Raw genomic sequence first — 200,921 nt, 5'->3', positions numbered from 1 at the left:
TCCGCCGCTACATCATCTGGCGGAACAAGCACGCCGCCGACGAGCGCCTACGCGAAGTCGTTACCAGGGCGAACGTTGCCTGATGTGGCACTAGGCGCAACCTGGGCCACGAGCCCCGGGGCGCGCAATGGTTGGTCTACGGCAAGGACGCAGCCGTGTTGGCGCACGCGCTGGCCGGAATCGCCGTGTACCTGCACCACTGGTAGCCAGCCCCGAGGCTTCGTGTTTCCCGCTGGGGGCCGTTTCGCGCTAACGGGGCGGCCCCCTCACACGTATTAAACTACCCTGGATTCCGCTTGTTTGGACAGCAGTTGCCACTACAGGCCTGGTCGTCCAAGTCTGCCTGGCCTGTGTCCGACGCCCAAGTCCTGGACAGCATCGCCGCCGATCCGAACGGCGGTCTCTGGCTGGCCGGATTCACAAGCGAGCATGATCCGCCACTTCCAGCCTCCCCGCTGACCCAACGAGAAGATCGCGTTCGCGCCGCCACCAGCGCACCGACGTCCTACGCACCCGTACCGGTGCGCCGATGTACCGCTACGCACGCCGAAGGTCGAAAGCGACCAACGGCGGTCTGCAGGCCGAGAGCGACAGCCCGGGGAATTTCACCTGCCGGGCCGAAGGGGTGGTGCAGTTGATCCCATGCGAATTTCGTGGGCATGGGTATCGCGTCCTGGTGCATCCCGGCGACTTCTTTACGGATCGGGCCGTTGATGGGCCGTTCGAAGATCGGTGCCCGCATGCTACACCGGCCCCACCAGGCACGGGAGAGCGTGGGGAGATCCCTAGATCGATTGCCGCGACTGGGCGCAGAGCCGGCCCGATGGACCATCAGATCCGGTCAGCAAGAGGTCAGCATAAGTACGAGCAGACTCTGTCTTACAAGCTCGGACATGAGATTCGCTCACTCTCGGGAGCGCGCGGCTGCGCGAGCGCCAGCAGGACCTTCTGCGCCCCCCTTTCGCCGATTGCAACCGACCGCTCGGCGCCCACCGAAGAGCTCCCGCTGCGGTGCGGCATGGGACATCCTTGCAGGTCAGAGCGCAATACCGATTCGTCGCCCGCCTGGATGGTGCTCACGTGATCGCGCAGCCAGCCGCCGAGCCTTCCCGACTTCTCTCGACGCTCCCAGGCCTGTAGGGTCTGCTCACCGGATCGGTCGACGTACTTCGCCCAGCAGTACAACGGCTCCTACCACTCCGGCCTGATGCGCGGCGCCTATCACTTCGCGCTGCCGAACAACTCCTCCGGCTCCGCCCAGGCCAACTGGTTCGTCGACCACGGCGGCGGCTGGTCCGCCGACGGCGCGACCCTGCCCCCCGCGCTCGACATCGACTACAACCCGTACGGCGCCAGCTGCTACGGCCTCAGCCAGAGCGCCATGGTCAGCTGGATCAGCGCCTTCAGCAACACCGTCCGCAGCCGCACCGGCCGCTACCCGACGATCTACACCACCACCAACTGGTGGTCGACCTGCACCGGCAACTACGGCGGCTTCGGCGCCACCAACCCGCTGTGGATCGCCCGTTACTCCTCCACCGTCGGCACCCTGCCGAACGGCTGGAGCTACCAGACCTTCTGGCAGTACTCCGACACCGGCACCTTCCCCGGTGACCAGGACCTGTTCAACGGCGCCGCCGACCGGCTGAGCGCGCTCGCCCTGGGCTGACCGAACGGGGCGGCCGCCGCACTCCCGAGAGGACGCGGCGGCCGCCCCCCGGCCCGGAACCAGGCCGAGCCGGTGTTCACCAGCGGATCAGCGGATGCCGGCCGCCACCGGGAGGTGGTCGCTGCCGTGGCGGGCGCAACGCGGTTTCACCAGGTGACGGTGGTGGTGGCGCCGGTGGTGCTGTGGGTGCCGTCGACGCCGACGGAGGTGACCGTCAGCGTGGTGGTGGTCTCGCCGTTGCGGTCGAGCCGGGGCAGGTAGTAGACGGTGTTGGGGGTGGCGCCCAGGTGGATGAGAGCGCCACCGGTGCCACGGCGGATCTCGTAGTGGCGGACCGTGCCGGTGTCCGTCGGGGCCGTCCAGGACAGGCGCAGGGCCCTGCGGTCGGGCGCGAGTGTCGTGGTGCGGTTGACGGTCAGGCCCGACGGGGCGGGAGGCGGGGTGAAGGCCGAGTCGTGGACGGCGAGTTGGCCGACCCGGATGTCACAGGCCAGATCGGTCGCAGCGTTGCCCAGGGCGACTCGCAGGCCGAGCTGGACGAGGGTCCTGCCCGCGGAATCACCGAGGCCGGCGGTGTAGGTCTTCCAGCCGCTGCTGTCGGAGGTCGTCAGCTCCACGGACCGTGGCTCCGTCGGTGCGTCCTCGAAGGCGACCAGGGCGTGGAAGCTGAACTTCTCGTCCGTGGGGGTCTTGGCCCGGATGGTGATTCCGGTGTTCGCGGTGACGGGCAGCCAGGTCTGGTACAGGCGCACGCACGCCTCGAAGTGCGGGGCGAGGGCGCCGGTCAGGCGCAGGCAGGAGCCGCCCTCCCACGCCTCGTCGAAGTCCAGGGAGGCGTGCAGCCGGGAGTTGCCGGTCCACCAGGTGATCCACCGGTAGGTGGGCAGGACGTCCTGCAGGGACAGGTTCGCCCAACCGTGCCCGCCGGGGGCCGTCGTCTCCGCGCCGGCATGGCGGAAGCCCCTGCCGTGGCCGGTGTTGAAGTGCGTGACGAACGGCAGGGACAGGACCGGCGTGTGCTCGGCGACATGGGCGGCGATCCCCGGCCAGCCCGCGTCGGACGGGTTGTGGCACGGGCCGGTCCAGTAGTCGGCCTCCGCCCGGTAGAAGTGTCCCAGCCAGGCGTCCTCGGGCTCCGCGGGCTGATTGGAGAGCGTGTGCGCGGCGAACAGCGCCAGCGACCCGCGGTGCTCGTCCTTCTCCGGGCACACCAGCCGCGCCAGACCGGGGTTCTCGGGCACCCCGCGCACCAGTTCCAGACCCCAGTACACGTCGTAGCAGCTCCGCTGGATCTTCTCGGCCGTGGCGAGGGACGTGGCGATCTCCTTGTCGCCCCAGCCGTAGTCGATGAAGACCGAGTCGCAGACCCGCCGGTCGCCGTCCTGAAGGTAGAACTCGTTCCTGTCGTCGCCGCTGTCGCTCAGCCGACGGCGCTGGCCCTGGTACCAGGTGAAGTCGATGCCGGAGCGAGCCTGGGCATAGGCGAGGGTGGCCCGCAGTCCGGCCTCGGTCGCCTCGTCCGTGGGCGTCTCGTAGTTGATGAACCAGCCGTCGAACCCGAAGTACGCCGCTACCTCGATCAGCTTGTCCGCCACCGGGTACGAAACGACGCCTCCCGTGCTCCTCTTCTGCACGAAGTCCTTGACCCATTCCGGCTCTCCGCCGTCACCGGTCGGCGGGAAGAACACGCTGCCGTAGACCTTGACGCCGTTACGGTGCGCGGCATCCGTCACGTGACCGTTCGGCGGGCAGATCAGCCCCTTGCTGGCCTCACCGGCCCAGAACACCAGCACATCCACGTACTGCCAGTAGCCGAACGCGTAGAAGCGGTGGTCCGTCACCCCTTGGGCGGGGTTCTGCGCGATGCGCCAGAACTCCGCGCACGACATGATGCGCCCCTCCTCCGCGCGGGCCTTGCTGTGCGCCCGCAGGGCCTCCTGCTGCACCCGTGGGCGCAGCGGCACACAGCTGCGGTTGAACCTGGCATCCGGGTCCTGCTGCGGATCCCACTGCAGGATGCTGCGGCCGGCCTCGGGCTTGTTCGGCCCCGGATGCCAGTAGGGCACGTACGGGGGGTCGGCCTCGGTCTCGGGGTGCGGATCGTCGAAGCCGGAAGGCGGGATCATCGGGTCTCCTCAGTCGTTGACATGCGGAGCGTTCCCGTATCGTCACTCTCCGTATCGACCCGTCCGAATGAGTCCGCCCGGCCGGCCCACGCCCTCCCGGGCGACCTGACCGTCAGCCGTCGGCAGCGATCACCGTCGCCGCTCACGACGGAGCGGCTGCCGCCCCCCGGGGTACGGCAGCCGCTCCTCGATCCGGAGCACGGCTCAGCGCGGGTCGATCAGCTCCGGCGCGTACACCGTGCCCAGCGGCTCCGGCCCCACGTACTGCTGGCAGTTGCACCGCCCCGCCTCATAGCGCACCGGGCGGCGGTCGGCGTCCCAGGCGGTGGGCGTCTCGACCACCTCGTGGCAGCGGCCCTGCTTGTCGTGCTTGGCCAGGTGGTGGGTGCAGCCGCAGACCGGCTCGGGCGGCCGGTTGGCCGCGTCCAGGGCCAGGCGCTGCTGGTGCTGGGCGTTGAGCAGTTCGAGCTTGCGCTCGTGCCGCTCCTTCACGTCCCGGCGCACCCGGTTGGCGATCGCCCCGCCTCCGTAGAGCACGGCGGGCACCAGCCACCACATGTTCCACAACGAGTCCACCGACGACCCCCACCCATCCCGTTGTCCCTGGTGCAGATCATACGGCCGACCAGCGAAGACGGTGGACCGGGAACGCCCGGCCCCCGGCGGCTCACCGGATGATGGGCAGCACCGGTTCCGAACTGCGCCCCGCCGCGGCCTCGATGAAGGCCACCGGGTCCGCGGCCTCGGCCAGCAGTCCGCGGGTGAAGTGCAGGGCCTCCTCGGCGGGTGCCGGTCCGCCGACGGCGTCGATCAGGTCGAGCAGGTGGACGGTGGCCTCCATCAGCGCCACCTCGCCGAGCGCCCCCACCGTCACCTTCCCGAGCAGCGGGTGCGCCACCACGGTGTCGGGCGGGAGGTCCGCGATCCCGGCCAGGGCGGCCGGGCCCTCGATGCCGAACCGGGCGACCAGTGCGGCCGGTTCGGTCTCCCTGGCGGCCTCCTTGGCCATCTCGGCGATCTGCCCGGCGGCGGTGTGGGCGAGCCCGCCCGGCCGGTTGAACGTCCGCAGGATCTCCGCCCCGGCGGTCAGCCCCGCCGGGCCCTCGACCACCACCTCGCGCAGCCCGGCGAACTGCTCCGGCGCCGGCGCCACGTGGGCGTAGAGGTCCCGGACGGTCCACTCGGACAGCCGGGTGGGCCGGTCCCAGTCCTCCGGACCCAGGGCCGCCCCGCGCTCCGCCCAGGATGCCCAGGCATCGGCCAACAGCTTGCTGACGCGGTCGTTCTGACTGTCCATCGGGCCCTCCTCGGACCAGTGCTCACCGGAGTACCCCACGCTACCCGCCCGCACCGACAAAGCCGCTCGCGTCCCCGTGGACGTGGTCGCCACCATCGGCCCATGACCGGCATTCCCGCCCGCCCGCTGCCCGTGACCGCCGCCGCCCGGACGGCCGGCTGCTGACCGCCCTCGGCTCGGCCGCCCTGGTGGGATGGCTGGCCGTCCGGCTGCTGCTGCCCGGCTGAACCGGACCGCCGTTCACCACCGCCGACCCCACACCGACCCACGCCGACCCGACACCGACCCGCCGATCAGCTACGGTCCGTGACCGACCAGGCCGCCCACCAGGCCTGTTTTCCACCTATTCGTCCCTTGTATCCTGGATCTGTATCCGCTGCGTAACTTGCCCCACCCGCCCGGCACCACACGGCACCACACGACAGGGCCCGGCCGACGACGTCGGCACCGACTCGGAGGAGTACGGCCATGGTTGAGCGGGACGCCCCCGAGAAGCGGGGACGCCTGAACCGCCCCCTGGTGCTCCAGGCCGCCGTGGCACTGGTGGACCGCGAGGGGCTCGGCGCGCTCACCATGCGCAGGCTGGCCACGGAGCTCGGTGTCGAGTCGATGGCGCTGTACCGCTACACCCCCGGAAAGGAAGCCCTGCTGGACGGCCTGACCGAGGCCTACTTCACCGAGATCAACGCCCGGCTGCGCACCAGCGCCGGCGGCGGCCCGCACGAGCCCGAATGGCGGACGGAGCTGCGCCGGATCGCCCAGGCCTTCGCCGCCGTGGCCCACGCCCACCCCGAGATCCTGCCGCTGGTGGCGACCCGCCCGCTTTCCGTCCCGGTGTCCCGGCGGCCGGCCCCGGCGCTCGAACTCACCGAGCACATCCTGTCGGTGCTCGGGCGGGCCGGTTTCGACGACGCCACCGCCCTGACCGTCTACCGCAGCTTCGTGGCCTGGAACCTCGGCTGCCTGCTGGTGGACAAGCGCCAGGTGGTCGACAACCCGGAGGAGCCGGACCCGGCGCTGCGGCTGGGCCTGCACCGGCTGTCCGCCACCGAGTTCCCTCGGCTGCGCGCGCTGGTCCCCCGCTTCGCCGAGTTCGACGACCAGGCCGAGATGCTGGCCGGCCTCGACAGTCTGCTGAACGGGATGCCGGAGCCGCCCCTTGACGCCTTCTACGGCGACGGCGGATCCTGAGGATACGAGGTACACGTCGGACATATCCGTGCTCGTCACCAGAGGTCGCCATGTCCGCCGTCCCATCCACACCCCCCACCCGGCCCGACATCCTCAAGCTCCGCGTCACCGCGAAGGACGCAAACACCCTGCGCGCCCTGCTGCGCGAGGCCCGTCCCGACACCGGCGGTCGCCCGCGGACGGAGCCGGACGGCCGCGTCGGCATCGACGTCTACGCCCCCGAGGACCAGGTGGCGACCCTCGAACGCGAGGGCGTCACGGTCACCCGCATCGGGAACGCCAGTGAGGCCGGGCGGGCCGCCCAGGCCGAGGTCGGAACCGGCGACCGGTTCGCCGCCGCCGACGCCGTCCCGCGCGGCCTGGCCGCCAAGCTCGCCGGCTGAGCCGGGAGGCCCGTCATGCCGTACCTGAACATCACCGAGGTCGAGTCGGCGGTGACCAGCCTGGCCGCCGCCTATCCCGGTACCACCGAGCTCATCACCCTGCCCGAGCCCACGATCGAGAACCGCACCGCCCACGCCCTGCTGGTCGGAGCCCCCGCCCCGGTCCCCAAGGACTGCGTCATCCTGATCGGCGGTGTGCACGCCCGCGAGTGGGGCAGCTGCGAGATCCTGGTGCACTTCGCCGCCGACCTGCTGGAGGCCTACCGGTCCGGCACCGGTCTGGGCTACGGCGGCACCACCTTCACCCCGGGCCAGGTCGAGGAGCTGCTCCAGCGGCTGGACCTGGTCGTCTTCCCGCTCGTCAACCCGGACGGCCGGCTGTACAGCCAGACCGTCGACCCGATGTGGCGCAAGAACCGCAACCCGGCCAACTCCAGCGGCAGTTCGAACCCCGACTGCATCGGCATCGACCTCAACCGCAACTACGACTTCCTCTTCGACTTCACCACCGCCTTCGCGCCGACCGCCACCCCCCAGGTCTCGACCGACCCGTGCGACCAGCAGGTCTACCAGGGCCCGAGCGCGTTCTCCGAGCCCGAGACCCGCAACGTCCGCTGGCTGCTGGACCGGTACCCGCGGACGAGGTGGCTCGTCGACGTGCACAGCTACTCCCAGGACATGCTCTGCAACTGGGGCGACGACGAGAACCAGTCGGACGACCCGTCGATGAACTTCCGCAACCCCCGGTACGACGGCAAGCGCGGACTCGCGGGCGACACCGCGTACGCCGAGTACATCCCCAAGGACGACGCCGACATCGCCCTCGAACTCGCCACCGCCTTCTGCCAGGGCCTCCGGGGCGTGCGCGGCAAGGCCTACGAGCCGCTGACCGGCTTCCACCTCTACCCCACCAGCGGGACCAGCGACGACTACGTCTTCTCCCGCCACTTCACCGACCCCGCCCAGGGCAAGGTGCTGGGCTTCACCGTCGAGTGGGGCACCGTGTTCCACCCGCCGTGGGCCGAGATGGAGAAGATCGTCCTCGACGTGGACGCCGGGCTCGTCCAGTTCTGCCTGGCCACCGCCTGAACACCGCCGAACCATCAGTGCCCGACAGCGGGGCGCCCGCCACGACCGGTCGTGGCGGGCGACCTGGTGTTCGGGCACGCGGTTCAGGCGGCCCGGTGGAAGAAGAACGGGTCGATCGAGATCGGCACCACGGTCCCGTCGAGGTTGAGCAGTTGGTGGGTGGCGAAGTTGGCGTTGCGCTGGTAGGTCACACCGGACGGGAAGTTGGTCAGGTCCGGCGTGTTGTTCCCGGAGAACACGCCGTAGAAGTCGCGGCCCAGCGCGAGCATCCGGATGTAGTCGCCGAGGTAGGGCAGCTGGGTCCCCGCGGGCGGGACGTCGGCCCGGGCCTGGTGCAGCACGTGCTGCTGGGAGGGCGTCTGCCAGCCGTCGGCGGACAGTTCGAGCCTGGTGGTCCAGTGGTTGTTGGAGAACTGCTGGTAGACCAGCCCGACCAGTCCGTCGGAGTTGACCGCCAGGCCGGGGTTCCTGGCGTCGGCGAGGTTGAACGGGGTCGTGGTCCACGTCTGGCCGCGATCCACCGAATGTGCCACGTGCAGGACGCAGTTGACACCGGCCGGGCCGTCCAGGTCTCCCCAGGCGATCCAGACCTTGCCGGAGTCGGTGGGGTCGACCGCGATCGCCAGGTCGCCGCCGAGACGGTCCTGCCCCATGATCCCGTCGGGGTCCTTCTTGTTGGTGACGGCCCGCATGCCGACGAAACCGCCGGGGTCCCTCAGGGCGTTGAAGGGGTTGGGCCCGACGGCGCCACCGTCGTCGCGGGTGACCACGATGTCGAAGCTGACGTTGGTGCCGTCGAAGCCCTGCCAGCTCTGCAGCGCCCCGTACACCGTGCCGTCGGGGTGCACGGCGACCCGGACCGGCGGCCCGTCCTGCTCGATGGTCTTGCGGGTCTCGATGGTGGTGGCTGTGAATCCGGCCGGTGCGGGCGCCGTCCGGGCGTCGCCCGAGACGTCCACGGTGGCGGTCTGACCGCTGCCCTTCTTGCCGACGGCCGCACCGGTGTTGTTGCCGGCGACGTAGACGCGGTCCCGGTCGGCACCGTTCACACCGACGGTGTCGGCGACCACCCAGGGCTGGTCCTCGTCGTTGCGCGTGACGAGGACCTCCATCGGCGCGGTCGAGCCGATGGAGGGCGAACGCAGGATCTCCATGATGAGGATTCTCTTCATGGCGGCCTGGCCGTTGAGGATTCCCGCGTACAGCGCACCGCCGCGGGACGCGAAGCTCACCGTGATGTCCCCGGTCCCCAGGAACGGGCTGCCGTTGGGGACGACGGTGCGCAGCACCCAGGTGTTCCCGCCGTCGGTCGAGACGTAGATCGGCGCCAGCGGGCCTCGCAGCGGGTCGCCGGTGAAGGCGGTCGCGACGATCTCGTTGGGCTGCTCGGGGTTGACGGCGATGTTGGGCTCGGCGTCCAGGGACCGGTCACCGCTCAACGACGCGGGTGTCATGTTGACGACCTTGATCGTGGGCATGGTGGATCACCTCCGTTGCCTCAGCACGGCGAGCTTGCCCGCCGGTTGGTAGTCGTCGGAGTCGACCAGCTGGAACGGGGCCGTCTCGCGCAGGTCGCCCTCGGTGGCGTGCAGGATCCACATCCCCTCCTGCCCGGCCCGGGGCTTGGGGACGCGGTGCCACATGAAGTCATGGCTGTTCGGGTAGAGGACGGCGATCCGTCCGGGGGAGACGGCGCCGTGCTCCACGTGTCGCACGTCGAGCTGGGCGCGCCACCACCGCGGCGCGTGTTCGCCGAGTTGGGGCTCGCCGACCCGCTCCAGCCCGACGACCACGCCGAGGACCACGGCGTCCGCCTGGGCGGCGTGGGCGGCCAGGTCCTCGTCCGCGATGTCGCGCAGGACGGCCGAGAAGGGCATCGAGTCGGCGGTGGTGGCCACGCGGGCGAGGTGCGGCTGGACCGCTTCGACGGGCAACCGGCCCACCTCGGTGACGGCGAGGCCGTCCCCGTAGGCCAGGCCCTGGGTGAAGAAGGCGGCCCTGTCGCCGACCTCGGCGGCGGCCGCGAGTTGGACGGTGACCTCGCTGCCGGCGAGCTGCTGGAAGGCGTCCGGTGCGTGCAGCACCTGGTCCACCTGGACGACGGCGGTCCGCTCGTCGGCCGTGACCGCGGTCAGCGAGGTGCCGCCCACCCGGGTGACCGTGCCCAGGAAGCTCAGCGGAGCCGTCCGGACGAGTGCGGCCAGGTCGGGGTCGGCGGCGGAAGTGGAAGTGGTGTCGGTCATGACTGCGCTCCTCTCCGCTCACCGCGCGGCGCGGGCCGGGGCCGGGTGCGCCCGGCGCCACTCGATCCGCGCGCCGAGCAGGCAGACGGCCGTGACCGCGGCCGCCACGGCGACCAGCAGCCATTCGGCCGCGCCGCTGCCGGCGTCCGGGTCGACGCCGAGGAACGCCTCGATCCACTGCGGCCACACCAGGGTGAGCAGGAACAGCAGCCCGGACAGCCCGCCGAGGGCCGTCTCCAGCCAGAAGCGGGGCCGGACCGGGCTCGATCGTTGCTGGATTCCGTGTGGGGAAGGCATCGCGCGCGCCTCCCTCTCCCTCCGCCCGGGCCGCACCCGGCGTACCGCGCACACGACCGACCTGCCGGCCGGCCCGGGTCGGGGTCCGCTTCCGTCGGCGCCGCTGGTCGGGGGCGCGGTCGCCGCGGAAGGTACTGCTGGGGTGCGCGGTGACGGAAGCCGCGCCGGGGTCCGTCCGTGCGGGCCGGGGATGCGCCGGAAGTCGGCGCTGTACGCCTACGAGGCACACGTACTTCGTATACGAGTCTGCCCGCGCTCCCAGGGCTGGTCAAGGGTGTGGCGGGAGGGCCTGGCGTCAGGCCCGGGCGCCCAGCATCCGCAGCACCAACTCTCCGTAGCGGCGGCCGAGTTCCTCCGGCGTCCCGGAGGAGCGCTCGGTGTACCAGCGGGAGACGTCGATGCCAAGCGAGGTGACGGCGCGGGCCGCCGTGCGCACCTCGGCCACCTCGAACTCCCCGGCCGCCACACCGGCCTCGATCAGCGCGCTGACCTCGCGCTCGATGTCCAGGCGCAGCGCGGCGACGACCGCGTAGGCGTCCTCGGGCAGCGCGTGCAGCTCGTAGTTGACCACCCGGCCGACGGTGCGGGCCCGGGCGTGCCAGGCGGTGAACTGCTCGACCAGCCGCCGCATCCGCTCCGCCGGGCCGCCGTCCCCGGCCGCCGCCGCCCGCACCAGGGCCAGGGTGGCGGTGTGCCCGGCCTGGCTGATCTCGGCGAGCAGGGCGGCTTTGGACTGGTAGTGGATGTAGAGCGCGGCGGGGCTCATCCCGGCCGCGGTGGCGATGTCCCGGGTGGTGGTGGCGTGGAAGCCGCGCTCCGCGAACGACTCGACGGCCGCCTGGAGCAGCCGGTACGCCGCCTCGGGGCGGGTGTCGGCGCCGGGCAGGGTCGGCCAGAGGTCGGCGATCGGCGTGCTGGTCATGGCGCCATCCTCCCAGAGGATTCGTACGGGCTTTCCCGTCGGCCGTCCGTCGTGGTCCGGCGGACTGTTGACAGGCTGCCGCACCGACACCATGCTGAGCAAGCGCTTAGTCAGCGATTCGAACCACAACCCTCGCGGGAAAGGCAGGACCCTCCGTGGTGCACTCCTTCAAGGGCCGGGTGGCCGTCGTGACCGGTTCGAGCCGCGGCATCGGCCTCGGCATCGCGCGCGAACTGGTCGAGCGCGGCGCCAAGGTCTGCCTCACCGCGCGCAACCCCGAGCCGCTCGCCGAGGCCGTCCGCGACCTCGGCGGCCCGGAGAACGCGATCGCGGTCGCGGGCAAGGCCGACGACCCGGCCCACCAGGAGGAGGCCGTCGCCCGCACCCTGGAGGCCTTCGGCCGGCTCGACCACCTGGTCAACAACACCGGCATCAACCCGGTGTACGGGCCGGTGCTGGACACCGACGAGGCCGCCGCCGCCAAGATCCTGGCCGTCAACGTGCTCGGCCCGCTGGCCTGGACCCGCCGGGCGCACGCCGCCTGGATGGGCGAGCACGGCGGCTCGGTCGTCAACGTCGCCTCGATCGCCGGCATCCGCGCCTCGCTCGGGATCGGCATGTACGGCGTCAGCAAGGCCGCGCTGATCCGGCTCACCACCGAACTCGGCGCCGAGCTGGGCCCGCAGGGCATCCGGGTCAACGCCGTCGCCCCCGCGGTCGTGAAGACCAAGTTCGCCGAGGCGCTGTACGAGGGCCGCGAGGAGAAGGTCGCCAAGGCCTACCCGCTGGGCCGGCTCGGCGTCCCCGAGGACATCGCCGGCGCGGTCGCCTTCCTGCTCTCCCCGGAGGCCGGCTGGATCACCGGCCAGACCCTGGTGGTGGACGGCGGCGTCACCCTCGGCGGTGGGCTGTGACGGAGGCCGTGCCCGACTTCGAGGGCCAGGGCGTGGTGGTGACCGGCGCCGGCCGGGGCATCGGCGCCGCACTGGCCCGGGCCTTCGCCGCGGCCGGCGCCCGGGTCGTGGTCAACGACCTGGACGCCGAGGCCGCCCACGCCGTCGCGAAGGACTGCGGCGGCGCCGCCCTGCCCGGCGACGCCGCCTCCGCCGCCGGTCTGGCCACCCTGGTCGGCCGGGCCCGTGCGGAGCTCGGCGAGATCGACGTGTGGTGCGCCAACGCGGGCGTCGCCCCGGTCGGCGGCGCCGACGCGCCCGCCACGGCCTGGGCGAGCGCCTGGGAGGTCAACGTGATGGCCCACGTCCGGGCCGCCGAACTGCTGCTGCCCGGCTGGCTGGAGCGCGGCCACGGCCGCTTCCTGGCCACCGTCTCCGCCGCCGGACTGCTCACCATGCTGGGCTCGGCACCGTACGCCGTCAGCAAGCACGGCGCGCTCGCCTTCGCCGAGTGGCTCTCCGCCACCTACCGCCACCGGGGCGTCAAGGTGCACGCGCTCTGCCCGCAGGGCGTGCGCACCGACATGCTGGCCGCCACCGGCGCGGTCGGCGAGGCGCTGCTCGCGCCGACCGCGCTGGATCCGGAGGACGTCGCCGGGGCGGCGCTGGACGGGCTGCGCGAGGAGCGCTTCCTGATCCTGCCGCACCCCGAGACCGCCGAGTACTACCGCGTCCGGGCCACCGACCCGGACCGCTGGATCGCCGGGATGAACCGGCTCCAGCAGGAACTGGAGAGGAGCGAGGCACTGTGAGGGCCTGGCAGGTGGGTGAGCTCGGCGAGCCGGCCGCGGTGATGCGGCTGGCCGACGACGTGGCGCGGCCGGTGCCCGGCCCGGGGCAGCTGCTGGTCCGGGTCAGGGCCGCGGCGGTGAACTTCCCGGACGCGCTGATGGTGCGCGGGCAGTACCAGGTCCGTCCGCCGCTGCCGTTCACCCCCGGCGTGGAGCTGTGCGGCGAGGTCGCCGACGGCGCCCGGCGGGGCGAGCGGCTGATCGGCAACCCGGTGCTGCCGCACGGCGCCTTCGCCGAGTACGCGCTGCTGGACGCCGCGGCCGCGTTCCCGGCGCCCGGGGCACTGGACGACGCCGAGGCGGCGGCGCTGCACATCGGCTACCAGACCGCCTGGTTCGCCCTGCACCGCCGGGCCCGGCTGCGGGCCGGGGAGACCCTGCTGGTGCACGCGGCGGCCGGCGGGGTGGGCAGCGCGGCCGTCCAGCTCGGCCGGGCCGCCGGGGCCCGGGTGGTCGCCGTGGTCGGCGGCACGGCCAAGGCGGAGGCGGCCCGGGCACTCGGCGCCGACCTGGTGGTCGACCGGACGGCCGGGGACTTCGTCGCCGCCGTCAAGGAGTTCACCGGCGGGCGCGGCGCGGACGTGGTCTTCGACCCGGTCGGCGGCGACGCCTACACCGGCTCCACCAAGTGCGTGGCCTTCGAGGGCCGGATCGTGGTGGTGGGCTTCGCCGCCGGGCAGATCCCGGCACCGGCGCTCAACCACGCCCTGGTGAAGAACTACGCGATCCTCGGCCTGCACTGGGGCCTCTACAACACCCACGACCCGCGCGCCGTCCGGACCGCCCACGACGAGCTGAGCAAGCTCGCCGAGCAGGGCGTGGTCCGGCCCCTGGTCAGCGCCCGGGTGCCGCTCGTGGGGGCCGCCGAGGCCGTCCAGCTGGTCGCCGACGGGCGCAGCACCGGCCGGATCGCGGTGCTGGGGGACTGACGGCCGTTCGGCGATGACCTCCGGCGACGGGCGGGGCGGGGCGGCCCTGCTCGGCCGCCCCGCCCCGGCCGGCCCGCCCGCCCCGCCCGGCCCGGCCGGTTCAGGCCACGGCCTCACCCGGATGGCTCACGGGGCCTCCTTGCCGCGCACGGCCGCGCGCCGCTTCCATGGCCCCATGGGCCGACGAGATCTCGTTCTGCTGACCGACCACAGCTCGACCGAAGGCACCCGGGAGGCGATGGCGATCGCCGCCCGGCGGCTGACCGGCCGCGAGCCCGTCCTGCTGGACGCCTGGCACTTCATGACGGACGGCGCTCCCGACGCCGGCCCCGCCGGCCGGATCGAGGCGGTGGGCGACGGGACCGTCCGGCTGGAGGCCGAGGGGCGCGTGGTGACCACGGACGCGGTGGTCGTCTACGAGATCCCGCCGCACCGGCGCCCCGCCTTCGCCCACTGCCAGCGGCTGCTGCGCGCGTCCGGGGTCCGCTCGCTCGGCACCGACGTCGAGGCCTGGCGGGCGGCGACCGAGAAGGACCGTACGGTCGAGCGCTTCACCCGTGACGGCGTGCCGCACATGCCGACGATCACGCTCTCCCGGCCGACGCCGGAGGCCGCCGCCGAGGCCTTCGAACGGCTCGGCGGCGACGTCTGGGCCCGGCCGTGCGTCGGCATGGGCGGCGACGACGTCTTCCACGTCACCACCCACGCCCAACTGGCCGCCGCAGCACGGCACTACGCGGCGCTCGACGCCGACTGGCTGATCGCCCAGGACGCCCGGAACTTTACCGCCGACGGGCGGCGCCACCAGTACCGGGTGGTCGTCCTCGGCGGCCGGGCCGTCCGCGCGGTGGAGCACGTCCAGCCGGACCCGGACGCGCCCTGCAACGAGTGCCAGGGCGCCTCCTCGACCACCCTGGAGATCGACGAACTGCCGCCGGGGCTGGCCGAGTTGGCGATCCTCGCGACCAAGTCCCTGGGCCTCCCGCTGGCCGGCGTCGACCTCGCCGCCGAGAACGGCGGCGTGGTCTTCGAGGTCAACGTCCACCCGGCCTTCGGCCGCCCCCGGGGAGTGGACCAGATCGCCGTCCCCTACGTCGCGGCCCACCTGCGCCCCTGACGCGCCCGGCCGCAACCGGCGGGGATCGACCGCCGTCGCGCCACCGGCTACCGCTCGTACGTCATCTCCGGGAAGCGCGCCGAGGGGCCGTCCAGCAGGTGGTCGTCGTGGCCGCGCAGCCAGTGGTCGAAGAAGGACGCCACGTAGGAGCGGGTGGCGAGTTCGGCGCGGTCGGGGCGGATGGTGCCGACGTCCGCGGTCAGCCCGTCGGGGCCGATCGCGTCCTGGCGGGCGAGCTGGGGCAGCAGGGACTGCGCGTCGGTGTAGGAGCCGTGCCGGGAGCCGTCCAGGGTGACGTCGGCGTGCCAGCCGGTGCTGTGCCGCCAGAGGGCGTCCCAGCCGGGCTGCCGGCGATAGCTGCCGGAGTCCGGGCTCCCGGTGCCCATCAGCAGGAACGGGCGGTCCAGGCCGTCCCGGGCGACGCTCGGCAGGAAGACACCGGTCCGCCCGTCCGGGCCGGGGAAGTGCAGTTGGCCGTCCAGGTTGATCCCGGCCGCGATCCGCGGGTCGTCGTGCATGGTCTGCAGGGCGGTGAAGCCGCCCGCCGAGTGGCCGACCATGCCGATCCGGTCCAGGTCCAGCGAGGCGGCGAGGCCGGTCGGCAGGCCCTGGACGCGGCGCAGCCCGGCGAGTTCGTCCAGCACGAAGCGGGTGTCGTCGACCCGGGTGGCCAGGGACTTGCGCAGCACGGCGCCGATGTCCAGGCCGGGCTGCCCCAGCATGGCGGGGAACACCGAGGTGGCCAGGTCCCCGTCGGGGAAGGCGACTTCGGAGGCCTCGTAGGTGTGGTCGACGGTGACGACGACGTAGCCGCGGGAGGCGAGGTCCTCGACCAGGGCCGTGCCCCAGCTGCGCGGGTCGCCGAGCCCGGGCGAGTACAGCACCACCGGGCGCGGTCCGCCGGGTCGGGCCGGGGCGTCCTGCCGGGCGTGGGTGAGGATGCCCGACCAGTCCGTGCTGCCCGGCCGCACACCGTAGTTGAGCTTCCCCACGCCGGTGGCGGTGCCGAAGTGGTCCCCGGCGGCGGGCGCCATGTAGCGGGCCCGCTCCTGCCCGGTGGCCGGGCGGCCGGTCGGGTACCAGAAGCTGATCATCAGCTCGCGCTTGCGCCCGGGCTGCCAGGGGTCCTCCCGCCCGGTGTCGGTCAGGTGCAGCGAGGTGGTCCCGATCGGGTACGGCCCGGTCGGCTGCGGCAGCCACGCCGTGGCCTGCCGCCCGCCGCCGCCGTCCGCCGGCGCCGCCACCGCCCCGGGCGCACCCGCCACCCCGAGCGCCGCCGACGCCGCCAGCAGTACCGCCGCCACGGCCCGTCCCCGCCTGCCCATCTCGCCGCCTCCTGGTCGTGTTCCGTTGACGAAGGAGACGCTACGGGCGGGGCGCCCCGGATCCGTCATACCGGGGAGCCAAGTCCCCCTGAGTACTTCGGTATGACACCGTACGGGGCCCTCGGCTCCTCCCCGACGACGAACGGCTACCGCCGGCAGGACGTCTGCCCCGGACTGGTCCCGATCAGCGGTACCGCTTGAGCTCCCGGCGGGCCAGCGAGCGCTTGTGGACCTCGTCCGGCCCGTCGGCGAGGCGCAGGGTGCGGTTGCCCGCCCAGAGCTGGGCCAGCGGGGTGTCCTGGCTGACGCCCGCGGCGCCGTGGGCCTGGACGGCCTTGTCGAGGATCCACTCGACGGTGCGCGGGGTGGCGATCTTGATGGCCTGGATCTCGGTGTGGGCACCGCGGTTGCCGACGGTGTCCATCAGCCAGGCGGTCTTGAGGACGAGCAGCCGCAACTGCTCGATCCGCACCCGGGATTCGGCGATCCAGTCCTGCACCACGCCCTGCTCGGCCAGCGGACGGCCGAAGGCCACGCGCTCGTTCGCCCGGCGGCACATCAGCTCCAGGGCGCGTTCGGCGAGGCCGATGGCCCGCATGCAGTGGTGGATCCGGCCGGGCCCGAGCCGGGCCTGGGCGATGGCGAAGCCGGTGCCCTCCTCGCCGATCAGGTTCTCGGCCGGGACGCGCACGTCGTCGAACAGCACCTCGGCGTGGCCGCCGTGGTCGGCGTCGTCGTAGCCGAAGACGGTCATGCCGCGCTTGACGGTGACACCCGGGGTGTCGCGCGGGACGATCACCATGCTCTGCTGGCGGTGCGGGTCGGCGTTCGGGTCGGTCTTGCCCATCACGATGAACAGCTTGCAGTCCGGGTTCATCGCGCCGGTGATGTACCACTTGCGGCCGTTGATCACGTACTCGTCGCCGTCGCGCTCGATCCGGGTGGCGATGTTGGTGGCGTCCGAGGAGGCGACCTCGGGCTCGGTCATCGCGAACGCGGAGCGGATCTCGGCGTCGAGGAGGGGGCGCAGCCAGCGCTCCTTCTGCTCGGCGCTGCCGAACTGGGCGAGCAGCTCCATGTTGCCGGTGTCGGGCGCGGCGCAGTTGAGCGCGGGCGGGGCCAGCTGGATGCTGCGGCCGGTGATCTCGGCGAGCGGGGCGTACTGGAGGTTGGTGAGGCCGGCGCCGTGCTCGCCGGGAATGAAGAGGTTCCACAGGCCCTGCTTGCGGGCCTCCGCCTGGAGGTCGGCGACCACGGGCGGGACGGCCCAGGGCTCGCGGGCGGGGTCGGCCAGCTGGGCGGCCAGGACCGGCTCGGCGGGGTGGACGTGCTGGTCCATGAACGCGAGCAGCTGCTCGCGGAGTTCTTCGGTGCGGGCGTCGTAGGCGAAGTCCATCAGTTCTCCTTGAGGGTGCCGAGGCCGTGCCGGGCGAGGATCGGGGCCATCTCGCCGGCGCGCTCGAAACCGGCGCCCAGGGTGCGGCCCTGCTGGAAGCGGTAGTGGATGCCCTCGGCGACGGCGGCGAGCTTGAAGGAGGCGAAGGCCACGTACCAGTCGAGGTCGGCGGCCTGGCGGCCGGTCAGCTCGGCGTAGTACGAGACGATCTCGTCGGGCTTGGGAAAGCCGGGGGCGGTCATGGCGGAGGGGATGATGCCGCCGCCGACGCCGGCCAGCTCGGTGTACATGACGAGGAGGCCGATGTCGGTGAGCGGGTCGCCGAGGGTGGACATCTCCCAGTCGAGGACGGCGGTGATCGTGTCGGAGTCGTCGACCAGGACGTTGTCGAGGCGGTAGTCGCCGTGGACCAGGGCGGGCGCCGGAGAGGTGGGCAGGCGTTCGGCGAGGAGGGCGTGCAGCCGGTCGAGGTCGGGGAGGTCGCGGCTGCGGGAGGCGGCGAGCTGCTTGGACCAGCGGCTCAGCTGGCGTTCCAGGTAGCCGTCCGGGCGGCCGAAGTCGGCGAGGCCCACGGTGGCCGGGTCGATCCTGTGCAGGGCGGCGAGGGTCTCGACCAGGCGGCGGCCGAGGGCGGCGACCCGCTGTTCGCCGAGGGCGGCCAGCGTCTTCCGGGAGCGGTGCGCGACGCCCGAGACGTGTTCCATGAGGTACCAGGGGGCGCCGAGGACGTCGGTGTCGTGGTCGATCAGCAGCATGTCGGGGACGGGGACGTCGGTGTCACGGAGGGCTGACATCACCCGGTACTCGCGGCCCATGTCGTGCGCGGTCGCGAGGACGTGCCCCAGCGGCGGCCGGCGCAGGACCCAGCGGCGGGAATCGTCGCTGAGGACGTAGGTGAGGTTGGACCGGCCGCCCTCGATGAGCGAGGCCCGCAGAGACCCCTGGACGGTCCCGGGCAGCTCCCGGTCCAGGTGGGAACGCAGGCGCCCCAGATCCAGGCCGGGCGGATCGGCGGGAGTCTCGGACATCGGGCGGCTCCTCGGGACGACGGATTCCATGACTAAGCGCTTGCTTAGCATTGGCCCGAGGGGCACTCCCTGTCAATGCCGCGAGCCCCCGGACCGGCCGGTCCGGGGGCTCGCGGGGAAGAGGCGTGGGGCTAGACGTCGCCGAACTCGCCGGAGACGGCCGCGGCGATGAAGGACTTCCACGCCACGGCGGGGAAGACGAGCACCGGCCCCTCCGGGTCCTTCGAGTCGCGAACGGGCATCACGCCGGAAAGTCCGGGGGCCACCTCGACGCAGTTGCCACCGTTGCCACTGTGGCGACTCTTCACCCACCGGGCGCCGGCCAGGTTATGGGTCGTCATTGAAGTTCCTTCCGAACAGCGCGGATCTTGGCGAGCGAAGCCGCCGTGTCCAACGACTCCACCTTCAGGTGATCGTAGTCGTCTTCCCAGCCCGCAACGCTCTCCCTCCCCCGCTCCAGATGGCCGCGCGAATGGGATTCCGCGTAGCCCACCACGGACCTGTCGGGAAGCGTCAACAGGACCACGGGCAACAGGAACGGACGCTGCTCGCCCAGGCAGAACGGCGCCACCTGGATGGTGATGTTCGGCCGCTCGGCCAGCGCCAACAGGTGATCCAACTGCGCGCCCATGACCTCCGCGCCGCCCACCGTGCGGAGCAGGCAACTCTCGTCGAGCACAGCATGGATGACCGGCGGCGTGTCCTTCTCCAGGAGCCTCTGCCGTCCGGCCAGGAAGTCAACTCGCCCATCGGCCTGGGCCTGAGTGATGCTGCCACGGCGAACACTCCCCGCCTCCAGGGCGGCCGCATAGTCCAGCGTCTGCAACAGGCCGGGGATCACTCCCAACTCGAAGGTCCGCAGCTTCCGGCAACGCGCCTCCGCGTCCACGAACTCGGCAAAGCCCTCCAGCAGGCTGGCGTTCGAGATCCGGCGCCAGAGCTCCTTGAAGACACCACCCGTGTCGAACACCCGGTCTGCCGCCACCGCGAATTTAAGAGTGACGGGCTTCTTAGCCCGTTCGACGTATGAGACCAGGCCGTGGCTGTAGCCCATGCGCCGGCCGAGTTCCGACTGGGACCAGCGCCTGGAACGCCGCAACCTGCGAAGCTCCTCGCCGAAGCGAACGGCCGGAGATGATGACGAGTCAATTTCCAGAAGCTCCATGGCGTCTCCCCGACTGTCACTTGGCACAACCGTGAAGGTTGTGGCCTGGAGATCGTAACCTCCCGCACGCCACCATGGCTACACCCGGTGATTCGCCGGACGCATTGCGCAACCATGGAGACCACCATGCCCCCCACCCCTCCCTTCCAGGTCGTCGCCTACCTCACCAAGAGCAACTCCGCCTTCCCCGAGCGCGAGTTGCACATGTGCGAGTCCTACGCCGCCACCTTCAACTGGGACATCTCCCTCATCGTCGTCGACGACGAAGCCGACGCGAAGGGGCCCGAACACCGCCCCATGCTCCAGGCCGCCCTTCAGCGCCTCCTCGACCAGCGCGCCGGCGCGATCCTGGTCCCCACCAAGGCGACCATCTCCCCCATCGACGGCGAGTTCAACGAGTTCGCCGAACGCGTCGAGAAGGCCTCCGGCTTCATCCAGATCGCGACCCGGCGATGAGCGACCGCTACGCCGTCGTCCCCGCCGACCCCCCGCCCGGCGCCTCCTACCAGGTCTGGGTCGTCCGCGACCGCACCACCAACCTCCTCGTGAAGGCCCTGCCCCCGGCCGACGAACCGCTCCGCTTCTACTCCTACGCCCAGGCCCACGCCTGGACCCGCGCCAACTCCCCCACTCCTCCCACCCCCTACGATGCCTTCAGCGGCGGACGTTGCACCCCGAAGTCCCCTACCATCCCCCAATGGAACCCCTCAGATTCGCGCTCAGCCGCGCCCAGCGCCGCCGCACCGAAATACCCGCCGCGATCCTGACCGTCCTGCTCTGCGTCCTGCCCTGGATGGCCGACTGGCAGCTCGGCGCGTTCCTCTCCGCGATCTGGCTGCCGGCGCTCCTGTGCAGCGTGCCGCAGGACCTCTACGGCTCGACCGAGTTGACCCCGCACGGGATGCACCTCCGCACCCCCTGGCGCCGCCGCGTCCTGCCCTGGTCGGAGGTCACCGACGTCACGCTGCGCGAGAGCGACGGCAAGGGCGGGCCGCGCAGGCACGTTCTGGCCCACCGCGCCGCCGGCCGTCCGATCGTCCTGCCCGGCCTGCGCGCCTACCGACGCGAGGAGGTCGAATGGCAGGACGTCCAGACCCGCTTCCACGTGATCGTCGACTACCGCCGCCGGCACGGCCCGACGACCTGACCGCCGCCCCCGGCGCTCCGGCGTCAGGCCCCCTCTGCGGCGATCCGATGATCAGAAAGAGCCCGATCGGACGGTTCGCAACGCTTCCGGCTCGTGCGAGTGGCGTGACGGCGCCCGACCCGAAGCGACGGGTAGCCTACGAAGCATCAATCCTCCGCTGAGCCTGGGAAGCCTGCTCCCGTGCTGGTGCGCCATGCCCGATGAGCTGTCATGCCCCTGCCCAGAGGAACCGACTTCGAGAGGGAACGGAAATGACTGCGGAAAACGGCGAGGTGGCCCCCCGGCACGGGCGGCTGACGAACCCTCGCTCTCGCGCCGACATCCACTTCAAGGGCGGCTGGCCGTCCAACGGGCTGGAAGCCGGGAAGTTCTTCCCGGCGACGCAGGTGGGCCTCACGGACCCGGACGTGCCGACGGACGTCGTGAGCGGCCCCAAGCCGGTTCCGCCGGACGGGAAGATCGCCAGCGGCGGCAGCGAGCCGGCCGGTGCGGTGCTCGACGAGGTGCGGGACTGGCAGAAGGTCGACCTCCGGGCGGGCGTCGAGGTGCCCTTCCAGTGGGGCTTCTCGGCCAAGCACCGGACGCGTCGCTACAACTACTTCGTGACGAAGGAGGATTGGGACCCGACCGCCCCGCTGAGCCGCGCCCAGTTCGAGCGTGAGCCCTTCGCGACCTACAAGCCGTACGGCGACATGCCGTACGACAAGATGCCGGAGGCCCACAGCGACCCGCACCTCGACAAGCCGCACCCGGTCAAGCTGCCGAACCGCTCCGGCTACCACGTGATCCTCGGCGTGTGGGAGGTGGCCGACACCGGGCACGCCTTCTACCAGGTGATCGACGTGAACTTCACCCAGTAGTGCCGCAGGGGAGGCTGCCCGCCCGCGGGCGGGCAGCCTTCGCGCGCCCCGGGGGACTTTCTTCGCGAACCGTGCAACCTTTCCCGCCTCCCGAGTCATCGATCAGACGAGAGTTCTGTTTGATCGAACTGTAGGTCGAGAGAAGGGGAAGCCGTGCGGGCTGCTCGCGGTGCGGTCGTCCTGTTGGCCGTGGGGGTCGTCGCGTCCCTCACGCTCACCGTGGGGGACTCCTTCTCCCAGGGCAGACCCAACGCCGCCGCCCCCGGTCCCACCGCCCCGGAAGCGGACCCGGAACCCGCCGGCACGGCCGCCCCCGCCCCCACCCCGACGCCGACCTGGGACGGCAAGGTCCACGTCATCGGCGACGGCTCCACCTCCTACACCGGCCCGCAGCCCAAGCAGCCCAAGCCCGAGAGGCTCAAACCGGGCGAGCAGCCACCGCAGTTCGTCGTCTTCTCCTGGGACGGCGGTTTGGAGGGCGACGACCACCTCTTCTCCCGCTTCCGCAAGCTGGGCCAGGAGAACAACGCGCAGATGACGTACTTCCTGAGCGGCATCTACACCCTCCCCAAGTCCAAGCGCGGCCTCTACCACCCGCCCCAGCACGACCCGGGCGCCGCCTCGATCGACTACGCCACCGACGCCCACATCAAGGACACCCTGGAGCAGCTGCGCCTGGCCTGGCTGGACGGCAACGAGATCGGCACCCACTTCAACGGGCACTTCTGCGGGAAGAAGGGCGGTGACGACTGGAGCACCGACGAATGGAAGAGCGAACTGGACCAGGCCGTCTCCTTCGTCACCAGCTGGAAGACCAACACCGGTTACAAGGACCTCCCGCCGCTCCCCTTCGACTACACCAAGGAGCTGGTCGGCGGCCGCGCCCCCTGCCTGGAGGGGCAGAAGAACCTCCTCCCCGCCGAGAAGGCGGCGGGCTTCCGCTACGACGCCAGCTCGCCCGGCGAGTTCCAGGTCTGGCCGAGCAGGAAGGAGGGCATCTGGAACTTCCCGCTCCAGATGCTGCCCTTCCCCGCGAAGGGCTCCCAGGGCCTCTCGATGGACTTCAACTTCCTCGCCGGCCAGTCCGGCAACACCTCCAAGGGCGATCCGAGGAAGTACGCCGAGTGGGAGAAGGAGACCAAGGAGAGCTACCTCGCCGGCTTCGAGCGGGTCTACAACGGCAGCCGGGCCCCGCTGTTCATCGGGAACCACTTCGAGGACTGGAACGGCGGCATCTACATGCAGGCCGTCGAGGACGTGGTGAAGGACGTCTGCCACCGGGACGGCGTCCGCTGCGTCACCTTCCGCCAGGTCGCCGACTGGCTGGACGCCCAGGACCCGAAGGTGCTCGACAAGCTGCGCCAGCTCGACCCCGGCCAACCGGCCGACTGGTCCCGCCTCGTGAAGTGACGGCGGGACGGCCCTGCAGCGCGATCCCCCTCAACCGGTGCGCCGCCCCAGGGCCAGCACGCTGAGCCCGAACATCAGCACCCCCAGCGGGAGGTGGACCGCGGGGACGTGCGCGATGCCGAGCACCACCTGCACCGAGGCCGGCACCAGGAACCCGGAGGGTGGTCCGCACCCCGGAGAAGCTCCGCCCCTGGGCGCGGGAGGGCTGAGCCGGCGAAGGGCTCAGCCCCTCCCGGGCGCGTACGCCCGGGCCACGGCCCCGAAGGCCGCCTTCGGTGTGGTGCGCCCGTCCGGCCAGGAGCGGACCAGACCGCAGCCGAACTCGGCCGCCACCACCTCCGCCGTGAGGTCCGGCCGGGTGGTGGCGCCGTCGACGGTCGGGGTGCCGGTGTCGTAGGTGATGCCCTTGAGCTTCACCCCTCTGTTCTACCGGACCGCCTCCTTCATGTACGAGGTCCAGATCCGGCCGGGCAGTTCGGAGTCCGGGGTGTCCGGGGCGGCCCCGCCGAGGCCCTCCAGGGGAAGCAGCTTCATGTCCTTGAGGTCCGCCCGGAAGACGGTGACCGCCGTCGACAGCTGCCCGTTGTAGCCGACGGTCCAGCCGGCCGTACGGTCCGGGGTGGTGCCGGGCTTGGCGGCCAGGCCGGGGCCCGCCTCCGCCAGCGCCTGGGCGCTGCCGCCGCGCACCGCCCCCTTGAGTGCCGTGTCGACCTCCGCCGCCACCGACGGGGGCAGCGCCTGGACGGCGGTCGGCAGCCGCAGGTCGAGCTGCTTGCCGTTGCGGGTGATCCGGAGGACCGAGTACGGGTCGGTGTGGCGGCCGCCGGCCGCGAAGGCGGCGTAGGCGTCGGCGGCCCGGATCGCGCTCGGCCTGGAGTTGCCGACGCCGAAGGCGGGCACCAACTCGCCCATGCTGTCCGGCAGCAGGCCCAGGGCGGCCGCGGTCTGCTGGACCCGGTCCAGGCCGACGTCCATGGCGAGCTGCATCATCGGCCCGTTGACGGACTGCTCCACGGCGCTGCGCAGGCTCACCTGGCCCCAGTTCCGCTTGCCGTCGTTGGCGGTCTTCACGATCTTCCCGTCGCGTCCCCAGTACGGGCCCTCCGGGGTCATCACGTTCACGCCGTTGTCGCCGTCGTAGGTGGTGCCGGGCGTCACCGGGGTCCGGTTGTCGCCGCGCCGGCGCTGCACGCCCTCGCTGAGCCCGGCGGCGTACACCAGCGGGGTGAAGGCCGAACCCATCGGCACCGTCGAGGCGTTGGCGTTGTCGAAGCCCTGTTTCAGGTAGTCGGGGCCGCCGTACAGCGCGACGATCCGCCCGTCGAGGGCCACCGAGGCGGCGCCGACCTTCACCAGTCTGTCGGCCTCCCGGCTGCCCGGGTCGATCCCCTTGGTGGCCTCCTGCACGGCCGCGGCCAGCGCGTTGACCTTCGGCCTCTCGAAGGTGGTGAAGATCTGGTGGCCGCCCAGGTCGAACTGGGCGGGCGTGATGTCGCTGTGGCTCTCCACGTAGCTACGGGCCATGTCCACCAGGTACCCGACCTGCCCGCTCATCCCGGCGGCCTTCGGCTGCGGCCGGGGCTCCGGGAAGACCGTGTACGTGGCGCGTTCGGCGGCGGACAGCTTGCCGGCCTGGACCATCCGGTCGAGGATCCAGGACCACCGCTCCTCGGCCCGCTCGTGGTTGGCCTGGCTCAGCGCCGGGTCGTACTGCCCGGCGCCCTTCAACAGGGCGGCCAGGAAGGCGCCCTCGCTCGGGTTCAGCTGCGAGACGTCCTTGCCGTAGTACGCCGCGGCGGCCCGCTCGATGCCGTAACTGCCGCGCCCGAACCAGCTGGTGTTCAGGTAGCCAGCCAGGATGTCCCGCTTGCTCATCCGCTGGTCCAGCTTGATCGCGATGACCATCTCGCTGAGCTTGCGGGAGACGTCCTGGCGCTGGTTCAGGTAGATGTTCTTGACGTACTGCTGGGTGATGGTCGAGCCGCCCTGGGTGTCGCCGCCCGAGAGCATCTCGTAGACCGCGCGGCTGATGCCCTTGAGGGAGATCCCCGGGTCCGAGTAGAAGGTCTCGTTCTCGGCGGACAGCACGGCCCACTGCACCGGCTCCGGCACCTGGTCGAGCGGCACCTCCTGCCGGTTGGTGTCGCCGATCCGGGCCATCTCGGTGCCGTCCGCCCAGTAGTAGACGTTGTTCTGCTGGGTGGCGAAGGCGTTCAGGTCGTCCGGGACCTCGGTGGTCGCGTAGAACCAGGCCGCCAGCCCCGTCAGCGCCACCACCGGGATCCCCACCACCACGAGCAACTGCCGCCAGGACGGGAGCCAGCGGCGGACCCCGCGCCGCCCGCCGCGCGGGTAGTCGATCCACCGCGGCACCCGCCACCGGCGGCGCCCGGCCTTCCGCTCCTCGACTTCCCCGTCGTGGTGTTCCCTCACAGGCCGCTCTCCGCTTCGCTCGTCGGACGGACTCCTCCACTGATCAAGACGTCGACAGGTGGGTCGGTTGGACGGCCTCAACCGGTGTGATCATGCTCATAGCGGAATGCGGAACCCCCACGGGACCCCACGGAACCGCCTTCGGAACCCTCTTCGGAACCCTCTTCGGAACGCCTTCGGAACGCCTGCCGAACCCGTACGGACCCGATACGGCCGTACGGAACCCCTGGGGAACCCGCCCGCCGCGACCAACCGACACAATGGCGCCATGAGGTTGATCCACACGCTGCTCGGCGTGCTGCTGCTCCTGCTCGTCGTGGGCAGCATCCTGCGCACCCTGGTCGTCCCCCGCGGTCTCTACTCGGCCCTGGTGCACCGGCTCTGGGGGGTGCTGCGCACGGTGCTGCGGCTGTGGGCCACGCCGTTCGGCAGCTACCGGGCGCAGGACCGCGCGCTGACCTGGCTCGCCCCGCTGGTGCTGCTCGGCATGCTCGGGGTGTGGCTCAGCGGGATGCTGCTCGCCTACACCCTGCTGCTGCACGGCACCTCCGGGCTCGGCTGGTCGGTGTCCATCCGGGAGGCCGGGTCCAGCCTCTTCACCCTCGGCTACGCCAGCGGCGAGCGGCTCCAGCTGTCCGCGATCGACTTCATGGCCGCCGCCAGCGGCCCGCTGGTGATCGCCCTGCAGATCGCCTACCTGCCCACCCTGTACGCCGCCTACCAGCGGCGTGAGACCGAGGTGACCCTGCTCCAGTCCCGGGCGGGCGAGCCTGCCTGGGGGCCGGAGCTGCTCGCCCGGCAGTCCCTCGTCGACACCGAGACCGCGCTCCCCCAGCTCTACCGCGACTGGGAGCGCCTGGCCGCCGACATCGGCGAGAGCCACTCCAACTACCCGGTGCTGCTGTCCTTCCGCTCCCCGCAGCCCAACCGCAGCTGGGTGGTCGGCCTGATCGCGGTGATGGACGCCGCCGCGCTGCACCTCGCCCTCTGCCCGCGCTCGGCCCCGCCCGAGGCCAGGCTGGTGATCCGGGCCGGCTTCACCGCGATGCGCGACATCGGCCGCTCACTGCGCGTCGACTTCGACGCCGACCCGGACCCGGAGACCCCGATCCGCCTCACCTACGGCGAGTACCTGGGCGCCGTCGCCATGATCACCGCCGCCGGCTTCCCGCGCGAACGCCCGGTCGAGGACGCCTGGCGGCACTTCCACGGCTGGCGCGTCAACTACGAGGCGCTGGCCTACGAGCTGGCCCGCCGCAGTGACTCCGTACCCGCGCTGTGGACCGGTCCGCGTGACTTCCGCGCCCCGGTCATCCCGCCGGCCCGGCCCACCGACCGCCGGCCGGAGAACTCCCGGCCCTCGCCGCCGCCGTTCTGACCAGGCGTTTGACGCAAGGACGTCAGGAGGAGGCGACCAGGAACGCCGCGATCCCGACGAACAACGCGGCGGACACGCCGGTGACCAGGCTCTGGCTGCGGATGCCCAGCCGGCGGCCGGAGCGCGCGACCGCGTAGGCGAAGACGGCCTCCAGCCCCGAGGCGACGACGAACCAGGTGACGGTGAACAGGAGCAGCCCCGGCCAGCCGGCCAGGTGCCGGGCCCGCATCATCGTGGGCGTGCCGGTGGCCAGCCAGAACGTCCAGGTGAGCGGGTTGGCCAGGTTGGCGGTGACGCCCTTCCAGAACGCCCAGGACTCACTCACGGCGGGAACGGCCTCGCCGCGCCAGAGCCGTCGCGCGTCGCGGGCGGCGAGCGCGGCGAGCCAGAGGAAGCAGACCGCCCCGGCGATGCCGACCCAGAAGGACGCCTGGGCGACGGCCGTGATGATCCAGGCGAACGCCAGGGCGGGTATCAGCAGGATCAGGTCGGCGGTGGCGGAGCCGAGGATGACGCGCAGCGCGGGGGCGAACCCCCGGGTCGCGGCGGTCTGGAGGATGGTCACGAAGATCGGGCCGACGGACAGCGCGGCACCGGCGCCGAGCATCAGGCCGAGCCATAGAACCTGGATCACGACGGGTCCTCCTCCTTGTTCCCGGGCGGCTTGGGGGCGGCGAGGTGCGCGCTGGCGGTCGGTTCCTTGATGGTCTCCAGCGCGATGGAGGTCACCGTCCGGCTGACGCCGGGGATGGCCCGGACGCGGGCCAGCAGGCTGCGCAGCGACTGGGGCGAGGCGGTGCGGATCTTCAGGACGTAGCTGTCCTCGCCGTCGACGTCGTGGCACTCCAGGATCTGGGGCTCGTCCCGGACGAAGGTCTCGAAGGGCTCCTGCTCACCCTCGTCGGCGTACGTCCCCACGCGCATGTAGGCGACCAGGTCCTGCCGGAGCGCGCGGGGGTCGACGAGCGCGGTGTAGCCGCGGATGACTCCGTCGCGCTCCATCCGCCGGATCCGGGAGTACACCGAGGGCCCGGTCAGCCCGACGGTCTTGGCGATGGCGGCCTGGGTCGCCCGGCCGTCCTCCTGGAGGAGGGCGAGGATCTGGAGGTCGACCTCGTCGAGCTGCCGAAACGTGTCTTCGTTCAATGTCTCCCGCCCTGGCAAACGATGCGTAGGTGACATGCTAGATCACCGACCGATTCGTTTGCCAGGGATCGAGCAGGATTGGCCAGGGGAATGGCCGGGGGTTCACCCCCAGACGTAGTCGATGTCCGTCGGGACCAGCTCGAAGACCGGGGCGAACCGCTCGGCCGCCTCCCGGCCGACGGCGTAGGACTGCGCCAGGCGTCCCGGGTCGCCGAGGCCGGCTCCCCACAGGGTGTCGTGGATCAGCCGGGCGTGGTCCGCCAGGACGTCGGCGCTCTTGGCCAGCCAGGGGCCGCCGGTCGTGACCCCGTCGAGGCCCTCCTCGGTGAGCCGGCCCAGCTCGATCACGGCGGCCACCGTGTCACCGAAGGACTGCGGGTCCCGCGAGAGGTAGCGCAACAGCTCGGCGGAGTAGGCCTCCTCCAGCGGCAGCGGATCCGGCAGCAGCGCGGCGGCGGACAGCAGGCCGAGGCTGTCGGCGTAGGACTCCTCCAGAGCCATCTTCTCGAAGGGCGGTGAGTCGCCCATCCGGCCGGCGGGCTGGGAGGACTCGACGAGCCGCCAGAAGTGCCCCAGGTCGTGGCAGCGGAACCACATCAGCGACGCCTCCAGCAGGCGTTCCGCCGTGCTCTCCGGCCGGCGGTCGGCGAGGCGGCTGAACAGCGGGAGGGAGCAGGCCTCGAACCGGGCCTGGTGCACGTTGGTGAAGACAACGGTGAAGTCCTCCGCGCGGACCTCTCCGTCCGGGACCTCCAGCGGGAAGAAGTGGGCGAAGTTCTTGTGCCCGAAGGTGGTCTCGCCCCCGGCCAGCACCAGGCGGGCCGCGTTCATCGCGGGCAGCTCGGCGCAGTCCATCCGGACCTCTCCCTCCAGGGCGTCGGCCACGACGCGGCGGACGGTGTCCAGGTTCGCGTCCACGGTGTCCACGTAGGCCTGGCGGGCCGGGTCCGGCAGCGTGACCAACAGGCTGACCGGCACCCGGGTCGCCCGCCGGCCCCAGGTGCCGAGCGGCCCGCAGTACAGCCAGGGCTCGCTCGGGGACGGCCTGCGGATGGGCGAGGTCGGCCACCGGCCGGTCCGGGCGTACGCGCCCAGGGTCTGCGCGCCCTCGCGGGCACAGCTCGCCAGCTCCGGCCGGGCGTCCTCCTCCCGGTCCGCGACCCCGGCGAGCACCCGGGCGGCCTGCCCGGCCAGGTGCTGCTGCGCTTCGGTGCCCTCCTGGGAGAACGGGAAGGTCTCCAGGACGGCCATTCCGTCCAGCAGGGACTTCACGGTCAGCAGGCCCTCCCAGGTCCGTGGGAAGGACTTCCGCAGCAGTTCGAAATCCGGATCGATCTCCTTCACCGCGACCCGGGGTTCGGGCCGGTGCCAGAAGGGCCGGGAAACGACGTCGATCGGGGGCGTCAAGGACAGCAGGGACATGGGAATCCTCCGGTACGCGTGTTTTCTCATCACTGCAGGGCAAAGCCCAGCACCGGGCGCCGGGAATTGACGGAACGGCTCGTCATCGACGGCCGTGACCGTATTTCCCGGTGAATGCTCGCAATTCGACGATCAAAAGAGAATCGTCATCGAATCCGCGCAGCAGAAACGCCCGAGCCGTGACTGGACGGCTCAAGGCGTGGTTGATCAGCACGTCCGATCGGAGTGCCGTGAAGCGCAGGCCTGGTTCAGGCGGTCAACTGATGTCGACGCCCTCGACCGCGCAAAAAAATCGACGGAAAGTCGCTATCCCGTCGACTGGAACACAGTGACATCAACGCCACCCATTACGCATGCTTTTCCGAGTGGAACAACCCGATTTGACCTTGCGGTGGATCAGCGTCTGATCTTCATGGGGAACACAGTAATCCACGAACGATCAGGTACGCAACAAGTTCCGGTGAGAACCGGACGCGACGCCACTCGATCACGCATTTCCGCTGGTTGGACGGCTGTTGGACGACTTTTGGACAACTCCTACCGGCGGATCCTCGGTACGGGGTGTCAGACCGACACCGGACCGCCGTCGGCCAGCGAGCGCTCGGCCGCCGCCAGGATCTCCACCACCCGCAGACCGAAGTCCGCCGCGCAGGGGTGCGGTTCGCCCGAGGCGGCCGAGGCCAGCAGGGCGTCCACCGCGCGGTGCAGGGCGACGGTCGGGGCCTCGCCCCGCTCCGGCAGCTGCGCCACCCCGTGCTCGCCGCGCAGCTCCATCGCCACGCCGCCGCCCGCCCGCGGCGCGGTCAGGCTGAGCGCCATCGTGCTGGACGCGCCGCCGACGTGCCGGACCACCAGGTGCACGGTGTCCAGCGGCCCGGCCACCGCGGTGACCTGCGTCGCGTCGCCGAGCACGGGCAGCAGCACGGACAGCGCGTGCGGGCCGACGTCCCACAGCGCGCCCTTCTCGCGGCGCCACGGCGAGGCCGCGTACGGGCTGGTGCTGTCCGGCGCGAACACCGAGCCCAGCCAGTCCGAGCGGCCGGTGAACCAGCCGCCGAGCTCCGCCTGCCGCTCGATCCACGGGATCTGGTCGCCGCCGAAGCGGACGGTGAAGAACACCACCGAGGCCACCGCGTGCGCGCGCACCGCCTCGGCCACCGCCCGGGCGTCCGGCACGGTGAACGCGACCGGCTTGTCCAGCAGCAGGTGGCAGCCCGCCTCGGCGGCCCGTACCGCGAGCCCCGCCTGGACGGACGGCGGCAGCGCGACGGAGACCGCGTCCACCTCGGCCAGCAGCCGGTCGAGGTCGCCGTAGCCGGGCACACCGTGCGCCGCGCCCAGGGCCTCGGCCGCCTCCGGGCGGCGGCCCCAGACGCCGGTGAACTCCAGCCCGGGGTGCTCCGCCAGCACGGGCGCGTGCACCCGCTCGGCCCAGGTGCCGGTGCCCAGCAGTCCGATCCGCACGATGTCTCCGCTCCTTCTGTCGCCCTGCGCGCTTCTGTGGCTCAGCCGGTGCGCGCTCCTGCGGCTCAGCCGTGCCCGCTTCTGCGGGTCAGCCCTGCACGCGGACCAGGGTGAACCCGTCGTAGCCCTTGCTGCCCACCGTCTGGACGGACGTCCCGGTGACCCTCGGCTCGGCGGCGATCAGCTCGTGCAGGGTGCGGGTGCCGACGACCGCCGGGTCGGTGCTGGCGGCATCGGCGATCGCGCCGCCGCGCACCACGTTGTCGATGATGATCAGCGAGCCCGGCGCGGTCAGCTGGAGGGCCCGGCGGAAGTACTCGGGGTTGCTCGGCTTGTCCGCGTCGATGAACACCAGGTCGAAGGGCTGCTCGCCCTGCTCGACCAGCGCCGCCAGCGAGTCGGCGGCCCGGCCGACCCGCACCTCGGCGACCTCCCCCAGCCCGGCGCGGGCCAGGTTGCCGCGCGCCACCTCGGCGTGCCGGGGGTCGAGCTCCAGCGAGATCAGCGTGCCGTCGGCGGGCAGCGCCCGGGCCAGCCAGATCGTGCTGTAGCCGCCGAGCGTGCCGACCTCCAGGATCCGGCGCGCCCCCTGGGTCAGCGCCAGCAGGTGCAGCAGCTTGCCCTGGTTGGGCGCCACCGCGATCGGCGGGAGCCCGGCCGCGTCGGCGGCGGCCGTGGCCGCCTCCAGCGCCGGGTCGTGCCCGACCAGCTGCTCGGAGATGTACGCGTCCACGGCGTCCCACGTCGTCTGCGGCGTCGGCTGCGTCATCGGGCCCTCCAGTGGTGCAAGATCGGCAGGTTCCAGCCGATGCTACTCCGGGGGCCCGACGACGCCGGGACAGCTATCCGTGACGTTCCGTCACTCGGCGACGGGAGCCTTGAGCGCCTCGGCGGCCTTCGCCGCCTCCTCCGCCTCGATCTTCGCGTGGGTCTTCGCCGCCCGGCGCTTCATCAGCCAGGCCGAGGTGACGCCCACCACGACGGCGGCCGCCAGGCCCGCCCAGGAGAACCGGGACAGCCACGGCTCGATGGCCTTGCCCACCTTGAAGACCAGCAGCGTCGTACCACCGGCCCAGATCACGCCGCCCAGCACGTTGGCGATCAGGAACTTCCAGTACGGCATCTTCAGCGCGCCCGCCAGCGGACCGGCGAAGATGCGCAGCAGCGCGATGAAGCGGCCGAAGAAGACCGCCCACATGCCCCACTTCTGGAACGAGCGCTCGGCGGTGGCCAGGTGCGAGGGCCCGAAGTGCTTGGGGAACTTCCGTCCCAGCTTCTCGAAGAGCGGCTTGCCCCCCTTGCGACCGATCGAGTACCCGATCGAGTCGCCGATAATCGCGCCCGCGATCGCACAGGCCGCGATCCCCCACGGGCTCACCACGCCCTTGACGGCCATCAGGGACGCCGTGACCAGGGCGATCTCACCGGGCAGCGGGATGCCCAGCGACTCGATCCCGATGATCAGGCCGATCAGCGCGTACACCGCAGTCGGTGGGACGCTCTCGATCCAGGCGTCGATGTGCAAGGCCAGCACCTCCGTGGCAGGTCGGGACGCCCCGGCTCCCCGTGGAGCCGGACACCCGTCCCGGTGGTTGTCCGATGGCGGCACCAGGCCGCTCCCCCAAGGCGCAGCCTAACGTGCCGGGTGGCCCGTCCCCCTGGCCGATCACTGCTGGTTACGACGTGCGCCCCGCCGTCAATAGTTCCAGCCCGGTCGGCATTCCTTCAAGATTGGGCAAAACGCGTTGCGGCGACCGCCGGACGGTGCATGATCCACCACCCGGCCGCCCGGTTCAGGGGCTGGGGGCGATGAGGCGCAGGGCCAGCGCCGGACACCGGTTGACCGCGCGCTTGGCGGACAGTAGCGACCAGACCGGCACGGCGCCCTCGCCGACCACGGGGAAGCCGTGCCGGTCGAGGGTGATCAGCTCCGGGGCGACGTCCGCGCAGAGGCCGTGCCCGTCGCACAGCGCCCAGTCCACCTTCAGATTCACCCGTCCGACCCGGGCGGCGTCCCGGTCCGGGGCCCAGGGTGCGGTCGGCAGCACCGCGCGCACCCGCCGCCCGCACCCGGCGCGCTCGGTGTGCGCCCGGACGTCATCCGCGAAGGCGCTGAGGGCGGACCGGACGAATCCGGCGGAGCCGTCGGGGTGGGAGCAGGCGCCCTGACCCACCACCGCGGCGGCGAGCCGGCGGACCTCCTCCACCGCCCGGGTGCCGCCGCCGACGACCATCGCGCCGAAGGCCCGCGCCAGCTCCGGCAGCCCCCGTCGGCAGGGGCCGCACTGGCCCGCGGACTCCGCGGCCAGCCACTGGACGATCCGATGCGCCTCGCCCAGCGGACAGGTGTCCTCGGGCAGCGGGATGACGATCCCGGCGCCGAACGTTCCGCCGGACTCCCGCATCCCGGCCCGCGAGCAGGGAGCGGACGCCGCCGACGCCGCATCCAGGAACATCCCGTGGTAGCCGCCGACCAGCACGCCCTGCCCCGGCCCGGTCCCGCAGGCGTCCAGCACCGCGCCGAGCGGGGTCCCGGCGGGGGCCTCCACCACCACGGGCCGTCGGGCGCCCGGACGGTTGACCGTGAGCAGCACCGTTCCTGGCTCGTCCGCCGAGCCGACGGCACAGTACGCCTCCGCCCCGAGCCGGGCGGCGACGGCCAGTTGGGCGTACGTCTCGGCGTTGGACAGCAGCGTCGGCAGCCCGTCGACGCCCCCGGGCCCGCCCTCGGAGGAGCGGACCTTTCGGCTCGGCGGCAGGGCGACCAGCCCGTTGATCCCGCGGACCAGTGCACCGGACTCGCCGGAGACGAAGCGGGCCGGCTGCTGCACGACCCGGATCGGCAGCCGGGAGCGGCGTTCCGCGACCGCCGAGGGCATCGAGGCGACACCCGGGCTGCCCTCGTCCACGCCGACGGCGACGCTCTCGGCACGCAGTGCCTCGCCGACCAGCAGCGCGCCGTCCAGCACGAGGTGCGGGGCCCGGGCGAGCAGCATCCGGTCCTTGGCGCTGCCGGGCTCGCCCTCGGTGGCGTTGACGACGACGGCCGCGGGCAGGCGCCGGCGCCGGGCGGAGTCGATCACCGCCTGGAGCTTGCGGGCGAAGGGGAAGGCAGCGCCGCCCTTGCCGCTCAGCCCGATCCGCCGGGCGAGCTCGACCAGCTCCGGCGCGCCGTACCGGGGCAGCGGGCCGTGGACGGCGAGATGGGCCTCGTAGCCCATCCGGATGTACTGGTCGAGCCCGGCGGTGAGCCGGGGCGGACCCATCCGGATCACCTCGGGGCCTTCCGTGGCGGCGGCCGTCATCGGTCCTGCCAGGAGTCGGCGCCGTACTCGAAGGGATGGGTCTGCACGGGTTGGTACCAGTAGCCGGGGCTGGACCAGACCGCTTCCGCGGGCGGGAACGACGGGGCGGTGCCGGGGCGCTGCGGGTACCCGGGGTGGTCCGCCGGGTAGCCGGAGTACTCGGTGGATGTCTGGGGCGGGTACGGCCGGGCATACGGCCGCGGCTGCGGCCCCAGGTACTCAGCCTGCTGCGGGTACCACGTCGGCTCGACGGGGTACTGCCGACCCCCGGCGTCGAACATCGCGACGCGTTCACCGGCGTACCAGACATTCGCGGTGAACTGCGTCTGCTGCGGCGGAAGTTGCTGCTGGAACGCCGCCTGCTCGGCCAGGTACTGCTGACGACCGACGTCGAGGAGGGCGTTCAGCTCGCCGGTGTCCCATGCCATGGCGGCCGGGTCCGTGAGCGGCGGGGCGAAAGCGGTGGCCGCCGGCGCGGATTCCGGCGTCGCCGCCGGCCGGGCGTCCGGTACCTCCACGTCCAGGGCCAGCAGGGCGGAGGACTCGCCGAAGACGGGCAGTTGGTCGCCGATCGGCGGGCGGTCCGCCTCCTCCCCCGTACCGATCAGGTCCACGGCCATCAGGCGGCGGTTGACGCCGATGCCGGTGGTGTTGCGTCCCGCTCCGTGCAGGAACTTGATGAGCAGCACCAGCGCCACCGCGGCCATGTTGACGCCGTACGACCACACCACCCAGGCCCTGGCCGGCCGCCCGGCCTCCAGCCCGTGCGCGAGGGCGAGCGGCCACGAGGCGTAGGCGACCCAGTGCAGCGGTCGCCACAGCCGGGTGAGACGGGGGTCGTCGGCGAAGCGGCCGCGCAGGGCGCCGGTCACCGCGGCCAGGACCAGGAGCTCCCCGGCCACGGTGCCTACGCCGACCACGAAGCTGGTGCCGGAGGCGAACGGCACCACCGCCGCCGCCGGCGCCGCGTGGCCCTCGGCGACCTTGTCGGCGATGTGGATCACCAGCGTCACCACCGCGGCCACCGAGACGGCGCGGTGCAGCGCCTGCACGGCGACCCGGTGACGCGGCGTCAGCAGCCTCCGCTCGGCCGCCAGGAGTCCGAGCGTGACGCTGCCACTGAGCGCCATCAGCGTCAGCACGCCGAAGAAGAAGTCGACGAACCGGTGCACCGCCTCCGTGCCGCTGCGGTTGTGCGCGGTCGCGGGGAGCTGGAGCGCCTGCAGCACCGTGGCGGCCACGGCGAGCACCACCACGACGGCGGCGGCCAGGATCGGCCCCGGGGGCTTCGGCAGCCCCGGTGCGGTGCCGGCGGCGGCCGCGCGAAGTCTCACCGCGGTGTACCGCGGGGACCTGCGGCGTGACCTGGTCGAATTCCTCAAGCTCTGTCCTTGTCCGAGAGAGGTGGTGGCACGGCACTCGGCATGGGGCCGGTGCGCGTGGGAGTGGGCGGGTGGCGCTCTACCAGTGGCCGCCGTAGACCGGCGTGGGAGTGCCGCCCGTCGCGGTCGGCATGCCGGTGGGCGGGCGGGTCACGCCCGGAGTCGGCATGCCGGTGGACGGATCGGTCCGGCCGGCCGTCGGTGCGGCGGTCGGCAGGTCACCCGGCCCGGTGGTCGGCCGGGCGGTGGGCGGACCGGGCGGCCTGCTGGGCTTTCCGCCCAACTTCGTCGTCGGCATTCCGACCGGTGTGGTGGCGGGCGTTCCGGTCGGCGTGACGGCGGGCATCCCGGTCGGCGTTCCCGCGGGTGCGGAGGCCGGCATCCCGGACGGTGCGCCGCTCGGCGCTGCGGGCGGCATGTCGTTGGTCCCGGCATCCGACGGCGTCGGTGCGGCGGACGGCACGGCGGAAGAAGCGGCCGTCGGGACGGTGGGAGTGCACGCCACGGCCAGCAGCGAGGTCCCGGCGGCGAGGAGGAGGTACGAGATCCGTCGGCGGCCGCGCGCTCGGCCGCCCCCGCCGCGGAGGCGGGGAGAAGTGGTCCGGGACGAGAGTTCCATGCTGCGGTCCCTTCGGGACGAGAGATTCCGATGAGTGCTGTGAGTGCTGTGAGTGCGGTACGAGCAGGAACCAGCGCCGGGGCCGGAACCAACCGAATCCGACCGGCGAGGCGGGGCCGGTCCGGCCTCGGCGGTCATCCGGCGGCGGCCAACGGATAGGAGTTCTCATCGCCCATCTGCGCCTGTCCGGTTGCCTGCTGCACCGGCGGCCGGCCGGACGCGACGGCCGCGGGGCGGCCCGACGGGCCGCTCTCCAGCGACGCGGGTGCGGTCTGCTTGCCCGGTGCGGCCTGGGCCGGACGAGGGGATTCGACAGCCGCGCCGGCCAGCGGCACCACCGCGGTCGTCGGTGTCCCGCCGCCGAGGGTGCCGACGGTGCCGTGGGCCGGAGCGACCGGGCGGGTGCGGAAGGACAGCTGGTGGCTCACCGCTTCGTCGAGCGTCACCGGCCGCTTCAGCTCGTTGGCCAACTCGGATGCCACAAGGCCGAGTTCGGCGACGCGCTGCCAGTCGAGACGGACCAGGAGCCGCAGCTCAGCGCCTCCTTCGGGGGCGGCGGTGACCGCCGGGATGGCCGTGTCGTTCACAGGTGCTCCTTACGGTACGGACCGAGTGGGAACGCGCGCCGGCAACTGGCCGTGGCCAACGGCTGCGTGCGTCGCTTGTTGGCCCGAATGCCGACGCCTGGAAGTCGCGGTGTCGGCGGCGGGCGGGTGAGACCGGGCCGGTGGCGGTGATGCCTGTGGTGCCGGGCTCGGTGAGAGAGACCGTACGGCCCGTCGGCCGGTCGGAAACACCGTCAGCGCGCAACTTTCGGTTTCCCTAAGGGAGCGCTCACGCCGGGCTCACTTCGGTGCCCCAGAGCCCCGCGCAGCACCGCGCAGCCCCGCGCAGCACCGCCGACGATCCGCCGGATGAGCTGTTCCTTAGGCGACTTTTAGGGGATCCCGTCGCCGGAGGAATCCGCACGTCCCGCCTCGTACGATCGAACTCGCCTGGGGCCCGGGCAGGTTGAGAACGGCTTCCGCCTGCCGCCCCCGACGCGGACTTCCCCGTGGACCCGAGTGCCTGGTCCGCGTGCGGCCGGTCCCACTCCCCCTCATCGCGCCGTCACGGCCACCTGCCGGAGGTCTCACATGACTTCACGATCAGCTCACCACCGTTCTCGCGGCAGAAGCCGCCGGGTGACCAGGCTCGGGCTCGGCCTCGCCGCCGTGCTCAGCACGGGCGTCGCCCTCCTGAGCGCCTCCTTCGCCGCCACCACGCCGGCCGCCCCGCAAGCCGCGGCGCCGGCCCAGCCCAACCCGAACTGCACCATCACGGTCCCGGCCGACCCGCTCACCGCCCAGGGCCTGGCCACGCCCTACACACTGGAGGCCGGCGATCCGGCCCAGGGCGCCTGCCACGAGTCCAACGGCAACCAGTCGGCCTTCGTCCAGGCCACCGTCCTCGACCCCGCCACCGGCGCGGTCTCCGTCTACAGCCCCCTGGTCATCGACAAGGGAACCGTCCCCGCCGTGGCGCCGGTCGTCCCCGTACTGCCCGCGAACGCCGTGGTGGGGATCTGGTTCGGCTACAACGGCAACGTCCTGACCCTGGCCGGCCGGACCGCCGCCGGGAAGTGCGTCGGCGGCACGCCGGGGGGCCGGCCCTTCGGCCAGTTCGCCTACTGCAACGCCCCCGCCTTCTTCACCGCCGCCAACGCCGCCGAGACGGCCGGCAGGCTCGCGGTCCCGCCGCTGGGCACCGCCCGCGACGGCAAGCCCTGCCCGACCACGCGCGACTTCGGCGTGGTCGACCAGGACCAGAGCGACAACGTCACCACCGAGTACCTGGCCACCGCCCAGGGCACGACCGCCCAGAAGAGCGCGAAGAACCTCGCCGCCATGGGCGGCGGAGGGGCGGCGCAACCCACTGCGCTGCTCAACGGCAGCGACAACCTGCTGCTCGACAACTTCCTCGACCCCGCCCTGGGCTGCACCCCGTGGACGGCCCCCGACCTCGCCGACCCCGGCAGCAGGGTCACCTCTCTCGCGCTCGACGAACTCCAGGCCGCCAAGTTCCAGGCGGCGCCCGTCGCGATCGTTCCCCTCAGCGACCCCATGACCAACGAGAACAACCAGCAGAACCGGAACAAGACCAACCTCTACCGGGCGGGCGTCGACCAGCCCGCACTCGGCACCGCCGCCAACGGCGACCCGACCGCCTACTGCACCGACCTCACCACATTCGGCGCCCAACGCATCGATCTGGACAAGCAGTTCACCACCGCCGCCCCCTCACCTCAGGACGGCCAGAACCTCTTCGACTTCCTCACCCAGCGCCTCGCCGCCTCCGTCACCACCCTCGGCTGCCGGCAACCGACACCTACCGCCACCACCCCGAGCACCCGCCCCACCGCCGGTTCCACCCCGAGCACCCGCCCCACCGCCGGTTCCACCCCGACCGCAAGGCCCACCGCCACCGCCACCGCCACCGCGACCGCGACCGCGACCGCGACCGCGAAGCCCACCGCGACCCGGACCGCCGCGCCGAGTCCCACTCGGCCGTCCGCCACCTGCACCCCGGCACAGTTGCTCGGCGATCCCGGTTTCGAGACCGGCGACGCGTCGCCCTGGACGGCCACCCCCGCCGTGATCGACACCGGCGGGAGGCAGCCCCACTCGGGCAACTGGGAGGCCTGGCTCGGCGGCTACTTCACCCCCGCGACCGACACCCTCTCCCAGCAGGTGACCGTCCCGGCCGGCTGCAAAGCCGTCCTCGGCTTCTGGCTGCACGTCGAGAGCAACAACCCGTCCACCGGCGCGGACACCCTGACCGTCACCGCCAACTCGACCACCCTGGCCACCTACACCAACCGGGACGCCGCCGACGGCTACGTCCACAAGACCCTCGACCTCTCCGCCTTCGCAGGCCGGAAGGTGACCATCACCTTCACCGGCGTCGAGGCCACGGGCGCCGAGCAGACCAGCTTCGTGATCGACGACACCGCCCTCAACGTCTCCTGACCGGCCCGGCCGGGCATCCGCCCCCCGGTGGGCGCAGCACCCGCTGCGCCCACCGGTCCCCTGCACGAGGAAGGCCGGAGCCGTCTGCCGGACCGCTGTTTAAGGAACAGCTAAGACTCGGCTAAACTTCCCCGAACTCCCGCCCCAGCACCCCATCTGACCAGCGAAAACGCACTGCATCCGAGGCCCTGGCCGACCGGCCGCCCCGGGTGTGCCCGCCCCTGCCCGCCCACCGGTTCGAAGTCGGCTCGACCGGCTCCGCCCGTCGGCTACGGTGTGCGCCATGACGACCGTCCTCGTCGTGGAAGACGACCCCGCCATCCGCGCCTCCCTGATCGAGCTGCTGGCCGGCCATCAGCTGGTGGTACGCAGTTCCCCCGACGGATTCGGCGCGCTGCGCGAGGTCGCCCAGTGGCAGCCGGACGCGGTGGTGCTGGACCTCGGCCTGCCGGACCTCGACGGCGCCGACGCCCTGAAGATGATCCGCGGACTGTCCCAGGTCCCGGTGCTGGTCGCGACCGCGCGGGACGACGACGCCGAGATCATCAAGCTGCTCAACGCGGGCGCGGACGACTACCTGGTCAAGCCGTTCTCCGGCGGGCAGTTGCTCGCCCGGCTGACCGCCGTCCTGCGTCGCTGCGCGGGCCCGGCCCACGCCTTCGGCTCCCGGAGCGGCGGGGCCCCCGACGCGGACCGCGGGCCGCAGGTGCTGGGCGAGCTGCGGATCGACCCGCTCGCCCGTACCGTCCACCTGGCCGGCCGCGAGATCGGGCTGACCCGGCGTGAGTTCGACCTGCTGTCGTTCCTGGCGCTGAACGCCGACCGGGTCGTCTCCAAACGGCAGCTGCTCGCCGAAGTGTGGCGGCAGCCGTACGTGGACGAGCAGACCGTGGACGTCCACTTGTCCTGTCTGCGCCGGAAGTTGGGCGAGCGCGCGGCCCGCCCGCGCTTCCTGCACACGGTCCGGGGCGTCGGAGTGAAGCTGGTGTCGCCCCGGTGAGATCCGCCCTCGCCACGGTGGCGCTCGCGGTGACGGTCCTGGTCACCGTGTCGTTTCTCGTCCCGCTCGCCCTGCTGCTGCGCACCCACGTCCAGACCGAGGCGATGCTCGCCGCCGAACAGCGTGTCGACTCCGCGATTCCGCTGCTCGCACTGGACCCCGACCAGGCCGGTCTCACCGCGGCGGTGGCCCGCACCGACACCACGGGCCAGCTCTGCATCCACCTGCCCGACGGCAGCCTCCTGGGCACCACCCGGGCCGGCACCCAGCTGCTGGACCGGGCGGTACAGGGCAGGACCGCCCTGACCGGCGACGTTCCCGGAGGCCGCGACTACCTCCAGCCCGTCCTGCTGGACCACGACCAGGTCGCCGTCATCGAGGAGTTCGTGCCCGACAGCGAGCTGAACCGCGGACTGACCCGGGCCTGGACCGTCATGGCCCTGCTCGCCACGGGTCTGGTGATCGGATCGGTGCTGATCGCCGACCGGCTCGGCGCCCGTCTGGTGCGCGCCTCGCGCAAGCTCTCCCACGCGGCGGCAGCCCTCGGCGCGGGCGACCTCGCCGTCCGCGTCGAACCCGCCGGCCCGGCCGAACTCCGGGCGGTCGGCGACGCCTTCAACACCATGGCCGACCGGGTCAGGCAGCTGCTGGCGACCGAACGGGAGCTGGTCGCCGACCTGTCGCACCGGCTCCGCACTCCGATGACCGCGCTGCGCCTCGCCGCCGAACGGATCAGCCCCGCCCCGGCCGCACCCCAACTGGCGAAGGCGGTCGAACAACTGGAGGACGAACTGGACGCGATCATCGTCGCCGCCCGCACACCCCTGTCCACCAGGCCCGTCGGGACACACTCCGGCACCGGGACCGGCACGCCGGGCACCTGGCCGACCGGCCCGGCCCCGGACGAGTCCTGCCAGGTGTCCGAGGTCGCCGCCCACCGCGTCGGCTTCTGGGCCGTCCTCGCCGAGCAACAGGGCCGGGCCTGCACCTTCGAGGCGACGGACGAACCGACGCCCGTGCAGCTTCCGGGCGATCATGTCGCCGCGGTGGTCGACGCGCTGGTGGGCAACGTCTTCCGGCACACCCCCGACGGCACCCGCTTCGCCGTGAGCGTACGGCGGACCGCGCAGAGCGTCGTCCTCGTGGTCGAGGACGACGGGCCGGGCATCGCGGATCCGGTCGCCGCACTCTCCCGGGGCGCCAGCGGCGCCGGATCGACCGGCCTCGGGCTGGACATCGCGCGCAGCGCGGCCGAATCGACCCGGGGCCGCCTCCGCATCGGGGCCGGCCCGCTGGGCGGAGCACGGGTGGAGGTCGACCTCGCACTGGCGGCCGAACACCGGCGACCCCCGCGTCGCCCCTGGCGCCGGGACCGCCGCCGGGGAGCGCAGAAGCCACGCAGCCGACACGGCTGAGCCCCCCACGCAGCCGGGCCGGCCCGATCCCCGTGCACGCACGCCGCCCGGAACTCTTCCGGACGAACGCTCTACTGACAGAACGTCTCGCACTTCCGTCCACTTCGTGAACTGACCGATGATCATGTTTTCCCCACCGCCGTGATAGACCACTGGTCATGCGCCGGACCGGGTGCCCGACCCGCGGCATTCCCCGGTCTGCCCGCGGCACCCGGCCCACCTCCGCGTCCGGGACCGAGCAGCGACTGTTCGACCACATGCCTTCCCACCGGCATGCTCAGGAGTGAAAATGCCACATTCGGGAACCGCGACGATCCCGGAAGCCGATCCGGCCGACCGAATCCCAGGCCGCCCGCAGCCGGACGAGCCCACCCCCACCCGTCCGGCGCGCCACCACCGGGAAGCCGTGTCCGCGTACGCCAGGACGTGCTGCGCCGACGGCCGCGCCGCCCAGGAGCTCGCCGACGACGCGTGGCAGCGAGCGGCGAAAGCCGGTGGCTCCAGCGGCGACCCGGTGCCGAGCCGCCTGCGCCTGCTGGCCGAGGTGACCAGGGCGGCGGCCGAGTGGGTCGACACGGGACGCGAACCGGAACTGAGCCCGGCCTTCACCGCCTGGCTCACGAGGCTTCCCCGGCCCGACGACGCGGACGCGTCGACGCCGCCGAGGGGTGCGGACGCGTCGGCGCCGCCGGGGGGCGCGGACGCGTCGGCGCGCGCGGCACTCGCCGCGGCGGAAGCGGACTCGCTCATCCTGGCCGCTTTCGAAAGCCTGCCCGCCGCACAGCAGGAAGATCTGTGGCGGCACCTCGACGACACCACCGGACCGCCCGCCCCGCACACCGACAGCCCCGCCGGGCGTCGCCTCCAGGACGCCTGCCTCCAGGCATACGCCTCCCGCGCTCCTCAGCGCTCCTGCCGGCACCTGGCCGCACGACTCGGCGACCACGTCCGCCACGCCGGCGGCGGCGAGGCCGGGGAACTCGACCGCCACCTGGCGGGGTGCGCGAGCTGCCGGAGTCTGCGGGCGGACCTGGACGCCATTCGCACCTGGCAGCGACCCGTTCTGCTGAGGGCGCTGGTGCTGTGGGAAACGGCCGCGCCATCGTCATCGGCCCCCGCACCCGTACCCGCGCCCGCACCCGGGCCCGCGCCCGCGCCCGAACCCGCGCTCGCGCAGCAACCCCCGGACCAGCCCAGCGGTCGGGAATCCGACGACGCCGCGCCCGTCGCCCCCGACCGCAGCCGACGCCTGCGCCGGCCGACGCGCGCCGATGGCCGCACCGGCCGACGCCTGCTCATACCCCTTGCTTCGGCCGCCGCCGGCGCCATCGCCGCGCTCGCCATCGCCGGCCTCCTACTCAGCACGGTGGAGGGGGCCGGCGAACACCCCCTGCCGGTCGACGCCCCGACCCTGTCCGCCGCCGCCAGGACGCTGCCGGCTCAGGGCTTCGACGGCGAGTCGCCGGAAATCGGCTCGGCCGCGATGGCCACCGCTTCGCCTGCCGCCTCCCCCTCGGCCGCCGCCTCCCCCTCGCCCGCGGCGCCCACCGGCACCCCCGTAGCTGCCGCGCGACCGGCAGCCGCCACCTCGGTCGACACCACCCCGCCCCCCGCACCACCGGTCGCCGCCGGGCTTCCGCTCGTCAACCACAGCTCGGGGCTCTGCATCGGCCTCGCGACCAGCACCCAGGCCACCGGCCCCGTTCAGCTCCAGCTCCAGCAGTGCACCGGCCAGGCCGCCCAGCACTGGCAACGGCTACCGGCCGAACAGGACAGCTACCAACTGCGCAACACGGCCACCGGAACCTGTCTCGACGGCACCACCGCGGGCGGAAACAACGTCACCGTCACCCTCCGGACCTGCCGGTCCGAGGCGGAACGCGCCGAGCAGCTCTGGCGGTTCGCGCCCGACGCCCAGGAGGGCACCTTCCGCCTCCTGTTCGTCCCACGAGTCCCCGCCAGCGACTACTCCGCACACCTGCTGGGCCCGCAGGACTGGCCGAAGGCGGACCCCCCGCACCCGGGATCGCTGCTGGTGCACCTGCCGGACTACTACAACTCCGCCAGCTTCGTCTTCACCATGGGCTGACCCGTACCGCCCCGGCTACGCCTGCCCGGTCCGCCCGGCGAAGTCCAGGACGGTGACGGAGAGACGGCGGGTGGCCAGCGGCGGGACGGCCATGGCCAGTGGCAGCAGGACACCGAGCGGTCCCCGGCCGCCGGTCGGCCGGACGTCCCGCACGCCCACCACCGCCGGACTCGCGGTGCGGAGCTTGTCCCGCTCGTCCGCGTCCATCGCCCACGGCATCGGCGGCACCCGGTACCCGTGGAGGCGCAGCCTCCCCCTCACGGTGAGCCGGCCGAACCAGCGCGGCACGGCGTCCAGCACGAGCGAGCCGCCCGGGAAGCGCTCCGCGCAGTCCGCGATCAGGGACCTCACCCGGGCCGGCGGCAGGTACAGCAGGAGTCCCTGGGCGCAGAGCAGCACCTCGCGGTCACGGTCCACCTCGTCGGCCCACCCCAGGTCGGTGGCGTCGGCGGCCAGGTAGCGCTGACGCGGGCCTGGCGGCAGCAGCTTCTCGCGCAGCGCCACCATCTCCGGCAGGTCCACGCTCAGCCAGCGGGCCCGCCCGTTGTCGACCCGCCAGTACTGGGTCTCCAGGCCGTCCCCCAGGCAGACCACGGTGCCGCGCGGCTCCCGGGCCAGGAAGTCCGACACCTCGCGGTCGAAGCAGCCCACCCGCAGGGCCTGGAGCTGGGCCTGGATGCCGCTGGCCCCGAACCGCTCCGCGAAGGGGTAGTCGAGCCGGTCGACCAGCTCGACGGCCTTGGGATCGTGGAGCACCCCGTCCGGCCGGCGCGCCTCCAGCGCCCGGTACCACAGCGTCCACAGCGCCGTCTCAGGCACCTGCTCCAACTCCGGCCGTTCCCCGCCGCCGCTCATACCGACTCCTCCGTGGACAACCCCGGCCGCCCGAACCCGCCGATTCTGACACCCGTCCCGCGGCCCCCTTCCCCGCGACGCGCCGTCAGGACCCGAGCCAGGCCGGGGTCGGGTCCCCGCTACGGCCGGGCCGGGCCGGTGGCGTCCGCGGAGGGGCGGCGGGTGGCGGCCCAGGCCGCCTCGATCATTCCGAAGATCTCGTCCAGCGCGGCATCCGGATCGGGCGCCTCGCGGGCCAGCGAGTAGGCGTCGATCACGAACCTGGCGATCGCCCGGCTCGCCGTCGCGCCCCGCGACAGCTCGGGATCGGCGGCGATGGCCACCGCCAGCGACTCCGCGTGGCGCAGCCGCATCGACTCCTCATACTCCCGCAGGGCGGGCGATTCGTCGATCATGCGCCAGATCGGGGCGGCGCCGTCCGCGGTGCAGTGCCGGACGAGGGCCTGGATCTCGCGGCGCAGCGCGGGGATCAGCGGCTCGTGCGACGCCCGGCCGGTGACCGCCCGGGTGAGGCGCTGCTCGAAGTCGTCGTCCCGCTCGAACACCAGGGCCTCTTTCGAGGCGAAGTGGGAGAAGAGCGTGGTGACGGCCACGTCGGCCTCGGCGGCCACGTCACGGATTCCCACCGCCTCGTACCCGCGGTCCAGGAAGAGCCGGAGGGCGGTGTCGGCGATCTTCTGGCGGGTCGCGGCTTTTTTGCGCTCACGGCGGCCGGACGGCTCGGTCATGGCATGACCCTAGCAGGTACGAAACAACAACGGTTCCAAAACACTAACGGTTAGTGTTACGGTCCGTGGCATGAAGAAAGTGAACTTCGCCGAGTTCGGCGGTCCTGACGTTCTGCACCTCATCGACGCCGACGAGCCCCACGCGGGCCCCGGCCGGATACGCATCGCCGTACGGGCGGCGGGCGTGAACCCCGTCGACTGGCGGATCCGCGAAGGCCAGAAGCTGGGTGCCCATCCGACCGTTCTCCCCTCCGGGGTCGGACAGGACGCCGCGGGGGTGGTGGACGAGGTCGGCGAGGGCGTCGAAGGGGTCGAGATCGGAGACCGCGTCTTCGGCGAAGGCTCCGACACCTACGCCGAGTTCGCAGTGCTGTCGGCCTGGGCCCGCATGCCCGAGGGCCTGACCTTCGAAGAGGCCGCCGGGTACCCCTCCGTGGTGGAGACCGCGCTGCGCATCATCCGCGAGGTCGGCGTACAGCCCGGACAGACGCTGCTGGTCAGCGGCGCGTCGGGCGGCGTCGGCTCAGCGGTGCTGCAGATCGCCCGCGACCGCGGCATCACGGTGATCGGCACGGCCGGGGCCGCCAACCAGGACTACCTGCGCAGCCTGGGCGCCGTCCCCACGACGTACGGCGAAGGCTGGGTCGACCGGGTACGGCAACTCGGCCGCATCGACGCCGCCCTCGACCTGGCCGGCTCGGGCGTGATCCGCGAACTCGTCGACCTGACCGGGGACCCGCGGAAGGTGATCACCATCGCCGACCTCGGCGCACCCGACCACGGCGTCCGCTTCTCCGGCGTGGCCGGGAGCGTAACGGCGGCCCTCTCGGTGGCCGCCGACCTCATCTCGCGCGGAAGGCTCCACATCCCGGTCGAGAAGACCTACACGCTCGCCGAGGCCGCAGCCGCCCACCTCGACAGCCAGGCCGGCCACACCCGCGGACGCCGGGTCATCATCCCCTGATCCCCGCACGCCCCTCCCGGCCGCATGCCGCCCACCCCACCCACTGCGCGGCATGCGGCCACCCCTCCCCGAGACGCGACCCGCGCCCGCCCCTCCGCGCAGCCGAAGTCGATCACCCGCCCTCTCGCGCCACCCCAGGCCGGCCCCAACACCAGCCACAGCCGCGGCTCGTGCCTCCTGATCGCCCACCAGCCGCCAGCAGCCCAATCCCGACGCTTGGCGACTCACCCGGACATGTGGACCACCCCAGGCCGCCAGGCCGCCCGCGCGAGAAGTCGGCCACCACCATGGTCCGGGGCGGCCCTCGCGAGCCGGAAGCCCCCGACGCCCCAACCGGACGAGAGAACCCCGCAACCAGCGACGACCTACACCGCCGGACCCACGGGCCAACCGGCTGACAGCACCAGAAGTCGGCCACACCGACTTCTCACACCAACCCAGAGCCCCCGGCACTCCAAACGCACCAGAAAACCCCCGCAACCAGCGACAACCACGCTGCCAGACCCCACACCACCAGACCGCCCGCGCGAGAAGTCGGCCACACCGACCTCTCGCGCCGGCCCGAACCGCGCCAGCCACCACCATGGTCCGCGGCCCCCGGGACTCAGAAACCCCCGACACCCCAACCGGACAAGAGAACCCAACAACCAGCAACGACCTACACCGCCGGACCCACGGGCCAACCGGCTGACCGCACCAGAAGTCGGCCACACCGACTTCTCACACCAACCCGAACTACGCCTGCCACCACCGCTACACCAACCCAGCGCCCCCGGCGCTCCAAACGAATCAGAAAACCCCCGTAACCAGCGACAACCACGCTGCCAGACCCCACATCACCAGACCGCCCGCGCGAGAAGTCGGCCACACCGACTTCTCGCGCCGGCCCGGACCGCGCCTGCCACCACCGTGCTCCGCGGCCCTCGGGACTCGGAAACCCCCGACGCCCCAACCGGACGAGAGAACCCAACAACCAACGACGACCTACGGTGCCGGACCCACGGGCCAACGGGCCAACGGGCCAACGGGCCAACGGGCCAACGGGCTGACCGCAGCAGAAGTCGGCCACGTCGACTTCTGCTGCGGGCGCCGTCCTTGGCGGTCGCGGCTGCGGCTTGCGCCGGTCCGGTCGGGCGGGCGGGCAGGGGCGTCAGGGGCGGGGCGCCCGGCTGGTACACGTTGGAGTGCGGGGGATCATCGTCTGGCCGGACTGAGGTAACGGACGGTCGGGAGGGTGGGCAGGGCTATGGCCGCGCCGGCCGCCGGTACGGCGGCGGGGCCGGAGCCCGAGAGGACGAGGCCACCGAGGGCACCGGTACGGCGGCGGGGCCGGGGCCCGAGAGGGCGAGGCCGCCGAGGGCGCCGGCGACGGCCACGCCGAGGAACTGGGCGGAGAAGTGCAGGCCCAGGGCTTGGGCGCGTTGGGTGGGGGCCGGGCGGGTCTGCTGGCTGGTGCCGCCTGACCACCAGGCGCAGCCGAAGGCGGACATCAGCGGGAAGGAGACGACCGTGGCCACCAGCGGCAGGCGGGACACGGTGGTGACGGCCAGCGCTGCCAACAGGTCGGCGATCAGGGTGAGGGCGCCGCGCAGGACGGGGCCGACGCCGTGGCCGGTGATGAGGCGGCTGACGGCTCGTCCGGCGAGCAGGCCGCCGGCATCGAAGACGATCATCAGCGCGGCCATGCCGTGGCTGCCGAGTTCGGTGGCCCGTGCGCCACCGGATCCAGGTAGGTGTAGTGCGGCGCAGCAGGTCGAGGTGTCCGCCGGGGGACGACGGGCAGGCCGGTCCGGGCGGGGACGGCGGTGACCACCGCGAGGAGGGTCACGAACCAGAGCGAGGCGCGCCAGCCGAGCGCCGAGCCGATGACGGTGCCGATCGGGGCACCCAGGGTGAGTGCCACCGCGTTGCCGCCCCGCCCGCGGTCACCGAGATCGCCCTGGGCAGTTCCCCGGGGGCGCAGAGCGCGGCCGGGGTGGCGGCGGGGCCGCGAAGAGGGAGGCGTCGAGGGCGGCGAGCGCCCGGGCGACGGTCAGCACCGCTGAGTCGGGTACCACCGCAGTGAGCGTGGTCGCGGCGTCGAAGGACAGGGCAGCCCCCAACAGGAGCCGCCTGGAGGGGACTTGGTGAAACAGGCCGATCAGCGGCGGTCGGGCCAGGGCGTACACGAGCGCCGTCGGCAGCGGGTCCGTCGAGCCAGCCAGCAGGATGTTGCCGTACCGGCGCCCACGAAAGCCTCGCACCACTTCCTGCCCGGCTGCGCACCGACGAGTTCGACGAGCGCTTCCCGGGTAGGACCGGCGCGGCCCCAACCGGCGCGGACCGGGCGGGCGGTGGCCGCTGCCCGCCTCAGCCGACGCTGAAGGCGCCGTCCGGTGGGGGCGGGGAGTCGGTGGCGTCCGCGTCGGTGACCGGGGCGGTCCGGCCGACCAGGGCGGCCAGTTCGTCGCCCGCGGTGAGCCGGGCCGGGAAGATGTCGCCCGCCAGCAGGCGGGTCAGTTCGGCGGTCGGCAGCGGCTCCGTCGAGCCGGCCAGCAGGATGTTGCCGTACCGGCGTCCGCGCAGCACCGGCGCCTCGGCGACCAGGAGGACGTACGGGAACACCGCCCGCACCGTCGCCGCCTGCGCCTTGGCGAAGGCCAGCGGCGGGCCGTCCGCCAGGTTGGCGGCGTAGCAGCCGCCGGGGCGCAGGGCGGCCGCGGCCAGCCGCAGGAACTCCACCGAGGTGAGGTGGGCCGGGGTGCGGGAGCCGTGGAAGACGTCCGCGATCACCAGGTCCTGCGAGTCGGCTGGGGTGGCGGCCAGTGCGGCCCGGGCGTCGCCGACCGTGGCGGTGATGTCCGCGCCGGGGCCCTGCCAGGGCAGGTGTTCGGCGACCAGGTCGAGCAGCGGCCCGTCCACGTCCACCACCCGCTGGCGCGAGCCGGGGCGGGTCGCGGCCAGGTAGCGCGGCATGGTGAGGGCGCCGCCGCCCAGGTGCAGCACGTCCAGCGGACGGCCGGCGGGGGCGAGGGCGTCGGCGAGGTGGCCGATCCGCCGGGTGTACTCGAATTCGAGGTGGGTCGGGTCGGTGAGGTCGACGTACGACTGCGGGGTGCCGTCGAGGGTGAGCAGCCAGCCGCCGTCGCGGTCGATGTCCGGCATCAGCTTGGCGAAGCCGAGGTCGGTGGTCCGCCCGACCGGCACCGGCTCGTCCGTCACGCGTTCTCCCCGACCGGCCGGACGTCCAGGTGGGCGGCGAGCCAGTGGTCCAGCTCGGCGAACACCTTGGTGCGGGCCGCCTCGCCGGAGAGCACCAGGTCGTGCATGCCGCCCTCGATCCGGACCACCGTGACGTGGCGGCCGAGCTTCGGGCCCTGCGCGGCGATGTCGTCGGCCCGCAGCACGGCGTCGGCGTGGTGCAGGGCGTTGTGCCAGGTGGTGGTGGAGATCGACCTGGCCGAGGCCATCAGCAGCACCGGCACGTCGATGCCCAGCCCGAGCCGCAGCTGCCGGTGCCCCTGGTGGATCGCGGCCAGCCAGCCCGCGTACAGCGGGAAGCCCTCGGCGGGCTTGAGCCGGAGGTCGAAGTCCCACTCACCCTTGTGGTCCCGGTGCAGGCTGTGGGTGTAGTGCGGGTTGAGCGAGGAGGGCAGGATCCGGGTCGGCTTCAGCCGCGCGATCGCCGTCACCACCGGGCCGCCGGCGGTCCGCACGGCCGCTCCGGCGGGCATCGACAGGAACGGGCTGTTCAGGAACAGCCCGTCCACCACGCCCCGCCCGGCCCGGCGACCCGCCCACAGGGCGCCGACCAGGCCGCCGGTGGAGTGCCCGTTCAGCAGCAGCTGCCGGTGGCCGTCGACCTCCCGGATGATCCGGACCGCCTCGTCGATCTCCTCGTCGTACTCGGCGAGGCTCCGGACGAAGTTCGGCGAATGGTGCGGCCGCAGCGAGCGCCCGTACTTGCGCAGGTCCAGGGCGTAGAAGGAGAAGCCGAGCGCGGCGTAGTGGTCGGCCAGGTTGGTCTGGAAGAAGTAGTCGTTGTACCCGTGGATGTACAGCACGGCCCGCTCGGCGCCCGGTACCAGCCGCCGCACGAGGGTCGCGCAGACCGCCCCCTCGTCGTCCGGCCGCAGCTCCAGCTCCGCCGCCTCGTAAGGGGCACCCAGGATGTCTTCCCGAAACTCCATCTGCCGCCGCACCCGTTCCTCCGCTCCGCCCGCCGCCAGGGCGGGTGACCACCCGTTCCGCCCCGACCATACCGGCCGGTAGCTCCGGGCCGCGCGGCGACGTCCGCGCGGAGCCGCTCGCCGTCGCCTGCCGTGCCCCTGACCAGGGTAGCCGCGCGCCTGCCGGCCGCTTCACGTGCGCCTGCTGTGCGCCGGGGGTCGTGTGGAACGCTGCCCGGACGGACACGGCGAGTTGGGAGAACAGATGGATTCATCGCTCTACCGGTCGGCCTCCGAGGCGATCGCGGCCCCGCCGGAGACCTTGGCGTACGTGGCCGGGTTCGACCGGTCGGCGCAACGGCCGGACGCCCTGCTCACCGTCGACACCGACCCGGAGTCGGCGAGCTACGGAAAGGTACTCAACTTCGCCGAACTTCCCACCCTCGGTGACGAGTTACACCACTTCGGGTGGAACGCCTGCTCCAGCGCGCTGGCGCACGCCTGCCACGAGAACCCGGAGCGGCGGTACCTGCTGCTGCCCGGGCTGCGGTCGTCGCGGCTGCACGTGATGGACACCCGTCCGGACCCGGTCCGGCCCCGGCTGGTCAAGACGGTGGAGGCCAAGGAGCTCGCGGCGAGGGCGGGCTACTCGCGCCCGCACACCCTGCACTGCGGCCCGGACGGCGTCTTCCTGTCCTGCCTCGGGGCCGGGGACGGCGGCGACGGGCCCGGCGGGGTGGCGCTGCTCGACCACACCACCTTCGACGTGCTGCGCCCCTGGGAGACCGAGCGCGGGCCGCAGCTCTTCGCCTACGACGTCTGGTGGCACCTCGGGACGAACGTCGGGGTGACCAGCGAGTGGGGCACCCCGTGGATGGTCGAGGACGGCGTGCTGCCCGAGCAGCTGCTCCGCCGCAAGTACGGGCACGCGCTGCACTTCTGGGAGCTGGACTCCGGGCGGCACCTCCAGCGGGTCGATCTCGGGGACCAGTACCAGATGGTGCTGGAGCTGCGCCCGGCGCACGACCCGCACGCGGAGTGGGGGTTCGCCGGGGTGGTGGTGAACGTCGAGGACCTCTCCTCCTCGGTGTGGCTCTGGTACCGGGAGGGCCCGGCCTTCACCGCGCGCAAGGTGATCGAGATCCCGGCCGAGCCCGCCTCCGCCGACGAACTGCCGCCCGCGCTGCGGCCGTTCGGGGCGGTGCCGCCGCTGGTGACGGACATCAACCTGTCGGTGGACGACGGTTGGCTGTACGTGTCGGCCTGGGGCACCGGCGAGTTGCTCCAGTACGACGTCTCGGACCCGTTCCACCCCCGGCTCGCCTCCTCGGTGCGCCTGGGCGGGGTCGTCGCCCGGACGCCGCACCCGGCCGAGCCGGGGCGGCCGCTGAACGGGGCACCCCAGATGGTGGAGATCAGCCGGGACGGGAAGCGGCTCTACCTCACCAACTCCCTCTACGGCGCCTGGGACGACCAGTTCTACCCGGACGGCATCGACCCCTGGCTGGTCAAGCTGGACGCCGACCCGGTCGACGGCGGGCTGAGCATCGACGAGCGCTTCTTCCCGCACGGCGCCGACTTCCGGGGGCTGCGCGTCCACCAGACCCACCTGGCGGGCGGCGACGCCTCCTCGGACTCCTACTGCTACCGGTAGGAGGAGGCCGGCGGGCTACCGGGAGAGCGCCTGGTCGTACCTCACCCGCGCCAACGGCAGCCCGGCCGCCAGCAGTTCGGTCCGCACCGAGGCGACCATCCCGGCCGGCCCGCTGACGCAGGCCAGGTGCTCGCGCCAGTCCCCGGCGGCGGCGACGGTGTCGGCGAGGCGGCCGACCGTCACCGGGGTGAGCGCCAGCCAGGGTTTGTGCAGGCCGAGTTCGGAGAGCGCGTGCCAGTCGTAGAGGTCGGCCCGGTCGCGGGCGCCGACGAAGAGGTGGACGCGGCGGCCCGGCGGGCGGTGGAGGGCCTGCTGTTCGACGATCGCCTTCATCGGGGCGAGACCGGTTCCGCCCGCGACCAGCAGCAGGTCGCGGGCAGAGTCGCGGTCGAAGCCGTCGCCGTCCCCGTCGCCGCCGCGGTCGCCGTCGCGGTCGCCGCCGCCGTCGCCCTCGGGCAGCAGGCTGCCGCGCGGCGGGCCGAGCCGCAGCCGGTCGCCGACGGCGGTGCGCTCGACCAGGGCCGCGCTGACACCGCCGGGACCGGTGCGGCGGACGTGGAACTCCAACTCGTTGTCGCCGCGCGGGGCGCAGCCCATCGAGTACTGCCGCCAGGTGTGCGGCAGCGCGGGGTGTTCGACGGTACCGTACTGGCCGGCCCGGTACGGGTACGGCTCGCCGGTGCGCACCCGCAGGACGGCGAGGTCGGGGCGGCGGCGCTCGTGGCCGGTCACCAGGGCGTGCCAGTAAGGGGGTTCGGCGAGCGCGGACTCGGCGCCGGCGACCATCGCGCCGACGGCGAAGCGCAGCATCCGTACCCAGGCGGCTTCCAGGGCCTCGGTCCAGTGCTCACCGGCCCGGTGGCGGATCGCGGCGCACAGGGCTTCCTCGAAGGCCTCGAAGTGGACCGGGCGGACGCCCAGCTTCCGGTGGTCGCGGCCGAGCCCGCGGAGCATCCGGGCCAGTTCGACGGGCTGGTGGAGGTGGTCGATCAGGTGCTGGAAGACGCGTTCCAGATGGGCCTGCTGGAACTCCATCGAGGCGGGGAAGAGCGCGCGCAGGTACGGTCGGCGGCGGAACATGACCGCGTAGAGGTGGTCGATCAGCTCCGGGAGCGGGGCGACCAGGTCGAGGTCGCGCCGGATCAGGTGCTGGTCCCCGACGCCGTCGTAGCCGTCGTGACCGGCGAAGCCGGGACCGTCGGAACCTGGTCCGTCGGAACCTGGACCGTCGGAGACGTCGTCGGCGGAGACCTCCGACGGCGAGGTGGGGGTGAGGAGTTGGCGCCGCAGTCGCATCGCGTGGTGGCGGGCGATCAGGCGGTCGTACTCGGCGGTGGTGGCGGCGGCCTTGCTGCTGTTGTCCATGACCGGCCCAGTCAACCGCCGCCCGCCGCGCGCCGGAAGGGCCGATGGGCCCGGAGGGACCCGGGACCATCGGCCCTCGGTGGAACGCCGAACCGGCGAACCGAACCGCTACCGGTTCTGCTCGGCGACCCGATCGGCCCGATCGGCCCGATCGGCCTGGTCGGCCTGGTCGGCGGCCGACGCCCGGTCCGCCGCCGACGCCCGGAGTTCGGTGGCGTCCCAACTCGCCAGCAGCCGCAGGGATTCGGCGGACGCCGAACCGGGCTCGGCATGGTAGGCGACCAGCACCTGGTCGGCGTCCCCGGCCGGGCGCAGCGTCTCGTACTGGAGGCTGAGCGGCCCGACCACCGGGTGGTGCAGGCGCTTGGTGCCGTGGCCCTTGTCCTGGATCCGGTAGGTGGCCCAGAGGCTGCGGAACTCCTCGCTCTTGACGGAGAGTTCGCCGACCAGCGAGGCGAGGGCCCGGTCGTCCGGGTAGAGTCCGGCGTCCAGCCGCAGCAGGCCGACGACGTCGCAGGCCTTGGTCTCCCAGTCCTCGAAGAGCTCTCGGGCGGCCGGGTCGAGGAAGACGTGCCAGGCCATGTTGCGCTGCTCCGGCGGCATCGCGGCGAAGTCCCCGAGCAGGGCGGCGCCCAGCCGGTTCCAGGCGATGATGTCCAGCCGCCGTCCGAGCACGTACGCGGGCACGCTCTCCATGGTGTCGAGCAGTTGCTGCAGCGCGGGCCGCACCCGCTGGGGGCGGGTGGGACCGGTGCCGCCGGGGCGGCGGCGGGCGGGCTTGGTGAGCCGGCCGAGGTGTTCGCGCTCGGCGGGGCCCAGGCGCAGCACCCGGGCGATGGCGTCCAGCACGGCGGCGGAGACGTTCTCGCCGTGGCCCTGTTCGAGCCGGGTGTAGTACGCCGTGCTGACTCCGGCGAGCTGGGCCAGCTCCTCGCGCCGCAGCCCGGGCACCCGTCGGCGGGTGGTGCCGGCCGGCAGGCCCACGTCCTCGGGCCGCAGCCGGGCGCGGCGGGATCGGAGGAACTCGCTGAGTTCGGTGCGCTGGTCCATGAGTGCAGTATGCGGGCCGGAGCGGGCGCCGGGGCACGGACGAGGGTGATACTGCCGTGCGTAGGTTCCCCGGTCGTACGTTCCGTTTTCGTGCGATGAACAATGATCTGGTTGGGCCCGCCGACCCGCCGCAGTCTGATGGGCATGACGAACGAGACGCCCCAGAGCACGGCCCCCGCTACCACCCCCGCTACCACCGCTACCACCCCCGCCGCAGCCACCCGCACCGTCGCCGCCTACGCGGCCCAGCGGCCGAAGGCCCCGCTGGCGAAGACCACCGTCACCACCCGGGCCGTCGGCGAGCACGACATCGTGATCGACATCAAGTACTCCGGCATCTGCCACTCCGACATCCACCAGGTCGGCGAGGACTGGGGCCCCGGGATCTTCCCGATGGTCCCGGGCCACGAGATCGCCGGCGTGGTCGCCGAGGTCGGCCCGGGCGTGACCCGCTGGAAGGTCGGCGACCGGGTCGGCGTCGGCTGCTTCGTCGACTCCTGCCGGGAGTGCGACAACTGCCGGGCCGGCCTGCAGCAGTACTGCACCGGCGAGGGCGGGATGGTCTTCACCTACAACGCCACCGGCAAGGACGGCCGGCCCACCTACGGCGGCTACGCGGCCGAGCTGGTCGTGGACGAGGCGTACGCGCTGCGCATCCCCGACGCGCTGCCGCTGGACGCCGCCGCGCCGCTGCTGTGCGCGGGCATCACCCTGTACTCGCCGCTGGCCCACTGGGGCGCCGGCCCGGGCCGGAAGGTCGCGATCGTGGGCCTGGGCGGGCTCGGCCACATGGGCGTGCAGCTCGCCCACGCGATGGGCGCGGAGGTCACCGTGCTCAGCCAGTCGCTGCGCAAGCGTGAGGACGGCCTGCGGCTCGGCGCGGACCACTACCGGGCCACCTCCGACCCGGCGACCTTCGAGGAGCTCGCGGGCAGCTTCGACCTGATCGTCAACACCGTCTCCGCCGATCTCGACCTGACCGCCTACATCGGCCTGCTGCGCACCGACGGCACCATGGTGCAGGTCGGCATGCCGGAGAAGCCGGTCTCGGTGCACCCGTTCCCGCTGGCCCTCGGGCGCCGTTCGCTGGCGGGGTCGGCGATCGGCGGGCTGCCGGAGACCCAGGAGATGCTGGACTTCTGCGCCGAGCACGGCATCACCGCGCAGATCGAGCTGATCCGGGCCGAGCAGATCAACGAGGCGTACCGGCGGGTGCTGGACGGCGACGTCCGGTATCGCTTCGTGATCGACGCCTCGACCATCTGACCGCAGGTCCGCAGGTCCTTCCGTCCGCCGGTCCGCGAAGGGTCCGGCGGACGGCCGGAACGCCCCGCGCAACCGGTGCTCTCCCACCACCGGTTGCGCGGGGCGTTGCCGATGACTCCCGCCGGCCGTCAGACCCCGGCCCCCGCCGCCCGGCGCTGCGCGCGCCGGTCCTCCCGCCGCTGCCGCCCACGGCGCAGCGGCTGGTCGGGCAGCCACCCGAAGGTCAGGCAGGCGCCGACCACCCCGAGCAGCATCCCGATCAGGAACCCGCCGAGGTTGGAGGTCACCCAGCTGGCCAGCGAGGCGAGCACCGCGAGGATGGAGTAGAACAGCCGCTGCGTCGGGTTGAACAGGATCAGCAGCCCGCACAGCAGCATCACCGAGGGCACCAGGTACCCCGCCAGCCCCACCAGCGAGATGTGCAGCAGGAGGGGCAGCGGGGCCCACAGCGTGAACAGGATCTCGGCGCCGCCGAGCGTCACCAGCAGCCCGCCCCAGAACGGTCGTCGGCCCCGCCAGTCGCGCCTGACCGGACCCGCGGGGCTCGCGGGCGCGGCGGTCGGAGCGGACGCTTCGGACGCAGCGGGAGCTGCGGCGGGGCCCGCGGCGGGAGCGGGGCCCGCGGCGGGGGCGGTGGCCGCGGCGGGGGTGGCGGCCGTCCCCTGGGCCGTCACCGCCTCGGCCCGCGCCACGGCGCCCTCGCCGGTCGCGGCCGGCTCCGGTACGGACTCCGCCATGCTCAGCAGCCCTTGGAGCTGAAGCTCAGCCGCAGGTTGGGCAGTCTGAACCCGACGGCGGTGCTCGCGTAGTTGTGCTGGTTGAGGTGGGTCAGCTGGACGTGGTCGGCCTGCTGGCCGAAGACGCCCTTGCCGCCCTTGCCGACGTCGCCGGCCTTGGTGTACGTGCTGGCGTCGCCGCCGATCTCGATGTTCTTGAACTCCGCGTCGCCGGACAGCAGATCGGAGTCGGTGGTGAGGTCGGAGGCGGACACCGGGGTGCCCTGGTCACCCGCGCGGATCACCAGGTTGACGCCACCGAGGTCGACGCTCTGGCACAGGTTGGTGATCTCGGCGGTCTTGATCGCCGACACCGCGACCAGCACCTGGCCACCGGTACGGCCCTGGTTGGGGCTGCCCGGGATCATGTGGTCCAGCGAGCCGAACTGGGCGAAGCCGTCGCCGTCGAGCCTGTCGGCGGTGATGGTGAACGGCATGCCGGAGATGGAGAACTGCGCGGCGAGCACGCCCTGGGCGGTGAGGGTCATCAGGATGCCCCCGACGGCGACGGCCGGTACGGCCATCAGGGCGGTGCGCTTGATCCGTACCCGGCCTCTTCTGGTCCCGGTCGGCGTCGGGGTCTCCGCCGCGACGGCGGCGTCCTCGGACATGGCCATGTGTGCTCCCTGTGGATGGAAACGGGTGTGCAGGCACTGGCACGTTGCCCTGGCGCGGACAGCGTTGAGCGCGTCCCGGTCGGGCCGTCCGCCGCTCGGCGGCGGGGTGTCCCGGTCGGGGCGCGGTGAGTAACTGGAAGCTACTGCCCGGTAGTTGCGCGGTCAATACGGGTGCACGAAGGATCTTCACCGATCCTCGACGCGAGCCGCCGGTCCGCCTCGGCCGGCCCGAGGAAGGGCGCCAGGCAGAACATGCCCAACACCGGTAGCAGCTCCGGCAGTTGATCGGTGCGACCGGAGGCGATCCGCCGGTAGATCGCGCTGTACACACCGCCCACCACCGCGTCCACCATCTCCTGCACCCCGACACCGCCGGGAAGTTGGGGAACCTCGGCGAAGAACGCCCGGAAGCGGGTGAGGAGTTGATCGCGCTCGCGCCGACCGGCGGACCCGACCGCCTCGATCTCGATCACCGCCATGGTCGCGAAGGACGGTGTCCCGGACAGGAGTTGGAGCATCGCGCCGAGCGCCTCCCGGATCCCCGCGCACCAGTCGGATTCGGCCGCGAAGGCCGCCGCCATCCGCCGGATCACCACCCCGGTGCCGAACCGGTGCGCGGCCAGGAAGGCGTCCTCCTTGCCGCTGAACAGCTCATAGAAGACCGGCCTGGTCACCCCGGCCGCCCGGCAGATGTCGCTGACCGTCGCGTGCTGGTAGCCGCGTTCGGCCACCGTCCGGACCAGCCCGTCCAGCAGCCGTTCGCGCTGGGTCGCGGCGACCACTCCGGCGGGCTGCCGGCGCGGGCCCGGCTTGATCGACCTGGCCGGATCACGGCCGGCCCTGGCACCCGGCAGGAGGAGCACGTCGGAACTCCGGAGGGGCTTGGGATCCATCACCAACTCCTGTGGCCTGTATTGACATTGACGCAACACCCGGTTTACAACACTGCCAGGTTTCCAACCGGTTGTTGCGCAGGCCACCACCGGCCGAATCCGACACCGCTGCACGGCACGCAACACCGCCGACCGCACGAGCGGGCCCGTGGCGCCGGGCCCGCCCCCGGTGCCCGTCCGCCGGCCCGCACCCACTCGCGCTCCGCCGGAGCTGCGGTTCGCCGTGCACCTCCCCCGTCGTGCGCACCACCACACCCGCGCGACGGGGATTCCCCCACCCGTCCCCGGACGGAGAGAGGCACCCTCATGCGCATCCGTCGCACGCTCGCAGCCGCATCCCTCGCCGCCATCGCCCTCACCGGTGCCGCCGTGGCACCCGCCCAGGCCTCCGCCGCCGCCGTCCTGACCCAGGGCAGCGCGAGCGGCCCGGCCATCGCCGTCGGCGACACCCTGGTCGCCAACCTCGCCCCCGGCACCGCCGCCACCTTCACCGACGGCCCCGGCAGCACCAACGGCGTCAGCTGTGCCAACTCCTCGTTCTCCGCCACCGTGACGTCCAACCCGTCCGCCCCCGGCAGCGCGACCGAGCAGCTCAACAGCCAGTCCTTCGACTCCTGCAGTTCCAGCGTCTTCGGCGTGATGAGCGTGCAGAGCGTCACCGCCACCAGCCTGCCCTACACCAACACGGTCACCTCCGGCTCCGGCACCAACGTGTCGCTCAACGGCACCGGCGCCGGCCCGGTGGGCATCACGGTCGTCCTCAACACCCTTCTGGGTACCGTGAGCTGCGTCTACCAGAGCCCCAGCGGCATCACCGGCTCCACCTCGAACACCGACAACAGCATCAGCTTCTCCAACCAGCCCGCCAACCTGGTCTCCGGTCCCGGCCTGTGCTTCTCGACCGGCTACTTCAGCGCCACCTACGGCCCGGTCACCGACACCTCGGTCGCCGGCGGCCCGGTCCTGTACGTCAACTGACGCCCGGGGCCACCGCTCCGCATCCGAGCGGCGTACGGCGGGCAGCAGCCCGTCGTACGCCGCTCCACGGGCGGAACCGGACCCGGCGACAAGCAAGTGACCGGCCGGTAGGGTGGCGCCGCGCGGGCCCGACGGAACGGGCCCGGCGAACCGGAACGGGGCGCGTCAGATGACCAGCGGCAGCAGCGGGAACGGCGACGGCACGGGCTTCTTCACCTCGGTGGCGGACACCGCCGAGCGGCTCGCCGCCACCGGCTACCTCGCCTCCACCGCCGTGGCCACCACCGTCTTCCTCGCCGACCGGCTCGGCAAGCCCCTGCTGGTCGAGGGCCCCGCCGGGGTCGGCAAGACCGAACTCGCCAAGGCCGTCGCCGAACTGGGCGCCGCCCGGCTGGTGCGACTGCAGTGCTACGAGGGCATCGACGAGGCCCGCGCCCTGTACGAGTGGAACCACGCCAAGCAGCTGCTGCGGATCACCGCCGGCCGCGACGAGAGCTGGGACCAGGCTCGCGGCGACATCTTCGGCGAGGAGTTCCTGCTCGCCCGCCCACTGCTCACCGCCATCCGCGGCGAGGAGCCCACGGTGCTGCTGATCGACGAGATGGACAAGGCCGACGTCGAGGTCGAGGCCCTGCTGCTGGAGGTGCTCAGCGACTTCCAGGTGACCGTCCCCGAACTCGGCACCATCACCGCCGGCCGCCGCCCCTTCGTCCTGCTCACCTCCAACGCCACCCGCGAGCTCTCCGAGGCGCTGCGCCGCCGCTGCCTCTTCCTCCACCTCGACTACCCGGACGCCGAGTTGGAGCGGCGGATCGTCCGGCTCAAGGTGCCCGGCCTGGACGACACCCTGGCCGCCTCACTGGTCCGGGTGGTCGGCGCACTGCGGGCCATGGAACTGCGCAAGGCGCCGTCCGTCGCCGAGACCGTCGACTGGGCCCGCACCCTGCTCGCCCTCGGCGCCGACTCCCTGGACGAGACCGTCGTCCGGGACACCCTCGGGGTGATCCTCAAGCACCAGGACGACGTCCGCAAGGCCGCCCAGAAGCTCACCCTCGCGTGACCGCGGCAGGCCCCGCCGACACCGCCGCCCGGCTGACCGGCCTGGTCCGCGCCCTGCGCGGGCACGGCCTGCGGATCGGCCCGGCCGAGACGGTGGACGCCGCCGCCGTGCTCGACGTGCTCGGCTTCGCCGACCGCGAGCAGATGCGGGCCGGCCTGGCCGCCGCCCTGCTGCGCTCGGACGGCCAGCGGACGGTCTTCGACGCCACCTTCGACCTGTTCTTCCCGCTCGGCGTCGGCACCCCCGAAGCCCTGCGCGCCGAGCCGCCGCCCGTACCGGACGACCCCGAGCCGCCGCGCTTCGGCCGCCCCGACCCGCTGCGCGACCGGCTGCGCGAGCGCCTCGCCGCCGCCCTCGCCGCCGACGACCGCGCCGCCCAGGCCCGGCTGGCCGGCGAGGTCGTCGAGGCCTTCGGCCGGTACGGCGCCGGCAGCACCCCCGGCTCCGACGGCTGGTCCGCCCACCAGGCGCTGAACCGCCTCTCCCCCGAGACCCTGCTCGCCCGGATCCTCGCCGCGCTGCGCGAGAACCCCGGACGGGAGGACCCCTCCGGGAAGGACCTCTCCGACCGCGTCCTCGCCGACGAGATCCGCCGCCGCATCCGCGACTTCCGCGCCCTGGTCACCGGCGAGGCCCGCCGCCGGGTCGCCGAACTGCGCGGCCCCGAACGGATCGCGGAGCGCGCCGTCGCCCCCACCGCCGACCGGATCGACTTCCTCCACGCGGGCCGCGAACAGCTCGCCGAACTGCGCCGCACCGTCCACCCGCTGGCCCGCAAGCTCGCCACCCGGCTGGCCGCCCGGCGCCGCCGCGCCGCCCGCGGCCGGATCGACCTGCGCCGCACCCTGCGCCGCTCGCTCACCACCGGCGGAGTCCCGCTGCGACCGGCGTACCGGCTGCGCCGCCCGGCCCGGCCGGAGCTGGTGCTGCTGTGCGACGTGTCCGGCTCGGTGGCGGGTTTCGCCGACTTCACCATGCTGCTGGTCCAGGCGATGGGCGAACAGTTCAGCAAGGTCCGGGTGTTCGCGTTCGTCAACCGCACCGCCGAGGTCACCGACCTGCTGCGGCGCGGCCAGGACGAGCCGGCCCGCCTCGCCGCGCGCATCCTCGCCGAGGCCGAGGTGACGGGCCACCACGGCAACAGCGACTACGGCTCCGCCCTCGGCGAGTTCGCCGACCACCACCTGGACGCCGTCGGCCCGCGCACCTGCGTCCTCGTCCTCGGCGACGCCCGCACCAACCACCGCGACCCCAACCTGGACGCCCTGCGCCGGATCGCCGCCCGGGCCCGGCGGGTCTTCTGGCTCAACCCCGAACAGCCCGCGCTCTGGTCGACCGGCGACTCCGCCGCCCCGGCCTACGCGGACGTCGTGGAGATGCACTCCTGCCGCAACGCCCGCCGGCTCGGCGAACTGATCGCCCGCCTGCTGCCGGTCTGACGCCCCGGGTGAGTTTCGGGTCGTCCGGGCCACCGTGGCGGGGGACCGCCGCCTGGTGGGCGACGGTCCCCGTTTCGCGGCCGGAAGCCGTCACCCGACGCGCAGGTGGTCCGGGGCCGGCCGCGGGGTGGCGACCGGCGCGCGGTCGGCGGACGGCGCCGCGGCCGGGACGGGCCGCAGGGGCCACCAGAGGGAGCGGCCGAGCAGGGCCGCCACGGCCGGGACCGTGACGAGGGAGAGGACCACGGCGGAGAGCAGGATCCCGAGGGTCAGCGAGAAGGCGATCTGCTCGCTGCCCGGCGTGGTGGCCAGGCTGGCGAAGGAGCCGGCCAGGACCAGGCCCGCCGTGGCGACGGCCGGGGCGGTGTGGCGGACGGCGCGGGCCACGGCGGCGCGGGCCGGACCGGGCCGGTGCATCTCCTCGCGGATGCGGTCGGTGATCAGGATGTTGTAGTCGGTGCCCAGGGCGACGACGAACAGGAACAGCACCAGGGGCAGGGTGAAGGCGACGCCGGGCTCGCCCAGGCCGTGCTGGAACAGCAGGGTGGCGGCGCCGAGGGTGGCCGCGAACCCGAGGCCGACCGCGAGCATCAGGGCCACCGGGGCGAGCAGGCTGCGCAGGAGCAGCAGCAGGATCAGGGCGATCAGGGCGGCGGCGACCGGGAAGACCACGGTCAGGTCGTGGTCGACGGCGGTGGAGATGTCGGCGAAGATCGCCGCCGTGCCGCCCACGTGGCCGGTCGTCCCGTCCGGGGCGTGCCCGGCGACCGCGGCGCGGACCGGGCCGGAGGCGAGGTCGCGGGCCCGCTGGCTCTGCGGGTCGGCGTTCAGGTAGAGGTCGATCCGGGCGGCGCGGTGGTCGTCGGCGAGGACGGTCCGGCCCACCTGGCCGACACCCTCGACCCCGGTGAGGGCGTGGGCGAGACCGTCGAACCGGCCGGCGTCCAGGGTGCCGCCGTCCTTGGCCACCAGGTAGACGGTCGTCGGGTCGGACACCCCGGCCGGCAGGGCGCGGGAGATCTCCGCGGCGGTGGCGGTGGCCGGCGTCCTGGTGTCGTCGGCCTGGCTGTAGTTCATCCGGAGCCCGGCCGTACCGGCGGCCAGCGCGCCGAGCAGGGCGACGGAGGCGAGCAGCAGCGCCAGCGGACGGCGGGCGACCAGGTCCCCGAGGCGGGCGGCGAGGCCCGGCCGCGGCACCCGCCGCAGGCTGCGCGACGGCCAGAAGATCTTGCGTCCGCAGGCGGCCAGCAGGGCGGGCATCAGGGTCAGGCTGCCCAGCAGCATGACCAGCACGGCGACGGCGATCGCCGGGCCGAGCGAGCGGAACAGGCCGAAGGACGCCACACCGAGGGTGGCGAAGGCGGCCACGATGGTCAGCGCGGCGGAGGTGATCGCGGTGCCGACCCGGCCGGACACCTCGGCGGCGGCCTCCCGGGCGGGCTGCTCGGGCCGCGCCCGCAGCTGCTCGCGGAACCGGAAGAGCAGGAACAGCAGGTAGTCGACGCCGATGCCGAGCAGGACCACGGAGATCAGACCCGGGGTGCCGGCGTCCAGCTTGAGGCCGGCGAGCGCGGCCGCGCCGGCCACCGCGCCGGTGGCCGCGCCGCCGATCACGGCGACCGCGAGCAGCGGCAGCACCGCGGCGAGGACGCTGCGGAACACCAGCACGTTGAGCAGGACGATCAGTCCCGTGACGAGGGCGCCGCCGATCGTCGCGGCGGTGCGGTTGGCGTCGGCGCTGTCCGCCACCTGGGCCAGGCTGCCGGTGAACCCGGTGCGCATCCCGAGGTCGGCGAACCGTGCGCGGGCGTCGTCCCGGAAGACCCGGAAGACGCCCTGCACTCCCTCCTCGGAGGCGTTGCCGGTGAGTTCGACCGACAGCAGTTCGAAGGTCCGGTCGGGCGCCACCGTCGCGGGGGCGATCCGGGGTGTCTGGGAGTGGTCGGGGACGAGGAACTCCGGCTCGTCCTCCCGCCGGGGCATCGTGACCCGGTGGGTGGCGAGCTTCGCGGCCTCGGCCTCGATCCGCTGCTGGTCGGCGGCGGCGAGCACCTTGCCGTCGGTCCGGGCGACCAGCACCGTGACCGTGGTGGCGTCCGACTTCACCCCGAAGTGCTCCTCGGCGATCCGCAGCGCGGCGGCCGAGTCGTAGCTCCGGGGCAGGAAGTCCCCGCTCTGGGACTGGGTCACCCGGGACATCAGCGCCGGGCCGAGGACCGCCAGCCCCATGCCCAGCACCGCCCACAGGGCGATGACCTTCCACGCGTGTTTGGTGGCGAACCCGGTCAGTGCGCGGATCACGATTCCTCCGGCTGATGGACGCGAACGTCGGCTTCGGCACCGGGAGTTCCCGGCGCCTGTCTCCAGACCATCAGGTGAAGGGGTGCCCGAGCGTCCGAGCAGCGGACGATCCGGGGCCGGGCCCGCACTCCCCCACCTGCGGCGGAACCGGGACCGTGCTCCTGGTCCGGGCCCCTGCTCCTCCGCCCGGGGGACCATGCCCGGGCCGGACGGCCGATGCCAGAATGGGGCGTCAGCGCTGGTCGGCCGGGAGGAATCAGATGGACGGGCGTCAGCGCCCCGGGACGGACACGGGTACGGACGGGCCACGGGGGGACTGGACGGACCGCCTGCCGTGGACCCGTACGGACGCCCTGGTGGCCATCGGCGCCGGCACGCTGGACCTGCTCGGCTACCTGCTGCTCGGCCCGCTGACCAACGTCCGCGGCATGTCCGTGGCGGCCTTCGCGTTGACCGTCCTCTCCGGTCTGCCACTGCTGGCCCGGCGCAGCCACCCGGTGCCGGCGCTGGCCGTCGTCCTGGCGCTCCAGGCGGCGGCCGACCTGCTCGCCCCGATGGGCTCGCACTTCGGCGCGGTGCTGGCCGTCGCGCTGTACTCGGTCGGGGTGACCCGCGGCGTCCCGGTGACCGCGGCCGCCGTGCTGGTGACGGCGGTGAGCACGACGCTGAGCCAGTTCCGCCTTCACGCCCCGCTCGTGGAGCAGCTCGTCGCCGACCCGGCGGCCGCCGTCATGGTGGGAACGGCCGGTCTGGCGGTGTCCCGCTGGCAGCGCGAGGTGGAGGCCAACCGCCGGCTGCTGGCCGACCGCGCGGTGGCCGAGGAACGCCGCCGGATCGCCCGGGAGCTGCACGACATCGTGGCCCACCACATCACCACCATGCAGCTGATGGCCGGCGGCGCCCGGGCCAACCTCGACCACCAGGAGGTGGTCCGGGACGCCCTGGTCACCCTGGAGTCCTCCGGACGGCTGGCGCTGCGCGAGATGCGCCAGCTGCTGAACGTCCTGCGGGCCGGCGACGAACCGGACTCCGCCCCGCCGCTGCCCCAGCCCGGGGCGGACGAGGTGGGCCGGCTGGTGGACGAGTCCTGCCTGGCCGGGCTGCCCACCGAGCTCACCGTCGAGGGGCCCCCGCGTCCGCTGCCGCCGACCGTCGGCCTGACCGTGTTCCGGATCGTCCAGGAGGGCCTGACCAACGCCCGCAAGTACGCCGGCCCGGCCCGGGCGTCCGTTCGCCTGGCCTACCACCCGGACCGGGTGACCGTCGAGGTGCGGGACGACGGCGGCGGCGCGCCCCCGCCGGAACGCGGACCGGGCGCGGGCCCCGCCGGGTACGGCCTGCTCGGCATGCGCGAGCGCGTCGCCCTGCACGGCGGCACCCTGACGACCGGCCCCCGGCCGGACGGCGGCTTCGCGGTGCGGGCCGAACTCCCGCTGACCGGCGCCGAATCGGCCGAGGCCGCCGTCCAGCACGGGCAGGCGGTCCGATGACCGGCGGCACCGGCCCGGCGGACAGCGCCGGCCCCGCGATCAGGGTGCTCATCGTGGACGACCAGCCGCTGGTCCGGCGCGGCCTGTCGCTGATCCTCTCCCCCGACCCGGGCCTCGACGTGGTCGGCGAGGCCGAGGACGGGGAGCAGGCCGTCGCCGCCGCCCTCCGGCTGCGCCCCGACGTCGTGGTGATGGACATCCGGATGCCCGTCCTGGACGGCGTCGGCGCGACCCAGCGGCTGGCCCGGGACCTGCCCGGTTGCCGGGTGCTGGCCCTGAGCACCTTCGACATGGACGAGTACGTGGTGGCCGCGCTGCGCGCCGGGGCCCACGGGTTCCTGCCCAAGGACGTCTCCCCCGAGGACCTGGCCGCGGCGATCCGGACCGTGCACGCCGGGGAGGCGGTGGTCGCCCCGCGGCTGCTCACCCGGCTGATCTCGACCTACGTCCGGGCACCCGTCGCCGCCGCCGTCCCGGCGCCGCCGGTCCTCGCCACCGGCGAGCTCACGCCCCGCGAGGTCGAGGTCTGGCGGCTGATCGCCACCGGCCTGGACAACGCCGCGATCTCACTGGCCCTGGACATCAGCCAGTCCACGGTGAAGAACTACATCACCAGCATCTTCGGCAAGCTCGACGTCCGGGACCGCGCCCAGGCCGTCATCGCGGCCTACGAGTCCGGCCTGGTCACCGCCCGCACGGGCAGCGGCGACCGGGCCGGGCAGGGGACGTAGCTAGTCCAGGCTCTTCAGGAAGTCCAGCAGCGCCCCGGTCACCTCGGCCGGGCGCTCCTGCTGGGTCCAGTGCCCGGTGTCCGGCAGCCGGACGTGCCGGTGCAGCCTGGGCAGCCGGTCCAGCAGGTAGGCCAGGGCCTCCGCCGGGATCAGCGCGTTGACCAGGTCCTGCTCGCCCGCGACGTACAGCGCCGGCACCTCGACCGTCACACCGGTGAAGGCGGCCAGCAGTTCGGCGTTGCGGTCCAGGTTGCGGTACCAGTTGAGGCCGCCGGTGAAGGCCCGCCCGCCGTGCGGCGCGTAGTCGGCGGTGAAGGCGTCGAGGTCCGCGTCGGTGAGCCAGTCCGGCAGCTTCTCGGGCTCGGGGACGGTGTCCAGCAGGGTCTTTCCCTCGGGCACGATCCACGGGCGCGGCACGCCGTCCGGCTGGACGCCGCACAGGATGCGCCGCAGGCTGGACTTCACGTCGGCCGCCAACTCGGCGTCGGCGCGGCCCGGTTCCTGGAAGTAGATCTGGTAGAAGCCGTCCCCGAAGTTCTCCCGGGCGGCTTGCAGCGGCGGCGGCCCGCCGACCGGCAGCGGCGGCACGCTCAGCCCGGCGACGCCGCGCACCAGGTCCGGCCGCAGCGCCGCGGTGGCCCAGGCGACCGGCGCGCCCCAGTCGTGCCCGACGACCACGGCCCGCTCCGCGCCGAGCGCGCCGATCAGCGCGGTCACGTCGCCGACCAGGTGCAGCAGGGTGTACTTGTCCACGTCCTCCGGCTGCGAGCTGCGGGCGTAGCCGCGCTGGTCGGGGGCGACCACCCGGTACCCGGCCGCGGCGAGCGGCGCGAACTGGTGCCGCCAGGAGTACCAGCTCTCCGGGAAGCCGTGCAGCAGCAGGACCAGCGGCCCCTCTCCCTGTTCCGCGAGGTGCAGCCGTACGCCGTTCACCTCGACGTGGCTGTGCTTGATCGCCTCGTTCAACTCCCGCTCCCGGTTCGGTCCGTCACATGGTCGCTTCGATCCGAACCTGCCCAGCGCGGCGGGTCCGGAACCCCGGGGGTACGAAGCGGCCGAGGCCGCCCCGGAGTTCCGGGACGGCCTCGGCCTCAGCTCGCGCTGAACTGATTGAGCGTCAGTTCACCGTGTAGCTGTAGGGGATCGCCGCGAGCACCGAACCGGTGGTGCCGAGGCTGTTGTTGGCGGTCGGCACGAAGGTCGGGCCGGACACCAGGTAGAGCACACCCTTGACCGTGCTGCCCTTCGGGCCGGTCGGGGTGAGGGTCACCTGCAGCGAGCCGGTGGCGCCGGGGGCGACGGTCACCGGGGCGGCGGCCGGGGCCGAGGCGTTGACACCGGAGGCGTACGGGTCACCGGTGCTGGAGGTCAGCGCCGGGTCGAACGCCAGGGTGTGCGCGGTGGCGGTGATGGTGGAGGTGCCCTTCGGCGCGCCGGCGGGGCCGAACGGGCCGATCTGCTGGACGAAGGAGCCCCAGGCACCCGGGACGACCGGCTGCTCGGCGCTGCCCTTGGAGGTGGCGACCGAGATGGTCGAGCCGTCCTGGGCCTTCTTCAGGTCACCGAAGAGGTCCGGCGAGGCGGTGGTGGCGCTCAGCTCGACCTGCGCCGGCGTCGTGGACGCCGCCACGGCCTTGAGCTGGTCGGTGCCCGGGGGCACCAGGAAGCTCGGCACCGAGGAGGTGAGGCTCAGCGGCAGGTTGACGCTGGCCGAGGCACCCTGCGGCACCAGCGGCAGGTCGACGCGCTTGTCGAGGCGGCCGTCGGCCGCGATCGACTGGGGGGCGACCGTGTTGTTGGTGTAGTTCACGTTGACCGTGACCGGCTTGCCGGCCGCCAGCTTGGTCTTCGCGTCGTTCGGCAGACCGGCCGCGGTGGCCTGGTTCTGGTTGAACGCGATGGTGCCGGCGAAGTCCTGCGCGAGCTCCTGGCCGCTGACCGGGCCGAGCACGTTCAGGACGAAGCGCCAGTGGCCCTCGGCCGGGTTGACCGTGGTGGCCGAGACGCCGTTGGCGGTGCCGGTGACGTTGCCCTGGGCGTCGAACAGCACGTTGCCCTCGATGTCGATCGGGGTGCCGTTCGGGCTGATCAGCGCGCCCTGCATGAACAGGTTCGCGTCCTTGGCGACGGTGACGCCGACCCGCAGGTCCTTCTGGCCCTTCGGGACGTCGAAGCCGTAGGCGAACATCTGCGTCGGCGAGGAGCCGCGGCCGTTGCCACCGGTGATGGTGCCGGTGAAGGTGCCCTTGCCGTCCTTGACCGGGACGAGGCTGCGCAGCACGACCGGAACGCTGGTGGTGTTGCCGTTCGAGCTGGAGACCACGACGGCCTCGCTGCTGTCACCGCTGGTCGCCGGGGTGGTGAGCTGGACCTTGAGGGTCTTCGTCTCACCCGGCTTCAGGTCGGTGGTGTTCGGGCTCACCGCGCCGGCCGGGACCGCGCGCTGGGTGGAGGTGCCGAGCTGGACGTCACCGTTGTAACCGGCCTTGCCCGCCGGGGTGTAGAGGACCGCGGTCCACTCGCCGGCCACCGGGTGCGGGACGTCGACCAGGCCGAAGTTGGCCGGGGTGGCGCCGCCCTGCGGACGGGTGTTGGTCTCGAAGCGGCCCGACGGGTCGAGCAGCGTCATGCGGACCACGGGGCCGTTGGTGACCGGGTTCGGGCCGCCGTGCCAGGCGATCGACGCCGCGAGGCGGTCGGCACCGGCCGGAACGGTGAACTTGACCTGCTTCTGCACCCAGGTGGCACCGTTGGTGGCGTACTTGAAGGTGTCGGTCGCGGACGAGTCCAGCTTGACGGTCTGCTGGTTGTTCGCCTGCGGCGCGAAGCTGCGGGTGGTGGCGCTCACCGACTGGGTCTCGTCACTGGTGTTGGTGACGGAGACGTCGGCGGTGTGGGTCGAGCCCGGGGCGCCGGAGATGTTCACCTGGCCGGTGTTCACCACGACGGTGCGGGCACCGTCGGTGCCGTCGCCGTCGTCGTAGCCGCGGGCGGCCTCGACGGCGGCCCGGACGTTCAGCAGACCGGCGCCCTGCTCCTCGGCCGGGACGCCGAGGTCGGTGGCGGTGCCGGTGATGAGCTTCTTCACCAGCGCCGGGGACGGCGAGTCGCCGCCGTGGGTGTCGCGGTAGGCCTGGATGACCAGGGCCGCGGCGCCGGTGACGAACGGGGCGGCCTGGCTGGTGCCACCGAACGACTGGATGTTGGTGGGCTTGCCGTTGAAGTTGGTGCAGTCCGCGAACTTGGAGGTGTCGGCGGTGCACAGCGCCCAGTCCGACTCGCCCGGGGCGACCAGGTCGAGGGTCCGGCCGGCCATGGTGAAGCCGCCCGAGGACAGCGCCGAGATCCGGCTGTTGCTCCAGGTCCCGTTGGAGAACTTGGAGGCCGCGTAACCGGTCTGCTGGTAGTTCTGGTTGTCCGTCGAGGCGCCGACCGAGATCACGTACGGGTCGGTGGCCGGGGTGCCGATGGTGCCGCTCAGTCCCGCGTCACCGGTGGAGACAGCGACGGTGACACCGGCCTTGACGGCCTGCTCGTTGAAGAGCGCGATGGTGTCGTGGGCGCCGCTGTCCGGGGTGACGTTGCCGCCGAAGGACTCGTTCAGGACGTCCACGTGGGCGACCCGCACCGCGTAGTCGATGGACTGCAGGATCGACGAGTTGGACATCATCTCGCCGCCGGCCTTCAGGGCGACCAGGTCGGCGTCCGGGGCGAGGCCGCGGACGTGGATGTTGCAGCCGGCCGGCAGCGGGTGCGAGGCGTTGACCCACTGCGAGACGTCGTAGGTCTGACGGCCCTGGGCGATGACCGCCGAGGCGTCGCCGAAGGCCTCGGCGCCACCGCTCGGCGTGTTCCAGCCCTCACCCGAGAAGTCCTGGTAGTCGACCACGGCGTGCGAACCGTCGGCCCGGATGAAGTCCGGGTTGTTCGGGTCGAGCGCGTCGGCGATGTAGGCGACCTTGACGCCCTTGCCGGTGGCCAGGTTCTCCACGCCGGGGTTGCCGTTGCCGGTGTAGGCGTGCACCGAGTAGAGGCCCTCGGGCTCCATCAGCGGCTTGGACGGGTCCGAGGGGCAGACCGTGTTGGTCGCGTTCTCCTGGGAGGCCTGGCCGTTGCTGCCCGTAACGGCCTTCGAGGCGTCGCCGGACTTGCCCGAGGACGCGGCCGCGGTGTCCGCGTCCTTCTTCGCCTTGGCCCCGGCGACCGGGGCGACCTGGACCTGGGTGTCCGCGACGACGGCGGCGACCGCCGGGTCGGCCTGCAGCGAGGCGCGCAGGGCCGGGCTGACCGTGGCCGAGAAGGCGTTGCCGACCACGAAGCTCTTGACGTTGGTGCCGCCGTTGGCCTTGACCTTGTTCAGCAGCGGCGCCTGCGAGTTGGCGGTCTTCTGCTGACGGGCGCCCAGGTGACCGTGGTCGGCCGGGGCGTCCGCTATCTGGTCCTTCAGGATCACGATCACCGGCGCCGGCGCCCCGTCCGAGGACGCCGCCTGGGCGTTCTGCGGATCCTGGGCCGGAGCTGCGCTCGCGATGGTCCCGAGGCTCAGGACCATGGACGCGGCGGTGACGGTGACGGCGGCTGCTAGCTGGGTCTTGCGCCAGCCGATCAATGGACATCCTTTCGTCTGATGAGACGTCAGGTTGCACGGCTGAGCGTACCCGGATCCTGGTCGGACGCGTGTGCTCCGGACCGCGCGTCCCGACAGCGGACGCATTCCAGCGCATCCGACACGACCACGACAAGGGGCGAAATCCCCATCAGGAAGTAAAAATGACCATCAGAAAGTAAAATACACAGTATAAATCCGGCGGCGTCCGCCCCTTTTTCACCGATCAGAGCCGGTCGGAGAACGGTGAGAACTGGCCGATCGACCTGCAAAAAGTGCCAGTGGCGGAATCTGGCCATCGGCGGAACATCGCCACCGCCTGCATACTTGTCGACACTTCGACACTTCGACACTGCGACCCTTCCTTCCCCGTCGACCGAGGCCGAAACCACGCACTTCGGCGGCCCCGGGCGGAAGCCGCACGGGCGGCCGGGGAGTTCGTCCACGCACCCCGGCCGCCCGGCGGTTCCGGTCAGGCCGCGTCAGGTTCCGCCACCCGCCACGACAGCACCGTCAGGAGGCGGCGGCCGGCCGCTCCTGGGCGTCCGCCAGGTCCTCGGCCGTCGGCGCGTCGTCCTGCGTCAGCCGCCGGCGCCAGTACCCGGTGAAGTCGATGTGCTCCTTCGGCACCCCCCGCTCCCCGACCAGATGCCGGCGCACCGCCCGTACCGCCCCCGCCTCCCCGGCCAGCCAGACGAAGGGCCGCCCGCCCGGCAGCACGCCGTCCCGGAACGCCGCGGTCAGCGCGCTGCCCGGGGCCGCGCCGTCCCGGTGCAGCCAGCGCACCTCCAACTCGGCTCGACTGCACAGCTCCTGGCGTTCCGCCCGGTCCTCGACCTCGATCCAGGCGTACGCCCGAACTCCCTCGGGCAGCGCCTCCAGCAGCGTCGCCACGGCCGGCAGCGCCGTCTCGTCCCCCGCCAGGAGCACCCAGTCGGCCTCCGCCGCGGCCTCGGCGAACGGGACCGGCGGGGCGTACAGCGCGGACGGTCCGACCAGGCCGAGCACGTCCCCCGGCGCGGCCCCCAGTGCCCAGGCGGCGGCCGGGCCGGCATCGCCGTGCAGCACGAAGTCGACCTCGATCCGGCGGGTGCCGGGGTGCCTGCGGCGCAGGGTGAAGCTGCGCAGCAGCGGGCGCTCGGCCTCGGGGACGGCCAGGTAGGCCTGGTACCAGCCCATCGGGTCGTCCTGCTGGGCGGGCAGCACCGGCCGGGGCTGGCCGGGGCGCGGGAAGCAGAGCTTGAGCTGCTGGTCGGGCGTGGTCCCCACGGTGTCGGCCAGGGTCTCGGCCTCGAAGGTGACCCGGGCGGTGCGCGGCGTGATCCGGTCGACCGCCACGACCTCGACGAAGGTGACTGGCAGTGTCATCGCGAAACCCCTTCGGTACGGAATGCTGATAACCTTACGGCATAAAGAGTTACCGTCATGCGGATACTTTACGCCATAAGGAGATGCTGGATGACCGTCTACGCCGGGCAGGGAGACCCCGATCGCTCACTCGCCCTCCTCTGGGGCCGGGCCGAGGAGCCGCGCACCGGGCGCAGCGGCCCGAAACCGGTCCTGAGTGTGGACGCGATCGTGTCCGCCGGAATCGCGGTGGCCGACGCCGAGGGGATGGCCGCCCTGTCGATGCGCGCCGTGGGCGAACGGCTCGGCCGCACCGCGATGGCGCTGTACACCTACGTGCCCGGCAAGGCCGAACTGCTCGACCTGATGCACGACCGGGTACTCGCCGAACTCCCCGGTGAGCTCCCACCGTCGGACGACTGGCGGGCCGCCGTCACCGCCTGGGCCGAGCAGTTGTACGCCTGCTACCTGCGCCACCCCTGGGTGCTCCAGGTCTCGCAGGCCCGGCCCGTCCTCGGACCGGCCGAACTCGCTGCGATGGAAAGCCTGCTGGGCGCTCTCCAGCCGGCCGCACTGGCCCCGGACCGACTGCGCGGGGCGGTCGCCGCACTCTGGCAGTTCGTCCGCGGCACGGCCGCCGCCACCGCGGAGGCGCGCGGCGCCGCAGCCGCCACCGGCGTCGCCGACGAGGACTGGTGGCACGCCCGCTCGATCCGACTCGCCGAACTGGCACCGGACTTCCCGCAGCGCTTCCCACTGCTGACCGCCCTGCAGAGCACCGGAGGCGGGGCGCCCGAGGACGGTGGCCGGGAGGCCTTCCGGGCCGGACTCGCGGTGCTGCTCGACGGGGTGGCCTCGGGGGGCGGGAGCTGACCCGGCAGTCGCGCCCGGGCTGCCCTGCCGGGCCTGCCGGGTAGCCCTGCCGGGCCTGCCAGGTCAGCCCTGGCGGGCGGCCGGGATCGCCAGCAGGACGCCGAGCACCAGCAGCACGGCGTACCCGGCGGTCTCGTGGCCGTCCGGCACCAGGAAGCGGACGAAGCCGAACAGCCGGAAGCCCCCGAGCCGGTCGGACACCAGGCCGGTGCCGCCGCCCAGGATCAGCACGAAACCGAGGTAGCCGAGCAGGTTCTTCATGCCCGCGAGCCTAGGAATCCGCCACCGCCCGCCCAACCGACTTTCGGCGCGACCGGCGATCACCAAAGTCGCGGGCGCCGGGCGGGGGCGCAGACGGACCGGCGGGCGGGCAGACGGGCTGGCGCACCAGGCGGGCAGACAGGCGCCGGAAGGGCGGGTGGCTCCGGACGGAGCAGCAGGCACGGCGGCCCGGCGGCGGCGCCGGTACGTTCGCCGTGTGCAGCAGATGCGTCAGCAGAAGTCACCGGCCGCCGCCAGGATCGCGGCCGCCTCCGCCGCCTCCGCCCTGGTGCTCGCCGCCGGCGCCGCGGCGGCCATCGGCCAGGACACCGGCTCCTCCACCGTGGGCGGGGAGCGGCTGGGCCGCTCGGACGTCCAGGTCGCGCCGCTGGCCGGTGCTCCCGCCCTGCCCGGCGAACTGACCGGCCGCTCCTGGCTGGTCGCCGACGCCGGCACCGGCGAGGTGCTCGCCGCCCGCAACGCCCACCTGCCGATGCCCCCGGCCAGCACCCTCAAGATGCTGTTCGCGGACACCGTGCTGCCGAAGTTCGACCGCTCGCTGCAGCATCAGGTCACCCCGGCCGAACTCGCCGACCTCGGCGTCGGCAGCAGCCTGGTCGGCGTCAAGGAGAACCTCCCGTACCGGGTCGAGGACCTCTGGCGGGGCGTCTTCCTCAGCTCCGGCAACGACGCCGTGCACGTGCTCGCGCACATGAACGGTGGCGTCCCGCAGACCGTCACCGAGATGCAGGCCCGCGCCCGGTCGCTCCAGGCCAAGGACACCAAGGTCGCCTCCCCCGACGGCTACGACATGGACGGCCAGGTCTCCTCCGCGTACGACCTCACCCTGTTCGCCCGCGCCGGGCTGCGCAACGCCGACTTCCGCTCCTACTGCTCCACCCGCACCGCGCGCTTCCCCGGCGGCCTGGACAAGGCCACCGGCCAGCGCACCACCTTCGACATCGCCAACACCGACCGGCTGCTCGGCAAGTACCCGGGCCTGATCGGTGTCAAGAACGGCTACACCACCAACGCGGGCGCCACCTTCACCGGCGCCGCCGAGCGCGGCGGCCGCACCCTGCTGGTGACGGTGATGCACCCCGAGGCCCAGGGCAAGGTGTACGACGAGGCCGCCAGCCTGCTCGACTGGGGCTTCGCGGCCGCGGGCAAGGTGCAGCCGGTCGGGCAGCTGGCCGAGGACCTCGCCCCGCAGGCCACCGCCGGTGCCACGGGCGGGGCGGCCGGCAGCCCGTCCGGCGGTGCTCCGGGGGCCGCCGGGGACGGCGGGGCCGACCTGCCGCCGTGGTCCCGCACGCCCACCCTCCACGGCAACCCCGTCCTGACGCCCGCGCTGTGGTCGGGGGCCGTCCTCGCCACCGGACTCGCCGTCTGGGGCGCCACCCGCACCATCCGCCGCCGCCGTACCCCGGCCGGTTCCTCCACGTCCGCCGCCTCCGCCGCCTCTTCCGCCTCTTCCGCCTCTTCCGCCTCTTCCGCCTCTTCCGCCTCCGCCGTCACCACGGCGCCGTGGCTCGTCGGCGGTCCCACCGGCGTGGGAGCGATGGGCATCGGCTCCAGCGGTGTCGGCAGCCGCAGCCACCGGCGGCTCTCCCGCCGCGCCCGCGCACTGCTCCGCCGCCGCCCCCGCCGGGGCTGACCTGCGGCGGCGCCCGCGGAGTCCGAGGACAAGCCCTAGACTTCCGGCCATGACCACGCCCGACCCCGCCGCCTCGGACCGGCTCGCCCGCATCGTCGCCCTTTCCAGCGGCAGCTACCTGCTCGTCACCACCTACAAGAAGGACGGCACCCCGGTGCCGACCCCGGTGTGGGTGGTCCGCGACGGGGAGGCCCTCGGCATCTGGACCGTCACGGACTCCTGGAAGGTCAAGCGGATCCGCAACCGCTCCGACGTCCTGGTCGGCCCCTGCGACGTCAAGGGCAGGCCGACCGGCGAGCAGTACCCCGCCACCGCCGAGATCCTCGGCCCCGAGCGCACCGCCGCCTACCGCACCCTGCTGCGCCAGAAGTACGGCCTGCTCGGCGTGCTCACCCTGCTCGGCAGCCGGCTGCGCCGCGGCGAGCGCGGCACCGTCGGCATCCGGATCACCCTGGCGGACTGACCGGCCCGCGGGTGGCAGCACCATCCACCGCTGGCCTGGCCGTGCGACGGGACCGGTCGTCACGTCACCCGTGAGGTGGACGCGGCGCCGATGCCCTCGGACACGGTCGCCCACCCGATGTCAACCGGTGGGACCACGGCACCGGCCCCGGGCCCCCGGGCGGCCCGGGCCCGCCGTTCGCCGTGGCAGGCTTGGCGGCCATGGAACAGTACGAGGCCGCGCCGCCGCTCCTGCTGGTGGTGGACGGCGCGAACGTGGTCGGCTCGGTGCCCGACGGCTGGTGGCGCGACCGGCGCGGCGCAGCCGAGCGCCTGCGGGACTCCCTGGTCGGGGTCGCCGCGCGGGGACTGCCGGGGCATCCGGGCCCGCTGGAGGTGGTGCTGGTGGTCGAGGGCGCGGCCCGCGGTGTCACCGGTGTGCCCGAGGTCCGGGTGGTGCCGGCGGAGGGCAGCGGGGACGACCGGATCGTGGAACTCGTCCGCGAGGCCCGCGCCGGAGAAGCGGCACGGGCCTGCCTGGTGGTCACCGCCGACCGCGAACTGCGCGGCCGGGTCACGGAGTTGGGGGCGGACGTCACCGGCCCGCGGAGCGTCCGGGATCAGTGATCCTGGGAGTCCGCGATGCCCCGGTGCGACGTCTCCGCCGTTTCCGATGGGTCGACGGCTCGACGCCAGGTCCTGGAGCCGGGTCTGGATCAACAACTGGCTGACGGAGGGACGGTCGTGGATCTGAGCATCGGTGAGGTGGCGCGGCGCAGCGGGCTGAGCGTGGACGCCCTGCGGTTCTACGAGCGGGAGGGGCTGTTCGCCAACCCGGTTCGCCGCCGGTCCAACGGCCGCCGGGTCTACCGCGAGGAGGACCTGGAGTGGCTGGCGGTCTGCACGAAGCTGCGGTCCTCCGGGATGCCCCTGGCGGTGATCCGGCAGTACGTCGAGCTGGCCCGCCAGGGCACGGGCAACGAGCAGGAGCGGCTTGAGCTGCTGCGCCGGCACCAGGACCACGTGGAGGCGCAGATCCGGGAGTTGCAGGGGACGTTGGACGTGATGCGGGAGAAGGTGCGGATCTACGAGGAGCACCTCGCCCGTGGCGAGGCCGACCGGCTGTGGAACCCGTCCCACCCGGACGACGCGTAGCGCCCGGCACCGGAGCGACTTCGCACGGTGCGGGAACCAGCCGCTCCGGTCGTCCGACTGGTGGAGGGTGAGTGCGAAATCGCCGGGTGTCCGGCCGTTGAGTGTGCTGGCGGGGTTCGCCCTGCTGCTGGTGGTGGTGTTCGTGGTGGCGTACGAGGTGGGACGGCAGGCCGGGCCGGTGGCTCCGGGGCTGACGCCGAGCCGGGGCGGCGGCGCGTCGCCCGACGCGGGTGGGCACGACATGGGCGGGATGCGGTGAGCCCGGTCGCGGGGCCGGACTCCGGGGCGCTGGTGTCCACCGATCTGGCGGTCGGCGGGATGACCTGCGCCGCGTGCGTGGGCCGGGTCGAGAAGCGGTTGGGCCGGATCGACGGGGTCACGGCCGGGGTGAACCTGGCGACCGGACGGGCCCGGGTGCTGCATCCGGCCGGGGTGTCCGTCGAGGACCTGGTCGCAGCCGTCGAACGGGCCGGCTACACGGCCGAGTTGGCCTCGTCCGAGACGCCCGGTGGGCCGACCGAGGAGGAGCCGGACGAGCGTCGGCGGCTGCTGGTCACCGCCCTGCCGGCCGTCCCCGTGCTGGCGCTGTCGATGGTGCCCGCGCTCCAGTTCACCGCTTGGCAGTGGGTGTGCTTCGCGCTCGCCGTCCCGGTGGTGACCTGGGGCTCGGCGGACTTCCACCGCCGGGCCCTGCGGGGGCTTCGGCACGCCGCCGCGACCATGGACACCCTGGTCAGCCTGGGTGTCGTCGCCTCCTTCGGCTGGTCGGCGTACGCGCTGTTCCTGGGCGGGGCCGGACAGTTGGGCATGCGGATGCCGTTCTCGCTGACCGCCGACGGCGGCGGCGCGGCGCACGTGTACCTGGAGGCGGCGGTCGGCGTGCCGCTGTTCGTCCTGGCCGGGCGGCTGCTGGAGGGCCGGGTGCGGCGCCGCAGCGGGTCCGCGCTCCGAGCGCTCGCCGAGCTCGGCGCCAAGCAGGTGTGCGTCCGGGCGGAGGACGGCGAGGAGCGCCTGATACCGATCGAACTCCTGCTGCCCGGGCAGGAGTTCGTGGTACGCCCGGGGGAACGGGTGGCCACCGACGGGGTGGTGGTCGAAGGGGGTTCGGCGCTCGACCTGAGCCTGCTGACCGGGGAGAGTGTGCCGGTCGAGGTCGGCCCCGGGGACGGGGTGGCCGGGGCGACGGTGAACGTCGGCGGGTCGCTGGTGGTCCGGGCCACGGCCGTCGGCGCGGACACCCAACTGGCCCGGATCACCGCGCTGGTGGCCGACGCCCAGGCCGGCAAGGCCCGGGCGCAGCGGCTGGCGGACGCCGTCGCCGGGGTGTTCGTGCCCTGTGTGCTGACGGTGGCGGTGTGCGTACTGGGCTTCTGGCTGGGGGCGGACGCGGCCCCGCAGTCGGCGGTGACGGCGGCGGTCGCCGTGCTGGTGGTGGCCTGCCCGTGCGCGCTGGGCCTGGCCACCCCGACGGCACTGCTCGCCGCGACCGGCCGGGGCGCCGAACTGGGCGTGCTGGTGCGCGGCCCGGAGGTGCTGGAGAGCCTGCGCCGGGTGGACACGGTGGTGGTGGACAAGACCGGCACGCTGACCACCGGCCGGATGGAGCTGGTGGCGGTGACGGTCGCCGACGACTTCACCGGGCTCTCCGAGCAGGAGGTGCTGCGGCTGGCGGGCGCGGTCGAGCACCGCTCGGAGCACCCGATCGGACGGGCCGTCGCGGCGGCCGCCCGGGAGCGTTGCGCGGCCCTGCCGCCGGTGGACGGCTTCGCGGCGACGACCGGGCTGGGGGTGTCCGGCACGGTCGAGGGGCGGTCGGTCCGGGCCGTCCGGCCCGGCGGCGGCGCCACCCCCGGCGCCACCACCGGCGCCGCCACCACCGGCGCCGCCTCCGCATTGCCGCCCGAGCTCGCCCGGGCCGTCACGGCGGCCGGGGACGCCGGCCGCACCGCCGTACTGGTGGAGCTGGACGGACGGGCGGCGGCCGTGCTGGCGGTCGGCGACACCCTGCGCTCGGGCAGCTGGCGAGCCCTCCACCGGCTGCGCGGAATGGGGCTGGAGACCGTCCTGCTGACCGGCGACGGCCCGGGCGCCGCGCGCGCCGTCGCCGCCGAACTGGGCATCGAGCGGGTGCACGACTCGGCCTCGCCCGAGCGCAAGGCCGAGGTGGTGGCCGAACTGCGGGCCGCCGGACGGACGGTCGCGGTGGTCGGCGACGGCGTCAACGACGCGGTCGCGCTGGCCTCGGCCGACCTCGGGGTGGCTTTGGCCTCCGGCAGCGACGCCGCGATCGGCGCGGCCGGACTGACCCTGGTGCGCGGCGAGATGGAGGCGGTGGTGGACGCGGTGCGCCTCGCCCGGCAGACCCTGGCCACCATCCGGGCCAACCTGCTCTGGGCCTTCGGCTACAACCTGGTGCTGATCCCGCTGGCGGCCGTCGGGCTGCTGAACCCGATGCTGGCGGCGGTCGCGATGTCGCTCAGCTCGCTGCTGGTGGTGGGCAACAGCCTGCGGCTGCGCACCTGGGAACCGGGGCGCGGGCAGCAGCGGAAGGCGGGCCGGCGGTGAGGGCGGGAGAGCGCATCAAGGCGGCGGGCCCGCCGGTCGGGGCGGCGGCGCTCGCGCTGGCCCTGCTCACCGGCTGGACGGCCGTCGGCGGCGCCGGGGCTCCGCGCCCGGTGGAGGCCGACGACGGCTGGATGCTGCTGCCGACGGCGGGTGCCGCCTCGGCCACCGCGGCCTTCTTCACGATCCGCAACCCGGGCGACGTACCCGACGAACTGACCGGCGCCGAATGGGAGTTCGGCGGGCCGATCACCCTGAAGCGACACCTTCACCAGGGCGCCGCGGGCCGCTGGGAGCCGGTCCCCGCCCTGCCCGTCCCCGGCCGGGGCGCACTGGCGATGTCCCCCGAGGACGCCGATCTGATGATCGCCGCCCCGCCCCCGCTGAGGCCCGGTCGGCGGGTGGGCTTCACCCTCACCTTCCGGCACAGCCCGCCGCTGCGGCTGACCGCCACGGTCCTGCCGCCGGGCGAGCGCCCGCGCTGACACCGACGGCCCGGCGGCCGGGGACACGCTCCCCGCCCGCCGGGCCGTGCGCGTCAGTCGTGCGGAACGACCGCGACCGGCGCCTCGGCGTGGTGCAGCGCCGCGTGCGCGACCCGGCCGAGGCGCGGGCCGAGCTCGACCGAGCGGTGGCGCCGGCCGACCACCACCAGGGCGGCCCCGGCGGAGGTCTCCACCAGCCCACGGGCGGCGCCCAGCCGGACGTCCTCGACCACCTCGACCGCCGGATGCCGCTCGCGCTGCCCGGCCAGGGCGAGCGTCAGCAGCTTCGCCTCCAGCGCCTCCAGCTGCTCGACCTCCGCCGGCGGTACGGCCCCGCCCGCGTAGCCGAACAGCGGCGGCAGGTCCCAGCCGTGCACCGCCCGGACCCGGGCGCCGCGCAGGGCCGCCTCGCGGAAGGCGAAGGCGAGCACCGCCTCCTCCGGGTTGTGGGCGTCCACCCCGACCACCACCTCACCGGAGGGCTCGTGCCCCTGCCGGGTGTCCCGCACCACGACCACGGGCGTGTCGCTGCGCCCGGCCACCGCCATGCTGACCGAGCCGAGCAGCAGCCCGGTGAAGCCGCCGCGCCCGCGCGAGCCGAGCACCAGCAGGTCCGCCTCGGCGGCGGCCGTCACCAGCCCGTCCACCGGGGCGTCCAGCACCGCGTCGGCGCGGACGGTCAGCTCCGGGTGCGGTCCGCGGACCGCGTCGGCGGCCTCGGCCAGGATGCGCTGGGCGGCGGTCGGCAGGTCGTCCGGCTCGGTGAAGGAGGACACCCCGTCGGTCAGCCAGGGCCAGGCGTGCACCAGCCGCAGCGCCGACCCGCGGCGTCGCGCCTCCTCGGCGGCCCACTGGGCGGCGGCGGTGCTCGCCGGCGAGCCGTCGATCCCGGCCACCACGGTTGTCGTCATCAGAGTTCCTCCTGCTGCCTCGGTGCCCGGGAACGGCGCGCGCACTGACGCCCCGTCCGCTCTGCCTCCACCCTGTCGTCCGCCGACGGCCCGTCACCAGAGGCCACAAGCCCCCTGCTCACGGGACGAAGGACCCGACGGCCGGAACACTACGGGCGACCCCGGCCTCCACCCCGGCGACACCCGGGCACTACCGTGTGGACACGACGTTCCCGCTGGTCGGACGGCGCCCGAGCCGCTCCGGCCGGCCGGTCGGCGTGCCCGGTCGGCGGGCGGCCCGGCCGGCGGGGGTCGGGGCAAGGACGGGTCCGGGCGGGAACGAGTGCCGGGCGACAACGAGGAGGACAGTGGTGGGCGGAGCGGACGGCAGCGCGGCGGGCGGCGGCGCGCGGATGCCCCGGCTGCGCCTGGACGAACTGCTGGAGGAGCTCCAGTGGCGGATCGACGCGGCGCGCGGCACCCAGAACCGGGTGCACAACCTGCTGGAGGCGGTGCTCGCGGTCGGCCGTGAGCTGGACCTCGCCCAGGCGCTGCACCGGATCGTCGAAGCCGCCGTCGACCTGGTGGACGCCCGCTACGGCGCGCTCGGCGTGATCGGCCCGGACGGCCACAGCCTGTCGCAGTTCCTGACGGTCGGTCTGTCCGACGAGGAGATGGCGGGGATCGGCGCGCCGCCCGCCGGCCGGGGCATCCTCGGCGAGCTGATCCGCCACCCCCGGCCGCTGCGCTGCCCGGTGCTCTCCGACCACCCGTCCTCGGTCGGCTTCCCGCCCGACCACCCGCCGATGCACACCTTCCTGGGGGTGCCGGTGCGGGTGCGCGGCGAGGTGTTCGGCAACCTCTACCTGACCGACAAGCGCGGCGGACTGGACTTCGACGAGGACGACGAGGCGGTGATCGCCACCCTGGCCGTCGCCGCCGGGGTCGCGATCGACAACGCCCGGCTGTACGAGGAGGCGCAGCTGCGCCAGCGCTGGCTGCGGGCGAGCACCGAGATCACCCGTAGCCTGCTGTCGGGCGCGCCGCGCCTGGACGTGGTCGAGCTGATCGCCCGCCGGGCCCGGGAGATCGCCGGCGCCGAACTGGCGGACGTCTCGGTGGCGCTGGCCGGCCCGGAGGAGCGGGCCGAGGAACTGGCCGTGGAGGTGGCGCTCGGCGCCGAGCCCTCGGCCCGGCTCGGGGTGACGGTGCCGGTGGACGGCACGCTCTCCGGCGCCGCGTACGCCTCGGGCTCGCCGGTGACCAGCGACGAACTGGCCTGCGACGCGCGCTTCGCGGCCGGTCCGGCGGGCCGCTTCGACGGGCTGGGGCCGGCCGTCGCGGTGCCGCTGGGCACCGGCACCGGGTACGGGCGCGGCGTGCTGCTGCTCGCCCGGGCGCGGGGCGAGGCCGCGTTCGGACCGGAGGAGACCGGGCCGCTGCTGGGCTTCGCCGACCAGGCGGCGCTCGCCCTGGAGCTGGCCGAACGGCGGCGCGACGCCGAGCAGTTGAACCTGCTGGAGGACCGCGACCGGATCGCCCGGGACCTCCACGACCTGGCCATCCAGCGGCTGTTCGCCACCGGGATGACCCTGCAGAGCGCGGGCCGGCTGATCGAGAGCCCGGCCGCCGCCGACCGGGTCGCCCGGGCGGTGGCGGACCTGGACGAGACCATCAAGATCATCCGTTCGACCATCTTCGGCCTGCGCGCCCACAGCGAACCCGACCGCGGGCTGCGCGCCCGCGCCACCCGGGTCGTCACCGAGGCCCAGGGCCCGCTCGGCCTCGCGCCCCGGCTGAGCATGGAGGGCCTGCTCGACACCGACGTCCCCCCGGAACTCGCCGAGCACGTGGTCGCCGTCCTGGCGGAGGCCCTCAGCAACGCCGCCCGGCACGCCCGCGCCACCCGGGTCGAGGTGAACCTGCGCGCCCTGGCCGGACGGGTGGTGCTCAGCGTCGCCGACGACGGGGTCGGCATCCCCGAGGGCGGGCGGCGCAGCGGGCTGCGCAACCTCGCCGAGCGCGCGGAACGGGTCGGCGGGTCCTTCACCCTCGGCCCGGCGCACGGCGAGGGCGGCGGCACCCGGCTGGTCTGGGAGGCGCCGCTCGGGTCGTGACCCCTGGGTCCGCCCACCGCCCGGGCCCCGGCGCCCCCCGTCCCGGGCGGTCCACGCCGACCGGGGCAGCTGCCGACCGGGGCGGCTGCCGACCGGACGATCAGCACCGGCAAAGGGTTCGCAGGGCGGTGCGGCAGGCCGCGGCGCGGCGCTGGGGGTCGGTGTCGGTGCCGGCCCAGGCGATCCGGGCGTCCGGGCGGATGAGTACGGCGGTGACGTCCCGCCAGAGCGGGTGCGAGTCCTGGGCACTGACGGCTGCCGTCCGCTGCTCCAGGCCGGGCGCGGAGCACGGCGTCCGCGTCCCGTCGAGGTCCAGCAGCAGTGGTCGGCCGTGGTGCATCAGGGGGTGGGCGGTGGCTGCGTCGGCGCCGGCCAGGGCGAGGCCGGCCAGCCGGGTGCCGGTCAGCGGGTGGGTGTCGGGTCCGGTGCCGGTCGGGAGCGGGTCGTCGAAGCCGGCGATCCTGCGGGCCCACTGTCGGTTGGTCCGTGGTTCGGCCAGCGCGGCGGACCAGACCTCGCGCAGGGCGATCTGCTCCGGGCTCGCCGCCGCGAACAGGGCGAGTTGCGCGCGGGTGTTGTCGATGACGGCGCGGGCGGCCGGGCGGCGCTCGGTGTCGTAGCTGTCGAGCAGTCCGTCGGGTGCCCGGCTCTGGAGGGTGGCGGCCAGCTTCCAGCCGAGGTTGGTGGCGTCCTGGATGCCGAGGTTCATGCCCTGCCCGCCCGCCGGGAAGAACATGTGCGCCGCGTCCCCGGCCAGCAGTACCCGTCCGGCCCGGTACCGTGCGGCCTGCCGGGTGGCGTTGCCGTAGCGGGACAGCCAGCGGGCGCCGCGGATGCCCAGGTCCCGCCCCAGCAGCGCGCGGGTCTGCTCGCGCACCTCCTCCAGCGTCAGCGGTTCGCCGGCGCCGCGGTGCATGGTGGCCGTGGACAGGCCCGCCAGCCGGTGGACGCCGTCGCCGATCGGGGCCACCAGGAACGAACCGGCCGGACCGGCGGCGGCGAGCGGCGCGGTGGGCGGATCGTCGAGTTCGACGTCGGCGAGCCACCCGGTCAGTGTGCTGTCCTGACCGGGGAACTCGATGCCGGCCGCCTGGCGCACCGCGCTGCGGGTGCCGTCGCAGCCCACCACCCAGCGGGCCCGAACGGTCCGGTGTCCGCCGGCGGTCCGGATCACCACCTCGACGGCGTCCGGGCCCTGGGTGAGCGAGACGACCTCCTGCCCGCGCAGCACCCGGGCGCCCACCGCGAGCGCGTGCTCCTCCAGGAGCCGTTCGGTGACGGACTGACCGAGCGCCAGCATGAAGGGGTGCACCGCCCCGACCGCGGAGAAGTCCAGGCGGGTGGTCGCCGCGCCGAAGTGGCCGGTCGGCACCGGGGTGCCGCGTTCGATGAACCGCTGCGCGAGCCCTCGGGTGGCGAAGGTGTCCAGCGTGCCGGCCTGCATGCCGACCGCCCGCGATCGTCCGTCCGGGGCCGCCCGGCGTTCCACGACGGCCACCTCCACCCCGTGCAGCCGCAACTCCGCAGCGAGCCAGAGCCCGACCGGGCCGGCCCCGGCGATGAGCACGTCGAGCATGACAACCACTTCCTCTCAACTGTTGGGTGGATGCGCCGTGGCGGCGGTGCGCCGTGGTTCCGGAACGGGAGCGGCCCCGGGACGTCAGGCGGGCCTGCGGGTCAGCGGGCGCTGCCGAGGTTCCGGTCGGCGTCGGCGCCCTTGAGCATGAGGGTGGTCTCCTCGATGCGGCGGAAGCGGCCGTCCGGGGCGAACTCGGCGAAGAGGTAGACCTCCATGAGGACGGTGGAGCCGTCGGTCTTGATCACCTCCATCGTGTGGCGGTCGGCGTAGCGGTCGCCGGAGACGAGTTCGTCGTGCACCTCGACCGAGCCGCCGGCGACGACCGTGCGCAGGTGGGCGATGTGGGCGAGGAACTCGGTGCGGTCCGCCCAGCTCCCGTCGGTGCGCTGGCGGTAGTCGGGGGCGAAGTGCCGGTCCGCGGCCTCGTCGAGGTCGAGGCCCGGGGTGAGCAGCAGGTCGGTGAGGGCGGAGCGGGCGTCGGTGTGGTTGCTGACGGTGGTCATGACGGTCCCCTTGGAGTCCAGGTTTCGACGGAAAGTGCGTGCGTCGAGCACGCATCTGTACCGTACTACAGATTGCGTGCGGCGCGCACGCTATCCTTTGGGCCATGCCTGACGACGTGGGACACGAGATCGCCGACGCCCTGGGAACCCTGCTCCGACGGGGCACCCGGGCACAGCTGTACGCCCGCCTGACGGGCGGCCTGGGCGAGGCGGTGGACGAAACCACCTACCCCGTCCTCAGCGGGCTCGCCCGGACCGGCCCGTGCAGCGCCGCCGACCTCGCGGGCGAGATCGGCCTCGACCGCTCCGGCGTCACCCGCCGCGCCACCCGCCTGGAGGAAGCCGGTCTGCTGTGCCGTGAGCCCGACCCAGACGACCGCCGCGCCACCCTGCTCGTCCTGAGCGAAACCGGACAGCAGGCGGTGGAGGCCACCCGGCAGCGCCTCGCCGCGATCATCGAAGCGTCCCTCGCCTCCTGGCCACCCGAGGAGGCGCGGACCTTCGCCCGCCAGCTCCACCGCTTCGTCACCACCGGGCCGTTCACCGGTTCATGACGCCGGCACGCGCGCCGCGAGTGTGCGTCCGCCCTCCGGCGATTCGCCGGAGGGCGGACGGGCTTTCGTGTGCTGCCCCGGGACGGCCGGTCGGCCCCGGTGCCGGTCAGCCGCGGCGCAGCGGGGTCGACCGGGCGGCCGCGGACTGCCGCAGCTCGGTGGCGATCAGCGCCGCCTGCACCCGGCGCTCCACACCGAGCTTGGCGAGCAGCCGGGAGACGTGGTTCTTCACCGTCTTCTCGGCGAGGTAGAGCCGCTCGCCGATCTGCCGGTTGGTCAGCCCCTCCCCGATCAGCGCCAGCACCTCCTGCTCGCGCGCCGTCAGGGCCGGCCCGGCGGTCACCGGCCGGGCCGGCTCGGCGTCGCTGCGCAGCCGGTTCAGCAGCCGGGTGGCCGCGCCCGGGTCGAGCATCGAACGGCCGGAGGCGACGGTCCGGACGGCGGCGACCAGGTCGGTGCCGCTGATCTGCTTCAGCACGTACCCGGCGGCGCCCGCCATCACGGCGTCCAGCAGCGCCTCCTCGTCGTCGAAGGAGGTGAGCATCAGACAGGCCAGGTCGGGCATCCGGGAGCGCAGCTCACGGCAGACCGACACGCCGTCCCCGTCGCCCAGCCGCACGTCCAGCACCGCCACGTCGGGCCGCAGCGCCGGCACCCGGACCAGCGCCTGCTCGGCCGTCGCGGCCTCCCCGACCACCACCAGGTCCGGCTCGCCGTCCAGCAGGTCGTGCACCCCGCGGCGCACCACCTCGTGGTCGTCCAGCAGGAACACCCGGACCGGCGCCGAAGCCTCGGCCCCCTCCGCCATGGTCGCCATCACGCGGCTCCGCCCTCGTCACCCCCGCACACGAACAGCGGGGCCCAGCGCATCATCCCCCGCGTCAGGGCAGGCGCCCAGGGCCGAACGACCCCATTCGCCCGTCCCCGTCACCGCCGCTCCGCCGTCCGGGACGCCCGCTCCTGTGGGGCCGGCCCCCGCACTGTTCCGGCTGGTGCCCGACTCACCGAACCGACCGGAGCGGGCTCCGTGAAGCGCACCGGGCTCGCCCTCGGGACCACCCTCGCCGTCGTCACCGCGGCCGCGACCGTCGCGCCGGCCGCCCCTGCAGACGGGCGTTGCCCAGCCCCACCAGCAGGAAGGCGAGCGCGACACCGGCCCCGACGACCGCCGCCAGCGTCACCTTCGAGGCCAGGCCGCCGCCGTCGGACAGCAGGATCGCCACCGCCCCCAGCGAGGCCACGGCGGCGCCGACCACCAGCCACCCGGCCAGCACGAGGGCCGCCGGGCGGGCGCTCCCCGGCACCGGTCCGGCCTCCAGCGCGGCCCAGCGCGCCGCGGCCTCCCGCTGCTCCCCGCGCCGGTCCCACGCCGCCCGCAGTCGCAGGGCCGTGCCGCCGACCAGCCCGGTGAGGGCCACCTGGGCGGCCGGGTGCCAGTCGGGCACGGCGAGCAGCAGTCCGCCGGTCAGCGCGAGCGCCGCCCACCAGAGCACGCAGCCCGCCGCGGCGGTGCGGGTGGAGCGGGGCCGGTCGGCGCCGGCCTGGAGGTCGGCGATGGCGGGCAGGTACCAGACGCAGCCGCTCGCGGTGAGCGCGGCGGTGCCGATGGCGAGCACGGTGTGGGTCATGGGCCGGCCTTCCTGGAGTGCACGGATCACGGCGGGGTGGCGGGGCCGTCCCCGCCCGCCCGGGGGCAGCGGCACGGGCGGGGACGGCCGTTCGGGGGGAGGGACGGCCTCAGCCGTCGGAGGACGCGGGCGAGGAGGACACGGGCGAGGACGACGCGGGCGAGGTGGACGACGCCTGGGCCCGCTGCGCCCGGGTCAGCGGCCGGTCGTACTTCACCGGCTCCACCCCGTCCAGGTGCGGGGCGGGCTTCCCGGTGTTCTCCAGCACGTCCCGGGCCGCGATGTCCGGGTGGTGGAGGTCGAAGGCCGGGGATTCGGAGCGGATCCGGGGCAGCTTGACGAAGTTGTGCCGGGGCGGCGGGCAGGAGGTGGCCCACTCCAGGGAGCGGCCCCAGCCCCAGGGGTCGTCCGAGGTGACGCGCTCGCCGTACTTGGCGGTCTTCCAGACGTTGTAGAGGAACGGCAGGATCGACAGACCGAGCAGGAAGGACCCGATGGTGGACACGGTGTTGAGCGTGGTGAAGCCGTCCGAGGCCAGGTAGTCGGCGTACCGGCGGGGCATGCCCTCGGCACCCAGCCAGTGCTGCACCAGGAAGGTCGCGTGGAAGCCGACGGTGAGCGTCCAGAAGGTGATCCGGCCGAGCCGCTCGTCGAGCTTCTTGCCGGTCATCTTGGGCCACCAGAAGTGGAAGCCGGCGAACATCGCGTACACCACCGTGCCGAACAGCGTGTAGTGGAAGTGGGCGACGACGAAGTACGAGTCGGAGACGTGGAAGTCGATCGGCGGGGCGGCGAGCAGCACGCCCGTCAGACCGCCGAACAGGAAGGTGACCAGGAAGCCGACGGTCCACAGCATCGGGGTCTCGAAGCTCAGCGAGCCCCGCCACATGGTGCCGACCCAGTTGAAGAACTTGACCCCGGTCGGCACGGCGATCAGGAAGGTCATGAAGGAGAAGAACGGCAGCAGCACCTGCCCGGTGACGTACATGTGGTGCGCCCACACCGTCACCGACAGCCCGGCGATGGCCACCGTGGCGGCGATCAGGCCCGCGTAGCCGAACATCGGCTTGCGGCTGAACACCGGGATGACCTCCGAGACGATGCCGAAGAACGGCAGCGCCAGGATGTACACCTCGGGATGCCCGAAGAACCAGAACAGGTGCTGCCAGAGCATCGCCCCGCCGTTGGCCGGGTCGAAGACGTGCGAGCCGAACTTGCGGTCGCATTCGAGCGCGAGCAGCGCGGCGGCCAGCACCGGGAAGACCAGCAGCACCAGCACCGAGGTGAGCAGCACGTTCCAGCAGAAGATGGACATCCGGAACATGGTCAGCCCGGGGGCGCGCATGCAGATGATGGTGGTGATGAAGTTGACCGCGCCGAAGATGCTGCCGAAGCCGGACAGCGTGACGCCCATGATCCACATGTCGGAGCCGACGCCCGGTGAGTGGACGGCGTCGGACAGCGGCGCGTAGAGGAACCAGCCGAAGTCGGCGGCGCCCTGCGGGGTGGCGAAGCCGGCGGCGGCGATCAGCGAGCCGAACATGAACAGCCAGTAGGACAGCATGTTCAGCCGCGGGAACGCCACGTCGGGCGCGCCGATCTGCAGCGGCATGATCCAGTTGGCGAAGCCGGTGAACAGCGGCATCGCGAAGAGCAGCAGCATCACCGAGCCGTGCATGGTGAAGGCCTGGTTGAACTGCTCGTTGGAGAGGATCTGCGTTCCGGGCCGGGCGAGTTCGGCGCGCATGACCAGCGCGAGGACGCCGCCGATCAGGAAGAACGCGAACGAGGACACCAGGTACATGGTGCCGATCGTCTTGTGATCGGTGGTGGTCAGCAGTCCGACCAGGGCCGAACCCGGCCGCCTGGCCCGAACCGGGCGCGGGGGCAGGGTCGTTGACGGCGGGGTGGGGTCGCCCTGTGCCTGGGTGGCGCTCAAGGACGCGCTCCTTCGGAACGTCGTGCGAATGGGTGGCGATCCATGATCCGAACCCACCCCCCGCGCGCCCCAGGGCCCTTGGGCCCGCCCGGCCGGGGCCGCTGGGCCCGAGTTCCCGGACCGCACCCGGGACCTCCCGACCGGGTCCGGTCGGGCCGGCCCGCACAACGCTCCAGCTCACCAATGAAGTTGACGAGACGTCAGTCTCGGCGCTCAGCCCGGCAGCCGGGCGATCTGGCCGCGCTCCAGGGCCGCGTACACCGCCCCGTCCGGGCCGACGGCGATTCCGTGCGGTTCGGCGCCGGGGCCGGGGATCGGGTGGCCGTCCAGCCGCCCGTCCGGGGTGAGCACGCCGATCCGGCCGGCGCCCCACTCGGTGAACCAGAGCCGCCCGTCCGGCCCGGCGGTGATCGCGTGCGGCCTGGCGGCCCGGTCGGCCAACGGGTACTCGGTGACCTGCCCGTCGACGGTGATCCGCCCGACCAGTCCGCCGCCGATCCCGACGTACCAGAGCGCCCCGTCGGGCCCGGCGGTGATCCCGACCGGCGCGGTGCCCCCGGTGGGCAGCCGGTGGACGGTCACCTCGCCGTCGGTGCTCACCCGCGCGATCGCGTCGGCCTGGTTGAGCGCGCACCACAGAGCGCCGTCCGGCCCGGCGGTGATGTGCGCGGGGAAGGCACCCGGCACCGGCAGCGGGTACTCCGTCAGCTCGCCGTCCACGGTGATCCGCCCGACCCGGTCGGCGTTCACCTCGGTGAACCACAGCGCGCCGTCCGGCCCGGTGACGATCCCGCCCGGTCCGGCGTCCACCGCCGACAGCGCGAACGAGGACGCCTCGCCGTCCACCGCGATCCGTCCGATCCGCCCGGCGTTCATCTGGGCGAACCAGAGTGCCCCGTCCGGCCCGGCGGTGATCACCGAGGGCCCGCAGCGCGGCGCACCGAGCCCGAACCGCCGCACCGAACCGTCGGGCGCCAGTCGCCCGATCTCCCCGGCGTGCACCAGGGTGAACCACACGCCCCCGTCCGGCCCCACGGTCACCCCGTACGGCCCGTCCCCCGCCCCGGCCACCTCGAACAGTTCCATGCGCACCCCTCCATCTCTATTGCGACTCCCGTCGCATTAGTGATGCTCGCACACCCGTCCGTCCGGGGCAACCGACTTACCCGCGCCCGTCCGGCAACCCCCGGAGGACCGAGATCACGCCCATGCCCGCCGCGCACACCGGCACCGCCAGGAGGGCGCCGATGATGCCCGCGATGCCGGAGCCGGCCACGACGGCGACCATGATGGTCGCCGGGTGCAGCTCCACCGTGCGGCTCTGGATGGTCGGCTGGAGGATGTTGCCCTCGATCATCTGGACCGTCAGCACCACACCGAGCGCCCACAGCGCCGTGCCGAGCCCGCCGTCCGCCAGCGCGACCAGCACCGCCACCGCGCCGGACAGGAACGCGCCGACGAACGGGATGTACGCCCCCATGAAGACCAGCGCGCCCAGGCCCGGGGCGCCGGGGACACCGAGGGCGAGCAGGCCCACGGTGATGAAGACCGCGTCGATCAGGGCGATCAGCGTGGTTCCGCGCATGAAGCCGGCCATCGCCTCGAAGGCGCGGTCGGCGCAGGCGACCACGGTGTCCGCGCCGCGTCCGGGCAGGGTGGCCCGGATGGCATCGCCGGTGCGGTGGCCGTCGCGCAGGAAGAAGAAGACCAGGGCCAGCGCCAGCACCCCGCCGGTGATCAGCTGGATGAGCAGCCCGAGCCCCGAGAGCACGCCGTTGGTCAGCGCCGAGATCAGCGAGTTGGTCTCGCCCTTGGCGTTCTCCAGCGCGTGCTGGACCTTCGCCCCGAACGGCCCCAGCCACTCGGCCAGCCGCCGCCCGGCGGACGGGAGCGAGGCGGCGATCTGCGGGGCGCTGTGCACCAGGGAGTTGACCAGCAGGACGATCACCCCGACCACCGCGACCACCAGCACCAGGCAGGTCAGTCCGGCCGCCAGGCTCCGGCTCACCCCCCGGCGGACCAGCCAGGGCACCACCGGGTGGAGCAGCGAGGCCCCCAGCAGCGCCAGGATGAACGGCACGGTGGCGGCCCTCAGCTCGACCAGCGCGAACACCACCAGCGAGCCGACGGTGATCAGCAGGATCACCGCCACCGACCAGGCTGCCGCCCACCGCACGGCGGGCGGCAGCATCAGGTACGGCCTGCGGTGGTCGGGCCGCTCACCGGGCGGGCGCTCCACGGACACGGCAGCCTCCGGCGGGGGTCGTCGTTGAGTCCGAACCGACCCATCTCAACAGAGAACCTGACGGTCTGCCCGTTCAGGACTCGGCAGCCGCCTCGATCCGCACCGCACCGCCCCCGCCCCCGCCCGCGAAGGCCAGCACCCGGTGCGCCTCCGCCTCCGCCGCCTCCCGGTCCGCCCGCGCCAGGCGGACGAACGGCCGGACGGCCACCTCCTGCTCGCCGGTCAGCCGCCACGTCCCGGCGACCAGCCCGTCCACCAGCAGGGTGCCGTGCACCAGCCCGTTCTGGGTCATCACCCGCCCCTGGTACTCCTCCGGCAGCACCCGGCTCCGGTCGGCGTGCGAGAGCAGCAGGTTGTCGAACGGCGCGAGCAGCCGCACCGGCGCGGGGGTGTCCGGCTCCGGCCGGGGCGCGTCCGGCAGGTCGTACAGCGGCCGGCCCTGCTCGTCCCGGAAGGTCAGCAGCTGTGGGGCGAGTCGCCGCAGCACGGGGCCGAGCCCGCTGAGGCCGGACCACTTCCGCAGGTCGGCCGCACCGGCCGGGCCGAAGGCGGCGAGGTAGCGCAGCACCAGGCCGTCCGGCGGGGGCGCGGGGTCGAGCGGGCGGCCGAGCCAGGCCTCGGCGGTGGTGTGGGCCCCCGGGCCGCCGCGCCCCCACAGCCCGCGCGGCGGCACCTGGACCAGCGGCAGCAGGCAGCGCGCGGCCTGGGCCAGTGCCGCCGGGTCGCGGTCCGGCCGGGTCGCCGCCAGCAGCGCGCCGAGCCGCTGGAAGGTGCGCGGCTCCTCCTCGACCAGGGCGCGGGCCTCGGCGGCCAGCGCGGTCAGGTCGAGTCCGGCCAGCCGCTTGCCGTAGGTGGTCCGCAGCGCCTGGTCCAGGACGGGCTGGAGCAGCGGACGCAGGGTCAGGCAGTCCTCGGCGGTGACCAGGTGGATGGTGCCGCGCTGGAGCGCGATCCGGACCACCTCCCGCCCTTCGATCAGCCCGGTGAGCTGCTCCGGGGCGAAGCCGTCCAGCCGGGAGAGCAGCCCGAGGTACGGCGGCTGGGGGACGGCCTGGGCCTGGAGACCGCCGAGGTGGTGGACGACCTCCAGCGGCGTCCGGCCGGTGCGGGCGAGCAGGTGCTGACGGGCCAGTAGGGCTCGGCCCAGGGCGCGGGTGCCGAGCACCGTCACCGGCGGCCGTCCACGACGGAGCGCAGCACGGAGATCCGGTTGGTGGTGATGGAGGCGGCGCCGGTGTCGCGCAGTCGGCGCATGGTGCGGCGCAGATCGGCGGTCCAGGTGGAGACGGCGAGTCCCTCGTCCGCCGCGGCCTCGACGAACCCGGGGGTGACCAGGCCGAACGGCGGGTTGAGGTAGCGCGGCCGCAGGTCGCGCAGCAGGGCGGGGGCGGGCATCCGGGGCTGCTTCCAGGTGAGCGCGATCTCGGCGTCCGGGCTGAGCTCGCGCACGGCCAGCATGGCGGTGGTGTGGCCGCAGAAGGAGACCAGCCCCTCGGCGCCGAGGCCGGTGACGACGGACCAGGTGGCGGCGGCCGGGCCGGGGTCGTCCAGGTCGATCAGCAGCCGCGGGCCGTTCGCCTCCGCCACGGCCTTGATCGCCTCGGCGAGGGTGGGCACGGCCAGTGCGCCCTGGCGCAGCTCGTCCAGCTGCTCGGTGGTGACCCGGCCGATCGAGCGCGGGTCGCCCCAGAGCCGTTCCAGGGTGGGGTCGTGCAGCAGCACCGGCACCTTGTCGCGGGTGAGCTGGACGTCCACCTCGACGGCGTCGGCCCCGGCGGCGAGCGCGGACTCGATCGAGGGCAGGGTGTTCTCGCGGTGGCGGTACGGGTCGCCGCGGTGGGCGACGGCGAGCACCGGGCGGCGGTCGGCGGGGGCGGCGGGGCTCATCGGATCCTTCCGGACAGCCAGGGGGTGAGGTCGTGGAGGCCGGTCGGGCCCGATGTCGTGCCGGGCGCGCCCGGCGCGGCCGTGCCGGGCGGCGACGGCCTCGACCCCCGGCGCGGCGCTCGGGGTGGTCGGCAGGTGCGGGGCGGCATCCGGGCCTCTCGCTTCTTCGGTGGGGAACGGACGGCGGAGAGACGCTAGCGCCGCTCGATCATCACATTGGTCGACTTGATGACCGCCGTGGCGGGCGCGCCCGGCACCAGGTTCAGCTCCTCCGCCGACTCCCGGCTGATCAGCGACACCACCCGGAACGGCCCGGCCTGCACCTCCACCTGCGCGGCCACGTCGCCGAGCACCACCTGGGTGATGATCCCGGGGAAGCGGTTGCGCGCCGAGGACGGGCGGCCCTCGGCCTCGGCGTTCTCCGGCCGGGCCAGCTCGCGGGCGAAGGCGGCGAGCTCGGCGCCGGGGATGATCCGGTGCCCGTGCTCGTCCCGCACGGCGGCGAGCCGCCCGGCGTCCACCCAGCGCCGCATGGTGTCCGCGCTGACGCCGAGCAGCGCCGCCGCCTCACCGATGCGGTACGGGTTGACCGGCACCTCGGGCTGGCCCATGTGCGACTCCTGACGGTGGTTCGAGGTACGGGGCACGCGCCCCCCGTCCGCCATCCTGCCGTACCGGGCACGCCGACGGGAAACAGCCCCGGACCAGCCCCCGAACCAGCCCCCGGACCAGCCGACGGACGCGGCCCGGCGGCCCGGCCTACGGCTCGCCGAACAGGTCCCGCCGCACGGCGTCCCCGGCCGTGAGCACCGCCCCGGCGAGCACCGCCCCGCCGCCCGCCGTACCGGCCCGCACCTCGGTGCGCAGCGGGGAGAACCCGGCCAGCCGCCGTTCGACCCGGCCGGCCAGCTCGGCGCCGCCGGCCCGGCCGATCTCGCCGCCGAGCACCACGCAGCCGGGGTCGAGCACCACGCAGAGCGCGGCCGCGCCGAGCGCGATCCGCTCGGCCAGCTCGTCCAGGAACGCCTCGCCCGCCGCACCGGCGGCCAGGGCGGCGCGCACGGCGGCCTCCGCGGCGGACGCGTCCCCGGCCCGGTCGGCGGGCAGCCCGTGGGTGCGGGCGAGTGCGCAGATGGCGGCGCTGCCGACCAGGCCGTGGAAACCGCCCTCGCAGCTGTCGGCGCTGGGCAGCCCGACCGTGCCGGGGACGGGCAGGAAGCAGATCTCGCCGGTTCCGCCGGAGAAGCCCCGGCGCAGCTGCCCGTCCAGGATGACGGCGGCGCCGACGCTGTGGCCGAGCCACATCAGCACGAAGGTGTCGCGGTCGCGCGCGGCGCCGACCCGGTACTCGGCCCGGCCCGCCAGGTTGACCTCGTTCTCCAGGATGACGTCGGTGTCGGGCAACTCCCGCAGCGCGGTGAGGAGTTCGGCGTGCCAGCCGGGGAGCTTGCCGGTGCTGTGCAGTCGGCCGGTGGCGGGGTCGACCAGGCCGGGGGCGCCGACCGCGACGGTGTGCAGCCGCTCGACGCCGGCGCCGCGCGCGGTCTCCAGCAGGGTGCGCACGATCGCCTCGGCGGCACCGGCGGCCCCTGCGGCGGAGGCCTCGACCGGCACCTCGGCGGTGGCGAGACTGCGCCCGGCGAGGTCGGCGACGACCAGGCTGACGCCCTCCTCGCGGACGTCGAAGGCGGCGATGTGGGCGCGGGAGGCGACCAGCGCGTAGAGCCGGGCGTTGGGCCCGCGCCGCTGTTCGCCGCGTTCGCCGACGACGGCGACCAGGCCGGTGCGCTGGAGGCGGTCGAGCAGGTCGGCGACGGTCGGCCGGGACAGGCCGGTGAGGTCGCGCAGCTCGGTCGCGGTGAGCGGACCCTGTTCGAGCAGGAGGTTGAGCGCCAGCCGGTCGTTGATCGCCCGGGCGGTGCTCGGCGTGGCCGTACGCGCGGTGGTCATGGCCGGTCATCCTTCCAGAGTGTTTCTATCAGGGTCCCTTCCTGATAGTTTATCGAACGATCGCACCACCGCCGGACGGACGACCCCGCCGCGCGGAGCCATCGGCCTGCACGCAGACCACCCACAGGGCACCGTCGCGCCGCGACCCGCGCGACCGGGAGGGAACGCCGCATGACAGTCACGACCCACGAACCGCTCACCGAGCCACGCCGCTCCCGGCTGAGCATCGCGCTGGTCTTCGGCGTGCACGGCGCCGTCGGCGGCACCTTCGTCACCCGCATCCCGTGGATCCAGGACCGGCTGGACCTCTCCCCCGGCCGGCTCGGCCTGGCCCTGGTGATGCCGGCCATCGGCTCCTCCCTCGCGATGCCGCTCGCCGGGCGCTTCGTCCACCGCTACGGCGGCCGGGCCGCGGTGCGCGGACTGATCTCGCTCTGGTGCCTGGCCCTCACCCTGCCCGCCCTCGCCCCCTCGCTCCCGGCGCTGTGCGCGGTGCTGCTGGTGTACGGCGCCACGGCGGGCATGGCCGACGTCGCCATGAACGCCCAGGGCGTGGAGATCGAGGAGCGCCTCGGCCGCTCGATCATGTCCGGGCTGCACGGGATGTGGAGCGCGGGCGGACTGGTGGCCTCCGGCTTCGGCATCCTGGCCGCCCACCTGAACCTCGACGCCCGGCTCCAACTGGCCCTCACGGCCCTTGTGTTGCTCGCCCTCGCCCAGCCGGTCTGCCGAAGCCTGCCCGACTTCCGGGCGGCCGAAGGGGCACAGGAGCCGCCGCGCTTCGCCCTGCCGCCGCGCAGTTCGCTGGTGATCGGGCTGGTCGGCTTCTGCGCGGTGTTCGCCGAGGGCGCCTCGATGGACTGGAGCGGCGTCTACCTCAAGGACGTCACCGGCGCCTCCGCCACCCTCGCGGCCGCCTCGTACACCGCCTTCTCGCTCACCATGGCGGTCAGCCGCCTGGCCGGGGACGCCGTGATCCGCCGCCTCGGCGCCGTCCGCGCCACCCGGCTGGGCGGGGCGGTCGCCACCCTCGGCGGCGTCCTCGTAGTGGCCGCCGACCACCCGGCGCTGGCCATCCCCGGCTTCGCGCTGATCGGCGTGGGCATCGCGGTGATCGTGCCGCTCGCCTTCGCGGCCGCCGGACGGATCGGCAGCAACCCCAGCCAGGCCATCGCGGGCGTCGCCACCGTCACCTACACCTCCGGCCTGATAGCCCCCGCCGTGATCGGCGCCCTCGCCCAGGCCACCTCGCTCTCCGTCTCCTTCGGACTGGTCACCCTGCTCGCCTCCGCCCTGCTGCTGAGCGCCGGGGCACTGCGCCGGGCCGAACCGGATTCCACCGACGACGACGTGACCGCAGTGTCACCGGAAAGGACTTCCGGCAAAGACCTCTCCGCCATCTGACCGGCAACTCACCGGGAATCCCACTCGTGTCGTCGACCGCCGGGCGCGCTCCGGCGCCCGGCGGTTCCCGCGATCCGCGCCCGCCGCCGTCGCCGCCCTCGGTTCCCAAAACCCTTTGCCCTACCGCACGTTGCGGTCCGACACTGGGGCCGTGCTCGGATTCCTCAAGACCGACGACGAAGCCCTGGTCTCCTGCCTGGGCGACCCCCAGCGCACCGTGGCGGCCTACCGCGAACTGCTCCGGCGCGGGGCGGACGCCCTGGGCGCGATCCGCGCCGGGCTCTCCCACGACCACCCGGCCGTCCGGGAGGGCTGCTGCCGCCTCCTGGACCACCTGGTCGACACCGACTCCATGGACCTGCTCGTCGCCATGGCCGACGACCCCGACGCCGGGGTCAGGATCGCCGCCTTCCACGCCCTGGCCTGCGACCGCTGCAAGGACGACGCCTGCGCCCCCGGCGCGGGCCTGGTCCTCGAACCCGCGCTGCGCCACCTGTCCGACGACCCCGACCCGCGGGTCCGGTCCAGGGCCGCCGAACTCGTCGGCAAGTTCGCCCACACCGACGCCCGCGCCGTCGCCGCCCTGCGGGCCTGCCAGGCCGACGACCCGAGCCCGGCCGTCCGCAAGAAGGCCGGCTGGTACGCCCCCGGCGGGCCCATCCACCGGCGGACCGCCCCGCGCGCCGGACGGAACCTCAGGGCTGGTTGAGGTAGGTGAGCACGGCGCGGACGCGGCGGTTGGTGTCGTCGTCATCGGCGATGCGGAGCTTGCCGAACATCGAGGTGGTGTACTTGCTGATCGCGCTGTCGCTGAGGAACAGCCGCCGCCCGATGGCCTGGTTGGACAGCCCCTCGGCCATCAGCCCCAGCACCTCGTACTCGCGCGCGGTGAGCTGGCTGAGCCCCCGCTCCGGCGGGCTCGCGGACAGCAGCCTGGCGATCACCGCCGGGTCCATCGCCGTGCCGCCGGCCGCGACCCGCTCCAGCGAGCCGAGGAACTGGTCGGCGTCGAAGACGCTCTCCTTCAGCAGGTAGCCGACCCCGCCGGAGCCGTCCGCCAGCAGCTCCCGTGCGTAGAGCTGCTCGACGTGCTGGGACAGGATCAGGATCGGCAGCCCGGGCAGCTCGCGGCGGGCCGCGAGCGCCGCCCGCAGGCCCTCGTCCGACTGGGTCGGCGGCATCCGGACGTCGATCACGGACACGTCCGGGCGGTGCGCCAGCAGCGCGTCGAGCGTCTCCGGCCCGGTGGAGGCGGTGGCCACCACCTCGTGCCCGCAGGCCTCGATCAGGTGGACCATCCCGTCGCGCAGGAGGTAGAGGTCTTCGGCTACGAGAATTCGCATGGCACCGTCATCCTGACGTGGGTCGGTCCGCCGGGCGGACTGGTGATGTCGAGGGAGCCGTCGAAGGCGTCGAGGCGGCGGCGCAGGCCCGCGAGCCCGCCGCCGGGCCGTTCCCGGACGCCGCCCGAGCCGTCGTCCTCGACCTCGACGACGAGCCCGTGCCCGTCCTGGCGGAAGGTGACACCGGCCCGGGTCGCCCCGCCGTGCTTGACGGCGTTGGTGAGCAGCTCGGCGACGCCGAAGTACACCGCGGACTCGATCGGCGCGTCCACCCGCACCGGGTCCGCAGCCTCGACGGTCACCTTCAGCCGCAGGTCCAGGGCGAGGGCGCGGACGGCGTCCACCAGTCCGCGCTCGGTCAGCACCGGCGGGCTGATGCCCCGGATCAGGTCGCGCAGTTCGGCCAGCGAGGCCTTCGCGCCGTCCTGGGCGTCCCGCATCAGCGCCTTGGCCCGCTCCGGGTCGCGCTCCACCAGCAGCTGGGCGGTGGCCAGCGAGAGCCCGAGCGAGACCAGCCGGGCCTGCGCCCCGTCGTGCAGGTCCCGTTCGATCCGGCGGATCTCGGCATCCTGGGCGACGGTGGCGTCCGCCCGCTGGGCGGTCAGCTCCGCCACCCGCTGGGCCAGCGCCATCGCCCGCGAGGGCCGCAGGAAGCGCTCGGCCACCGGCGTCAGCACCCGCCAGGCGTACGGGGCGCCGCCGGCGGCCAGCAGCAGGCCGAGCACCCCGAGCAGCCGGGCGGGCGCCTCCGGCCGGACGATCCCGGGCACGGCCGCGGCCAGCGCCGCCGGCGGCAGCGCGGCGACCGGGCCCGCGGTGACCGCCGCGACCGCGACGAAGCGCAGGTCCCGCAGGTTGGCCGGGTCGCGCCACCGGACCCGCCAGTGCTGGTCCATCAGGGCGTCGCGGCGGGTCCTCTCGTACGTGAAGCCGTTCCACCAGAACCCGGTGGACATCCGGCTCACCGGCGGAGCCTGCCGGTACCCGGCGGGCAGGACCGGGCCGCCCCAGCGGGCCACCAGGGCGCGCACGGCCCGGCACACCGGGCGGCTCAGCCCGAGGGTGCCGACGCACACCAGCACCAGCGGCAGCAGCCACGACCACGGGTTGGCCGGACCCCAGGACCAGCCCAGCACCACCGCGCCCGCCCACACCGCCGGGACCAGCAGGGTCACGGCCGCGACCGCGCACGCCCGCAGGAACCCCGTCGCGGCCCCGGCCGCCCACCCACCCGGCTTCCCCATGAACTTCCCTCGCCTTCCGTGCAGTGCACCCACTGTGCACCGCACGGACCCCCGTCCACCCCGTTCCGGGCCAGGAGTGTGGCCAGGCCCACCCAGGTGTGCGCCCAGCCCCCGACGCCTGCGGCGGGGCCCCGTCCGCCCTCATCCCGACCGTGATCACCAGCGTCGGCCCTCGCCCCCGGCCGGCCCTCGCCGGGGACCGGTTAGGCTCTCGCCGTGCCCGCAGCCCTGACGACCTCCGCCGCACCGACCGCCGAAGACCCCGCCGAAGACCCCGCCGAGCCCGCCGCCCACGACGGGCGGCGCCCGGCCCGCGCGGCCTGGTGGCGGTTCGGCCTGCTGGTGCTGCTGCTGGGCGCCTGCGCCGGCTCGCTGCTGCTGTGGAGCCCCACCGACCTGCTCTCGGGCGGGCTGGCGGACCGGATGCCCGGCTACTGGTTCGCCCCGCTGTTCACCCTCGTCTACGCGGTCGGGACGCTCGCCTTCGTGCCGCGCCCCGCGCTGAACGCCGTGGCCGGACTGCTGCTGGGCATCCAGCAGGGGGTGCTGCTCGCGGTGCTCGGCACCACCCTGGGCGCGGCCATGGCCTTCGCGCTCGGCCGGGGGCTGGGCCGGGAGGCGCTGCGGCCGTACCTGCGCGGCAAGGTGCTCGGCGCCCTCGACCGGCGCTTCACCGACCAGGGCTTCCGCAGCGTCCTGGTGCTGCGGCTGCTGCCCGGCCTGCCGTTCCAGGCGGGCAACTACGGCGCGGCCTTCTCCGGGGTCCGCTTCCTCCCCTTCCTGTTCGCCACCGCGATCGGCGTGGTGCCGACCACCGCCGTGTACGTCGTCGCGGCGGCCAGTGCGGACCAGCCGGGCTCGGCCGCGTTCCTGGTCTCGGCCGGGGTGATCGCCCTGCTGGTGCTGGGCAGCCTGGTCGGGCTCTGGCGGGCGGCCGCGGCCCGCCGCCGGACGCAGGCCGGCTGACAATTCGTTCGCGTCCCCGCGCCGTCGGGGTCACGATGGCGGGCATGACCGAACTCACCCCGCGGGTGGACCCGCCGATGGCCGCCGACGAGGCCGCCATGCTCACCTCCTGGCTCGACTACCACCGCAGCACCCTCGCCCTGAAGTGCGAGGGCCTGACCGACGACCAGCTGCGGCTGCGCTCCGTCCCGCCGTCCACGCTCTCCCTGCTCGGCCTGGTCCGGCACATGGCCGAGGTCGAGCGGCACTGGTTCCAGGGCATCCTGCTCGGCCAGGAGATCGCCACCGGCCACTACTGGACCGAGGCGGACCCGGACGGCGACTTCGACCACGTCGACACCGCGGACGTCGCCGCCGACTTCGCCACCTGGCACGCCGAGATCGAGTCCGCCCGCCGCGCGTCGGCCGGACTGCCGCTGGACACCGTCGGCAAGCGGCGGCGGCAGGACCAGGAGGTGACGCTCCGCTGGATCCTGGTCCACATGATCGAGGAGTACGCGCGACACAACGGGCACGCGGATCTGTTGCGTGAGCTGGTGGACGGTTCGACCGGCGAGTGAAATCGTTTCCGCATTGTTGACAGAAGGTCAAATACGCGGTGACCGCTACCGATATGGTCTACGCGCGCAACCGTACCGAGCTGCGCGGCGTCGCTGTCTTTGCCCGGGTCCGCCCCGGTTTCCGGCGCGGCGCGACTCGTACGGAGGCCACGAGCGGGCACGGGACCGGTGAACAGTGCGATACTCGGACAGTTCCGACGAGTGGATGACGTGTCAAAAAGGACACGCAACCCCGGGGGGACCAGACGGGACGAGGCAGGGAGGCGCGGCATGGGAGCACTTCGCGACGAGCACCACAACGGGTGGCTGATGCCCTCCGGGAACTACCCGGCCGCGGTGTACGACGACGAGTGGGTGGATCAGGAGACGGTGTCCGCCGTCCCCGCGCCCGCGAAGATCGTCTCCCTGCGGCCGACGGGCTTCGAGGCGGCCCGCACGGTCGGTGAGCACATCCGGGCGAGCACCCCGGTGGTGATGGACCTCACCGAGATGGACGAGGCCGAGGCCAAGCGCATGGTCGACTTCGCCTCCGGGCTGATCTTCGGAACCCGGGGCGGCATCGAGCGGATCGCCCGCCGGGTCTTCCTGCTCACCCCGGCGGACGTCGAGGTGATGGTGATCGACCGCCCGCTCGACGAGACCGGGTTCTACAACCAGAGCTGACCGGAAGAGCGCGGGCCGCGGGCCCGCAGCACCCCACCGGGGGCGGCACACCAGCCGTCCCCGGTTTTTGCTGCCCGGATTCGATTCACGCATGAGGCAGCTGAGAGCTCCAAGGCAATTATGAGACATCGATGTCTCACCTGGACTACACTCGACTCATGGCCACCGACCGCGACACCGTTCTGGAAGCCGCCGTCGGCGTGCTGTCCCGCCGCCCCACCGCCCACCTGGACGAGATCGCCCGCGCCGCGGGCATCAGCCGGGCCACCCTGCACCGGCTGTTCCCGGGCCGCGACGCGCTGATCCGCGACGTCGGCCGGCTCGGACTGCAGCGCTTCGCCGCCGCCCTGGACACCGCGGCCGTCGAGGAGGGCGACGCCCGGGCGGCCCTGCGCCGCCTGGTGGACGCCGCCGTCCCGGACGCCATGCTCTGCGCCTTCCTGGCGGGCGAGAACCAGCTCTACGAGGACGACGAGATCAACGACCTCTGGGAGGTCCAGATCGACCGGCTGCACGCGCTCTTCCTGCGCGGGCAGCGCGAGGGGGTCTTCCGGATCGAGCTGAGCGCCGCCTGGCTGAGCGAGGCCTTCTTCGACCTGGTGGCCGGGATCGGCTGGGCCATCCAGGACGGCCGGCTCGCCCCGCGCGACGCCGCCTTCTCCCTCGCCGAGCTCTTCCTCGGCGGCGCCCTGCGCCGGGACCCCGCTCCCCCCACCCACAGCACCCCCACCCACAGCACCTCGGACCGGAAACCGGAAACCGATACCCCATGAGCAGTACCCCCGCCCTGACCGCCCGCCAGCGCTGGACCGGCCTCGCCGTCCTGGTGCTGGCCGTCACCGTGGTCGCGCTGGACGCGACCGTGCTCTCCCTCGCCCTCCCCTCCATCAGCGAGACCCTGCGCCCCAGCGGCACCCAGCTGCTCTGGATCGGCGACTCCTACTCCTTCGTGCTGGCCGGCCTGCTGGTCAGCATGGGTGCCCTGAGCGACCGGATCGGCCGCAAGAAGCTGCTGCTGACCGGCGCCACCGCCTTCGGCGCCGCCTCGCTGCTGGCCGCGTACGCCCCGGGCCCCGGCTGGCTGATCCTGGCCCGGGCGCTGCTCGGCGTCGCCGGGGCGACGATCATGCCCTCCACCCTCTCGCTGATCCGCAGCCTGTTCCCGGACGACCGGGAGCGGGCCACCGCGATCGGCGTCTGGGGCGCGGCCGCCACCGCCGGTGCCGCGCTCGGGCCGGTGGTCGGCGGGCTGCTGCTGGAGCACTTCTGGTGGGGTTCGGTGTTCCTGCTGAACATCCCGGTGCTGGTCCTGCTGCTGGTGTCCGGCGCCTGGCTGCTGCCGGAGTCCCGGGACCCGGAGCCGGGGCGCTGGGACGTGCTGAGCGTCGTGCTGTCGATGGCCGGCGTGATCGGCGTGGTGTACGCGATCAAGGAGGGCGCCGCGCACGGCCCCGCCCGCTGGGACGTGCCGGTCACCTTCCTGCTGGGCGCCGCCGCGCTGGCCCTCTTCGTCCGCCGCCAGCTGCGGCTGGAGACCCCGCTGCTGGACGTCCGGCTGTTCCGGGACCGGCGGTTCACCGCCGCCGTCACGGCCTCGCTGATCTCGCTGGTCGGCCTGTCCGGCGTGATCTTCGTGGTCTCCCAGTACCTCCAGCTGGTGCGCGGCTACGAGCCGCTCCGGGCGGGCCTGGCGGAGCTGCCGGCCTTCGCCGGTTCGGTGGCCGGCGGGCTGCTGACCGCCCGGATCGCCCGGCGTTTCGGCGCCCGCCGGGCGCTGGCCGTCAGTCTGCTGGCGATGGGCCTGGCCACGGGCGTGCTGGGCTGGACGGAGCAGGACACCACCTACCTGCTGCTGGCCGTCTCCTTCCTGGTGACCGGCACGGCCGAGGGCGTGGTCTACACCCTCGGCGCCGACCTGGTGCTGTCCGCCGCGCCGGCCGACAAGGCCGGGGCCGCCTCGGCGGTCTCGGAGACGGCGTACGAGCTGGGCACCGCGCTCGGCATCGCGCTGGTCGGCTCGGTGGTCGGCTCGATCTACGCGAACGGGCTGTCCGTCCCGGCCGGGGTCTCCCCCGAGGCCGCCGCCCGGGCCGGGGAGTCGCTGGGCACGGCCGTGGAGACGGCGCAGGGGCTGCCGCCGGAGCTGGGGCAGCCGCTGCTGGCGACCGCGAAGGGGTCCTTCATGCACGGCATGAACGGCGCCGGGCTGCTGGCCGGGGTGCTGCTGACCGCCGCGGCGGCGCTGGCCTGGTGGCTGCTGCGCGACCGGTCCGCGCCGACGCCGGTCGAACCGGTCGAACCGGTCGGCCCGGCCGAGCCGGTCGAGGCCGTCCGGCCCGAGCAGCCCCAGCGGGTGCCCGCCTAGGAAGTACGGAGAACGGCCGTTCCGGATCCGGGAACGGCCGTTCTCGCACGTGCGGCGTCGGCCGCCAGGGGCCTGGCACTACGCCCCGAAGGGCAGTTCCAGCTCGGCCCAGACGACCTTGCCGTCCCTGGTCAGCCGGCTGCCCCAGCGCTGGGCCAGCTCGCTGACCAGGAACATCCCGCGCCCGCCCTCGTCCTGCTCGGCGAAGGGGCGCAGCTGCGGGGCCGCGCCGCCGGCGTCGGAGACCTCGACGGTGAGCACCCGGTCGCGGAACAGCCGCAGGCGGCGCGGCGCCTCGGCGTGCAGCAGGGCGTTGGTGACCAGTTCGCTGACCAGCAGCTCGGCGTAGTCGGAGAGCGCGCTCAGGCCCCAGGACTCCAGGGTGGCGCGGGTGAAGCGGCGGGCCCGGCCGGGGAGCTTGCCGCCGCCGGTGAGCGGGAGGGTGGCGATCCGGTCGGCGGGCACCGGCAGCGCCCTGGCCATGATCATCGCGATGTCGTCCTCGGTGCCGTCGGTGACCAGGGCGCCGATCACGGCGTCGCAGGTCTCCTCCAGCGTGCGGCCGGGCCCGGCCAGGGTGCGGGCCAGCAGGTCGATGCCGTGGTCCAGGTCCTGGCCGCGCCGCTCGACCAGGCCGTCGGTGTAGAGGGCGAGCACGCCGCCCTCGGGGAGCGTGAACCCGATCGACTCGAAGGCGACCCCGCCCACGCCCAGCGGTACGCCGGGCGGCACCTCGACCCGGCGGGCGACGCCGTCGGTGCCGACCCAGACCGGCGGCAGGTGCCCGGCCGAGGCGACCTGGACGGTGCGCTCCAGCGGGTCGTAGACGGCGCAGATGCAGGTGGCGAACTGGCCCTCGCCGATGCCCGAGGCGGTCTCGTCCAGTCGGGTGAGGACCTGCTCGGGCGGCATGTCCAGGGTGGCGAGGGTGCGGGCGACGGTGCGCAGTTGGCCCATGGTGGCGGCGGCCCGGATGCCGTGGCCCATCACGTCGCCGACCACCAGGGCGACCCGCCCGCAGGACAGCGGCACCACGTCGAACCAGTCGCCGCCGACCTCGCTGACCACGCTGCTGGGCAGGTAGCGGTAGGCGATCTCCAGGCCGAGGGTGCGGTGGATCTCCTGCGGCAGCAGGCTGCGCTGGAGGGTGAGGGCGGTCTCCCGCTCGCGGCGGTAGAGCCGGGCGTTGTCGAGGGCGAGGGCGGTGCGGGCGACGAGTTCCTCGGCGAGCGCGACGTCGGCCTCGTTGAAGGGCTCGGGGTTGCGCATCCGGATGAACTCGGAGCCGCCGAGCACCATGCCCCGGGCGGTGATCGGGACCATCAGGTACGAGTGGATGCCGGCGGCTATACCGGGGGCGACCCGGTCCTCGCTGGACACCAGGCCGCGCAGCACCTCCTCGTCCACGTGGGCGCGCAGCAGCGGCCGTCCGCTGCGCAGGCACTGGGTGTAGCTGCGGTCCGGGGCGTACTCGGAGGTCTCGCCGACGACGTCCACGGCGTGCGCCAGGCCGGTCTCGTAGTTCTCCCCGACGGCGACGGCGCGCAGGGTGACGGAGCGGTCGGCGGGGATCGGGGTGGGTTCGGCGCCGCGCAGCACCGGCTCCAGCAGGTCGACGGTGGCGAAGTCGGCGAACCGGGGGACGACCGCCTCGATCAGCTCCTCGGCGGTGCGCTGGAGGTCGAGGGTGGTGCCGATCCGGGCGGTGGCCTCGGCGATGGTGGCCAGCCGCTCCTGGGCGCGGGCGGCGCGGGCCTCGGCCTGGAAGCGCTCGGTGACGTCGATGATCGAGGAGCAGACGCCGAAGACCTTGCCGGTGGAGTCCTCCAGCCGGAAGTAGGAGGCGGACCAGGCGCGGTCCCGTCGGGGGTCGCCGGGGACGCGGCCGTGCGAGCGGGCGTCGACCACGGGCTTGCCGCTCCTGAGCACCTGTCTCATGGTCTGTTCGATCTCGGCGGTGTTGATGCCGGGCAGGACGGCGGATATCCGCCGGCCGAGGTGGGCGGCGACCGGCACGCCGTTCATCCGGGCGAGTGCCTCGTTGATCCGGACGAAGCGCAGGTCGGTGTCGTAGACGGCCATGCCGATCGGGGAGCGGCCGAAGATGCCGCCCAGCACGGCGAGGTCGGCCTCGATCGCGTGGACGGCCCGGGTGTCGGAGGCGGTGGCGAGCAGCAGCAGGGTGCCGGCCGGTCCGGCGATCGGGTAGGTGCGGAACTCCAGCTCGACCCGGTGGCCGTCGCGGTGGCGGACCGGGAAGACGAAGGAGGAGCCGCTGCCGGCCATGATCCGCTGGAACAGGGCGAGCACGGCGGGGCGGTCGGACTCGTCGGTGAGCAGCCGGGCGGCGTAGCTGCCGACGGCCTCCTCGGCGGAGTAGCCGAGCAGGGCCTCGGCGTCCTCGCTCCAGTGCAGGATCAGTCCGTCGGCCTGGAGCAGCGCCGTGGCGAGCGGGACGAGGCGGTGGCCTTCCGGACGCACGGTATCGCCGTCCGGCGCGGGGCCGACGGCGGCGTTCGCGTCCCACTCGTGTCCGTGCATTCAGGCAGCACCCCGGTTCGGCTCGTGCCCGGCCGGATGGGCCTCACGGTCCGTGCCGGCCGGGTTTCTTCTCCAGACTGCACGGACATCGGCCGCCCGGCGACCCCTTCGCCAGGGGGCCTCCGGTCGCTCGGTTGTACGGGCGTCATGGGCGTACCGGCCGCAGCGTACTCTCCAGAACGCCCGCCCACTGCCGGATCACCCCGGAACGTCGAAGGCTGTCGTCGGTGAGCAGGTTGGCCAGGCCGAGTCCGCGGGCGAGGTCGAGGGTGGCCTGCACCGATTCGCGCACGCCGGGGCGGGTCTCGTCGGCGTCCAGGAACTCCACGGCGGCCCGGTGGGCCTCCCGGCCGACGTGGCCCTCCAGGGCGATGATCCGCTCGCGCAGGCCCTCCTCGGTGGCGGCGGCGGTCCACAGGTGCAGGGCGGCGCGGAACAGCGGGCCGGTGTAGAGGCGGACGATCATGTCGACCACGGCCCGGGTGCGGTCGGGGCCGGCGGCCGGCAGTTCGTCCGCGTGGGCGCGGACGGCCGCCAGCCGCTCGGCGGTCACGTGCTCGACGGCCGCGGTGAAGAGGTCCTCGCGGGTCGGGAAGTGGTGCTGGGCGGCGCCCCGGGAGACCCCGGCCCGTTCGGCGACCACGGTGACGGTGGAGCCCTGCCAGCCGAGCTCGGCCAGGCACTCCACGGCGGCCGCGAGCAGCCGGGCCCGGGTGGCGCGGCTGCGCTCCTGCTGGGGGATGCGGACGGCGGGGTGGCTGGTCATGGCGGGTGGCGGTTCCTGTGTCGACGGGGTCCGTCCCGGTGGGGACACGGCGGGTCGATCCTCACAGACGGGCCACGGTCCTCGTCCGCCGGGGGTCCCGGCCTTCAGGAGGCGGCTCCGGCCCGGGCGGCCTCGCGGGCGCGCAGTTCGCGGCGCAGGATCTTTCCGGCCGCGGACTTGGGGACGGCGTCCACGAACTCCACCGCGCGTACCTTCTTGTACGGGGCGACCCGCCCGGCGACGTAGCCGGTGACGTCCTCCTCGGTGAGTTCGCTGCCCGGCGCGCGGACCACGAAGGCTTTGGGGCACTCGGTGCCGTCGGCGTCGGGGACGCCGATCACGGCGGCGTCGGCGATCTGGGGGTGGCCCAGCAGCACGGCCTCCAGTTCGGCGGGGGCGACCTGGTAGCCCTTGTACTTGATCAGCTCCTTGACCCGGTCGACGACGAACAGGTACCCGCGCTCGTCCACGTAGCCGATGTCGCCGGTGTGCAGCCAGCCCTCGGCGTCGACCACGGCGGCGGTCTCGGAGGGCCGGCCGAAGTACCCCTTCATCACCTGGGGGCCGCGGATCAGCAGCTCGCCCCGCTCCCCCGGGCCGAGGTCGTCGCCGGAGCCGTCCAGGGCGCTCACCCGCAGTTCGGTGGAGGGGACGAGCCGGCCGACCGAGCCGGGCGAGGGGGCGGGCTCGGTCGGCGACACCACGTGGGTGACGGGCGACAGCTCGGTCATCCCGTAGCCCTGGAGCAGGTGCGGCAGGTTCAGCCGGCGGGCGCAGGCCTCGGCGAGCTCCTGGTCCAGCGGGGCGGCGGCGCACAGCAGGTACTGGACCGAGGAGAGGTCGAAGCGGTCCACGACCGGGTGCTTGGCGAGCGCGAGGACGATCGGCGGGGCGACGACCAGGCCCTGCACCCGGTGCTGCTCGACCGCGCGGCAGAAGGTCTCCAGGTCGAAGCGGGGCAGCACGACCACGGTGGCGCCGCACCTCAGCGGCTGGTTGAGCAGCGCCGTCAGGCCGTAGATGTGGAAGAAGGGCAGCACGGCGAGCACCCGTTCGCCCACGGCGGGGCGGTAGAGGGCGTCGGCCTGGGCGAGGTTGGTGGCGATCGAGCGGTGGGTGAGCATCACGCCCTTGGGCAGGCCGGTGGTGCCGCTGGAGTACGGCAGGACGGCGACGTCCTCGCCCGGGTCGATGGCCGGCTCGGGGGCGGGGCCGGTGGCGGCCAGCAGGTCGGCGAGCGAGGGGTGGCCCTCGGCGCCGTCCAGGACGACCGTGCCGGTCAGCGGGCGGCCGGCGGCGGCGAGCAGGTCGGCGGCGGCCCGGGCGGTCGGCAGGAACGGGGAGACGGTGATCAGCCAGCGGGCGTCGCTGTCGGCCAGTTGGCCGGCCAGTTCGCCGGGGGTGCTCAGCGAGGACACCGTGGTCACGGTGGCGCCCGCCCGGGTGGCGCCGTAGCAGGCCGTGGGGTAGGCGATCGAGTTCGGGCTGAAGAGCGCGACCACGTCGCCCTTGCGCACCCCCGCCTCGGCCAGCCCGGCGGCGACCCGCTCGACCGAGGCGGCGAGCCGGGCGTAGCTGACCCGCTCCCCGGTGAGGCCGTCGATCAGGGCCGTCCGGTCGCCGTACCCGGCGGCCGGTGACAGCACCGCTTCGTGGATCGGCAGGTCGACGTCGGGAACGTCCGGGAACTCGCTTCGGAAGACCAAGGCATGCCTCCAGTAAGGAAGTTGACGCGACAACTAAGTGGTTCCGGGGTGCGTTCAGGAGCATACGGACAGTCAGGGGGCAGGCTCGGCCATTGTGAGGAACCGGAACCGGCGCACGCGTGGCGCGTTTGCTCCGGAGGGCGCTCGACCGGACGGTTTGCAGCACGGCCGCCCACCCCCGAGGTGCGGCCCCGGACCCTGGAGCAACCTCCGTGAGACCTCCCTCCGCCCATCTGCCCTCCTCCCGCCGTCTGCTCGCCGCCGCCACCGCCGCGGCCGCACTCACCCTCGGTACGGCGCCGGCCGCGCTGGCCGCGCCGGGCGACAACGGCGACATCAAGGTGCACGAGACCACCACCGCGGTGACCGACCAGCGCGACCAGCCCAAGGTCTGCCGGTTCTACCTGGACGCCTTCAACTTCGACACCCTCCAGCTGGTCAACTGGACGATCGAGCAGAACCCGCCGACCGGCACCGCACTGGTCCAGTCCGGGTCGATCACCCTCGCCAACGGCACCGGCGTGACCAGCGCGCTGACCCTTCCGGACGGGCACTACAAGCTCGAATGGACGTTCGTGGGCGAGACCGGCGCGGCGAAGCAGAAGGTCTTCGACGTCTCCTGCGCCACCTCGGCCCCGCCACCCCCGCACCTGCCCGGCGGCGGACCGCACGGCGGAGTGGGCACCGGCGGCGGCGGCACCTCCGGACCGAACACCGCCGAGGTGCTCGGTGGCTCCGCCCTGCTGGCCGGTGCCGCCGGGCTCTGGATCCGCGCGATGCGCCGCCGCTCCGGACGCAATGCCACGTCCTGACCGCCCCACGCGCGCCCGGCGCGGCGGCCCCGGCCCGATGGCGGCCGGGGTCGTCGCGCTGGCCCTGGCGGCCGGCGGCGGCTGGCTCCTCCACGACGGCACCGACGGCCTCGGCGGCCCACCACTGCCCGCCCCGGTACCGCCGGCGCCCACCGCCCCGACCGCCGCTCCGACCGGGACGGTGAAGCCGACCCCGGCACCCGCCTTCCCGCCGCTGGCGGCCTCGGTGCCGACCCGGATCCGGATCCCCGCGATCAAGGTCGACGCCCCGGTGACCGGCCTCGGGCTGACGCCGTCCCAGCAGCTGGACACCCCGCCGACCGACCAGCGCAACCTGACCGGCTGGTACCGGGACGGCACCGCGCCCGGCGCCGCCGGGAACGCCCTCGTGGTCGGCCACGCCGACACCCGCAGCGGACCGGCCGTGTTCTACCGGCTCGGACTGCTGCGTGTGGGCGACACCGTCGAGGTGACCCGCAAGGACCGGCGCGCCGCGGTCTTCACCGTCGACTCGGTCCGGGTCATCCCGAAGCGGGACTTCCCCGACGCCCTGGTGTACGGCCCCACCGAGCGGGCCGAGCTCCGGCTGATCACCTGTGGCGGGAAGTTCGACCGGAAGACCGGGTACGAGTCCAACACCGTGGTGTTCGCCCACCTGTCGGGAGCCCGCTAGAACGTTTCGCCGGATCAGTACGACCTCGGCAGGCCGAGGGTGTGCTGGGCGACGTAGTTGAGCACCATCTCCCGGCTGACCGGGGCGACCCTGCCGACCCGGGTGGCGGCCAGCAGCGCGCCCAGGCCGTACTCCTGGGTGAGGCCGTTGCCGCCGAGGGTCTGCACCGCCTGGTCGACCGTCCTGGCGGCGGCCTCACCGGCGGCGTACTTGGCCATGTTCGCCGCCTCCCCGGCGGCGACGTCCTCGCCCGCGTCGTAGAGCAGCCCGGCCTTCTGGGTCATCAGCCGGGCCAGTTCGATCTCCACCGCGCACTGGGCCAGCGGGTGCGCCAGGCCCTGGTGGGCGCCGATCGGAGTGGACCAGACGGTACGGGTCTTCGCGTACTCCACCGCCTTGCCGAGCGCCTGGCGGGCCAGGCCGAGCGAGAAGGCGGCGGTGAGGACGCGCTCCGGGTTGAGACCGGCGAACAGCTGGAGCAGGCCGGCGTTCTCGTCGCCGACCAGGGCGTCGGCGGGCAGCCGGACGTCGTCCAGGAAGACCTGGAACTGCTTCTCGGGGGCGACGAGTTCCATCGGGATCGCCCGGTACTCGAAGCCTGGGGTGTCGCGCGGCACGACGAACAGGCAGGGCTTGAGCCTGCCGGTGCGACCCCCTCCGGCGTCCGTGGTCTCGGCACGGGCCACGAACAGCACGGCGTCCGAGTGGTCGATGCCGGAGACGAACACCTTGCGGCCGGTCAGCAGCCAGTCCCCGCCGTCCCGGCGGGCGACCGTGGAGATCCGGTGCGAGTTGCTGCCCGCGTCCGGTTCGGTGATGCCGAAGGCCATCCGGCGGGTGCCGTCGGCCAGGCCGGGCAGCCAGCGCCGCTTCTGCTCCTCGGTGCCGTAGCGGGCGATCACCGTGCCGCAGATCGCCGGGGAGACGATCAGCAGCAGCAACGGGCAGCCCGCGGTGCCGAGTTCCTCCAGGACGATGGCGAGGTCGCTGATGCCGCCGCCCCCGCCGCCGTACTCGGCGGGCAGGTTGACGCCCAGGTAGCCGGCCTTGCCGGCCTCCGCCCACAGCTCGTCGGCGGGCTCGCCGGCCCTGGCCTTGGCGAGGTAGTAGGCGGAGCCGTAACGGCGGCCGAGGTCGCCGACGGCCTTGCGCAGGGCGGTGCGTTCGGGGGTTTCGAGGAGCTGACTGCCGATGCCGGACATGCGGGTCCTTCCTCAGGCGGGACGGGGGTGTCAGGCTGCTTCGGTGGACTTGACGACGGCGAGCAGGGTGCCGAGCTCGACCTGTTGGCCGGGGGCGACCCGGAGTTCGGCGAGGACGCCGTCGGCGGGGGCGGTGACCCGGTGCTCCATCTTCATCGCCTCCAGGACCAGCAGCGGCTGCCCGGCCGTGACGGTGTCGCCGACGGCGGCGGCGGTGCGCAGGACGGTGCCGGGCATCGGGGCGAGCAGGGCGCCCGGGTCGGTCCGGGCGGTGGGGTCGGGGAAGCGCGGCAGCGCGGTCAGCGCGGTGCTGCCGGCCGGGGTGTCGACGTACACCCGGTCGCCGTAGCGGGCCACGGCGTACGGGCGTTGGACCTCGCCCTCGCGAAGGATGACCAGGTCGGTCGTGGCTTCGACGAGTTCGACGTCCGGGTGGGCGTCGGCCTCCATCCCGGCCCTGGACCGGCGGTAGCGGACCTCCAACTCCTCCCCGTCCGAGGCGCGGTAGCGCTTGGACTGGGGCTGGGAGGGCAGGTTGCGCCAGCCGGACGGCAGGGCGGTCCGACGGGCCTCGGCCTCGGCGAGGGCGGCGGCCAGGGCGGCGCGCCCGGCGCCCTCGCCGTCGGGGGCGGTGAGCTCGGCCGCGTGCTCGGTGAGGAAGCCGGTGTGCAGTCGTTCGGCGCGGAAGGCCGGGTGCCGCAGCGCGCGGACCAGCAACTCCCGGTTGGTGGCCGGGCCGTGGATCCGGGCCCGGGCGAGGACGTCGGCCAGTCGGCGGGCGGCGGCGGCCCGGGTCGGGGCCCGGACGATCACCTTGGCGAGCATCGCGTCGTAGTGCGGGGTGATCTCGCTGCCGGACTCGACCCCGGAGTCCAGCCGCACCGGACCGTCGGCGAACTCGCTGTGCTCGACGGCGAGTCCGAAGCCGTGCAGGGTGCCGGTGGCGGGCTGCCAGTCCCTGGCCGGGTCCTCCGCGTACAGCCGGGCCTCGATCGCGTGGCCGGCGGTCGGCGGCGGGGTCGGCCCGGGAAGCTTCTCGCCCTCGGCGACGGCGAGTTGGAGCGCGACCAGGTCCAGGCCGGTGACCGCCTCGGTGACCGGGTGCTCGACCTGGAGGCGGGTGTTCATCTCCAGGAAGAAGAACCGGCCGTCCTGGGCGAGCAGGAACTCGGCGGTTCCGGCGCCGACGTAGCCGATCGCCCGGGCGGCGTTCACCGCGGCCGCGTGCAGCTCGGTCCGTACGTCCGCCGGCAGGCCGGGGGCCGGGGCCTCCTCGATCACCTTCTGGTGCCGCCGCTGCAGCGAGCAGTCGCGGTCCCCGACCGCCCAGACCGTGCCGTGGGCGTCGGCCAGCAGCTGGACCTCGACGTGCCGGCCGCCGGGCAGGTAGCGCTCGCAGAACACCTCGTCGGAGCCGAAGGCCTTGGCCGCCTCGGCCCGGGCCGCGTCGATCTCGGCGGGCAGGTGCGCGAGGTCCCGCACGACGCGCATGCCGCGGCCGCCGCCGCCCGCCGCGGCCTTGACCAGCACCGGCAGGTCGGCCTCTACCGGCCGGTCGAGCGCGCCCAGCACGGGTACTCCGGCCGCGGCCATCAGCCGCTTGGCGGCGGTCTTGGAGCCCATCGCGGCGATCGCGGCCGGCGGCGGGCCGACCCACACCAGGCCCGCGTCCAGCACGGCCCGCGCGAACTCGGCGCTCTCGGACAGGAATCCGTACCCCGGGTGGACGGCGTCGGCCCCGGCCGCCAGCGCGGCCCGCACGATCAGCTCGCCGCGCAGGTAGGTGTCGGCGGGCGCCGCACCCGGCAGCCGGACGGCGGCGTCGGCCTCCCGCACGTGCGGGGCGCCGGCGTCCGGGTCGGAGTGCACGGCGGTGGTCGCGATGCCGAGCTCCCGGCAGGTGCGGAACACCCGGCGGGCGATCTCGCCCCGGTTGGCGACCAGCAGGTTGGTGATCAACGTCTTGGTGCTCATGGTCGGTTGCCCTCTCACAGACGGAAGACGCCGTAGCCGCGCGCGCCCTCGACCGGCGCGTTGTGGATCGCGGACAGGCACAGGCCGAGCACCGTACGGGTGTCGCGCGGGTCGATCACGCCGTCGTCGTAGAGCCGGCCGGACAGGAACACCGGCAGCGACTCCGCCTCGATCTGCTGCTCGACCATCGCCCGGATCGCGGCGTCCGCGTCCTCGTCGTACGGCTGCCCCTTAGCGGCGGCCGACTGGCGGGCCACGATCGACAGCACCCCGGCGAGCTGCTGCGGGCCCATCACGGCGGACTTGGCGCTCGGCCAGGAGAACAGGAAGCGCGGCTCGAACGCCCGGCCGCACATGCCATAGTGGCCGGCCCCGTAGGAGGCGCCCATCAGCACGGACAGGTGCGGGACCTTCGAGTTGGCGACGGCGTTGATCATCGTCGCGCCGTGCTTGATGATGCCGCCCTGCTCGTAGTCCCGGCCGACCATGTAGCCGGTGGTGTTGTGCAGGAACAGCAGCGGGGTGCTCCGCTGGTTCGCCAACTGGACGAACTGGGCGGCCTTCTGGGACTCCGCGCTGAACAGCACGCCCTGGGCGTTGGCCAGGATGCCGACCGGGTAGCCGTGCAGCCGGGCCCAGCCGGTGGCCAGGCTGGTGCCGTAGAGCGGCTTGAACTCGTCGAAATCCGAGCCGTCGACGATCCGGGCGATCACCTCGCGCGGGTCGAAGGGCACCTTGAGGTCCCCGGGGACGATCCCGAGCAGCTCCTCCTCGTCGTACTTCGGCGGCTCCGCGAACCGGTCCGGGTCCGGGCCCGGCTTGCGGTGGTCGAGCCGGGCGACGATCCGGCGGGCGATCCGCAGCGCGTCCCGCTCGTCCACCGCGAAGTGGTCGGCCAGACCGGAGGTGCGGGCGTGCATCTCGGCGCCGCCCAGCGACTCGTCGTCGGCCTCCTCACCGGTGGCCATCCTGACCAGCGGCGGGCCGCCGAGGAAGACCTTGGCGCGCTCCCTGACCAGCACGGTGTGGTCGGACATCCCCGGCACGTAGGCGCCGCCGGCCGTCGAGTTGCCGAACACCACGGCGACGGTGGGGATCCCGGCGGCGGACAGCCGGGTGAGGTCGCGGAAGAGGGCGCCGCCGGGGATGAAGATCTCCTTCTGGCTGGGCAGGTCGGCGCCGCCGGACTCGACCAGGTTGACCAGCGGGAGGCGGTTGTCCAGCGCGATCTCGTTGGCCCGCAGGGCCTTCCGCAGGGTCCACGGGTTGCTGGCGCCGCCGCGCACCGTCGGGTCGTTGGCGGTGATCACGCACTCGACGCCCTCGATCACGCCGATGCCGGTGACCAGCGCCGCGCCCACCGGGTGGTCGCTGCCCCAGGCCGCCAGCGGGGACAGCTCCAGGAACGGCGAGTCCTCGTCGACCAGCAGCTCGATCCGCTCCCGGGCCAGCAGCTTGCCCCGCTCGCGGTGGCGCTCCACGTACTTGGGGCCGCCGCCGGCCAGCGCCTTGGCGTGCTCGCCGTCCAGCGCGGCCAGTTTCTCGATCATCGCGGCCCGGTGCTCGGCGTACTCGGCCCCGGCCGGGTCGACACGGGTGGGCAGGGCGGTCACAGAAGAACCTCCGGAATGTCGAGGTGGCGCGAGCGCAGCCACTCCCCCAGGGCCTTGGCCTGGGGGTCGAAGCGGTGCTGGGCGGCGACGCCCTCACCCAGCAGGCCGGTGAGGGTGAAGTTGACCGCCCTGAGGTTCGGCAGCAGGTGTCGGGTGACGGGCAACTCGGCAGCCTCGGGGAGGAGTTCGCGCAGCCTGTCGACGGTGAGGGTGTGCGCGAGCCAGCGCCAGGCGTCGTCCGTGCGGGCCCAGACGCCGAGGTTGGCGTCACCGCCCTTGTCGCCGCTGCGGGCACCGAGCAGCACCCCGAGCGGGGCGCGGCGGGTCGGGCCCGGCGGCAGCGGCTCGGGCAACTCGGGCACGACGTCGGCGGGTTGACCGGTCACGGGCGCGGGCGGGACGGCGATCCGGCGGCCGTCCGGCAGTACGGCGGTGTGCTCGACCAGCTTGGCGTCCACGTAAGCGGCGCTGAACACCCCGTACGGCGCGCCCGGACCGGGCGGGGCGGCGAGGTGGAAGCCGGGGTAGCCCGCGAGTCCCAACTCCACTGCGGCCTTGCCGAGCTCGCGGCCGACCTTGACCGGGTCCGGGTCTCGGGCGGTCAGCCGGAGCAGGGCCGAGGCGGCCTCCTCGGTGGCGGCATCCGGATGGTCGGTGCGGGCGAGGGTCCAGCGCAGTTCGGCCGGGTGGAGTTCGGGCGGCAGCGCGGCGGCGAACTGCCGTTGCACCAGGGCGGCCTTGGCCTCGATGTCCAGGCCGGTGAGGACGAACACCACCTCGTTGCGGTGGCCGCCCAGGCTGTTGCAGCCGACCTTGAGGGTGGGTGGCGGGGCCTCGCCGCGCACGCCGTCGATCCGCACCCGGTCCGGGCCGTCCTCGGCGAGCCGGACGGTGTCGAGCCGGGCCGTGACGTCGGGGCCGAGGTAGTGCGGTCCGCCGGTCTCGTACAGGAGTTGGGCGGTGACGGTGCCGACCGTGACGGCTCCGCCGGTGCCCGGGTGCTTGGTGATCACACTGGAGCCGTCCGGGTGCAGCTCGGCCAGCGGGAAGCCGGGGTGGTCCACGTCGTGCTCGCCGAAGAAGGCGTAGTTGCCGCCGGTGGCCTGGGCGCCGCACTCCAGCACGTGCCCGGCCACCACCGCCCCGGCGAGGGCGTCGAGGTCGGCGGGCGTCCAGCCGAAGTGGGCGATCGCCGGCCCGGCGACCAGCGCGGCGTCGGTCACCCGTCCGGTCACCACCACGTCCGCGCCCCCGGCCAGGCACGCGGCGATCCCGAACCCGCCGAGGTAGGCGTTGGCGGCCAGCGCCCGCTCCGGCAGTCCGAGTTCCTCCCGGCGCGGCAGCAGGTCGTCGCCCTCGACATGGGCGACGGCGGTCGGTACCCCCAGGCGCTGCGCCAACTCCCGCAGCCGCTCGGCGAGCCGGGCCGGGTTGAGGCCGCCCGCGTTCACCACGATCCGCACGCCCCGCTCCCGGGCCAGCCCGAGGCACTCCTCCATCTGGCGCAGGAACGTCCGCGCGTAGCCGAGCGACGGGTCCCTCAGCCGGTCCCGCGCCAGGATCAGCATGGTGAGCTCGGCGAGGTAGTCCCCGGTGAGCACGTCCAGCGGACCGCCCGTCAGCATCTCCCGCACCGCCGCGAAGCGGTCCCCGTAGAACCCCGAGGCGTTGCCGATCCGCAGTACCGAGCTCGTGCGCGCCAAAGCGCCTCCCCTGCCGGTGGGTTGGCGACACCCCGCACGCATGCCGCCGCGCAGCAGCGTGGCACCGGCCGGAGAAAAAAGCAATCATGCCTGCTTGTTTCGCAGTGCCGGCCCGAGCGGCGCCCGGTACCGCCCGCGTGGCCCCGGCGGGACCGGAACCGCGGGCCGCGGCGTCAGTCGGCGGCGGGCCGCCGGTCTCCGCCGACCGTGACCAGGCCGCTCTCGTAGGCGACGACCACGGCCTGGGCGCGGCTGGTGAGCGCGAGCTTGGACATCATCCGGTTCACATGCGTCTTGACCGTGGCGATGCTCACCACCAGGCGTTCCGCGATCTGGTCGTTGGTCAGGCCGCGGCCCACAAGGTGCAGGACGTCCCGTTCGCGCGCGGTCAGCCCGTCCAGCGTGTCCGGCCGGCCGGCGAGCGGCTCGCCCTGCCGGGCGAACGCCTCCACCAGGCGCCGGGTGACGGTCGGGGCGAACAGCAGCTCGCCGTCCGCGATCTGCCTGATTGCGGCGAGCAGCCGCTCGGGCGGCGTGTCCTTGAGCAGGAACCCGCTGGCCCCCGCGCGCAGCGCCGCGTAGACGTACTGGTCCAGGTCGTAGACGGTCAGCATGACGACCTTGGGCTTCGGTGGTGGTGCGGCGGCGAGGATCCGTTCCAGGGCGGCGATGCCGCTCATGCCGGGCAGCCGGATGTCCATCAGGATGACGTCGGGGGCGCAGCCGGCGGCCAGCTCGACGGCCTCCTCGCCGCCGGCGGCCTCACCGGCCACCTCCAGGCCGTCGGTGGCCCGGACCAGAGCGGCGATGCCCGCTCGGATGAGCACCTGGTCGTCCACGATCAGCACCGACGTCACCGTCGCCCCCTCGTCCCCGTGCCTCGACCGGTGCGCGACGTCACCGGTCGGTCGGGGCGACCGGCAGCGTGAACGCGACCTCGAACCCACCCTCCGGGCGCGGGCCGGTGCGCACGGAGCCCCCGTAGAGTCTGACGCGTTCACGGATCCCGATCAAACCGAGTCCGCTGCCGGGCACCGCCCGGCCGTCGCCGGGGCCGTCGTCGGTGATCCGGCCGTCGAGGCGGTCCGGCCGGTGGCACAGGTCGACGGTCGCGGTGGCGGGCCGGCCGGCGTGCTTGATCACGTTGGTCAGGGCCTCCTGGACGACCCGGAACGCGCACAGGTCTACGCCGGGGGCCAGCGTCCGCTCGGGGCCCGCCACGACGACCCGGACCGGCACGCCGGCCGCCCGGGTGCGCTCGACGAGTTCGCCGAGCTGGGCCAGACCGGGCGCCGCCCGGTAGAGCGGCTCCTGGTCGCACGGCACCTCGCCGGACAGCCGCAGGACCTGGAGCAGCCCGCGCATCTCCTCCAGCGCCTCGCGGCTGGTCGCGCCGATCGCGGCCAGGGCGGCCCGGGCCGCCGGCGGGTCCGAGGCGAAGACGTACTCGGCGACGCCCGCCTGCACCGCCAGGGCCGACAGGTGGTGGGCGATCACGTCGTGCAGCTCACGGGCGATCCGTACCCGCTCCTCCACCACGGCGTGCCGCGCCCGCAGTTCCTGCTCGCGCCGCAGCCGGTCGGTCGCCTCGGCCAGCTGGGCGTTCCGCTCGGCCAGACGCCGGGTACCGGTCGCGAAGATCCCCACGATGCCGAGCGCGAGGACGGACTGCGCGATCGCGAGCTCCACCGACAGCCGCGCCTCCAGCCCGCTGGCGATCCAGGCCCCGCCGGTCAGCGATCCGGCCGTGACCGCCTCGCGCGGCGGCCGCCGGGCGATGACGGTGTAGCCCGCGAGCAGCGGCGGCCACAGGTTCACCGAGGGCTGGTACCCGGCGGCGGTGTACACCAGCAGACCGGTGACGGAGACGATCAGCACGGGCCACGGGTACCGCCGGCGCACCGCCAGCGGCAGTGCCACCAGGACGCACAGCCCGACCGCGGCCAGATCGAACGGCCGCCAGCCCTCCGCCCGGTACCGGGCCTGGTAGGACTGCAGCCCGTACACGACGGCCACCACCGTGAGCACGACGGCGAGCGCGGTGTCCGCCTGCACCGGATCCACCCGCGGCCTCCGCCCGATCACCCGCATCCCGGCAGGGTACGGACGGCCGCGGCCGGTGTCGTCCACCCTGGGGTTGACCGCTCCGGGCCCGGGGGCGGCGACGGCTACCGTAGGGGTTCACCCGGCAGTTCGACCCTGGAGTTGACGTCACGTCAGGGAGCGGGCTGCCACGCTCTTCCCATCCGGTCGCGGCCTACTGCGGCTGACCACCCGCGGCGGTCCGCCTTGACGGGGGCGGTGCCGACGGGTCGGGGGGAACGGGGGCCGGGGAAGGCCAGGACGCGTGCGCGATCGGGGGACGTCCTGGCCGGCCTCGGCCACCGCTCGGCGGACGGTCAGCGGCCGGTGGCGGGATCGTGGCCTCGGAAGCCGTGGCCTCAGATGTGGCCGGGGCCGGGAGGGGTGTCGCCGCTTCCCCAGGGGCCGGTGCCGGAGGAGAGCCAGATCCACAGCAGGAACAGGATGAAGGGCACTGCCAGGAGTACCAGGATCAAAAGGACGGTCCGGTCGCCGGTCGGTGGCTTGTTGCCGTCGGATCGGTGCTCTGGCACGTGCCTCTCCTCGCCGGTCGCTGTGAGCCCGACTCAACATAGCGCCGGTGGGTGTTCGTGTCTGCGGCCCGGGCGGGGCACCCGAGGTGCGGGGGCGAAATTCCGTGCGCCCGCGGCCGGGGCCTGGATAGCCTCGGCCGCATGACCTGGCTTCCCGCTGACTTCGTCCATCCCGTCCGCGTCCCGCTGCTCGACGGGGCGTACCACCTGCGGCCGATCCGGGAGGCGGACGCGCCGATGGACTATCCGGCCGTGATGGGGTCGCGGGAGCGGCTGTTCGGCATCTTCGGGCCCGCGTGGGGCTGGCCGTCGGAGACGATGACGGCGGAGGCGAACCGGGTGGACCTGGCGCGGCACGAGCGGGAGATCGCCGCGCACGAGTCGTTCAACTACGTGCTGCTGGACCGGGCCGAGACGGCGGTGCGCGGGTGCGTGTACATCGATCCGCCGGAGCGGGCCGGGGCCGACGGGGAGATCTCCTGGTGGGTGGTGGACGAGCTGGTCGGCAGCGAGGTGGAGCAGGCGCTGGACGCCCTGGTGCCCCGGTGGATCGCCGCGGACTGGCCGTTCCGGCGGCCGCGCCTCCTCGGGCGCGACATCACCTGGCAGGAGTGGCTGGCGCTGCCGGGTGTGCGGGATGCCTGAGCGGGCGCTGAGTTTCGGGACGGTCGCGGAGGCCTACGAGCGCTACCGGCCCGGCTATCCCACCGAACTCTTCGAGCTGGTCGCGGAGTACGCGGGCCGGCCGGTGCGGACGGCCCTGGAGATCGGTGCCGGGACGGGCAAGGCGACCCGGCTGTTCGCCGGGCGCGGCGTCGCCGTCACCGCGACCGAGCCCGACGCCGCCATGCTCGCCGAGCTGCGCCGGAACGTACCGGCGAGCGGCCCGGCGAGCGGCCCCGCGGGCGTCCGGACGGTGCGCTCGGCGTTCGAGGCGCTGGCGCCCGGCGAGCGGTACGACCTGGTCTACGCGGCGGCCTCGCTGCACTGGACGCGGCGGGAGGGCCGGTGGGAGCGGATCGCCGGACTGCTGGAGCCGGGCGGTGTGTTCGCCTGTTTCGGCGGCCCGGCCCGGCCGGCCGACCCGGTCGTCGAGGAGGCCGTCCGGACGGCCCGCGCACCGTTCCTGCGGAACGACGAACTCCCCGCCCCGGACGGGACGCCGCCGGAGGCTCAGCTGCAGTGGCCGGGCACCGAACTGGAGCGCTCCGGGCCGTTCACCGACGTCCGACAGACCGTCATCGCGCAGCGCCTGACCAGGAGTGCGCGGGAGTACGTCGGCCTGCTGTCGACCGTCTCGGCCTACCTCGTGCTGCCGGACGACGCCCGGGAGGAGGTGTTCCGCCGGATCCTGGCCGTGCTGCCGGAGCACGTCGAACTGGACGCCGACCTCACCGTGCACCTCGCCCGCCGCCGCTGATTCGTGGCTTCTGCCAGTACGCCGGCCCCGCCGGGCTGCGGAAGACTTCCCGGCGGAGGCCACGGCGCGTTCCTGGCCGTAAGCCGCGTCAAACGGCCGAACAGGGCCGACCACAGGGGAGGACGGCGCGATGAGCGTGCAGCAGTACGACCGGATCGGCGAGGCGTTCGAGGGTTTCAAGTCCCTTCCGTTGGTGCGCTACGGGGAGGTGCCGAGCGTCCTGGCCCTGGTCGGGGACGTGCGCGGCAAGAGCGTCCTCGACCTGGCCTGCGGCACCGGTTTCTACAGCCGGGAGCTCCGCCGGCGCGGTGCCGCCGAGGTGCTCGGGGTCGACATCTCCACCGAGATGATCGCCGCCGCGGAGTCGTTCGAGCGGCGCGAGCCGCTGGGGGTGCGCTACGAGGTCGGCGACGTGGCCGAACTCCGGCAGCTGGAGCGGAAGTTCGACGTGGCCCTGGCGGTGCAGTGCCTCAACTACGCGGAGGACCGGGCGTCACTGGACCGGATGTGTCGCAACATCCACCGCAGCCTGGTGCCGGGCGGGGAGTTCTACGTCTTCACCCAGAAGCCGGACTACGCCTTCGACTGCGCGTCCCTGGAGCAGTACGGGTTCCGCTGCGAGCCGACCGGTGACCACGTCGAGACCGGCCCGCGGGTGAAGGTCACCGCGCTGCTCGACCCGGAGCCGATCAGCATCCTCGGCACGGTCCCGCGCCGTGAGGTCTACGAGGAGTCCCTGAGCGGGGCCGGGTTCTCCGAGCTGGAGTGGGTGCCGCTGCGGATCTCCGAGGAGGGCTTGCGCGAGTACGGCGAGGACTTCTGGGCGGAGGCGCTCGCCCACCCGCCGCTGGAGCTGCTGCGCTGCCGCGCCTGAGCGCTGAGCGGCTGGGCGGCTGGGCAGCGGACCAGGCGCTCGCCCGATCGGGGGGTCGGGCGAGCGCCCTCCGGCAGGTGCCCCGCGGAGGCCGGGGACGAACCGATCAGGATTCGAGAAGCGCCCTCCGGGCGGCCGCCCCTAGCGTTGCAGTCATGAACGACATCACCATTCACTGGACCTTCCTCCCCCACACCGACCCCGAGGCCTCCCTGGCCTTCTACCGGGACCTGCTCGGCTTCGAAGTCCGCCAGGACGTCGGCGGCGGCCCGATGCGGTGGATCACCGTCGGCCCCAAGGACCAGCCCGGCGTGTCGCTGGTGCTGGAGCCGCCGTTCGCGGACCCGGGCATCACCGAGGACGAGCGGCGTACCATCACCGAGATGATGGCCAAGGGGACGTACGCCCGGCTGGTGCTCGCCACCGCCGACCTGGACGGCGTGTTCGACCGGCTGAAGTCCGGTGGCGCCGAGCTCGTCCAGGAGCCGACCCTGCAGCCGTACGGCATCCGCGACTGCGCCTTCCGCGACCCGGCGGGCAACATGGTCCGCTTCAACGAAGTGCGCTGAGCCGCCCGGAGCCCCCGAAGACCCCGGAACCCTCCGGAGCGCCCACAGCCTCCGGAGGGCCCGCAGAGGGCCCGCAGAGCCCGCCCGACCGCCAGGGAGCGAAGAGAACGATGGCCGAGCCGCACGTCGCCGACAGCCACGACCTGATCAGGGTGCACGGCGCCCGCGAGAACAACCTCAAGGACGTCAGCGTCGACATCCCCAAGCGCCGGCTGACGGTGTTCACCGGGGTGTCCGGCTCCGGCAAGAGCTCGCTGGTCTTCGACACCGTCGCCGCCGAATCGCAGCGGCTGATCAACGAGACCTACAGCGCCTTCGTCCAGGGCTTCATGCCCACCCTGGCCCGCCCCGAGGTGGACGTCCTGGAGGGGCTGACCACCGCGATCATCGTCGACCAGCAGCGGATGGGCGCCGACCCGCGCTCCACCGTCGGCACCGCCACCGACGCCAACGCGATGCTGCGCATCCTGTTCAGCCGGCTCGGCAAGCCGCACATCGGCTCCCCCAAGGCCTTCTCCTTCAACGTCCCCTCGATCAGCGGCGCCGGCGCGGTGACCGTCGAGCGCGGCGGCCGGACGGTCAAGGAGCGGCGCAGCTTCAGCATCACCGGCGGCATGTGCCCGCGCTGCGAGGGCCGGGGCAGCGTCTCCGACATCGACCTCACCCAGCTCTACGACGACACCAAGTCGCTCGCCGAGGGCGCGATCCTCATCCCGGGCTGGAAGCCGGACAGCTGGTGGACGGTCGGCGTCTACGCCAACTCGGGCTTCCTCGACCCGGACAAGCCGATCCGCAGGTACACCAAGAAGGAACTCCAGGACTTCCTGCACCGGGAGCCGACCAAGGTCAAGATCAACGGGGTCAACCTCACCTACGAGGGCCTGATCCCCAAGCTCCAGAAGTCCATGCTGTCCAAGGACAAGGACGCCCTCCAGCCGCACATCCGGGCCTTCGTGGAGCGCGCCGTCACCTTCACCGCCTGCCCGGAGTGCGAGGGCACCCGGCTGAGCGCGGCGGCCCGTTCCTCGAAGATCGGCAAGCTCAGCATCGCCGACGCCTGCGCGATGCAGATCAGCGACCTCGCCGACTGGGTGCGCGCACTGGACGAGCCCTCGGTGGCGCCGCTGCTCACCGCGCTGCGGGAGGTTCTGGACTCCTTCGTGGAGATCGGCCTCGGCTACCTCTCGCTGGACCGCCCGTCCGGCACCCTCTCCGGCGGCGAGGCGCAGCGGGTCAAGATGATCCGCCACCTCGGCTCCTCGCTCACCGACACCACGTACGTCTTCGACGAGCCCACCACCGGGCTGCACCCCCACGACATCAGCCGGATGAACGACCTGCTGCTGCGGCTGCGGGACAAGGGCAACACGGTGCTGGTGGTGGAGCACAAGCCGCAGACCATCGCGATCGCCGACCACGTGGTGGACCTCGGCCCGGGGGCCGGTGCGGCGGGCGGCTCGGTCTGCTTCGAGGGCAGTGTGGCCGGGCTGCGCGACAGCGGCACGGTGACCGGACGGCACCTGGCGGACCGGGCCCCGCTGCGGGAGGCGGTCCGCACGCCCACCGGCAAGCTGGCGATCCGCGGCGCGAACACCCACAACCTGCGGGACGTGGACGTGGACGTCCCGCTCGGGGTGCTCACCGTGGTCACCGGGGTCGCGGGCTCCGGGAAGAGCTCGCTGATCCACGGCTCGCTGGGACGCCAGTCGGGGGCCTCCGACGAGGGCGTGGTGTACGTGGACCAGGGTGCGATCAAGGGCTCCCGCCGCAGCAACCCGGCCACGTACACCGGGCTGCTCGACCCGATCCGCAAGGCCTTCGCCAAGGCGAACGACGTGAAGCCGGCCCTGTTCAGCGCCAACTCGGAGGGCGCCTGCCCGACCTGCAACGGCGCGGGTGTCGTCTACACCGACCTGGCGATGATGGCCGGGGTGGCCAGCACCTGCGAGGACTGCGAGGGCCGGCGCTACCAGGCCTCGGTGCTGGAGTACCGGCTGGGCGGCCGGGACATCAGCGAGGTGCTGGCGATGTCGGTGACCGAGGCGGAGGAGTTCTTCGGCGCCGGGGAGGCGAAGCTGCCGGCCGCGCACCGGATCCTGCAGCGGCTCGCCGACGTCGGCCTCGGCTACCTGAGCCTCGGGCAGCCGCTGACCACGCTGTCCGGCGGTGAGCGTCAGCGGCTGAAGCTGGCCACCCACATGGGCGACAAGGGCGGGGTCTACGTCCTGGACGAACCGACCACCGGTCTGCACCTCGCGGACGTCGAGCAGCTGCTCGGCCTGCTGGACCGGCTGGTGGACTCCGGCAAGTCGGTGATCGTGATCGAGCACCACCTGGCGGTCATGGCGCACGCCGACTGGATCATCGACCTCGGCCCGGGCGCCGGGCACGACGGCGGCCGGGTGGTGTTCGAGGGCACCCCGGCCGAGCTGGTGGCGGCCCGCTCCACGCTGACCGGCGAGCACCTGGCGGAGTACGTGACCGGCTGACCGGCCTGGTTTTAGTCGAGCGGGAGACGCATCTCCAGGATCCGGGCGCTCTCGTCCAGCACGTACGGCGTCTCGCCGCCGGTGTACGTGAAGCCGCGCCGCCGGTAGAAGGCGGCGGCGCGGTGGTTGGCCTCGTGCACGCCGAGCATCATCCACCTGGCGCCGCCCTCACGGGCCCAGGCGATGACGGCGTCCAGCAGGGCGTCGGCGACGCCGAGGTCGCGGCCGCGGTGCGCCGGGTCGACCCAGACACCGATCAGGTCGACGGTCTCGGCCTTGATGCCGGGCGTCGAGAGCATGGTGGCGACCCACCGGTCGGTCGCGTCCACGGCGACCAGGCCGATCCGGCCGGGCTCGTTCAGCCAGTCCGTCCGGGCCCGCCAGTTGCCCTCGCCCTGGATCCGGGCGTACTCGTAGGGCTCCCCGAACGCCATGGGGGTGTCGAGGAGTTGGGCCAGCCGGATGGTGCGCAGCCGCTGCCAGTCCTCCCGGCCGATCCGCTCGATCCGGTACTCCATGCCGTCCCCCGTGATACGCAAAAAGGCCTCCGCTGCCGGTGATCACCGGCAGCGGAGGCACTATAGCCGCGGGCTCACGGCTTGATCCGGACCACCTGCGGGTCGTGGTCGCTGGCCTGCTGGGCGAACTCGGCGTTGATGTGCACCACGTCGTACTTGGCGTAGCCGACCTCGGGGCTGACCAGGATGTGGTCCAGCACCTGGGAGTTGCCCTGGTACACGTAGGAGTACTGCTCGGTCTCCGGCAGTTCGTTCACCAGGTCGCGCAGCACGCCGCCCTTGGTGAGCGCGGCCAGCGCGGGCGAGAACTGGAAGTCGTTGAAGTCGCCGAGCGAGACGATCCGGGCCTGCTTGTCGGCGGCCAGCAGCCGGGCGACGAAGGCCTGCTCGACGGTGGCCTGCTTGAGCCGCTGCACCTCGGAGCTGCGGGTGGGGGCCTGGAAGCGGCTGTCGATGCCCTGGTCGCCGCCCTTGCTGTTGAAGTGGTTGGCGATCACGAAGACCTTCTGGCCGCGGAAGGTGAACTGCCCGACCAGGGGCTTGCGGCTGTTGGCCCAGGCCTCGTCGGTCGGCTCGATCCGGCCGGGCGAGGCGGTCAGCGAGGCGGCGGCGCCGGTGCCGGTGACGCCGACGGCGCTGGTGGCGGCGCCGCCGGGGATGTCGGTGAAGGAGACCCGCTGGGGGTTGAACAGGAAGACCTGGCGGATGTTGCCGCCGGGTTCGCCACCGTCCTTGCCGTCCTGGGGGTCGACCGACCGCCAGTCGTAGGCGGGGCCGCCGGCCGCCTTGATCGCGGCGAGGAACTTGGCGACGGTCTGGCTCGCGTCGACGGTGCCGTCGTTCCTGGCGCCGTTGTTGTCCTGGATCTCCTCCAGGGCGACGATGTCGGGCGAGCGCAGGTTGGTGACGATGCCCTGGGCCAGCCCGGCGAACTTGGCGTCCGGGTTGGTGGCGGCCAGGTTCTCCACGTTGTAGGTGGCGATGGTGAGTTCGCGCTCGCCGGCCCGGGCGGTGACCTCGCGCTGGAGGTGGTTGTCCTTGAGGGTGCCCATGGTGCCGGCGACCAGGGTGTAGCCGCCGAACTGGTTGTAGTCCAGCGGGCCGGTGGTGGCGCCGGTCAGCTCGTCGCCGACGTTGGCCACCGGGAAGGGCTGCTGGGAGACGGGCGCCTGCTGCTGCACCATCAGGCGGCCGACGTTGGGCTCCCGGTAGGACTCGTACAGCACGCCGCCGCGCTTGCTGCGCTGGTCCTGGCGGTCGGCGGCGACCCACAGCTCGTTGTACCTGTCGGTCGCCTGGATCACCCGGACGTCCTTGACCTGGACGAGCATGCCCTCCAGCGACTCGTAGAAGTCCAGGGCGTACTTCTCCGGGTTCAGCTGCCCGGCGTCGATGCTGCCGTCGGGCCCGGCCGGCGGGGTGTAGGTGCCGGGGATGTTGCGGGTGTCCACCACCACCGGGGCGGGCAGCGGGTTGCCCGCGGAGAGCACCGTGACGGCGGGGCCGGTGAGTTCGGTGAGGGACTGCGAGCCGCCGGAGAGGTTCGGGTAGTACTCGCTGACCTTGCCGCTCACCAGGACCGAGTCGCCGACCTTCACGGTCGGGTTTCCCCCGGTGTAGACGAAGATGCCCTCGCTGGTGGCGGGGTTCGCGTCCGGCTCGGGGTCCTGCAGCCAGAAACCCTTGACGCTGCCGTACGCGCGCACGCCGGTGACGATGCCGGGCACGCCGGTGACGGGCTTGCCGGCCTGCGGCGAGATCCGGGTGGTGCCCTGGATGTCGTGGATCCGCAGCGGGCCGGACTCGGTCGGCGCGGGCGGGGCGGCGGCCGCACCGGCGGCGTGGGCGAGCGGCAGCGGGACGAGCACCAGCGAGGCGGCGAGCGCGGCCGGGGCGACGGCGCTGCGCAGCAGGGCGGCTCTGCGGGGGCGGGGTGCGGGGGCGGTGGTCACCGGGGCACGGCTCCTAGCTCGGGCAGCGGGCGCTACTCGCGTAGAAGGAAGGGGAGAGAAAGCGGGGAACGCATCCCGTCCCCCGCGGCGCCCTCAAGATACGCGCGTAGAAAATGCCCCGACAAGACCTCGTCAGTGAACTGTCGGTTCCGGCCGGGTGACTTGAGGAAACCCCGATTCAGCTGATTCCCAGGCACCTTCCAGCTTTCACTCAGCTTGACCCTGGCTTTGCCCGGCTTTACCCGATCCGCTCCACGATCCGCTCCACGGTCAGCTGCCCGGTCAGCGCCCACGAGCGGCTCGCGCGGCTCGTGGGTGCGGCGCGAGTACGCCCGGCCCGCTCCTGTCAGTCCGTATGGTTCCGGGTTCTGCGCCGACTGACGCGTGGCTACCGTCCCAACCGCTCGACACCGGGCGGTCCGGAGGGACCGCCGCCACGTTCCCAGGAGGCCAGGTTGACCGCGCACCACCCCACCCGCAGGGGCATCCTCGCGTCCGTCGGCGGGCTCGGCGCCGCGCCGGCGCCCGGCGGCCACGCCATCCGGCCCGACCTGACGCGCCGCCACATCGACGGCATCATCGACCGCCTGTGCAAGGCGTGAGAGTGGGCGCCCCGGTGTTCCGCTCCCCGGTGTTCCGCTCCCCGGTGTTCCGCTCCCCGGTGTTCCGCTCCCTCTCCCGCCGCGCTCCGCGCCTGGCCCTGGCCGCCGCCGCCCTGCTGCTGCCGGTCACCGTACCGACCGCCGCCGCCGAAGCCGCACCCGCCGCAGTCGCCGGGTTCTCGGCCTCCTGCCCCGCCGCCGGGTACATCTCCCAGGGCTACACCCCGGAACACAACGGCATCGACATCGCCAACGACTACGGCAGCCCGATCTACGCGGTCGGCGACGGCCAGGTGGTGGCCTCCGGACCGGCCCAGGGCTACGGCCAGTGGATCCGTATCCTGCACCCCGACGGGACCATCACCGAGTACGGCCACATGCGCGAACGGGACGTGGCCGCCGGCGACCACGTGACGGCCGGTCAGCAGATCGCCCTGATGGGCAGCGAGGGCGAGTCCAGCGGCCCGCACCTGCACCTGCGGGTCTGGGCCGACGCCGACGCGACCGTGCGTACCGACCCGATCCCCTACCTCGCGGACCGCGGCATCACCATGCCCTGCACGCCCGGATCCGGCCCCCGCCCGGCGCCGTTGGTGTACCCGGCGAAGTCCGGCCGAGTGGTGTCCACGAGGTCTGCGGACGGCCGCCTGGAGGTGTTCGCCGCCGGAACCAACGGCGTCTCGCACGCCTGGCAGACGACCGTCAACGGCGCCTGGTCCGACTGGGAGTCCCTGGGCGGCCCCGGCGGCGCACAACTGGCCATCGGCCCCGACGCCGACGGCCGACTGGAGGTCTTCGCCCTCAACGGCAGCACCCTCCAGCACCGCTACCAACTCCAGCCCTCCGGCACCTGGTCCACCTGGGAGACCTTCGGCGGCGGCGGACACGACCTCGCCGTCGGCTCCAACCAGGACGGCCGCCTCGAACTCTTCGCCTCCGGCCCCGCCGGAATCTTCCACACGTACCAGACCGCCCCCAACAGCGGCTGGTCCGACTGGCAGGCGGCCGGCGGCGGCCCGGCCGACAGCGAAGTCCGGCTCGGCAAAGCCCCCGACGGCCGCCTCGAAGTCTTCGCCCTCAACAGCACCACCTTCCAGCACCAGTGGCAGACCGCCGTCAACGGCGGCTGGTCCACCTGGGAAACCTTCGGCGGCGGCGGACACGCCCTCACCGTCGACCACAACCAGGACGGCCGCCTCGAAGTCCTCGCCTCCGGCCCCGCCGGAATCTTCCACAAGTACCAGACCAACCCCACCACTTGGTCCGACTGGGAAGCCGCCGGCGGACCGGCCGACGCCAGGATCACCAGCCAGCCGACCGCGGACGGCCGCGTCGAGGTCTTCGCCATCAACGGCAGCACCGCCCAGCACACCTGGCAGACCAACCTGAACGCCCCGTACAGCCAGTGGGACACCTTCGGCGGCGGAGGCACCGAGATCTTCGCCACCGCCAACGCCGACGGACGGATCGAGGTCTTCGGCGCCAGCAGCGCCGGCATCCACCACAAGTGGCAGACCGGCTTCTCCACCTGGTCCGACTGGACCTGGCTCAACACCACCGCCGGACCCGCCGTCAACTGATCAGCACGCAAGTCACCCGCGGGCGGAAGCACGAGTGCTTCCGCCCGCGGGCCGTGCCGTTCCCAGGGCTGACCGCCCCGCGCGCCCGTTCACATCCTCCCCGCGAGCTCGCCGCCAAGTGGTCTACAACACCATACGGTTTATTGTCATGCTCAAAGAGGTAGCGTTCGTCCGTCCGGCGAGGGCCGGCGGGCGAAACGGGGGAGCGGTGCGCGGGACGGAGGAACGGTGAGCGGGATTCTCGTCCACCTGCCGGAGGGGAACGGCGACGCGGCGGTCACCCTGCGGCTCGGCCCGGGAGAGCGGGCGCGCTTCGGCCGCGGCTCCGCCACCACGCCGGTGGAACTCCGGCTCGGCGACGAGACGGTCTCCCGGCTCGCCGGGGAGATCCACGCGACCGACGACCACTGGCAGTTGAGCAACCTCAGCAACACCCACGCCTACCTGGTGGAGAACCCGGAGGGCGCCGGCGAGTACCTGCGGGTGCCGCCCCGGCGGATCGGTGCACCGATCCCGTTCGAGTTCTCCCGGGTCGTGCTGCCCTCCCGGCGCGAGACGCCGCTGTCCTTCCAGGTGTTCGCGCCCGACCACGTCTACCTGGACCCGCACGCCCGCGTCGGCTCCTGGGAGAGCCGCACCATGACGGCGTACTCGCTGGACGAGACCGCCACCTACTTCCTGGTCCTGGTCGCACTCTGCGAACCGTGGCTGCGCGACCGCTCCCCCGCCGCCGTGCCCACCACCCCGCAGGTGGTCGCGCGGCTGCGCAGCCATCCGGCCTGCGGCCGGCTCACCGCCCGCGCGGTCAGCTCGCACATCGACTACCTCGCCGACGAGAAGCTCCGCATCGACCTGCCCGACGGCAACGACCGCGCGGAGCGCCGCAACGGCAAGCGCGAGGCGGTGGTCGGGCTCGCCCTGAAGTTCGGCATCGTCCGCGAGGAGCATCTCGCGCTGCTGCCGCGCCCCGAAGCCGCCGAGCCCGGACGGTAGGGAGGGACCGCGATGCCGCACGACCCGGACTTCCACGGGGACGGCGAGGACCTGCTGCCGCCCGGCCACCGGGTCGGCGAGTGGACCGTCGTCGAACCCATCGGCGAAGGCGGCTGGGCGACGGTCTACGCCGCCCGCCGGGCCAACCGCTCCGCACCGGAGGGCGCGCCGGAGGGAGACGGCACGGTCGCGCTCAAGGTGCTGCCGACCGCCGGGCTGGCCCCCCGTCAGGCCCGCAGCGTCGCCGAAACCGCCCGACGCGAGATCGAGCTGGCCCGCACCGCCCCGCACCCCCGGCTGGTGCCGCTGCTCGACACCCTCACCCTGACCGCCCCCGACCACCCCGCGCTCGACGGCGCGATCGTCCTGGTCATGGAACGCGCCCGGTGCACCCTGCGCGACCTGCTCGCCACCGGCGTCGACGAGGCCCTGGGCGGCCGGATCATCGCCGGCATCTGCGAGGGCCTGGCCCATCTCCACCGCTCCGGCTGGGTCCACACCGATCTCAAGCCGGAGAACGTCCTCATCGGCCCCGACGGCGAGGTGCGCCTGTCCGACTTCGGCCTCGCCATCGAACTCACCGGCACCCACGGTCACTCCGCCCCCATGGGCACCCCCGACTACCTCCCGCCGGAACGCTGGAAGGAGCCGCTCGGCGAGCAGGGGGTCAAGATCCGCGCCACCGCCGACATCTGGGCGCTCGGCATCATGATCCACGAGGTGTTCGCCGGCGGCGTGCCGCCCTTCCCCGGCGCCACCCCCACCGCGCGCAGCGCCGCCGCCCAGCAGTACGCCGAGGGCCGTGCCGCCCTGCGACTGGCCCCCGACGTCCCCCCGTTCTGGCGCGCCCTGGCCGCCGACTGCCTCGCCCCCACCCACGCCGCCCGAGCCCCGCACACCGCCGAGAGCCTGCTCGCCCGCATCCGCGCCCACCGGTCCGGCCGCCGCCCGCGCCGCCGGATCCGCCCGAGCGTGCGCGCCGGCCTGCTCGCCGTCGCGGCCTGCGCCGCGGCCACCGCCGCCGTCTCCGCCCTCTGGCCGCACTCGGACCGGACCGGACACCCCGGCCGGATTCGGGTCTTCAACGCCGAACGCAGCTGCCAGGACCGCTCCGACCGCGACCCGGGGTGCAGCCTGGGCCTCGCCGTCGACCCGCGGCGCCCGTACACCGCCGAGAACGTCGTCGCCACCCGCGTCTGGCACAACGACACCCTCGATGCCGACTGCCAGCTCGCCACCGGGCTGCCCATCATCGACGAGGAGGACCGCACCTCCACCCTCTGGTACCGCGTCCACCTCCCCGATCCCGCCAGTCCCGCCACCACCGCCTGGCTCCCCGCCGTCCGGACCAAGGACCGCCCCGCCCTCGCCGACTGCCCCTGACCCGCACGGCGGACACCCCTGCCGGCGACCGGCGCGGACCGCCGGGGCCCGGCGCGGACCGCTCGGCGCGCTCCTCCGGATCGTTCCGGATTCCGGGCCCGCCACGCCCATGGCTAGCTTGGCGACGCGTCCGCCGGACCGGCGGGCCCGGAGTGCAGGGAGCAGCGATGCCGTCGACCGCCACCACCGGCCGTCCGAGCGCCACCACGATCCGGTCGGGTGCCACCGCCCTCGGGCAGCAGGAGCGCGAGGTGCTCCAGGCGGTCGGCTGCGGCCTGCGGGACGACGAGATCGCCGCCGCCCTCGGCGTCTCCCAGGAGGTCGTGGCCGGGCACCTGGCGCGGGTCCTCGGGAAGCTCGGGTTGCGCGACCGGGCCGCCGCCATCGTCCACGCCTTCGACTGCGGACTCGTCGCCCCCGGCCGGGGCCCGCGCACCGGGGGCGCGGCCCCGGTGCCGCGCGGCGGCGACGGCCGGACGGCGGGTCCGAAGCTGCGGGTCTCCGTCCTCGGACCGCTGCGGGCCTGGCACGACGGACGGCCCCTGGATCTCGGGCACCTGCGCCAGCAGGCCGTACTGGCGGCGCTGGCGCTGCACCGGGGACGGACCGTCAGCCGGCAGGAGTTGCTCGACGGCGTGTGGGGCTCGGAGCCGCCGGTCACCAACGTGGTGCCGGTCCACGTCTACCGGCTGCGGAAGAGCCTGCGGACCGGGGACTGCCCGGACTCGGTGATCGAGCACGACCGGTACGGCTACCGCCTGGCCGCCGGTGCCACCGAGGTCGACCTGGCCGACCTGGAGGCCCTGGTGGCAGCCGCCGGTACGGCTCACCGGGCGGGTGACCTGCCCGAGGCGGTCCGTCTCTGTTCCCGGGCGCTGGACCTGTTCCACGGGGAGCCGCTGGCCGGACTGCCCGGCCCGCTCGCCGAGTTGGAGCGGGTGCGGCTGACCGAGCGCCGGATCACCGTCGCCCAGCGGCGGTCGCGGTGGCGGCTGGCGCTGGGCCAGTTCGCCGGGGCGATCGCCGAGTTGGTCGCGCTGTCCGCCGAGCACCCGCTGAACGAGCCGGTGGCGGCGATGCTGATGGAGGCGCTGCATCGCGGCGGCCGGCAGGCCGACGCACTGGCCGTGTTCGACCGCACGCGCCGCCGGCTCGCCGAGGACCTGGGGGTGCCGCCGAGTCCGGTGCTGCGGCGCACGCACCAGCTGATCCTGCGCGGCGCCCAGGCGGCCCCGGTCCGCACCGGAGCCGCGCGCTGACCGGTGGGACGTCGACGGGCTCCACCGGGAGGGTCGCCCGGTGGAGCCCTACGGTGCCTCGGCGCCGTGGCGCGGTCAGGACGTGAAGGCCCGCTCCAGCCGCGGGATCAGGTCCCGGAGGTCCTGTTCCCAGCAGCCGCCGTTGTGGCCGCCGTTGCACTGGCTGCCCCAGGCGGAGCCGTCGCCGTAGTCGACGTAGTGGTAGGGCATGCCCAGGGCGTCCATGTGGTCCTTGACGTGCTTGGACGCGCCTTCGAGCCAGAACTCCAGGTCGGTGGGCGAGCCGTGGCCGTTGCCCACGTAGATGGAGACCCCGACGCCGGCGAGCTTGTCCATGTGCTGGGACGGGTCGGCCGCGTTCCACCGCCAGTCCGCGTTGAACACCGGGTAGGGCGAGCCGAACAGGGCGTCACTGTCCACGCCCGGCTTGTACGGGTCGTTGTTGGGGTCGCAGTACCCGGAGGACGAGCCGCAGATCGCGCCCTGCCCGTCGATGAGGGAGGCGACGACGGCCAGCCGCAGGTCCATGGAGTCGGCCGACAGGTCGATGTCCCCCGACAGGGACGCGGTCTGGTTGAACAGCTCGGGGTGGTCCTGGGCGTAGTGGAGGGCGCCGAACCCGCCCATCGAGACGCCGGCGACGGCCCTGCCCTTCTTGGTGGGGACGGTCCGCAGGTTCGCGTCGATGAACGGGATCACCTGGTTGAGGTGGAAGTTCTCCCAGTTCTGGGCCCCGAGCTGGGTGTTCTGGTTCAGCCAGTTGGCGTACCAGCCGCGGGCGCCGCCGTCCGGGATGACGGTGATCATCGCGTTGGAGGTGGTCAGCGCCGGGTAGTTCTGCTGGACCGGGTCGTCGGGCGATCCGTGCAGGAAGTACAGCACGGGGTAGCGCCGGGCCGGGTCGTCGTAGTAGCCGCTCGGCAGGATGATCTTGATGTGGTGCCTGCCGGTGACCTCGGGCGTGGTCACGGTGAGGTAGAAGTCGGTGGAACCGCCCACGGCCGGGTCGACCTGGGTCAGGCCGAACCCGTCCGCCATCCTCGGCGGCGCGCCCGTACCGGCGGCCCGGGCCGGGGCGGCCTGAGTCGCCGGGGCTGCCGGAGCGGTCGTGGCGGCCGTCCCGACGAAGCCGACGACGGCGGCCAGCAGGGCCACCACCGTTCGCCGGCGGTGGAGTGTCCTCGTCACGGTGTTCCCCCTCGTGGTCGTTGTGGTGCGCGGAGCGGCCTCAGCCGAGGACCTTGACCTCCAGCGCCGGTGAGGCCGCGATCTGGTCCTCGGTGTACCGCTCGGTCACCCACTGGCCGGCCGAGAACAGCTTGGTCTGGTCGGCGTAGTGGGGCGAGTTCGGGTTGGCCGACTGGGAGTAGGCCAGCACGGACGCGGATTCGGGCGGGCCGTCGGCGGTGAACCTGGTCTCCTGGATGAAGCTGGAGCCGAAGGTGATGTCGAGCTTGCCGTCGACCGTGCCGGGCGTGACCACGTTCAGCACGCCCAGCTCGTGGATCGAGCCGTGGATCGGGATCTGCTCCCCGTTGCGGGTGATTTTCTGGACGTCCGAGAGCGGCGCGTTCAACGGGATGCCCGCGTTGCGCAGCGCGAGGACGGCCCGGGCGAGCGAGTTGCGGACGGCGTCGTTCCCGGCGTCGAGCGAATTGGGCGTGTGCACCGGGTCCTTGGGGTCGAAGGGGACCCGCCACGGCAGCTTCTCGATCGCCTGCCCGCCGGTCAGGAGGAACCAGACGTTCTCGAACAGCCAGGAACCCCGGCTGTCCGCCGTGTACTTGTGGTTCCAGGCGGCCAGGATCGGGCACGCCTCACTGATGTTGACCAGGTTGCCGTCCACCAGGACGAGCCCGAACGGCGCGCCCTGGCAGGCGCTCACCGTGGCGTTGAGGGCCAGGTCGGCCGCCCTGCTGTTGTCGGCGAACAGCAGCTGCCGCATGTTCTCCGGTGTGAAGCCCCGGCCCGGCAGGCCGTCGTTGCCGTTGATCCTGTTCTGCGCGGTCACGATCAGCTCCTGGGTGCGCAGCGAGCGCGGCTGCGCGGTGTCGCCCATCACCCGGGGGAAGGACAGCGGCTGCTCGGGATTGGCCAGCCAGGCACTGTCGTTGGCGTTGCCCACGAAGTCGGAGCGGATCAGGCGCGGTTGCACGTGCGGGTCCAGCAGTCCGGGCGCGACGGCGTTCGGGTCGTTCGGCCAGTCGCACTCGCTGCGCTTGCCGTCGAAGATGGAGACCGGCGGCACGTTGGGCAGCCGCAGCTGCTGGTTGAACAGCATCTGACCGGTCAGGGTGAGGCAGGACTGCGCGTGGGCGTCGGTGATGTTCGGGGCGGCCTGGATGTCCGCGTAGAGCGCGTTGCCCTTGCGGTCCGAGGCGACGGTGTTGAAGAACGGGACGCCCTCGGTGGTCTCCAGGGAGCTGACCACGTCGTTGACGTCCTTGGCCTGGTCGAGGTGGAACCAGGTGTTCAACGCCCGCAGGTTGTCCATGTTCGCGTCGCGCACCGCGTGCGCGCTGACCACCCAGGGCAGCGGGGTGCCGAGGATCGAGGTGGTGATCGGGCCGTACCGGGTGGACCAGAGGGTCCTGGTGACCCTGCCGACGGAGCCGTCCGGGTTCAGCACGTCGACGCCGACCTGCTGCGAGGTCATCGGCTGCCAGGTGCCGTCCACCAGGTAGTTGGTCGGGTGCAGCGGGTCCACCTGGACGTCGAACAGCCCGAACGGGGCCACCGTGGCGACGGTGTGGGTCCAGGCGACGTCGTCGTTGTGGCCGATGTTGACGGCGGGCAGGCCGAGCAGGCTGGCCCCGGAGACGTTGAACCGCCCCGGGATGGTCAGCTGCGCCTGCCACATCCGGTTCTTGCCCTGCCAGGGGAAGTGCGGGTTGGCCAGCAGCATGCTGGTGCCACCGGAGATCCCCTGGGAGCCCACGGCGAGGGCGTTGCTGCCCATGGCGCCCTGTTGGCGGGCGGCGGCCATCGCCTCGCGGATCCGGTTGCCGGTCTCCTCCGGGGAGGGCGCGGGCGGGGCGGCGGCCGGCTGGGCCCCACCCGACCGGGCCCCAGCCGACTGGGCCCCACCCGACTGGGCCGCGGCCGACGCCCCTGGGGGTGCGGCGGTCACCTCGCCGTCCAGCAGCGGATCGGCGCTGCCCATGATGATCTCGGCGTGCGCGTGCCGGTAGACGTCCAGCTCGGTGATCGGCCGCACCCAGGCCGCGCCGCGGCAGGCCGGGTCGGAGATGTTGTTCACCCCGGTCTCGGCCAGGTAGCGGTTGTACCCCTGGACGTAGCCGTGGATGGCCTGCTTGACCTCCGGTTCGGGGCCCTTGGGCGCGGGCTGGTCGATCAGCCCCTCCACCACGCGGTTGTCGTTGATCCGCTGGAAGTACAGGTCGCTGTTGAGGTTGGTGGTGCTGTTCTGGTTCTGGCCGGGGCTCGCCTTGCCGTCCGGGCCCAGGTAGCGGGACCGCTGGGCGTTGACCATCAGGTAGGTGTCGGCCAGCGTGCAGACGTTGTCCTTGGCAGCCGCGTACCCGTACCCCTCCCCCAGCCCCTCCAGGTCGGCGGCGACGATGTGCGGGATGCCGTACTCGGTGTAGCGGATCGTCGGCTTGTCCGGCGCGGCGCCGGCCGGGGATCCCGCGACCGGGGATCCGGCGGCGGCCGTGGTGCCCAGCAGTGACGCCACGGCGACGGCCGCCACTGCCAGCCTCGCCCCGAGTCCCCTCCGCCCGGGGCCCCTCCGCCCGGCCACCCTCCCCCTGGGTGCCCTCCGCCCGGGCCCCTCCCGTTCGAGCGCGCTCAGTGCCATCGGTCCGTCCTCTCCCTGCCGGTCCGGTTTTGTCTGTACGCGGCCACGCTAGGGAGGGGCGATGACATCCCGATGACGCGCTCCCGCGTCACCCGGCGGGTGGCGCGGGAGCGCGGCTCAGGACCGGGCCGGAGGGCGCCCGACGACTACCAACTCGCCGGGTACCAGGCGCCGTTGTACCACTGCTCGTTGGCGCCGTCGTTGTGGTGGTCCATGTTGAAGTCTTCGGGGTAGTTGTTGACGTGGTTGGCCGGGTAGGTCCAGATGCCGGCGGACTCGTCGCAGACGTAGTCCCAGTGGCAGATGGTCTTGACCGGCACGTTGCCGAAGAACCGGTCGGCGCCGGCCAGCGGTGCGCCGATGATGCCGCCGAAGGGCACCGCGCCGCCGTTGGCGCCGGGAGGGCCCTGGCGCTTGGGGTCGGCGACGAGGATGGCGTTGACGTTGCCGAAGGTCTGCCAGTTCTCGGTGGCCCAGACGTGCACCACCCCGGCGCCCAGGGAGTACCCCGCCATCTTGACGTGCTGGCCCGGGCACGCGGCACGCTGGTCGCGGACCAGCCGGTTCAGCTCGTTGACACCCGCCCGCGTGCTGGCGCCGTTGGGGATCTGGGTGGGGTACCCGACGTGCTGCTGGATGTTGCCGTAGAAGCCGTCGTTGTTCCACGAGCTGCCGGTGCCCCCGACGACGATCGTGTAGGTGCCCTCGCACGGGGCGGTCACACGCGTGGTGGCCGCCTGTGCGGTGGCCCCTTGAACGGCCGACAGCCCGACCGTCAGCAGCAGTCCGGCCGCGGCGGCGGCGATCCTTCGAGCTTGCATTCCATCCTCCCCACGAGGTCGGCCGATCCGTCCGCGCCGTCGCGGCCCGTGGTCGGCCCAGGTCACCGGACGACCATGGCAGCGGCCGATGACACACCGATGAAGCGCCGCGACCGCCCGGCCGGTCAGCCCTCCTCGATGCGTTCCACGATCAGCTCGCACAGCTCGTGGGTGCGCAGCGCGTCGTGGGCGTCCAGGGTCTTCCCGGCCCGCACGGCGTCCAGGAAGGCCAGCACGCACTGCTCGATCCCGCGCTGGCGGGCCACCGACACCCAGTCGCCGCGCCGGCGCACGGTGGGCTGGCCGCGGTGGTCGATCACCTCGGCCAGGTTGCGCACCTCGCGCTTGGAGTCGCCGCCGGAGAGCTCCAGCACCTCCTCCGTCGAGCCGGAGACCCGGTTCATGATCCCCAGCGCGGTGAACCCCTCCCCGCCGAGCGTGAGCACCACGTGCTCCACCAGCCCGTCCCGGTCCTTCCGGGCCCGGACGTCCACCTGCTCGACCTCACCGGGCACCAGGAACCGCAGGGTGTCCACCACGTGGATGAAGTCGTCGAACACCAGCGTCCGGGCTGCCTCGGCCAGCCCGACCCGGTTCTTCTGCAGCACGATCAGGTCGCGCGGGCGCTCGACCGCCTGCGCGTAGCCGGGCGCGTGGCGCCGGTTGAAGCCCACCATCAGCGAGCGGCCGGTGCGGTCGGCCAGGTCGACCAGCCTGCGCGAGCCGTCCAGGGTCTGGTCCAGCGGCTTGTCCACGTACACGTCCACGCCCGCCGTCAGCAACTGCTCCACGATCGGCACGTGCTGACCGGTCGCGGCATGGACGAACGCCGCCCGGATGCCACTCCCGATCAGCTCGCCCAGGTCGGTGAACCGCTTCCCGGCGTCGATCCGGTACGTCTCCCCCAACCGGTCCAGCTTGCCCCGGTCCCGGGTCATCAGCCGCAGGTCCAGCCCGGGCACGGTGGTGAGCACCGGCAGGTACGCCTTCTGCGCGATGTCACCGAGCCCGACGACCCCGACCGGAAGAAGACCCTCGCCAGAGACAGGGATCGAGTCCATCAGCTTTCTCCAAACGTACGCGCCGAAACCGTCACCCCCAGCCTATTCACCAGCGCCCGTACGCCACTCACCCCGTCACCGGCGGCCGCCGGAATGCCCGCCCGGGGTGCGGGCGCTCGGCGGCGGGGCGACCAGGCCGCGGGCCTGGAGGACGGGGCGGACGCCCTCACCGAACCAGTAGGCCTCCTCCAGGTGCGGGTACCCGGAGAGGACGAAGTGGTCGATGCCGACGGCGTGGTACTCCTCGATCCGGTCCGCGACCTCCTCGTGGCTGCCGACCAGGGCGGTGCCCGCGCCGCCGCGGACGAGGCCGACGCCGGCCCACAGGTTGGGGTGGATCTCCAGCGCGTCCCGTGATCCCCGGTGGAGTTCCAGCATCCGTCGCTGGCCCACCGACTCGCTGCGGCCGAGCAGACGCTGGGCGAACGCCACCTCGTCGTCGCCGATGCCGTCCAGGAGCCGTTCGGCCTCCTGCCAGGCGTGGCGGGAGGAGTCGCGGGAGATGGTGTGCAGCCGGACACCGAAGCGGACCTCCCGTCCCTCGGCGTGGGCGAGCTCCCGGATCCAGTCGATCTTCTCCTTCACCTGGGCCGGCGGTTCGCCCCAGGTGAGGTAGACGTCGGCGTGCCGGGCGGCGACCGGTCCGGCGGCCGCGGAGGAGCCTCCGAAGAAGATCGGGACCGTGGGTGCCGGCGGCACCGGCACGTGCGCGCCGGTCACCCGGTAGTGGGCCCCGTCGAAGTCGTACGGGGTTCCGGACCAGGCGCCGCGCACCACGGTGAGGAACTCGTCGGTCCGGGCGTAACGGCTGTCGTGGTCCAGGTGGTCGCCGAAGCGGGCCTGTTCCTCGGCGTCCCCGCCGGTCACCACGTTCAGCAGGAGCCGGCCACCGGTGGCCCGCTGGTAGGTGGCGGCCATCTGGGCGGCCAGGGTGGGTGAGATCAGACCGGGCCGGAAGGCGACCAGGAACTTGAGGTGCTCGGTCTCGTGGGCCAGGAAGGCGGTGGTGAGCCAGGCGTCCTCGCACCAGGTGCCGGTGGGGGTGAGGACCGCCTCGAAGCCGAGCCGGTCGGCGGCCTTGGCGATCTGCGCGAGGTACTCGATGTCGGGCCGGCGGACGGCCGCCGCGGCACGGCCCGGGGCCGCGCTCGCGCTCCCGTCACCGAAGTTGCCGGCGTAGGCGTGGCGGTCGACCAGGCCTCGGCCGTCCCCGCCGGTGGGCAGGAACCAGTGGAGATGGATGTTCATCGCTGGACGCTCCGGGGTCTCAGTTGGCGGGGGCGGTCTTGGTGGCGGGGGCGGTCTTGGTGGCGGACGGGGGCAGGCCGGCGTTGAACCGGCGGTCGGTGAAGTCGGCGAAGGAGAAGGAGGCGGGGATCAGCTTCTGCCCGGCGAAGGTCTCGACGATCCGCTGTTCGGACCGGACGGCGTCGTCGTCGAGGGCCACTTCGAACGTGGTCGCCTGGGTGCGGCGTACCGAGGCGAGGGCGACGTCGTACGGGATGCCCGCTTCCTCGGACCACGCCCGGGCCCACTGCTCCTGGTGCGAGGCCGCCCAGCGCCAGGCGGCGCCGACCCGCTGGAGGTAGTCGCCGACCAGCTCGATCCGGGCCGGGTCGGCCAGCGCGCGGTCCGAGGCCACCTGGAAGGCGAGCCCGGCGGAGACCTGTTCACCGGTGGCCAGGACGTGCCCGCCGGCCTTCTCGGCGATCGCGGTGTACGGGTCCCAGACCGCCCACGCGTCCACCTTGCCGGAGTTGAAAGCGGCCAGTGCATCGGCCGGCTGGAGGTAGCTCAGGTGCACGTCGGCGGGGCTGAGCCCGGCTTCGAGCAGCAGCGCGACCAGGGTGTTGTGCGCGGAACTGCCCTGCGCGACCGCGACGGTCCTCCCCTTGAGCGAGGCCACGTCGGACAGCGCGGACCCCTTGGGCACCAGGACCGCGTCCCCGGCCTCCGAGGAGCGCAGCGCGCCGACGACCTTGATCGGCCGGTGCGCCGATCCGGCGAACACCGGAGGCGTGTTGCCCACCGCGCCGACGTCCACCGAGCCGGCGCCGATCGCCTCCAGCATCGGTGGTCCGGATGTGAACGACGCCCAACTGATGCTGTAGGGCAGTTTTTTGGCCTGCCCCGAGGCGTCCAGCAGGGCCTGGGCGGCGCCGCCCTTCTGGTCGCCCACCCTGAGCGTCCTGGCGGGTCCGCTCCCCGCGGAGTCCGACGGGGAGGAGCCGCAGGACGCCAGGGTGGCGAAGAGGACGGGGGCGAGAGCGGCGGCGACGGCACCGCGACGGAAGAGGCCGGTCATCGATGGTTCCTTCGGTAGGCGGATCAGGAGGAGCTGACGCCGAGTTCACGGAGCAGTGAGCTGCGCAGCGCGACGACGGCGGGATCGTTGGCCGCACGCGGCCTCGGCAGGTCCACCGCCTCGTCGTGGACGATCGTCCCGGCACGCATCACCAGCACCCGGTCGGCGAGGAGCGCGGCTTCCTCGACGTCATGGGTGACCAGCAGGACCGCGCACCGGCGCCGCTCCCACACCGCCCCGACCAGCCGTTGCGCGGTCAGCCGGGTGAGCGCGTCCAGCGCACCGAACGGCTCGTCCAGCAGCAGGAGTTCGGGGTCACGTACCAGTGCGCGAGCCAGCGCCGACCGCTGCGCCTCGCCGCCGGAGAGGGTCCTGGGCCAGGCGTCGGCCCGGTGCCGGAGGCCGACCTCGTCGAGCGCGTGCTCGGCGAGCGCCCGGTCGGGACGGCCGGGCAGGCCCAGGACGACGTTGCGCCAGACCTTCTTCCACGGCATCAGCCGCGGCGACTGGAAGGCCACCGCCCGGCGCCGGGGAACCAGCACCTCGCCGGTGATCTCCCGGTCCAGGCCGGCGAGGACCTTCAGCAGGGTGCTCTTGCCGCATCCGCTCGCCCCGAGCAGAACGGTGAACTGGCCCGGTTCGATGCGCAGATCGAGTCCGTCGAGGACCGCGTCGGCACCGAAGGAGCGCCGCAGCGCGCGGACGAGGACGGCGGGCCCAGGTGGGGCCACGGGCCCGATCGTGGTGGTCACGTGCCGCTGAAGGTCGGTCGCCACGACAGCAAAATCCTTTCCAAGGTACGGACGATGAGGTCGGCAGCCAGGCCGAGCAGGGCGTAGACGAGGAGGCAGACGACGATGACGTCCGTCTGGAAGAACTCCCGGGCCTGGTTCATCAGGAAGCCGATGCCGTTGTCGGCGTTGATCGTCTCGCCGAAGACCAGCGCCAGCCAGGAGACCGTCAGCGCGTAGCGCAGACCGGTCATCAGGCCGGGCAGCGCACCGGGCAGGATGATGTGCCGGATCTGCTGACGGCGGTTCAGCCCCAGGGTTCCGCCGGTCTCGACCAGGGCGTTGTCCACACTGCGGATCCCCGCGTGGAGGTTGAGGTAGAGGTTGAAACCGACCCCCAGCGCGATCAGCACCACCTTGGGCGCCTCGCCGATGCCGGCCCAGATGATGAGCAGCGGGATCAGCCCGATGAACGGGACGGTGCGCAGCATCTGCACGATCGGGTCGACCAGGTCCTCACCGAGCCGGGACAGGCCCGAGGCCAGCGCCAGTCCGGTCCCGATCAGGCCGCCGAGCACCAGGCCGTACAGCACCCGCTGCAACGAGACCGCCATGGCGGAGGGCAGGGTGCCGTCGGCGGTCATCTCGACCGCCTTGCGCAGGACGGTGACCGGCGGCGGCAGGGCCTGCGCCGGGAGCACTCCGGTCGTGCCCAGCGCTTGCCACAGGGCCAGCAGCAGGATCGGCGCGACGGAACGCCGCAGCCAGCGGGGTGGACGGCGGCGACCGCCCCGAGGGGTGACGGCGACGAGTTCGGGTGGCGGGGCGGCGGCGGTGACGGGCGGGGGCAGGGCGTCGGTTCCAACGGGCATGGCGACTCCTCAGGCAGGTACGTCCGGGTGGCAGGAGGATGCGGCCGGGCAGGCGTCAGCTGCGGACGCGCGAGCGGCCGTGACCGTGCATCACGGATGCCGGGATCGGACTGGGGTGTCGAGAGCTGGGCCGCCGCCTCACGGGGTGAGGCGGTCGGACGGATTCCGCGCGGAGCGACGGCGGACCGTACGGACCCGTCGGTTCAACGGGCCGGTCGGGGGCGGGAGGCTCTCAGCAGGCGCGACAGGCAGCGGTACAGACTCGCAGGAGGTCGATGTGACCGCGAGTCGTCAGGGCGAGGGAACGCTGCTGCATGCCGGGAAGCTAGCCCGACGGCGCGGCCGGCGTCAACGCCGGTCCGGATCGCGGGCCTCACGGCCACTCAGGGATGGGCACCCGACGAGACGACGAGCAGGGTCCGCCCCTCGCTGTCCCCGGCCGGCCGGCAGCGGTGCGGGATGTCTCCCCGGTGGTGCGCGCTCTCGCCCTGGCGCAGCAGCACCGGCTGCTCGCCGCGCAGTTCCAGGATCACCTCGCCCTGGAGGACGTAGACGAAGTCCTCGCCCGGGTGCTCGAACCACCCGCGTTCCGGCTCCCCGGGGACGAAGTGGTGCCGGTACGCCTCCATGGTGTCGCTCTGCCCACCGGGGATCAGCACCTCCGCCTCCTGGCCGCCGCCCTCGGTGACCCGGATGGTCTGCGGATCGGTCTGGTGCGCCACCGGGCCGTCGCCGGACCGGGCGCGCAGGAAGGCGCCGGGCGGACAATCCAGGGACTCGGCGATCCGGTAGATCGAGCTCAGGCTCGGTGTGGCGAGGCCTCGTTCCAACTGGCTGAGGAACGGCTGGGAGAGCCCGGCGGCCGCGGCCAGATCCACCATCCGGATGCCGAGGGCCTTGCGCCGACGGCGGATCGCGGCGCCGACGGCCGCCGTCTCGGGTGACGGGCCTGTCCCGTGCGGGTCCGGAGCTGCCATGTCCCCCAGTATCGCAGCCGGGTGCGGCCCTCCCCGGAGGCTTCATGCCGCCGCAACGCCACGGCAACAAGGGCGGGCGCATATTGATGTGGTCAATATTCCGCGCATCGAACCGGAGAGACCCGTGATCGACCAGAACACCCTGCGCCGGCGGGGCACCGGCCTGCGCGCCCTCGACCGCGAGCGCGCCTTCGACGGCCTCACACTGATCACCCCGATCGCCGGCCCCGGCGAGGCCTACCTGGTCGACCTCGACGGAACCGAGCGGCACCGGTGGACCCTGCCGTACCCGCCCGGACGCCACGCCCGGCTGCTGCCCGACGGCACGCTCTTCTACCAGGGCAAGGCGCCGCAGCCCGAGCCGCTCTTCCCGATCTGGGAGGTCTACCACGGCGGCGTGTTCCTCCAGGTGGCACCCGACGGCACGGTGCTCCGCGAGACCGGCCACCCCTTCCACCACCACGACGCCGAGCTGCTGTCCAACGGCAACCTGCTGCTGCTCGCCGTCGAGCCCCTCCCGGCCGGGACCGCCGCACGGATCAGGGGCGGCATCCCCGGATCGGAGGCTCCGGGCGGGGTGATCTGGGGCGACGTGGTGTACGAGATGACCTGGGAGGGCGAGGTCGTCTGGCGCTGGGCCGCCGCCGAGCACCTCGACCCGGACCGGACCGTCCTCGACCCCCACTACGCGCGCGAGCACTGGCCGATGGCCAACACGGTCAACGAACTCGCCGACGGCTCCGTCATGGTGGGCTTCCGCAGCGCCTCGACGGCAGTGGTCGTCGACCGGCGGACCGGTGACGTGACCTGGCGGCTCGGACCGGACGTCCTCGCCCAGCAGCACCACCCGCACGAACTCGACAACGGCAACATCCTCGTCTTCGACAACGGCTCCTACCGGCAGGGGACTTCGGTGCCGTACTCGCGGGTGGTGGAGGTCGACCGCGCCAGCCGGGCGATCGTCTGGGAGTACCGGGACGACCCGCCGCAGAACTTCTACAGCCCCTACATGTCCAGCGCCCAGCGGCTGCCCAACGGCAACACCCTGATCGCGGAGGGCTCGTTCGGCCGGATCTTCGAGGTCACCGTCGACCGCGAGGTGGTCTGGGAGTACGTCGTCCCCCACTTCGGCTCGTTCGGCGAGGGCGTCGGCCTCGAATCCTCCGGCGGGGCCCAGAACGCCGTCTTCCGGGCGTACCGGTACGCCCGGTCGGAGATCCCGTGGCTGCCGCCGGCAGCGGCGCCCCGGCCGGAACCGTCGGGCCCGGCGGCGTCGCCCGCCACGGCGCGGTGACCGGCATCGTCAGCATCACCGCCCGGTGGCCGCCGGGGCCTCCGGACGCCGTCGGCCGCGCTCCGGCGCGGCGAACGCAGGCAGGCCGACGGCCCTGCGCCCCGGTGCGGCGGCCCGGCCGCCGTTCAGCGGCTGCCGGGCTCGGGGGGCAGCGGCAGCGGCCGGGAGCAGGTCGAGCGGCGCACGTAGGCGAGGCCGTCGTACTCCTCGGCCAGCACCGTCGGCGCCAGCTCGAAGCGGTAGCTGAACCGGGGCACGCCCGCGCCGAAGCTGCGCAGGAAGTGCCGCTCGGCCAGCCAGCGTTCGACGGCGGGCTCGCCGCGGGCGGCGCGCAGGTCGAGGAGGTGGTCGCCCCGGTGGGCGGCGGCGAGCTGGCCCTCGACGGACTTCGGTCCACCGCCGCCGATGCCGTGGCGGCGCGGCGGGCGCGCGCGGGTGGAGCCGGTGCGGGCCCGGAACGCGCCCTTGCCGAGCAGCAGGCCGAGGGCGTAGTAGTCGTCGCCGTAGCGCTCCCGCAGGTGGCGGCCCATGGCGGGGACGCCGGCCGCGTACCGGCCGGTCATCACATGGCTGTTGTGGGCCCACACGGCCGTCCGCAGCCCGGTGGTCTCGTGGAGTTCGGCGACGGCCTCGGCCATGTAGCGGTCGCGGGCGGCCAGCGAGCCCTCCTCGACTGCGCCGTCCGTGCCCAGCGGCGACCGGCCGGCCAGGTCGGCGGCCCGGACCAGGTTGCGGGCGTGGGCGATCGCCCGGTCGGTGGCGGCGGCGCCGGCCGTGGCGGCGTGCGCCGCCCGCGCCTCCTCCAGCTCGACGAGCAACTGCCGCGCGCCGTCGAGCAGTTCACGGGCGCCCTCAGGGTGTCCGGCCGGGGTGCTGTCGCCGATCGCCTGCAGGGTGGCGTGGACGGCGGCCGCCCGCTCGGGCGCCACCTGCCGCAGGAAGGCGTGGAGTTCGCCGGCCGAGTCGGCGCTGCGCTGGGGGTCGATGCCGACGAAGCGGACCCGTCGGGCCTCCGGCAGCGCCCGGTTGTGCTCGCGCAGCCACTCGACGAGGGCGAGCACCTCGTAGGTCTTCCAGGTCCAGAAGCCCAGCCGGTCGAGGGCGGCCACCGGATCGCCGGCGCCGTACCGGACGTACGCGTCCACCGCCTCGGCGGAGGCCGCGCTGGCCTCCATCGCCAGCGCCCCGAAGCCGAGTTCGCGGACCAGGAACTCCAGCAGCCGGTGCTTCAGCCGGAAGAACTCGGCCGTACCGTGGGTGGATTCGCCGAGCCCGACGATCCGGACCCCGTCCAGCACCCGGTGCAGCGGCGCCAGGTCCGCCGCCGGGTGCCCGGCGTCCAGGCTGTCCAGCGGAACGGCGTTCGCGGCCAGCCACCGCGTCACGTCACTGCTCACACCCACGCCCACGTCCAACCCCTCGCCCCGGCCCGGGCATCCGATCCTACGCGAACCGACCGCCGCACCTGACGAACACTCAGCAGAGTGCCCGCCGGGCCGCGTCGAGGATCTCCGCGAGGTCCGCCAGCGCCGCTTCGGGGCCCTCCGCGACGGCCACGCCCGCGACGTTGACCACCACCTCGTCGACCCCGGCCCGGGCGTACTCCGCCAGCCCGGCGGCCACCGCCTCGGCGTCGCCGTGGACGAAGACCCCGGAGTCGACCAGGGCCCGGGCGCCCAGCGAGGGGCTGGACGGGTGCACCCGCAGCCCGGCCCGGCGCAGCATGTCCGTGTAGTGCGGCGAGGCGAGGTGGGCGTGGGCGGCGTCGTAGGCGAGCCGGTACGGGTTGCGCCCCGGGCGGTCCAGGGCCGCGTGGACGACGGTGACCAGCCTCGGCACCGGCCGGTCCGCCTCCGCCGCGCCCCGGGCCAGGGCCGGGCCGAGGATGTCGCGCAGGTACCCGGGCGGGGTCATCCAGGTGATGGCCGCGTCGGCCTCCCGCCCGGCCACCCGGGCGAGCGCCGGGCGGAGCACGCCGAGGCCCAACTCCACGCCGGGGTGGTCGAGTTCCTCCGGCAGGCCGCCGGCCCGGGCCCCGGTCAGCAGCGCGCGGACGGTGCGCAGGTACCCGGCGGCGGCCTCGGCCGGGCGTGGGTAGGGCGCGCCGCGGAGTTCGGTGACGAAGTCGGCGGCGCCCGGGCCGAGTCCGAGGACGGTCCGGTGGCCGGTGAGCCGGGCCAGCGAGCGGGCCTGGAGCGCTGCGTCCAGTTCGTGCCGCAGCGGCATCAGCGCGACCGAGGTGCCGACGGGTATCCGGTGGCCGAGGCCGGCCAGGTAGGCGAAGGCCTGGTGGGTCTCCAGGCGCAGCGACTGCCCCTGCCAAAGCCGGGCCGCCCGGCCGTCCCGGACGAGTTCGGCGTACGGGACGAGCTGGGCCGGGTCGGCGGGCATAACCGGGAGGACGACGGAGACGGGCATGGGCGAGCCTTCAGTGCGGAGTGGCGTCGGTGAGGTAGCCGGACGCCTGGAGTCGGAAGAGCCGGGCGTAGATGCCGTCGGCCCTGAGCAGTTCGTCATGGGTGCCCTCCTCGGCGAGCCGGCCGTCGGCGACGACGACGATCCGGTCGGCGATCCGGACGGTGGAGAAGCGGTGGGCGATGACCAGGGAGGTGGACTCGCCCGCGATGTCGCGCAGCCGGCCGAAGATCTCGGCCTCGGCCTCGGCGTCGATCGCGGCGGTCGGCTCGTCGAGGACGACGATCGGGGCGCGGCGCATGAACGCCCGGGACAGCGCGATCTTCTGCCACTGGCCGCCGGAGAGCTGGTGGCCCTCCTCGAAGTGCCGCCCGAGCATGGTGTCGTAGCCGCCGGGGAGGGCCTCGACGGCGGGGGCGGCGCCGGCCGACGCCGCCGCCTGGCGGACCCGGCCGTGGTCGTCCAGCGACTCCACCCGGCCGAAGCCGATGTTGTGGCGGACGGTCATCTCGTAGCGGATGAAGTCCTGGAAGATCACGCCCATGTTCCGCTGCAGGTCGTCGACGTCGTACTCCTCGATCGGGACGCCGTCGATCAGGATCTGGCCGCCGGTCGGCTCGTACATCCGGGTGAGCAGCTTGACGACGGTGGTCTTCCCCGCGCCGTTCTGGCCGACCAGGGCGACGCAGGCGCCGGCCGGGATGCGGAAGCTGAGCCGGTCCAGGACGGGCCGGTCGGTGCCGGGGTAGTGGAAGCTGACGTCGCGGAACTCGATGCCCTCGCGCAGGGTGGCCGGGAAGGGCCGGCTGCCGCCCGCGACGCGTCGCTCCGGGAGGTCGAGGAAGCCGAACAGGTTGCCGAGGAAGAGGGTGTCCTTGTACAGGGAGGCGGCGCCGAGCAGCAGCCCGTGCGCGGCGACCTGCACGGTGCCGATGGCCTGGAGGTAGCCGGCCAGTTCGCCGACCCGGCTGCCGTCCGCGGCGTCGCGGATCGCCCACAGCAGGGCGCCGGAGGAGGCGAGCACGCTCAGCAGGCCGAAGCCGCCGACCGTGACCGACTGGCTGCGGGCCACGCCGCGGTCGATCCGGAAGAAGCGGCGGACCAGCTCCCGGTAGCGGTCCAGCAGGTAGGGCCCGAGCTGGAAGAGCCGGACCTCCTTGAAGGAGTGGTCGGTGGTGGTCAGGTACTGGTAGTAGTACAGCCGCCGCCGGTCGGCCGTCCGGGCGTACTCGATCTCGAAGACCTTGTGGCTGAAGGCCATGTGGGCGACCACCGAGGGGATCGGGGACGCCAGGATGACCAGCGCCACCCAGGGGCTCCAGGCGAACAGCACGGCGCTCACGGACAGCAGGGTCACCAGTTCCCGGCCGGCCTCCAGCATCTCGGCGAACAGCTGGTAGACCCGGCCGCCGTTGCTCTCCTGGAAGGCCCGCTGGAGCTTGTCGTAGGCGTCGGCGTCCTCGTACTGCTGGAGGTCGAGGGTGATGCCCTTGCGCATCACCTGCTCGCCGATGCTGGTGGTGAGCTCCAGCCGCAGCAGCGAGTCCAGGTACTGGACGGCGACCCCGAGCAGGTGGCCGAACACGGCGAGGGCGAGCAGCTGGTATCCGGCGCTCAGGGCGTCGTCCCGGGCCCCGGCCAGGCCGCCGACGGCGTCCGCGACACTCTGCACGACCCGCGCGGTGAGCGCGATCTGCAGGCCGGGGACGGCGGCGTTCAGCACGGTGCACAGCGCGTAGCCGGTGACCTTGGCGCGGCTGAGCCGCCAGAACAGCGCGATGACGCGGAGCCAGGTCATCGTCCGCCCTCCTGCCTCGGTGACGGGCCGCCGGCCCCGGCGGCGAGCCGGCCGCGGACGGCGCGCAGGGCGTGCCGCCACAGGCCGTACGTGCGGTCCTCGCGGCCCAGGTCGATCGGCAGCAGCCGGTTGACCTGCATGTGGGCGAGGCTGGCCAGGATCTGCCGCTCGCTGCCGACCAGCCGGCCCGCCGCGGCGGCCTGCCGCACCGCCTCGGCGGCCGCCCGGGCGGCGGGCCGCTGGGCGGCGAAGGCCTCGGCGAGCAGCAGCCGGTGGCGGGCGCCCTCCTCGTGGGGGCGGCGCGGCCAGGGCAGCAACAGCTCGCAGAGGTAGTCCCGGTCGGCGCGGAAGGCCCGTCGGAGGGCGTCCTCGTCCTGCGCGCCGGCGGGGGCGAGGTCGGCCCGGGCGGCGAGCGGGACTCCCCACTGGCCGTACAGCAGGTCGACGGCGGCGACGCCGAGCGGTTCGGGCCGCAGGTCGGGGCGCCGGGCGAGCAGGCCGGCGGTGGCGTCGCTGTTGGCCTCGAAGAGCCGCTCGACGGCGTCGTAGGCGTCGGGGCCGCCGTAGCGGGCGACCTCGGGCGCGTAGGAGGCCACCGTGAGGTCCCGGGCGAGTCCCAGTTCGACCAGGTCGCGGCCCCAGGCCAGCAGCCGGTCGAGGGTCCGCGGCGCGGCGGCGCTGCGCACCCGCAGCCGCAGGTGCGGGTGGGGGTCGGCGTACCGGAGGTAGAACCAGCGGTCCAGCAGGCCTTCGGCACGCAGTCGGGCCACCAGGTCGACCAGTGGGCCGGCGATGATCTCGTCCTGGCGCTCGGGGCCGGCGTACAGCTGGAGGAACGACCAGTCGCCGCCGGGCAGGTGCCGGGGCACAGGGGCGGTGGTCCGGTCGGTGGGCGAACGGCGGGCGGCCGAGGCGGCGTCCCGGACGATCAGCGGGACGACGATCTCCTCGTGGTGGCGCCGCCCGTCCCGGTCGGTCAGCCAGAGCCGGTCGTGGGCGGGCAGCAGCTCCTGGAGGACCAGTGCCGTGCCCGGCTTGAGCGCCTCGCGCAGTTCGGGGAGGGTCTGCGGGTGGTCGAGGTCGATCAGCAGCCGGTTGTCCTCCTCGACCAGATGGACGTGCCGGGGGACGTTCCAGCGGGCGCGCCAGCCGGCCGGGTCGGCGAGGTCGCGCTCGGTGAGCCGCCACTGGGCGGGACGGAGCACGACGCGGCCGCGGACCACCCGGGGCAGGAACGGCGCCCGGGAGAGCCGCCCCCAGTCGAAGGCGACCGGCAGCACGTACCCGTCGTAGGAGACCTCCAGCAGGAACCGCGCCACGTCGGGGGCGACCAGCGGGCTGAGCATGTGGTGCTGGACGACGACCACCTCCCGGCCGAGCCGCCGGGACCACAGGTACAGCCGCCCGTCGGTGGCGCCGAGCAGCAGGTCGTCGAGCGGGACGACCCGGTCCGGCGGGACGGACGGGGTGCTGTTGACCGGGATCTCGTACGGCCGGATCCGCGGCCGTACGGCGACGTTGGCGGCCCGGCCCCAGGTCGGCTGGAAGGCGAGTTCGGCGTGGACGGCGTCGGGGAAGAGCGCTTCCTCGCGCCGGGCGTAGCCGCGCAGCCGCTCGACGGCCTCGGGCCCGAGCAGGTCGAAGAAGCGGCCGAAGGTGCGCCCGCCCTGGGCCATGCCGTCGGCGCGCAGCACGGCCCGCCACTCGCCGCGGTCGATCGCGGCCCGGTCGGCGGCCTCGACGCTCAGGTAGGCGTCGACCACCGGCAGGACGGGGCGGCTGTCGCCGGGCGGGGCCAGCCGGTCCAGCCACGCGTCGGTCAGCTCCACCTCGAACGACCGGTCCCACCAGGCCCGTTGGGCGAGTTCCAGGAGGGCGGCGTCGAACCGGCCGGTGTCCGGCGGGGTGGTGGTGGGCGGCAGGTCGAAGGAGCGGCCGGGCTGGGTGTAGAGCGGTGGCGCGTCCAGGCCGGTGTCGGCGCTGAGCACCTCCAGGACCGGTACCCGGGCGCCGGCGCCGTACCGCTCGACGAACTCCTCCCGGTAGCGGGCCAGGTGCTGGTGGTCGGTGCCGGAGGCGCCGGCGAGGCGCAGCAGCACCTCGACGGCGTCGGCGGCGGCCTCGCCGACCGCGCGGTTCAGCACGGGGGCCCGGAGGTCGAGGGTGGCGTCCAACTGGTAGGTCCGGCCGTCGTGTTCGGGCACCAGCGCGGCCTGGGCGGCGCCCAGCGCCCGCAGTCCCCCGACGTCCCGGGCGGTGCGGGCCAGCTCGACCACGGTCCGCAGGCCCTCGGCGACGTCCTCGGCGCCGGGCAGGCCGGTGACCTTCTTCAGCAGGTACTCCTCGGGATGGGCCTCGGTCTGCGGCGGGCGCAGATCGCTGCCGAGGAAGCCGAGTTCCCACAGCTGGCGGACCAGGCCGGTGACGGCGCCCTCCCCGGCCTCCGGGAAGGCGTCGGTCAGCTCCGCGACCAGCCGCCGGTACGGGACGGGCGCCCGCGCGGCCCGCAGCACCAGCCGGACCGGTTCGACGGCCCGGATCCGGACGGCCCGCTTGTCCTCCTTGCCGTGCACCTCGGTGAAGGGCAGGACCACCCGGTCCCCGGCGAGGTGCGCGGTGGAGTTCGCGACGACGTCGAGGTGGGGCAGCAGGGCCGGGTCGCCCTCCAGTCGGCGGATGAGCGCGAACAGCCACTCCATGTCGCCGCGGACCCGGGTGTCGCGGATCGCCGGGCCGCCGAGCCGGGCGGTGGTGCGGTCGCCGAACTCGCCCGTCGCCACGCCCGCGAACGCCCCGAAGGGGGTGGGGCGGGTGGACATCCGGGTGAGGTAGCGCAGCAGCCGGGAGTGCAGGCGCCGGGCGCGGCGCTCGTCCGTCCGGTCGAGCCGGTCCAGGGCGGCCACCAGGTCCTCGCTGGCCACCAGCAGCGCCCGGCGGACCTCCGGGTCCTGGGCGAGGGCCAGCAGTTCGGCGCGGGTGCGGGCCGGGTCGGCGGTGAGCCGGTGGTAGGTGTCGGCGGGCAGCGCGGGCGCGCGCAGCAGGAAGAAGCCGGCGGGGACGTAACGGGACACCCGGTTCACCGCCCCAGGAAGACGCGGAACCAGGCGGGCCGCTCGTCCGCGAGAGCGGCCAGCAGCGCCAGGGCGACACCGGCCGCGCCGGACAGCAGCCCCGGGTCGTCCACGGTGTTGCCGGGGACGTCCTCGTCGGCGAACACCACCGGGTGCGCGGGGTCGGCGTACGCCAGCAGCCGTTCCAGCAGTCCGGGCAGCGCCTCCCGTGCGGCGGCGCTGTGCGGGGCGAACTCCCGGGCCAGCATGACGAGTCCGGCCAGTCCGTGGCAGAGGGTGGGGGCGCGCAGTTCGCTGGTGGCGGTACGGCGCAGCGCGGCCTCGAAGGCCTCCACGGCGCCCGCCCGCAGCCCGGCGTCCTCGGTGCAGTCGGCGACGGCGAGCAGGGCGGCGGCGACCCCGGCGGTGCCGTAGCACCAGGCGAGTTGGTCGTGGCAGTGGCCGACCGGCCGCTCGGCGCCGTGCTCGTCGACCGGGACCCCGTTCGCCCACAGCGGGCCCTGGGCGTCGGTCAGCCGGTGGCCGAGCAGCCAGCCGGTCAGTTCGGCGAGGGCCTCGCGCTGGCCGGGCCGGCGGTGGCCGGCCGCCCAGGCGACGGCGAGCGCGACGGCCACCCCGGGCACACCGTGGGAGACGCCGAGGTTGAGGTAGCCGTGCGGGTACTGCCGGTGGTAGTCGCCGACCGGCGGGTAGACCTCGGGCCGGAGCAGCCAGGGCGGCGGGGCGCCCTGCGGCCGGTCGGCGCCGGTCGGCCGGATCAGCCGGTCGAGCAGCACGGCGGCGGCCTCCCGGACCAGGGGGCTCGGGTCCGGCAGCGCGGCGAGGCAGGTCAGCACCCCGGCCGCACCGTTGACCACGTCGTAGTCGGAGTCGCTGACGGGCTGTCCGTCGGCCGGCCACCCGGTGGCGATCGCCTGCTCGGCGAGCTGCTCGTACAGGCGCAGCAGGCTGGGCCGGAACCGGGGTTCGTCCTCGGCGCACTCGGCCAGCGCCAGGGCGAGGCCGGCGGTGCCGCCGAACAGGCCCGGGCCGGCCAGCGGTTCGACCTGGGTGGCGAGCACGGCTTCCCGGACGTGGCCGTAGGCGTGCTCACGGTCGCCGAGGCCGGCCCGGGCGGCGTACAGGTGGAGCAGGGCGAGGCCGGCCTGACCGTGGCTCAGGCTGGGCGGGTACCAGCCCATCGGTACGGCGGCCTGCTCGGCGGCGCGCAGGGCGAGGTCGGCCCACTGGTCGGTCGTGGCCGTCCGGGACACCACGAGGCGCACCGCGTCGCGGACCCGTTCGGCGAGCGGGGCGTCGGGGGTGCGGACGGGCGGTTCGCCGGTCTCCCGGACGGTGTGCATGCGTTCTCCCTCGGAGAGGTGGCCTGGGGTCGGCCGTGCGGTGGCGTCGGGGGCGTGCCGGGCCTTGGCGTGGTGGCGGCCCGGCGCGAGAATGGACGAACGGGTGCTGCCGTGTCCTGAATCCACGGCAGCACCCGTCGCCTCAGCGGTGTCAGTCCTGCTGCGGGTTCGAGCAGATGCCCGAGGTGCAGAGGGTGGTGCAGACACAGGTCGAGGTCACCTTGCAGCCGATCCGGGTGCAGATGGTCCGGGTGGCCAGGGTGCTGATCGACGGCGTGGGCAGCTGACCGCCACCCTGGACCGGCGAGCTGATGCGGGCGTCCAGGTCGAATGCGTTGTCGGACATGTCGATTCCCTTCGAATACCACCGGCCCGGTTTCCCGGAGCGGCCCGGGGGCTTCTCCCCCGCGATTCGATGATGTCCCGCGGTGCTTTCCGGTGCCTATTGTCGTCGGCGACAGTTCCGCGACGGCCGCTCGGCGGTCCGGTGCTTTCCGGGCTTTCCGGGATTCAGGCGGCGGGGGCCCGGGACGCCCGGGACGACGAGATGTGGTGGGCGTAGGAGGCCAGGCACCCGGAGAGCCGGGATTCGAGTTCCAGCTTTTCCAGGACGGCCGTGAGATGGGCCCGCACGGTGCGTTCGGTGACCTGGAGCCGGGCGGCCATCTGGCCGTTGCTCAGCCCTTCGGCGAGCATCACGAAAACCTCGCATTCGCGGGGTGTCAGCCGGCCCAGGCGGTCCAGTGCGAGGGTCCAGGCGGGTTCGCTTCCGGCAGTCGCCGTCGTTGTCGCGAAGTCATTCACGTCATCTCCCCGTGTCCATCCGACGGAATCGATGGGGCGGCTCCGTCCGGGCCGCGCAGGACTGAACGTAGGCACTGTTCGAACCGGAAGCAACCAGGATCCACCGGCGGCTACGGAGCGTCAGGAGCGCGGCCGATCAGGCCAACCGGTGGCCCGGGGCCCGTCTACGGTGGAACCAGTGGATTTCCCGAACAGGCGGAACGCGGCGCTCCGCCGAAACCCCCGCCACTCGGCGGGGATGGCTTCATTGGCACCATTCTCACCGTCCGTGGCGGCCTTCGGCCGGCGGCCGACGGGGCGGCCGGAAGAAGCGGGCGGGAAACATCCGGAATTCGCCCCACCACTTGTCCGGCCGGGCGAGTCCGCGCCAACTCCCCCAGGCGCAACACTTGACTCCCCCTTGACCGACGCGGTTAACATTGCTGACATGAGCATTGCCGCGACGGGCTCGCAATCTCCACTGCACGTACAGATCGAACGTCGGATCCAGTGGTCGATCGAGCGGGGGGAATACGCGGAAGGCGAGTCACTGCCCTCGGCGAGCGCCCTGTCGGCCGATTTCCGGGCCAACAAGAACACCGTGCTGCGGGCCCTCCGGAATTTACGGGCGAAAGGCCTGGTCGATTTCGGCCGCGGGCGCGGAATCATCGTCATCGCGCGTTCCGGGCCCGGCCACACCGATGTCGCGGGCCTCTCCGACCAGCTGTGGCAGCTGGTCGCCGTCGCCGACGCCCACGGCGTCGCCCGCTCCTCACTGATCTCCGCCATCGAGCGGATGCCCCGCCCGGCCGAGGGCGCGGCGGCCCCGCGCCGGGCGGGGAAGCGGCCGCGGGCGTAGCGGCGCCGGGCGTAGGGAACGCGGGGGCTCAGGCCCCCGAGGCGGCCGCCTCGGCGAGGGAGTCCAGGACCGGGCGGATCAGCGGGTGCCCGTCGGCACCGGCCCGGACGGCCGCGAAGACCCGGCGGGTGGCCAGCTCGCTGTCCACCGGCCGGACCGCGACCCGGCCCAGATCCACCCCGCGCAGCGCCGAGCGCGGCACGAGGGCGACGCCCGAGCCGGCCGAGGCCAGGGCGACGACGGCCCGGAAGTCGTCCGAGGAGTGCAGCAGGCGCGGCTGGAAGCCGGCGTGCTCGCAGGCCAGCAGGACCACGTCGTGGCAGGGGTTGCCCGGGTACGGGCCGATCCACGGCTCGTCGGCCAGTGCGGCCACCGCGAGCGGCCCCGACTCGGCGGCCAGCGGGTGGGTCAGCGGAAGGACGGCCTCGAAGGGCTCGGCGTACAGCGGGACCCGGGTGAGCCGGGCGTCGTCGGCGCGCGGGGCGCCCCGGTACTCGACGGCCACCGCGAGGTCGGCCCGCCCGTCCAGCACCATCGGCAGGCTGGCGTCCCCCTCGGCGTCCAGCACCTTGAGCCGTACGCCCGGCGCCCGCTCGGCGAGCAGGCCGATCGCAGGGGCCAGCACGTGGGAGATGCCGGTGGCGAAGGAGGCGACGGTGACCTCGCCCGCGACGCCCGCGCTGTACGCGGCGAGGTCGGCCTCGGCCCGCTCCAGCTGGGCGAGCACCGCGTCGGCGTGGCCGAGCAGGATCTCCCCGGCGGCGGTCAGCCGCACGCCCCGGCCCTCCCGGGCCAGCAGGTGGTGGCCGGTCTCCTGCTCCAGCGCGGCCAGCTGCTGGGAGACCGCGGAGGGGGTCAGGTAGAGGGCGGCCGCCGCGGCGGTCACGGTGCGGTGGTCCGCCACGGCCCGGAGGGTCCGCAGCCGTCGTGCGTCGATCACAGCCCAATTCTGCCAGCGCGCCGCCGATGACCCGTCCGGGTGAGCCTCGGGACCGTCGGGGCGAGCCCCGGCCCGTCCGGCCGGGTCCGGGGGTGGCAGTACCACCGGTGGCGTATTTCCGGCGGAGATCGCTTCGGCCCGTTGACCGTCGCGCTCGATCGGCGCTTGGCTCGGTCAGCCGGGCGGGGACTTCGAGGGCCCGGCACTCGTCGTCCGGGGAGGATCTCCATGACCACCGCTCGTGCCCTCGCTGACCCTGGCGGGGCTACTCGGCTCTCCCCCGGGTCCGCCGCCCGCACCGCCGCCCCGCACGACCGGGGCGGCGACGAGCAGCGCCGGGACGACTGACGCCCCGGCCCTCAGCGGACCGGCAGCGAGACCTCCGCCGGCCCGAAGGTCACCGTGCTCCCCTTCGGCGTCTCGCCGCCGTACAGGTCGTCGTGGGTGCCGAGCACCAGCGTGAGCCGGTGCCCGGCCGGGAGGTCGTACGCGGTGGGGAACAGCGTGACGTCCAGCGGGAAGGGCTGCCCCGTCGGCCGTCCGCTCCAGCTCTGCGGGGCGTGCGCGATCAGCCGGCCGACGCCGAGGGCGTCCGTGTCGTAGAGGTACGCGACGGCCGTACCCTGCGGCGCCGAGGCGGTGACCGTGGTGTGCACCTGCACGGCCCCGCGCACGGGGAGGCCCTGCCGGTACGGCTGCGACTGCCGGACGGCGGCGGCGTCACGGTCCAGCAGCGGCACCACGGCGGTCGGCGGCTGGTGCAGCCACTGGTCGACCAGGCCGGAGAGCAGGACGACGCCGCCGCTCGCGCCGGAGGGCCGGTCGCCGCGCAGGGTGGACGTCCCGTCGAAAGCCAGCTGCTCGGTACGGGAGTTGACCGAGCTCCAGTCCGGGTAGGCCTCGTGGGCGCCGGTCGGGCGGACCTCCAGGTCGACGCCGGTCCGGCTGCTCCCGGTGCCCTTGAGGTAGTGGTCGAGCCACGCCCGGGCGCCGTCCCAGGTGTCGTTGGAGAAGCCGAGCAGGCCGGTGAACTCCTGGCTCGCGTGGTCGCCCGGGCGCAGTTCGAGGCGCTTGGGGACGGTGAGCCTCCGGTAGAAGTCCGTCATCTGGCCGGGGTTGAAGAAGCTGTCGCTCCAGCCGTTGGCCAGGTAGACGGCGGTGCCGTGGGCGTTGATCCGGTCCAGGTAGGTGGCGGGTGAGCGGACGTCCGCCCACGTGACCACCTCGGGCAGGTCGTGGTCGGCGAACAGGTCGTCCAGGGCGGTGGCGAACTCCGGGCTCTTGCGGCCGGTCAGACCCTCGATCGTGGCCAGCCTGGTGGCGGCCTGGGTGTGCCGGGTCTGCCCGCTGTACAGCGCGTCGGTCAGGTCGGCCCAGCCGCTCAGCGAGGCGACGGCCTTGATCCGGGCGTCGAACGCGGCGCCGAGGAGGGTGAGGCCGCCGCCGAGCGACAGCCCGACCATGCCGACCCGGTCGGGGTCCGCCGGGGTGTGGGCGAGCGCCCAGTCGATCACCGTCGAGATGTCGGCGACGTCCTTGGGCCCGGCGACGTCCACCTCCCCGCCCGAACCCCAGAACCCGCGCACGGTGTACGTCACGACGACGTATCCGGCGGCGGCGAAGCGGTGGCCCTGGGCGACGTACTCCAGGTCGTTCTGCCCCCAGCTCGCCGGCTGCACCAGCACCGGGTAGCGGCCCTGGGCGTCCGCACCCGGGGTTCCGGCGGGCGGGGTGAACACGTCTGCCTTGAGGACGACTCCGTCGGCGGCGGTGATGTCGGCCAGCCGGAAGCCGCCGAAGGCCGACGACACGGCACCGGAGGCGGGCGCCGCGCCGGCGGACGGGGCCGCCACCGCCCCCGCGCCGAGCCCGAGCGCCGCGACGAGAAGGGCGCTCACTGCCCGGTGTCCGCCGGTCCGGTGGGGTCGTGTCATCACGCTGTGCTCCCTCGGTTCACTCGATGTGATCACGGCGAGCCTAACGATCTTCCCTCGGCCCGGGGGAGGTGATGATCAGCCAAATTACTGGCCGGTAACGTCGGGTGGCGGCGGTGCCCGGCGGCGACGGGCGGTGCCCGACGGCGACGGGCGGTGCCCGGCGGCGACGGGCGGCGACGCCCCCGAGAACCGCGAACGGGGGTGGGACACCGGTGCTGGCCGGCGTCCCACCCCCGAAGCGGGAGGGTGGGGCAGGTGGTCTGGTGGCCGTGCGGCGGTGGGGAAACGATTCGCCACCACCGCACGGCGGGTTGTGAGCCCGCGGGCCGGTCCGGTTCCGAGCGGTCCGGCCCGCGGGCGGTCCATCGGGGGGTCACCCCCTGCCGGAGGTCACTCCCCCAGCGCGGCGCGGGCGTCCACGAAGGCGGCGACGGCGCGCTCGACGTCCTCGGTGGAGTGCGCGGCGGAGAGCTGCACCCGGATCCGGGCCTGGCCGTGCGGGACGACCGGGTAGGAGAAGCCGATCACGTACACGCCGCGCTCCAGCAGGAGTTCGGCCAGCCGGCCCGCCTTCGCCGCGTCGCCGATCATCACCGGGGCGATCGGATGGTCGCCCGGCAGGATCTCGAACCCGGCCTCGGTCATCCGGCTGCGGAACAGCGCGGTGTTGGCCGCCAGCTTCTCGCGCAGCTCGTTGGACTGCTCGACCAGGTCGAGCACCTTCAGCGAGGCGGCCGCGATCACCGGGGCCAGCGAGTTGGAGAACAGGTACGGACGGGAGCGCTGGCGCAGCAGGGCGACGATCTCGCGCCGGGCGGCGACGTAGCCGCCGGAGGCGCCGCCGAGCGCCTTGCCCAGGGTGCCGGTGATGATGTCCACCCGGTCCATCACGCCGTGCAGTTCGGGGGTGCCGCGGCCGCCGGCGCCGACGAAGCCGACGGCGTGCGAGTCGTCGACCATGACCATGGCGTCGTAGCGGTCGGCCAGGTCGCAGATCTCGCGCAGCGGGGCGACGTAGCCGTCCATCGAGAAGACGCCGTCCGTGACGATCAGGCGGCGGCGGGCGTCCTGGGTCTCCTTGAGCTGCTGCTCCAGGTCGGCCATGTCGCGGTTGGCGTAGCGGTGGCGACGGGCCTTGCTGAGCCGGATGCCGTCGATGATGCTCGCGTGGTTGAGCGCGTCGGAGATGACGGCGTCCTCGGCACCGAGCAGGGTCTCGAAGACACCGCCGTTGGCGTCGAAGCACGAGGAGTAGAGGATGGTGTCCTCCTGGCCGAGGAAGGCCGAGAGGCGGTCCTCCAGCTCCTTGTGCACGTCCTGGGTGCCGCAGATGAAGCGGACCGAGGCCATTCCGTAGCCCCAGCGGTCCAGCGCGTCCTTGGCCGCGGCGAGCACCTCGGGGTGGTCGGCCAGACCGAGGTAGTTGTTGGCGCAGAAGTTCAGCACCTCGCCCGGGCGGCCGCCGCCGGTGACGGTGACCGCGGCGCTCTGCGGGGTGCCGATGACCCGCTCCGGCTTGAACAGGCCGGCCTCGCGGATCTCGTCGAGGGTGGCGGCGATGTCGGCGCGCACGTTGTCGAACACAACAGGCTCCTTTTGGCGTCAGCGGGGTGCTCAGGCGGTCCAGTCGAGGATGATCTTGCCGCAGTTGCCGCTCGCGGCGTCGTCGAAGGCGGCCTCGAAGTCGGTGGCGGCGTACCGGCCGGTGATCACCGGGCTGAGGTCCAGGCCGCCCTCCAGCAGCACGGACATCGCGTACCAGGTCTCGAACATCTCGCGGCCGTAGATGCCCTTGATGGTGATCATCGAGGTGACGATCGAGGCCCAGTCGACCGGGAACTGCTCGGCCGGCAGGCCCAGCATGGCGATCTTCCCGCCGTGGGTCATGTTGGCGATCATCGACTGCATCGCCTCGGGGCGGCCGGACATCTCCAGGCCGACGTCGAAGCCCTCGCGCAGGCCCAGCTTCTGCTGGCCCTCCTCGATGGTGTGCTCGGCGACGTTGAGCGCCAGCGTCACGCCGACCCGGCGGGCCAGGTCGAGGCGGTACGGGGACACGTCGGTGATCATCACGTTGCGGGCACCGGCGTGCTTGGCGACGGCCGCGGCCATGATGCCGATCGGGCCCGCGCCGGTGACCAGCACGTCCTCGCCGATCAGCGGGAAGGACAGCGCGGTGTGCACGGCGTTACCGAAGGGGTCGAAGATCGCGGCCACGTCGAGGTCGACCGGCACCCGGTGCACCCAGACGTTGGAGGCGGGCAGCGCCACGTACTCGGCGAAGGCGCCGTCGCGGTTGACGCCCAGGCCGACGGTGTTGCGGCACAGGTGGCGGCGGCCGGCCAGGCAGTTGCGGCACTTGCCGCAGACCAGGTGGCCCTCGCCGCTGACCAGGTCGCCGATCGCGATGTCCGCGACGCCGGCGCCGATCTCGGCGACCTCGCCGACGAACTCGTGGCCGAGGACCAGCGGGGTCTTGATGGTCTGCTGCGCCCAGCCGTCCCACTTGCGGATGTGCAGGTCGGTGCCGCAGATGCCGGTCCGCAGCACCTTGATCAGCACCTCGCCGGGGCCGATCTCGGGCTCGGGGACGTCCATCAGCCAGAGCCCGGGCTCGGCGTTGTGCTTGACGAGTGCCTTCACGGGCGACGGCTCCTGACGTGCGGATCGGGGACGGCCCCGGGGTGCGGGCCGAGGGGCGCGGTTCGGCCGCTCCTGACGGGCGCGTTCCGGCAGGCAGAAATCTGCCTGGTGGGAGGGGGTGCGGTCCATCGAGGAATTCTTAAGGGCGGCCACAGCTGGGCTAAACGATCGTGCCCGAGGTGGGGGCGGGGGCGTCCGCGGCATGCCGGTGCTCACCCGTCCGGCCGAGCGCGGGACGCCCCCGGCGACACCAACCGGCTGTCGCACCCCGGTACTTGACAACGCGGCGCCAGCGGGCCGGGCCATGCGGGTGGCGGTTGGCTCCGTTCGGGCCAGCCGGGCCGCCACCGGCGCGCGGGCCCCCGGCGGCGGTGCTTACCGTGGCGACGCTCCCCTGCGGCCCGTGGAGCAGGCGCTCCGGGCCCTTCGCCCCAGAGAGGCGCCTCGACACATGACCAAGACCCGACGGCCACGCCCGGCCGCTCCCCGCACCGCCGGCCGCACGGCCGCCGCCGCCCTCGCCCTGACCGGCCTGCTCGCCGCCGCCGGCTGCTCCGGCGACTCCCAGCCCGCCCGGCAGGGCGGCCAGGCGGTCACCGCCGAACCGGCGGCACTCAGCCCGTCCCCGGGCGCCGGCGGCTCCGGCTCCCCCTCCGGCAGCGCCTCCTCCAACGCGGTGGTGGCCCTGACGCCCGCCGTCACCGGCCGGCTGGACGACGCGATCCAGCGGGTGCAGAAGCAGACGGGCGTCCCCGGCATCTCGGTCGGCATCATCACGCCGAGCGGCACGTACCAGAAGTCCTTCGGCGTCGCCGACAAGAGCGCCAGCACGCCGATGGACCCGGGGATGTTCAGCCGCATCGGCAGCGAGAGCAAGACCTTCACGGCGACCGCCGTGCTGCGCCTGGTGGACCAGGGCAAGGTCGGCCTGGACGACCCGATCTCCAAGTACGTGGACGGTGTCCCCGGCGGCGACGGGATCACCGTCCGCCAGCTCGGCGAGATGCGCAGCGGCCTGTTCCCGTACACCTCCGACCCGGACTTCGTGAACACCTTCATCAACGACCCCAACCACGTGTTCACCCCGGACCAGCTGCTCGCCTACGGGTACAAGCACCCCGCGGTGTTCCCGCCCGGCTCCAAGTACCAGTACAGCAACAGCAACTACATCCTGCTGGGCAAGCTGATCGAGAAGGTCGGCGGGCAGTCGGCCGGTGACTTCCTCCAGGCCCAGGTGTTCAGCCCGGCCTCGCTGGGCAAGACGAGCTTCCCGACCGACGCGACGCTGCCCGACCCGCACGTCCACGGCTACACCGACCAGACCCCCGACGGGTCGGTCCAGGACGCCACCGGCTGGAACCCCTCCTGGGCGTGGACGGCCGGCGCCGTCGTCACCACCCTGGGCGACCTGGAGAGCTGGGCCAAGACCGTGGCCACCGGCTCCGTCATCAGCCAGGCCAGCCAGACCGAGCGCCTGAAGATGCTGCCGACCGGCGACGCGAACGTCAGCTACGGCTTCGGCCTGTTCGACAACAACGGGTGGATCGGCCACAACGGCTCGATGCCGGGCTACGAGAGCGTGGCGGTCTACATGCCGGACGCCCAGGCCACCCTGGTGATGCTGCTCAACAGCGACGTGACCTCCCAGGGGCAGGAGCCGTCGACGCTGTTCGCGAACGAGATCACCAAGATCATCTCGCCGAAGCACGTCTACGCGCTGCCCGCGGAGACCGCCTCGCCGTCGACCCCGGGTTCGCCCTCCGGTTCGCCCTCCGGCTCCCCGACCGGCGGCGGCTCCCCGACCGGCGGCGGCTCGCCGACCACGCTGCCCACCAACACGGCCTCGACCGTCCGGACCTGATCCCCGGGCCCGCGCGGCGATGGCGGCCCGCCCCGGCTCATCCGGGTCGGGCCGCCATCGCTGACGTTCCGTCAGTTCCCCAGCATCTGGCGGAGGTCGTACGAGACCGGCTCCTCCAACTGCTCGTAGGTGCAGCTCTCCGGCGTGCGGTCCGGCCGCCAGCGGCGGAACTGTGCGGTGTGCCGGAAGCGGCTGCCCTCCATGTGGTCGTAGGCCACCTCGACCACCCGCTCCGGGCGCAGCGCGATCCAGGACAGGTCCTTGCCGCCGGTCCAGCGGCTGACCGCCCCCGGCAGCCGGCCCTCCGCGTGCGCCGACTCCTCCGCCCAGGCGCCCCAGGGGTGTTGGGAGAGGTCGTCCATCCGGAGCGGGGCCAGTTCCTCGGCCAGCTCGCGGCGGCGGGCCATCGGGAAGGCCGCGCAGACGCCGACGTGCTGGAGCCTGCCCCGTTCGTCGTGGATGCCGAGCAGCAGCGAGCCGACCACCGGCCCGCTCTTGTGCTCGCGGTAGCCGGCCACCACGCAGTCGGCGGTGCGCTCGTGCTTGATCTTGTACATCGTCCGCTCCCCCGGCCGGTACGGCTGGTCCAGCGGCTTGGCCACCACCCCGTCCAGGCCGGCGCCCTCGAACTCGGCGAACCAGCTCTCGGCGACGTCGCGGTCGGTCGAGGCGGGGGCGGTGAACACCGGGTCCTCCGCCCCGGCCAGCGCCGCTTCCAGGGCCGGGCGGCGCACCGAGAGCGGCTCGTCGACGAGCGGATCGTCACCGAGCGCGAGCAGGTCGAAGGCGACGAAGGAGGCGGGCGTCTGCTCGGCGAGCAGCCTGACCCGGCTCGCGGCCGGGTGGATCCGTTCCAGCAGCTCCTCGAAGCGCAGCCGCCCGTCCCGGGCGATCACCACCTCGCCGTCCAGCACGCAGCGCGGCGGCAGCTCCCGCCGGAAGGCCTCCACCAGCTCGGGGAAGTACCTGGTCAGGGGCTTGCCGGTGCGGCTGCCGAGCTCCACCTCGTCGCCGTCGCGGAACACGATCGTGCGGAAGCCGTCCCACTTGGCCTCGTACTGCATCCCCGGGGGGATCTTGGCCACCGACTTGGCCAGCATCGGCGCCACCGGCGGCATCACGGGCAGGTCCATGAGCCCAGCCTCGCGCCAACCGGCTCGGGGCGCGCGCCGGGCGCGGCGCCCTTACCGTGAGGGGCATGGGCTCAGCCGTCGAACTGGAAGTCGCCGGGCGCACCGTCCGGCTGTCGAACCCGGACAAGGTCTACTACCCCGAGCGCGGCTTCACCAAGCTGGACGTCGCGCAGTACTACCTGGCCGTCGCCGACGGGGTGCTGCGCGGGCTGCGGGACCGTCCCACCACCCTCCAGCGCTTCCCGGACGGGGTCGACGGCGAGTTCTTCTACCAGAAGCGGGCGCCCAAGGGGCTGCCGGACTGGCTGCCCACCGCCCGGATCAACTTCCCCAGCGGCCGCTCCGCCGACGAGATCTGCCCCACCGAACCGGCCGCCGTGCTGTGGGCCGCCAACCTGGGCTGCCTCACCTTCCACCCCTGGCCGGTCCGGCGCACCGACACCGACCACGTCGACGAGCTGCGCATCGACCTCGACCCCCAGCCCGGCACCGACTTCCACGACGCCGTCCGCGCCGCCCACGAGCTGCGCGCCCTGCTGGAGGAGCACGGACTGCGCGGCTGGCCCAAGTCCTCCGGAGGGCGCGGCCTGCACGTCTACGTCCCGCTGGTGCCCGAGTGGACCTTCACCGACGGCCGGCACGCCGTGATCGCCCTCGGCCGGCTGCTGGAGCAGCGGATGCCCGGGAAGGTCACCACCGCCTGGTGGAAGGAGGAGCGCGGCGAACGGATCTTCGTCGACTACAACCAGATGGCCCGCGACCGCACCATCGCCTCCGCCTACTCCCTGCGCGCCCGCCCCCGCGCCACCGCCTCCACCCCGCTGCGCTGGGAGGAGCTGGACGACGCCGCGCCGGAGGACTTCGACCTCCGGACGGTGCCCGCCCGCTTCGCCGAACTCGGCGACCTCAACGCGGAGATGGACAGCCACGCGTACCGGCTGGACGCCGTGCTGGAGCTGTACGAGAAGCAGCTGCACGACGAGGGCCTCGGCGAACTCCCGTACCCGCCCGACCACCCGAAGGCCGCGGGCGAACCGACCCGGGTCCAGCCCAGCCGGGCCCGGAAGAAGGCGGTCTAGGCTCAACCTGATCAGCCTGGCGGCGGTGCCGGTGAACGCGCTCTGCCGGCTCGTCGTCCACCTGCGCGAACGCGGCGCCCCGCCCCCGCGCGTACGGGCCCCGGTCACCGTGCCGCGGACCTCCCTTCCCGAGATCCGGGCGTACGCGGAGCAGCAGTTGCCGGGATTCCGGGTGCGCCGACTGCTGTTCTGGCGGTACCTGCTGGCGTATCGCCGCCCACGGTGATCAACTGGGCCGGACGACTTCTCCGGGAGAGAACGGGACATGGGCGTGCGGGGGCTGGCGGAGATCCTGGCGGATGCGGCGGGCGGGGTGTTCCCGCCGCCGGACGGGACGGTCACCGTGGTGCCGCAGCCCGCGCCGCGCGACGCCGGGGTGCTGGCCCTCGCCGCCCACGCCGTGGTGTTCACCCACGAGGACCCGGACTGGGTGCGCGAGGCGATCGCCGCCGCCCCCGGCGACCCGCTGTCCGCGCCGGTCTGCCCGCCCTTCCTCAGCGCCTTCGCCGAGCGCACCGGGCGGACCGTCAACAACATCGACCTGCTCACCGTCGCCGACCGCCTCCCCGGCGCCCCGCCGCTGCCGCTCACCCCGGTCAAGGACCGCGAACACCCCCGGGTGGTAAGGGCGTTGCGCTACCGCGAGGACGTCCGGGTGTACCAGGCCGACGGCGGCGTGCTGATCCTCGGCCGCGGCGTGGCGGGCCGCTGGGAGGCCGCCGTCGAGGTCGACCCGCACGCCCAGGGCCGCGGCCTCGGCCGCGCGCTGGCCGTCGCCGCCCGCCACCTGCTGCCCTCCGGCGGGACCGTCTGGGCCCAGCAGGCCCCCGGCAACGCCCCCAGCGTCCGCGCCTTCCAGGCCGCCGGCTACCGGCCGATCGGCGCGGAGGCCCTGCTGGTGGCCGGACGGCCGTAGGCCCTCACCGCACCAGCACCCGGTCGGTTTCGAGGTCGTACCCCAGGAACGGCGCACCGCCGCCCTCGACCCACGTGGGCACCGACCTGCCGAGCCGCCGCCCGACCGCGGCCAGGAAGCCGCACAGCGCGTCCAGCCCGTCCTGGCCGTCGAGTTCGGCGACATCGACGTCGAAGTCGATCCGCTCCGCACTGCGGAACCGGAACACCACCCCGACCCCCGGCCCCGGCCGCACGCTCAGCACCGGCTGCGCGGGGCCGCGCGGCCGGAACAGCACCTCCTCGGCCCGCGGCAGCGCCATCTCGAAGCAGCCCACGACGAAGGTGCGGGCCCAGCCCCGCTCCACCACCAGGTCGAGCACGGCCTGCCAGTCCGCCACGGTGGTGTCCGCGACCCACCCGCCCGGCAACCAGCCGTCCCGGACCGGATCGAGCAGCCATGCGGCGTGGTCGCCCCAGCGCAGCTCAGCCATCCCGCTCTCCTGCCTCCGGCGGGGTCCACAACAGCCGGACCCGGTCGGCCGCGAGGTCGTACCCGAGGAACGGCTCCCGGGTGTCGCCTTCGAAGTACATCGGCACCGACTTGCCGAGCCGGCGTCCGATCGCGGCGAGGAAGCCGCAGAGCACGTCCAGCCGCTCCTGGCCCTGCAGTTCACGCAGGTCGACGTCGAAGTCGAGCTGCTCCTCGCCGAGGAACCGGAAGATCGCGCAGACCTCCGGGTCCGGCCACACGCGCAGGTTCGGGCACTCGGCGCCGGCCGGGCGGGACAGCACAGCCGCGGCCCGGGGCAACGGCAGCAGCGCGTCGCCCTCGGAGTACTCGAAGGTCCAGCGCTGCTCCACCACCAGGTCGAGCACCGTCTGCCAGTCCGCCACCGTCGTGCCCGCGACGTACACATCCGGGAGGCAGCCCCCGTCGGACGGATCCAGCAGCCACGCCAGGTGGTCGTCCCAGAGCAGGTCAGGCATGTCGCCATCCTGCCGTCCAGGGCGCCTCACGCCGAGCGGTTTTCCGGCGGCGAGACCCGAAACTCACCGGGCGTGCGAGATCGCGGCCGCCGTCTTCCCGGTCCCCCAGGCCAGTGGGGCGCAGCCGGCGTCGGGGCGGCGGGCGGTGCGAGCCCCCGCCGCAACCCCCGCCGTAACCGTCGTCGTCCGGCTTCGCGCGCGATCATCCGGACAGGTCCTACACCCGCGCGCCCGCCGGGGCGAGGTCGGCGATGATCCGGACCGCGTCCGCGATCTGGCCGTCGGTGAGGTCCCCGCGGGCGGTCAGGCGCAGCCGGGAGACGCCGTCCGGGACGGACGGGGGACGGAAGCAGCCGACGGCGAGGCCGGCGCGGCGGCAGTCGGCGGCCCAGGCGACGGCGGCCTCGGGGCCCGGCGCACGGACCGAGACCACGGCCGCGTCCGGCTCGCAGGCCCGCAGGCCCGCGGCGGTGAGGCGGTCGGCGAGGGTGCGGGCGACCTCGCGGGCCCGGTCGGCGCGCTGGGGTTCGGCGCGCAGCAGGCGCAGGGCGGCCAGGGCGGCTCCGGCGGCGGCCGGGGCGAGGCCGGTGTCGAAGATGAAGGTGCGGGCGGTCTCGGTGAGGTGGCGGATCACCCGGCGCGGTCCGAGCACGGCACCGCCCTGTGAACCCAGCGATTTGGACAGCGTGACGGTGGCGACGGTGTCCGGCTGCCCGGCGAGCCCGGCCGCGGCCAGGGCGCCGCGGCCGCCGGGGCCGAGCACGCCCAGTCCGTGGGCGTCGTCCACCAGCAGTGCGGCCCCGTGGGCCCGGGCGGCCTCGGACAGCCCGGGCAGCGGCGCCGCGTCGCCGTCCACCGAGAACACCGAGTCGGTGACCACCAGCGCCCGCCGCTGGGTCCGCCCGGCGAGGGCCTCGGCGACGGCCGCCGGGTCGCTGTGCGCGGCCCGGTGGACGTCGGCCCGGGCGAGCCGGCAGCCGTCGATCAGCGAGGCGTGGTTGTAGGCGTCGGACACGATCAGGGTGTCCGGATCGGTCAGCGCGGTGAGCGCGGCGAGGTTGGCGGTGTAGCCGGAGGAGAACACCAGGGCGGCCTCCGTCCCGCAGAACTCGGCGAGCTCCTGCTCCAGTTCGGTGTGCAGCGCGGTCGTGCCGGTGACCAGCCGCGAGCCCGTCGCCCCACCGCCCCACCGCAGCGCCGCCTCCCCCGCGGCGCGGGTCACCGCCGGGTGCCGGGTGAGCCCCAGGTAGTCGTTCCCCGCCAGGTCCAGCACCTGGTCCTCCGCCGCCCGGCTGCGCAGCGTACGGGTCAGCCCGGCGTCGGCGCGCAACGCGGCGGCCTCGTCGAGCCAGTCGAAGACGTGCGCCGGGGCGGGCCCGGCGGCGGTGTGCGGTGCGGAGGTGAGCGGGAGGGTCATGCCCGGCACTCTGGCACGCCCCGCGAGACGGCGGCAATGTGCGACTCCACACAGCCTGGGCAGGGCTTTCCTGTCGCCATTCACTTTGTGTTTACCTGATGTCAATCAAAGGGACATCGAGTATTTCCCCGCTTGCCATTCCTTCGATCATCCTGCCGATACGTTCCATCGAACCGGCAATACTTTCGGGTACGCTCCATGGCGATCTACACCTGGGGGCGAGCACGTGACAGACCTCGAATTCGAGCGTCGAATGAATCCTTGGCTCTTCGACGACAAGGGCAATCTGACCGAAGCGGCCAAGAAGCAGTTCCCGGACCTGGCCGGCAGCAACGCCGCCCCGGTCTCGCTGAACCCGGCGGGCGGCGGCGCAGCCGTGACGGTCAACACCGGGGTGCTCCGGCAGGCTGCCCAGAACGCCTTCGCGCTGCGGGACTCCGTCAAGTCCGAATGCAGCCAGCCCGGCGACCACGTCGCCGCCGCGGCCGGCGCACTGAAGGGGTGGTCCCTCGGCGGCGCGCTCACCGGCTCCTGGGGAACGTGGTCGAGTCAGGTCGACTCCCTGCAGGGCACCGTGGGCGACATGGGCACCAACCTGCAGACCACCGCCCAGGCGTACGACAAGACCGAGAGCGACATCCACGCCGGCTTCGACAAGGCACAGGGCACGAAGAGCTAGCCGCAGCACAAGCGGGGGGAAGCAACACGATCATGGTGACATTCAGCCAGCTCCAGCAGGTCGACCTCAGCAGCCTCAACTCGGCGGCGGGCGACTTCGAGGCCCTGGTCCGCAAGTGGGACCTCACCCAGCGGATGCAGAACGAGGTCATCGGCACCATCACGCAGTCCGGCTGGCACGGTGACGCCGCCGGCCTCGCCAACGCCAAGCTCACCTGGGCCCGCGACCAGATCCACGCCGCCTTCGAGGAGGCCTCCGCGCTGGCCAAGACCCTCCGGGACGCCCACACCGAGATCACGGCCGCCAAACAGGACCTCGTCAATGCCGTGCACGACGCCACCACGGCCGGCCTCAGCGTCAACAGCGAGGGCGCGGTGAGTTGGCCCGCGCCCACGACCCAGGAGGACAAGCGCGACCCGGAGTACGGCAAGAACTGGAAGGCCAAGGCCGACTCCGCGGCCAAGGCCATCGGCGACGCGATCGACCGCGCCACCGAGGCCGACGTCGACGCTGCCAGGGCCCTGGGCGACGACACCGGCAGTGACGGCACCGCCTTCAACGCCAATCCGGCCGGCGGCATCCCCGAGGAGGAGGCCAAGATGGCCACCTACATCCTCGGCCTCGGCGACAAGGCCAGCGACGCGCAGCTCAAGAACCTCCAGAACATCCTGGACCACTACCACCAGGACCCCCGGTTCGCCAGCAGCTTCTACGGCGGCCAGGACCCGGCGACCTTCCTGGCGAAGTACGGTGCCATGGCGCAGAGCGGGGACTACGCCAACAGCCCGGCCCGCAGCGCCGCCATCAAGGGCATCCAGAAGGACCTCGGCCTCACCCTGGCCACCGCGACCGACACCAAGCAGCCGTTCCACGTCTCGGACGACTGGGAGACCAAGCTGCGAGCCGCGGGCGCCAAGCAGATCCCCGTCCCGCCGGGTGCCGACCCGGCGCACAGCCCGTACGGCTACCAGATTCTCGCCAACGTGCTGCGCAACGGGAAGTACGACCCGCACTTCCTCGACCCGATCGCCGAGCACGTCACCCAGCTCACCGAGGAGAACCCGGGCCGCTGGCAGGCCGTGGCCTACAAGAACAGTTACCCGTTCACCGAGCTGAAGTTCATCGGGCAGGTCGACAAGGACGGCAACGTCACGAACCTCAACCCGCTGTCCGGCGTCCTGGACGCCCTCGGCCACAGCCCCGACGCGGCCACCAAGTTCTTCCACGACCCGGTGACCACGTACAACCCGGACGGCACGGTCAAGAGCACCGGCGGCGACACCAACTACGTCAAGCTGTTCACCACCGGTGAGGAGAACTCCCTTCTCAACGACATCAGTTACCCACTGCGCCCGCTGGAGACCAAGCCCAACCCGGACCACGTCACGTCGCTCGGGCACGCCCTGGAGGCCGCCACCACCGGCCGGGCCTGGGACGACACCACCGGCAAGTACCCGCCGCACACGGCGGAGATGAACGACGTGATGGGGAAGGTCGTCGATCGCTTCGGTACCGGCGACGGGCCGAACATGCTGCGCGGCGGGCCGCTCGCCAACCTCAACAGCAGCATCGGCAACATGGTCGCCAACCACATCGGGGACGTCGAGAACTCCCTCGACGGGCCCGGCCCGAACAGCGGCGGCCCGAACGCGCGGCTGTCCGTGAACGGCGTCCCCGCCCTCCTCAACCACGACAACACTGCCGTGCTGCTCTCCACGGTCGGCCGGAACACGGACGCCTACGCCACGATCGCCACCGCGCAGCAGGCGTACCAGTCGGCCCAGATCCAGCAGGTCATGCTCCACCCGGAGCTCCACCCGGACATGGCCACGGCGATCGAGAACGTGACCATGCCGGGCGGACAGGTCGCCGGACTGATCACCCACGCCATGTCGGACGAGATCCAGCAGAACCACGCGATATCCGACAAGGCGATCAACGACGCCATCGATTCGAAGAAGGACATCGCCAAGACGGTCTGGGACAGCAGCGGCGGCATCCTGGTGGACAAGATCCCCAAGGTCGGCAGCATGATCAACGACGAGGTCGGCAACATCATGACCCAGGTCGCCGACAGCTACCACGTTGACACCACCAACCAGGGGCGGGACGAGGCGCACAAGACCACCGGCGCGACGGTCCAGGGCTCGCAGCAGGCGGTCGTCAATGCCGTCGAGAACGCGGGCCGTGACGCCGGACTCGACCAGAACCGGGTGGACGACCTGGCCACGCGCGCCAAACAGACCATCACCCAGGGCTGGTCCGCCGGCCACGACCTCTACGACCCGACGATGGCCTCGAAGGTGTGATGAACCATGCTCGACGCCGCTCATATCATTCCGCGCTCGCCCGAGGACCCGCCGCCGTCACCCTCGCGGTGGCGGCGGGCCCTGCCCTGGCTGGCGGGCGTCCTCGCCCTGACCGTCGCCGCGGGCGGCGGACTGTGGGTCTGGAAGCCGTGGCGGTCGCAGGAACTCCCGCAGAGCGCCTGCTGGTCAGCGCTCTCCAAGGACGACCTGAAGCCGCTTGCCGGGAAGTACGGAAAGGCGACCCAGCAAGGCGCGGCGCGGCTCCGGACGCCCGCGGTACCGGGTGATCCGGCGAACCGGAGCGACACCTGCTTCCTCGACTGGTTCCCGGACGGGGAGGTCAGCAGCCTCACCTTCCTCTCCGTGCAGGTCGACCCCGCCCTGGACGGGATCGACGTCGACCGCGCCAAGGCCTCCGCGGGGGGCCGCCCCGTCGCCACGCTGGACTTCGGACCCGGCGCGGCGGGACTGGCCACCACCGAGACGAGCCAGCGCGTTCAGCTGTACGTGCGCTGCGACTTCCAGGCGCCCCCGGGCGGCAAGGCCACGCCCTACGTCCGGATCGACGTCGGCGGCAACCTGATGGACGGCGCCTCGCCGGCCAAGGTCCGCCAGGCGTACGCCGACATCGCGCTGAAGATCGCGCGGGTCGCCGCCACGGAGTACAAGTGCAGCAACCAGGTGCAGCTGCCCGCCACTGCGCCCGCCGTCCCGGAGCTCCTCAAGAGCTGAACCGCCCGTCCCGCTCTTCTGCGCGTCCGAGCGCCGCCCCGAGTCCCGTCGCGTGATCCCGGGCTTTGCCCGGGGTGGCGGCGAGCAGGCAAGATAGCCGGGTGACCCTCCTTGATCTGATGCCGAAGCCCGCCACCCCCGACGCGCTGTACGAGACGTTCGCAGCCTGGGCGGAGGAGCGCGGGATCACGCTGTACCCGGCGCAGGAGGAGGCGTTGATCGAGCTGGTCTCCGGGAACAACGTGATCCTGGCGACGCCGACCGGGTCGGGGAAGTCCCTGGTGGCGGCCGGCGCGCACTTCGCGGCGCTGGCGGAGGGGCAGCGGACCTTCTACACCGCGCCGATCAAGGCGCTGGTGTCGGAGAAGTTCTTCGACCTGGTGAAGATGTTCGGCACCGAGCAGGTCGGCATGATGACCGGCGACGCGAGCGTCAACCCGACCGCGCCGATCATCTGCTGCACCGCCGAGGTGCTGGCCCAGATCGCGCTGCGGGACGGCGCCCGGGCCGACATCGGCCAGGTGGTGATGGACGAGTTCCACTTCTACGCCGAGCCGGACCGCGGCTGGGCCTGGCAGATCCCGCTGCTGGAGCTGCCGCAGGCGCAGTTCCTGCTGATGTCGGCGACGCTGGGCGACGTCCGCCGCTTCGAGGAGGACCTGACCCGGCGCACCGGCCGCCCGACCACCGTGGTGCGCAACGCGACCCGCCCGGTGCCGCTGTTCTACGAGTACCGCCGCACCACCATGCACGACACCCTGGAGGAGCTGCTGCAGACCGGCCAGGCGCCGGTCTACGTCGTGCACTTCACGCAGAAGGAGGCGGTGGAGCGGGCGCAGTCGCTGATGAGCATCAACATGTGCTCGAAGGCGGAGAAGGAGGCCATCGCCGATCTGATCGGCGGCTTCCGCTTCACCACCAAGTTCGGCCGCAACCTGTCCCGTTTCGTCCGCCACGGCATCGGCGTGCACCACGCGGGCATGCTGCCGAAGTACCGCCGGCTGGTCGAACGCCTCGCCCAGGCGGGCCTGTTGAAGGTGATCTGCGGCACCGACACGCTGGGCGTCGGCGTCAACGTGCCGATCCGCACGGTGCTGTTCACCGCCCTGTCGAAGTACGACGGACAGCGCGTGCGGATCCTGCGCGCCCGGGAGTTCCACCAGATCGCCGGGCGGGCTGGCCGGGCCGGCTTCGACACCGTCGGCCAGGTGGTCGCCCAGGCGCCGGAGCACGTGATCGAGAACGACAAGGCGATCGCCAAGGCCGGGGACGACCCCAAGAAGAAGCGCAAGGTGGTGCGGAAGAAGGCGCCGGAGGGCTTCGTCGGCTGGACCGAGGAGACCTTCGACAAGCTGATCGCCGCCGACCCCGAGCCGCTGGTCTCCCGGTTCAAGGTGAGCCACGCGATGCTGCTGTCGGTGATCGGCCGCCCGGGCAACGCCTTCGAGGCGATGCGCAAGCTGCTGACCGACAACCACGAGGACAAGGCGGCCCAGCGCCGGCACATCCGCACCGCGATCGCGATCTACCGCTCGCTGCTGGAGGGCGGCGTGGTGGAGCGGCTGCCGGAGCCGGACGCCGAGGGCCGGATCGTCCGACTGACCCTGGACCTCCAGGAGAACTTCGCGCTCAACCAGCCGCTGTCCACCTTCGCGCTGGCCTCCTTCGAGCTGCTCGACCCGACCTCGCCCTCGTACGCGATGGACGTGATCTCGGTGGTCGAGGCGACCCTCGACGACCCGCGCCAGATCCTCGCCGCCCAGCAGAACAAGGCGCGCGGCGAGGCCGTCGGCGAGATGAAGCGGGACGGCATCGAGTACGAGGAGCGGATGGAGCGGCTCCAGGAGATCACCTACCCGAAGCCGCTGGAGGAGCTGCTCACCCACGCGTACGAGGTGTACCGCCGGGCGCACCCGTGGATCGGCGACCACCAGCTGCAGCCGAAGTCGGTGGTCCGTGACCTCTACGAGCGGGCGATGACCTTCTCGGACTACGTCGGCTTCTACGAGCTGGCCCGCACCGAGGGCATCGTGCTGCGCTACCTGGCCGGGGCGTACAAGGCGCTGGAGCAGACCGTCCCCGAGGACGTGAAGACCGACGACCTCAAGGACGTCATCGCCTGGCTCGGCGAGCTGGTCCGCCAGGTCGACTCCAGCCTGCTGGACGAGTGGGAGCAGCTGGCCAATCCGACCGAGGCGGCCACCGCCGAGGTCACCCTGGACGACAAGCCGGCCCCGGTCACCGCCAACGCCCGGGCCTTCCGGGTGCTGGTGCGCAACGAGATGTTCCGCCGGGTCGAGCTGTGCGCACTGGAGCACTGGGACGAACTCGGCGAGCTGGACGGCGAGTACGGCTGGGACGCGGACCGCTGGGCGGACGCCATGGACGGCTACTGGGACGAGTACGACGACCTGGGCACCGGCCCGGACGCGCGCGGCCCCAAGATGCTGATCATCGAGGAGGAGGACTCCGCCTGGAAGGTCCGGCAGATCTTCGACGACCCGGAGGGCGACCACGACTGGGGCATCAGCGCCGAGGTCGACCTGTACGGCTCGGACGAGGAGGGCCGGGCGGTGCTGCGGGTGACGGCGGTGGACCGGCTCGGCGGCTGACCGGGCGGGAGCTCGCGGAAGGGGCCCGGCGCGAACCGCGCGCCGGGCCCCTTCCTTTCTCACGCCGGTTCGGCCACGCCCCTCGGCGGCCACGCCGGTTCGGCCACGCCCCTCGGCTACATCCAGACGAACGGCTGCCCCGCCGCGTACGACAGCGCGCGGGTGGCCTCGTCCAGGTTGGGTTCGCCGCTGCCGGTGGCCGGGGAGCTCGACGTCGGCGCGGTCGTGCCGGGGGTGCCCGGGCTGCCGCTGCCGCTGGCGGTCGGGCGGGCGTCGCCGGGGCGGGAGCTGGTGACGGTCACGTAGTGGCCGACCACCTCGACCCGGGCCTCGCTGCCGGGCTTGGCCCCGGCGGACGCGGCGGGCGCGAAGTTGGTGTCGGCGAGGATGAAGGCGACCGCGCCGGGCTTGCCGCGCAGGGTGTCGGCGGCCCTGGCGGCAGCGGCCTGATCGGCGAAGCGCAGCAGGGTGACGCTGCTGCGCACCGGGTGGTCGACGCCGGTGAAGCTGACGATCAGGTAGGCCTGGCAGCCGCTGTCCTTGAGCAGCTCCTGGGTACGGTCCTGGAGCACCTCGTCGCACTTCTCGCCCTGCCGGATGCCGCCGCGCCGGGCCTTGTAGCCGACGGCCTCGACCGGCCGCTGGGCGGGGAACAGGTTGTCGGCGTTGAGGGCCTCGGGGTCGGTGGTCGGCGGGGCGGCGCCCACCACCGGGGGCGTACGGGCGGAGTCCGCCTTGGACGGGCCCAGGCCGGGTATGTAGTCGCCGGGCGTCGGGCGGGTGATGACCCATCCGCCGGCCACGACCACGCCGGCCACGACGACCCAGCCGACCGCCCGGCGGGGGGTGAGCCGGGGGCCGCGCCTGCGTGCCGTCCCAGCGGCTCGCCCGGCTGAGATCCCCTCGGCGTCCCCGCCGGTCCGCCGTCCTGCCCGGCCGTCCTGGCCCTCTCCCGGAGTCGGGGTGCGCTCCCCCTGCGTGGTCATGGCGCAGATTCTAAGCACCCCCCGGGTGGCGTGGGTCACTGGGTGGGGGGTTGTCGATCTTCACCCCGCACGCCCTCGCCCTACCCGCCGGTAACCTCGCCTCCGGGCCCCCGTCAAGCGCGTGACCAGCGCCGACGCCGTGAGCTTCGACACTGTGGCAATCGGCACATCCTTCCGGAGATCTTCTGGTGGGTTTGCTCTGGCGCCATTCCGACGCCAGCAGGCAGGATCGGCCCCATGGATCTGCTCGATACCCTCACCGCCAAGGGCCTGCGCGGCGAAGTCCCGACCCGTGAGGAAGCCCTCGCCGTCCTCGCCACCACCGACGACGAGCTGCTCGACGTGGTCGCCGCGGCCGGCAAGGTGCGCCGCCGCTGGTTCGGCCGCCGGGTCAAGCTCAACTACCTGGTGAACCTGAAGAGCGGGCTCTGCCCCGAGGACTGCTCCTACTGCTCGCAGCGGCTGGGCTCCAAGGCCGAGATCCTCAAGTACACCTGGCTCAAGCCGGAGCAGGCCGCCGACGCCGCCCGCGCCGGGGTGGCCGGCGGCGCCAAGCGGGTCTGCCTGGTCGCCAGCGGCCGCGGCCCGACGGACCGTGACATCGACCGGGTCACCGACACCATGGCCGCCATCAAGGACGCCGACCCCGAGGTCGAGATCTGCGTCTGCCTCGGCCTGCTGTCCGACAACCAGGCGGAGCGGCTCAAGGCGGCCGGCGCCGACGCGTACAACCACAACCTCAACACCTCCGAGAACACCTACGGGACCATCACCAAGACCCACACCTACGCGGACCGGGTCGACACCGTGCAGAAGGCCCACGGTGCCGGCCTGTCCGCCTGCTCCGGCCTGATCGCCGGCATGGGCGAGACCGACGAGGACCTGGTCGACGTGGTGTTCGCGCTGCGCGAGCTCGGCTCGGACTCCGTCCCGGTCAACTTCCTGATCCCCTTCGAGGGCACCCCGCTCGCCAAGGAGTGGAACCTCACCCCGCAGCGCTGCCTGCGCATCCTGGCGATGGTCCGCTTCGTCAACCCCGACACCGAGGTGCGGATCGCCGGCGGCCGCGAGGTGCACCTGCGCTCGATGCAGCCGCTCGGCCTGCACATCGCCAACTCGATCTTCCTGGGCGACTACCTGACCAGCGAGGGCCAGGCCGGCCAGGCCGACCTCGACATGATCAAGGACGCCGGCTTCGAGGTCGAGGGCGCCGGCGAGGCCACCCTGCCGCGCCACCGCGCCGACGTCGCCGAGGCGGCCGCGGCCGGCTCCTGCGGGACGGCTGCCTCGGCCTGCGGCAGCGGCGGCGGCTGCGGCCCGTGCGGCGGGCACTCCCACCCGGAGCCCGAGCCGGTCGAGGAGGGCACGGACGACGAGCTGCGCAGCGACCTGGTCAAGGTCCGCCGTCGCGGCGCCGGCACCGAACTCGCCCCCAACGCCTGACCCTTCGGCGCCCTCGGGCACCTTTCGGCACCCTGGGCGCCCGCCGTCGGAACACTTCGGAGAGACCTCACCATGCCCCAGCTGTCCGCGGACACGCTGCTCGCCCTCGACCGGGCGCACGTCTGGCACCCGTACGGGCCGATGCCCGGCACCGTCACCCCGTACGTGGTCGAGTCCGCCTCGGGCGTCCGGCTGCGCCTCGCGGAGCCCGTCGAGGACGGGCGGCGTGAGCTGGTCGACGGGATGTCGTCCTGGTGGGCGGCCATCCACGGCTACCGGCACCCCGTGCTGGACGCGGCCGTGCGCGAGCAGCTGGGGCGGATGAGCCATGTGATGTTCGGCGGGCTCACCCACGAGCCCGCCGTCCGGCTGGCCGCCCGGCTGGTCGAGATCACCCCGGAGCCGCTGCAGCACGTCTTCCTCGCCGACTCGGGCTCGGTGGCGGTCGAGGTCGCCATGAAGATGTGCCTGCAGTACTGGCAGTCGACCGGCCGGCCGGAGAAGCGCCGACTCCTCACCTGGCGCGGCGGCTACCACGGCGACACCTTCCACCCGATGTCGGTCTGCGACCCGGACGGCGGGATGCACCACCTGTGGGGCGGGGTGCTGCCCGGGCAGCTCTTCGCGCCCCAGCCGCCGTCCGGCTTCGACGCCCCGCTCGACCCCGAGTACGCGGCGCACTTCGAGGAGTTGATGGCGCGTCATGCCGACGAGCTGGCGGCCGTCATCGTCGAACCGGTGGTCCAGGGCGCGGGCGGGATGCAGTTCCACTCCCCCGCCTACCTGCGGATGCTGCGCGAACTCTGCGACCGCTACGGGGTGTTGCTCGTCTTCGACGAGATCGCCACCGGCTTCGGCCGCAGCGGCGCGCTGTTCGCCGCCGACCACGCCGGCGTCTCCCCCGACGTGATGTGCCTGGGCAAGGCCCTCACCGGCGGGTACCTGACGCTCGCCGCCGCCCTGTGCACCGGCGAGATCGCCGACGGGATCAGCCGCGGGGAGATGCCCGTACTGGCCCACGGGCCGACCTTCATGGGCAACCCGCTGGCCTGCGCGGCCGCCAACGCCTCGCTGGACCTGCTGCTCGGGCAGGACTGGGCGGTGCAGGTCAAGCGCATCGAGACCGGGCTGGCCGAGGGCCTGGCCGCGGCCTCGGACGTGCCGGGCGTCCGCGACGTCCGGGTCCGGGGCGCCATCGGCGTGGTGCAGTTGGACCACCCGGTGGACGTCCCGGCGGCGACCGCGGCGGCGGCCCGCGAGGGCGTCTGGCTGCGCCCGTTCCGGGACCTCGTCTACACCATGCCCCCCTACGTGACGGAGGACGAGGACGTGGCACGGATCGCTGCCGCCGTGACCGCCGCGGCGGTGGCGGGATGAGCGCGCGCATCCTGTTCGTGACGGGCACCAACACGGACGTCGGCAAGACCGTCGCCACGGCGGCCGTCGCCTCGGCGGCGCTCCGGGCCGGGCGGAAGGTCGCCGTGCTCAAGCCCGGGCAGACCGGGGTCGCTCCGGGTGAGCCGGGCGATGCGGCCGAAGTGGCGCGGCTGGCCGGTGAACTGACGGTATGTGAGCTCGCCCGCTACCCCGAACCGCTGGCGCCCGACACCGCCGCGCGGCGGTCGGGACTGCCCTGCCTCTCCCCCGCCGAGGTGGTCACGGCCGTCGCCGACCTCGCCGCCACCCACGACCTGGTCCTGGTCGAGGGCGCGGGCGGACTGCTGGTCCGCTACGACGACCAGGGCCGTACGCTCGCCGACCAGGCCCGGGCCGTCCTCGATGCCGGCCTTCCGGCCGAGGTGCTGCTGATCGCCTCCGCCGGGCTCGGCACCCTGAACATCGTCTCGCTCACGGCGGAGGCCCTGGCGGCCCGCGAACTCCCGCTCGCCGGCGTCCTGGTCGGCTCCTGGCCGGCCGACCCCGGCCTCGCCGAACGCTGCAACCTCGCCGACCTGCCGCGCTCCGCCGGCGCCCCGCTGCTCGGCGCCCTGCCGGAACGGGCGGGCGCCGTCGAGGACTTCGCGGCGCTCGCGCTCGCGTCCCTGGCGCCCGAGCTCGGCGGCACCTGGGACGCGGAGCACTTCGCACACGTCCACCGTCCGGAACCGGGCCCGCGTCCCCCGAAGGTGTGATCCCGGCGCCCAAACCGTGCGGGGTGCGGTACCGGCTCAATACCGTTCCGGGTATGACAGACGGGCTGACCGTGGACGAGGCCCTGCGGGCCTTGGCCGCCCTTGAGGCGGCGTGGAAGGACGACGACGAGGCCCTGTCCGCCCTTGCGGCGGGCGGGGCCGACGAGCGGCCGCTGCCGGCGCTGGTCGCCGCGTACGGCGAGCACGCGATGGACACCCTGATGGCGCTGGCCTTCGGCCTGCGGTCCAGCATGAGCGACGAGGAGATCGCCGAACTCTCGGACGCCGTCAGCGCCAACATCGGCGCGAGGATGAGCGCCCTGCTCACCCAGACCCTCAAGGCCTGGGGCACGGTCGCGGCGGCGGACGACCTCTCCGTCACCAGGATCATCGCCCACACCGTCATCGACGCCATGCGCGCCGTCACGGAGGACCCCAGCAAGACCGAAGTCCTGCCCCTGCTCGCCACCTTCCGCAACTACGCCCTCAACGGCGTCTGAGGGACGAGCGGCCGCGGGGGGGGGGGGGGGGGCGCCCCCGCCCCCCCCCCCCCCCCACACACCACCCCCACCCGCCCGGCCCCCCCCCCGGCCCCCCGCCCCCCCCCCCCCCCCCCCCCCCCCCCGGCCCGCCGCGCCGACCCTTTGGCCCCGCGCCCACCCCCCCCCCCCACCGCCCTGAACACTCGCCCGTACCGGGCGTTCCCGGCCGACTGCGGCTCGGCCGTCCCCCTCGGCGCCGCTCCCTTGGGCACCGGCCGCGTCGGCACCGGCCCCTTCTCTTCGGGCTCCGTTCGATATACGGTACACAACGCTTGTTACGTACCCGGCAGGTCGGCGCGACGGTGCGCCGTATCCCCCTCTGGAGTGTCCGCTGTGACCGAGCTCGCCCAGCCCGCCCAGCCCACCGAGCCCATCAAGTACCGCAAGAACGGCCTCACGCGCGGGGTGACCGAGGAACTCGCCGAGAGCATGAAGCACGGCTGGGCCGACACCGAGCGCCACACCCTGGAGCCGATCCCGCAGGCCGCCCACACCGAGCGCCGCCGGGCCGCGCTGTCCGCCGCGTACCCGGGCGAACTGCTGGTGGTCCCGTCCGGCAACCCCAAGGTGCGGGCCAACGACACCGACTACCCGTTCCGCCCGTCCTCCGACTACGTCTACCTGACCGGCGACCAGTCCCAGGACGCCGTGCTGGTCCTGGAGCCCACCGGGGACACCGGCCACCGGTCCGTGCTCTACCTGCGCAACCGCTCCGACATCGAGAGCGGCGAGTTCTGGCTGGACGGCCACGGCGAGCTCTGGGACGGGCGCCGCAACAGCCTGACCGAGAGCGAGCGGCTGTTCGGCCTGCCCTGCCGGGACGTCCGCACCGTGCGCGCCGACCTGGCCGCGGCCACCGCCCCGGTCCGGGTGCTGCGCGGGCACGACGCCGGGGTGGAGGAGACCCTCCGGGACCGGTCGACCGCCGAGCGGGACGCCGAGTTCGAGGTCTTCCTGTCCGGAATGCGCCTGGTGAAGGACGAGTTCGAGATCGCCCAGCTGCGCCTCGCCTGCCAGGCGACCGCCCGCGGCTTCGAGGACGTGGTGCGCGTCCTCGGCACGGACGCCGCGACGCCGGAGCGGCTGATCGAGGGCACCTTCTTCGTCCGGGCCCGGCTGGAGGGCAACGACGTCGGCTACAGCACCATCGCCGCCGCCGGTCCGCACGCCACCACCCTGCACTGGGTGCGCAACAACGGCCAGGCCCGCCCCGGCGACCTGCTGCTGCTCGACGCCGGCGTGGAGACCAACGAGCTCTACACCGCCGACGTGACCCGCACCCTGCCGGTCTCCGGCCGCTTCACCGACGTCCAGCGCAAGGTCTACGACGCCGTGCACGCCGCCCAGGAGGCCGGCATCGCCGCCGTCCGGCCGGGCGCGGACTTCCGCGACTTCCACCGCGCCGCCCAGCGCGAGCTCGCCGAACACCTCACCGCCTGGGGCCTGTTCGGGGACCTCACCGCCGACAAGGTGTACGAGCTGGGCCTGCACCGTCGCTTCACGCTGGCCGGGACGGGCCACATGCTCGGCATCGACGTCCACGACTGCGCCCACTCCCGCACCGAGGAGCACGTCGACGGCACGCTGCTGCCGGGCATGGTGCTCACCGTCGAGCCCGGCCTGTACTTCCAGGAGAACGACCTGACGGTCCCCGAGGAGTACCGCGGCATCGGCGTCCGGATCGAGGACGACATCCTGGTCACCGAGGACGGCAACGAGAACCTCTCCGCCGACCTCCCCCGCGGTTCCGAGGAGGTCGAGGCCTGGCTGGCCCGCCTGCGCGGCTGAGCCGGGAGAGCGGGCGTGCGGCCCCGGACACCCACTCCGGGCTCCGGGGGCCGCACGCCCCGGCTCACGTCAGCTTGCCGAGCGCGGTGGCCATCCGCCGCACCGCGTCCACCACCTCGTCGGCCGGGCGGGCGGTGAAGCAGAGCCGGAAGAAGCCCGGGGCCGGGTTGTGCATCACGCCGCCGGGCAGCAGGCTGACCTCGGTCGGCTTGGCGGCGAGGTAGTCGAACAGCCACTTCTCGTCCGGGTCGAGCCCGTCCGGGCCGATGACCGGCAGCTCGACGTGGTCGTGGTCGACGCGCTTGCCGAGGTACTCGCTGAGGTCGAGCCAGAAGAACATCGCCGAGTTCTCGCCGTCGCGGTGGACGTACTCGATGCCGGCTTCGTCCAGCGCGTCCCTGACCTCGCGGAAGCTGTCGCTGAGCAGCTTCGGGTACTGCTTCATGGCGTACGTCGTGTAGTGCTCGCCGTTGTGGCGGGCGCTGAGCAACTCGCCGATGACGTACGTCTTCAGCGAGTCGAACGGGGTGAACCAGGGCAGCGGGTGGGTCTTCTCGGCCGGGTCGTTGTTGCCCAGCATGGCCCGGTGCACGGCGGGGTTCTTGGAGACCACGAAGCCGGTGCGGAAGCCGGACAGCCCGAAGTCCTTGGCGAAGCCCCACACCACGTGGATCCGGTCGGCGAAGCCCGAGTACGCCCCCAGGGTCACCGCGCTGGTGAACGGCGTCCTGGAGCTGTCGAGTTGGGAGTGGCAGTAGATCTCGTCGGAGATGATGTGCATGTCGGTGTACGCCATCGCCCAGGCGTAGATCTCCTCCAGCAGCTGACGGTCGTAGTTGACGCCCAGCGGGTTGTGCGGGTTGGTCAGGACGAGCATCCGCGGGCGGTGGCCCGCCTTCTGCCGGGCCTCGTACGCCTGGACGACCAGGTCCAGGGTGAGCCGGTAGGCGTCCTTGCCGCTGGTCGGCAGGTTCACCGGGACGCACTTCAGCTCGGGCCGCTCCTCGAACGACCAGTTGAAGCCCTGCCAGTACGGCGCCGGGATCAGCACCTCGTCCTTCGGCCTGAGGGCCGGCGTGCCCGCGCCCCTGCGCATCAGCCCGAAGGCGATGCACTCCAGCGCGGAGGAGACCCCGGCGCATCCGAAGACGTCGTCCTTGGAGACGGTGCGGCCGAACGCCCGGCCGAGCAGGTCCGCGACCTGCTGGCGCAGCTGCGGGGTGCCGGCCGAGGCCATGTACTGGATGTTCCGCTCGGGCAGCAGCTCGATCTTCTTGAAGACCTCCGCCTGCATGGACTGCTGGTAGAGCAGCACGTTCTCCGCGACGGACAGGTTGATCGCGGTGTCCGGGGCCAGGTGCTGGTGGTAGAAGGCGAGTGCCTGCTCGAAGTCGTCCAGGCCGGCCAGCACGTCGGCGGCGGCCTCGCTGGAGGTGAGCCTGAGGTCGTTCTCGGTCATGGTCATGGTGGTCCCCTGTCGGGTGGGCGGGTGTCGACGTCGTGACCGAACGCAACCGTTCGCACACGCATCGGGCCCAGCGGACCACGCCCTCCGGACGGCCGCCAGCGCTCGGCGGCCGTCCGGACGGAACACCCTCAGGCGGCCTTGTGTGCCGTTCCGGGCCGAGGACGGCAGGAGCGGGTCAGCCGAGGCGCCACACGGTGGTGGTCTTGACCGAGGTGTCCTCCAGGTCCGCCACCACCGGCACCTGGTAGGCGGCCACGGCGGTGAACCGCTCGCGGGGCAGATAGGCCCGGCCCGGATCGCCGACGATCACGGTGGCGCCACGGGCGGCGGCCCGTTCCAGGAAGGGCAGGAAGCGGGCGGCCATGGCCCGTTCGTAGAAGACGTCCCCGGCGAGCACCACCTCGGCGGGGGCGCCGTCCCCGTCCACCAGGTCGACCAGCGCGCCCGCCACCCCTACGCCGTTGACCTCGGCGTTCAGCTCGATCGCGGCCACCGCGTAGGCGTCGATCTCGGCGGCGCGCACCTCTCTGGCCCCGCTCAGCGCGGCCGCCACCCCGACCAGTCCGGACCCGGCGGCGACGTCCAGCACCGCGCGCCCGTCGACCAGTTCGGGGTGGTCCAGCACGTAGCGCGCCACCGCCACCCCGCCGGCCCAGGCGAACGCCCAGAACGGCGGCGGCAGTCCGTCCCGGCCGCGCTCGCGCTCGGTGGTCTCCCACAGCGCGATGGCGTCCTGGGCCATGTGCAGGCGGATCTCGGGCACGAAGGGAACGGGCGTCAGCTCCGTCTCCCGCCGGATGAAGGCGGGGTCGGCGTCGACCTCAAGAGTTCGCAGCTCACTCGGCATGCCCCGCAGCATAGGGCCTTGCGGGCCACCGCTCAGGCCCGTCCGGCCGCCCGCTGGGTGCGCCGGGCCAGCGAGTCGACCACGACGGCCGCCAGCAGCACCGCACCCGTGATCATGAACTGGATGGCGTTGCTCAGGCCCTGGATGTTCATCCCGGACTGGATCGAGCCGATCACCAGCGCGCCGAGCAGCGCCGACCAGGTCGTGCCGCGCCCGCCGAACAGGCTGGTGCCGCCGATGACCGCCGCCGCGATGGCGTTCATCAGCAGGTTGCCGCCGCCGGAGGTCTGACTGGCGGACTGGATCTGCGCGGCCAGGAACAGGCCGCCGATCGCGGCCATGGTGGAGCAGATGGTGAAGACGCTGATCCGGATCCAGGCCACGTTGATGCCGGCCCGGCGGGCGCCCTCGATGTTGCCGCCGAGCGCGAACACCTGGCGGCCGTAGGAGGTGCGGCGCAGCACGAAGTCCAGCACCACGATGAAGATCAGGAAGACCAGCAGGGCCAGCGGCAGCCCCTTGTACTGGTTGAGGACGTACGCGGCCAGGAAGGCGATGATCGCCAGCAGGACGGTGCGCAGCACGATGTCGGTGACCGGCCGGGACGGCACGCCCGCGACCTGCCGTCGGCGGGCGTCGACCAGCGAGGCGAACAGGAACAGCGCGACGCCGACCGCCGCCGTGCCGTAGGCGGCGATCTGCTGGCCGTAGATGGTGCTGTAGAGCCTGGAGACGATGTCCTTGCCCGAGAGGTTGACGGTGCCGGTGGCGCCGAGCACCTGGAGCATCAGGCCGTTCCAGCCGAGGTTGCCCGCCAGGGTGACCACGAAGGCCGGGACGCCGACCTTGGCGAAGAAGATGCCCTGGATCGCACCGACGATGGCGCCGCCGGCGATCGCGGTGATCAACGCGACCCACTGGTTGACGCCGTTGGACACGTTGAGCACGGCGAAGATCGCCGCGCACAGGCCGCTGACCGAGCCGACCGAGAGGTCGATCTCGCCGAGCAGCAGCACGAACACCACGCCGATCGCGATCATGCCGGTGCCGACGATCTGCTGGGACAGGTTGGAGAGGTTCTGGGCGGACAGGAAGCTGCTGTTGAGGCTGCCGAACACCGCCCAGATGACGATCAGGGCCAGCACCACGGGCAGCGAGCCCAGTTCGCCGCTGCTCATCCGGCGGCGGAACTCGGCCAGATAGCCCTTGACGCCCTCCTGGCGGACGATCAGCCGGGGGTCCACCGCGGGGGTGGCCTCCGGGGCCACCGGGACGGGCGCGTTGACGCCGCCGGTGGGCATGCTGTCCTCGGGCAGCGGGCGGTGGCGCTCGGGTTCGCCGCCGGGAGTGCCGGGCTGGTACTCGCTCACTGGGAACCCTCCTGGCCACGGGCCCTGCGGCGGGTCACGGCGTTGTCCGTGGCGCCGGTGATGGCCGAGATGATCTCTTCCTGGTTGGTGCGGCGCTTGTCGAAGACGCCGTTGTTGCGACCGAGGCGCAGCACCGCGACGGTGTCCGCGACGGCCATCACGTCCGCCATGTTGTGGCTGATCAGGATCACGCCGTGGTCCTGCTCGCGCAGCCGCTCGACCAGGTCGAGCACCTGGGCGGTCTGCTCGACCCCGAGCGCGGCGGTCGGCTCGTCCAGCATCACGACCTTGGGCGAGCCGATCAGGGCGCGGGCGATCGCCACCACCTGGCGCTGGCCGCCGGAGAGGGAGGCGACCGGGATGCGCACGCTGGGGATGCGGATGGAGAGGGTGTCCAGCAGCGCTCGGGAGCGCTTCTCCATCGCGACCTCGTCGAGGATGCCGAAGCGGCGGATCTCGCGGCCGAGGAAGAGGTTCCCGACCACGTCGAGGTTGTCGCACAACGCGAGGTCCTGGTAGACGGTCGCGATGCCCAACTGCTGGGCGTCCTGCGGCCGGTGGATGCTCACCGGCCTGCCCTGCCACTCGATGGCGCCCTCGTCGGGCTGGTGCACCCCGGCGATCGACTTGACCAGGGTGGACTTGCCCGCGCCGTTGTCGCCGACCAGTGCCAGCACCTCGCCGCTGTGCACCTCCAGTTCGATGTCGGTGAGCGCCTGGACGGCGCCGAACCGTTTGGAGACCCCGCGCAGGGCCAGTACGGTCTCACCTGCCACAGTGACCAACTCCCTTGCCCGGACCTGCTGGTGGACTACGCTCGGCGTCGGCCTACTGGAGGCCGATGTTCTTGCAGTCGGCGGCGAAGTCCGGCGTGCAGATCTGGGCGACGGTGTACAGGCCGTCCTGGACCACGGTCGTCTTGATGTTGTCCTTGTTGACGACGATCGGGGTGATCAGGTTGGCCGGCACCTTGTGGCCGCTGCCGTTGGTCACCGTGGTGGGCACGAGCTTGGAGTCCAGCGGCTTGCCCGAGGCGAGGGCGACCGCGATCTCGCCGGCCGCCTCGGCCTCCGGCTTGAACGGCTTGTAGATCGTCATGGTCTGGGTGCCGGCCACGATCCGCTGGATGCCGTCGAGCTGGGCGTCCTGGCCGGTGAGCGGGACGCTCAGGCCGCTCGCCTTGAGCGCGGTGGCGACACCGGCGGCCATGCCGTCGTTGGCCGAGTAGGCGCCGACCACGTTGGCCGCACCGATCGCGGTGATCGCGGCGGCGGCCTCCTGGTTGGCGGTGTTCGGGTCCCACTGGGGGGTGTCGAACTCCTTGCCGACCTTCAGCTTGCCGTCGATCGCGCTGTGCGCGCCGGCTTTGAAGTCGGCCGCGTTGGGGTCGGTGGGCGATCCGTTGATCATGAAGATCTCGCCCGCGTTCGCCTTGCCGCCCACCGCGTCGACCAGCGCCCGGCCCTGCAGTTCGCCGACCTTGTGGTTGTCGAAGGACACGTACGCGTCGGCCGGGCCCTGGGCGAGCCGGTCGTAGGCGAGCACCTTGACGCCCGCGTCGTGGGCCTTCTGGACGGAGGACTGGATCGACTTGGAGTCCACCGCGTCCAGGATCAGCACTTTGTCGCCCTTGGTGAGCGCGGTGTCGACCTGGGTCTGCTGGAGGGTCGCGTCCTGGTTGGCGTTGTAGTAGTCGATCTGCGCCTGCGGTGCCAGCTCCCTGATCTTCTGCTCGATCAGCGGGCGGTCGAACTGCTCGTAGCGGGTGGTCTTGGTCTCGGGCAGCAGCAGGCCGATCCGTACGGCTCCCAGCGCGGCACCCCCGCCGGTGCCGCTCGCGGCGGGGGAGCCCGGGGAACCGCCGCCGGAGGAGGCCTGCTTGGCGCTGCCGCAGGAGGCGGCGCCCAGGCCGAGGGAGACCACTGCGGTCACCGCGAGGATGCGACGAAGCCCGATGCTCATGAAGGATGCCTCTCCGGTCGAGTCCACCCCCTCGTCCTCCGAGTCTGGGAAGCATCGGGCGCCACCACGATCCCGGCTGCGCCGAACGGGTCCCCCGGGGCTCCGAACGGGTCCCGCAGGGCTCCGAACGGGTCCCCGGCACCCCTCAGTCGTCCTCCGCCAGCGGGATCGCCGCGGTGAGCCGGGCGCCGGTCGCGGTCGGGGTGACGGTGAGGGTGCCGTGGTGGTGGCGGGCGATGTCGCGGGCGATCGACAGACCCAGGCCGGTGCCGCCGTGGTCACGGGAGCGGGCGTCGTCCAGGCGGGTGAAGCGTTCGAAGACCCGCTCGCGGTCGGCGGGCGGGATGCCGGGGCCGTCGTCCTCGACGTCCAGCAGGGCGAGGCCGCGCGCCGGGTCGGTGCCCAGGCGCACGTGCACGGTGGTGGCCGCGTGGCGTTCGGCGTTGTCGAGCAGGTTGGTGAGCAGCCGGCCGAGCCAGAGCGGGATGCCGTCGACGGCGACCCCGGGGGCCAGGTCGGTGGTGCGGCGGTGCGGGCCGGACGGGCGGGCGAGGACGGTGGTGGCGACCAGGTCGGTGAGGTCGATCCGCTGGCGGGGGCGGTCGTCGGTGCCGCCGGCGTCCAGCCGGGCGAGCAGCAGCAGGTCGGTGGCCAGGTTCTGCAGCCGGTCGGTGTCCTCCAGGGCGCCGTGCACCAGTTCGGCGCGGACGTCCGGGTCCGGGTGGGTGTCGGCGACCTCCAGCTGGGTGCGCAACACCGCGAGGGGGCTGCGGAGTTCGTGCGAGGCGTCGGCGATGAACTGCCGCTGCCGGCGGCCGGAGGCCTCCAGCCGGTCGAGCATCGCGTTCATGGTCGCGGCGAGCCGGGCGATCTCGTCGGCCGTACCGGGTTCGGGGACGCGGCGGTGCAGGTCCTGCCCGGTGATGGCGTCGACCTCGGCGCGGATCGCCTCCACCGGGCGCAGCGCCTGCCCGGTGACCTTCCAGGTGACCACCACCCCGGTGAGCAGCAGCAGCGGGCAGGCGACGGCCAGCCCGGCCTGGGTGATGTCCATGGCCTCGTCGGCGGCCCGCAGCGAGGCGCCCGCGTAGACGGTGACCGGCCCGTCGGCGGTGTCGGCGGTGACGGCGGCGATCCGCTGGCGGTGGTGTTCGTACAGCGGGTCGACGTCGTCGGTGGTGTGCGAGCCGGTGCGCCGCGCGGTGGCCAGGGCGGGGCGGCCGGCCAGGTTGGGGCTGGCGGCGAGGACGGTGCCGCGGGCGTCGACGACCTGGAGGAAGTCGGTGCCGTGGGCGGGGTGCAGGACGGGCGTCAGCCGTCCCTGGACGGCGAGTTGGGCCACCGATTCGGCCTGCTGGCGGGTCGCCGAGGCGGCCGAGGCGACCAGGTCGGCGTGCACGGCGGCGAGCAGTCCGGCCCCGGCCAGGGCGAGCGCGGCGGCCAGCACGGTACCGGCGGCCGCGGTGGCCCGGGCCCGTACCGTACGGGGGACGAACCTGCTGAGCGCGTCGGGGAGTTGACGAGTTCCGGGCATCTCAGCCGCCGGCCGGGTCGAGCCGGTAGCCGGCGCCGCGCATGGTCTGCAGGGCGGCCCGGCCGAAGGGCGCGTCGATCTTGCGGCGCAGGGCGTGGACGTGCACCTCGACGACGCTCGGGTCGGCGTCGTGGTCGGCGTCCCACACGTGGTCGAGGATCTCGCGCTTGGAGACCACCGTCCCGGCCCGGGCGGCCAGGTGCTCCAGGATGGCGAACTCGCGGGCGGTCAGATGGGTGGGGGTGCCGGCCCGGGTGCAGGTGCGGGCGTTGGCGTCCAGCACCAGGTCGCCGAGGGTGTGCAGCCGGGGGCGCTGCCGGTCGATCCGCCGGTGCAGGGCGCGCAGCCGGGCGAGCAGCACGACGAAGGAGAAGGGCTTGGAGAGGTAGTCGTCGGCGCCGGTGTCCAGGGCCTCGGCCTCGTCCCACTCGCCGTCCTTGGCGGTGAGCATCAGGATTCCGGCCCGGCAGCCGCCCGCGCGCAGCCGGGCGCAGACCCGGTAGCCGTTGAGGCCGGGCAGCATGATGTCGAGGACGATCACGTCGTAGGGGTGGCGCTCGGCGAGGGCGAGGCCCTCGGGGCCGTTGTGGGCGGTGTCGACGGTGTGTCCGTCGGCCTCCAGTCCGCGCCGCAGCGCGGTGGCCATCCGGTGTTCGTCCTCCACGACGAGTATGTGCATCCGTTCAGGGTGCCAGGTGCTGCTGAGAGCTCCCGACCCGCCTTAAGCGCAGGTTCAGGTACGGTCCGCCATGATCGCCGGGCGCGGCCCGGGCGGTACCGGGCCGGACGCTGAGCGCAGCAGCCGCACGAGGCAAGGAGTGCCCCCGATGACCGAACCCCTGTCGTCCACCACCCCGCAGCCCGGGATGGAGCCGGAGATCCCCGAGGTGCCGCCGCTCGCGCCCCGCCGTCGGCGCGCGGAGCGCCTGCGCGCCTGGACGAGCGGGCGGGAGCGCCGGATAGCCGCGTCGGTGGCGGCGGTCGCGCTGCTCGCCGGGGGCGGGCTCGCTGTCGCGGCGGCGGCGCACGAGGGGCACGGGGAGCGCGGGCACGGGCACCGCGAGGCGTCGGCCCGGTCCGAGGACGGGAACGGGCACGAGTACGGGAACGGGCACGAGTACGGGAACGAGTACGGGAACGAGCGCGGGACCGGTAACGGGCACGGGAAGCGCGGGCACGGCCACGGCGAGGCGCCCGCTCCGCTGCCCTCCCTCGGCGCCTCCGCCGCCCTGGACAAGGCCCAGGCCGCCGTTCCCGGCGGCCGCGCCGAGTCGCTGCACCGGGTCACCGCGCAGGGCGGCGGCGCGGCCTGGGCCGTGACGGTCGTCGGCCAGGACGGCGTGCGCCACCTGGTGACGGTGGACGGCACCGACGGCCAGCTCACCTCCAACACCGTCGTCGACGGCTCGGAGGGCTGAGGTGGCCCACTCGTACGCGCCGACCGCGCCCGGCCCCGCCACCCCCGGTCCAGCCGCTCGCGGTGACGTCCGGGCCACCAGCAAGGTCCCCGTGGTGGACGGCTGGTTCTGGGTGGTGAAGGTGCTGACCACCGGCATGGGCGAGACCCTCTCGGACTTCCTCGCCAAGACCTTCGACCCGGTGCTGGCGGTGGGCGCCGCCGGACTGCTGCTGGCCGTCACCCTGCTGGTGCAGCTGCGCACCCGCCGCTGCGTGCCCGGGCTGTACTGGGCGGTGGTCGTGCTGGTGAGCGTGTTCGGCACGATGGTCGCCGACGTGGCGCACGTCGCGCTCGGCGTCCCGTACGCGTTGTCGGCCGGCGCGCTGGCGGCGGCGCTGGCGGCGCTGTTCCTGCTCTGGCACCTGGTGGAGGGCTCGCTGGCGATCGACCGGGTGACCGGGCTGCGCCGGGAGCTGTTCTACTGGGCGGCGGTGCTGCTGACCTTCGCCCTGGGCACCGCGCTGGGCGACCTGACGGCGGCCACGCTCCACCTCGGCTACCTGGTGGCCGGCCTGGGCTTCGCGGTGCTGATCGCCGTTCCGGCGGTGGCGGCGCGGGCCCGCTGGGTGGGCCCGGTGGCCGGGTTCTGGTGGGCGTACGTGCTGACCCGTCCGCTGGGCGCCTCGTTCGCGGACTGGCTGGGCGTCGGCGCCGACCGCGGCGGCATCGGCCTGGGCACCGGCCCGGTCAGCCTGGCCCTGGCCGTGCTGATGGCGGTCGCCCTGGCCCTGTCCGCGCGGACGCGCCGTCGGACGGCTGGACTCATCACCCACTGACCGTCTACATTTCTGTAGACGTCGGAGGCGCACGGCATCACCCCCCGGACAGCCGTGCGCCTCCGACCTCTTCTCCGCTACTTCCGCTCGTCCACCACCCGCTTGATCTTCCCGACCGAGCGCTCCAGCGTGTACGGGTCCACCACCTCGGCCGCGACCGTCACGCCGACACCGTCCTTCACCGCCCGGACGATCGACTCCCGCGCCGCCGCCCGCAGTTCGGCGGGCGCCTCCGGACGGGCCTCCACCCGCACCGTCAGGTGGTCCATCCGCCCCTGCCTGGTCAGCCGCAGCTGGAAGTGCGGGGCGACGCCCGGGGTGCGCAGCAGGATCTCCTCGATCTGGGTCGGGAAGAGGTTCACCCCGCGCAGGATGATCATGTCGTCGCAGCGCCCGGTGACCTTCTCCATCCGCCGGAAGGCCGGCCGCGCGGTGCCGGGCAGCAGCCGGCTGAGGTCGCGGGTGCGGTAGCGGATGACCGGCAGCGCCTCCTTGGTGAGCGAGGTGAAGACCAGCTCGCCGACCTCGCCCCCGGGCATCACCAGGTCGGGCCCCAGCTGGTCGCCCAGCGGGTCCACGACCTCGGGGTAGAAGTGGTCCTCCCAGATGTGCAGCCCGTCCTTGGTCTCCACGCACTCCTGGGCGATGCCGGGGCCGACCACCTCCGAGAGGCCGTAGATGTCGACGGCGTGCAGGTCGAGCCGCTCCTCGATCTCGCGCCGCATCTCCTCGGTCCAGGGCTCGGCGCCGAAGATGCCCACCTTCAGCGAGCTGGCGCGCGGGTCGAGGCCCTGCTTCTCGAACTCGTCCAGCAGGGTGAGCAGGTAGGAGGGGGTGACCATGATGATCTCGGGGCGGAAGTCCTGGATCAGCTGGACCTGGCGGGCGGTCATGCCGCCGGAGGCCGGGATGACGGTGCAACCGGCCCGTTCGGCGCCGTAGTGGGCACCCAGACCGCCGGTGAACAGCCCGTAGCCGTACGCGATGTGCACCTTGTGGCCGGGGCGGCCACCGGCCGCGCGGATCGAGCGGGCGACCACGTCGGCCCACATCGCCAGGTCGTTCTCGGTGTAGCCGACCACGGTCGGGCGCCCGGTGGTGCCGCTGGAGGCGTGGATCCGGCGGACCCGCTCCATCGGGACGGCGAACATGCCGAAGGGATAGCCCTCGCGCAGGTCGGCCTTGGTGGTGAAGGGGAACCGGGCGAGGTCGTCCAGGGTGCGGCAGTCCTCGGGGCGCACCCCGGCGGCGTCGAACTTGCGGCGGTAGAGCTCGACGTTGTCGTAGGCGTGCCGCAGGGTGGCCCGGAGGCGGTCGAGCTGGTGGGCCCGGAGTTCGTCCACGCCCATCCGCTCGCCGGCGTCCAGCAGTGCGGGTGGAATCGGCTCCCCCAGGCGTCGTCCCGGTTCGGGTGAGCTGCCGGTCATCGTCGCTCCTTCGCAGGTCGGCCGATCCTGGGGGCCCAACCGATCGTTCGGTCCGGGCCGGCCCAGGCCAAGTAATCCAGCACCCGAACCACCTGTCAAGGGCTTGCACAGCGATGCCGGAATGCGCAGTTCCGACGTCTTCGTGGCGGGATTCCCCTCGCCGCTTGGCTGGCCGATATGAAAATCATTACCGAATTTTGACCAGGCTCCGACCGCTCCCGACCCGGCCGCATGGTTCAGTGGTGCGGCTTCTCCCCCGTACCCCGGAGTGATCACCTTGGCCTCGACCCCTGCGCTGGTCAGCGCGCTGCGCGAGCTCGGCGACCGGCCCGCCGTCGTCGCCGACGGACGCACGATCAGCGGCACCGGCCTGCTGCTCGGCGTCTCCCCGCCGGGCGGCCTGCCCCGGGCCCTCGCCGAACGCGTCGCCGAACACGCCGCCCTGGCGCCCTCCGCCGCCCGCACCGCCGAGGCACGGCTCCGCCACTGGGCCGGCGTCCTCGGCCCGCCGCCGATCCGGCACACCGTGCTGCACCCGGCCACCGAACTCGCCGTCGAACTCGCCCTGGCCACCCTGCTGGCCGGCGGCACCGTGCACTGCGCCGACCCCGACCAGCAGCCCGAGCAGCAGCTCAGCGCCCTCGCCGCCAACGGCACCACCCACCTCAGCCTGCCCTCCACCCTGCTCTGGCGGCTCAGCCGCCAGCCCGGACTGGCCGAGCACGACCTCAGCGCGCTGCGCCTGGTCCTGCACGTCGGACCCGAACCCCGACAGGACGACGTGTACGCCGCCGTCGACGCCCTCGGCGCGGTCCTCGCCCACGTCCGCGCCCCGCACAGCCAGGCCGAGGCCGCCGACCGCCGGCTGCGCGCCGACGCCGAGGCCGCCACCGCCGCCGCCTGGAAGTACGGCATCGGCGTCACCGCCGACCAGGTCACCGAGTTCGGCGCCCACCTCGACCGGGCCGTCCTCACCGCCCTGCTGCACACCCTCCAGCAGGCCGGAGTGCTCACCGACCCCGCCCGCGGCTGGTCGGAGGCCGAACTCCTCGCCACCGCCCTGGTCACCCCCGCCCAGCGCCCCCGGGTCGGCCGCTGGCTGGACGCCCTCGCCCGGCACGGTCTGATCACCCGCCAGGGCGGCGGCGCCCAGGGCCCGCTCTTCCACGGCGCCCCCGAACTCACCGCCGCCGAGGTCCGGGAGGCCTGGCGCCCCGCCGTCGAGAGCTGGGCCGACGGCCTCGGCACCGCCCCCGTCCTCGACCGGGTCCGGCGCGGCGCCCTGCGCCTGCCCAAGCTGCTCACCGGCCAGGAGGCGCCCCGCCCCGCCGTCGCCCCGGTCCGCTGGGCCGCCGCCCGCGGCTACCTCGGCGCCGCACTCGGCGCGCTCGTGCGCGCCACCGCCGAGGCGCACGACGGACCGCGGCCGCTGCGGGTCCTCGAACCCGACCGCGACGGCGCCGAGACCGCCGTCGCCCGCGCCCTGGCCGCCCGGCCCCGGCAGAACGCCGACCACCACCTCACCCCCGACGGCGGGCGCTACGACCTCGTGGTCGCCACCGCCGCCGGCCGCCCCGACGAGGAGGTCCCGGCGCTCGTCGACCAACTCGCCCCCGGCGGCCGGCTGCTGCTGCTCGCACCCGTCGCCGAACAGCTCGACCTGCTGATCACCGGCGACCCCCGCGGCCTCACCGCCCACCCGGCCGACCACTGGCGGGCCGCCCTCTCCGCGGCGGGCTGCCCCACCGTGCTCACCCTGCCGGCGGACGGGCACCCGATCGGGCTGCTGGGGCAGGGGCTGTTCGCGGCGCGGGTCGACTGACTGCGGGACGGGGCCCGCTGAGGGAGCGCAAGCTCGCGACTCCGGGACGGGCCCGCTGAGGGAGCGCAAGTTCGCGACTCCGGGACGGGCCCGCTGAGGGAGCGCAAGCTCGCGACTCCGGGGCGCGCCCTCGGCAGGTGCGGCTACGATCGGGCGCATGGCCGCTCCTGTGCGTTCGATCCGCTCCCGGGCCTCCCTCGGCTCGATCGGCTCCATCGGTTCCATCGGCTCGCTGCTGTCCATCGGCTCGGTCGGGTCCGTCCTCTCGATCGGATCGGTCGGCAGCGTGCTGTCCGTCGGCTCGGCCGGCTCGGTCTTCAGCGCGTTCTCGGCGTGCTCCTGGCTCAGCGTCGGCTCGCTGCTGTCGGTGCGCTCGCGCTGGTCCGTACGGGGCCGGCGGCCGGGGCGGGGGCCGGCCGTGGCCGACCGGTGAAGCAAGGGTCACGTACCGCCACCCGATCCGTACCATTTCGATACCGAAGCCCAGGTGAGCTGCGGGAATCCTCGCCGCGCCGGACGGTCCCCCGGTAGGCTCCGGCTTGTCCCCCGGGCCTTCCCCCGGGCCTTCCCGCGGGCGGCGGCGCGCCGCCCGTGCCGGTGCACCGGGGGCAGACCCCTGCGGGCCATTCGGTGGGCTCCGCGCACTCGACACCGCGCGCCAGGGCAGTCGCGCGAACGGCGAAGGGCATCGCATTGGCGGATCGGCTCACCGGAGGAGACTCCTCGCTGCTGCGGCGGATCAACGCCGCGGTCACGCTCAGGGCGCTGCGGACCGGCCACTCCGTGACCCTCACTCAGCTCGTCGGCGAGACCGGGCTCTCCCGGCCGACCGTCGAGGGCGTGATCGAGGGCCTGGTCGAGACCGGACTGGTCGCCGAGGTCGAGCAGCCCCGGGAGGACGGCCAGCCGGGCACCGGCCGCCGTGGCCGCCCGGCCCGCTGGTTCCGCTTCCGCGCCGAGGCCGGGCACATCCTCGGCATCGAGATCGGCGTGCACGACATCCGGGTCATCCTCGCCGACCTCGCCGGCGAGGTGGTGGGCAGTCACTTCAAGCCGGTCGACGAGACCCTGGACGCCGAGGAGCGCCTCACCGCCGTCCGCGCGGCCGTCGCCGAGGTGCTGCGCAAGGCGGGCGTCTCCCGGGACAACCTGTGGGCCGTCGGCATCGGCACTCCCGGCATCGTCGACCGCGAGGGCACCATCCGGCTCGGCACCGCGATGCCCGGCTGGACCGGCCTCGACCTCGGCGCCCGCCTGCGGCGCTCCTTCCGCTGCCCCGTCCTGATCGAGAACGACGCCAACCTCGCCGCCATCGCCGAACACTGGCAGGGCGCGGCCGTCGGCGCCGACGACGTGGTCTTCGTGATGGCCGGCCTCAGCCCCGGCGCCGGCTCGCTCATCAACGGCAAGCTCCACCGCGGCTACGGCGGCGCCGCCGGCGAGATCGGCGCCCTGCACCTGCTCGGCCAGGAGGTCACCCCGGAGAAGCTGCTCTCCACCACCGGCAAACCGCTCAACCCCCTCGACGAGGCCGCCGTCGCCCGCGTCCTGCGGCTCGCCCGGGAGGGCGACGAGGTCGCCAAGGTCGCCATGGACCGCTTCCTGACCCGCCTCGTCCAGGGCGTCGCCGCCCTCGTCCTCGCCATCGACCCCCAGCTGGTGGTCATCGGCGGCTGGGCGGCCGGCCTGGACGGCGTCCTGGAACCCCTACGCGAGCGGCTGTCCCAGTTCACCCTGCGGGCGCCGGAGGTGGCGCTGGCGGCGCTGGGCTCGGAGGTCGTCTCCATGGGCGCGCTGCGGGTCGCCCTGGACCACGTGGAGGACCAGCTCTTCGCGGTGGACCCACCCCGGGTGTGAGCTCCGCCCCGGGTGTGAGCTCCGCCCCGGGTGTGAGCTTCGCCCAACGACAGCGGCCCGGAAGCCAGTTGGCGTCCGGGCCGCTGTCCGAGGGTGGGTGCGGGCTGGTTCAGGAGGCGGTGCGGACCTCGGGGCTCGCGGCGACCGGGGTGACCTCGACCAGGCCGGTCTCGCCGAAGGTCAGCTTGCAGGTGTCCGCCCGGTAGGTGGAGACGGCGAGCGCCACCAGGCGGCCGGCCGAGGCGTACTGGGTGGTCATGACCAGCACCGGGGTGCCCGGGGGGCGCTCCAGCAGGGCGGCCTCGTCGGCTTCGGCGACACCGAGCTCGACGGCCCGGGACTCGCCGTCCACCTCCAGGCGCTCCAGCTGGCGCAGCACCGAGCGGGCCCGGTCGCTCTCGGCGCGGAAGCCGGGCAGGTGCGGCAGGGCCGAGGCCGGGACGTGCAGCGACTCGCTGGCCATCGCGCGGCCCTCGACCAGGCGGACCCGGCGGACGGTGTGCACGGTGGCGCCCTCGGCGATGCCGAGGTCCTTGGCCAGCTGCGCGGAGGCCGGGGCGGTGGTGCAGTCCACCGTGCGCCAGGCCTGGCTGCGGCCGGCGCCGGGCCAGCCCTCCTCCTGCCGGTTGACCGGGACGCCGACCCGCGGGGCGGCGATCAGGGTGCCGATCCCCCGGCGGCGGACCAGCCGGCCCTCCAGCTCCAGCTGGTCCAGGGCCTGCCGCAGCGTCGCCCGGGCGACCCCGAAGCGGGCGGAGAGCTCGCGCTCGTTGGGCAGGACCTCACCGGTGGAGAACTCCGAGTCGATGGCCCGCAGCAGCACCGTGCGCAGGTGCCAGTACTTCGGTTCCGGCACCGCCGAAAGCTGTCCTGTCGTCCCGACCGTGCCCACCGTGTCCTCCACCTGGTCCTGTCCGCCCTACGACAAGGAGGGCGGATCCCGGGCCCGCTGCCCGCTGTTGCGGCAGGTGGGAGAGCGAGCCTTTATCCGTCCTTCTTTATTAAAGGTCCTTGCAGTAAGTGACCCTAGGTGCTGCGTCCGGAGATGGTCAAGACCAATGGCACGGCTTGATGCGGCGTTCGCGAACATTCATGCCGCGTTCACGACAGCCCGCGCCGGCGCCGCGCCACGGCCCCCTGCCGCGCGTCACGGTTCGGGACGGACACGACCAATGGGTAGGCTGCCCGGGTGATCGTGGTGACGAGTGTGAACGTGAACGGAATCCGGGCGGCCGCCAAGAAGGGCTTCGTCGAGTGGCTGGCCGGAACGGAGGCGGACGTGATCTGCCTCCAGGAGGTGCGCTCCGAGCCCGCGCAGCTGCCCGTCGAACTGCGCGACCTGGACGGCTGGCACGCGGTCTGGGCCCCGTCCGTCGCCAAGGGCCGGGCCGGCGTCGCGATCCTCTCCCGCCAGGAGCCGCAGCGCACCGCGATCGGATTCGGATCGGAGGAATTCGACAATTCCGGCCGGTACGTCGAAATCGACCTCCCGGGCCTGACCGTCGCCAGCCTCTACCTGCCCTCCGGCGAGGTCGGCACTGAGCGCCAGGACGAGAAGGAACGCTTCATGGCGGAATTCCTCGTCCACCTCACCGCCCTGCGCGCCCGCGCCGCCGCCGACGGCCGCGAGGTCGTGGTCTGCGGCGACTGGAACATCGCCCACCGCCCCGAGGACCTCAAGAACTGGAAGGCCAACCAGAAGTCCGCCGGCTTCCTCCCCGAGGAACGCGCCTGGCTCTCCCGCGTCTACGACGAGGCCGGCTACGTCGACGTCGTCCGCGCCCTCCACCCCGACCGCACCGGCCCCTACACCTGGTGGTCCTACCGCGGCCGCGCCTTCGACAACGACTCCGGCTGGCGCATCGACCTCCAGGTCGCCACCCCCGGCCTCGCCGCCAAGGCCATCGAGGCCTACGTCGAACGCGCTGCCACCCACGCCGAACGCTGGAGCGACCACGCGCCGGTGACCGCGGTGTTCGACCACCAGTTCTGACAGCTCCCTACAGGCAAAGCTCCCCGGCCGGCTGGGTCTAGGGACCGCCCCGTCCATCGCGTGACTGGCCCCGGTCAACCGGACCGCTCGGGCACCACGCCGGGCCGGCCGGCGCCACCCTCGGCCACCGGGCCGGCTTCGGGTGTTCGGCGCGCAAGCGCACCAGCAGGTCGCGGCCGGCGTCGTTGTCCTTGACCGAGGCTCGCCCAGCGCACGCCCTCCGCGACCAGGTAGCGCACCGCGTCCAACATCTGCCGATGACAGAGGCCCTCCGGACGGCCGCCCTGCCCGTTCGTCCAGGCCGGGATCGGCAACAGCGGCCGCACGACCACCCACTCGGCGTCGGTGAGGTCGGAGCGGACCTAAGTGGGCCGTCCCGGGAACCCGGGGCGGCCACGACGCATCCAAGGGACCATGGTGAAACGACGCATTGCCCTCGTAGCGCTTCCCCTTCTGGCTCTCACCGCCTGCGGTCAGCAGACGCAGGCCAGCAGTCAAACCGCCGCCCCGGCCGGCAGTTGCGGCCAGCACCTTTCCGGGGCCAGCGACCCGAACCGGCTCGCGGTCTATCGCGTCCCGGTCGCCAAGGACTCGGTAGGGGTGTTCTTCCGGGGCACCCGGTCAGGGGATGTGCTGCGCGCCTACCTGACCGACAAGAACAACACGGTCATCGGGACAGCGTCCCGGCCGCCTGTCAACGGGCGGGCGACGATCGACATCTTGTGCGCGGGCACCACATGGGCGCAGGTCACCGCGTCAGACGATTTCGACGACCAGGTCACCGTCGTTCTGACCCGCAACGGGCAGGGTGATGTGATCTCCGGCGAACCGCTGTACGTCAAGGCTCTTTGAGTCTTCGCCATCGTCGAACATGCGGATGGCGCTCGCTCGGGATACTCATTGCTGATCTCTGGCGGGAGTCCGGGTCTTGATCATCCGCCATGTCACCGGTCGAGGCTGTCACATCGCGGCCCACGGCCGGCGACGGCGTCCGTGAGGGACACAGCCAGGTCTCCGTTGTATGTAGTGTGCGGAAATGACAAGAAACGAGCGACTCGCGGAGCAGCTGGACTGGCACTGGCACAAGAACCTCCGGCCGCGGCTGGACGGTCTTACCGATGAGGAGTACTTCTGGGAGCCGGTGCGCGGCTGCTGGAGCATCCGCCCACGCTGCACGTCGTCCGCAGTGATGTCGGAAGGTTCGGGGGAATGGACGATGGACTCCGCTTCCCCTGACCTGGTGCCAGCGCCGGTGACCACGATTGCCTGGCGGCTGGCGCACATCATCGTCTCCTGCCTGGGCTACCGGGTCGCATGGTACTTCGGCGGCCAGGACGTCGACTCCCAGACATTCGCCTACGCGGGGACCGCCGACGAGGCGCTGAAGCAGCTCGATGAGATGTATGGGAGATGGAACGCGGGGGTCCGCGAACTCTCGGACGCCGCCCTGGACAATCCGCCCACAGCGGGTCCCGAGCGGTTTCCCCTGGAGAACAGGGTCCTACACGTCAACAGGGAGCTGATCCATCACGGCGCCGAGGTTTCCCTGCTGCGCGACCTCTACCGCTGGCAGGACGGAGCCGTACCGCACCGAATCTGACTTTTCGGCAACCGGCGACCGAGCATGCTGGTCGGAGGGGCTGATGTGCGGATCCGGCCGTCTTCGGCACCGGACTCGGGGCGGGCTGCTCGTCAGCTCCAGGGGGCGGCCGCGAGCCAGCTGGTGTCCTGGGCCCACGACGAGGTGGCGTCCCAGGCGTTGGTGCCGCCGTTGCTCGCGATGTAGGCGGTGAAGTCGTAGTGGCGGATGTACTTGGCCGGGTAGTTGAAGGACTGGAGGGAGTGGCCTGTGCCGCTGTTTCCTGGCTGCGGGCAGAAGGTGGCGTCCGCGGCGAACTGGGTGGTCCCGTCGTTGGGATTGAGGTGGAGCTCGAATGCGTAGTGCCTGAGGTAACTTCCGGATGCGTTGGCCGACTCCAAGGAGATGCAGTTGCTGTTGGCCAGGCCGGCGCGGACGATCCAGGTGGCGTCGGCCTTGTCGGTGGCCGAGCTGGAGGAGTTGATCGCGGAGATGACGACCTTGGTGTCGGCGTCGTCGTGGCGGAGGTAGTCCGAGGCGCAGCACGCGGTGGTGGCCTGCAGGGAGACCCGGGAGCCGGGCGTCAGCGAGCCGGTGCCGGTCGAGGCGCTGCCGTAGCCGGCTGCGGCGATGTTGGCCTGGACCGCGGCGTCGGTGGCGTCGGAGGGGTAGCCCTTGACCATGGCGCCCTCGTAGAAGGTGCCCGCGCTCGCATTGTGGTTGGTCTGGCAGCAGTCGCCTCCGCTGCCGAGGATTATGGCGCCCTGCTTGTGCATCGGGTTCCATCCGCTGGGCAGTGCGCCGCTGTAGAGCTGGGTCAGGCCCCCGGACCGGGCGTCGGCGCCCTTGAGTGCCATGTGTGTGGTGCCGTTGTTCTTGAGCATCGCGGTGACGAAGCGGCTGGTCTGCGAGACCTGGTCGGGGTTCCACGTCCTGCCGCCGCCGGAGAACAGGCCGTTCTCCAGGTCCGCCTGCACCCACGGCCCGGTTCCGCTGCAACCGCCGAACCAGCATTCCGTGCCGAAGTTGATCGCGTCCATGGCGCCGTTGCCGTCGGCCTTGTGGTCGATCTCCGTGTTGCCGTAGTCGAAGCAGCAGCCGCTGTTGACGTGGGTGCCGCTGGTGACCATGTACTCGCCCTCGGGTGAGCTGCCGGTCGGCACCCCCGAGGTGGAGCTGTATGCGAAGTAGCTGTTGCCAGGGTTGATGTAGAGCGCGTACGCCTTCTGGCCGCTTACGGTCACCGCTTCGGTGGTCGCGGTGGCCGCCGTGTCGGCGCCGCCGGTCCCGCCGGGTCCCTGGTAGACCAGGGTGCTGCCGCTACCGGTCTGGTCGTAGAGGCGGGTGATGGTGCACACGGTGCCCGCGCAGAACGAGTCCTGCGCCGCGGCGTTGGCGACGCCTCCGGCGGACAGTACCCCGATGTTCTGTGTCGTGCCGTCCGACGCCCGCTGCACCTGGTAGAGCGGGCCGTTGTAGGAGGCGAACAGCGCGCGGGTGGTGCTGTGCGCCGCGACGCACGGTGTGCCGCCGGCGGCGTAGATGTCGCATGGGCCCTGGGTGGCGGCCTGGGAGGTGGTGGCCGTGCCGGTGAGTACGCCGGCGGCGAGCACGGCGGTCGTCCCCGCCGCCAGCAGCGCCCGCCGGGCACGGCGCAGCCACGATCGTACGGTCATGAACGAACTCCTTCCATGGGGTGGGGGAAAGGAAGGGGGTGGGGGTGGGCGACGATTGTTAGCGCTAACAGTTGCGCCCGAGAAGGAGCGGTGCGCGCATAC

At 73.4% G+C, this 200,921-nt stretch carries 177 protein-coding genes and 3 pseudogenes; 78 read left to right on the top strand and 102 right to left on the bottom strand.

Annotated elements, in window-relative coordinates; genetic code table 11:
* A pseudogene (locus ACZ6Z8_RS15330) lies at nt 1-83 on the top strand (transposase); the annotation flags it as partial.
* A 1,082-nt stretch (nt 84-1,165) separates the two neighbouring features.
* Nucleotides 1,166-1,669: pseudogene (locus ACZ6Z8_RS15325) on the top strand (GH25 family lysozyme); the annotation flags it as partial.
* A 146-nt stretch (nt 1,670-1,815) separates the two neighbouring features.
* On the opposite strand, the gene ACZ6Z8_RS15320 reads toward ACZ6Z8_RS15325, so the two are convergent.
* From ACZ6Z8_RS15320 to ACZ6Z8_RS15310, 3 genes are all read right to left on the bottom strand, one after another.
* Entirely contained in the window at nt 1,816-3,795 is a 1,980-nt protein-coding gene (locus tag ACZ6Z8_RS15320; RefSeq protein ID WP_465609849.1) for an endo-beta-N-acetylglucosaminidase, read from the bottom strand.
* 204 nt (nt 3,796-3,999) lie between these two features.
* A complete protein-coding gene (locus ACZ6Z8_RS15315; RefSeq protein ID WP_465609875.1) occupies nt 4,000-4,353 on the bottom strand; it encodes a hypothetical protein in 354 nt (117 codons plus the stop codon).
* Between the two features lie 109 nt (nt 4,354-4,462).
* Nucleotides 4,463-5,092, bottom strand: a complete 630-nt coding sequence (locus ACZ6Z8_RS15310; protein ID WP_465609847.1) for a maleylpyruvate isomerase N-terminal domain-containing protein — start codon at nt 5,090-5,092, stop codon at nt 4,463-4,465.
* 468 nt (nt 5,093-5,560) lie between these two features.
* On the opposite strand from ACZ6Z8_RS15310, the gene ACZ6Z8_RS15305 reads away from it, so the two are divergent.
* From ACZ6Z8_RS15305 to ACZ6Z8_RS15295, 3 genes are read left to right on the top strand one after another with little or no spacing between them, the layout of a single operon-like run.
* On the top strand, nt 5,561-6,283 hold the full coding sequence (locus ACZ6Z8_RS15305; protein WP_465609846.1) for a TetR/AcrR family transcriptional regulator: 723 nt from the start codon (nt 5,561-5,563) through the stop codon (nt 6,281-6,283).
* Between the two features lie 50 nt (nt 6,284-6,333).
* The gene (locus ACZ6Z8_RS15300; protein WP_465609844.1) at nt 6,334-6,666 is read left to right on the top strand and encodes a hypothetical protein; all 333 of its coding nucleotides are present in this window, start codon (nt 6,334-6,336) and stop codon (nt 6,664-6,666) included.
* Between the two features lie 15 nt (nt 6,667-6,681).
* Nucleotides 6,682-7,755, top strand: coding sequence for a M14 family metallopeptidase (locus ACZ6Z8_RS15295; RefSeq protein ID WP_465609842.1), 1,074 nt, complete (start codon nt 6,682-6,684; stop codon nt 7,753-7,755).
* A gap of 83 nt (nt 7,756-7,838) precedes the next feature.
* Here the strand turns inward: ACZ6Z8_RS15295 and ACZ6Z8_RS15290 are convergent, their stop codons facing one another.
* The 4 genes from ACZ6Z8_RS15290 to ACZ6Z8_RS15275 all read right to left on the bottom strand — a co-directional run bounded on the left by ACZ6Z8_RS15290 (nt 7,839) and on the right by ACZ6Z8_RS15275 (nt 11,217).
* Nucleotides 7,839-9,233, bottom strand: a complete 1,395-nt coding sequence (locus ACZ6Z8_RS15290; RefSeq protein ID WP_465609840.1) for a hypothetical protein — start codon at nt 9,231-9,233, stop codon at nt 7,839-7,841.
* Nucleotides 9,234-9,239: 6 nt separating this feature from the next.
* The gene (locus ACZ6Z8_RS15285) at nt 9,240-9,998 is read right to left on the bottom strand and encodes a hypothetical protein (RefSeq protein ID WP_465609838.1); all 759 of its coding nucleotides are present in this window, start codon (nt 9,996-9,998) and stop codon (nt 9,240-9,242) included.
* Nucleotides 9,999-10,016: 18 nt separating this feature from the next.
* Entirely contained in the window at nt 10,017-10,295 is a 279-nt protein-coding gene (locus ACZ6Z8_RS15280) for an ABC transporter permease (protein WP_465609836.1), read from the bottom strand.
* 295 nt (nt 10,296-10,590) lie between these two features.
* On the bottom strand, nt 10,591-11,217 hold the full coding sequence (locus ACZ6Z8_RS15275) for a TetR/AcrR family transcriptional regulator (RefSeq protein WP_465609834.1): 627 nt from the start codon (nt 11,215-11,217) through the stop codon (nt 10,591-10,593).
* A gap of 155 nt (nt 11,218-11,372) precedes the next feature.
* Here ACZ6Z8_RS15275 and ACZ6Z8_RS15270 point away from each other — a divergent pair, with 155 nt between their 5' ends.
* From ACZ6Z8_RS15270 to ACZ6Z8_RS15255, 4 genes are all read left to right on the top strand, one after another.
* The gene (locus tag ACZ6Z8_RS15270; protein ID WP_465609832.1) at nt 11,373-12,131 is read left to right on the top strand and encodes an SDR family oxidoreductase; all 759 of its coding nucleotides are present in this window, start codon (nt 11,373-11,375) and stop codon (nt 12,129-12,131) included.
* Nucleotides 12,128-12,922 (top strand): SDR family NAD(P)-dependent oxidoreductase, encoded by a 795-nt coding sequence (locus ACZ6Z8_RS15265; RefSeq protein WP_465609830.1) that lies wholly within the window; start codon nt 12,128-12,130, stop codon nt 12,920-12,922. The genes ACZ6Z8_RS15270 and ACZ6Z8_RS15265 overlap by 4 nt, the downstream gene beginning before the upstream one ends.
* On the top strand, nt 12,919-13,890 hold the full coding sequence (locus tag ACZ6Z8_RS15260) for an NADPH:quinone oxidoreductase family protein (RefSeq protein WP_465609828.1): 972 nt from the start codon (nt 12,919-12,921) through the stop codon (nt 13,888-13,890). The genes ACZ6Z8_RS15265 and ACZ6Z8_RS15260 overlap by 4 nt, the downstream gene beginning before the upstream one ends.
* Nucleotides 13,891-14,065: 175 nt before the next feature.
* On the top strand, nt 14,066-15,007 hold the full coding sequence (locus ACZ6Z8_RS15255; protein ID WP_465609826.1) for an ATP-grasp domain-containing protein: 942 nt from the start codon (nt 14,066-14,068) through the stop codon (nt 15,005-15,007).
* A 47-nt stretch (nt 15,008-15,054) separates the two neighbouring features.
* Here the strand turns inward: ACZ6Z8_RS15255 and ACZ6Z8_RS15250 are convergent, their stop codons facing one another.
* The 5 genes from ACZ6Z8_RS15250 to ACZ6Z8_RS15230 form a co-directional block, all read right to left on the bottom strand.
* Nucleotides 15,055-16,332, bottom strand: coding sequence for an alpha/beta hydrolase family protein (locus tag ACZ6Z8_RS15250; protein WP_465609824.1), 1,278 nt, complete (start codon nt 16,330-16,332; stop codon nt 15,055-15,057).
* Between the two features lie 184 nt (nt 16,333-16,516).
* On the bottom strand, nt 16,517-17,728 hold the full coding sequence (locus tag ACZ6Z8_RS15245) for an acyl-CoA dehydrogenase family protein (protein ID WP_465609822.1): 1,212 nt from the start codon (nt 17,726-17,728) through the stop codon (nt 16,517-16,519).
* Nucleotides 17,728-18,756, bottom strand: coding sequence for a phosphotransferase family protein (locus tag ACZ6Z8_RS15240; protein ID WP_465609820.1), 1,029 nt, complete (start codon nt 18,754-18,756; stop codon nt 17,728-17,730). Before ACZ6Z8_RS15240 ends, ACZ6Z8_RS15245 begins: the two co-directional genes overlap by 1 nt.
* Nucleotides 18,757-18,887: 131 nt before the next feature.
* Nucleotides 18,888-19,097 carry a DUF397 domain-containing protein gene (locus ACZ6Z8_RS15235; protein WP_465609818.1) on the bottom strand — a complete coding sequence of 70 codons (210 nt, stop codon included), beginning with the start codon at nt 19,095-19,097 and terminating at the stop codon, nt 18,888-18,890.
* Nucleotides 19,094-19,921 (bottom strand): helix-turn-helix domain-containing protein, encoded by an 828-nt coding sequence (locus tag ACZ6Z8_RS15230; protein ID WP_465609816.1) that lies wholly within the window; start codon nt 19,919-19,921, stop codon nt 19,094-19,096. Before ACZ6Z8_RS15230 ends, ACZ6Z8_RS15235 begins: the two co-directional genes overlap by 4 nt.
* A 126-nt stretch (nt 19,922-20,047) precedes the next feature.
* Here ACZ6Z8_RS15230 and ACZ6Z8_RS15225 point away from each other — a divergent pair, with 126 nt between their 5' ends.
* From ACZ6Z8_RS15225 to ACZ6Z8_RS15210, 4 genes are all read left to right on the top strand, one after another.
* Complete coding sequence (locus ACZ6Z8_RS15225; RefSeq protein WP_465609814.1) at nt 20,048-20,377, top strand: recombinase family protein; 330 nt, start codon at nt 20,048-20,050, stop codon at nt 20,375-20,377.
* A gap of 241 nt (nt 20,378-20,618) precedes the next feature.
* Entirely contained in the window at nt 20,619-21,068 is a 450-nt protein-coding gene (locus ACZ6Z8_RS15220; RefSeq protein WP_465609812.1) for a hypothetical protein, read from the top strand.
* A 251-nt stretch (nt 21,069-21,319) separates the two neighbouring features.
* On the top strand, nt 21,320-21,928 hold the full coding sequence (locus ACZ6Z8_RS15215) for a lytic polysaccharide monooxygenase auxiliary activity family 9 protein (RefSeq protein WP_465609810.1): 609 nt from the start codon (nt 21,320-21,322) through the stop codon (nt 21,926-21,928).
* A 153-nt stretch (nt 21,929-22,081) separates the two neighbouring features.
* Nucleotides 22,082-23,338 (top strand): polysaccharide deacetylase family protein, encoded by a 1,257-nt coding sequence (locus ACZ6Z8_RS15210; RefSeq protein ID WP_465609808.1) that lies wholly within the window; start codon nt 22,082-22,084, stop codon nt 23,336-23,338.
* 222 nt (nt 23,339-23,560) lie between these two features.
* Here ACZ6Z8_RS15210 and ACZ6Z8_RS15205 read toward each other — a convergent pair whose 3' ends face one another.
* Nucleotides 23,561-23,755: a hypothetical protein gene (locus ACZ6Z8_RS15205; RefSeq protein ID WP_465609806.1), complete on the bottom strand. Its 195-nt coding sequence runs from the start codon at nt 23,753-23,755 to the stop codon at nt 23,561-23,563.
* A gap of 9 nt (nt 23,756-23,764) precedes the next feature.
* A complete protein-coding gene (locus ACZ6Z8_RS15200) occupies nt 23,765-25,771 on the bottom strand; it encodes a transglycosylase domain-containing protein (RefSeq protein WP_465609804.1) in 2,007 nt (668 codons plus the stop codon).
* A gap of 268 nt (nt 25,772-26,039) precedes the next feature.
* Here ACZ6Z8_RS15200 and ACZ6Z8_RS15195 point away from each other — a divergent pair, with 268 nt between their 5' ends.
* Complete coding sequence (locus ACZ6Z8_RS15195) at nt 26,040-27,149, top strand: hypothetical protein (RefSeq protein ID WP_465609802.1); 1,110 nt, start codon at nt 26,040-26,042, stop codon at nt 27,147-27,149.
* A gap of 22 nt (nt 27,150-27,171) precedes the next feature.
* Here the strand turns inward: ACZ6Z8_RS15195 and ACZ6Z8_RS15190 are convergent, their stop codons facing one another.
* The 10 genes from ACZ6Z8_RS15190 to ACZ6Z8_RS15145 form a co-directional block, all read right to left on the bottom strand.
* Nucleotides 27,172-27,783 (bottom strand): LysE family translocator, encoded by a 612-nt coding sequence (locus tag ACZ6Z8_RS15190; protein WP_465609800.1) that lies wholly within the window; start codon nt 27,781-27,783, stop codon nt 27,172-27,174.
* Nucleotides 27,780-28,295 (bottom strand): Lrp/AsnC family transcriptional regulator, encoded by a 516-nt coding sequence (locus ACZ6Z8_RS15185; RefSeq protein ID WP_402817822.1) that lies wholly within the window; start codon nt 28,293-28,295, stop codon nt 27,780-27,782. The genes ACZ6Z8_RS15190 and ACZ6Z8_RS15185 overlap by 4 nt, the downstream gene beginning before the upstream one ends.
* Nucleotides 28,296-28,397: 102 nt before the next feature.
* A complete protein-coding gene (locus tag ACZ6Z8_RS15180) occupies nt 28,398-29,717 on the bottom strand; it encodes a hypothetical protein (protein ID WP_465609797.1) in 1,320 nt (439 codons plus the stop codon).
* A gap of 564 nt (nt 29,718-30,281) precedes the next feature.
* A complete protein-coding gene (locus ACZ6Z8_RS15175) occupies nt 30,282-31,181 on the bottom strand; it encodes a Gfo/Idh/MocA family protein (RefSeq protein WP_465609795.1) in 900 nt (299 codons plus the stop codon).
* A gap of 88 nt (nt 31,182-31,269) precedes the next feature.
* Nucleotides 31,270-31,950: an O-methyltransferase gene (locus ACZ6Z8_RS15170; RefSeq protein ID WP_465609793.1), complete on the bottom strand. Its 681-nt coding sequence runs from the start codon at nt 31,948-31,950 to the stop codon at nt 31,270-31,272.
* A 90-nt stretch (nt 31,951-32,040) separates the two neighbouring features.
* Nucleotides 32,041-32,706 (bottom strand): DedA family protein, encoded by a 666-nt coding sequence (locus tag ACZ6Z8_RS15165; protein ID WP_465609791.1) that lies wholly within the window; start codon nt 32,704-32,706, stop codon nt 32,041-32,043.
* 268 nt (nt 32,707-32,974) lie between these two features.
* Nucleotides 32,975-34,486 carry an NADH-ubiquinone oxidoreductase-F iron-sulfur binding region domain-containing protein gene (locus ACZ6Z8_RS15160; protein ID WP_465609789.1) on the bottom strand — a complete coding sequence of 504 codons (1,512 nt, stop codon included), beginning with the start codon at nt 34,484-34,486 and terminating at the stop codon, nt 32,975-32,977.
* Nucleotides 34,483-35,820 (bottom strand): hypothetical protein, encoded by a 1,338-nt coding sequence (locus ACZ6Z8_RS15155; protein WP_465609787.1) that lies wholly within the window; start codon nt 35,818-35,820, stop codon nt 34,483-34,485. The genes ACZ6Z8_RS15160 and ACZ6Z8_RS15155 overlap by 4 nt, the downstream gene beginning before the upstream one ends.
* Before the next feature lie 127 nt (nt 35,821-35,947).
* Nucleotides 35,948-36,487 (bottom strand): hypothetical protein, encoded by a 540-nt coding sequence (locus ACZ6Z8_RS15150; RefSeq protein WP_465609785.1) that lies wholly within the window; start codon nt 36,485-36,487, stop codon nt 35,948-35,950.
* A gap of 134 nt (nt 36,488-36,621) precedes the next feature.
* A complete protein-coding gene (locus tag ACZ6Z8_RS15145) occupies nt 36,622-37,074 on the bottom strand; it encodes a hypothetical protein (protein WP_465609783.1) in 453 nt (150 codons plus the stop codon).
* A gap of 597 nt (nt 37,075-37,671) precedes the next feature.
* On the opposite strand from ACZ6Z8_RS15145, the gene ACZ6Z8_RS15140 reads away from it, so the two are divergent.
* The 4 genes from ACZ6Z8_RS15140 to ACZ6Z8_RS15125 all read left to right on the top strand — a co-directional run bounded on the left by ACZ6Z8_RS15140 (nt 37,672) and on the right by ACZ6Z8_RS15125 (nt 43,999).
* Nucleotides 37,672-39,495, top strand: coding sequence for a hypothetical protein (locus ACZ6Z8_RS15140; protein ID WP_465609781.1), 1,824 nt, complete (start codon nt 37,672-37,674; stop codon nt 39,493-39,495).
* Nucleotides 39,496-39,778: 283 nt separating this feature from the next.
* A complete protein-coding gene (locus ACZ6Z8_RS15135; protein WP_396535147.1) occupies nt 39,779-40,495 on the top strand; it encodes a response regulator transcription factor in 717 nt (238 codons plus the stop codon).
* Nucleotides 40,492-41,910, top strand: coding sequence for a sensor histidine kinase (locus ACZ6Z8_RS15130; RefSeq protein ID WP_465609778.1), 1,419 nt, complete (start codon nt 40,492-40,494; stop codon nt 41,908-41,910). Before ACZ6Z8_RS15135 ends, ACZ6Z8_RS15130 begins: the two co-directional genes overlap by 4 nt.
* Nucleotides 41,911-42,199: 289 nt before the next feature.
* Nucleotides 42,200-43,999 (top strand): RICIN domain-containing protein, encoded by a 1,800-nt coding sequence (locus tag ACZ6Z8_RS15125; protein WP_465609776.1) that lies wholly within the window; start codon nt 42,200-42,202, stop codon nt 43,997-43,999.
* A 15-nt stretch (nt 44,000-44,014) separates the two neighbouring features.
* On the opposite strand, the gene ACZ6Z8_RS15120 is transcribed toward ACZ6Z8_RS15125, so the two are convergent.
* Together ACZ6Z8_RS15120 and ACZ6Z8_RS15115 are read right to left on the bottom strand one after the other, a co-directional pair.
* Nucleotides 44,015-44,854 carry a class I SAM-dependent methyltransferase gene (locus tag ACZ6Z8_RS15120; protein ID WP_465609774.1) on the bottom strand — a complete coding sequence of 280 codons (840 nt, stop codon included), beginning with the start codon at nt 44,852-44,854 and terminating at the stop codon, nt 44,015-44,017.
* A 119-nt stretch (nt 44,855-44,973) separates the two neighbouring features.
* Entirely contained in the window at nt 44,974-45,582 is a 609-nt protein-coding gene (locus tag ACZ6Z8_RS15115; RefSeq protein ID WP_465609772.1) for a TetR/AcrR family transcriptional regulator, read from the bottom strand.
* A gap of 70 nt (nt 45,583-45,652) precedes the next feature.
* Between ACZ6Z8_RS15115 and ACZ6Z8_RS15110 the strand changes: the two genes are divergently transcribed.
* Entirely contained in the window at nt 45,653-46,546 is an 894-nt protein-coding gene (locus ACZ6Z8_RS15110) for an NADP-dependent oxidoreductase (protein ID WP_465609770.1), read from the top strand.
* Nucleotides 46,547-47,790: 1,244 nt separating this feature from the next.
* On the opposite strand, the gene ACZ6Z8_RS15105 is transcribed toward ACZ6Z8_RS15110, so the two are convergent.
* The 4 genes from ACZ6Z8_RS15105 to ACZ6Z8_RS15090 form a co-directional block, all read right to left on the bottom strand.
* A complete protein-coding gene (locus tag ACZ6Z8_RS15105; protein ID WP_465609769.1) occupies nt 47,791-48,219 on the bottom strand; it encodes a hypothetical protein in 429 nt (142 codons plus the stop codon).
* Entirely contained in the window at nt 48,219-48,449 is a 231-nt protein-coding gene (locus ACZ6Z8_RS15100) for a hypothetical protein (RefSeq protein ID WP_465609767.1), read from the bottom strand. The genes ACZ6Z8_RS15105 and ACZ6Z8_RS15100 overlap by 1 nt, the downstream gene beginning before the upstream one ends.
* Before the next feature lie 446 nt (nt 48,450-48,895).
* Nucleotides 48,896-49,690, bottom strand: coding sequence for a spermidine synthase (locus ACZ6Z8_RS15095; RefSeq protein ID WP_465609874.1), 795 nt, complete (start codon nt 49,688-49,690; stop codon nt 48,896-48,898).
* A 53-nt stretch (nt 49,691-49,743) separates the two neighbouring features.
* Entirely contained in the window at nt 49,744-50,715 is a 972-nt protein-coding gene (locus tag ACZ6Z8_RS15090; protein ID WP_465609765.1) for an alpha/beta hydrolase, read from the bottom strand.
* Between the two features lie 244 nt (nt 50,716-50,959).
* On the opposite strand from ACZ6Z8_RS15090, the gene ACZ6Z8_RS15085 reads away from it, so the two are divergent.
* The gene (locus tag ACZ6Z8_RS15085; RefSeq protein ID WP_465609763.1) at nt 50,960-52,348 is read left to right on the top strand and encodes a selenium-binding protein SBP56-related protein; all 1,389 of its coding nucleotides are present in this window, start codon (nt 50,960-50,962) and stop codon (nt 52,346-52,348) included.
* A 15-nt stretch (nt 52,349-52,363) separates the two neighbouring features.
* Here ACZ6Z8_RS15085 and ACZ6Z8_RS15080 read toward each other — a convergent pair whose 3' ends face one another.
* Together ACZ6Z8_RS15080 and ACZ6Z8_RS15075 are read right to left on the bottom strand one after the other, a co-directional pair.
* Nucleotides 52,364-53,713, bottom strand: a complete 1,350-nt coding sequence (locus ACZ6Z8_RS15080; protein ID WP_465609761.1) for a globin domain-containing protein — start codon at nt 53,711-53,713, stop codon at nt 52,364-52,366.
* A gap of 108 nt (nt 53,714-53,821) precedes the next feature.
* Complete coding sequence (locus tag ACZ6Z8_RS15075; protein WP_465609759.1) at nt 53,822-54,763, bottom strand: helix-turn-helix domain-containing protein; 942 nt, start codon at nt 54,761-54,763, stop codon at nt 53,822-53,824.
* Nucleotides 54,764-54,907: 144 nt separating this feature from the next.
* On the opposite strand from ACZ6Z8_RS15075, the gene ACZ6Z8_RS15070 reads away from it, so the two are divergent.
* Entirely contained in the window at nt 54,908-56,029 is a 1,122-nt protein-coding gene (locus ACZ6Z8_RS15070) for an NAD(P)-dependent alcohol dehydrogenase (RefSeq protein ID WP_465609757.1), read from the top strand.
* 128 nt (nt 56,030-56,157) lie between these two features.
* Here the strand turns inward: ACZ6Z8_RS15070 and ACZ6Z8_RS15065 are convergent, their stop codons facing one another.
* The 3 genes from ACZ6Z8_RS15065 to ACZ6Z8_RS15055 all read right to left on the bottom strand — a co-directional run bounded on the left by ACZ6Z8_RS15065 (nt 56,158) and on the right by ACZ6Z8_RS15055 (nt 58,315).
* Nucleotides 56,158-56,766: a DUF6114 domain-containing protein gene (locus ACZ6Z8_RS15065; RefSeq protein WP_465609755.1), complete on the bottom strand. Its 609-nt coding sequence runs from the start codon at nt 56,764-56,766 to the stop codon at nt 56,158-56,160.
* 2 nt (nt 56,767-56,768) lie between these two features.
* On the bottom strand, nt 56,769-57,422 hold the full coding sequence (locus ACZ6Z8_RS15060) for a DUF6230 family protein (protein ID WP_465609753.1): 654 nt from the start codon (nt 57,420-57,422) through the stop codon (nt 56,769-56,771).
* 140 nt (nt 57,423-57,562) lie between these two features.
* Nucleotides 57,563-58,315, bottom strand: coding sequence for a TetR/AcrR family transcriptional regulator (locus ACZ6Z8_RS15055; RefSeq protein WP_465609752.1), 753 nt, complete (start codon nt 58,313-58,315; stop codon nt 57,563-57,565).
* A 306-nt stretch (nt 58,316-58,621) separates the two neighbouring features.
* Between ACZ6Z8_RS15055 and ACZ6Z8_RS15050 the strand changes: the two genes are divergently transcribed.
* The 3 genes from ACZ6Z8_RS15050 to ACZ6Z8_RS15040 all read left to right on the top strand — a co-directional run bounded on the left by ACZ6Z8_RS15050 (nt 58,622) and on the right by ACZ6Z8_RS15040 (nt 61,792).
* On the top strand, nt 58,622-59,293 hold the full coding sequence (locus tag ACZ6Z8_RS15050) for a Tat pathway signal sequence domain protein (RefSeq protein WP_465609749.1): 672 nt from the start codon (nt 58,622-58,624) through the stop codon (nt 59,291-59,293).
* A gap of 169 nt (nt 59,294-59,462) precedes the next feature.
* Nucleotides 59,463-60,353: an AAA family ATPase gene (locus tag ACZ6Z8_RS15045; RefSeq protein ID WP_465609747.1), complete on the top strand. Its 891-nt coding sequence runs from the start codon at nt 59,463-59,465 to the stop codon at nt 60,351-60,353.
* Nucleotides 60,350-61,792: a VWA domain-containing protein gene (locus ACZ6Z8_RS15040; protein WP_465609745.1), complete on the top strand. Its 1,443-nt coding sequence runs from the start codon at nt 60,350-60,352 to the stop codon at nt 61,790-61,792. The genes ACZ6Z8_RS15045 and ACZ6Z8_RS15040 overlap by 4 nt, the downstream gene beginning before the upstream one ends.
* A 90-nt stretch (nt 61,793-61,882) precedes the next feature.
* Here ACZ6Z8_RS15040 and ACZ6Z8_RS15035 read toward each other — a convergent pair whose 3' ends face one another.
* Nucleotides 61,883-64,093, bottom strand: coding sequence for an MMPL family transporter (locus ACZ6Z8_RS15035; protein WP_465609744.1), 2,211 nt, complete (start codon nt 64,091-64,093; stop codon nt 61,883-61,885).
* A gap of 260 nt (nt 64,094-64,353) precedes the next feature.
* On the opposite strand from ACZ6Z8_RS15035, the gene ACZ6Z8_RS15030 reads away from it, so the two are divergent.
* On the top strand, nt 64,354-65,583 hold the full coding sequence (locus ACZ6Z8_RS15030; protein ID WP_465609742.1) for a sensor histidine kinase: 1,230 nt from the start codon (nt 64,354-64,356) through the stop codon (nt 65,581-65,583).
* Nucleotides 65,580-66,314, top strand: a complete 735-nt coding sequence (locus ACZ6Z8_RS15025; RefSeq protein WP_465609740.1) for a response regulator transcription factor — start codon at nt 65,580-65,582, stop codon at nt 66,312-66,314. Before ACZ6Z8_RS15030 ends, ACZ6Z8_RS15025 begins: the two co-directional genes overlap by 4 nt.
* Here the strand turns inward: ACZ6Z8_RS15025 and ACZ6Z8_RS15020 are convergent, their stop codons facing one another.
* The 3 genes from ACZ6Z8_RS15020 to ACZ6Z8_RS15010 form a co-directional block, all read right to left on the bottom strand.
* On the bottom strand, nt 66,315-67,280 hold the full coding sequence (locus ACZ6Z8_RS15020; RefSeq protein ID WP_465609738.1) for an alpha/beta fold hydrolase: 966 nt from the start codon (nt 67,278-67,280) through the stop codon (nt 66,315-66,317).
* Nucleotides 67,281-67,431: 151 nt separating this feature from the next.
* Nucleotides 67,432-70,923 carry a S8 family serine peptidase gene (locus ACZ6Z8_RS15015; protein ID WP_465609736.1) on the bottom strand — a complete coding sequence of 1,164 codons (3,492 nt, stop codon included), beginning with the start codon at nt 70,921-70,923 and terminating at the stop codon, nt 67,432-67,434.
* A 510-nt stretch (nt 70,924-71,433) separates the two neighbouring features.
* On the bottom strand, nt 71,434-72,288 hold the full coding sequence (locus ACZ6Z8_RS15010) for a siderophore-interacting protein (RefSeq protein WP_465609735.1): 855 nt from the start codon (nt 72,286-72,288) through the stop codon (nt 71,434-71,436).
* Between the two features lie 90 nt (nt 72,289-72,378).
* On the opposite strand from ACZ6Z8_RS15010, the gene ACZ6Z8_RS15005 reads away from it, so the two are divergent.
* Nucleotides 72,379-73,140, top strand: coding sequence for a TetR/AcrR family transcriptional regulator (locus ACZ6Z8_RS15005; RefSeq protein ID WP_465609733.1), 762 nt, complete (start codon nt 72,379-72,381; stop codon nt 73,138-73,140).
* Between the two features lie 63 nt (nt 73,141-73,203).
* Here the strand turns inward: ACZ6Z8_RS15005 and ACZ6Z8_RS15000 are convergent, their stop codons facing one another.
* Nucleotides 73,204-73,401, bottom strand: coding sequence for a hypothetical protein (locus ACZ6Z8_RS15000; RefSeq protein WP_402817750.1), 198 nt, complete (start codon nt 73,399-73,401; stop codon nt 73,204-73,206).
* A gap of 226 nt (nt 73,402-73,627) precedes the next feature.
* Between ACZ6Z8_RS15000 and ACZ6Z8_RS14995 the strand changes: the two genes are divergently transcribed.
* The 7 genes from ACZ6Z8_RS14995 (at nt 73,628) to ACZ6Z8_RS14965 (ending at nt 79,701) form a co-directional block, all read left to right on the top strand.
* Nucleotides 73,628-75,058, top strand: coding sequence for a D-alanyl-D-alanine carboxypeptidase family protein (locus ACZ6Z8_RS14995; protein ID WP_465609872.1), 1,431 nt, complete (start codon nt 73,628-73,630; stop codon nt 75,056-75,058).
* Between the two features lie 49 nt (nt 75,059-75,107).
* Nucleotides 75,108-75,521 carry a PPOX class F420-dependent oxidoreductase gene (locus ACZ6Z8_RS14990; protein ID WP_465609730.1) on the top strand — a complete coding sequence of 138 codons (414 nt, stop codon included), beginning with the start codon at nt 75,108-75,110 and terminating at the stop codon, nt 75,519-75,521.
* A 200-nt stretch (nt 75,522-75,721) separates the two neighbouring features.
* A complete protein-coding gene (locus tag ACZ6Z8_RS14985) occupies nt 75,722-76,126 on the top strand; it encodes an NTP pyrophosphohydrolase (RefSeq protein ID WP_465609728.1) in 405 nt (134 codons plus the stop codon).
* Between the two features lie 117 nt (nt 76,127-76,243).
* The gene (locus ACZ6Z8_RS14980) at nt 76,244-76,654 is read left to right on the top strand and encodes a MerR family transcriptional regulator (RefSeq protein WP_465609726.1); all 411 of its coding nucleotides are present in this window, start codon (nt 76,244-76,246) and stop codon (nt 76,652-76,654) included.
* 97 nt (nt 76,655-76,751) lie between these two features.
* A complete protein-coding gene (locus tag ACZ6Z8_RS14975) occupies nt 76,752-76,913 on the top strand; it encodes a hypothetical protein (protein ID WP_465609724.1) in 162 nt (53 codons plus the stop codon).
* A gap of 59 nt (nt 76,914-76,972) precedes the next feature.
* On the top strand, nt 76,973-79,219 hold the full coding sequence (locus ACZ6Z8_RS14970) for a heavy metal translocating P-type ATPase (protein WP_465609871.1): 2,247 nt from the start codon (nt 76,973-76,975) through the stop codon (nt 79,217-79,219).
* Complete coding sequence (locus tag ACZ6Z8_RS14965; protein WP_465609722.1) at nt 79,216-79,701, top strand: copper chaperone PCu(A)C domain-containing protein; 486 nt, start codon at nt 79,216-79,218, stop codon at nt 79,699-79,701. Before ACZ6Z8_RS14970 ends, ACZ6Z8_RS14965 begins: the two co-directional genes overlap by 4 nt.
* 53 nt (nt 79,702-79,754) lie before the next feature.
* Here the strand turns inward: ACZ6Z8_RS14965 and ACZ6Z8_RS14960 are convergent, their stop codons facing one another.
* On the bottom strand, nt 79,755-80,612 hold the full coding sequence (locus tag ACZ6Z8_RS14960; protein WP_465609720.1) for a universal stress protein: 858 nt from the start codon (nt 80,610-80,612) through the stop codon (nt 79,755-79,757).
* A gap of 392 nt (nt 80,613-81,004) precedes the next feature.
* On the opposite strand from ACZ6Z8_RS14960, the gene ACZ6Z8_RS14955 reads away from it, so the two are divergent.
* Entirely contained in the window at nt 81,005-82,708 is a 1,704-nt protein-coding gene (locus tag ACZ6Z8_RS14955) for a sensor histidine kinase (RefSeq protein WP_465609869.1), read from the top strand.
* Nucleotides 82,709-82,808: 100 nt separating this feature from the next.
* On the opposite strand, the gene ACZ6Z8_RS14950 is transcribed toward ACZ6Z8_RS14955, so the two are convergent.
* Both ACZ6Z8_RS14950 and ACZ6Z8_RS14945 read right to left on the bottom strand, forming a co-directional pair.
* Nucleotides 82,809-84,284, bottom strand: a complete 1,476-nt coding sequence (locus ACZ6Z8_RS14950) for an FAD-dependent monooxygenase (protein ID WP_465609718.1) — start codon at nt 84,282-84,284, stop codon at nt 82,809-82,811.
* A 101-nt stretch (nt 84,285-84,385) separates the two neighbouring features.
* Complete coding sequence (locus ACZ6Z8_RS14945) at nt 84,386-84,790, bottom strand: nuclear transport factor 2 family protein (protein ID WP_465609717.1); 405 nt, start codon at nt 84,788-84,790, stop codon at nt 84,386-84,388.
* A gap of 104 nt (nt 84,791-84,894) precedes the next feature.
* On the opposite strand from ACZ6Z8_RS14945, the gene ACZ6Z8_RS14940 reads away from it, so the two are divergent.
* Nucleotides 84,895-85,344 (top strand): MarR family winged helix-turn-helix transcriptional regulator, encoded by a 450-nt coding sequence (locus ACZ6Z8_RS14940; protein WP_465609715.1) that lies wholly within the window; start codon nt 84,895-84,897, stop codon nt 85,342-85,344.
* Nucleotides 85,345-85,450: 106 nt separating this feature from the next.
* Here the strand turns inward: ACZ6Z8_RS14940 and ACZ6Z8_RS14935 are convergent, their stop codons facing one another.
* The 9 genes from ACZ6Z8_RS14935 to ACZ6Z8_RS14895 form a co-directional block, all read right to left on the bottom strand.
* A complete protein-coding gene (locus tag ACZ6Z8_RS14935; protein WP_465609713.1) occupies nt 85,451-86,161 on the bottom strand; it encodes a response regulator in 711 nt (236 codons plus the stop codon).
* Nucleotides 86,162-86,414: 253 nt separating this feature from the next.
* A complete protein-coding gene (locus ACZ6Z8_RS14930) occupies nt 86,415-86,972 on the bottom strand; it encodes a hypothetical protein (RefSeq protein WP_465609711.1) in 558 nt (185 codons plus the stop codon).
* A 109-nt stretch (nt 86,973-87,081) separates the two neighbouring features.
* Nucleotides 87,082-88,863, bottom strand: a complete 1,782-nt coding sequence (gene ctaD, locus ACZ6Z8_RS14925; RefSeq protein ID WP_465609867.1) for an aa3-type cytochrome oxidase subunit I — start codon at nt 88,861-88,863, stop codon at nt 87,082-87,084.
* A gap of 261 nt (nt 88,864-89,124) precedes the next feature.
* A complete protein-coding gene (locus tag ACZ6Z8_RS14920; protein WP_465609710.1) occupies nt 89,125-89,997 on the bottom strand; it encodes a Vgb family protein in 873 nt (290 codons plus the stop codon).
* A 76-nt stretch (nt 89,998-90,073) separates the two neighbouring features.
* Complete coding sequence (locus ACZ6Z8_RS14915) at nt 90,074-91,156, bottom strand: AI-2E family transporter (RefSeq protein ID WP_465609708.1); 1,083 nt, start codon at nt 91,154-91,156, stop codon at nt 90,074-90,076.
* Nucleotides 91,157-91,229: 73 nt separating this feature from the next.
* Nucleotides 91,230-92,327, bottom strand: a complete 1,098-nt coding sequence (locus ACZ6Z8_RS14910) for a winged helix DNA-binding domain-containing protein (RefSeq protein ID WP_465609706.1) — start codon at nt 92,325-92,327, stop codon at nt 91,230-91,232.
* Nucleotides 92,324-93,043 carry a glycerophosphodiester phosphodiesterase gene (locus tag ACZ6Z8_RS14905; protein ID WP_465609705.1) on the bottom strand — a complete coding sequence of 240 codons (720 nt, stop codon included), beginning with the start codon at nt 93,041-93,043 and terminating at the stop codon, nt 92,324-92,326. Before ACZ6Z8_RS14905 ends, ACZ6Z8_RS14910 begins: the two co-directional genes overlap by 4 nt.
* A gap of 194 nt (nt 93,044-93,237) precedes the next feature.
* Complete coding sequence (locus tag ACZ6Z8_RS14900; RefSeq protein WP_402817701.1) at nt 93,238-93,654, bottom strand: TOBE domain-containing protein; 417 nt, start codon at nt 93,652-93,654, stop codon at nt 93,238-93,240.
* A 148-nt stretch (nt 93,655-93,802) separates the two neighbouring features.
* Nucleotides 93,803-94,993 (bottom strand): ROK family transcriptional regulator, encoded by a 1,191-nt coding sequence (locus ACZ6Z8_RS14895; protein WP_465609703.1) that lies wholly within the window; start codon nt 94,991-94,993, stop codon nt 93,803-93,805.
* 171 nt (nt 94,994-95,164) lie between these two features.
* Here ACZ6Z8_RS14895 and ACZ6Z8_RS14890 point away from each other — a divergent pair, with 171 nt between their 5' ends.
* Nucleotides 95,165-96,397, top strand: coding sequence for an MFS transporter (locus tag ACZ6Z8_RS14890; RefSeq protein ID WP_465609701.1), 1,233 nt, complete (start codon nt 95,165-95,167; stop codon nt 96,395-96,397).
* A gap of 151 nt (nt 96,398-96,548) precedes the next feature.
* Complete coding sequence (locus ACZ6Z8_RS14885; protein WP_465609700.1) at nt 96,549-97,106, top strand: HEAT repeat domain-containing protein; 558 nt, start codon at nt 96,549-96,551, stop codon at nt 97,104-97,106.
* On the opposite strand, the gene ACZ6Z8_RS14880 is transcribed toward ACZ6Z8_RS14885, so the two are convergent.
* Entirely contained in the window at nt 97,093-97,740 is a 648-nt protein-coding gene (locus ACZ6Z8_RS14880) for a response regulator transcription factor (protein ID WP_465609698.1), read from the bottom strand. The two genes, ACZ6Z8_RS14885 and ACZ6Z8_RS14880, sit on opposite strands and share 14 nt — an antisense overlap.
* Nucleotides 97,725-98,984, bottom strand: a complete 1,260-nt coding sequence (locus ACZ6Z8_RS14875; protein ID WP_465609696.1) for a sensor histidine kinase — start codon at nt 98,982-98,984, stop codon at nt 97,725-97,727. Before ACZ6Z8_RS14875 ends, ACZ6Z8_RS14880 begins: the two co-directional genes overlap by 16 nt.
* A gap of 216 nt (nt 98,985-99,200) precedes the next feature.
* Here ACZ6Z8_RS14875 and ACZ6Z8_RS14870 point away from each other — a divergent pair, with 216 nt between their 5' ends.
* The 5 genes from ACZ6Z8_RS14870 to ACZ6Z8_RS14850 all read left to right on the top strand — a co-directional run bounded on the left by ACZ6Z8_RS14870 (nt 99,201) and on the right by ACZ6Z8_RS14850 (nt 103,538).
* The gene (locus ACZ6Z8_RS14870) at nt 99,201-99,950 is read left to right on the top strand and encodes a TVP38/TMEM64 family protein (RefSeq protein WP_465609694.1); all 750 of its coding nucleotides are present in this window, start codon (nt 99,201-99,203) and stop codon (nt 99,948-99,950) included.
* A 44-nt stretch (nt 99,951-99,994) separates the two neighbouring features.
* The gene (locus ACZ6Z8_RS14865) at nt 99,995-100,510 is read left to right on the top strand and encodes a DinB family protein (protein WP_465609693.1); all 516 of its coding nucleotides are present in this window, start codon (nt 99,995-99,997) and stop codon (nt 100,508-100,510) included.
* 270 nt (nt 100,511-100,780) lie between these two features.
* Nucleotides 100,781-101,173, top strand: coding sequence for a cell division protein SepF (locus ACZ6Z8_RS14860; RefSeq protein WP_402817678.1), 393 nt, complete (start codon nt 100,781-100,783; stop codon nt 101,171-101,173).
* Between the two features lie 158 nt (nt 101,174-101,331).
* Nucleotides 101,332-101,946 carry a TetR/AcrR family transcriptional regulator gene (locus ACZ6Z8_RS14855; RefSeq protein WP_465609691.1) on the top strand — a complete coding sequence of 205 codons (615 nt, stop codon included), beginning with the start codon at nt 101,332-101,334 and terminating at the stop codon, nt 101,944-101,946.
* The gene (locus tag ACZ6Z8_RS14850) at nt 101,943-103,538 is read left to right on the top strand and encodes an MFS transporter (protein WP_465609689.1); all 1,596 of its coding nucleotides are present in this window, start codon (nt 101,943-101,945) and stop codon (nt 103,536-103,538) included. Before ACZ6Z8_RS14855 ends, ACZ6Z8_RS14850 begins: the two co-directional genes overlap by 4 nt.
* A 78-nt stretch (nt 103,539-103,616) precedes the next feature.
* Here the strand turns inward: ACZ6Z8_RS14850 and ACZ6Z8_RS14845 are convergent, their stop codons facing one another.
* The 3 genes from ACZ6Z8_RS14845 to ACZ6Z8_RS14835 form a co-directional block, all read right to left on the bottom strand.
* The gene (locus ACZ6Z8_RS14845) at nt 103,617-106,079 is read right to left on the bottom strand and encodes a SpoIIE family protein phosphatase (RefSeq protein WP_465609688.1); all 2,463 of its coding nucleotides are present in this window, start codon (nt 106,077-106,079) and stop codon (nt 103,617-103,619) included.
* A gap of 145 nt (nt 106,080-106,224) precedes the next feature.
* Nucleotides 106,225-106,845 (bottom strand): TetR/AcrR family transcriptional regulator, encoded by a 621-nt coding sequence (locus tag ACZ6Z8_RS14840; protein ID WP_465609686.1) that lies wholly within the window; start codon nt 106,843-106,845, stop codon nt 106,225-106,227.
* Between the two features lie 104 nt (nt 106,846-106,949).
* Complete coding sequence (locus ACZ6Z8_RS14835) at nt 106,950-108,551, bottom strand: 4-coumarate--CoA ligase family protein (RefSeq protein ID WP_465609684.1); 1,602 nt, start codon at nt 108,549-108,551, stop codon at nt 106,950-106,952.
* Nucleotides 108,552-108,763: 212 nt separating this feature from the next.
* On the opposite strand from ACZ6Z8_RS14835, the gene ACZ6Z8_RS14830 reads away from it, so the two are divergent.
* Together ACZ6Z8_RS14830 and ACZ6Z8_RS14825 are read left to right on the top strand one after the other, a co-directional pair.
* Nucleotides 108,764-109,363 carry a hypothetical protein gene (locus ACZ6Z8_RS14830; RefSeq protein WP_465609683.1) on the top strand — a complete coding sequence of 200 codons (600 nt, stop codon included), beginning with the start codon at nt 108,764-108,766 and terminating at the stop codon, nt 109,361-109,363.
* Nucleotides 109,350-110,036 (top strand): class F sortase, encoded by a 687-nt coding sequence (locus tag ACZ6Z8_RS14825; protein ID WP_465609681.1) that lies wholly within the window; start codon nt 109,350-109,352, stop codon nt 110,034-110,036. The genes ACZ6Z8_RS14830 and ACZ6Z8_RS14825 overlap by 14 nt, the downstream gene beginning before the upstream one ends.
* 14 nt (nt 110,037-110,050) lie before the next feature.
* On the opposite strand, the gene ACZ6Z8_RS14820 is transcribed toward ACZ6Z8_RS14825, so the two are convergent.
* The 7 genes from ACZ6Z8_RS14820 to ACZ6Z8_RS14790 form a co-directional block, all read right to left on the bottom strand.
* Complete coding sequence (locus ACZ6Z8_RS14820) at nt 110,051-111,238, bottom strand: acyl-CoA dehydrogenase family protein (RefSeq protein WP_465609680.1); 1,188 nt, start codon at nt 111,236-111,238, stop codon at nt 110,051-110,053.
* A gap of 30 nt (nt 111,239-111,268) precedes the next feature.
* A complete protein-coding gene (locus tag ACZ6Z8_RS14815; protein WP_465609678.1) occupies nt 111,269-113,212 on the bottom strand; it encodes an acetyl/propionyl/methylcrotonyl-CoA carboxylase subunit alpha in 1,944 nt (647 codons plus the stop codon).
* A gap of 14 nt (nt 113,213-113,226) precedes the next feature.
* The gene (locus ACZ6Z8_RS14810) at nt 113,227-114,825 is read right to left on the bottom strand and encodes an acyl-CoA carboxylase subunit beta (RefSeq protein WP_465609677.1); all 1,599 of its coding nucleotides are present in this window, start codon (nt 114,823-114,825) and stop codon (nt 113,227-113,229) included.
* Nucleotides 114,822-116,528 carry an acyclic terpene utilization AtuA family protein gene (locus ACZ6Z8_RS14805; RefSeq protein ID WP_465609675.1) on the bottom strand — a complete coding sequence of 569 codons (1,707 nt, stop codon included), beginning with the start codon at nt 116,526-116,528 and terminating at the stop codon, nt 114,822-114,824. Before ACZ6Z8_RS14805 ends, ACZ6Z8_RS14810 begins: the two co-directional genes overlap by 4 nt.
* A gap of 173 nt (nt 116,529-116,701) precedes the next feature.
* Nucleotides 116,702-117,385: a response regulator gene (locus ACZ6Z8_RS14800; RefSeq protein ID WP_465609673.1), complete on the bottom strand. Its 684-nt coding sequence runs from the start codon at nt 117,383-117,385 to the stop codon at nt 116,702-116,704.
* Nucleotides 117,386-117,425: 40 nt separating this feature from the next.
* Nucleotides 117,426-118,592, bottom strand: coding sequence for a sensor histidine kinase (locus ACZ6Z8_RS14795; protein WP_465609671.1), 1,167 nt, complete (start codon nt 118,590-118,592; stop codon nt 117,426-117,428).
* Between the two features lie 377 nt (nt 118,593-118,969).
* A complete protein-coding gene (locus ACZ6Z8_RS14790; protein WP_465609669.1) occupies nt 118,970-119,143 on the bottom strand; it encodes a hypothetical protein in 174 nt (57 codons plus the stop codon).
* Nucleotides 119,144-119,284: 141 nt separating this feature from the next.
* On the opposite strand from ACZ6Z8_RS14790, the gene ACZ6Z8_RS14785 reads away from it, so the two are divergent.
* From ACZ6Z8_RS14785 to ACZ6Z8_RS14765, 5 genes are all read left to right on the top strand, one after another.
* Nucleotides 119,285-119,788 (top strand): GNAT family N-acetyltransferase, encoded by a 504-nt coding sequence (locus ACZ6Z8_RS14785; RefSeq protein ID WP_465609667.1) that lies wholly within the window; start codon nt 119,285-119,287, stop codon nt 119,786-119,788.
* Nucleotides 119,781-120,563, top strand: coding sequence for a class I SAM-dependent methyltransferase (locus ACZ6Z8_RS14780; RefSeq protein ID WP_465609665.1), 783 nt, complete (start codon nt 119,781-119,783; stop codon nt 120,561-120,563). Before ACZ6Z8_RS14785 ends, ACZ6Z8_RS14780 begins: the two co-directional genes overlap by 8 nt.
* Nucleotides 120,564-120,693: 130 nt before the next feature.
* Nucleotides 120,694-121,437, top strand: coding sequence for a class I SAM-dependent methyltransferase (locus ACZ6Z8_RS14775; RefSeq protein WP_465609663.1), 744 nt, complete (start codon nt 120,694-120,696; stop codon nt 121,435-121,437).
* Between the two features lie 155 nt (nt 121,438-121,592).
* On the top strand, nt 121,593-122,006 hold the full coding sequence (locus tag ACZ6Z8_RS14770) for a VOC family protein (RefSeq protein WP_465609662.1): 414 nt from the start codon (nt 121,593-121,595) through the stop codon (nt 122,004-122,006).
* A gap of 110 nt (nt 122,007-122,116) precedes the next feature.
* Nucleotides 122,117-124,495: an ATP-binding cassette domain-containing protein gene (locus tag ACZ6Z8_RS14765; protein WP_465609660.1), complete on the top strand. Its 2,379-nt coding sequence runs from the start codon at nt 122,117-122,119 to the stop codon at nt 124,493-124,495.
* An 11-nt stretch (nt 124,496-124,506) separates the two neighbouring features.
* Here ACZ6Z8_RS14765 and ACZ6Z8_RS14760 read toward each other — a convergent pair whose 3' ends face one another.
* Both ACZ6Z8_RS14760 and ACZ6Z8_RS14755 read right to left on the bottom strand, forming a co-directional pair.
* Nucleotides 124,507-125,034, bottom strand: a complete 528-nt coding sequence (locus ACZ6Z8_RS14760) for a GNAT family N-acetyltransferase (RefSeq protein ID WP_465609658.1) — start codon at nt 125,032-125,034, stop codon at nt 124,507-124,509.
* A 53-nt stretch (nt 125,035-125,087) separates the two neighbouring features.
* Nucleotides 125,088-126,965 carry an endonuclease/exonuclease/phosphatase family protein gene (locus ACZ6Z8_RS14755; RefSeq protein ID WP_465609656.1) on the bottom strand — a complete coding sequence of 626 codons (1,878 nt, stop codon included), beginning with the start codon at nt 126,963-126,965 and terminating at the stop codon, nt 125,088-125,090.
* Between the two features lie 455 nt (nt 126,966-127,420).
* Here ACZ6Z8_RS14755 and ACZ6Z8_RS14750 point away from each other — a divergent pair, with 455 nt between their 5' ends.
* The 5 genes from ACZ6Z8_RS14750 (at nt 127,421) to ACZ6Z8_RS14730 (ending at nt 132,782) form a co-directional block, all read left to right on the top strand.
* Nucleotides 127,421-127,567, top strand: coding sequence for a hypothetical protein (locus tag ACZ6Z8_RS14750; RefSeq protein ID WP_465609654.1), 147 nt, complete (start codon nt 127,421-127,423; stop codon nt 127,565-127,567).
* Nucleotides 127,568-127,626: 59 nt separating this feature from the next.
* Nucleotides 127,627-129,147: a DUF8189 domain-containing protein gene (locus ACZ6Z8_RS14745; RefSeq protein WP_465609865.1), complete on the top strand. Its 1,521-nt coding sequence runs from the start codon at nt 127,627-127,629 to the stop codon at nt 129,145-129,147.
* Nucleotides 129,148-129,375: 228 nt separating this feature from the next.
* On the top strand, nt 129,376-130,140 hold the full coding sequence (locus ACZ6Z8_RS14740) for a serine/threonine protein kinase (RefSeq protein WP_465609653.1): 765 nt from the start codon (nt 129,376-129,378) through the stop codon (nt 130,138-130,140).
* Nucleotides 130,141-130,152: 12 nt separating this feature from the next.
* Nucleotides 130,153-131,523, top strand: a complete 1,371-nt coding sequence (locus ACZ6Z8_RS14735) for a serine/threonine-protein kinase (protein WP_465609651.1) — start codon at nt 130,153-130,155, stop codon at nt 131,521-131,523.
* Between the two features lie 167 nt (nt 131,524-131,690).
* Nucleotides 131,691-132,782, top strand: a complete 1,092-nt coding sequence (locus tag ACZ6Z8_RS14730) for an AfsR/SARP family transcriptional regulator (RefSeq protein WP_465609649.1) — start codon at nt 131,691-131,693, stop codon at nt 132,780-132,782.
* A gap of 75 nt (nt 132,783-132,857) precedes the next feature.
* On the opposite strand, the gene ACZ6Z8_RS14725 is transcribed toward ACZ6Z8_RS14730, so the two are convergent.
* The 9 genes from ACZ6Z8_RS14725 to ACZ6Z8_RS14685 form a co-directional block, all read right to left on the bottom strand.
* Nucleotides 132,858-133,931 carry an alpha/beta hydrolase gene (locus ACZ6Z8_RS14725; protein WP_465609864.1) on the bottom strand — a complete coding sequence of 358 codons (1,074 nt, stop codon included), beginning with the start codon at nt 133,929-133,931 and terminating at the stop codon, nt 132,858-132,860.
* 79 nt (nt 133,932-134,010) lie between these two features.
* Nucleotides 134,011-136,494 carry a penicillin acylase family protein gene (locus tag ACZ6Z8_RS14720; protein WP_465609647.1) on the bottom strand — a complete coding sequence of 828 codons (2,484 nt, stop codon included), beginning with the start codon at nt 136,492-136,494 and terminating at the stop codon, nt 134,011-134,013.
* 254 nt (nt 136,495-136,748) lie between these two features.
* The gene (locus tag ACZ6Z8_RS14715) at nt 136,749-137,423 is read right to left on the bottom strand and encodes a cutinase family protein (RefSeq protein ID WP_465609645.1); all 675 of its coding nucleotides are present in this window, start codon (nt 137,421-137,423) and stop codon (nt 136,749-136,751) included.
* A gap of 125 nt (nt 137,424-137,548) precedes the next feature.
* Nucleotides 137,549-138,484 (bottom strand): Gfo/Idh/MocA family protein, encoded by a 936-nt coding sequence (locus ACZ6Z8_RS14710; RefSeq protein ID WP_465609643.1) that lies wholly within the window; start codon nt 138,482-138,484, stop codon nt 137,549-137,551.
* Between the two features lie 75 nt (nt 138,485-138,559).
* Nucleotides 138,560-139,732 carry an LLM class flavin-dependent oxidoreductase gene (locus ACZ6Z8_RS14705; protein WP_465609641.1) on the bottom strand — a complete coding sequence of 391 codons (1,173 nt, stop codon included), beginning with the start codon at nt 139,730-139,732 and terminating at the stop codon, nt 138,560-138,562.
* A gap of 19 nt (nt 139,733-139,751) precedes the next feature.
* On the bottom strand, nt 139,752-140,789 hold the full coding sequence (locus tag ACZ6Z8_RS14700; RefSeq protein WP_465609640.1) for an ABC transporter substrate-binding protein: 1,038 nt from the start codon (nt 140,787-140,789) through the stop codon (nt 139,752-139,754).
* A gap of 23 nt (nt 140,790-140,812) precedes the next feature.
* Nucleotides 140,813-141,565, bottom strand: coding sequence for an ABC transporter ATP-binding protein (locus ACZ6Z8_RS14695; protein WP_465609638.1), 753 nt, complete (start codon nt 141,563-141,565; stop codon nt 140,813-140,815).
* Nucleotides 141,538-142,392, bottom strand: a complete 855-nt coding sequence (locus tag ACZ6Z8_RS14690; RefSeq protein WP_465609637.1) for an ABC transporter permease — start codon at nt 142,390-142,392, stop codon at nt 141,538-141,540. The genes ACZ6Z8_RS14695 and ACZ6Z8_RS14690 overlap by 28 nt, the downstream gene beginning before the upstream one ends.
* 383 nt (nt 142,393-142,775) lie before the next feature.
* Nucleotides 142,776-143,369 (bottom strand): helix-turn-helix domain-containing protein, encoded by a 594-nt coding sequence (locus ACZ6Z8_RS14685; RefSeq protein ID WP_465609635.1) that lies wholly within the window; start codon nt 143,367-143,369, stop codon nt 142,776-142,778.
* Between the two features lie 127 nt (nt 143,370-143,496).
* On the opposite strand from ACZ6Z8_RS14685, the gene ACZ6Z8_RS14680 reads away from it, so the two are divergent.
* Nucleotides 143,497-144,663, top strand: coding sequence for an aryl-sulfate sulfotransferase (locus tag ACZ6Z8_RS14680; protein WP_465609863.1), 1,167 nt, complete (start codon nt 143,497-143,499; stop codon nt 144,661-144,663).
* 125 nt (nt 144,664-144,788) lie between these two features.
* Here the strand turns inward: ACZ6Z8_RS14680 and ACZ6Z8_RS14675 are convergent, their stop codons facing one another.
* The 7 genes from ACZ6Z8_RS14675 to ACZ6Z8_RS14645 all read right to left on the bottom strand — a co-directional run bounded on the left by ACZ6Z8_RS14675 (nt 144,789) and on the right by ACZ6Z8_RS14645 (nt 154,025).
* The gene (locus tag ACZ6Z8_RS14675) at nt 144,789-146,066 is read right to left on the bottom strand and encodes an erythromycin esterase family protein (RefSeq protein WP_465609633.1); all 1,278 of its coding nucleotides are present in this window, start codon (nt 146,064-146,066) and stop codon (nt 144,789-144,791) included.
* Between the two features lie 73 nt (nt 146,067-146,139).
* Nucleotides 146,140-147,081, bottom strand: a complete 942-nt coding sequence (locus tag ACZ6Z8_RS14670; protein WP_465609631.1) for an LLM class flavin-dependent oxidoreductase — start codon at nt 147,079-147,081, stop codon at nt 146,140-146,142.
* 10 nt (nt 147,082-147,091) lie between these two features.
* Entirely contained in the window at nt 147,092-148,876 is a 1,785-nt protein-coding gene (locus ACZ6Z8_RS14665; RefSeq protein ID WP_465609630.1) for an ABC transporter ATP-binding protein, read from the bottom strand.
* Entirely contained in the window at nt 148,873-151,947 is a 3,075-nt protein-coding gene (locus ACZ6Z8_RS14660; RefSeq protein ID WP_465609628.1) for a lantibiotic dehydratase, read from the bottom strand. Before ACZ6Z8_RS14660 ends, ACZ6Z8_RS14665 begins: the two co-directional genes overlap by 4 nt.
* Before the next feature lie 5 nt (nt 151,948-151,952).
* Nucleotides 151,953-153,290, bottom strand: coding sequence for a lanthionine synthetase LanC family protein (locus ACZ6Z8_RS14655; RefSeq protein WP_465609627.1), 1,338 nt, complete (start codon nt 153,288-153,290; stop codon nt 151,953-151,955).
* Between the two features lie 151 nt (nt 153,291-153,441).
* Nucleotides 153,442-153,636, bottom strand: coding sequence for an FDLD family class I lanthipeptide (locus ACZ6Z8_RS14650; protein ID WP_375886484.1), 195 nt, complete (start codon nt 153,634-153,636; stop codon nt 153,442-153,444).
* A gap of 164 nt (nt 153,637-153,800) precedes the next feature.
* Entirely contained in the window at nt 153,801-154,025 is a 225-nt protein-coding gene (locus tag ACZ6Z8_RS14645; RefSeq protein WP_465609861.1) for a helix-turn-helix domain-containing protein, read from the bottom strand.
* 496 nt (nt 154,026-154,521) lie between these two features.
* Between ACZ6Z8_RS14645 and ACZ6Z8_RS14640 the strand changes: the two genes are divergently transcribed.
* Nucleotides 154,522-154,932 carry a GntR family transcriptional regulator gene (locus ACZ6Z8_RS14640; RefSeq protein WP_465609625.1) on the top strand — a complete coding sequence of 137 codons (411 nt, stop codon included), beginning with the start codon at nt 154,522-154,524 and terminating at the stop codon, nt 154,930-154,932.
* A gap of 28 nt (nt 154,933-154,960) precedes the next feature.
* Here ACZ6Z8_RS14640 and ACZ6Z8_RS14635 read toward each other — a convergent pair whose 3' ends face one another.
* The 4 genes from ACZ6Z8_RS14635 to tdh form a co-directional block, all read right to left on the bottom strand.
* A complete protein-coding gene (locus tag ACZ6Z8_RS14635; protein WP_465609623.1) occupies nt 154,961-155,872 on the bottom strand; it encodes a LysR family transcriptional regulator in 912 nt (303 codons plus the stop codon).
* 359 nt (nt 155,873-156,231) lie between these two features.
* The gene (locus ACZ6Z8_RS14630) at nt 156,232-157,806 is read right to left on the bottom strand and encodes a CocE/NonD family hydrolase (RefSeq protein ID WP_465609622.1); all 1,575 of its coding nucleotides are present in this window, start codon (nt 157,804-157,806) and stop codon (nt 156,232-156,234) included.
* Nucleotides 157,807-158,199: 393 nt separating this feature from the next.
* On the bottom strand, nt 158,200-159,393 hold the full coding sequence (locus ACZ6Z8_RS14625; protein ID WP_465609620.1) for a glycine C-acetyltransferase: 1,194 nt from the start codon (nt 159,391-159,393) through the stop codon (nt 158,200-158,202).
* A gap of 30 nt (nt 159,394-159,423) precedes the next feature.
* Nucleotides 159,424-160,452: an L-threonine 3-dehydrogenase gene (gene tdh / locus ACZ6Z8_RS14620; protein WP_465609618.1), complete on the bottom strand. Its 1,029-nt coding sequence runs from the start codon at nt 160,450-160,452 to the stop codon at nt 159,424-159,426.
* Nucleotides 160,453-160,903: 451 nt separating this feature from the next.
* On the opposite strand from tdh, the gene ACZ6Z8_RS14615 reads away from it, so the two are divergent.
* Nucleotides 160,904-162,313, top strand: coding sequence for a serine hydrolase domain-containing protein (locus tag ACZ6Z8_RS14615; RefSeq protein WP_465609616.1), 1,410 nt, complete (start codon nt 160,904-160,906; stop codon nt 162,311-162,313).
* Between the two features lie 71 nt (nt 162,314-162,384).
* Here the strand turns inward: ACZ6Z8_RS14615 and ACZ6Z8_RS14610 are convergent, their stop codons facing one another.
* Nucleotides 162,385-163,446, bottom strand: coding sequence for an ATP-dependent DNA ligase (locus ACZ6Z8_RS14610; protein ID WP_465609614.1), 1,062 nt, complete (start codon nt 163,444-163,446; stop codon nt 162,385-162,387).
* A 65-nt stretch (nt 163,447-163,511) separates the two neighbouring features.
* Between ACZ6Z8_RS14610 and ligD the strand changes: the two genes are divergently transcribed.
* From ligD to ACZ6Z8_RS14595, 3 genes are read left to right on the top strand one after another with little or no spacing between them, the layout of a single operon-like run.
* Nucleotides 163,512-164,525, top strand: coding sequence for a non-homologous end-joining DNA ligase (ligD, locus tag ACZ6Z8_RS14605; RefSeq protein WP_465609612.1), 1,014 nt, complete (start codon nt 163,512-163,514; stop codon nt 164,523-164,525).
* A 25-nt stretch (nt 164,526-164,550) separates the two neighbouring features.
* Nucleotides 164,551-164,751: a hypothetical protein gene (locus ACZ6Z8_RS14600; protein WP_465609611.1), complete on the top strand. Its 201-nt coding sequence runs from the start codon at nt 164,551-164,553 to the stop codon at nt 164,749-164,751.
* A 39-nt stretch (nt 164,752-164,790) separates the two neighbouring features.
* Complete coding sequence (locus ACZ6Z8_RS14595; RefSeq protein ID WP_465609610.1) at nt 164,791-165,441, top strand: GNAT family N-acetyltransferase; 651 nt, start codon at nt 164,791-164,793, stop codon at nt 165,439-165,441.
* Between the two features lie 4 nt (nt 165,442-165,445).
* Here the strand turns inward: ACZ6Z8_RS14595 and ACZ6Z8_RS14590 are convergent, their stop codons facing one another.
* The 3 genes from ACZ6Z8_RS14590 to ACZ6Z8_RS14580 form a co-directional block, all read right to left on the bottom strand.
* Nucleotides 165,446-165,913 (bottom strand): hypothetical protein, encoded by a 468-nt coding sequence (locus ACZ6Z8_RS14590; protein ID WP_465609608.1) that lies wholly within the window; start codon nt 165,911-165,913, stop codon nt 165,446-165,448.
* Complete coding sequence (locus ACZ6Z8_RS14585) at nt 165,906-166,409, bottom strand: hypothetical protein (RefSeq protein ID WP_465609606.1); 504 nt, start codon at nt 166,407-166,409, stop codon at nt 165,906-165,908. The genes ACZ6Z8_RS14590 and ACZ6Z8_RS14585 overlap by 8 nt, the downstream gene beginning before the upstream one ends.
* Nucleotides 166,410-166,626: 217 nt before the next feature.
* Nucleotides 166,627-167,826 (bottom strand): 8-amino-7-oxononanoate synthase, encoded by a 1,200-nt coding sequence (locus ACZ6Z8_RS14580; protein WP_465609604.1) that lies wholly within the window; start codon nt 167,824-167,826, stop codon nt 166,627-166,629.
* 253 nt (nt 167,827-168,079) lie between these two features.
* On the opposite strand from ACZ6Z8_RS14580, the gene ACZ6Z8_RS14575 reads away from it, so the two are divergent.
* From ACZ6Z8_RS14575 to ACZ6Z8_RS14560, 4 genes are all read left to right on the top strand, one after another.
* A complete protein-coding gene (locus tag ACZ6Z8_RS14575; RefSeq protein WP_465609602.1) occupies nt 168,080-168,505 on the top strand; it encodes a hypothetical protein in 426 nt (141 codons plus the stop codon).
* Between the two features lie 32 nt (nt 168,506-168,537).
* On the top strand, nt 168,538-170,814 hold the full coding sequence (locus ACZ6Z8_RS14570) for a hypothetical protein (protein ID WP_465609601.1): 2,277 nt from the start codon (nt 168,538-168,540) through the stop codon (nt 170,812-170,814).
* Between the two features lie 6 nt (nt 170,815-170,820).
* Nucleotides 170,821-171,546, top strand: a complete 726-nt coding sequence (locus ACZ6Z8_RS14565; RefSeq protein WP_465609599.1) for a hypothetical protein — start codon at nt 170,821-170,823, stop codon at nt 171,544-171,546.
* Between the two features lie 119 nt (nt 171,547-171,665).
* Nucleotides 171,666-174,158 (top strand): DEAD/DEAH box helicase, encoded by a 2,493-nt coding sequence (locus ACZ6Z8_RS14560; protein ID WP_396482619.1) that lies wholly within the window; start codon nt 171,666-171,668, stop codon nt 174,156-174,158.
* Nucleotides 174,159-174,274: 116 nt separating this feature from the next.
* On the opposite strand, the gene ACZ6Z8_RS14555 is transcribed toward ACZ6Z8_RS14560, so the two are convergent.
* Complete coding sequence (locus tag ACZ6Z8_RS14555) at nt 174,275-175,144, bottom strand: hypothetical protein (RefSeq protein WP_465609598.1); 870 nt, start codon at nt 175,142-175,144, stop codon at nt 174,275-174,277.
* 237 nt (nt 175,145-175,381) lie between these two features.
* On the opposite strand from ACZ6Z8_RS14555, the gene bioB reads away from it, so the two are divergent.
* The 5 genes from bioB to ACZ6Z8_RS14530 all read left to right on the top strand — a co-directional run bounded on the left by bioB (nt 175,382) and on the right by ACZ6Z8_RS14530 (nt 181,049).
* Entirely contained in the window at nt 175,382-176,587 is a 1,206-nt protein-coding gene (gene bioB, locus ACZ6Z8_RS14550) for a biotin synthase BioB (RefSeq protein ID WP_465609596.1), read from the top strand.
* A 72-nt stretch (nt 176,588-176,659) separates the two neighbouring features.
* A complete protein-coding gene (locus ACZ6Z8_RS14545) occupies nt 176,660-177,964 on the top strand; it encodes an adenosylmethionine--8-amino-7-oxononanoate transaminase (RefSeq protein ID WP_465609594.1) in 1,305 nt (434 codons plus the stop codon).
* Entirely contained in the window at nt 177,961-178,719 is a 759-nt protein-coding gene (gene bioD / locus ACZ6Z8_RS14540; protein ID WP_465609592.1) for a dethiobiotin synthase, read from the top strand. Before ACZ6Z8_RS14545 ends, bioD begins: the two co-directional genes overlap by 4 nt.
* A 53-nt stretch (nt 178,720-178,772) precedes the next feature.
* The gene (locus ACZ6Z8_RS14535) at nt 178,773-179,219 is read left to right on the top strand and encodes a hypothetical protein (protein ID WP_465609591.1); all 447 of its coding nucleotides are present in this window, start codon (nt 178,773-178,775) and stop codon (nt 179,217-179,219) included.
* Between the two features lie 375 nt (nt 179,220-179,594).
* On the top strand, nt 179,595-181,049 hold the full coding sequence (locus ACZ6Z8_RS14530) for an aminopeptidase P family protein (protein WP_465609589.1): 1,455 nt from the start codon (nt 179,595-179,597) through the stop codon (nt 181,047-181,049).
* 64 nt (nt 181,050-181,113) lie between these two features.
* Here the strand turns inward: ACZ6Z8_RS14530 and ACZ6Z8_RS14525 are convergent, their stop codons facing one another.
* The 7 genes from ACZ6Z8_RS14525 to ACZ6Z8_RS14495 form a co-directional block, all read right to left on the bottom strand.
* Complete coding sequence (locus tag ACZ6Z8_RS14525) at nt 181,114-182,514, bottom strand: pyridoxal phosphate-dependent aminotransferase (RefSeq protein WP_465609587.1); 1,401 nt, start codon at nt 182,512-182,514, stop codon at nt 181,114-181,116.
* A 178-nt stretch (nt 182,515-182,692) separates the two neighbouring features.
* A complete protein-coding gene (locus ACZ6Z8_RS14520) occupies nt 182,693-183,364 on the bottom strand; it encodes a class I SAM-dependent methyltransferase (RefSeq protein WP_465609585.1) in 672 nt (223 codons plus the stop codon).
* 32 nt (nt 183,365-183,396) lie between these two features.
* Nucleotides 183,397-184,665, bottom strand: coding sequence for a sugar ABC transporter permease (locus ACZ6Z8_RS14515; RefSeq protein WP_465609860.1), 1,269 nt, complete (start codon nt 184,663-184,665; stop codon nt 183,397-183,399).
* 65 nt (nt 184,666-184,730) lie between these two features.
* Nucleotides 184,731-185,510 (bottom strand): ATP-binding cassette domain-containing protein, encoded by a 780-nt coding sequence (locus tag ACZ6Z8_RS14510; RefSeq protein WP_465609583.1) that lies wholly within the window; start codon nt 185,508-185,510, stop codon nt 184,731-184,733.
* 52 nt (nt 185,511-185,562) lie between these two features.
* A complete protein-coding gene (locus tag ACZ6Z8_RS14505; RefSeq protein ID WP_465609581.1) occupies nt 185,563-186,696 on the bottom strand; it encodes a sugar ABC transporter substrate-binding protein in 1,134 nt (377 codons plus the stop codon).
* A 145-nt stretch (nt 186,697-186,841) separates the two neighbouring features.
* A complete protein-coding gene (locus ACZ6Z8_RS14500) occupies nt 186,842-188,230 on the bottom strand; it encodes a sensor histidine kinase (protein WP_465609579.1) in 1,389 nt (462 codons plus the stop codon).
* A gap of 1 nt (nt 188,231) precedes the next feature.
* Complete coding sequence (locus ACZ6Z8_RS14495) at nt 188,232-188,909, bottom strand: response regulator transcription factor (RefSeq protein ID WP_465609577.1); 678 nt, start codon at nt 188,907-188,909, stop codon at nt 188,232-188,234.
* Between the two features lie 148 nt (nt 188,910-189,057).
* On the opposite strand from ACZ6Z8_RS14495, the gene ACZ6Z8_RS14490 reads away from it, so the two are divergent.
* Both ACZ6Z8_RS14490 and ACZ6Z8_RS14485 read left to right on the top strand, forming a co-directional pair.
* Entirely contained in the window at nt 189,058-189,648 is a 591-nt protein-coding gene (locus tag ACZ6Z8_RS14490; RefSeq protein WP_465609575.1) for a hypothetical protein, read from the top strand.
* 1 nt (nt 189,649) lies between these two features.
* Nucleotides 189,650-190,465, top strand: a complete 816-nt coding sequence (locus ACZ6Z8_RS14485; RefSeq protein ID WP_465609573.1) for a COG4705 family protein — start codon at nt 189,650-189,652, stop codon at nt 190,463-190,465.
* Between the two features lie 77 nt (nt 190,466-190,542).
* Here the strand turns inward: ACZ6Z8_RS14485 and paaK are convergent, their stop codons facing one another.
* Nucleotides 190,543-191,892, bottom strand: coding sequence for a phenylacetate--CoA ligase PaaK (gene paaK / locus ACZ6Z8_RS14480; protein WP_465609571.1), 1,350 nt, complete (start codon nt 191,890-191,892; stop codon nt 190,543-190,545).
* A 277-nt stretch (nt 191,893-192,169) separates the two neighbouring features.
* Between paaK and ACZ6Z8_RS14475 the strand changes: the two genes are divergently transcribed.
* The 3 genes from ACZ6Z8_RS14475 to ACZ6Z8_RS14465 all read left to right on the top strand — a co-directional run bounded on the left by ACZ6Z8_RS14475 (nt 192,170) and on the right by ACZ6Z8_RS14465 (nt 195,571).
* Complete coding sequence (locus ACZ6Z8_RS14475; RefSeq protein ID WP_465609569.1) at nt 192,170-193,714, top strand: hypothetical protein; 1,545 nt, start codon at nt 192,170-192,172, stop codon at nt 193,712-193,714.
* A 157-nt stretch (nt 193,715-193,871) separates the two neighbouring features.
* Nucleotides 193,872-194,147, top strand: coding sequence for a hypothetical protein (locus ACZ6Z8_RS14470; RefSeq protein ID WP_465609567.1), 276 nt, complete (start codon nt 193,872-193,874; stop codon nt 194,145-194,147).
* A gap of 260 nt (nt 194,148-194,407) precedes the next feature.
* Nucleotides 194,408-195,571: an ROK family protein gene (locus tag ACZ6Z8_RS14465; RefSeq protein ID WP_465609565.1), complete on the top strand. Its 1,164-nt coding sequence runs from the start codon at nt 194,408-194,410 to the stop codon at nt 195,569-195,571.
* Nucleotides 195,572-195,680: 109 nt separating this feature from the next.
* Here ACZ6Z8_RS14465 and ACZ6Z8_RS14460 read toward each other — a convergent pair whose 3' ends face one another.
* Nucleotides 195,681-196,427 carry a GntR family transcriptional regulator gene (locus ACZ6Z8_RS14460; RefSeq protein ID WP_465609563.1) on the bottom strand — a complete coding sequence of 249 codons (747 nt, stop codon included), beginning with the start codon at nt 196,425-196,427 and terminating at the stop codon, nt 195,681-195,683.
* 333 nt (nt 196,428-196,760) lie between these two features.
* Here ACZ6Z8_RS14460 and ACZ6Z8_RS14455 point away from each other — a divergent pair, with 333 nt between their 5' ends.
* The gene (locus tag ACZ6Z8_RS14455) at nt 196,761-197,564 is read left to right on the top strand and encodes an exodeoxyribonuclease III (protein ID WP_465609561.1); all 804 of its coding nucleotides are present in this window, start codon (nt 196,761-196,763) and stop codon (nt 197,562-197,564) included.
* Between the two features lie 74 nt (nt 197,565-197,638).
* Here ACZ6Z8_RS14455 and ACZ6Z8_RS14450 read toward each other — a convergent pair.
* A pseudogene (locus ACZ6Z8_RS14450) lies at nt 197,639-197,902 on the bottom strand (transposase); the annotation flags it as partial.
* 76 nt (nt 197,903-197,978) lie between these two features.
* On the opposite strand from ACZ6Z8_RS14450, the gene ACZ6Z8_RS14445 reads away from it, so the two are divergent.
* Complete coding sequence (locus ACZ6Z8_RS14445; RefSeq protein ID WP_465609560.1) at nt 197,979-198,416, top strand: hypothetical protein; 438 nt, start codon at nt 197,979-197,981, stop codon at nt 198,414-198,416.
* Nucleotides 198,417-198,600: 184 nt separating this feature from the next.
* Nucleotides 198,601-199,164: a DinB family protein gene (locus tag ACZ6Z8_RS14440; protein WP_465609558.1), complete on the top strand. Its 564-nt coding sequence runs from the start codon at nt 198,601-198,603 to the stop codon at nt 199,162-199,164.
* A gap of 92 nt (nt 199,165-199,256) precedes the next feature.
* On the opposite strand, the gene ACZ6Z8_RS14435 is transcribed toward ACZ6Z8_RS14440, so the two are convergent.
* Nucleotides 199,257-200,819 carry an alpha-L-arabinofuranosidase B gene (locus ACZ6Z8_RS14435; protein WP_465609556.1) on the bottom strand — a complete coding sequence of 521 codons (1,563 nt, stop codon included), beginning with the start codon at nt 200,817-200,819 and terminating at the stop codon, nt 199,257-199,259.
* Nucleotides 200,820-200,921 lie beyond the last annotated feature (102 nt).

The sequence above is a fragment of the Kitasatospora sp. NPDC101108 genome (assembly GCF_055584725.1).
This window is presented reverse-complemented; position numbering and strand designations above follow the sequence as displayed.

Coding starts and splice junctions, on each gene's coding strand:
- ACZ6Z8_RS14515 (WP_465609860.1), bottom strand. CDS start 184,665: ATGCCCACCGGCGGCGTCAACGCGCCCGTCCCGGTGGCCCCGGAGGCC.
- ACZ6Z8_RS14505 (WP_465609581.1), bottom strand. CDS start 186,696: ATGAGCATCGGGCTTCGTCGCATCCTCGCGGTGACCGCAGTGGTCTCC.
- ACZ6Z8_RS15085 (WP_465609763.1), top strand. CDS start 50,960: ATGGATTCATCGCTCTACCGGTCGGCCTCCGAGGCGATCGCGGCCCCG.
- ACZ6Z8_RS15290 (WP_465609840.1), bottom strand. CDS start 9,233: ATGCCCACGATCAAGGTCGTCAACATGACACCCGCGTCGTTGAGCGGT.
- ACZ6Z8_RS15250 (WP_465609824.1), bottom strand. CDS start 16,332: ATGGGCAGGCGGGGACGGGCCGTGGCGGCGGTACTGCTGGCGGCGTCG.
- ACZ6Z8_RS15105 (WP_465609769.1), bottom strand. CDS start 48,219: ATGATCGTCTTCGATGCCGGCGGCCTGCTCGCCGGACGAGCCGTCAGC.
- ACZ6Z8_RS15305 (WP_465609846.1), top strand. CDS start 5,561: ATGGTTGAGCGGGACGCCCCCGAGAAGCGGGGACGCCTGAACCGCCCC.
- ACZ6Z8_RS15000 (WP_402817750.1), bottom strand. CDS start 73,401: ATGAAGAACCTGCTCGGCTACCTCGGTTTCGTGCTGATCCTGGGCGGC.
- ACZ6Z8_RS14855 (WP_465609691.1), top strand. CDS start 101,332: ATGGCCACCGACCGCGACACCGTTCTGGAAGCCGCCGTCGGCGTGCTG.
- ACZ6Z8_RS15135 (WP_396535147.1), top strand. CDS start 39,779: ATGACGACCGTCCTCGTCGTGGAAGACGACCCCGCCATCCGCGCCTCC.
- ACZ6Z8_RS15005 (WP_465609733.1), top strand. CDS start 72,379: ATGACCGTCTACGCCGGGCAGGGAGACCCCGATCGCTCACTCGCCCTC.
- ACZ6Z8_RS14990 (WP_465609730.1), top strand. CDS start 75,108: ATGACCACGCCCGACCCCGCCGCCTCGGACCGGCTCGCCCGCATCGTC.
- ACZ6Z8_RS14900 (WP_402817701.1), bottom strand. CDS start 93,654: ATGGGCCAGCCCGAGGTGCCGGTCAACCCGTACCGCATCGGTGAGGCG.
- ACZ6Z8_RS15220 (WP_465609812.1), top strand. CDS start 20,619: ATGGAACCCCTCAGATTCGCGCTCAGCCGCGCCCAGCGCCGCCGCACC.
- ACZ6Z8_RS15215 (WP_465609810.1), top strand. CDS start 21,320: ATGACTGCGGAAAACGGCGAGGTGGCCCCCCGGCACGGGCGGCTGACG.
- ACZ6Z8_RS14575 (WP_465609602.1), top strand. CDS start 168,080: ATGAATCCTTGGCTCTTCGACGACAAGGGCAATCTGACCGAAGCGGCC.
- ACZ6Z8_RS14470 (WP_465609567.1), top strand. CDS start 193,872: ATGGCCGCTCCTGTGCGTTCGATCCGCTCCCGGGCCTCCCTCGGCTCG.
- ACZ6Z8_RS14785 (WP_465609667.1), top strand. CDS start 119,285: ATGACCTGGCTTCCCGCTGACTTCGTCCATCCCGTCCGCGTCCCGCTG.
- ACZ6Z8_RS15295 (WP_465609842.1), top strand. CDS start 6,682: ATGCCGTACCTGAACATCACCGAGGTCGAGTCGGCGGTGACCAGCCTG.
- ACZ6Z8_RS15075 (WP_465609759.1), bottom strand. CDS start 54,763: ATGGACCAGCGCACCGAACTCAGCGAGTTCCTCCGATCCCGCCGCGCC.
- ACZ6Z8_RS14850 (WP_465609689.1), top strand. CDS start 101,943: ATGAGCAGTACCCCCGCCCTGACCGCCCGCCAGCGCTGGACCGGCCTC.
- ACZ6Z8_RS15320 (WP_465609849.1), bottom strand. CDS start 3,795: ATGATCCCGCCTTCCGGCTTCGACGATCCGCACCCCGAGACCGAGGCC.
- ACZ6Z8_RS14875 (WP_465609696.1), bottom strand. CDS start 98,984: ATGGGGAAGCCGGGTGGGTGGGCGGCCGGGGCCGCGACGGGGTTCCTG.
- ACZ6Z8_RS15125 (WP_465609776.1), top strand. CDS start 42,200: ATGCCACATTCGGGAACCGCGACGATCCCGGAAGCCGATCCGGCCGAC.
- ACZ6Z8_RS14650 (WP_375886484.1), bottom strand. CDS start 153,636: ATGTCCGACAACGCATTCGACCTGGACGCCCGCATCAGCTCGCCGGTC.
- ACZ6Z8_RS14535 (WP_465609591.1), top strand. CDS start 178,773: ATGACAGACGGGCTGACCGTGGACGAGGCCCTGCGGGCCTTGGCCGCC.
- ACZ6Z8_RS14595 (WP_465609610.1), top strand. CDS start 164,791: ATGGGCGTGCGGGGGCTGGCGGAGATCCTGGCGGATGCGGCGGGCGGG.
- ACZ6Z8_RS14590 (WP_465609608.1), bottom strand. CDS start 165,913: ATGGCTGAGCTGCGCTGGGGCGACCACGCCGCATGGCTGCTCGATCCG.
- ACZ6Z8_RS14580 (WP_465609604.1), bottom strand. CDS start 167,826: ATGACCCTCCCGCTCACCTCCGCACCGCACACCGCCGCCGGGCCCGCC.
- ACZ6Z8_RS14665 (WP_465609630.1), bottom strand. CDS start 148,876: ATGACCTGGCTCCGCGTCATCGCGCTGTTCTGGCGGCTCAGCCGCGCC.
- bioD (WP_465609592.1), top strand. CDS start 177,961: ATGAGCGCGCGCATCCTGTTCGTGACGGGCACCAACACGGACGTCGGC.
- ACZ6Z8_RS15235 (WP_465609818.1), bottom strand. CDS start 19,097: ATGACGACCCATAACCTGGCCGGCGCCCGGTGGGTGAAGAGTCGCCAC.
- ACZ6Z8_RS15180 (WP_465609797.1), bottom strand. CDS start 29,717: ATGTCCCTGCTGTCCTTGACGCCCCCGATCGACGTCGTTTCCCGGCCC.
- ACZ6Z8_RS14445 (WP_465609560.1), top strand. CDS start 197,979: ATGGTGAAACGACGCATTGCCCTCGTAGCGCTTCCCCTTCTGGCTCTC.
- ACZ6Z8_RS15070 (WP_465609757.1), top strand. CDS start 54,908: ATGACGAACGAGACGCCCCAGAGCACGGCCCCCGCTACCACCCCCGCT.
- ACZ6Z8_RS14570 (WP_465609601.1), top strand. CDS start 168,538: ATGGTGACATTCAGCCAGCTCCAGCAGGTCGACCTCAGCAGCCTCAAC.
- ACZ6Z8_RS15120 (WP_465609774.1), bottom strand. CDS start 44,854: ATGAGCGGCGGCGGGGAACGGCCGGAGTTGGAGCAGGTGCCTGAGACG.
- ACZ6Z8_RS14710 (WP_465609643.1), bottom strand. CDS start 138,484: ATGGACTCGATCCCTGTCTCTGGCGAGGGTCTTCTTCCGGTCGGGGTC.
- ACZ6Z8_RS15240 (WP_465609820.1), bottom strand. CDS start 18,756: ATGTCCGAGACTCCCGCCGATCCGCCCGGCCTGGATCTGGGGCGCCTG.
- ACZ6Z8_RS15090 (WP_465609765.1), bottom strand. CDS start 50,715: ATGGAGTTTCGGGAAGACATCCTGGGTGCCCCTTACGAGGCGGCGGAG.
- paaK (WP_465609571.1), bottom strand. CDS start 191,892: ATGACCGGCAGCTCACCCGAACCGGGACGACGCCTGGGGGAGCCGATT.
- ACZ6Z8_RS15150 (WP_465609785.1), bottom strand. CDS start 36,487: ATGGAACTCTCGTCCCGGACCACTTCTCCCCGCCTCCGCGGCGGGGGC.
- ACZ6Z8_RS15170 (WP_465609793.1), bottom strand. CDS start 31,950: ATGACGCAGCCGACGCCGCAGACGACGTGGGACGCCGTGGACGCGTAC.
- ACZ6Z8_RS15275 (WP_465609834.1), bottom strand. CDS start 11,217: ATGACCAGCACGCCGATCGCCGACCTCTGGCCGACCCTGCCCGGCGCC.
- ACZ6Z8_RS14930 (WP_465609711.1), bottom strand. CDS start 86,972: ATGACCCACACCGTGCTCGCCATCGGCACCGCCGCGCTCACCGCGAGC.
- ACZ6Z8_RS14840 (WP_465609686.1), bottom strand. CDS start 106,845: ATGACCAGCCACCCCGCCGTCCGCATCCCCCAGCAGGAGCGCAGCCGC.
- ACZ6Z8_RS15225 (WP_465609814.1), top strand. CDS start 20,048: ATGCCCCCCACCCCTCCCTTCCAGGTCGTCGCCTACCTCACCAAGAGC.
- ACZ6Z8_RS15060 (WP_465609753.1), bottom strand. CDS start 57,422: ATGGCCATGTCCGAGGACGCCGCCGTCGCGGCGGAGACCCCGACGCCG.
- ACZ6Z8_RS15045 (WP_465609747.1), top strand. CDS start 59,463: ATGACCAGCGGCAGCAGCGGGAACGGCGACGGCACGGGCTTCTTCACC.
- ACZ6Z8_RS14655 (WP_465609627.1), bottom strand. CDS start 153,290: ATGCACACCGTCCGGGAGACCGGCGAACCGCCCGTCCGCACCCCCGAC.
- ACZ6Z8_RS14995 (WP_465609872.1), top strand. CDS start 73,628: ATGCGTCAGCAGAAGTCACCGGCCGCCGCCAGGATCGCGGCCGCCTCC.
- ACZ6Z8_RS15310 (WP_465609847.1), bottom strand. CDS start 5,092: ATGGACAGTCAGAACGACCGCGTCAGCAAGCTGTTGGCCGATGCCTGG.
- ACZ6Z8_RS15285 (WP_465609838.1), bottom strand. CDS start 9,998: ATGACCGACACCACTTCCACTTCCGCCGCCGACCCCGACCTGGCCGCA.
- ACZ6Z8_RS14495 (WP_465609577.1), bottom strand. CDS start 188,909: ATGCACATACTCGTCGTGGAGGACGAACACCGGATGGCCACCGCGCTG.
- ACZ6Z8_RS14960 (WP_465609720.1), bottom strand. CDS start 80,612: ATGACGACAACCGTGGTGGCCGGGATCGACGGCTCGCCGGCGAGCACC.
- ACZ6Z8_RS14765 (WP_465609660.1), top strand. CDS start 122,117: ATGGCCGAGCCGCACGTCGCCGACAGCCACGACCTGATCAGGGTGCAC.
- ACZ6Z8_RS14860 (WP_402817678.1), top strand. CDS start 100,781: ATGGGAGCACTTCGCGACGAGCACCACAACGGGTGGCTGATGCCCTCC.
- ACZ6Z8_RS15050 (WP_465609749.1), top strand. CDS start 58,622: ATGCGCATCCGTCGCACGCTCGCAGCCGCATCCCTCGCCGCCATCGCC.
- ACZ6Z8_RS14825 (WP_465609681.1), top strand. CDS start 109,350: ATGCCACGTCCTGACCGCCCCACGCGCGCCCGGCGCGGCGGCCCCGGC.
- ACZ6Z8_RS15160 (WP_465609789.1), bottom strand. CDS start 34,486: ATGACGGCCGCCGCCACGGAAGGCCCCGAGGTGATCCGGATGGGTCCG.
- ACZ6Z8_RS15255 (WP_465609826.1), top strand. CDS start 14,066: ATGGGCCGACGAGATCTCGTTCTGCTGACCGACCACAGCTCGACCGAA.
- ACZ6Z8_RS15300 (WP_465609844.1), top strand. CDS start 6,334: ATGTCCGCCGTCCCATCCACACCCCCCACCCGGCCCGACATCCTCAAG.
- ACZ6Z8_RS14895 (WP_465609703.1), bottom strand. CDS start 94,993: ATGACCACCGCGCGTACGGCCACGCCGAGCACCGCCCGGGCGATCAAC.
- ACZ6Z8_RS14520 (WP_465609585.1), bottom strand. CDS start 183,364: ATGCCGAGTGAGCTGCGAACTCTTGAGGTCGACGCCGACCCCGCCTTC.
- ACZ6Z8_RS14820 (WP_465609680.1), bottom strand. CDS start 111,238: ATGTCCGGCATCGGCAGTCAGCTCCTCGAAACCCCCGAACGCACCGCC.
- ACZ6Z8_RS15230 (WP_465609816.1), bottom strand. CDS start 19,921: ATGGAGCTTCTGGAAATTGACTCGTCATCATCTCCGGCCGTTCGCTTC.
- ACZ6Z8_RS14585 (WP_465609606.1), bottom strand. CDS start 166,409: ATGCCTGACCTGCTCTGGGACGACCACCTGGCGTGGCTGCTGGATCCG.
- ACZ6Z8_RS15095 (WP_465609874.1), bottom strand. CDS start 49,690: ATGCCGGACATCGACCGCGACGGCGGCTGGCTGCTCACCCTCGACGGC.
- ACZ6Z8_RS14715 (WP_465609645.1), bottom strand. CDS start 137,423: ATGCAAGCTCGAAGGATCGCCGCCGCCGCGGCCGGACTGCTGCTGACG.
- ACZ6Z8_RS14730 (WP_465609649.1), top strand. CDS start 131,691: ATGCCGTCGACCGCCACCACCGGCCGTCCGAGCGCCACCACGATCCGG.
- ACZ6Z8_RS14630 (WP_465609622.1), bottom strand. CDS start 157,806: ATGACACGACCCCACCGGACCGGCGGACACCGGGCAGTGAGCGCCCTT.
- ACZ6Z8_RS15195 (WP_465609802.1), top strand. CDS start 26,040: ATGAGGTTGATCCACACGCTGCTCGGCGTGCTGCTGCTCCTGCTCGTC.
- ACZ6Z8_RS14770 (WP_465609662.1), top strand. CDS start 121,593: ATGAACGACATCACCATTCACTGGACCTTCCTCCCCCACACCGACCCC.
- ACZ6Z8_RS14905 (WP_465609705.1), bottom strand. CDS start 93,043: ATGAGCCCCGCCGCCCCCGCCGACCGCCGCCCGGTGCTCGCCGTCGCC.
- ACZ6Z8_RS15065 (WP_465609755.1), bottom strand. CDS start 56,766: ATGGCGGAGTCCGTACCGGAGCCGGCCGCGACCGGCGAGGGCGCCGTG.
- ACZ6Z8_RS15315 (WP_465609875.1), bottom strand. CDS start 4,353: ATGTGGTGGCTGGTGCCCGCCGTGCTCTACGGAGGCGGGGCGATCGCC.
- ACZ6Z8_RS14780 (WP_465609665.1), top strand. CDS start 119,781: ATGCCTGAGCGGGCGCTGAGTTTCGGGACGGTCGCGGAGGCCTACGAG.
- ACZ6Z8_RS14685 (WP_465609635.1), bottom strand. CDS start 143,369: ATGGCAGCTCCGGACCCGCACGGGACAGGCCCGTCACCCGAGACGGCG.
- ACZ6Z8_RS14525 (WP_465609587.1), bottom strand. CDS start 182,514: ATGACCATGACCGAGAACGACCTCAGGCTCACCTCCAGCGAGGCCGCC.
- ACZ6Z8_RS14670 (WP_465609631.1), bottom strand. CDS start 147,081: ATGCCCGTCTCCGTCGTCCTCCCGGTTATGCCCGCCGACCCGGCCCAG.
- ACZ6Z8_RS14435 (WP_465609556.1), bottom strand. CDS start 200,819: ATGACCGTACGATCGTGGCTGCGCCGTGCCCGGCGGGCGCTGCTGGCG.
- ACZ6Z8_RS14985 (WP_465609728.1), top strand. CDS start 75,722: ATGGAACAGTACGAGGCCGCGCCGCCGCTCCTGCTGGTGGTGGACGGC.
- ACZ6Z8_RS14565 (WP_465609599.1), top strand. CDS start 170,821: ATGCTCGACGCCGCTCATATCATTCCGCGCTCGCCCGAGGACCCGCCG.
- ACZ6Z8_RS14545 (WP_465609594.1), top strand. CDS start 176,660: ATGCCCCAGCTGTCCGCGGACACGCTGCTCGCCCTCGACCGGGCGCAC.
- ACZ6Z8_RS14880 (WP_465609698.1), bottom strand. CDS start 97,740: ATGCGAATTCTCGTAGCCGAAGACCTCTACCTCCTGCGCGACGGGATG.
- bioB (WP_465609596.1), top strand. CDS start 175,382: ATGGATCTGCTCGATACCCTCACCGCCAAGGGCCTGCGCGGCGAAGTC.
- ACZ6Z8_RS14610 (WP_465609614.1), bottom strand. CDS start 163,446: ATGGACCTGCCCGTGATGCCGCCGGTGGCGCCGATGCTGGCCAAGTCG.
- ACZ6Z8_RS14490 (WP_465609575.1), top strand. CDS start 189,058: ATGACCGAACCCCTGTCGTCCACCACCCCGCAGCCCGGGATGGAGCCG.
- ACZ6Z8_RS15025 (WP_465609740.1), top strand. CDS start 65,580: ATGACCGGCGGCACCGGCCCGGCGGACAGCGCCGGCCCCGCGATCAGG.
- ACZ6Z8_RS15110 (WP_465609770.1), top strand. CDS start 45,653: ATGAAGAAAGTGAACTTCGCCGAGTTCGGCGGTCCTGACGTTCTGCAC.
- ACZ6Z8_RS14970 (WP_465609871.1), top strand. CDS start 76,973: ATGACCTGCGCCGCGTGCGTGGGCCGGGTCGAGAAGCGGTTGGGCCGG.
- ACZ6Z8_RS14700 (WP_465609640.1), bottom strand. CDS start 140,789: ATGACCGGCCTCTTCCGTCGCGGTGCCGTCGCCGCCGCTCTCGCCCCC.
- ACZ6Z8_RS15055 (WP_465609752.1), bottom strand. CDS start 58,315: ATGGATCCCAAGCCCCTCCGGAGTTCCGACGTGCTCCTCCTGCCGGGT.
- ACZ6Z8_RS14560 (WP_396482619.1), top strand. CDS start 171,666: ATGCCGAAGCCCGCCACCCCCGACGCGCTGTACGAGACGTTCGCAGCC.
- ACZ6Z8_RS14615 (WP_465609616.1), top strand. CDS start 160,904: ATGACCAAGACCCGACGGCCACGCCCGGCCGCTCCCCGCACCGCCGGC.
- ACZ6Z8_RS14440 (WP_465609558.1), top strand. CDS start 198,601: ATGACAAGAAACGAGCGACTCGCGGAGCAGCTGGACTGGCACTGGCAC.
- ACZ6Z8_RS14920 (WP_465609710.1), bottom strand. CDS start 89,997: ATGGAACTGTTCGAGGTGGCCGGGGCGGGGGACGGGCCGTACGGGGTG.
- ACZ6Z8_RS14945 (WP_465609717.1), bottom strand. CDS start 84,790: ATGACCACCGTCAGCAACCACACCGACGCCCGCTCCGCCCTCACCGAC.
- ACZ6Z8_RS14735 (WP_465609651.1), top strand. CDS start 130,153: ATGCCGCACGACCCGGACTTCCACGGGGACGGCGAGGACCTGCTGCCG.
- ACZ6Z8_RS15080 (WP_465609761.1), bottom strand. CDS start 53,713: ATGGACAACAGCAGCAAGGCCGCCGCCACCACCGCCGAGTACGACCGC.
- ACZ6Z8_RS15280 (WP_465609836.1), bottom strand. CDS start 10,295: ATGCCTTCCCCACACGGAATCCAGCAACGATCGAGCCCGGTCCGGCCC.
- ACZ6Z8_RS14955 (WP_465609869.1), top strand. CDS start 81,005: ATGCCCCGGCTGCGCCTGGACGAACTGCTGGAGGAGCTCCAGTGGCGG.
- ACZ6Z8_RS14640 (WP_465609625.1), top strand. CDS start 154,522: ATGAGCATTGCCGCGACGGGCTCGCAATCTCCACTGCACGTACAGATC.
- ACZ6Z8_RS14705 (WP_465609641.1), bottom strand. CDS start 139,732: ATGAACATCCATCTCCACTGGTTCCTGCCCACCGGCGGGGACGGCCGA.
- ACZ6Z8_RS15115 (WP_465609772.1), bottom strand. CDS start 45,582: ATGACCGAGCCGTCCGGCCGCCGTGAGCGCAAAAAAGCCGCGACCCGC.
- ACZ6Z8_RS14865 (WP_465609693.1), top strand. CDS start 99,995: ATGACCGAACTCACCCCGCGGGTGGACCCGCCGATGGCCGCCGACGAG.
- ACZ6Z8_RS15245 (WP_465609822.1), bottom strand. CDS start 17,728: ATGGACTTCGCCTACGACGCCCGCACCGAAGAACTCCGCGAGCAGCTG.
- ACZ6Z8_RS14815 (WP_465609678.1), bottom strand. CDS start 113,212: ATGAGCACCAAGACGTTGATCACCAACCTGCTGGTCGCCAACCGGGGC.
- ACZ6Z8_RS14940 (WP_465609715.1), top strand. CDS start 84,895: ATGCCTGACGACGTGGGACACGAGATCGCCGACGCCCTGGGAACCCTG.
- ACZ6Z8_RS15010 (WP_465609735.1), bottom strand. CDS start 72,288: ATGACACTGCCAGTCACCTTCGTCGAGGTCGTGGCGGTCGACCGGATC.
- ACZ6Z8_RS14500 (WP_465609579.1), bottom strand. CDS start 188,230: ATGCCCGGAACTCGTCAACTCCCCGACGCGCTCAGCAGGTTCGTCCCC.
- ACZ6Z8_RS14950 (WP_465609718.1), bottom strand. CDS start 84,284: ATGCTCGACGTGCTCATCGCCGGGGCCGGCCCGGTCGGGCTCTGGCTC.
- ACZ6Z8_RS14890 (WP_465609701.1), top strand. CDS start 95,165: ATGACAGTCACGACCCACGAACCGCTCACCGAGCCACGCCGCTCCCGG.
- ACZ6Z8_RS14935 (WP_465609713.1), bottom strand. CDS start 86,161: ATGGCGACCATGGCGGAGGGGGCCGAGGCTTCGGCGCCGGTCCGGGTG.
- ACZ6Z8_RS14775 (WP_465609663.1), top strand. CDS start 120,694: ATGAGCGTGCAGCAGTACGACCGGATCGGCGAGGCGTTCGAGGGTTTC.
- ACZ6Z8_RS14690 (WP_465609637.1), bottom strand. CDS start 142,392: ATGCCCGTTGGAACCGACGCCCTGCCCCCGCCCGTCACCGCCGCCGCC.
- ACZ6Z8_RS14555 (WP_465609598.1), bottom strand. CDS start 175,144: ATGACCACGCAGGGGGAGCGCACCCCGACTCCGGGAGAGGGCCAGGAC.
- ligD (WP_465609612.1), top strand. CDS start 163,512: ATGGGCTCAGCCGTCGAACTGGAAGTCGCCGGGCGCACCGTCCGGCTG.
- ACZ6Z8_RS14845 (WP_465609688.1), bottom strand. CDS start 106,079: ATGCACGGACACGAGTGGGACGCGAACGCCGCCGTCGGCCCCGCGCCG.
- ACZ6Z8_RS15030 (WP_465609742.1), top strand. CDS start 64,354: ATGGACGGGCGTCAGCGCCCCGGGACGGACACGGGTACGGACGGGCCA.